The 226,345-nt window shown below is 74.6% G+C and carries 198 protein-coding genes and 3 tRNA genes (2 of these 201 only partly in view); 107 read left to right on the forward strand and 94 right to left on the reverse strand.

Annotated features, from left to right (window positions below):
* The 12 genes from ACH01S_RS09385 to ACH01S_RS09440 form a co-directional block, all read left to right on the forward strand.
* Positions 1-1,086, forward strand: partial view of a branched-chain amino acid ABC transporter ATP-binding protein/permease gene (locus ACH01S_RS09385; protein WP_083980493.1) — the 3' portion only. The gene continues 792 nt to the left of window position 1, outside the view; 1,086 of the gene's 1,878 nt are visible here — the last part of the coding sequence; its start codon lies off the left edge, out of view; the stop codon is at positions 1,084-1,086.
* Entirely contained in the window at positions 1,086-1,838 is a 753-nt protein-coding gene (locus ACH01S_RS09390; RefSeq protein ID WP_067887980.1) for an ABC transporter ATP-binding protein, read from the forward strand. Before ACH01S_RS09385 ends, ACH01S_RS09390 begins: the two co-directional genes overlap by 1 nt.
* A complete protein-coding gene (locus tag ACH01S_RS09395; RefSeq protein ID WP_083980494.1) occupies positions 1,835-4,000 on the forward strand; it encodes an acetate--CoA ligase family protein in 2,166 nt (721 codons plus the stop codon). Before ACH01S_RS09390 ends, ACH01S_RS09395 begins: the two co-directional genes overlap by 4 nt.
* 5 nt (positions 4,001-4,005) lie before the next feature.
* Complete coding sequence (locus tag ACH01S_RS09400) at positions 4,006-4,458, forward strand: FAS1-like dehydratase domain-containing protein (RefSeq protein ID WP_067887986.1); 453 nt, start codon at positions 4,006-4,008, stop codon at positions 4,456-4,458.
* A complete protein-coding gene (locus ACH01S_RS09405; RefSeq protein ID WP_067887987.1) occupies positions 4,455-4,868 on the forward strand; it encodes a MaoC/PaaZ C-terminal domain-containing protein in 414 nt (137 codons plus the stop codon). The genes ACH01S_RS09400 and ACH01S_RS09405 overlap by 4 nt, the downstream gene beginning before the upstream one ends.
* A complete protein-coding gene (locus ACH01S_RS09410) occupies positions 4,865-5,275 on the forward strand; it encodes a Zn-ribbon domain-containing OB-fold protein (protein WP_067887989.1) in 411 nt (136 codons plus the stop codon). Before ACH01S_RS09405 ends, ACH01S_RS09410 begins: the two co-directional genes overlap by 4 nt.
* Positions 5,265-6,428, forward strand: a complete 1,164-nt coding sequence (locus ACH01S_RS09415; RefSeq protein WP_067887991.1) for an acetyl-CoA acetyltransferase — start codon at positions 5,265-5,267, stop codon at positions 6,426-6,428. The genes ACH01S_RS09410 and ACH01S_RS09415 overlap by 11 nt, the downstream gene beginning before the upstream one ends.
* Before the next feature lie 56 nt (positions 6,429-6,484).
* On the forward strand, positions 6,485-7,243 hold the full coding sequence (locus ACH01S_RS09420; protein WP_067887994.1) for an enoyl-CoA hydratase/isomerase family protein: 759 nt from the start codon (positions 6,485-6,487) through the stop codon (positions 7,241-7,243).
* A gap of 21 nt (positions 7,244-7,264) precedes the next feature.
* On the forward strand, positions 7,265-8,077 hold the full coding sequence (locus tag ACH01S_RS09425) for an enoyl-CoA hydratase/isomerase family protein (protein ID WP_067887997.1): 813 nt from the start codon (positions 7,265-7,267) through the stop codon (positions 8,075-8,077).
* Between the two features lie 119 nt (positions 8,078-8,196).
* The gene (locus tag ACH01S_RS09430; RefSeq protein WP_067887999.1) at positions 8,197-9,270 is read left to right on the forward strand and encodes an MBL fold metallo-hydrolase; all 1,074 of its coding nucleotides are present in this window, start codon (positions 8,197-8,199) and stop codon (positions 9,268-9,270) included.
* A gap of 46 nt (positions 9,271-9,316) precedes the next feature.
* A complete protein-coding gene (locus ACH01S_RS09435; RefSeq protein WP_067888002.1) occupies positions 9,317-10,510 on the forward strand; it encodes an amidohydrolase family protein in 1,194 nt (397 codons plus the stop codon).
* Between the two features lie 78 nt (positions 10,511-10,588).
* Positions 10,589-11,230: a TetR/AcrR family transcriptional regulator gene (locus ACH01S_RS09440; RefSeq protein WP_067888005.1), complete on the forward strand. Its 642-nt coding sequence runs from the start codon at positions 10,589-10,591 to the stop codon at positions 11,228-11,230.
* A 45-nt stretch (positions 11,231-11,275) separates the two neighbouring features.
* Here ACH01S_RS09440 and ACH01S_RS09445 read toward each other — a convergent pair whose 3' ends face one another.
* From ACH01S_RS09445 to ACH01S_RS09505, 13 genes are all read right to left on the reverse strand, one after another.
* On the reverse strand, positions 11,276-11,863 hold the full coding sequence (locus tag ACH01S_RS09445) for a TetR/AcrR family transcriptional regulator (RefSeq protein WP_169809237.1): 588 nt from the start codon (positions 11,861-11,863) through the stop codon (positions 11,276-11,278).
* A 269-nt stretch (positions 11,864-12,132) separates the two neighbouring features.
* Positions 12,133-13,203, reverse strand: a complete 1,071-nt coding sequence (locus ACH01S_RS09450; RefSeq protein ID WP_067888011.1) for a zinc-binding dehydrogenase — start codon at positions 13,201-13,203, stop codon at positions 12,133-12,135.
* 14 nt (positions 13,204-13,217) lie between these two features.
* Positions 13,218-14,675 (reverse strand): aldehyde dehydrogenase family protein, encoded by a 1,458-nt coding sequence (locus ACH01S_RS09455; RefSeq protein ID WP_067888015.1) that lies wholly within the window; start codon positions 14,673-14,675, stop codon positions 13,218-13,220.
* A 4-nt stretch (positions 14,676-14,679) separates the two neighbouring features.
* Positions 14,680-15,480 carry a hypothetical protein gene (locus tag ACH01S_RS09460; protein ID WP_067888018.1) on the reverse strand — a complete coding sequence of 267 codons (801 nt, stop codon included), beginning with the start codon at positions 15,478-15,480 and terminating at the stop codon, positions 14,680-14,682.
* The gene (locus tag ACH01S_RS09465; RefSeq protein WP_067888021.1) at positions 15,480-16,397 is read right to left on the reverse strand and encodes a TIGR03619 family F420-dependent LLM class oxidoreductase; all 918 of its coding nucleotides are present in this window, start codon (positions 16,395-16,397) and stop codon (positions 15,480-15,482) included. Before ACH01S_RS09465 ends, ACH01S_RS09460 begins: the two co-directional genes overlap by 1 nt.
* Positions 16,394-17,926, reverse strand: a complete 1,533-nt coding sequence (locus ACH01S_RS09470) for a class I adenylate-forming enzyme family protein (protein WP_067888024.1) — start codon at positions 17,924-17,926, stop codon at positions 16,394-16,396. The genes ACH01S_RS09465 and ACH01S_RS09470 overlap by 4 nt, the downstream gene beginning before the upstream one ends.
* Positions 17,923-18,699, reverse strand: a complete 777-nt coding sequence (locus ACH01S_RS09475) for an ABC transporter ATP-binding protein (RefSeq protein WP_246237070.1) — start codon at positions 18,697-18,699, stop codon at positions 17,923-17,925. Before ACH01S_RS09475 ends, ACH01S_RS09470 begins: the two co-directional genes overlap by 4 nt.
* 71 nt (positions 18,700-18,770) lie before the next feature.
* Positions 18,771-19,550 (reverse strand): ABC transporter ATP-binding protein, encoded by a 780-nt coding sequence (locus ACH01S_RS09480; RefSeq protein WP_067888027.1) that lies wholly within the window; start codon positions 19,548-19,550, stop codon positions 18,771-18,773.
* On the reverse strand, positions 19,547-20,587 hold the full coding sequence (locus ACH01S_RS09485; RefSeq protein WP_067888030.1) for a branched-chain amino acid ABC transporter permease: 1,041 nt from the start codon (positions 20,585-20,587) through the stop codon (positions 19,547-19,549). The genes ACH01S_RS09480 and ACH01S_RS09485 overlap by 4 nt, the downstream gene beginning before the upstream one ends.
* Positions 20,574-21,449, reverse strand: a complete 876-nt coding sequence (locus ACH01S_RS09490) for a branched-chain amino acid ABC transporter permease (protein ID WP_067888033.1) — start codon at positions 21,447-21,449, stop codon at positions 20,574-20,576. Before ACH01S_RS09490 ends, ACH01S_RS09485 begins: the two co-directional genes overlap by 14 nt.
* Positions 21,450-21,452: 3 nt before the next feature.
* On the reverse strand, positions 21,453-22,622 hold the full coding sequence (locus ACH01S_RS09495) for an ABC transporter substrate-binding protein (RefSeq protein WP_067888035.1): 1,170 nt from the start codon (positions 22,620-22,622) through the stop codon (positions 21,453-21,455).
* A gap of 45 nt (positions 22,623-22,667) precedes the next feature.
* On the reverse strand, positions 22,668-23,861 hold the full coding sequence (locus ACH01S_RS09500; protein ID WP_067888038.1) for an amidohydrolase family protein: 1,194 nt from the start codon (positions 23,859-23,861) through the stop codon (positions 22,668-22,670).
* Positions 23,858-25,585, reverse strand: coding sequence for an N-acyl-D-amino-acid deacylase family protein (locus ACH01S_RS09505; RefSeq protein WP_067888041.1), 1,728 nt, complete (start codon positions 25,583-25,585; stop codon positions 23,858-23,860). The genes ACH01S_RS09500 and ACH01S_RS09505 overlap by 4 nt, the downstream gene beginning before the upstream one ends.
* A gap of 444 nt (positions 25,586-26,029) precedes the next feature.
* Here ACH01S_RS09505 and ACH01S_RS09510 point away from each other — a divergent pair, with 444 nt between their 5' ends.
* The 11 genes from ACH01S_RS09510 (at position 26,030) to ACH01S_RS09560 (ending at position 37,070) form a co-directional block, all read left to right on the forward strand.
* The gene (locus ACH01S_RS09510) at positions 26,030-27,199 is read left to right on the forward strand and encodes an acyl-CoA dehydrogenase family protein (protein ID WP_067888044.1); all 1,170 of its coding nucleotides are present in this window, start codon (positions 26,030-26,032) and stop codon (positions 27,197-27,199) included.
* Between the two features lie 94 nt (positions 27,200-27,293).
* Positions 27,294-28,385, forward strand: a complete 1,092-nt coding sequence (locus ACH01S_RS09515; protein ID WP_067888047.1) for an acyl-CoA dehydrogenase family protein — start codon at positions 27,294-27,296, stop codon at positions 28,383-28,385.
* Between the two features lie 19 nt (positions 28,386-28,404).
* Positions 28,405-29,574 carry an ABC transporter substrate-binding protein gene (locus ACH01S_RS09520; RefSeq protein WP_067888050.1) on the forward strand — a complete coding sequence of 390 codons (1,170 nt, stop codon included), beginning with the start codon at positions 28,405-28,407 and terminating at the stop codon, positions 29,572-29,574.
* A gap of 13 nt (positions 29,575-29,587) precedes the next feature.
* Positions 29,588-30,457 carry a branched-chain amino acid ABC transporter permease gene (locus ACH01S_RS09525; RefSeq protein WP_067888053.1) on the forward strand — a complete coding sequence of 290 codons (870 nt, stop codon included), beginning with the start codon at positions 29,588-29,590 and terminating at the stop codon, positions 30,455-30,457.
* A 25-nt stretch (positions 30,458-30,482) separates the two neighbouring features.
* Positions 30,483-31,490 carry a branched-chain amino acid ABC transporter permease gene (locus ACH01S_RS09530; RefSeq protein WP_067888056.1) on the forward strand — a complete coding sequence of 336 codons (1,008 nt, stop codon included), beginning with the start codon at positions 30,483-30,485 and terminating at the stop codon, positions 31,488-31,490.
* Complete coding sequence (locus tag ACH01S_RS09535) at positions 31,487-32,272, forward strand: ABC transporter ATP-binding protein (RefSeq protein ID WP_169809238.1); 786 nt, start codon at positions 31,487-31,489, stop codon at positions 32,270-32,272. Before ACH01S_RS09530 ends, ACH01S_RS09535 begins: the two co-directional genes overlap by 4 nt.
* Positions 32,259-33,008 carry an ABC transporter ATP-binding protein gene (locus ACH01S_RS09540; RefSeq protein WP_067888060.1) on the forward strand — a complete coding sequence of 250 codons (750 nt, stop codon included), beginning with the start codon at positions 32,259-32,261 and terminating at the stop codon, positions 33,006-33,008. The genes ACH01S_RS09535 and ACH01S_RS09540 overlap by 14 nt, the downstream gene beginning before the upstream one ends.
* On the forward strand, positions 32,992-33,795 hold the full coding sequence (locus ACH01S_RS09545; protein ID WP_083980497.1) for an SDR family oxidoreductase: 804 nt from the start codon (positions 32,992-32,994) through the stop codon (positions 33,793-33,795). The genes ACH01S_RS09540 and ACH01S_RS09545 overlap by 17 nt, the downstream gene beginning before the upstream one ends.
* A 13-nt stretch (positions 33,796-33,808) precedes the next feature.
* Entirely contained in the window at positions 33,809-34,897 is a 1,089-nt protein-coding gene (locus ACH01S_RS09550) for a zinc-dependent alcohol dehydrogenase (RefSeq protein ID WP_067888063.1), read from the forward strand.
* Positions 34,898-34,965: 68 nt separating this feature from the next.
* The gene (locus ACH01S_RS09555; RefSeq protein WP_218010201.1) at positions 34,966-35,895 is read left to right on the forward strand and encodes an SMP-30/gluconolactonase/LRE family protein; all 930 of its coding nucleotides are present in this window, start codon (positions 34,966-34,968) and stop codon (positions 35,893-35,895) included.
* Positions 35,892-37,070 (forward strand): epoxide hydrolase family protein, encoded by a 1,179-nt coding sequence (locus tag ACH01S_RS09560; RefSeq protein ID WP_067888069.1) that lies wholly within the window; start codon positions 35,892-35,894, stop codon positions 37,068-37,070. The genes ACH01S_RS09555 and ACH01S_RS09560 overlap by 4 nt, the downstream gene beginning before the upstream one ends.
* A 26-nt stretch (positions 37,071-37,096) precedes the next feature.
* Here the strand turns inward: ACH01S_RS09560 and ACH01S_RS09565 are convergent, their stop codons facing one another.
* Genes ACH01S_RS09565 through ACH01S_RS09580 form a run of 4 tightly spaced genes read right to left on the reverse strand, consistent with a single transcriptional unit; the run spans position 37,097 to position 41,686 of the window.
* Positions 37,097-38,152, reverse strand: a complete 1,056-nt coding sequence (locus ACH01S_RS09565) for an Ldh family oxidoreductase (protein ID WP_067888072.1) — start codon at positions 38,150-38,152, stop codon at positions 37,097-37,099.
* A complete protein-coding gene (locus ACH01S_RS09570) occupies positions 38,149-38,997 on the reverse strand; it encodes a fumarylacetoacetate hydrolase family protein (RefSeq protein ID WP_067888076.1) in 849 nt (282 codons plus the stop codon). Before ACH01S_RS09570 ends, ACH01S_RS09565 begins: the two co-directional genes overlap by 4 nt.
* 59 nt (positions 38,998-39,056) lie before the next feature.
* Positions 39,057-40,466: an amidohydrolase family protein gene (locus ACH01S_RS09575; protein WP_067888079.1), complete on the reverse strand. Its 1,410-nt coding sequence runs from the start codon at positions 40,464-40,466 to the stop codon at positions 39,057-39,059.
* The gene (locus ACH01S_RS09580) at positions 40,463-41,686 is read right to left on the reverse strand and encodes a CoA transferase (protein ID WP_218010202.1); all 1,224 of its coding nucleotides are present in this window, start codon (positions 41,684-41,686) and stop codon (positions 40,463-40,465) included. The genes ACH01S_RS09575 and ACH01S_RS09580 overlap by 4 nt, the downstream gene beginning before the upstream one ends.
* Positions 41,687-41,708: 22 nt before the next feature.
* On the opposite strand from ACH01S_RS09580, the gene ACH01S_RS09585 reads away from it, so the two are divergent.
* The gene (locus ACH01S_RS09585; protein WP_218010203.1) at positions 41,709-42,755 is read left to right on the forward strand and encodes an enoyl-CoA hydratase/isomerase family protein; all 1,047 of its coding nucleotides are present in this window, start codon (positions 41,709-41,711) and stop codon (positions 42,753-42,755) included.
* A gap of 6 nt (positions 42,756-42,761) precedes the next feature.
* On the opposite strand, the gene ACH01S_RS09590 is transcribed toward ACH01S_RS09585, so the two are convergent.
* The 9 genes from ACH01S_RS09590 to ACH01S_RS09630 all read right to left on the reverse strand — a co-directional run bounded on the left by ACH01S_RS09590 (position 42,762) and on the right by ACH01S_RS09630 (position 54,533).
* The gene (locus ACH01S_RS09590) at positions 42,762-43,760 is read right to left on the reverse strand and encodes a Gfo/Idh/MocA family protein (protein WP_067888084.1); all 999 of its coding nucleotides are present in this window, start codon (positions 43,758-43,760) and stop codon (positions 42,762-42,764) included.
* Between the two features lie 74 nt (positions 43,761-43,834).
* Entirely contained in the window at positions 43,835-46,537 is a 2,703-nt protein-coding gene (locus ACH01S_RS09595) for a sugar-binding protein (protein WP_148344651.1), read from the reverse strand.
* A 19-nt stretch (positions 46,538-46,556) separates the two neighbouring features.
* Positions 46,557-47,348, reverse strand: a complete 792-nt coding sequence (locus ACH01S_RS09600; protein WP_067888087.1) for a carbohydrate ABC transporter permease — start codon at positions 47,346-47,348, stop codon at positions 46,557-46,559.
* Positions 47,349-47,498: 150 nt separating this feature from the next.
* A complete protein-coding gene (locus ACH01S_RS09605) occupies positions 47,499-48,458 on the reverse strand; it encodes a carbohydrate ABC transporter permease (protein ID WP_083980498.1) in 960 nt (319 codons plus the stop codon).
* Between the two features lie 87 nt (positions 48,459-48,545).
* Complete coding sequence (locus tag ACH01S_RS09610; RefSeq protein ID WP_067888090.1) at positions 48,546-49,889, reverse strand: extracellular solute-binding protein; 1,344 nt, start codon at positions 49,887-49,889, stop codon at positions 48,546-48,548.
* A gap of 97 nt (positions 49,890-49,986) precedes the next feature.
* Entirely contained in the window at positions 49,987-51,195 is a 1,209-nt protein-coding gene (locus ACH01S_RS09615) for a carbohydrate kinase family protein (protein WP_083980499.1), read from the reverse strand.
* Positions 51,195-52,580 carry a 6-phospho-beta-glucosidase gene (locus tag ACH01S_RS09620; RefSeq protein WP_067888094.1) on the reverse strand — a complete coding sequence of 462 codons (1,386 nt, stop codon included), beginning with the start codon at positions 52,578-52,580 and terminating at the stop codon, positions 51,195-51,197. The genes ACH01S_RS09615 and ACH01S_RS09620 overlap by 1 nt, the downstream gene beginning before the upstream one ends.
* Positions 52,577-53,338: a DeoR/GlpR family DNA-binding transcription regulator gene (locus tag ACH01S_RS09625; protein ID WP_067888097.1), complete on the reverse strand. Its 762-nt coding sequence runs from the start codon at positions 53,336-53,338 to the stop codon at positions 52,577-52,579. Before ACH01S_RS09625 ends, ACH01S_RS09620 begins: the two co-directional genes overlap by 4 nt.
* 271 nt (positions 53,339-53,609) lie before the next feature.
* Positions 53,610-54,533 carry a class I SAM-dependent methyltransferase gene (locus tag ACH01S_RS09630; RefSeq protein WP_067888100.1) on the reverse strand — a complete coding sequence of 308 codons (924 nt, stop codon included), beginning with the start codon at positions 54,531-54,533 and terminating at the stop codon, positions 53,610-53,612.
* Positions 54,534-54,723: 190 nt separating this feature from the next.
* Here ACH01S_RS09630 and ACH01S_RS09635 point away from each other — a divergent pair, with 190 nt between their 5' ends.
* The 4 genes from ACH01S_RS09635 (at position 54,724) to ACH01S_RS09650 (ending at position 59,229) form a co-directional block, all read left to right on the forward strand.
* Positions 54,724-56,451, forward strand: a complete 1,728-nt coding sequence (locus ACH01S_RS09635) for a hypothetical protein (protein ID WP_148344649.1) — start codon at positions 54,724-54,726, stop codon at positions 56,449-56,451.
* 101 nt (positions 56,452-56,552) lie between these two features.
* Positions 56,553-57,470 carry an SIS domain-containing protein gene (locus ACH01S_RS09640; protein WP_067888106.1) on the forward strand — a complete coding sequence of 306 codons (918 nt, stop codon included), beginning with the start codon at positions 56,553-56,555 and terminating at the stop codon, positions 57,468-57,470.
* Between the two features lie 8 nt (positions 57,471-57,478).
* Positions 57,479-58,396, forward strand: coding sequence for a 1-phosphofructokinase family hexose kinase (locus ACH01S_RS09645; RefSeq protein WP_246237068.1), 918 nt, complete (start codon positions 57,479-57,481; stop codon positions 58,394-58,396).
* Complete coding sequence (locus tag ACH01S_RS09650; RefSeq protein ID WP_067888112.1) at positions 58,378-59,229, forward strand: class II fructose-bisphosphate aldolase; 852 nt, start codon at positions 58,378-58,380, stop codon at positions 59,227-59,229. Before ACH01S_RS09645 ends, ACH01S_RS09650 begins: the two co-directional genes overlap by 19 nt.
* On the opposite strand, the gene ACH01S_RS09655 is transcribed toward ACH01S_RS09650, so the two are convergent.
* From ACH01S_RS09655 to ACH01S_RS09675, 5 genes are all read right to left on the reverse strand, one after another.
* Positions 59,198-59,800: a dihydrofolate reductase family protein gene (locus tag ACH01S_RS09655; RefSeq protein WP_067888115.1), complete on the reverse strand. Its 603-nt coding sequence runs from the start codon at positions 59,798-59,800 to the stop codon at positions 59,198-59,200. The genes ACH01S_RS09650 and ACH01S_RS09655 overlap by 32 nt on opposite strands.
* 37 nt (positions 59,801-59,837) lie before the next feature.
* Positions 59,838-60,995: a hypothetical protein gene (locus ACH01S_RS09660; RefSeq protein ID WP_067888118.1), complete on the reverse strand. Its 1,158-nt coding sequence runs from the start codon at positions 60,993-60,995 to the stop codon at positions 59,838-59,840.
* Positions 60,992-61,981 carry a WxL protein peptidoglycan domain-containing protein gene (locus ACH01S_RS09665; protein ID WP_067888121.1) on the reverse strand — a complete coding sequence of 330 codons (990 nt, stop codon included), beginning with the start codon at positions 61,979-61,981 and terminating at the stop codon, positions 60,992-60,994. Before ACH01S_RS09665 ends, ACH01S_RS09660 begins: the two co-directional genes overlap by 4 nt.
* A 96-nt stretch (positions 61,982-62,077) precedes the next feature.
* Positions 62,078-63,061 carry a WxL domain-containing protein gene (locus tag ACH01S_RS09670; protein WP_067888124.1) on the reverse strand — a complete coding sequence of 328 codons (984 nt, stop codon included), beginning with the start codon at positions 63,059-63,061 and terminating at the stop codon, positions 62,078-62,080.
* A gap of 96 nt (positions 63,062-63,157) precedes the next feature.
* Complete coding sequence (locus tag ACH01S_RS09675; RefSeq protein ID WP_067888127.1) at positions 63,158-63,976, reverse strand: neocarzinostatin apoprotein domain-containing protein; 819 nt, start codon at positions 63,974-63,976, stop codon at positions 63,158-63,160.
* 101 nt (positions 63,977-64,077) lie between these two features.
* Here ACH01S_RS09675 and ACH01S_RS09680 point away from each other — a divergent pair, with 101 nt between their 5' ends.
* The 6 genes from ACH01S_RS09680 to ACH01S_RS09705 all read left to right on the forward strand — a co-directional run bounded on the left by ACH01S_RS09680 (position 64,078) and on the right by ACH01S_RS09705 (position 71,121).
* Positions 64,078-64,785, forward strand: coding sequence for a neocarzinostatin apoprotein domain-containing protein (locus tag ACH01S_RS09680; protein WP_246237066.1), 708 nt, complete (start codon positions 64,078-64,080; stop codon positions 64,783-64,785).
* On the forward strand, positions 64,782-65,807 hold the full coding sequence (locus ACH01S_RS09685; protein ID WP_246237064.1) for a heme/hemin ABC transporter substrate-binding protein: 1,026 nt from the start codon (positions 64,782-64,784) through the stop codon (positions 65,805-65,807). Before ACH01S_RS09680 ends, ACH01S_RS09685 begins: the two co-directional genes overlap by 4 nt.
* Positions 65,801-66,862, forward strand: a complete 1,062-nt coding sequence (locus tag ACH01S_RS09690) for a FecCD family ABC transporter permease (RefSeq protein WP_067888130.1) — start codon at positions 65,801-65,803, stop codon at positions 66,860-66,862. The genes ACH01S_RS09685 and ACH01S_RS09690 overlap by 7 nt, the downstream gene beginning before the upstream one ends.
* Positions 66,859-67,707, forward strand: a complete 849-nt coding sequence (locus tag ACH01S_RS09695) for a heme ABC transporter ATP-binding protein (RefSeq protein WP_067888133.1) — start codon at positions 66,859-66,861, stop codon at positions 67,705-67,707. The genes ACH01S_RS09690 and ACH01S_RS09695 overlap by 4 nt, the downstream gene beginning before the upstream one ends.
* 125 nt (positions 67,708-67,832) lie before the next feature.
* The gene (locus tag ACH01S_RS09700; RefSeq protein WP_218010204.1) at positions 67,833-69,509 is read left to right on the forward strand and encodes a sulfatase-like hydrolase/transferase; all 1,677 of its coding nucleotides are present in this window, start codon (positions 67,833-67,835) and stop codon (positions 69,507-69,509) included.
* A gap of 28 nt (positions 69,510-69,537) precedes the next feature.
* On the forward strand, positions 69,538-71,121 hold the full coding sequence (locus tag ACH01S_RS09705) for an ArnT family glycosyltransferase (RefSeq protein WP_218010205.1): 1,584 nt from the start codon (positions 69,538-69,540) through the stop codon (positions 71,119-71,121).
* Here the strand turns inward: ACH01S_RS09705 and ACH01S_RS09710 are convergent.
* Together ACH01S_RS09710 and ACH01S_RS09715 are read right to left on the reverse strand one after the other, a co-directional pair.
* Positions 71,118-73,961 carry a hypothetical protein gene (locus tag ACH01S_RS09710; RefSeq protein WP_157406274.1) on the reverse strand — a complete coding sequence of 948 codons (2,844 nt, stop codon included), beginning with the start codon at positions 73,959-73,961 and terminating at the stop codon, positions 71,118-71,120. The two genes, ACH01S_RS09705 and ACH01S_RS09710, sit on opposite strands and share 4 nt — an antisense overlap.
* A gap of 66 nt (positions 73,962-74,027) precedes the next feature.
* On the reverse strand, positions 74,028-74,567 hold the full coding sequence (locus tag ACH01S_RS09715; protein WP_067888138.1) for a carboxymuconolactone decarboxylase family protein: 540 nt from the start codon (positions 74,565-74,567) through the stop codon (positions 74,028-74,030).
* Positions 74,568-74,668: 101 nt separating this feature from the next.
* On the opposite strand from ACH01S_RS09715, the gene ACH01S_RS09720 reads away from it, so the two are divergent.
* A complete protein-coding gene (locus tag ACH01S_RS09720; protein WP_067888140.1) occupies positions 74,669-76,150 on the forward strand; it encodes a phytoene desaturase family protein in 1,482 nt (493 codons plus the stop codon).
* Here the strand turns inward: ACH01S_RS09720 and ACH01S_RS09725 are convergent.
* The 3 genes from ACH01S_RS09725 to ACH01S_RS09735 are packed head-to-tail and all read right to left on the reverse strand — an operon-like array spanning position 76,147 to position 79,203.
* Complete coding sequence (locus ACH01S_RS09725) at positions 76,147-77,703, reverse strand: FAD-dependent monooxygenase (protein ID WP_148344648.1); 1,557 nt, start codon at positions 77,701-77,703, stop codon at positions 76,147-76,149. The genes ACH01S_RS09720 and ACH01S_RS09725 overlap by 4 nt on opposite strands.
* Entirely contained in the window at positions 77,700-78,200 is a 501-nt protein-coding gene (locus ACH01S_RS09730; RefSeq protein ID WP_067888144.1) for an inorganic diphosphatase, read from the reverse strand. The genes ACH01S_RS09725 and ACH01S_RS09730 overlap by 4 nt, the downstream gene beginning before the upstream one ends.
* Positions 78,201-78,234: 34 nt before the next feature.
* A complete protein-coding gene (locus ACH01S_RS09735; RefSeq protein WP_067888147.1) occupies positions 78,235-79,203 on the reverse strand; it encodes an SDR family NAD(P)-dependent oxidoreductase in 969 nt (322 codons plus the stop codon).
* 101 nt (positions 79,204-79,304) lie between these two features.
* Between ACH01S_RS09735 and ACH01S_RS09740 the strand changes: the two genes are divergently transcribed.
* The gene (locus ACH01S_RS09740; protein ID WP_067888150.1) at positions 79,305-80,138 is read left to right on the forward strand and encodes a helix-turn-helix domain-containing protein; all 834 of its coding nucleotides are present in this window, start codon (positions 79,305-79,307) and stop codon (positions 80,136-80,138) included.
* An 11-nt stretch (positions 80,139-80,149) separates the two neighbouring features.
* Here the strand turns inward: ACH01S_RS09740 and polA are convergent, their stop codons facing one another.
* Positions 80,150-82,789 (reverse strand): DNA polymerase I, encoded by a 2,640-nt coding sequence (gene polA, locus ACH01S_RS09745; RefSeq protein WP_218010206.1) that lies wholly within the window; start codon positions 82,787-82,789, stop codon positions 80,150-80,152.
* A 96-nt stretch (positions 82,790-82,885) separates the two neighbouring features.
* On the opposite strand from polA, the gene ACH01S_RS09750 reads away from it, so the two are divergent.
* Positions 82,886-83,722: an LLM class F420-dependent oxidoreductase gene (locus ACH01S_RS09750; protein ID WP_067888156.1), complete on the forward strand. Its 837-nt coding sequence runs from the start codon at positions 82,886-82,888 to the stop codon at positions 83,720-83,722.
* A 52-nt stretch (positions 83,723-83,774) separates the two neighbouring features.
* Here the strand turns inward: ACH01S_RS09750 and ACH01S_RS09755 are convergent, their stop codons facing one another.
* The gene (locus ACH01S_RS09755; RefSeq protein WP_067888159.1) at positions 83,775-85,301 is read right to left on the reverse strand and encodes a M20/M25/M40 family metallo-hydrolase; all 1,527 of its coding nucleotides are present in this window, start codon (positions 85,299-85,301) and stop codon (positions 83,775-83,777) included.
* A 258-nt stretch (positions 85,302-85,559) separates the two neighbouring features.
* On the opposite strand from ACH01S_RS09755, the gene ACH01S_RS09760 reads away from it, so the two are divergent.
* From ACH01S_RS09760 to ACH01S_RS09775, 4 genes are read left to right on the forward strand one after another with little or no spacing between them, the layout of a single operon-like run.
* Positions 85,560-88,211: a sensor histidine kinase gene (locus tag ACH01S_RS09760; RefSeq protein WP_067888162.1), complete on the forward strand. Its 2,652-nt coding sequence runs from the start codon at positions 85,560-85,562 to the stop codon at positions 88,209-88,211.
* Positions 88,208-88,654, forward strand: a complete 447-nt coding sequence (locus ACH01S_RS09765; RefSeq protein WP_067888165.1) for a roadblock/LC7 domain-containing protein — start codon at positions 88,208-88,210, stop codon at positions 88,652-88,654. The genes ACH01S_RS09760 and ACH01S_RS09765 overlap by 4 nt, the downstream gene beginning before the upstream one ends.
* Positions 88,655-88,661: 7 nt before the next feature.
* Positions 88,662-89,039 carry a DUF742 domain-containing protein gene (locus ACH01S_RS09770; RefSeq protein ID WP_067888168.1) on the forward strand — a complete coding sequence of 126 codons (378 nt, stop codon included), beginning with the start codon at positions 88,662-88,664 and terminating at the stop codon, positions 89,037-89,039.
* Entirely contained in the window at positions 89,020-89,637 is a 618-nt protein-coding gene (locus ACH01S_RS09775; protein WP_083980501.1) for a GTP-binding protein, read from the forward strand. The genes ACH01S_RS09770 and ACH01S_RS09775 overlap by 20 nt, the downstream gene beginning before the upstream one ends.
* Here ACH01S_RS09775 and ACH01S_RS09780 read toward each other — a convergent pair.
* A complete protein-coding gene (locus tag ACH01S_RS09780) occupies positions 89,626-90,237 on the reverse strand; it encodes a TetR/AcrR family transcriptional regulator (RefSeq protein ID WP_067888171.1) in 612 nt (203 codons plus the stop codon). The two genes, ACH01S_RS09775 and ACH01S_RS09780, sit on opposite strands and share 12 nt — an antisense overlap.
* A gap of 73 nt (positions 90,238-90,310) precedes the next feature.
* Between ACH01S_RS09780 and ACH01S_RS09785 the strand changes: the two genes are divergently transcribed.
* Positions 90,311-91,453 carry an acyl-CoA dehydrogenase family protein gene (locus ACH01S_RS09785; protein ID WP_067888174.1) on the forward strand — a complete coding sequence of 381 codons (1,143 nt, stop codon included), beginning with the start codon at positions 90,311-90,313 and terminating at the stop codon, positions 91,451-91,453.
* A 5-nt stretch (positions 91,454-91,458) separates the two neighbouring features.
* On the opposite strand, the gene ACH01S_RS09790 is transcribed toward ACH01S_RS09785, so the two are convergent.
* From ACH01S_RS09790 to ACH01S_RS09840, 11 genes are all read right to left on the reverse strand, one after another.
* Positions 91,459-92,136 (reverse strand): response regulator, encoded by a 678-nt coding sequence (locus ACH01S_RS09790; RefSeq protein ID WP_067888177.1) that lies wholly within the window; start codon positions 92,134-92,136, stop codon positions 91,459-91,461.
* Positions 92,133-92,504 carry a hypothetical protein gene (locus tag ACH01S_RS09795; protein ID WP_067888179.1) on the reverse strand — a complete coding sequence of 124 codons (372 nt, stop codon included), beginning with the start codon at positions 92,502-92,504 and terminating at the stop codon, positions 92,133-92,135. Before ACH01S_RS09795 ends, ACH01S_RS09790 begins: the two co-directional genes overlap by 4 nt.
* Positions 92,505-92,924: 420 nt before the next feature.
* Positions 92,925-94,094 (reverse strand): diaminopimelate decarboxylase family protein, encoded by a 1,170-nt coding sequence (locus ACH01S_RS09800; protein ID WP_067888181.1) that lies wholly within the window; start codon positions 94,092-94,094, stop codon positions 92,925-92,927.
* Positions 94,091-94,297, reverse strand: coding sequence for an SAV_915 family protein (locus tag ACH01S_RS45150; protein WP_218010207.1), 207 nt, complete (start codon positions 94,295-94,297; stop codon positions 94,091-94,093). Before ACH01S_RS45150 ends, ACH01S_RS09800 begins: the two co-directional genes overlap by 4 nt.
* Before the next feature lie 426 nt (positions 94,298-94,723).
* Positions 94,724-97,015 (reverse strand): thiamine pyrophosphate-binding protein, encoded by a 2,292-nt coding sequence (locus ACH01S_RS09810; RefSeq protein ID WP_067888544.1) that lies wholly within the window; start codon positions 97,013-97,015, stop codon positions 94,724-94,726.
* A gap of 17 nt (positions 97,016-97,032) precedes the next feature.
* Positions 97,033-98,535 (reverse strand): aldehyde dehydrogenase family protein, encoded by a 1,503-nt coding sequence (locus tag ACH01S_RS09815; protein ID WP_083980503.1) that lies wholly within the window; start codon positions 98,533-98,535, stop codon positions 97,033-97,035.
* A complete protein-coding gene (locus tag ACH01S_RS09820) occupies positions 98,528-99,625 on the reverse strand; it encodes an ABC transporter ATP-binding protein (protein ID WP_067888185.1) in 1,098 nt (365 codons plus the stop codon). The genes ACH01S_RS09815 and ACH01S_RS09820 overlap by 8 nt, the downstream gene beginning before the upstream one ends.
* Positions 99,626-99,628: 3 nt before the next feature.
* Positions 99,629-100,513 (reverse strand): carbohydrate ABC transporter permease, encoded by an 885-nt coding sequence (locus tag ACH01S_RS09825; protein ID WP_067888187.1) that lies wholly within the window; start codon positions 100,511-100,513, stop codon positions 99,629-99,631.
* A complete protein-coding gene (locus ACH01S_RS09830; protein WP_067888189.1) occupies positions 100,513-101,487 on the reverse strand; it encodes a carbohydrate ABC transporter permease in 975 nt (324 codons plus the stop codon). The genes ACH01S_RS09825 and ACH01S_RS09830 overlap by 1 nt, the downstream gene beginning before the upstream one ends.
* A 2-nt stretch (positions 101,488-101,489) precedes the next feature.
* A complete protein-coding gene (locus tag ACH01S_RS09835) occupies positions 101,490-102,848 on the reverse strand; it encodes an ABC transporter substrate-binding protein (RefSeq protein ID WP_067888191.1) in 1,359 nt (452 codons plus the stop codon).
* A 37-nt stretch (positions 102,849-102,885) separates the two neighbouring features.
* Positions 102,886-104,436, reverse strand: a complete 1,551-nt coding sequence (locus tag ACH01S_RS09840) for an N-acyl-D-amino-acid deacylase family protein (RefSeq protein ID WP_148344647.1) — start codon at positions 104,434-104,436, stop codon at positions 102,886-102,888.
* Between the two features lie 110 nt (positions 104,437-104,546).
* Between ACH01S_RS09840 and ACH01S_RS09845 the strand changes: the two genes are divergently transcribed.
* From ACH01S_RS09845 to ACH01S_RS09875, 7 genes are all read left to right on the forward strand, one after another.
* Positions 104,547-105,290 carry an IclR family transcriptional regulator gene (locus ACH01S_RS09845; protein ID WP_169809240.1) on the forward strand — a complete coding sequence of 248 codons (744 nt, stop codon included), beginning with the start codon at positions 104,547-104,549 and terminating at the stop codon, positions 105,288-105,290.
* Complete coding sequence (locus tag ACH01S_RS09850) at positions 105,287-106,396, forward strand: alanine racemase (RefSeq protein ID WP_067888198.1); 1,110 nt, start codon at positions 105,287-105,289, stop codon at positions 106,394-106,396. The genes ACH01S_RS09845 and ACH01S_RS09850 overlap by 4 nt, the downstream gene beginning before the upstream one ends.
* An 11-nt stretch (positions 106,397-106,407) precedes the next feature.
* The gene (locus tag ACH01S_RS09855; RefSeq protein ID WP_083980505.1) at positions 106,408-107,346 is read left to right on the forward strand and encodes a succinylglutamate desuccinylase/aspartoacylase family protein; all 939 of its coding nucleotides are present in this window, start codon (positions 106,408-106,410) and stop codon (positions 107,344-107,346) included.
* The gene (locus tag ACH01S_RS09860) at positions 107,336-108,055 is read left to right on the forward strand and encodes an MBL fold metallo-hydrolase (protein WP_067888204.1); all 720 of its coding nucleotides are present in this window, start codon (positions 107,336-107,338) and stop codon (positions 108,053-108,055) included. The genes ACH01S_RS09855 and ACH01S_RS09860 overlap by 11 nt, the downstream gene beginning before the upstream one ends.
* A 14-nt stretch (positions 108,056-108,069) precedes the next feature.
* Positions 108,070-108,819, forward strand: a complete 750-nt coding sequence (locus tag ACH01S_RS09865) for an SDR family NAD(P)-dependent oxidoreductase (protein ID WP_067888207.1) — start codon at positions 108,070-108,072, stop codon at positions 108,817-108,819.
* Positions 108,820-108,829: 10 nt separating this feature from the next.
* The gene (locus ACH01S_RS09870; RefSeq protein ID WP_067888211.1) at positions 108,830-109,864 is read left to right on the forward strand and encodes a threonine aldolase family protein; all 1,035 of its coding nucleotides are present in this window, start codon (positions 108,830-108,832) and stop codon (positions 109,862-109,864) included.
* A gap of 132 nt (positions 109,865-109,996) precedes the next feature.
* Positions 109,997-110,461 carry a nuclear transport factor 2 family protein gene (locus tag ACH01S_RS09875; RefSeq protein WP_067888214.1) on the forward strand — a complete coding sequence of 155 codons (465 nt, stop codon included), beginning with the start codon at positions 109,997-109,999 and terminating at the stop codon, positions 110,459-110,461.
* A 51-nt stretch (positions 110,462-110,512) separates the two neighbouring features.
* Here the strand turns inward: ACH01S_RS09875 and ACH01S_RS09880 are convergent, their stop codons facing one another.
* Positions 110,513-111,385: a glycoside hydrolase family 26 protein gene (locus tag ACH01S_RS09880; protein ID WP_067888217.1), complete on the reverse strand. Its 873-nt coding sequence runs from the start codon at positions 111,383-111,385 to the stop codon at positions 110,513-110,515.
* 294 nt (positions 111,386-111,679) lie between these two features.
* Between ACH01S_RS09880 and ACH01S_RS09885 the strand changes: the two genes are divergently transcribed.
* Both ACH01S_RS09885 and nrfD read left to right on the forward strand, forming a co-directional pair.
* A complete protein-coding gene (locus ACH01S_RS09885; protein WP_246237083.1) occupies positions 111,680-112,507 on the forward strand; it encodes a 4Fe-4S dicluster domain-containing protein in 828 nt (275 codons plus the stop codon).
* Positions 112,504-113,526 (forward strand): NrfD/PsrC family molybdoenzyme membrane anchor subunit, encoded by a 1,023-nt coding sequence (gene nrfD / locus ACH01S_RS09890; RefSeq protein WP_067888222.1) that lies wholly within the window; start codon positions 112,504-112,506, stop codon positions 113,524-113,526. The genes ACH01S_RS09885 and nrfD overlap by 4 nt, the downstream gene beginning before the upstream one ends.
* 4 nt (positions 113,527-113,530) lie before the next feature.
* Here nrfD and ACH01S_RS09895 read toward each other — a convergent pair whose 3' ends face one another.
* Entirely contained in the window at positions 113,531-114,082 is a 552-nt protein-coding gene (locus ACH01S_RS09895; protein ID WP_067888225.1) for a DoxX family protein, read from the reverse strand.
* 259 nt (positions 114,083-114,341) lie between these two features.
* On the opposite strand from ACH01S_RS09895, the gene ACH01S_RS09900 reads away from it, so the two are divergent.
* Positions 114,342-114,983: a hypothetical protein gene (locus tag ACH01S_RS09900; protein WP_067888228.1), complete on the forward strand. Its 642-nt coding sequence runs from the start codon at positions 114,342-114,344 to the stop codon at positions 114,981-114,983.
* 43 nt (positions 114,984-115,026) lie between these two features.
* Here ACH01S_RS09900 and ACH01S_RS09905 read toward each other — a convergent pair whose 3' ends face one another.
* Positions 115,027-115,881, reverse strand: a complete 855-nt coding sequence (locus tag ACH01S_RS09905) for a hypothetical protein (protein WP_067888232.1) — start codon at positions 115,879-115,881, stop codon at positions 115,027-115,029.
* A complete protein-coding gene (locus tag ACH01S_RS09910; protein ID WP_067888235.1) occupies positions 115,878-116,513 on the reverse strand; it encodes a sigma-70 family RNA polymerase sigma factor in 636 nt (211 codons plus the stop codon). The genes ACH01S_RS09905 and ACH01S_RS09910 overlap by 4 nt, the downstream gene beginning before the upstream one ends.
* Before the next feature lie 370 nt (positions 116,514-116,883).
* Between ACH01S_RS09910 and qcrB the strand changes: the two genes are divergently transcribed.
* Entirely contained in the window at positions 116,884-118,557 is a 1,674-nt protein-coding gene (gene qcrB, locus ACH01S_RS09915; RefSeq protein ID WP_067888238.1) for a cytochrome bc1 complex cytochrome b subunit, read from the forward strand.
* A gap of 25 nt (positions 118,558-118,582) precedes the next feature.
* On the opposite strand, the gene ACH01S_RS09920 is transcribed toward qcrB, so the two are convergent.
* Positions 118,583-119,152 carry a TetR/AcrR family transcriptional regulator gene (locus tag ACH01S_RS09920; RefSeq protein ID WP_067888248.1) on the reverse strand — a complete coding sequence of 190 codons (570 nt, stop codon included), beginning with the start codon at positions 119,150-119,152 and terminating at the stop codon, positions 118,583-118,585.
* A gap of 90 nt (positions 119,153-119,242) precedes the next feature.
* Here ACH01S_RS09920 and ACH01S_RS09925 point away from each other — a divergent pair, with 90 nt between their 5' ends.
* The gene (locus ACH01S_RS09925; RefSeq protein ID WP_067888251.1) at positions 119,243-119,629 is read left to right on the forward strand and encodes a DUF3291 domain-containing protein; all 387 of its coding nucleotides are present in this window, start codon (positions 119,243-119,245) and stop codon (positions 119,627-119,629) included.
* A 22-nt stretch (positions 119,630-119,651) separates the two neighbouring features.
* Here ACH01S_RS09925 and ACH01S_RS09930 read toward each other — a convergent pair whose 3' ends face one another.
* The 5 genes from ACH01S_RS09930 to ACH01S_RS09950 form a co-directional block, all read right to left on the reverse strand.
* Positions 119,652-120,353, reverse strand: coding sequence for a Crp/Fnr family transcriptional regulator (locus ACH01S_RS09930; protein WP_067888254.1), 702 nt, complete (start codon positions 120,351-120,353; stop codon positions 119,652-119,654).
* 46 nt (positions 120,354-120,399) lie between these two features.
* The gene (locus ACH01S_RS09935; protein ID WP_067888550.1) at positions 120,400-121,026 is read right to left on the reverse strand and encodes a LysE family translocator; all 627 of its coding nucleotides are present in this window, start codon (positions 121,024-121,026) and stop codon (positions 120,400-120,402) included.
* Between the two features lie 63 nt (positions 121,027-121,089).
* Positions 121,090-121,881 (reverse strand): DUF427 domain-containing protein, encoded by a 792-nt coding sequence (locus tag ACH01S_RS09940; RefSeq protein ID WP_067888258.1) that lies wholly within the window; start codon positions 121,879-121,881, stop codon positions 121,090-121,092.
* Positions 121,882-121,946: 65 nt separating this feature from the next.
* Positions 121,947-123,296 (reverse strand): erythromycin esterase family protein, encoded by a 1,350-nt coding sequence (locus tag ACH01S_RS09945; protein WP_083980506.1) that lies wholly within the window; start codon positions 123,294-123,296, stop codon positions 121,947-121,949.
* 136 nt (positions 123,297-123,432) lie between these two features.
* Positions 123,433-124,563 carry an AraC-like ligand-binding domain-containing protein gene (locus tag ACH01S_RS09950; RefSeq protein ID WP_169809241.1) on the reverse strand — a complete coding sequence of 377 codons (1,131 nt, stop codon included), beginning with the start codon at positions 124,561-124,563 and terminating at the stop codon, positions 123,433-123,435.
* A 258-nt stretch (positions 124,564-124,821) separates the two neighbouring features.
* On the opposite strand from ACH01S_RS09950, the gene ACH01S_RS09955 reads away from it, so the two are divergent.
* The 3 genes from ACH01S_RS09955 (at position 124,822) to ACH01S_RS09965 (ending at position 128,061) form a co-directional block, all read left to right on the forward strand.
* On the forward strand, positions 124,822-125,478 hold the full coding sequence (locus tag ACH01S_RS09955) for a dioxygenase family protein (RefSeq protein ID WP_067888264.1): 657 nt from the start codon (positions 124,822-124,824) through the stop codon (positions 125,476-125,478).
* Positions 125,479-125,728: 250 nt separating this feature from the next.
* Entirely contained in the window at positions 125,729-126,886 is a 1,158-nt protein-coding gene (locus ACH01S_RS09960) for a DUF2637 domain-containing protein (RefSeq protein ID WP_169809242.1), read from the forward strand.
* 182 nt (positions 126,887-127,068) lie between these two features.
* Positions 127,069-128,061, forward strand: a complete 993-nt coding sequence (locus ACH01S_RS09965) for a hypothetical protein (protein ID WP_067888269.1) — start codon at positions 127,069-127,071, stop codon at positions 128,059-128,061.
* A gap of 11 nt (positions 128,062-128,072) precedes the next feature.
* Here ACH01S_RS09965 and ACH01S_RS09970 read toward each other — a convergent pair whose 3' ends face one another.
* From ACH01S_RS09970 to ACH01S_RS10010, 9 genes are all read right to left on the reverse strand, one after another.
* Positions 128,073-129,785, reverse strand: coding sequence for an MFS transporter (locus tag ACH01S_RS09970; protein ID WP_067888272.1), 1,713 nt, complete (start codon positions 129,783-129,785; stop codon positions 128,073-128,075).
* A 178-nt stretch (positions 129,786-129,963) separates the two neighbouring features.
* Complete coding sequence (locus ACH01S_RS09975; protein ID WP_218010208.1) at positions 129,964-130,581, reverse strand: YbhB/YbcL family Raf kinase inhibitor-like protein; 618 nt, start codon at positions 130,579-130,581, stop codon at positions 129,964-129,966.
* Between the two features lie 216 nt (positions 130,582-130,797).
* Entirely contained in the window at positions 130,798-131,895 is a 1,098-nt protein-coding gene (locus ACH01S_RS09980) for a TolB-like translocation protein (protein ID WP_148344646.1), read from the reverse strand.
* 45 nt (positions 131,896-131,940) lie between these two features.
* Positions 131,941-132,384 carry a nuclear transport factor 2 family protein gene (locus ACH01S_RS09985; protein ID WP_067888278.1) on the reverse strand — a complete coding sequence of 148 codons (444 nt, stop codon included), beginning with the start codon at positions 132,382-132,384 and terminating at the stop codon, positions 131,941-131,943.
* Positions 132,381-133,022: an SRPBCC family protein gene (locus ACH01S_RS09990; RefSeq protein WP_067888281.1), complete on the reverse strand. Its 642-nt coding sequence runs from the start codon at positions 133,020-133,022 to the stop codon at positions 132,381-132,383. Before ACH01S_RS09990 ends, ACH01S_RS09985 begins: the two co-directional genes overlap by 4 nt.
* Positions 133,019-133,420 carry an ArsR/SmtB family transcription factor gene (locus ACH01S_RS09995; protein WP_067888559.1) on the reverse strand — a complete coding sequence of 134 codons (402 nt, stop codon included), beginning with the start codon at positions 133,418-133,420 and terminating at the stop codon, positions 133,019-133,021. Before ACH01S_RS09995 ends, ACH01S_RS09990 begins: the two co-directional genes overlap by 4 nt.
* Positions 133,421-133,471: 51 nt before the next feature.
* Entirely contained in the window at positions 133,472-134,071 is a 600-nt protein-coding gene (locus ACH01S_RS10000; protein ID WP_067888283.1) for an FMN reductase, read from the reverse strand.
* Complete coding sequence (locus ACH01S_RS10005) at positions 134,068-135,162, reverse strand: LLM class flavin-dependent oxidoreductase (RefSeq protein WP_067888562.1); 1,095 nt, start codon at positions 135,160-135,162, stop codon at positions 134,068-134,070. The genes ACH01S_RS10000 and ACH01S_RS10005 overlap by 4 nt, the downstream gene beginning before the upstream one ends.
* Positions 135,163-135,234: 72 nt before the next feature.
* Positions 135,235-136,377, reverse strand: a complete 1,143-nt coding sequence (locus tag ACH01S_RS10010; protein WP_067888286.1) for a TDT family transporter — start codon at positions 136,375-136,377, stop codon at positions 135,235-135,237.
* A gap of 93 nt (positions 136,378-136,470) precedes the next feature.
* Between ACH01S_RS10010 and ACH01S_RS10015 the strand changes: the two genes are divergently transcribed.
* A complete protein-coding gene (locus tag ACH01S_RS10015; RefSeq protein ID WP_067888289.1) occupies positions 136,471-137,421 on the forward strand; it encodes a LysR family transcriptional regulator in 951 nt (316 codons plus the stop codon).
* On the opposite strand, the gene ACH01S_RS10020 is transcribed toward ACH01S_RS10015, so the two are convergent.
* Positions 137,418-137,999, reverse strand: a complete 582-nt coding sequence (locus tag ACH01S_RS10020) for a YceI family protein (RefSeq protein ID WP_067888292.1) — start codon at positions 137,997-137,999, stop codon at positions 137,418-137,420. The genes ACH01S_RS10015 and ACH01S_RS10020 overlap by 4 nt on opposite strands.
* Before the next feature lie 139 nt (positions 138,000-138,138).
* Here ACH01S_RS10020 and ACH01S_RS10025 point away from each other — a divergent pair, with 139 nt between their 5' ends.
* The 6 genes from ACH01S_RS10025 (at position 138,139) to ACH01S_RS10050 (ending at position 141,659) form a co-directional block, all read left to right on the forward strand.
* Positions 138,139-138,954 (forward strand): universal stress protein, encoded by an 816-nt coding sequence (locus ACH01S_RS10025; protein ID WP_067888565.1) that lies wholly within the window; start codon positions 138,139-138,141, stop codon positions 138,952-138,954.
* Between the two features lie 172 nt (positions 138,955-139,126).
* On the forward strand, positions 139,127-140,101 hold the full coding sequence (locus ACH01S_RS10030) for a CHAP domain-containing protein (RefSeq protein ID WP_067888295.1): 975 nt from the start codon (positions 139,127-139,129) through the stop codon (positions 140,099-140,101).
* A gap of 42 nt (positions 140,102-140,143) precedes the next feature.
* Positions 140,144-140,216 (forward strand) — tRNA-Gly (locus tag ACH01S_RS10035).
* Between the two features lie 28 nt (positions 140,217-140,244).
* Positions 140,245-140,315, forward strand: a tRNA-Cys gene (locus ACH01S_RS10040).
* Between the two features lie 25 nt (positions 140,316-140,340).
* Positions 140,341-140,415 (forward strand) — tRNA-Val (locus ACH01S_RS10045).
* 164 nt (positions 140,416-140,579) lie between these two features.
* A complete protein-coding gene (locus tag ACH01S_RS10050; protein WP_067888298.1) occupies positions 140,580-141,659 on the forward strand; it encodes a hypothetical protein in 1,080 nt (359 codons plus the stop codon).
* 60 nt (positions 141,660-141,719) lie between these two features.
* On the opposite strand, the gene ACH01S_RS10055 is transcribed toward ACH01S_RS10050, so the two are convergent.
* The 6 genes from ACH01S_RS10055 to ACH01S_RS10080 all read right to left on the reverse strand — a co-directional run bounded on the left by ACH01S_RS10055 (position 141,720) and on the right by ACH01S_RS10080 (position 149,874).
* A complete protein-coding gene (locus ACH01S_RS10055; RefSeq protein WP_169809243.1) occupies positions 141,720-142,928 on the reverse strand; it encodes a TolB family protein in 1,209 nt (402 codons plus the stop codon).
* Positions 142,929-143,135: 207 nt separating this feature from the next.
* Positions 143,136-144,716 (reverse strand): AMP-binding protein, encoded by a 1,581-nt coding sequence (locus ACH01S_RS10060; protein WP_067888300.1) that lies wholly within the window; start codon positions 144,714-144,716, stop codon positions 143,136-143,138.
* Positions 144,713-146,092, reverse strand: a complete 1,380-nt coding sequence (locus ACH01S_RS10065) for a S41 family peptidase (protein ID WP_067888302.1) — start codon at positions 146,090-146,092, stop codon at positions 144,713-144,715. Before ACH01S_RS10065 ends, ACH01S_RS10060 begins: the two co-directional genes overlap by 4 nt.
* On the reverse strand, positions 146,092-148,188 hold the full coding sequence (locus tag ACH01S_RS10070; RefSeq protein ID WP_067888305.1) for a S9 family peptidase: 2,097 nt from the start codon (positions 148,186-148,188) through the stop codon (positions 146,092-146,094). Before ACH01S_RS10070 ends, ACH01S_RS10065 begins: the two co-directional genes overlap by 1 nt.
* 2 nt (positions 148,189-148,190) lie before the next feature.
* Entirely contained in the window at positions 148,191-149,120 is a 930-nt protein-coding gene (locus tag ACH01S_RS10075) for an electron transfer flavoprotein subunit alpha/FixB family protein (RefSeq protein ID WP_067888308.1), read from the reverse strand.
* Positions 149,113-149,874, reverse strand: coding sequence for an electron transfer flavoprotein subunit beta/FixA family protein (locus ACH01S_RS10080; protein WP_148344644.1), 762 nt, complete (start codon positions 149,872-149,874; stop codon positions 149,113-149,115). The genes ACH01S_RS10075 and ACH01S_RS10080 overlap by 8 nt, the downstream gene beginning before the upstream one ends.
* 143 nt (positions 149,875-150,017) lie before the next feature.
* Here ACH01S_RS10080 and ACH01S_RS10085 point away from each other — a divergent pair, with 143 nt between their 5' ends.
* The 5 genes from ACH01S_RS10085 (at position 150,018) to ACH01S_RS10105 (ending at position 156,450) form a co-directional block, all read left to right on the forward strand.
* Positions 150,018-151,175 (forward strand): NAD(P)/FAD-dependent oxidoreductase, encoded by a 1,158-nt coding sequence (locus ACH01S_RS10085; RefSeq protein ID WP_067888314.1) that lies wholly within the window; start codon positions 150,018-150,020, stop codon positions 151,173-151,175.
* A gap of 112 nt (positions 151,176-151,287) precedes the next feature.
* On the forward strand, positions 151,288-152,910 hold the full coding sequence (locus ACH01S_RS10090; RefSeq protein ID WP_067888317.1) for an ABC transporter substrate-binding protein: 1,623 nt from the start codon (positions 151,288-151,290) through the stop codon (positions 152,908-152,910).
* Positions 152,910-153,863 (forward strand): ABC transporter permease, encoded by a 954-nt coding sequence (locus ACH01S_RS10095; protein WP_067888320.1) that lies wholly within the window; start codon positions 152,910-152,912, stop codon positions 153,861-153,863. The genes ACH01S_RS10090 and ACH01S_RS10095 overlap by 1 nt, the downstream gene beginning before the upstream one ends.
* Positions 153,860-154,666, forward strand: a complete 807-nt coding sequence (locus ACH01S_RS10100) for an ABC transporter permease (protein WP_067888323.1) — start codon at positions 153,860-153,862, stop codon at positions 154,664-154,666. The genes ACH01S_RS10095 and ACH01S_RS10100 overlap by 4 nt, the downstream gene beginning before the upstream one ends.
* The gene (locus tag ACH01S_RS10105; protein WP_067888326.1) at positions 154,663-156,450 is read left to right on the forward strand and encodes an ABC transporter ATP-binding protein; all 1,788 of its coding nucleotides are present in this window, start codon (positions 154,663-154,665) and stop codon (positions 156,448-156,450) included. Before ACH01S_RS10100 ends, ACH01S_RS10105 begins: the two co-directional genes overlap by 4 nt.
* Before the next feature lie 24 nt (positions 156,451-156,474).
* Here the strand turns inward: ACH01S_RS10105 and ACH01S_RS10110 are convergent, their stop codons facing one another.
* The 3 genes from ACH01S_RS10110 to ACH01S_RS10120 form a co-directional block, all read right to left on the reverse strand.
* Positions 156,475-157,686 carry a PucR family transcriptional regulator gene (locus ACH01S_RS10110; RefSeq protein WP_067888329.1) on the reverse strand — a complete coding sequence of 404 codons (1,212 nt, stop codon included), beginning with the start codon at positions 157,684-157,686 and terminating at the stop codon, positions 156,475-156,477.
* A 23-nt stretch (positions 157,687-157,709) separates the two neighbouring features.
* Positions 157,710-158,951, reverse strand: coding sequence for a metal-dependent hydrolase family protein (locus ACH01S_RS10115; protein ID WP_067888331.1), 1,242 nt, complete (start codon positions 158,949-158,951; stop codon positions 157,710-157,712).
* A 133-nt stretch (positions 158,952-159,084) separates the two neighbouring features.
* On the reverse strand, positions 159,085-160,251 hold the full coding sequence (locus ACH01S_RS10120; RefSeq protein ID WP_067888334.1) for a diaminopropionate ammonia-lyase: 1,167 nt from the start codon (positions 160,249-160,251) through the stop codon (positions 159,085-159,087).
* 87 nt (positions 160,252-160,338) lie between these two features.
* Between ACH01S_RS10120 and ACH01S_RS10125 the strand changes: the two genes are divergently transcribed.
* A complete protein-coding gene (locus tag ACH01S_RS10125; protein ID WP_067888337.1) occupies positions 160,339-160,992 on the forward strand; it encodes a GntR family transcriptional regulator in 654 nt (217 codons plus the stop codon).
* Here the strand turns inward: ACH01S_RS10125 and ACH01S_RS10130 are convergent.
* A complete protein-coding gene (locus ACH01S_RS10130) occupies positions 160,980-161,687 on the reverse strand; it encodes a MerR family transcriptional regulator (protein ID WP_067888340.1) in 708 nt (235 codons plus the stop codon). The two genes, ACH01S_RS10125 and ACH01S_RS10130, sit on opposite strands and share 13 nt — an antisense overlap.
* Before the next feature lie 90 nt (positions 161,688-161,777).
* On the opposite strand from ACH01S_RS10130, the gene ACH01S_RS10135 reads away from it, so the two are divergent.
* On the forward strand, positions 161,778-162,947 hold the full coding sequence (locus ACH01S_RS10135) for an erythromycin esterase family protein (protein WP_067888343.1): 1,170 nt from the start codon (positions 161,778-161,780) through the stop codon (positions 162,945-162,947).
* A gap of 46 nt (positions 162,948-162,993) precedes the next feature.
* On the forward strand, positions 162,994-164,103 hold the full coding sequence (locus ACH01S_RS10140) for an alpha/beta hydrolase (RefSeq protein WP_067888346.1): 1,110 nt from the start codon (positions 162,994-162,996) through the stop codon (positions 164,101-164,103).
* Between the two features lie 58 nt (positions 164,104-164,161).
* On the opposite strand, the gene ACH01S_RS10145 is transcribed toward ACH01S_RS10140, so the two are convergent.
* The 8 genes from ACH01S_RS10145 to ACH01S_RS10180 form a co-directional block, all read right to left on the reverse strand.
* Positions 164,162-165,139 carry an alpha/beta fold hydrolase gene (locus ACH01S_RS10145; protein ID WP_067888349.1) on the reverse strand — a complete coding sequence of 326 codons (978 nt, stop codon included), beginning with the start codon at positions 165,137-165,139 and terminating at the stop codon, positions 164,162-164,164.
* 85 nt (positions 165,140-165,224) lie between these two features.
* Complete coding sequence (locus ACH01S_RS10150; RefSeq protein WP_067888352.1) at positions 165,225-166,211, reverse strand: NAD(P)H-dependent flavin oxidoreductase; 987 nt, start codon at positions 166,209-166,211, stop codon at positions 165,225-165,227.
* A complete protein-coding gene (locus ACH01S_RS10155; RefSeq protein WP_067888355.1) occupies positions 166,208-167,899 on the reverse strand; it encodes an AMP-binding protein in 1,692 nt (563 codons plus the stop codon). Before ACH01S_RS10155 ends, ACH01S_RS10150 begins: the two co-directional genes overlap by 4 nt.
* Positions 167,900-167,902: 3 nt before the next feature.
* Positions 167,903-168,691 (reverse strand): enoyl-CoA hydratase/isomerase family protein, encoded by a 789-nt coding sequence (locus ACH01S_RS10160; RefSeq protein ID WP_067888357.1) that lies wholly within the window; start codon positions 168,689-168,691, stop codon positions 167,903-167,905.
* Position 168,692: 1 nt separating this feature from the next.
* The gene (locus ACH01S_RS10165) at positions 168,693-169,883 is read right to left on the reverse strand and encodes a CaiB/BaiF CoA transferase family protein (RefSeq protein WP_067888360.1); all 1,191 of its coding nucleotides are present in this window, start codon (positions 169,881-169,883) and stop codon (positions 168,693-168,695) included.
* Positions 169,880-170,620, reverse strand: coding sequence for an enoyl-CoA hydratase/isomerase family protein (locus tag ACH01S_RS10170; RefSeq protein WP_067888364.1), 741 nt, complete (start codon positions 170,618-170,620; stop codon positions 169,880-169,882). Before ACH01S_RS10170 ends, ACH01S_RS10165 begins: the two co-directional genes overlap by 4 nt.
* Positions 170,613-171,560 carry a hydroxymethylglutaryl-CoA lyase gene (locus ACH01S_RS10175; RefSeq protein WP_067888367.1) on the reverse strand — a complete coding sequence of 316 codons (948 nt, stop codon included), beginning with the start codon at positions 171,558-171,560 and terminating at the stop codon, positions 170,613-170,615. Before ACH01S_RS10175 ends, ACH01S_RS10170 begins: the two co-directional genes overlap by 8 nt.
* A 110-nt stretch (positions 171,561-171,670) precedes the next feature.
* Positions 171,671-172,162 carry a MarR family winged helix-turn-helix transcriptional regulator gene (locus ACH01S_RS10180; protein ID WP_067888371.1) on the reverse strand — a complete coding sequence of 164 codons (492 nt, stop codon included), beginning with the start codon at positions 172,160-172,162 and terminating at the stop codon, positions 171,671-171,673.
* Between the two features lie 134 nt (positions 172,163-172,296).
* On the opposite strand from ACH01S_RS10180, the gene ACH01S_RS10185 reads away from it, so the two are divergent.
* Genes ACH01S_RS10185 through ACH01S_RS10225 form a run of 9 tightly spaced genes read left to right on the forward strand, consistent with a single transcriptional unit; the run spans position 172,297 to position 184,947 of the window.
* Positions 172,297-173,745 (forward strand): aldehyde dehydrogenase family protein, encoded by a 1,449-nt coding sequence (locus tag ACH01S_RS10185; protein WP_067888374.1) that lies wholly within the window; start codon positions 172,297-172,299, stop codon positions 173,743-173,745.
* Between the two features lie 11 nt (positions 173,746-173,756).
* Entirely contained in the window at positions 173,757-175,064 is a 1,308-nt protein-coding gene (locus tag ACH01S_RS10190; RefSeq protein WP_067888377.1) for an aminotransferase family protein, read from the forward strand.
* A 45-nt stretch (positions 175,065-175,109) separates the two neighbouring features.
* Positions 175,110-176,177 (forward strand): ABC transporter substrate-binding protein, encoded by a 1,068-nt coding sequence (locus ACH01S_RS10195; RefSeq protein WP_169809244.1) that lies wholly within the window; start codon positions 175,110-175,112, stop codon positions 176,175-176,177.
* Between the two features lie 7 nt (positions 176,178-176,184).
* Positions 176,185-177,087 carry an ABC transporter permease gene (locus ACH01S_RS10200; RefSeq protein ID WP_067888379.1) on the forward strand — a complete coding sequence of 301 codons (903 nt, stop codon included), beginning with the start codon at positions 176,185-176,187 and terminating at the stop codon, positions 177,085-177,087.
* On the forward strand, positions 177,080-177,910 hold the full coding sequence (locus tag ACH01S_RS10205; RefSeq protein WP_067888382.1) for an ABC transporter permease: 831 nt from the start codon (positions 177,080-177,082) through the stop codon (positions 177,908-177,910). The genes ACH01S_RS10200 and ACH01S_RS10205 overlap by 8 nt, the downstream gene beginning before the upstream one ends.
* Positions 177,907-179,070, forward strand: a complete 1,164-nt coding sequence (locus tag ACH01S_RS10210) for an ABC transporter ATP-binding protein (RefSeq protein WP_067888385.1) — start codon at positions 177,907-177,909, stop codon at positions 179,068-179,070. Before ACH01S_RS10205 ends, ACH01S_RS10210 begins: the two co-directional genes overlap by 4 nt.
* A 54-nt stretch (positions 179,071-179,124) precedes the next feature.
* Positions 179,125-182,130, forward strand: coding sequence for an aminotransferase class III-fold pyridoxal phosphate-dependent enzyme (locus ACH01S_RS10215; protein ID WP_083980512.1), 3,006 nt, complete (start codon positions 179,125-179,127; stop codon positions 182,128-182,130).
* 1 nt (position 182,131) lies between these two features.
* The gene (locus ACH01S_RS10220) at positions 182,132-183,796 is read left to right on the forward strand and encodes an amidohydrolase (protein ID WP_067888388.1); all 1,665 of its coding nucleotides are present in this window, start codon (positions 182,132-182,134) and stop codon (positions 183,794-183,796) included.
* A 38-nt stretch (positions 183,797-183,834) separates the two neighbouring features.
* Positions 183,835-184,947, forward strand: coding sequence for an NAD(P)-dependent alcohol dehydrogenase (locus ACH01S_RS10225; protein WP_067888391.1), 1,113 nt, complete (start codon positions 183,835-183,837; stop codon positions 184,945-184,947).
* Between the two features lie 25 nt (positions 184,948-184,972).
* Here ACH01S_RS10225 and ACH01S_RS10230 read toward each other — a convergent pair whose 3' ends face one another.
* Positions 184,973-186,763: an amidohydrolase gene (locus ACH01S_RS10230; protein WP_246237062.1), complete on the reverse strand. Its 1,791-nt coding sequence runs from the start codon at positions 186,761-186,763 to the stop codon at positions 184,973-184,975.
* Positions 186,764-187,125: 362 nt separating this feature from the next.
* Between ACH01S_RS10230 and ACH01S_RS10235 the strand changes: the two genes are divergently transcribed.
* Positions 187,126-188,307, forward strand: a complete 1,182-nt coding sequence (locus ACH01S_RS10235; protein WP_246237060.1) for a GNAT family N-acetyltransferase — start codon at positions 187,126-187,128, stop codon at positions 188,305-188,307.
* Here ACH01S_RS10235 and ACH01S_RS10240 read toward each other — a convergent pair.
* Positions 188,304-189,965 (reverse strand): serine/threonine-protein kinase, encoded by a 1,662-nt coding sequence (locus ACH01S_RS10240; RefSeq protein ID WP_067888397.1) that lies wholly within the window; start codon positions 189,963-189,965, stop codon positions 188,304-188,306. The genes ACH01S_RS10235 and ACH01S_RS10240 overlap by 4 nt on opposite strands.
* Positions 189,966-190,044: 79 nt before the next feature.
* Between ACH01S_RS10240 and ACH01S_RS10245 the strand changes: the two genes are divergently transcribed.
* From ACH01S_RS10245 to ACH01S_RS10305, 13 genes are all read left to right on the forward strand, one after another.
* The gene (locus ACH01S_RS10245) at positions 190,045-190,632 is read left to right on the forward strand and encodes a TetR/AcrR family transcriptional regulator (RefSeq protein WP_067888400.1); all 588 of its coding nucleotides are present in this window, start codon (positions 190,045-190,047) and stop codon (positions 190,630-190,632) included.
* Between the two features lie 26 nt (positions 190,633-190,658).
* Positions 190,659-192,554, forward strand: coding sequence for a protein kinase domain-containing protein (locus ACH01S_RS10250; protein WP_067888403.1), 1,896 nt, complete (start codon positions 190,659-190,661; stop codon positions 192,552-192,554).
* A gap of 34 nt (positions 192,555-192,588) precedes the next feature.
* Positions 192,589-193,269 (forward strand): vWA domain-containing protein, encoded by a 681-nt coding sequence (locus ACH01S_RS10255; protein ID WP_083980513.1) that lies wholly within the window; start codon positions 192,589-192,591, stop codon positions 193,267-193,269.
* Entirely contained in the window at positions 193,266-193,994 is a 729-nt protein-coding gene (locus ACH01S_RS10260) for a PP2C family serine/threonine-protein phosphatase (RefSeq protein WP_169809245.1), read from the forward strand. Before ACH01S_RS10255 ends, ACH01S_RS10260 begins: the two co-directional genes overlap by 4 nt.
* Before the next feature lie 65 nt (positions 193,995-194,059).
* Entirely contained in the window at positions 194,060-194,413 is a 354-nt protein-coding gene (locus ACH01S_RS10265; RefSeq protein WP_067888407.1) for an ArsR/SmtB family transcription factor, read from the forward strand.
* Positions 194,414-194,550: 137 nt separating this feature from the next.
* Positions 194,551-195,036 carry an NADH-quinone oxidoreductase subunit B family protein gene (locus tag ACH01S_RS10270; RefSeq protein ID WP_246237057.1) on the forward strand — a complete coding sequence of 162 codons (486 nt, stop codon included), beginning with the start codon at positions 194,551-194,553 and terminating at the stop codon, positions 195,034-195,036.
* Positions 195,033-197,054 carry a proton-conducting transporter transmembrane domain-containing protein gene (locus tag ACH01S_RS10275; protein ID WP_067888413.1) on the forward strand — a complete coding sequence of 674 codons (2,022 nt, stop codon included), beginning with the start codon at positions 195,033-195,035 and terminating at the stop codon, positions 197,052-197,054. The genes ACH01S_RS10270 and ACH01S_RS10275 overlap by 4 nt, the downstream gene beginning before the upstream one ends.
* Positions 197,051-198,001 carry a respiratory chain complex I subunit 1 family protein gene (locus ACH01S_RS10280; RefSeq protein WP_067888416.1) on the forward strand — a complete coding sequence of 317 codons (951 nt, stop codon included), beginning with the start codon at positions 197,051-197,053 and terminating at the stop codon, positions 197,999-198,001. The genes ACH01S_RS10275 and ACH01S_RS10280 overlap by 4 nt, the downstream gene beginning before the upstream one ends.
* A complete protein-coding gene (locus tag ACH01S_RS10285) occupies positions 197,998-198,657 on the forward strand; it encodes a hypothetical protein (RefSeq protein ID WP_067888419.1) in 660 nt (219 codons plus the stop codon). Before ACH01S_RS10280 ends, ACH01S_RS10285 begins: the two co-directional genes overlap by 4 nt.
* On the forward strand, positions 198,657-200,123 hold the full coding sequence (locus tag ACH01S_RS10290; protein ID WP_067888421.1) for a proton-conducting transporter transmembrane domain-containing protein: 1,467 nt from the start codon (positions 198,657-198,659) through the stop codon (positions 200,121-200,123). The genes ACH01S_RS10285 and ACH01S_RS10290 overlap by 1 nt, the downstream gene beginning before the upstream one ends.
* Positions 200,123-201,628: a hydrogenase large subunit gene (locus ACH01S_RS10295; RefSeq protein ID WP_067888424.1), complete on the forward strand. Its 1,506-nt coding sequence runs from the start codon at positions 200,123-200,125 to the stop codon at positions 201,626-201,628. Before ACH01S_RS10290 ends, ACH01S_RS10295 begins: the two co-directional genes overlap by 1 nt.
* A gap of 185 nt (positions 201,629-201,813) precedes the next feature.
* Positions 201,814-202,404: a glycoside hydrolase family 20 zincin-like fold domain-containing protein gene (locus tag ACH01S_RS10300; protein ID WP_067888427.1), complete on the forward strand. Its 591-nt coding sequence runs from the start codon at positions 201,814-201,816 to the stop codon at positions 202,402-202,404.
* Positions 202,329-203,918, forward strand: a complete 1,590-nt coding sequence (locus tag ACH01S_RS10305; protein WP_067888430.1) for a COG1470 family protein — start codon at positions 202,329-202,331, stop codon at positions 203,916-203,918. Before ACH01S_RS10300 ends, ACH01S_RS10305 begins: the two co-directional genes overlap by 76 nt.
* Positions 203,919-203,970: 52 nt before the next feature.
* Here the strand turns inward: ACH01S_RS10305 and ACH01S_RS10310 are convergent, their stop codons facing one another.
* The 3 genes from ACH01S_RS10310 to ACH01S_RS45155 form a co-directional block, all read right to left on the reverse strand.
* Positions 203,971-205,041, reverse strand: coding sequence for a phosphotriesterase family protein (locus ACH01S_RS10310; protein ID WP_067888433.1), 1,071 nt, complete (start codon positions 205,039-205,041; stop codon positions 203,971-203,973).
* Positions 205,038-206,045, reverse strand: coding sequence for a phosphotriesterase family protein (locus ACH01S_RS10315; RefSeq protein ID WP_169809246.1), 1,008 nt, complete (start codon positions 206,043-206,045; stop codon positions 205,038-205,040). Before ACH01S_RS10315 ends, ACH01S_RS10310 begins: the two co-directional genes overlap by 4 nt.
* A 210-nt stretch (positions 206,046-206,255) precedes the next feature.
* The gene (locus tag ACH01S_RS45155; protein WP_067888439.1) at positions 206,256-207,206 is read right to left on the reverse strand and encodes a helix-turn-helix transcriptional regulator; all 951 of its coding nucleotides are present in this window, start codon (positions 207,204-207,206) and stop codon (positions 206,256-206,258) included.
* A gap of 270 nt (positions 207,207-207,476) precedes the next feature.
* On the opposite strand from ACH01S_RS45155, the gene lanL reads away from it, so the two are divergent.
* The 6 genes from lanL (at position 207,477) to ACH01S_RS10345 (ending at position 216,270) form a co-directional block, all read left to right on the forward strand.
* Positions 207,477-210,260 carry a class IV lanthionine synthetase LanL gene (lanL, locus tag ACH01S_RS10325; RefSeq protein ID WP_083980517.1) on the forward strand — a complete coding sequence of 928 codons (2,784 nt, stop codon included), beginning with the start codon at positions 207,477-207,479 and terminating at the stop codon, positions 210,258-210,260.
* Positions 210,257-212,005 (forward strand): S9 family peptidase, encoded by a 1,749-nt coding sequence (locus tag ACH01S_RS10330; RefSeq protein WP_067888445.1) that lies wholly within the window; start codon positions 210,257-210,259, stop codon positions 212,003-212,005. Before lanL ends, ACH01S_RS10330 begins: the two co-directional genes overlap by 4 nt.
* 5 nt (positions 212,006-212,010) lie before the next feature.
* Positions 212,011-212,181 (forward strand): listeriolysin S family toxin, encoded by a 171-nt coding sequence (locus tag ACH01S_RS43330; RefSeq protein ID WP_148344641.1) that lies wholly within the window; start codon positions 212,011-212,013, stop codon positions 212,179-212,181.
* A gap of 69 nt (positions 212,182-212,250) precedes the next feature.
* Positions 212,251-213,915, forward strand: a complete 1,665-nt coding sequence (locus tag ACH01S_RS10335; protein ID WP_067888448.1) for an ATP-binding cassette domain-containing protein — start codon at positions 212,251-212,253, stop codon at positions 213,913-213,915.
* Complete coding sequence (locus ACH01S_RS10340) at positions 213,915-215,687, forward strand: ATP-binding cassette domain-containing protein (RefSeq protein WP_067888452.1); 1,773 nt, start codon at positions 213,915-213,917, stop codon at positions 215,685-215,687. Before ACH01S_RS10335 ends, ACH01S_RS10340 begins: the two co-directional genes overlap by 1 nt.
* On the forward strand, positions 215,668-216,270 hold the full coding sequence (locus ACH01S_RS10345) for a thioredoxin-like domain-containing protein (RefSeq protein WP_067888455.1): 603 nt from the start codon (positions 215,668-215,670) through the stop codon (positions 216,268-216,270). Before ACH01S_RS10340 ends, ACH01S_RS10345 begins: the two co-directional genes overlap by 20 nt.
* A gap of 12 nt (positions 216,271-216,282) precedes the next feature.
* Here the strand turns inward: ACH01S_RS10345 and ACH01S_RS10350 are convergent, their stop codons facing one another.
* A complete protein-coding gene (locus ACH01S_RS10350; RefSeq protein ID WP_218010209.1) occupies positions 216,283-220,944 on the reverse strand; it encodes a cation-translocating P-type ATPase in 4,662 nt (1,553 codons plus the stop codon).
* 190 nt (positions 220,945-221,134) lie between these two features.
* On the opposite strand from ACH01S_RS10350, the gene ACH01S_RS10355 reads away from it, so the two are divergent.
* From ACH01S_RS10355 to ACH01S_RS10380, 6 genes are all read left to right on the forward strand, one after another.
* Positions 221,135-221,533 (forward strand): nuclear transport factor 2-like protein, encoded by a 399-nt coding sequence (locus tag ACH01S_RS10355; protein WP_067888461.1) that lies wholly within the window; start codon positions 221,135-221,137, stop codon positions 221,531-221,533.
* Positions 221,534-221,729: 196 nt separating this feature from the next.
* Positions 221,730-222,566 carry an undecaprenyl-diphosphate phosphatase gene (locus tag ACH01S_RS10360; RefSeq protein WP_067888464.1) on the forward strand — a complete coding sequence of 279 codons (837 nt, stop codon included), beginning with the start codon at positions 221,730-221,732 and terminating at the stop codon, positions 222,564-222,566.
* A 24-nt stretch (positions 222,567-222,590) separates the two neighbouring features.
* The gene (locus ACH01S_RS10365; protein WP_067888467.1) at positions 222,591-223,334 is read left to right on the forward strand and encodes a dienelactone hydrolase family protein; all 744 of its coding nucleotides are present in this window, start codon (positions 222,591-222,593) and stop codon (positions 223,332-223,334) included.
* Positions 223,335-223,347: 13 nt separating this feature from the next.
* A complete protein-coding gene (locus ACH01S_RS10370) occupies positions 223,348-223,668 on the forward strand; it encodes a DUF6295 family protein (RefSeq protein WP_067888470.1) in 321 nt (106 codons plus the stop codon).
* A 39-nt stretch (positions 223,669-223,707) separates the two neighbouring features.
* Positions 223,708-226,002: a sensor histidine kinase gene (locus ACH01S_RS46505; RefSeq protein WP_067888474.1), complete on the forward strand. Its 2,295-nt coding sequence runs from the start codon at positions 223,708-223,710 to the stop codon at positions 226,000-226,002.
* Positions 225,999-226,345: the 5' end (the start) of a response regulator gene (locus ACH01S_RS10380; protein ID WP_255220169.1), read on the forward strand. 361 nt of this gene lie beyond the right edge of the window; only the first 347 of its 708 coding nucleotides appear in the window; its start codon is at positions 225,999-226,001; the stop codon falls past the right edge of the window. Before ACH01S_RS46505 ends, ACH01S_RS10380 begins: the two co-directional genes overlap by 4 nt.

The following is a 226,345-nucleotide window of genomic DNA, read 5'->3' on the forward strand; positions in this document are numbered from 1 at the left end:
ATGGCGCTGAGCATCCTCGCGGCGTCCATCGTCGGCGGGTCCACGTCGATCTACGGGGCGCTCGCCGGGGCGGCGATCGTCCAGCTCGGGCAGCAGTCGTTCAGCTCGTTCCAGGACTGGCAGCTGCTCATCTACGGCGCGTTCCTGCTGGTCGCCGGGATCCTGCTGGCCGACGGCCTGACCGGGCTCGTCCGCGGCCGGGTCCGGCGGATCGTCCGGCGGTTCGGCCCGGTCGCCGCCGCCGCGGCCCCCGCCGCCCCGGCGGACGCCGGGCCCGCCGACCTCGGCGCGCTGCCCGGCGCGCGGCTGCGGACGAAGGCCCTGTGCAAGTCGTTCGGCGGCAACCAGGCGCTCCGCGAGGTGACCGTCGACGCCGAGCCGGGCCAGGTCACCGCGCTGATCGGGCCGAACGCGTCCGGGAAGACGACGCTGCTCAACCTCGTCTGCGGCTTCTACCGGCCGACGTCGGGGACGGTCGAGCTCGGCGGCCGCGAGCTCGGCGGGCAGCGGCCGTACCGGATCGCCCGCGCCGGGATCGCGCGGACGTTCCAGACCCCGCTGATCCCGAGCGGCATGACGACGAAGGCGTTCGTCGCGACCGGCCGCTACGTCTCGCACCGGGTCCGGGTGCCGGCGGCGGTGCTGCGGCTGCCCGGGTTCCGCCGCGGGTTCGCCGTCGACGACGCCGAGGCCGTCCGGCTGCTCGGGCTGCTCGGCATCGCGGACGTCGCCGACCAGGAGGTCGACTCGCTCCCGCTCGGCACGCGGCGGCTCGTGGAGGTCGCGCGGGCGCTCGCGGCGCGCCCGGCGGTGTTCCTGTTCGACGAGGTCGGCTCCGGGCTGGACGAGGGCGACCTCGCCGGGCTGGAACGCGCCATCCGGATGATCCGCGACGCGGGCGGCACGGTCGTCCTCGTCGAGCACAACTTCCCGCTGGTGCTCGGGCTCGCGGACCGGATCCACGTGCTCAGCCAGGGCGGGCTGCTCGTGTCCGGCACCCCGGCCGAGATCCAGGCCGACCCGCGCGTGCTCGCCGAGTACACCGGCTCGAAGGCGGCCGGGAAGACCACCGGAGGTGAGGGCTGATGCTCCAGGTCAGCGGGCTCAGCGGCGGCTACGGCGACATCCGCGTGCTCTGGGACGTGGACCTGCGCGTCCGGCCCGGACGGGTCACCGCCGTGCTCGGCCGCAACGGCGCGGGCAAGACGTCCCTGCTGAACGCGGTCGCCGGGTTCCCGCCCGGGGTGACCGCCGGGACGATCACCTTCGACGGCCGCGACGTCACCGGGATGGCGCCGCACCGCCGTGTCCGCGCCGGACTCGGGTACGTCCAGGAGGGAAAGCAGGTCTTCAGGCAGCGCACGGTCGAGGACAACCTGCTGCTCGGCGGCTTCACGCTCGCCCGCACCGGGCTCGGACGCTGGACGGGCGGGCGCAAGCGGAGCCCGGCGCGGCGGGAGGCCCTCGACCGGCAGTACGAGCGCTTCCCGATGCTGGCCGAGCGGCGGCACACGGTGGCGGGCAGCCTGTCCGGCGGGCAGCAGCAGATGCTCGCGATCGCGCAGGCGCTGATGCCGGGCCCCCGGCTGCTGATGCTGGACGAGCCGTCCGCCGGCCTCGCCCCGGTGATCGCCGCCGAGGTCTTCGAGATGATCACCGCGCTGCGCGCGGACGGCCTGTCGATCCTGCTGGTCGAGCAGGTCGTGGAGTACGCGATGCGGGTCGCCGACGACGTCGCGGTGGTGGACAACGGGCGGATCGCGGCGGCGGGCGACGCGCGGTCCTTCGACGACACCGCCGTGATCAACGAGATCTACCTGGGGGTGGGGAGCCGATGACGGCCGACACGGAGGCAGGCGGAGTGGGGCAGGAAGAGCGGACGAGGATCGAGCGGCTGTTCACGCCGCGCTCCATAGCGATGGTGGGGGCGTCCAACCAGGAGCTGCGGATCGGCGGGCAGGTGTACGGGAACCTGGCGCTGAACTTCAAGGGCGCGCTCTACCCGGTGCATCCGCGCGACGAGGCGGTCCAGGGCGACCGGGCCTACCGGTCGGTCGCCGACCTGCCGGGGCCGGTGGACCTCGCGGTGATCGCGGTGCCCGCCGAGCACGTGGCCGGGGTGATCGAGCAGTGCGGCGCGCGCGGCGTCGGCGGCGCGGTCGTGCTGACCGCCGGGTTCGCCGAGGCCGGGCCGGACGGCGCGGCGCTCCAGCGGGAGCTGGCCGGGGCCGCCGTGCGCACCGGCGTCCGGGTCGTCGGGCCGAACTGCATCGGCTACCTCAGCTCGGCGGCCGGGGTCGCGGCCAGCTTCGCGATGCCGCCGGGCACGCCGCTGCCGCCGGTCGGGCCGGTCGCGCTCGTCTCGCAGAGCGGCGGCTTCGGCTCCTACATCGCGGAGAAGGCGCAGCTCGCCGGGCTGCGCCTCGGCTGGTTCGTCAGCACCGGCAACGAGGTGGACGTCAACATCGCCCAGGTGCTGCGCTTCCTCGTCGAGCGGGACGAGACGCGCGTGCTGCTCGCGTTCAGCGAGACGCTCCGCGACCCGGACGTGTTCGTCGAGACCGCGCGGCGGGCCGCCGAGCTGGACAAGCCGCTGGTGCTGCTGAAGGCGGGGCGGTCGAAGGAGGCGGCGCGGGCGGCGCTCAGCCACACCGCGTCCGTGGTCGGCTCGGCAGAGGTGTTCGACGCGGTGTGCCGCCAGTACGGCGTCGTCGTCGCGGACACGATGGAGGAGATGCTCGACCTCGGGATGATCTTCCAGGACGGGCGCCGCCCGCGCGGCGACCGGATCGGCATCATGACGACGTCCGGCGGCGCCGGGGTGCTGCTCGCGGACGGCGCCGGGATGGCGGGGCTGTCGGTCCCGGAGTTCCCGCCGGACGAGCGGGACGCGATCGCCGCGAAGATGCCGCAGCCGTTCTACGGCTCGGCGGCCAACCCGGTGGACACGACCGCGCAGATCACCGCCGCGCCCGACCTGTTCCAGACGGTGCTCGGCGAGGTCGTCGGCGGCTCGGTGGTGGACATGGCCGCGACCGTGACGTGGGCGCGGCCCGGCGCCGCCAACGACGCGATCATCGAGACGTACCGGTCCACGGACAAGCCGTTCGCGGTGCTGTGCACCACCTGGCTGGAGGACTTCCAGAAGGCCGGGGTGCCGACGTTCACCGACCCCCGGCGGGTCGTCGACGCGCTCGCCGCGCTGGCCCGGCACACGCTGCGCCGCCCGCCCGCCACGCCGGAGTTCGTCCCGGACGAGGACCGCGCCCGCCGCGTCCGCTCGATGCTGGTCGAGGCGCGCAACCTGGGCGAGGGCGTCCTGCTGGAGTCGACGGCGAAGCGGGTGATGGCCGAGTACGGCATCCCGGTGACGCGGGAGATCTACGTGCGGGGCGTCCGCGACTCGGGCCCGGACGAGGTCGCCGCCGCGGCCGAGAAGCTCGGCGGCCCGGTCGCGCTCAAGGTCATGTCGTACCAGCTTCCGCACAAGTCGGACGTCGGCGGGCTGCGGCTCGGCGTGTCCGGCGCGGACGCGGTGAAGGACGCCTACCGCGACATGCTCGCCGAGGTCGCGCGCCGCGCGCCGGACGCGATGATCTCCGGGGTGCTGGTCCAGGAGATGGCCCCGGCCCGGCTGGAGATCGGCTGCGGCGTGCGGCACGACCCGGTGTTCGGCCCGATGGTCGCGCTCGGCCCCGGCGGGATCATGATCGAGATGCTGGCGGAGACGGCGCTGCTGCGGCCGCCGTTCGACGCCGCCGCCGCCAGGGACGCGATCGGGGGCCTGCTCGGCGGGCGGCTCGTCGGCGGCTCGCGCGGCCTGTCCCCCGGCGAGCTGGACCTGCTCGCCGCGACGATGACCGGGCTCGGCGCGCTGGCGCTGGAGGTCCCGGAGATCGCCGAGGTGGACGTGAACCCGGTGCGGGTGGCGGGCGGCGCCGCCGTGGCGGCGGACGCGCTGATCGTCCTCGCCGACGAGCCCGCGGACGGGGAGGGCTGACCGCGATGGCCGACTTCGGCAAGATCGGCTTCGAGTGGCCGCCGTACACCATCGAGGTGGAGCGCGGGAAGATCGCCGAGTTCGCGCTGGCGGTGCGGGCGTCCGACCCGGTGTACACCGACCGGGCGGCGGCCCGCGCGGCCGGGTACGCGGACGTGCCCGTCCCGCCGACGTTCAGCGCGGTCGGGCAGCACTGGGCGCCGAAGACCTCCGTCGAGGACGACCTCGGCGTCGACCTCAAGCGGGTGCTCGCGGGCGGTGCCGACTGGGAGTACCTGGGCGACATCGTCGCCGGGGACGTGCTGACCGTCCACGGCCGCGTCGTGGACATGGTCGAGAAGCGGGGCGGCCGCGGCCCGATGACGCTGATCATCAGGGAGAACACGTTCGTCAACCAGCGCGGCGAGACCGTGCTGCGGCTGCGCGGCACGATGATCGAGCTCGGAGCCGCCTCGTGAGAACGCGGACGGCGGCGGCCGAGGTCAGGGTCGGCCCGCTGACCAGGACGGACTTCGTCCGCTACGCGGGCGCGGGCGGCGACTTCAACCCGATCCACCACGACGACGGCTTCGCCGCGTCCGCCGGGTACCCGTCGGTGTTCGGGCACGGGCTGCTGACGGCCGGGATCCTGTCCGGCTTCGTCTGCGACTGGCTCGGCCGCCGGAACCTGCGCAGCTACGGCGTCCGGTACGTCGCGCAGGTGTGGCCGGGCGACACGCTGATCCTGTCCGGCGAGATCACCGGCGCCACCGAGGACGGCCTCGCGCGGGCCGAGCTGCGGGTAGAGCGCGAGTCCCCGGACGGCGAGCGCGCGGTCGTGCTGCGCGGCACCGCCACCGCCGCCGTCCACACCGAGGAGGAGAAGTGAGCGAACCGGTGGAACCGGCCCCGCACAAGGGCTACGTCGAGCGGCTCGACAAGGGCGTCCTCGCCTACCAGCGGTGCGACGACTGCCGGACCGCGGTGTTCCATCCGCGGGTGACCTGCCCCGGCTGCGGGAGCGGGCGGCTCGCCTGGCGGGAGAGCGCCGGGCTCGGCACGGTGTACGCGACGAGCGCCCTCGCCCGCCGCGACGCCGAGCCGTACTCGGTCGCGCTCGTGGATCTGGACGAGGGCTTCCGCATGATGAGCTCCGTCGTCGGCGTCCCGGCGGACGCCGTCCGCATCGGCATGCGGGTCCGGGCGCGCGTCGAGCCCCGCGACGGGGACCGCGAGCCGCGCCCGGTGTTCGTCCCGGAGGAGTTCGTCCCGGAGGAGGCGCGTGATGGCTCCTGACCTGCGCGGCAAGGCCGCGATCGCCGGGGTGGCCGAGTCCGACCTCGGCGAGGTCGGCCCCGGCCGGTACGCCATCGACCTCGCCGCCCAGGCCGCCGCGCGGGCCCTGGACGACGCGGGCCTGGCGAAGAACGACGTCGACGGCCTGTTCACCGCGATCGCCGGGCGCGGCATGGCCCCGCTCGACGTCGGCGAGTACCTCGGGATCAGGCCCCGCTACAGCGACGGGACGATGGTCGGCGGCAGCGCGTTCGTGTCGTTCCTGCACCACGCCGCGCTCGCGATCGCGTCCGGCGCGTGCGAGGTCGCCCTGCTCGTCTACGGGAGCACGCCGCGCGCCGACTCCGGCCGGGCCCGGCTCGGCATGGGCCCGCCGGAGCTGCCGTCCTACGAGGCCGCGTTCAGGCCGCGCCAGCCGATCACCGGGTACGCGCTGGCCACGTCCCGGCACATGCACCAGTACGGGACGACCCGCGAGCAGCTCGCCGAGGTGGCGGTGGCGGCGCGCAAGTGGGCGCAGCTCAACCCGGTGGCGTTCGAGCGCGGACCGCTGACCGTCGAGGACGTCCTGAACAGCCGCGTCATCTCCAGCCCGCTGTCCAAGCTGGACTGCTGCCTCGTGACCGACGGCGGCGGCGCGGTCGTCGTCACCACGCCGGAGCGGGCGCGGGCGGCCCGCAAGCCGCCGGTCTACCTGCTCGGCGCCGGGGAGGCGCACTGGCACCGGACGATCTCGGAGATGCCGGACCTGACCGTCACCGCCGCGACCGAGTCGTCGGCGCGGGCGTACGCGATGGCGGGGCTCGGGCCGTCCGACGTGGACGTCGTGCAGGTGTACGACGCGTTCACCGTCAACACCGTCCTGTTCCTGGAGGACCTCGGGTTCTGCGCGAAGGGGGAGGGCGGCGCGTTCGTGTCCGGCGGGCGGATCGCGCCCGGCGGCGAGCTGCCGGTCAACACGAGCGGCGGCGGCCTGTCGTACTGCCATCCGGGAATGTTCGGCATCTTCACGATCATCGAGGCGGTGCGCCAGCTCCGCGGCGAGTGCGGCGAGCGGCAGCGGGACGGCGCCGAGGTGGCGCTCGCGCACGGCAACGGCGGCCAGCTCTCGTCCCAGGTGACCGCCCTGCTCGGAACGGAGGCGACCCTTTGACCGTCGAGCTGGTCTCGGTGCGCGGCGCCTCCCCGACACGAAGGAGGACGCGCCGGATGACGGCCGTGCTGACCGAACGCTACGGCAGCGTGCTGCTGGTGACGCTGAACCGTCCCGAAGTGCTGAACGCCGTCGACGACACGGTCGTCGAGGGCATGGCGGCGGCCTGGCGGGAGGCCGCGGACCCGGCGGTCCGCGCGGTCGTCCTCACCGGCGCCGGGCGCGGCTTCTGCGCGGGCGCCGACCTGAAGGCGGCGCGGCGGCCGGACGCGACCCGTCCGGCGGGCGGGCTGCGCGCCACGTTCAACGCCGACATGCTGGCGATGGCCGCGCTGGAGAAGCCGGTGATCGCCGCCGTGAACGGCCCGGCGGCCGGGTTCGGGCTGTCCCTCGCCTGCGCCGCCGACCTGCGGATCGCCTCGCACGCGGCGCGGTTCGTCCCGGCGTTCGCCGACATCGGGCTCGTCCCGGACGGCGGCGGCTCCTACTACCTGGCCCGGCTGCTCGGCTACGCCCGCGCGTTCGAGCTGCTCACCACCGGGCGCCGCCTCACCGCGGCGGAGGCCCTCGACTGGGGGCTCGTCACCGAGGTCGTGGAGCCGGTGGCGCTGGTGCCGCGGACGCTCGACCTCGCCGCCCGGCTCGCGGGCCGTCCGGGGCTCGCCGTCCCGCTGACGAAGCGGCTGCTCGCGGGCGCGGCGCGGGCGCACCTGGCCGAGCAACTGGAGGAGGAGGCGCGGGCGCAGGAGGCGGCGCTCGGCGCCCCCGGCCGCGCGGCGGCGCGCGCCGCGAAGATCGACGAGATGAAGCGCTGACCGCGCGGAACAGGAGAGCACGTGCCCGACTACGGGAGCTTCACCAAGGTCCTCGTGACGCAGGACGACCGGCTGCTGACCGTCTCCCTGAACAACCCGGACCGCCTCAACGCCATGGGCGGCGGGCTGGAGCGGGAGCTGTCGGAGGTGCTGCGGCTCGTCGCCGACGACGACTCGGTCGGCGCGGTCCTGCTGCGCGGCGAGGGACGGGCGTTCTGCGCGGGCGGTGACGTCAAGAGCTTCAACGAGTGGACGACCGCCGCCGAGCAGCCGCCGCCCGCGAGCCGCGTCCTCGGCACGCTGAAGGCGACGGAGATCCTCGACACGATCCTCGCCGTGCCGCAGCCGATCGTCGCGGCCGTGCACGGCTACGCGATGGGGCTCGGCGCGACGATCGCGCTGTTCTGCGACGTCGTCGTCGCGGCCGAGGACGCGAAGATCGCCGACAGCCATGTAAGCGTCGGGCTCGTGGCCGGGGACGGCGGCGCGGTCGCCTGGCCGCTGCTGATGCCGCTCGGCGCCGCCCGCTACCACCTGCTCACCGGCGAGCCGCTGACCGGCGCGGAGGCGGCCCGCTACGGGATGGTGCTGCGCGCCGTCCCGGCGGCCGACCTCGCCGCCGAGAGCGAGCGCGTCGCGCGCAAGCTGGCCGACGGCGCGCCGCTCGCCGTGCAGGGCACGAAGGCGACGCTGAACAAGATCGTCCGGGAGCGGATGGCGCTCACGCTGGAGAGCGGCCTGCTGCTGGAGGGCGCGACGTTCGTCAGCGAGGACCACAAGGAGGCGGCCGCCGCGTTCGTGGAGAAGCGCAAGCCCAAGTTCCAGGGCCGCTGAGCGCGCCGGGACCGGCGGCCCCGGCCCGCCGGTCCCCGCCCCGACGATCTCGTTACCTACCAGACGGCTGGTATATTCGAGAGACCGGGCGACGGCCGTCGGAGCGAGGGAATCCACCGATGAGTGAACACGAGCCGGGGCCGGTGTCCCGCGTGCAGTGGGAGGCGTGGCGGCGCAGGCTGATCCCGCCGGTCGAGGATCTGGGCGGCGGGCTGTGGTCGATCCCCGTCCCGCTGCCGCTGGAGGCGCTGCGCTACGTCCTCGTCTACGCGCTGGAACTGCCGGACGGCGTGGCCGTCATCGACGCGGGCTGGGACACCGGCGAGGCGTGGGACGCGCTCACCGCCGGGCTCGGCGCGGCCGGGTTCGGCGTCGCCGACGTCCGCGCGGTGCTGGTCACGCACATCCACCCCGACCACTACGGGCTGGCCCACCGCATCCGCGAGGAGTCGGGCGCGTGGGTCGGCCTGCACCCGGCGGACGCGGCGCTGCTCGAAGTCCGCTACGACGACGTCGACACCCTGATCGAGGACAACCGCGTCCTGCTGGAGCGCATCGGCACCCCGGACGAGCAGGCCCGCGAGCTCGCCCGCGCGTCGATGGGCATGCGCCGCTTCGTCTCGGTCGCGCGGCCCGACCGCCTCATCGAGGACGGCCAGCGCCTGGGCCTGCCCGGCTGGGACCTGCGCGCGGTCTGGACGCCCGGCCACTCCCCCGGCCACCTGTGCTTCACCGACCCCGGCCGCGGGCTGCTGTTCTCCGGCGACCACGTGCTGCCGAAGATCACGCCGAACATCTCGATGCACCCGCAGCAGCGCGCGAACCCGCTGCAGGACTTCTTCGACTCGCTGCGCAGGGTCGCCGGGCTGGACGTCCGGGACGTCCTGCCCGCCCACGAGTACCGCTTCGCCGACCTGCCGGGACGCGTCGCGCACCTGCTGGAGCACCACGAGGAGCGGCTGGAGGAGATCGAGAAGGCGCTGCGCGAGCGGCCCGGCGCGGACTGCTGGCAGATCAGCAGCGGGCTCACCTGGTCGCGCCCCTGGACGTCCTTCGACACGCACTCCAAGCGCGCCGCCACCGGCGAGACGCTCGCCCACATGCTCCTGCTCGAACAGCGCGGACGGCTGGTCAGATCGGGCGGCAGACCCGAGCGCTGGTGGCCGCCCGAGCTGCTCCCCGGCACCTTGTAACCTACCAGTCGTCTGATAGATTAGAGGGACTGAGGAGGAGGTCCGCATGCCATCTCGCCAACTCGGCTTCCCGGTGTTCGACGCCGACAACCACCTGTACGAGACGCGCGAAGCGCTGACCAGGCACCTGCCGGAGGAGTACAAGGGCGCCATCGACTACGTCGACGTCCACGGCCGCACGAAGATCGTCGTCCGCGGGCACATCAGCGACTACATCCCGAACCCGACGTTCGACCGCGTCGGCAAGCCGGGCGCCCAGGAGGAGTACTTCAAGCACGGCAACCCCGAGGGCAAGAGCATCCGGCAGATCATCGGCCGGGGCATCGACTGCCCGCCCGCCTTCCGCGAGGCGGGGCCGCGGCTTGAGCTGATGGACGAGCTCGGCCTCGGCTACTCGCTGATGATGCCGACGCTCGCCAGCCTCGTCGAGGAGCGCATGCGGGACGACCCCGACCTGTGCTCCGCCGCCATCCACGCCCTCAACCGCTGGATGTCGGAGGACTGGCCGTTCGCCCACGAGGGCCGCATCTTCTCCACGCCGATCATCACGCCCGGCCTGGTGGACAAGGCCATCGCCGAGCTCGAATGGGTGCTCGACAAGGGCGCCAAGGTCGTGCTCATGCGTCCCGCGCCCGCGTGGGGCTACCAGGGGCCGCGCTCGTTCGCCCTGCCCGAGTACGACCCGTACTGGAAGCTCATCGAGGAGTCCGGCACGCTCGTCGTCTTCCACGCCTCCGACAGCGGCTACAACCGCTACTGGAACGAGTGGGAGGGCACGCAGCTCGAAATGCAGGCGTTCGCGCAGCCGAAGCCGTTCACCGCGGCGATGCGCAACGCGCACCGCGAGATCCAGGACGCCGTCACCTCGATGATCTTCCACGGCGCGCTGTGGCGGCACCCCGGCGTCCGGATCGCGCTGATCGAGAACGGCGCGGGCTGGGTGCCGCACCTGCTGGAGCACCTCGACGAGACCTACGGGACGATGCCGCAGGTGTTCCCGGAGAAGCCGTCCGAGACGTTCAAGCGGAACTTCTGGATGCACCCGTTCCACGAGGAGGACCCGCGCGGCCTGATCGACCTGCTCGGCTCCGACCACATCATCTTCGGCTCCGACTACCCGCACGTGGAGGGGCTCGCCGACCCGCTGTCCTACGTGGACGAGCTCCAGGGCCTCGCCGACGCGGACATCCGCAAGATCATGGGCGGCAACATGATGGGCCTGCTCGGCGTCTCCGCCTGATCGCACGAGCACGGACCCCCGCCCCTCTTCCGCTGGTGGGGGTCCGTTTCCCACTCCGGAATCCTCTAGGGTCGACACGTGGACGACGACAGCCAAGCCCAGCAGCCGCCCGCCGAGGACCGGCCGTCCCGGCCGCGGGGACGCCGCACGGCCGCGCTGCTGCTCGACGCCGCCGTGGAGGAGTTCACCGCGCACGGCTACCACGACGCGCGCATCGCCCGGATCGCCGAGCGCGCGGGGACGTCCTACGGCACCTTCTACCTGTACTTCACCGACAAGACCGACGTGCTCTGGGAGGCGCTGGAGCCGACCCGTACCGGGCTCGCGGACGTCCTGCGCACGCTCGGCCCGCTGACGCCCGGCCCGGCGGGGCGGGCGGAGCTGGAGGCGTGGGTCCGCCGCTTCTGCGACCACCAGCAGCGGCACATGCCGATGTTCCGGGCGCTGGTCGAGGCGCAGGCCGCCTCGGAGGACATCGCCCGCAACGGCGTCGAGATGCTCGGCGAGTACCGCCGGATCCTCGCCGCCCGCATCCGGGAGAGCGACGCGATCGGGATCGACCCGAACCTCGCGGCGCTCGTCATCTACGCGACGCTCGAACGGACGAACTTCACCTACTACTACGGCTCGCTCGTCGCCAGCTACCGCGAGATCGTCACCGTGCTCACCGAGTTCGTCCACCGCTCGCTGTTCGGCGCCCCCGCCGCGTCCGCCGCCTGACCCGCGCCGCCTGACCCGCGCCGCTCGGCGGGCGCGGAGGGCGGATCAGCGGCCGCCGATGCGCAGCCGGGCGCCGGTCGGGACGCCGCCGCCGAAGAACGCCCGCTGGATCATCACCGCGAGCGTGTCGTGCAGGCGGTCGATGTCGATGTCGGAGTACTGCGAGCGGGCGTAGAAGTGGATCCGCTCGACCACCACGTACAGCAGGGCGGCGCGCAGCTCGGTCGGGACGTCGGAGGTGGTCCCGGCCGCGTCGATCGGGCCGCAGAACGCGGTGACGAGCTTGACGAACGCGGTGTCGGCCTCCTTGGCCAGCTCCGGGTCGAGCGGGGCGACGTTGTCGGTCCACGCCCTGATCACGCCGCTGAACCGGACGTGCAGCGCGTCGTAGTCGGCGAGGAACAGCCGCAGCCGGGCGCGGGCGTCCTCCTCGGGGCGCAGCGCGCCGAGCCGGTCGGCGAGCGCCCGCAGCTCGCGGAAGCAGTCGCCGCTCAGCTCGTGGAACAGGGCGCGCTTGTTCTCGAAGTACCGGTAGAACGTCGCCCGGGACGTGCCGGCCTGCCGGATCACGTCGTCGACCGTGGTCTTGGCGTAGCCGTGGCGGGCGAACGCCGCCAGGCCGGCCTCGGTCAACCTCGACCGGAGTCCGCTCTCCTGGCCGGCCGGAACCGGTTCGGCCAACGGGCTCGACCCCCTCGACTTCGACGCCTGTCGGTCCCCGGCGCGCGGCGCGCCGGCGGCGCCGGCCCGTCCCGCCGGGCCGTGCGAGCATGGAGCTTACACGCTAATGACATGTGTGTATGCGAGATCACCGGCCGGTGCCGGGTAACGCCCGCGACGTAGGGTTTCGCGCGAAGATTCACTGATGTCACCCTTGGCCGGTGCCGCGGCCGGTGCGCCGCTCAGGCGAGGGCGAGCACCCCGCGGTTCAGGCGGCCCCCGGCGAGGTCGTCGATCGCCGCGCCGATCCCGGCGAGGTCGTAGACGCGGCTCACCATGGCGTCCAGGTCGAAGCGCCCGGCCCGGTACAGGCCGACCAGCAGCGGGATGTCGTGCTGCGGACGCGCCGCCCCGTACCGGCAGCCGAGGATCGACTTGTTCTGGTACAGCGACGCGACCTGGAACGCGGCCTCGGCGTCGCGCGGCGGGACGCCGAGCAGCACGCACGTCCCGCCCCAGGCCAGCAGGTCGACCGCCTGCCTGATCAGGGACGGATGCCCGACGCACTCGAAGGCGTGGTCGACGCCGTCCGGCAGGCCGAGGTCGCGGACGGCGGCGGGCACGTCGGCCACCGCGGACGCGTCGACGAAGTCGGTCGCGCCGAACCGGCGGGCCGTCTCCTCCTTGGCGGGGTTGGCGTCCACCACGACGATCCGCCCGGCGGCCGCGATCCGCGCCGCCTGGACGACCGACTGCCCGATCCCGCCCGCGCCGACGACCAGCACCGTGTCGCCGGGCCGCACCCTCGCGCGGTTCAGCACGGCGCCCGCGCCGGTCAGCACGGCGCAGCCGATCAGGCAGGCGGCGTCGAGCGGCACGTCCGGGTCGATCACGACGGCCTGCGACTCGTGCACGACCGTCCGCTCGGCGAACACCCCGGCGTTCGCGAACTGGTAGGCGGGCGCGCCGTCCAGGGTGAAGCGGTCGGCGCGGACGCCGAGCGAGGCGCGGCAGTGCGTCGGCTCGCCGCGGTCGCAGGCGGCGCACCGCCCGCAGTTGCCGAGCGTCGTCAGCACCACGTGGTCGCCGGGCTCGACGTGGGAGACGGCGGGCCCGACCTCCTCGACGACCCCGGCGCCCTCGTGGCCCATGACGACGGGGGTGGGGAACGGGATCGTCCCGTTCACGACCGACACGTCGCTGTGGCAGAGGCCCGCCCGGTGGACCCGGACGGCCACCTCCCGTGGCCCCGGCGCCCGGACCGCGACGTCGTCGCGGACCTCCAGTTCGCCCGTCCAAACGATGCCGCGCATCGTGCCCCTCCCGTTCATCCCGGCCATACCAGGCTCTGGAGTTCGGTGTAGGCGTGGAGGGCGAAGTCGCCGCCGTCCCGTCCCACGCCGCTCTTCTTGAATCCGCCGAACGGGGTCTCCGGATTGCGGGCGACCGTGTTGATCCCGACGTTCCCGGCGCGCAGCCGCCGCGCCACGCGCATCGCGCGGACGGTGTCCCGCGACCAGACGTAGTCGTACAGCCCGAAGTCGGTGCCGCCCGCGAGCGCGATCCCCTCCTCCTCGTCGTCGAACGGCAGCGCCACGACGACCGGGCCGAAGATCTCCTCCCGGACGGCCCGCGAATCGGGCGCGCAGCCCGCGATCAGCGTCGGCGCGACGTAGAAGCCGCGGTCGAGGGGCGGGCGGGCGCCGCCCGCGACGACCGTCCCGCCGTCGGCCGTACCGGCCCGGACGTAGGACTCGACCCGCTCCCGGTGCGCGCCGCTGATCACCGGGCCGACGACCGTGTCCGGCGCGGCCGGGTCGCCGACCGGCAGCGCCCCCGCGATGGCCGCCAGCCGCTCCACCACCTGCTCGTACACGCGGCGCTGGACGATCAGCCGGGTCGGCGCGGTGCAGATCTGCCCGGAGTGGAACGTGTAGGTGCTCGCGGTGCCGCGCGCCGCGGCGTCGAGGTCGGCGTCGTCGAAGACGAGGCTCGCGCCCTTGCCGCCGAGTTCGAGGAGGAGGCGCTTGCAGTCGCGCCCGGCCGCCTCGGCGATCGCGGTGCCGACCGCCGTGCTGCCGGTGAAGCTCACCATGTCGACGTGCGGCGACGCGACGAGCGCCTCGGACGGCTCCGGCCCCGGCGCCACCACGAGGTTGACCGCGCCGGGCGGCATGCCCGCCTCGTGCAGCGCGCCGACCAGCGCGATCACGCCCAGCGGGTCCTGCGGCGCGGGCTTGACGACGACCGTCGCGCCGACCGCGAGCGCCGGGCCGATCTTGCCGACGACGTTGGTGAGCGGCACGTTGTAGGACGTCACGCACGCGACCACCCCGACCGGCTGCCGGACGGCCATCGCGTTGACGAGCCCGCCGCGGCCGACCGGGTCGGGCGCGGGCGGCAGCGGGACCTCGGGCGAGGCCACCGCCGAGCGCGCGTAGCGGCGCAGCCGCGCGATGGCGGCGGGCACCTGCGCGGTACGGGTCATCGCGGTCGTCGCGCCGGTCTCGGCCTGGACGAGCGCGAACAGCTCGGTGTAGCGGGCCTCCAGCAGGTCGGCGGCCCGGTCGAGGATCTCGGCGCGCTTCTCGGGCGCGGTCTCGGACCAGGCCGGGAACGCGTCGGCGGCGGCCTGGGCCGCGCGGTCGGCGTCGGCGGCGGACGCGCTCGGCGCGAGCCCGACGACCTCCTCGGTGGCCGGGTTGACGACGGGGTAGGCGCCGCCCTCCCCGTCCACCTGCTCGCCGCCGATCCACAGCCGCGCCGGGGTCTCCGTGGTGATCATCGGCTCACCACAGCTCGTCGGTGTAGGTGTCGGTGCCGACGATCGTCGGCAGGAACGGGGCGGCGAACGTGACGCGTCCGGCGCCGCCCGCCTCGACCGCCTTCGCGTAGGCGCGGACGGCGTCCCAGCATTCGCGCGGGTCGCGCTCCATGAACACGAGCTGGACGACCCGTTCCGCGCTCCCGCCCGTCGTGCCCAGCGCCATCGGCGAGCCGCCGCCGTTGCCGGTCGGGCCCGAGCGCGGCGTCCAGGACGAGACCGTGTCCACCCCGTCGGCGGCGAGCAGCCCGGCGGCCGGGCCGTCGTCGAGATGGGCGCGCAGGCCGTCCGCCGTGCCGCCGTCCGCCGGTTCGGCGACGATCACCGCGAGGCCCTTGTAGCCGTGGTCGAGCGCCAGCTCGATCGGGACGCCGTCGTCGTCGGCGTACCGGGCCGACTCGAACGTGTAGATGCCGGTGTGCGCGTGCGACCGCTCGGCGAAGCCGCGGCCGTTGTCGTACAGCCACCAGACGCGCTCCCCCGCCCAGGCGGTGTGCTCGTCCACCTTCCCCTTCAGGTACCAGTAGACCGACAGGTAGGAGCCCGCGTCGAGCGGCTCCGCGAACGGGCTTTCCTCCGGGAAGCGCAGGTCCTTGAGGGCGCGGGTCGCGACCCAGCGGCCCCCGGCTAGGGCGTGCGGGCCGTCCATGACGCCCGCGTAGAAGTGGTCGCGCTCGTACCAGCGGTTGTAGGCGACCTCGTGGCCGCGGTGCGGGTCCACCATCGTGAACAGCATCGCGCCGACCTTGACCGGGTAGTCGTCCATCAGCCTTCCCCTCCGCCGCCGGCGAGCGGCATGACCTCGTGCGCGAACGCGGCGATCTGGTCGACGAGCTCCTCGTGCCCGCGGACCGGGAACGAGAGCTGCACGTGCGTGACGCCCAGCTCGGCCTCCGCCCGCAGCAGCGCGGCGATCTTCTCCGGCTCCCCGGTCACGGCGCGCTCCGGGACGCCGTCGTGCGGGACGCCCACGTACACGTGCATGCCGCCGCCGACGACGAACGGGGCGTCCGCGCGTCCGGCCGCCGCGAGCCGGGCGCGCAGCGCGGCCACGGCGGCGGCGGTCCCCTCGGGCGGCGGGCCCTGCGGCAGCCAGCCGTCGCCGAGCCGCGCGGCCCGGTCGATCGCGGCGGGCGACGAGCCGCCGATCCAGATCGGCGGGCCGCCCGGCTGGACGGGGCGCGGACGCTGGCCGCCGTCCCCGCCGCCCCACTCGTCGGCGAACTTGGCCCGGACGGCGCGGACGGCCTCGTCCGTCCGGCGGCCGCGCTCGGCGAACGGGACGCCGAGCAGCGCGAACTCGCCTTCGAGGTGCCCGGCGCCGACGCCGAGCACGGCCCGGCCGCCCGACAGCGCGTCCAGCGTCGCGAACGCCTTCGCCGTCAGCAGCGGGTGGCGGTACGCGACGACGTACACGTGCGACAGCAGCTTCACCCGCCGCGTGATCCCGGCGAGCCAGCCGAGCGTCGCGACCGTGTCGTACCAGGTCGTCGTCATGCGCGGGGCGTGCTCGCGCGGGATCGCGACGTGGTCGCACACCGCGACGTAGCCGAACCCGTGCGCGTCGCACGCCTGCGCGACGGCGGCGATCTCGGCGGGCCCCGCGTCGCGCTCCCACGGCTGGGCGAACAGCGTGGACTGCGCCTGCACGGGCAACTGGAGCCCGAACGTCAACCCGTTCATCTGGGCTCCCCCAAGCGGTCGCGGAGCCGGAACTTCTCGATCTTGCCGGTGGCGGTGCGCGGCATCCGGTCGATGAAGACGACGTCCTCGGGGACCTTGAAGTGCGCGAGCCGCTCCCCGGCGAAGCTCCGCACCTCGTCCACGGCGGGCGGTGAGGCCGGGTCGGCGGCGACCGCGAACGCCATGACGCGCTCGCCGAGCACCGGGTCCGGGACGGCCAGCACCGCCGCCTCCGCGACCCCCGGATGCTCCCGCAGCACCGACTCGACCTCGATCGAGGAGATGTTCTCCCCGCCGCGCCGCACGATGTCCTTCTTGCGGTCGACGAAGAAGAAGTAGCCGTCGTCGTCGAAGTAGCCGAGGTCGCCGGTGTGGAACCAGCGCTCGTCCAGCGCGGACGCGGTGGCCTCCGCGTCCTTGAGGTAGCCCGCGAAGCCGATCTTCGCGCGGTCGAAGACGACCTCGCCGGTCTCGCCGGGCGCGGCGGGCGTCCCGTCGGAGCGGACGATCGCCATGCCGGAGCCGGGGAACGGGCGGCCCGCCGAGCCGGGGCGGCGCGGCTCGTCCAGCCGGGTGTAGGTGCCCATGCCCGCCTCGGTCATGCCGTACCAGTCGATGACGGGCGCGCCGAACCGCTCCTCGATCGCGGGCGCGCCGCCCGCGCAGCCGAGCACGATCAGCACCCGGAACGCGTGCGTGCGCTCGTGCCACGCGGCGGGGCGCCCCATGAGGATGTTGACGATCGGGGCGAGCGTGAACAGGTAGGTGGGCCGGTGGAGGTCGACGAGGCGCCAGAACCGCCCGGCCGAGAAGCGGCGCGGGAAGACCACCGCCGCGCCGTAGGCCAGCGCGGACATGAGCCCGCCGAAGCCGTTGCCGTGGAAGAACGGCGTCACGACCAGCGCCCGGTCGGACGCCGTGAGCCCGAACATCTCGTTGTAGTCGATCCCGGTCGCGGCGTTCGGCTCCGACACCACCGCCTTGGGGCGTCCGGTGGTGGTGCCGGAGGTGTACATGAGCAGCGGGGCCGACGCGGACGCGTCCCGGCGCGGGCGGGCGTCCGGCGGCGGCGCGGTGGCGAGCAGCTCGGCGTAGGAGACGGCCGACGGCGGCGGCGCGCCGCCCTCGTCGTCCGGCAGCGCGATCACGTGCGCCAGGCCCGGGATCTCGGCGGCGAGCGCGACCGCGCGGGCGGCGAGGTCCGCGTCGCACACGACCGCGACCGAGTCGGAGTGCGCGCAGACGTAGCGGGCCTCGGCGTCCGTCCACTCCGGGTTGGCCGCGACGGTGGCGAGCCCCGCCGCGCCCGCCGCCAGGTACGTCTCCACCCATTCGGGACGGTTCCGGGCCCACACGCAGATCCGCGCCCCGGCCGGGACGCCGAGCTTGACGCGCAGCGCGGCGGCCAGCGCGGACGCGTTCTCGGCCAGCTCGCCGTAGGTGCGGACGCCGTCCCGCTCGGTGAGCAGCGCGAGGCGGTCGGGGTCGGTCCCGGCGTGCCCGGCGATGATGTCGAAGAGGGTGGTCATCCAGCCTGCCTCTCGTCGTGGTGGGCGTCGTGATGGACCTCGCGGTCGGCGGCGTGGTCGGCGTCGGACTCGCGGGCGAGGTAGGAGGCGAGCAGGCTCTCCCGGTCGGCGAGCTCGGCCGCCGGTCCGCTCATGGCGATCTCCCCGGCGGCGAGCACGTAGGCGCGTTCGCAGAGCCCGAGGGCCAGCCCGGCGTTCTGCTCCACGACCAGGACGGAGATCCTCTCCCTGACCTCGCGCAGCGCCGCGTACACGGTGTCGACGACGGCGGGGGCGAGGCCGAGCGACGGCTCGTCCAGCAGGAGGAGGCGGGGCGCGGCGAGCAGGCCCCGGCCGATCGCCATCATCTGCTGCTCGCCGCCGGACAGCGTCCACGAGCCGCGCCGCCGCAGCTTCGTCAGCGGCGGGAACAGGTCGTAGACGTCGGACAGCGTGAACTCCGCGGTGCGCCGGCCGCGCGCCACGGTCCCGACGAGGAGGTTCTCCTCGGTGGTGAGGCTGCGGAACGGCATCCGCCCCTCCGGGACGTGGACGAGCCCCGCGCGGGCGATCGCGTCCGGCGACACGCGGCGCAGGTCGGCCCCGCCGAAGCGGATCTCGCCGCGCGCCTTGACCAGCCCGGACAGCGCGCGGAGCGTGGAGCTCTTGCCCGCGCCGTTCGCGCCGAGCAGCGCGACGGTCTCCCCTTTCCCGACCTCCAGGTCGATGCCGCGAACCGCGTCGACCGGCCCGTAGGAGACGACCAGCCCGCGGACGTCCAGCAACGCGCTCACCTCGCCCTGCCCTTCCGGGGGGCGCTCCCCGGACCCCCGCTGGGAGCCCGATGGTCCTCGCTTCGTCCCGGTCATCGGGCCTCCCCCAGGTACGCGCTGATCACTTCGGGGTGGGACCACACCTCGGCGGGGGTTCCGGCGGCGATGCGGCGGCCGGTCTGCAGGACGACGATCCGGCCGCACAGCCGCTCCAGGAAAGCGATCTTGTGCTCCACCAGCAGCAGGCTGCCGCCCAGCCCGGCGACCGACTCCAGCAGCTCGACGAGCCGCTCGGTCTCGACCGAGCTGAGCCCGGCGGCGGGCTCGTCCATCAGCAGCAGCCGGGGACGCGCCATCAGCGCCCGCGCGATCTCCAGATGGCGGCGCTCCCCGTAGGCGAGCCCGGCGGCGGGCTGGTGCGCGCGGTCGAGCAGGCCGACCCGGCGCAGCGCCTCGGCGCCCTCGCTCCAGCGCTCGCGGTCGCGCGCCCACATCGAGCGGCGGCGCAGCCAGGCGCTCGCGGTGGTGCGGCGGCCCCGGTCGCGGGACGCCACCATGACGTTCTCCAGGCAGGTGAGGCCCGGGTCGACCTGCGGCGTCTGGTAGGTGCGGAACACCCCGTGCCGGGTGATCCGGCCGGGCTTGGACAGCGGGATCTCCGCGCCGTCCACCCGCACCGAGCCGGACGCCCCGACCAGCCCGGACACCACGTTCAGCAGCGTCGACTTGCCGGACCCGTTCGGCCCGACCAGCCCGACGACCTCGCCCGGGCGCACCTCAAGCGACACGTCGTCCACCGCCGTGACGCCGCCGAACCGGACGGTGATCCCGTCGCACTTCAGCAGCGGCGCCTCCGCCCGCACGGCGCTCATCGCTTCACCGCCCCTCCCGGCGGGCGCCGGTCGAGGCGGGCCCGGACCTTCTCCGGCAGCGACGCCAGCCCGCCCGGCAGCATCACGATCACCAGCAGGATGATCACCGCGTACACCAGTTCCTTGTAGTCCGCGAGGTCGCGCAGCCACTCGGGGACGAGCGTCAGGATGACCGCGCCGACCGGCGGCCCCCAGATCGAGCCGCTGCCGCCGAGCAGCAGCATGAGCAGCACGTCCAGGGAGATCTCGACGTGGAACGACGACGGGTCGATGAACGCCGAGGTGTGCGCGAGCAGCGACCCGGCCGCGCCCATGTACCCGGCGCCGATGCCGAACGCCACCGCCTGGAGGCGGCGGGTGGGCAGGCCGGTGGTGCGGGCGACGTCGCCCATCGTCCGGGCGAAGATCAGGTCGCGCTGGGCGGGCGACCGCTCCACCAGCACGGCCAGCGCGATGCCGGCGACGAGGACGCCGAAAGCCAGGTAGAAGTACTCGCGCGGGGTGTCGAGCGCCAGCCCGAAGATCTTCGTCTCGATGCCGTAGCGGCCGGTGCCGCCGCCGGTGAAGCCCGTCCAGTTGCGCATCACGATCATGGTCAGCTCACCGAACGCGAGGGTCGCGATGGCGAACTGGATGAGCGGGCTGCGGGAGAGGGCGAGCTTGAGCAGCGTCCCGATCAGGCCGGTGACGAACACCGCCGTGACGAGCCCGACGAGGAACCCGCCGTGCTGCGACGCCCACACCGACGTGTACGCGCCGATGGCGTAGAACCCGACGGTGGCGAGGCTGAACTGCCCGGCGAGGGTGAGCTGGAAGTAGAAGCCGAGCGCCAGCAGCCCGTAGATCGCCGACGTGATCATGATGCCGGTGCCGTACAGGCCCTGGACGAGCAGCGGCAGCAGCGCCCCGAGCACGGCGACGGCGACGACCCACTCGCGCTGCCGCCGGTCGAAGATCGCGGGACGGATCGGCGGCGGGGCGGCGCGGCCCGGCCGGGCCCGGCCCGTCCCCGCGGCGGCGCGGTCAGTAGCGGACACGGACGACCTCCCCGAACAGGCCGCTGGGCCGCAGCACCAGCGCGACGAGCAGGATCAGGTACGGGTACGCCTCGACGTAGTCGGCCGAGACGTACCCCGCGGCCATCTGCTGGACGATCGCGATCCCGAACGCCGCGAGCACGGTCGCCCCCATCCGGTCGAACCCGCCGAGCACGGTCGCGGCGAACGACGACAGCAGCAGCGTGAACCCGAGTTGCGGCGACACGGTCAGCGTCGGCGCGACGAGCACCCCGCCGAGCCCGGCGAGCGCCGCCGACAGCCCGAACATGAGCACCGACAGCCGGGTGACGCGGATGCCCTGGAGCAGCGCGGTCTCCCGGTCGGCGGCGAGCGCGCGGACCTGCCGTCCGATCGACGACCTGTGCAGCATGAGCATGAGCCCGGCGAGCACGACGCCGGTCACCGCGACGATCAGCACGCTCTGGTACGGGATCGCGGCCCCGGCGAAGTGCCAGACCCTGCCGCCGAACGGGGACGGCAGCGTCTTCTGGTCGTTGCCCTGCCACAGGATGATCAGCGACCGCAGGCCGAGGGCCAGCGCGAACGTGGAGATGACGACGGCGAGGATCGGCTGCCGCCGCAGCGGCGCGTACCCGATCCGCTCCATCGCGACGCCCACGCCGAACACCAGCGCGACGACGATGAGGTAGGCGGGGATCGTGGCGACGCCGTGCTCCACGACGAGCCACACCCCGAAGTACGCGCCGAGCGTCAGCAGGTCGCCCTGCGCGAAGTTGACCACGCCCGTCGTCTGGTGCAGCAGGACGATCCCGAGCGCGATGAGCGCGGCGATCGCGCCCTGGGCGACGCCGGACGCCAGCAGGCCGACGAAATGGCCCATCGGTCAGCCCGCCCGGCTCGTCAGGCCGTCGTAGGTCTTGAGCAGCTTGCGGCCGGTCAGCCCGCCCTCGGCGTCGATGATGACGTCGGAGTGGTAGAGGTCGTTCTCCTCGTCCGCCTTGTAGGTGCCGCAGACGCCCTGGTGGGTGACGGCGCCGAGCGCCTTCGTGAGCGCCTTCGGGTCGGTGCCCCCGGCCTTCTCGATCGCCGCGGCCAGCACCCGGAAGGCGTCGTAGCCCTGCGCGAGCTGCGGGTTGGTCGGCGACGGCCCGTACTTCTTCTTGTAGGCCGCGACGTACGCCTGCGCCTCCGGCGCCTGCGACAGGTCGGGGTCGCAGGCGATCACGTAGTGGTAGCCCTTGAGCTCGGCGGGCGGGTTGAGGCGCCCGCCGAGGATGGAGCCGCCGCTGTTGTCGCCGAACGTCGGCGCGGTCAGCCCGTTCTGCCCGCGCTGCCGCAGGAACAGCGAGTCGATCGTCGGGAAGCTCCAGGTCACGGTCGCGTCCACGCCGCGGAAGGCGAGCACGGCCTCGGTGAGGTCGGTCGCCGTCTGCGGCACCCGCCGCTCGACGATGTTCGCGACGCCGCCCGCCGTGAGGCCCGCGCGCAGCAGCCGCGCCGCCTCCTCCGAGCCCGGGTCGGTGCTCGCGAGCAGCCCGACCTTCTTCGGCTTGGCGGTCGTCACGATGTAGTCGGTGAGCGCGTGCGTCTGCATCGCCTCGGTCGGCCCGTACCGGAAGACGTTGTCGACCTTCAGCGTCGACTTGCCGAGGGTGTGCGACTGCGCGACGTGCAGCGTCGGGATCCCGGCCGACTTCAGCAGCGGCGCCGTCGCCTTCACCTGCGCGGTCGTGGCGAGCCCGATGATGGCGGCGGGCTTGTCGGCGAGCGCCTTCTTCACCGCGGTGAGGCCCTGCTGCGGGGTGAGGCCCCCGTCGTAGGCCTTGTACTCGACCTTGCGCCCGCCGATCCCGCCCTTGGCGTTGATGTCGGCGATCGCGAGGTCGATGGCGTAGTGCCGGTCCTTCGTGGCGTACTCCCCGGTCTCCGCGCCCATCCAGGCGATCTTGATCGGCTCGCCGGAGCCGGAGCCGGAGTCGCCCCCGCAGCCGACGGCGGCGGCCGCGACGGCCAGGGCGGCGAGGGCGGGCGCGAGCCTTCTCCTGTGCGACATGCCCGTGGTCTCCTCTGTGCTTGGGGGGTGGGGTGAGGGAGCGGGTCAGGCCGCGATGCCGTAGCGCTCCAGGCCGAAGGCCCGGATCGCGTTGCCGCGCAGCAGCTTGTAGATCTCGGTGTCGTCCAGGCCCGCCTTGTCGCAGATGCGGGCGGCCACGTCGGCGGAGTCGGGGTAGGTGCTGTCGGCGTGCGGGTAGTCGGTCTCGAAGCAGATCTGGTCCATGCCGATGACGTCGCGGTTGGCGAGCCCGGTCTCGTCGTCGAAGATGCAGCCGTACACCCGGCCGCGGATGTAGCTGGTCGGCGGCTCGGGCAGGTCGGTGCCGAACGAGTTGTCCGACCGCTCGTGCCAGAGCTTGTCGGCGCGCTCCATCACGTACGGCATCCAGCCGACCTGGCCCTCCGAGTAGGCAAGGGTCAGGTTCGGGAAGCGCGCGAGCGTCCCGGAGAAGACGAAGTCGAGCATCGAGCCCATCGCGTTCTGGAACGTGAGCGTGGAGCTGATGATGAACGGCGCGTCCGGCGACGTCCCTGGCATGCTGGACGACGACCCGATGTGCAGGCACACGACCGTGCCGGTTTCCTCGCAGGCGGCGAAGAACGGGTCCCAGACGCCCGAGTGGATGGACGGCAGCCCGAGCGGGTGCGGGTTCTCCGAGAACGTCACCGCGTGGCTGCCCTTCGCCGCGCACCGGCGGACCTCCTCGGCGGCGAGCTCGGCGTCCCAGAGCGGGACCATCGACAGCGGGATCAGCCGTCCGCGCGCCGGGCCCGCGCACCACTCGTCGATCATCCAGTCGTTGTAGGCGCGGACGCAGAGCAGGGCGAGCTCCTTGTCGTCGCGCTCCATGAACGCCTGCCCGCAGAACCGGGGCAGGGTGTTCGGGAAGCAGAGCGACGCCTCCATGTGGTTGGCGTCCATGTCGGCGAGCCGGTCGGCCTGCTTCCAGCAGCCGGGGCGGATGTCGTCGAAGGTGACCGCGCCGAAGCCGACCTCCTCGAACCCGACGGCGGCCGACAGCTTCATCAGCGGCGTGACGAGGTCGTCGTACAGCCAGACGTCGGCCCAGTCGCCGTCCGGGTCCTCGCGCCACCCGCCCGGCATGCTCAGCCGCCCCTTCTGCCGGACGATCCGCGGCCCCCGGTCGAGGAAGCGGCGGGGCAGGCGCGACGTCCACAGGTCGGGCGGCTCGACGACGTGGTCGTCGACGGAGATGATGCGCGGAATCGTGGTCATCGCAGCGCTGCCTTCCTGGTCTGGACGGTGTCGGTCTCGGTGCCCGAGCGCAGGACCGTCCCGGGCAATCTCCCGGTCGGCGCGCCGTCCCGGATCGTCTCGACGCCGTTGACGAAGACGTGCCGCACGCCGACCGACTCGGCGATCAGCCGGGGGCTCTCGCCCGGCAGGTCGGGGACGAGGGTCGCCGGGCCCGCGTCCACGGTCTCCGGGTCGAACACGACGATGTCGGCGTGGTAGCCGGGTTCGAGGCGGCCGCGCCCGCGCAGCCCGAACAGCCGGGCCGGGACGTCCGACAGCAGCTGGACGGCCCGCTCCAGCGACACCAGCCTGCGGCCGCGCAGCGAGTCGGCGAGGAACCGGGTGAAGTACGGCGACCCGCACATCCGGTCGAGGTGCGCGCCCGCGTCGGAGCCGCCGAGCATCACGTCCGGGTGCTCCCACACGAGGCTCCGCAGCGCCCAGTCGTTGGCGGTGTCGCTGGTCGGCTGCGGCCACAGGACGGTGCGCAGCTCGTCCTTGCAGACGATGGCGGCGAGGGTGGTGAACGGGTCCTCGCCGCGCTCGGCGGCCAGCTCGTCCACCCGGCGTCCGACGAACTCGCGCAGGTCGGGGTGGAAGGCGTCGCCGATGACGTAGTTGCCGAACTCGGCGAGGCGTGCGAACGTGCTGGTGCGGGCCTTGGCGAGCATGTCCTCGCGCACCCGCGGGTCGCCCAGCCGCGCGACGCGCTCCTCGACGGTGCCGCGCAGGACCTCGTCCCAGCCGGGGATCAGCCAGAGGGCGCAGAACGTCCGGAAGCTCATGTTCATCGGGACGAGGATCGGCATCGTCAGCGCGACGACCCGGCCGCCCAGCTCGCGGGCGCGGGCGGCGGCGCGGAGCTGGTGCGCGATCTTGTCGGCGTCGGTGGAGTCGACGGTGAGGACGTTCCAGTTGAGCGGGCGGCCCGCCGTGGCGCTCATCGTCGCGAACAGCTCGATCTCCTCGTCGCTGAAGCGGTCGAGGCAGCCCTGCACCATCCCCTCAAGCGTGGTGCCGGGATATTCGCCGACGACCCGGCAGAGGCTGATCAGCTCCTCCGGCGAGGCCCAGCGGGACGCGACCGGCTCCCCGTCGCCGTCCTTGTGGGTGGACGACCGGGTCGTCGACAGCCCGAGCCCGCCCGCCGCGAGGGACCGGCGCAGCACGTCGGCCATCTCCGCGACCTCCCGCTCGGTCGCCTCCCGCCCGACGGCGTCCGGGCCCATGACGTAGCGGCGCAGCGCGCAGTGCCCGACCAGGAAGCCCGCGTTGACGCCGAGGTTGCCGTCGAGCCCGCCGAGGAACTCCCCGAAGCTCTCCCAGCTCCAGTCGACGCCCTCTTCGAGCGCGGCGAGCGGCATGCCCTCGACCTGCGCCATCATGCGGCGCAGGTAGTCGCCGTCGCCCTTGTTCAGCGGGGCCAGGGTGAAGCCGCAGTTGCCGCCGATCACGCTGGTGACGCCGTGCCAGCTGGACGGGGTGGCGAACGGGTCCCACCAGAGCTGGGCGTCGTAGTGGGTGTGCGGGTCGACGAAGCCGGGGCTGACGACGAGCCCGTCCGCGTCCAGGGTCTCGCGGGCCGGCTCGTCCAGCGTCCCGACCGCCGCGACGCGGCCGTCCCGGACGCCCACGTCGGCGGTCACCGGCCGTCCGCCGCCGCCGTCTACCACCGTCGCGCCGGTGATGGCGAGGTCGAGCATCGCTCCTCCTAGGTCTTCGGCAAGGGTCGCGGGTCGCATCGGCCGTTGGTTGAGGAGTATGTATCGGGTCTCGATGGCTGACAAGACATGAATGTCAACTAGCGTCGCGGGACCATGATTAGCCCGTATATCAAGCTGATTCGCATGTCTAGACTGGTTTTCGGGCGGCCGCGCGCCTACCCTCCGCGCGGCGCGCACAAGACGCGAATGTCATGTTCCGGGCGGCGCCCGCGGAGCGCCGGGGCGCACGTCCGTCGACCGCCGCCCGGCCGCCGAGTCCGATGTCGGCCAACCGGCCGCCGACCGCCGGACAGCACCCGACGCAGCCACGGAACCGGACGGTCGTCAGACAGAATCTCTACCAACCGTCTGGTAGACACTCGGGTGGCGTGCGGGCTACCATCCCGGCATCGACGCGCTGGTCGTGACCGAGGAGGCCGTGCAGTGGAGTTCGCCTTCAGCCCGGAAGAGGAACGGTGGCGGCAGGAGGTCCGCGACTTCCTCGACGCCGAACTGCCGCCCGACAAGGCGTTCAACCACGAGTTCGTCGAGGACGACGAGCTGTGGGAGTTCGCCCGCGAGTTCACCCGCCGGGTCGGCCGCAAGGGCTGGATCGGGCTCACCTGGCCGACGGAGTACGGCGGGCTCGGCCGCCCGCTGACCGAGCGGCTGATCATGGCGGAGGAGTTCGCGCTGCGCGACGCCCCGTTCGTCAACATGATCGGCTACGGGCTGGCGGCCGGGACGCTGCTGGTCGGCGGCACCGAGGAGCAGAAGCGCCGGTTCCTCCCGGAGATCGCGAGGTTCGAGGAGTTCTGGGCGGAGGGGCTGACCGAGCCGGGCTCGGGCTCCGACCTCGCGTCCCTCACCACCCGCGCCGTCCGGGACGGCGGCGACTGGCTGATCAGCGGCCAGAAGACCTACACCACCTGGGGCCACCGCGCCGACGTCATGTACCTGGCCGCCCGCACCGACCCGGACGCGCCCCGCCACCGCGGCATCAGCATCTTCCGCCTCGACCTGACGCTGCCGGGCGTGTCGTTCTCCCGGCTCGACAACCTCGGCGGCGGCCGCCAGAACCACACCTACCTCGACAACGTGCGCGTGCCGGGCGACATGCTGATCGGCGAGGTCGGCAAGGGCTGGTCGTACATCATGAACGCCTTCTACGCGGCGGGCGGCGTGTCCGCGCGGCACGCCGAGCTGCAGCGGATGCTCGGCGCCGTCCTCGACCACTGCAAGACGACCGTCCGGGGCGGGCGGCCGCTGGTCGAGGACCCGGGCGTCCGGTCCAGGCTCGCGGAGCTGGCCCTGATGGCGGAGACCGAGCGGCTGCTCGCCTACGAGTCGCTCGGCGACGCCCTGAACGGGCGGACGCCCGCGTTCGCGGGGGCGCTCGGGCACGTCGTCCACAAGGAGCACCAGCCGCGGTTCGCCCAGCTCATCGGGCAGATCGTCGGGCCGCTCGGGCAGTTGCGGGCCGGCAGCCGCTGGGCGGCGCTCGGCGGCGACGCCGAGGCGTGGTACCGCGCCTCGTACGCCAACCACGCGGGCGGCACCTCGCAGGTCAAGCGGATGGTGCTCGCCACCCGCGGCCTCGGCCTCCCGCGCTGACATGCCGCGCTGACATCCCCGCGGACATCCCCGTTCCGCCGTCCCCCCGCCGACCCCGCCCGCCGACCCGGCGGTTCCGACAGGAGGATCACGCATGGACGTCGCACCGGAGGACCGGCAGGCCGAACTGGCCGAGGTCGCCCGCCGGCTGTTCGCCGCACGCTGCCCGACGCACGTCGTCCGGGACCTGGAGGGCTCGCCGGACGGCCACTCCCCCGACCTGTGGCGGGAGATGGCGCGGCTCGGCTGGCTGGGCCTCGGCCAGCCCGGCACCGGCTCGGGGATCGCCGACCTGGTCGCCCTGTACACCGAGATGGGACGCGCGCTCGTGCCGAGCCCGCACCTGCCGTCCGCCGTCGTCGCCGCGCAGGCGCTGGTCGCGGCGGGCGGGCGGGACGCCCTCGTCGCCGAGATGGCCGCCGGGGAGGCGATCGTCGTCCCGGCGCTGGCGGAGGAGTCGGGCGAGTACGACCCGGACGCGCTCACCGTCCGCGCCGACCCGGCGGGCGGCGGGCACCGGCTCAGCGGGACGAAGCTGCTCGTCCCGTTCGCGCACGTCGCGGCGCGGCTGCTCGTCGCGGCCCGCGCGCCGGAGGGCGTGACGCTGTTCCTCGTCGACCCGGCGGACTGCGCGGTCGAGCGGCTGCCCAACATCGCGGGCCACCCGCTGTTCGCCGTCACCCTCGACGGCGTGACGGCGCCCGCGGACGCGCTGGTCGGCGCGCCCGGCGCGGGCCACGACCTGCTCGGCCCCGCGCTCGACCGGGCGGCCGTGCTGCGCTGCGCCGAGATCGCGGGGGCGGGCGAGGCGCTGCTGGAGATGACCGTCCGGTACGCGAAGGAGCGCGAGCAGTTCGGGCAGGCGATCGGGCGGTTCCAGGCCGTCCAGTACCTGTGCAGCGACATCGCGATCGACGGGCACCTCACCGCGCTGCTCGCCCGGCAGGCGGCGTGGGCGCTCGACCAGGGCGGGGCGGCGCGCCGCGAGGTGGCCGCCGCGAAGGCGTACGGGGGACGCGCCGCGCAGCGCATCGTGCACTGCGCGCACGAGGTGTACGCGGGGATGGCGTTCATGCTGGAGTCCGACGTCCAGCTGTTCACCCGCCGCGCGAAGCACTGGGAGTACGACCTCGGCGGACAGGCCCGCCACGAGGACGAGCTTGTGACCGCGCTTCAGGAAGCCTGAGCGGCGAGAAGGAGACGTCATGCGCGTCAGAAACCCCGGAGCCCGGCACGTCCTGGCCCTCGTCTCCCTCTGCGGCCTCGCGGCGGCCGGCTGCGGCCACCTCGGCGGCGGCGGAGGATCGGACGACACGATCGACATCGGCGCCCTCGTCTACCAGACGGGCCCGCTGGCCCAGAAGGGCGCGACGAACAACCTGACGATGGCGGCCGACGACATCAACGCCGCGGGCGGCGTCGACGGCCGCAAGATCAAGATCAAGTTCTACGACATCGGCGGCCTCACCCCGCAGCAGGGCCGCACGGCCGCGCAGCGGGCGCTCGCCGACAAGCCGGACGCGCTGATCGGCCCGTCGGTGTCCGCGCAGACCAACGCCTTCCTCGGGCTGCTGCCGAAGGCCGAGGTGCCGCTGATCAACGCCTCGGCGCAGCGGGAGAGCGACCCGGGCCAGCCGCAGGGCAACCCGTGGACGTTCCGCATCTACCACCGGGTCGACCGGATGGCGGAGGCGATCTCCCGCGTGATGGCCGAGCAGCTCAAGGCGAAGAACGTGGTCGTCACGCACTCGACCGACGACACGAGCACGCACGTCAAGGACGACGTCGTCAAGGACCTCAAGGCCAAGCAGATCAAGGTCATGAAGGTCGCCTCCTACACCCCGGAGGCGACGGACCTGACGAACGCGGCGCTGGCCACGCGCGGCGCGGACGCGGTCGTCGCGCTCGGCTACCCGCAGCCGCTCGGCCTGATGGTCAAGCAGATGCGGGCCAACGGGATCAAGTCCCCGATCGTGTTCGACCCGGGCGCCGAGGCGGGCGTGAAGCTGCTGTCCCCGAGCGACCTCACGAACACGAGCATGGTCGCGGCGTGCCGTCCGCAGGCGACGCAGGGGCAGGACCCGGTCGCCAAGAAGTTCATGGACGCCTACACCAGCAAGTACCCCGGCTCGTACGTCAACGGCTACTACTACGAGGCCGTGCAGCTCATCGCCCAGGGCATGCGGAACTCGAAGGGCGAGGGCGGCGCCAAGCTCCGCGAGGGCCTCGCCGCGATCAAGGGGTTCAAGGGCATCTGCGGGGAGTCGTCCGCCGACCCCGACCAGAACTTCATCCACGACTACAAGGTCGTGAAGCTGGACGGCGGCAAGGAGACCCTCGGCGGGATCGTCTCCGGCCTGACCGGGGCCTACTGAGGCGGGCGGCGCGATGGACAGGTTCATTGCACTGCTGTTCGCCGGGTTCTCGACAGGCGCGGTGTACGCCCTGGTCGCGTCGGGGATCGTGCTCGTCCACAAGGCGAGCGGCGCGGTCAACTTCGCGCAGGGCGACCTGCTGACCCTCGGCGCGTTCGTGTACCTGGCGTTCACCGGCGCGATGCCGCCGATGGCGGCGGTCGGGCTGACGATCGTCGTGCTGTTCGTGGCGGGCGGGGCGATCGAGCGGATCGTCTTCGTCCCGCTGCGGGACCAGCCGAGACTCACGGTCGCGGTCGCGACGTTCGGGATCGCGCTGGCGATCCAGGCGGGGCTGACCGTGTGGCAGGGGTCGGACCCGCAGTCGGTGCCGTCCGCCTTCGGGCACGGGTCGGTGGACGTCTTCGGCACGCCGCTGCCCGTCCTGTCGCTCTGGACGATCCTCATCACCGCGATCGTGTTCGCCGGGATGTACGCGCTGTTCCAGTTCACCCAGCTCGGGCGGATGGTGCGGGCGCTCGCCGCCGACCGCGAGGTCGCCGTCCTCTACGGAGTCCCGGCGAGCGGGCTGAACTTCCTCACGTTCGGGCTGTCCGGCGCGCTCGCCGCGCTCGGCGGGGTGCTGCTCGGCCCGTCGATCGCGATCAGCCCGATGATGGGCTTCAGCATCGTGCTGTTCGTCTTCGCGGCCGTCACCATCGGCGGCTTCGACAGCATGGGCGGGGTGGCCGCGTCGGCCGTGGTGCTCGGGGTGGCGCAGCAACTGCTCACCGGCTACGTCTCCAGCGCGTACACGAACGCCTACCCGTTCCTCGTCATGCTCGCCCTGCTGCTGGTCAGGCCGACGGGGCTGGCCCGCCCGATCGCCGCCGAGCGGTTCTGACCGGACGAATGGAAGGGGAATCGCGATGACGGCGACACGCGCCTCGACAGGGGCACGCGCCAACACGGCGCTCGGCTCCGGGCTCATCTGCTATCTCGTCGTCGGCTACGTGATCGCCGCGGGCGGCGACGGCTACCTGCTGACGGTGGCCTCGCTCGCGGCGGTGAACGTGGTGCTGGCGGTCGGGTTCAGCATCGTCTACGCGCAAAGCGGGCAGTTCAGCTTCGCCACGGCGGGCCTCGCGGCGGCGGGCGCCTTCGGCTACGCCTGGTTCGCCAAGCACATGCCCGCGGAGATCGCCATGGTCGTGGCGGTCGCGGCGACGACCGTCCTCGGGCTGGCGATCCGGCTCGCGACGATCCGGCTCAGCCGGCTGTACTTCGCGATCGCGTCGGTCGCGGTCGGCGGGCTGATCACGATCGTGCTGGTCAACTGGGAGTCGCTGTCCGGCGGGGCGTCCGGGGTCGGGCCGGTCCCGGCCGTGACGTTCGGGCTGGTGGACGGCGACGAGCTCGCGGGCGTCTTCCTGGTCGCCTGGCTGCTGTCGGCGGCGGGGGTGGCCGCGGGCTCGCTGCTGTACCGGTCGGCCTGGGCCCGCGACCTGCTCGTGGTGAAGGACCTGCGGCACATCGGGCAGAACGACGGGCTGCCGATCCGGCGGCTGGAGCTGGAGGCGTACGCCGTCCACGCGGCGTTCACCGGGCTCGCCGGGGTGATGCTGGCGAGCACCGGCACGTTCATCTCCATCGCCTCGTTCGACATCTCCATGGCGCTGCAGGTCCTGATCATGGTGGTGCTCGGCGGGTCGGGCCGGGTGCTCGGCCCGGTCATCGGCGCCGCCGTCGTCACCCCGCTGCCGGAGATCCTGCACGGGGCGGGCAAATGGTCGGGGATGGTCTACGGGATCACGCTGCTGATCGTCCTCGTGGCGCTGCCGGACGGCGTGCTCGGCCTCTGGGACCGGTTCCGCGCGTGGGCCCGCGCCCGGCTCGTCAGACCCGGGACGGTCCGGGTGGAAGGAGGCAGCCCGTGAACGCGCCGGACGTGAACGCGCTGGAGGTCAAGGACGTCAAGGTGCACTTCGGCGGCGTCTACGCGCTCAAGGGCGTGTCGCTGACGGTGCCGTCCGGGATGTGCGTGGGGCTGACCGGCCCCAACGGTTCGGGCAAGTCGACGCTGGTCAACGCGGTGACCGGGGTCGTGGACGCGGAGGGCGAGGTCCGCGCGCAGGGCACCGCGCTCCAGCTCTCCAGGCCGGGCCGCGCCGCCCGGCTCGGGCTGCGCCGCACGTACCAGACGCCGCGCGTCCACCCGAAGCTCACCGGGATCGAGAACGTCTGCACCGGGCACCGGCTGATGGCGGGGCGCAGCGCGGGCGCCGCCATGTTCCGGCGGATGCGGGCGGGCACCGCCGAGCGGGACCGGCGGCGCGACGCCGCCGCCGCGCTCGACCGGGTCGGCGGCTCCGCGGCCGCCGACGTCACCGGGGCGGTGATGACCTACGGGCAGCGGCGGCTAGTGGAGCTGGCGCGCGTGCTGGTGGCGCGGCCGCGGGTGCTGCTGCTGGACGAGCCGTCCGCCGGGCTGAACGACACGGAGGTCACCGCGCTCCGGACGCTGATCGCCGACCTCGCCGCCGAGGGCGTCGGGGTCCTGCTCATCGACCACCGGATCTCGCTGCTCAACGAGGTCTGCGACCGGCTGGTCGTGCTGGAGGAGGGGCTCAAGCTGCACGAGGGCGAGCCCGCCGACGTCTGGCGGCACGACCGGGTCAGGGCCGCCTACATCGGGGAGTTGAACGATGCTGGAAATTGAGCGGCTGTCGGTCCGGTACGGGCCGGTGCGCGCGGTGGAGGGGCTGAGCCTGACCGTCGCGTCGGACGCGGCCGTCGCGGTCCTCGGGCCGAACGGCGCGGGCAAGACCTCGACGCTGCGCGCGGTGTCGGGGCTCGTCGCGCACGGCGGCAGCGTCCGGCTGGACGGCGCGGAGCTGTCGCAGCGGTCGCCGCGCCGGATCGCGAGGGCGGGCGTCGTCCACGTGCCGGAGGGGCGGCGGGTGTTCGGCAGCCTCAGCGTCGAGGAGAACCTGCGGGTCGCGACCGTGGCGGGCCGGGGCCGGCCCGCGCGGTTCTCCATCGGCGACGTGTACGACCTGCTGCCCGCGCTCGCGGCGATGCGCGGGCGCGGCGCGTGGGCGCTGTCCGGCGGCGAGCAGCAGATGCTCGCGATCGGCCGCGCCCTCGTCGCCTCGCCCGGCGTCCTGCTGCTGGACGAGCCGTCCCTCGGCCTCGCGCCGTCGGTCGCCGACCGGATCTACGACACGTTCCGCCGGCTGAAGGGCGCGGTGGGGCTGCTGATCGTGGAGCAGGTCGCGTCCCGGGTGCTCGGGATCGCCGACACGGTCGTCGTGATGCGGGAGGGGCGTCCGGTCGGCAGCGGACCGGCGGCGGAGTTCGCCGACCCGCACCGGCTCGCCCGGCTGATGATCGGCGTCGGCGCGGACGACGGCGCCCCGGACCAGACGGAGGAGCAGCGTGCCGCCGACGTATGACGCGAAACGGCTGCTGGACGGCCGCACGGTGATCGTCTCCGGCGTCGGCCCGGGACTGGGCCGCCAGACGGCGCTGGCCGCCGCCGCGGCGGGCGCGTCGGTGGTCCTCGGCGGACGCTCGGCCGAGGCGGTCGGCAAGGTCGCCGCCGAGGTGGCCGCGACCGGTGCCCGGACGGCGCGGCTGCTCTGCGACGTCACCTCCGACGCCGACTGCCGCGCCCTGGTCGCGCTCGCCCGGCGCGAGTTCGGCGGGGTCGACTGCGTGGTGAACAACGCGTTCGCGTCCGCGCCGCACGGGACGACGCTGGAGAACGCCGACGTCGACCGGTGGCGGGAGACGATGGACGTCACCCTCTTCGGGTCGCTGCGGATGACCAAGGCGGCGCTGCCCGAGCTGCGCCGCAGCCAGGGGTCGGTCGTGTTCGTCGGCTCGCAGAGCATGCGGCGGATCAAGGCGGGCCGCGGCCCGTACGCCACGGCGAAGTCGGCGCTGGTGACGGCGGCGCAGGTGCTCGCGCGGGAGGTCGGCCCGGACGGGATCCGGGTCAACACGATCGTCCCCGGCCGGATGTGGGGCCCGTCGCTGCGCACCTACATCGACCGGCTCGCAGCCGAGCGCGGCACGAGCGCCGAGACCGAGACGCGCGGCATGGTGGCCGACAACGCGCTGCCCCGGCTGACCAGCGACGAGGAGTGCGCCCGGGTGATCGTCTTCCTGGCGTCGGACCTGTCGTACGGGATGACCGGCCAGACCGTCGACGTGAACGCGGGCGAGACGTTCCACTGAGGAGGCGACCGGATTGGACGGCGCGCGGTACATCGTGCAGACCGGGCCGGAGGCGTACGAGCTGCGGGAACGCCCGCTGCCGGGGATCGGCGCGGACGACGCGCTGCTCGCGGTGGAGGCGTGCGGGATCTGCGGCACCGACATCGAGGTGTTCGAGGGGCGGTCCGCCGCGCGGCTCCCGCTGGTGCCGGGCCACGAGCCGGTCGGCCGCGTCGTCGCGATCGGCGCGGCGGCGCGGGCGCGGTGGCGGCTGGCGGAGGGCGACCGGGTGGCGGTCCACTCCACCCTGACCTGCGGGCGCTGCCGGACGTGCCGCGCCGGGCTGCGCGGCTGCACGGCGCCGGAGTTCGCCGACGGCACCATCTACGGGTTCCGGAGCCCGGACGTCGGGCCCGGCCTGTGGGGCGGGTTCGCGACGCACCTGTACCTGGCGCCGGAGGCGATCCTCGTCCCGGTGTCCGGGTCGGTGAGCGTGGCGGCGGCGTCGCTGTTCAACGTGCTGGCCAACGGCGTCGACTGGGCGCTCGACCTCGGCGGCGCGCGGTACGGGACGTCCGTCGCGATCCTCGGCCCCGGGCCGCGCGGGCTGGCGTCGGTGATCGCGGCGAGCGCGGCGGGCGCCGGGCCGATCGCGGTGACCGGGCTGGCCGCCGACCGCGAGCGGCTCGACCTGGCGCTGGAGCTCGGCGCCGACCACGCGATCGACGTGACGGACGAGTCCGCGGCCGAGGCCGTCCCGCGCGTGCTCGGGGAGGCGCCCGACATCGTCATCGACACCACGCCGGGGTCGCTCGCGTCCGTGACCGACGCGGTCCGGATGGCGGGGCGCAAGGGCACGGTCGTCCTCGCCGGGCTGAAGGGCGCGGACGGCCTCGCGCCGTTCCCCGTCGACCTCGCCTGCGCCAAGAGCCTGACGGTGAAGGGCGCGGTGTCGCGGTCGCTGCGCTCGATGGAGCAGGCGGTCGCGCTGATCGAGTCCGGGCGGTGGCCGCTGGAGAGGTTCGCGAGCCACGCCTACCCACTGGAGCGCGCGGAGGACGCCCTCCGCGCCCTGATGTCGGACGAGAAACCCGTACACGCGAGAATCGAGCCTTCAGCATGAGCGAAGCGAACCGGGGGTCGTGGGGGGTCGTCCCCCCACATGAGACACGCATGAGCCTTCACCCGGTAGTGGAAACGCGTTCGCACGAAGTCACGGTCCGGCGGCTGACGGACGTGACCGTCCTCGCCGAGGGGCTGGAGTTCCCCGAGGGGCCGGTGGCGCTCGGCGACGGGAGCGTGCTCGTCACCGAGATCGCGGGCGGGCGGCTGACCCGCGTCCGCCCGGACGGGACGAAGGACGTCGCGGCCGTCACCGGCGGCGGCCCCAACGGCGCGGCGATCGGCCCGGACGGCCTCGTCTACGTGTGCAACAACGGCGGGAAATGGCCGGACGTGTGGCAGGGCGGCCGGATGGAGCGCGTCGACCTGGACAGGGGCACTACCGAGATCCTGTTCACCCAGTGCGACGGGCGTCCGCTGTCCGGCCCGAACGACATCGTGTTCGACGCGGAGGGCGGCTACTGGTTCACCGACACCGGCAAGATCCAGGGCCGCCGCCGCGACCTCGGCTCGCTGTTCTACGTGACGCCGGACGGCGAGATCCAGGAGGCGATCCATCCGGCGGAGACGCCCAACGGGGTCGGGCTGTCGCCGGGCGACGGGCGGCTGTACTACGCCGAGACCGCGACGGCCCGGCTCATCGGCCGCGACCTCACCGCGCCGGGCACGCTGGACGACGCGCCGCCGCGCGACCCGTCCACCCTCACGGGCCAGCTCCCCGGGCTCGCCTACTTCGACTCGCTCGCGCTGGACGCGGCGGGCAACGTCTGCGTCGGCACGCTGATCCAGGGCGGCGTCACGGTCATCTCCCCGGACGGCGCGCGGATCACCAAGTACCTCCTCCCGGACGAGCTGGCCGACCGGATGGTCACCAACATCTGCTTCGGGGGCCCGGACATGTCGACCGCGTACCTGACGCTGGCCGAGCACGGGCGGCTCGTCTCGTGCCCGTGGCCGGAGCCGGGCCTGCCGCTGCACTTCCAGCAGGGCGTGCGATGAGCCGCGCGGTGCGGGTGGCGCCGTTCACGATCGACGTCCCGCAGGCCGTGCTGGACGACCTGCGCCACCGCCTCGACCGAGCCCGCCCGGCCGACGAGGTCGCGGACGCGGGCTGGGACTACGGCACGAGCGGCCGCTACCTCGCCGAACTGGTCGAGCACTGGCGCGCGCGCTTCGACTGGCGGGCGGCCGAGAAGCGGCTGAACGCGCACGCCAACCTGCGCGCCGAGGTGGACGGCCTCGGCGTCCACGTCGTCGCCGAGCGCGGGACGGGCCCGGACCCGCTGCCGATCGTCCTCGTCCACGGCTGGCCGAGCGGCTACCTGGAGATGACGCGGCTGATCCCGCTGCTCGCCGACCCGGCCGCGCACGGCGCGGACCCGGCGGACGCGTTCGACGTCGTCGTCCCGTCGCTGCCCGGGTTCGGCTTCTCCGACCCGCCCACGGAACGCGGCTTCGGGTACGCGCGGATGGCGGAGACCCTCGCCCGCGTCGTCGCGGACGGCCTCGGCCACCGGCGCTACGGCCTGCACGTCACGGGGCTCGGCGCGTACGTCGGCGGGCGGATGGCGTTCGCCGACCCCGGGTCCGTGGTCGGCCTGCACACGCACGACCCGGTGCTGCTGCCGCCCGTGTCGTTCGACCCGCCGTTCCGTCCGGCGTCGGCGGCGGAGGCGCGGTTCCTCGAACGGTCGCGGGCGTGGGGCGCGGCGGAGGGCGCGTACGGCGTCCTGCACCGGACGAAGCCGTCCAGCCTGGCGCACGCGCTGAACGACTCGCCGATGGGCCTGCTGTCCTGGCTCCTCGACAAGCACCGCGCGTGGAGCGACTGCGGCGGCGACCTCGAACGCCGGTACGCCAAGGACGACCTGCTCACCGGCGCGACCCTGTACTGGGCGACCGGGAGCATCGGCTCGTCGATCCGGGTGTACTACGAGCGGGTGCACGCCGACCCGCCGATCGCGCCGGGCAGCCGCCTGCCGGTGCCGACGGGCGTCGCGATGCCGCCGGAGCTGCCGGGCAGCCCGCCGCGCCAGGCGCCCCGCGAGATGGTCGAGCGGACGCACGACGTCCGGCACTGGGCGGAGCTTCCGGCGGGCGGGCACTTCGCGTCGTGGGAGGAGCCGGAGGCGGTCGCCGCCAGCATCCGCGCGTTCTTCCGTCCGCTGCGCTGACCCCGCCCCGCTGACCCCGGGCGGGGTCAGCGGAGCCGGGCGTCGATCTCCACGCCGAGCCGGGCGGCGAGCGCGGCGAGGTCGGCGCGGACCGGGTCCGCGACCGGCACGCCGTGCTCCCGGCGCTCCCGCTCGCGCTCGGTCTCCTTCTCGCCGGGCAGCCACACGCGGTCCACGCCGGGACGGCGCGGCGCGGTGCGGATCTCCGCGCCGATCCGGTCGACGCGGCGCGCGTACCCGTCGGGGTCGGTGAACGCGCCGACGTCGATCGCGCCCAGCAGCGCGGTGTTGCCGCCGGGCTCGTGCGGGCGGTGGCCGGTCAGCTCGGCGTCCGACAGCCATCCGGCGAGGACGCCGGTCAGCAGCGTGACGCAGAGCGCGAGGCCGTACCCCTTGTACCCGGCGACGGGCAGCAGCGTCCCGCCGTCGAGGACCGCCGCCGGGTCGGTGGTCGGCCGCCCGTCGCCGTCGAGGAACGCGTCCTCGGGGAGGGGCTCGCCGCGCTGCGCGGCGACGAGGACGCGCCCCCACGTCGACACGCTCATCGCCGAGTCGTACACCACGGGCGGGTCGCCGGGGAACGCGAACGACAGCGGGTTGTTGCCGACCATCGGCACCGCCGCCCCGGTCGGCGCGATCAGCGCGAGCACGTTGGTCGCGGCGAGGCCGATCATGCCCTGCTCGGCGGCCGTCAGGCTGTAGTCGGCGGCGGCGCCGAAATGGTTGATGTCGCGGACGACGACCAGGCCCGCGCCGGACGCCGCCGCCTTCCCCATCGCCAGGTCCATCGCGGCGGACGCGGCGACCGCGCCGAGCCCGTTCCCGCCGTCGAGCAGCGCCGTCGCCGGATGGTCCCGGACGACCGTGATCTCGGGGTCTGCTTCGATCCCGCCCGCCTCGATCCGCTCCACGTACGAGCGGAGCCGGATGAGCCCGTGCGTCTCGACGCCGCGCAGGTCGGCGGTGACGAGGTTGCGCGCCACCCGCGCCGCGCCCGCCGCCGGGACGCCGACGCGCTCCAGGATGCGCGCGGCGGCGTCGGCCAGCACCTCGGCCGGGAGCGTGTTGGAGGCGATCGTCATGCTGTCTCCCGGCAGGTGTTCCGAAGCGTGCCAATGCCCTCGATCTCCACCTCCACGACGTCGCCGTCGCGGAGGAGGCGGGGCGGGGTGCTCGCCATGCCGACGCCGGGCGGCGTCCCGGTCGCGATGACGTCGCCGGGCAGGAGCGTGAACGCCCGGCTGAGCCGCGCGATCAGTTCCCGGACGGAGAAGATCATGTCGGCGGTGCTCGCGTCCTGCCGGAGCTCCCCGGAGACCCGGCAGCGGACGGCGAGGTCCTGCGGGTCGGGGACCTCGTCGGCGGTGACGAGCCACGGGCCCATCGGGCAGAAGGTGTCCAGCGACTTCGCGCGGACCCACTGGCCGTCGTCGCGCTGCAGGTCGCGCGCCGACACGTCGTTCAGGCAGGTGTAGCCGAGGACGTGGCCGAGCGCGTCCCGTTCGGAGACGTGCCGCGCCGGTGCGCCGATGACGACGGCGAGCTCCGCCTCGTAGTCGACCTGCGCGGCGACCGCCGGGTCCCATTCGACGGTCTCGCCGTGCCCGCGCAGCGCGCTCGGGAACTTGGCGAACACGACGGGCTCCTTGGGGACGTCCAGCCCGCCCTCGGCCGCGTGCTCGGCGTAGTTGAGCCCGATCGCCACGATCTTGCCGGGCGCCCGGACCGGCGGCAGGAACGCCAGCCCGGCGGGGTCGGCCTCCGGCAGGTGCGGCGCGGCGGCGGCGAGCGCGGCGAGCTCGTCCGGCGTGACCGGCGCGGTCGGCAGCCGCGACCCCGCGGGGACGACGCGGACGGCCCCGCCCGCGGCGGCTCCGGCGATCGCGAGCGTGTCGGCGCCGTTCCGGCGTACTCGGGCGAGCCTCATCGTCTCTCCAGGATCCGGGGGCGAGGGCCCTTTCACGATCCCATCCCGCTCCCCGCGAGTCAACCAAACGACTGGTAGATGATACGGCCGGAGGCGGTGAGCCGGACGGCGTCCGCGCCGGGTTCGGCGAGCGTCGCGTCCAGGCCGTGCCGGAGCAGGACGAGGTCGGCGGGACCGCCCGGCCGCAGCCGCCGGGGCGGGCCGCCCGGGTCGTCCGGCGGGGCGAGGCAGGCGTCGAGGGCCGCGCGCGGCGGCAGCCGTTCGGCCGGGTTCAGGACGCGGCCGTCCGGCGTCTCGCGCCGGACGGCGGCGGCGATCACCGCCCACGGGTCGAGCGGGCCGTACGGCGCGTCGGACGACAGCGCGACCGGGATCCCCGCCGCCGCGAGCGACCGGCACCGGTACAGGTCGGGACGGTCCTCGGCCGGGACGTCGCGCGCGTAGTCGTCCCCGCGGTCGGCGAGGAAGCCTGGCTGGGTGACGACGGCCGCGCCGAGCGCCGCGATCTCGCCGGTCAGCTCGGGCGGGACGAGCGCGGCGTGCTCGATCCGGTCGCCGGGGACGGGCCCGGCCGCGCGCAGCGCCGCCAGCAGCAGCACGAGCGCCTCGCGGGTGACCGCGTGCACGGCGACCGGGCGTCCGGCCGCGTGCGCCGCCCGGATCCGCTCGGTGAGGTCGTCGAACGCCGGGAGCCCGGAGTCGGCGAGGACGATCTTCCAGGGGCCCGGCGTCCAGCGGCCCTCGCCGTCGGACGCGCCGAGCGGCGCGCCGAGCAGGTGGACGCGCTGCGGGAGCGTCCCGTCCCGGCGCGCCGCGGCGATCGACGCGAGCGCCTCCGCGCTCAGCTCGGGCGTCGCGTCGGTCACGGCGGTGACGCCGAGGCGGGCGAGCTCCCGGCCGACGCCGGCCAGGTCCGGCGGCGCGGCGGACGGCAGGCGGGAGCGCAGCCAGGCGTCGGCGCGCCAGATCCGTCCCGTGGGGGCTCCGGCGGCGTCGCGCTCGATGCCGGGGTGGTCGGCCTCGTCCAGCCGGACGGCCCGCGCGGCGCGCGTGTTCAGCATCCACATCGCGCCGCTACGGTGCTGCACCCGCACCGGCCGCCGCGCGTCGAGCGCGTCGAGCGCGGCGCTGGTGAGGTCGCCCGCGACGGACTCGTGGTAGCCGGTGCCGCGGACCCAGCCGTGCCGGTCGGGGACGGCGGCGGCGAGCGCGGCGGCCAGCCCCGCCCGGTCCGCGACGTCCGGCGGGCCGCAGCGCGCCGAGCGCCGCGCCGCCGCCAGCGCGTGCAGGTGCAGGTGGTGGTCGACGAGGCCGGGCAGCAGCGCGCCGCCGCCGCACTCGACGACCTCCTCCCCCGCCTCGCGGGGGACGGACGGGGCGATGTCGGCGACCCGGCCGTCCCGGACGCGGACATCGGCGCGGCGGCCGTCCGGCAGTTCCGCGTCGCGCAGCAGGAACCGCTCGGTCATGGCGCGGGAATCCGCAGTTCCCGCAGGACGTCGGCGGTGTCCTCGCCGACGTCGGCGGCGCGTCCGACCGGGGCACGGTGCCGGGGCGGCGCGACCGGGACGGGCCCGTCGCGCGTGTCCACGACCCAGCCGCCGCCGACCCGGCGGGCCCGCGCGGACGGCTCCGCGCCGGGGTCGAGCGTCGCGGCGACGACACCGGCCATCGAGACGTCGTGCAGCGCTCCCCCGCCCCCGGCGGGCGCGGTCAGCGCGCGGGCCGCCGCGGTGAGCCCGGTCAGCGGGTCGGCGATCGCGTCGCCCGCGAACAGCGGGACGCCGCCGGGTTCGCGGGCGACGAGCCCGGCGCCCGCCGCGACGTCGTCGCCGAAGCCCACCCGGTCCGAGTCGCGGCCCGCCGCCGTGATGGAGATCCAGGTGGTCCCGGCGGCGACGGCGGCGCGGGCGTCCAGGCCGAAGCGGGCGAGCGCCCGGGGACGCGACGCCTCGACGACGATGTCCGCGCGCTCCACCAGCGCCCGCAGCGCACGCCGCGCGGACGGCTCGTCCGGGTCGAGCACCACCGACCGGTGCCCCGCGTGGAGGAGCCGGTAGAAGCCGGGATGGCCGCGCCGGGCGCCGTCCGGGCGGGACGGGGTCTCGACCTTCACCACCCGCGCCCCGGCGAGGCCGAGCAGGTGCGCGCACAGCGGCCCCGCCCACAGCGCGCTGAAGTCCACCACCAGGAGCCCGGCGACGGGACGCGGCGGCAACTCGACCTCCGGCGCGACCGGGGTGAAGGGCGCGACGGGCCCGGCCGCCAGGCCGAGCAGTTCGGCGCGCTCCGCCAGTTCGGCTCCCGTGTGGGCGAGCAGCCACGCCTCGACGGGCGGCCACACGCCGTCGCCCTCGGGGAGTTCGGCGCCGACGAGCGCGCCGAGCAGGGACGGGTCGTCCGGACGCGCGCACGACACGGCCGCCCATCCGTCGGCGGTCGGCAGCAGGCGGCAGGCGCCGCCCGCGGAGACCGTCCCGCGCCGCTCCGCACCCGTGAACGCGGCCCGTTCGGCGAGGAGAGCGGCGCCGTCGACCGCGACACCCGTCAGCGCCGCGATCCGGGCGGACAGCTCGCGCGCCCGCGTCGCGGCCCGGCCCGGCGGGACGAGCGGCGGGCCGTCCGGCCGCCCGGTCAGCGCGACGGCCCCGCTCGCCGCCCAGTCGGCCGCCGGATCCGACACGATCATGGTGCTGTTTAGGGTAGTCAGCATGGTTGCGGTGCCGATGACCGACCCGGCCGGGCTCGCCGCGGATGGCGCGCGCCCGCCACTGCTCGACGCCTCCGGCCGTCCCGAGACCCCGCTCATGGGCGTCGACCTGCGTAAAGGGGTCGATCCCGACGCGCTCGTCGGCGCGGTCGGGCACGCCCGCGACAGCGACCGGTTGCTGATCGGGGTGGCCGACGGGCCTCTGGATCCGCCCGCGCTCGTCCTCGCCGAGGCGCTCGACCTCACCCTCTCCGAAGGCGAGGCGCAGGACGCGCGGCTCGTCCCCGTGCCCGACGCCGAGGCCGCGCTCGCGGAGGTCGACGCGGCCGTCGCGGCGCACCCCACGGCCGCGCTGGTGCTCGCGCGCCTCCTCCGCATCACCCAGGCCGTGCCGGTGCGCGCCGCCCTGGACGCCGAGTCCTTCGCCTACTCCACCCTGCTCGGCGGCGCCGAGTTCGCCCGCTGGCTCGGCGGCCGCGCCCCCCGCGCGGAGGCCCCGCCGGCCCCGGACCCGGTGCTCGTCGCCCGCGACGGCGACCGGCTCACCGTGACGCTGAACCTGCCCGCCCGCCGCAACGCGCTCGGACGGCGGCTCCGCGCCGCCCTGGTCGACGCGCTCGGCCTCGCGCTCCTGGACGACACCGTCGAGCACGTCGTGCTCGACGGCGCGGGCCCGGTGTTCTCCTCCGGCGGCGACCTCGCCGAGTTCGGCACGGCCCCGGACGCGGCGACCGCGCACCTCGTCCGGACGTCGGCGAGCCCCGGGCTGCTCGTGCACCGCCTCCGCGACCGCGTCGAGGTCCGGATGAAGGGGGCGTGCGCGGGCGCGGGCGTCGAGATCCCCGCCTTCGCCGCGCGGGTCCGGGCCGACCCGGACACGACCTTCTGGCTGCCGGAGATCGCGATGGGCCTCATCCCCGGCGCGGGCGGGACGGTCAGCCTCCCGCGCCGCGTCGGCCGGTGGCGTACCCTCCACCTGGCCCTGTCCGGGGTGCCGCTGGACGCGCCCACCGCGCTCGCCTGGGGCCTCGTCGACGAGCTCGGCTGACCGCCGCTACCTGCGGACTTCGTCGATCGTGACGGCGCGCCGCTCGCGCCGCGCGATCTCGCACGCCTCCGCCACGTAGAACGCCTCCAGGCTCTCCTCCGGCGGGCACGGGCTCGGCCCGCCGGACTCGACCATGGCGGCGAAGGCCCGCAACTCCGCCTCGTAGGCGTCGGCGAACCGCTCCTGGAACCGGGTGTGCGGCGGCCCCGCCGGGCGGAACCCGCCGCCCGCCGGGGACAGCGGCGTCCGGTCGTCGAGCCCGGCGACCACGCCGTCCAGGGAGCCGAGCACCTCCAGCCGGACGTCGTACCCGGCCGCGTTGTAGCGGGTCGCGGACACGACGGCGAGCGTGCCGTCGTCCAGCGTGAGGACGGCCGAGCCGGTGGCGACGTCCCCGGACGCGGCGAACACCGCCGAGCCCCGGTTCGCCCCGGCCGCGCTGACCTCGGCGACGTCCCGCCCGGTCACGAACCGGACGGCGTCGAAGTCGTGGACGGAGCAGTCCCGGAACAGCCCGCCCGACGTCGGGATGTACTCGTCCGGCGGCGGCGCCGGGTCGAGCGTGCACGAGCGCACCGTGTGCACCCAGCCGAGCCGCCCCGACCGGACCGCGTCGCGCGCGGCCACGTGCCCCGGGTCGAACCGCCGCTGGAAGCCCACCTGCACGGGGACCCCCGCGTGCCGCACCGCCGCCAGCGTCCGGACCGTGCCGTCCAGGTCGGCGGCGACGGGCTTCTCCACGAACACGGGCAGGCCCGCGTCCACCGCCCGGATCACGAGGTCCGCGTGCGCGGCGGTCGGCGTCGCGACGACGAGGCCGTCCAGCCCGGCGGTGAACAGCGCGTCCACGGTGTCCGCCGCGACCGCGCCGAGCTTGGCCGCCACCTCCCGGGCGCGTCCCGGGTCGGCGTCGGCGACGACGACCTCCTCGACCCCGGCGAGGCCGCGCAGCGTCTCCGCGTGCCCCGCGCCGATCCGGCCCACTCCGGCCAGCCCGATCCTCATCCGTTCCCCGATTCCTCTGTCGTTCGTAGCCGGCGGCCCGCCGGGCCGGGGATCGCCCGGCCCGGCGGGTCGGCTCAGCCGGAGAGCCGGACGGCGCTGCTCGCCGTCCCGCCCTTCGCCGCCTCGAAGGCGACGGTCAGGGTGCCGCTCGCACCGGGCACGGTGACGTTCACCGTGCCGGCGCCGCGGATCTTGATCTCCTTCGTGCCGAGGACCTTCCCGTCCCACACATGTACGTGCGCGGTGCCCGCTCCGGTCGAACTCAGTCGGACCTTCGTCGACCCGCCGGAGACCACCGGCTTACCGACGATCCACGCCGAGTCCGAGCGCGGCGCCGCCGGGCCCGCGGCCAGCGGGATCCCGGTCCGCACCGCCTGGATGATCGACTCGGGCGAGTTCACCGAGTCGGTCGCGTCGGTCGGCATGACCGGCGCCGGCGGCGTGGTCGGCATCCCGGCCGGCGGGACGTGGCCCGGCAGGGACACCTGGCCCCACCGGTACGGGTCGCCCTGCACCCCGCCCCAGGTGGACCAGCCGATGCGCGTCTGGCCGGTCTTGTCCTGGGTGTCGGAGTCGTACACGAAGATGTTCAGGCCCATCCGCGCCGGGTCGACGGCGGTCGGCAGCGCCTTGAACGGGATCTTCGCCTCGATCACGTACCCGTCGTAGGGGTCGTTGACCGTCGAGGCGACCCGCATTCCGGGCGCGGTCTGCTCGCCCGGGCCCTGGTTGGCGTCCGCGTCACGCTGGAAGCAGGGCTTCCCGTCCGACATCTTCGGGAAGATGCCGGTCTTGAACGTGGTGGACGTGTTCTCCGAGTCGCCCCGCGGGTCGATCGCGATCTCGACGGAGTCGGTGCGCCAGTGGCGCTTGCAGTCGTCCGCGCCGAGCGTCGTGCCCGCCTTGTCGTCGCGGACCTTGACGAGGACGTTGAGCGCGTCGTCGGTCCAGGTCACCTTGCCGGTGGCCGAGCAGTCGTCCGCGGACGCGCACGCCTCGCCCTCCCAGACCCGAGACAGGTTCAGCTCCGGACCCGGGTACTCGCCCGGCGACTCCTTGCCGTCCAGCGTCGGCGCGGCGGCCGCCTTCGGCAGCTCCGCCTTCGGGACGAGCTCCAGCGCCCCCTTCTGCACGTCGGCCGCGCCCGCGGACGACGTCGTCGTGATCGTCAGGTCGTAGTCGCCGCCCGTGCCGCCCTGGTTGGACGTCGGCAGGGAGGCGTCGGTGTTGGTGACGGTGAAGTCGACCGACCCCGCCTTGCCCGCGTCGAGCGTGTACGGCTTGGACGCCGCGTCCGCCGAGAACCCCTGCGGGAGGTCGAGCCTGACCGTGCCCGACTGCGCGGACGCGGTGGTGTTCGCCACGTCGATCCGCACCTTGCGGGACGCGCCGGACGCCAGCGTCAGCACCCGCTTCACCTGCCCGGTGAGCGCGGGGACGCCGACCTTGCCCGCCCAGGTGTCGAAGTCCGACACGCGCGGCAGCGGCTCCAGCACCCCGGTCACGGCGGGCCGCACCTCGACCGACGTCGCCGCCTGGCCCTTGGCCGTGCCGCCGGTCAGCGTCGCCGAGATCTGCGCGCGGCCGGCCTTCGCGCCCGCCGGAGGCGTCACGGTGAACGTCGCCGTGCGCTCAGCGGACCCGAGTTTGCCCAGGTCACCGCTCCCTGTAACGTTCCAACCCGAGGGCACCGAAAGGGCCGCCTTCGCGCCCTTCAGCTGCTCCGGGGAGCTCGCCTTGGCGGTCACCTTGAACGCGCGCCCGCCGGTCACCCCGAACGAGTCCGTCGCCAGCTCGAACCGCGTGCCGAGCGGCAGCCCGCCCTGCCCCGGCTGCAGCGCCCCCTCCAGCATCGCCGCCGGGCCGGTGTTGCCGAGCGTGTACGGCACCCGGCTGTGGATCTGCATGTAGTAGTCGCAGCCGATCTTGGTCGGGTCGGACGGCGCGTCCGGGAACCCGCCCCAGCCCTGGCTGACGTACGTGCGCTGCGCCTCGCGCTCGACCTGCGCCCAGGTCTTGCCCCCGTTGCGCGCGGACGCGCGGCCGCCCCACACGCCGTAGGTGACCGAGGCCGCGTTCGACGGCGTCCCCGACGCGGCGCAGGTGGACCCGGTCGGCCCGGACGCCCCGCCCGTCTGGAACAGGCGTCCCGGAGCCCAGGTCCGCAGCCCCTCCTGGCGGAGCTGCGCCGGGTACGCCGAGGCGCTGCCCGCGGCGAAGTACGCCTCCGTCGCCAGCCGCGCGGCCATCTGGTGGTTGCCGTGCTGGCCGGGCAGCGGCGCGGGCACCATGGTGACGATCACCTTGGGCCGCGTCTCCCGGACGAGCCGGACGACCTTCTCCAGCGTCTTGTCGTGGTCCCACGTCTCCGCGGTGAGCGGGGTGCTCACCGTGTAGTAGAAGTCGACCTTGTCCAGGTAGTGGATGTCGGTGACGCCCGCCTTGCCGACGGCGCGCCGCTCCTCGTCCTCCCGGAGCAGGCCGAGCGCCGGGCCCTCCTCGGTGCCGGAAGCGTTGCCGCCGCCCTCGCCGCGCGTGACGGTGAGGACGCCGACCTTCGCCTTGTCGAATTCGTTCCACTGGCCGAGCGTCGACAGCGCGCCGGCCTCGTCGTCCGGGTGCGCCCCGACGAACAGCACGTCGAGCTGCCCCTTGCCGGACGCCCCTTCGGACGGTGCGCCGCGGTCCGGAGCCGCCTGCGCGGGCGGGCCCGCGAAGGCGACTGCCGTGGCCGCGAGCGCGGCGGACAGGATTGCGGGTAGGGCGAGTCTTCGCAATTAACTCTCCTGTTCTTCCCTACTCCTTGATGGCCCCCGAGAGCATTCCTGCGATGAACTGTCGTTGCAGGAAGACATAGGCCGTCACGACGGGCGCCGCGATGATCAGCGCGCCGGCCATGAGCAGCGAGTAGTCGGTCTTGTGCGTGCCCTGGAAGAAGGACAGCCCGAGCGGCGCGGTGCGCAGCCCCTCCTCCGAGTTGATGATCACCAGCGGGAGCAGGAACTCGTTCCAGGTCCACATCGTGGTGAGCAGCAGCATCGTGAGGATGGCGGGACGGCCCACGGGCACGAGCACGCGCCACAGCGTCGTCCAGCCGTTCGCGCCGTCGATGCGGGCCGCCTCAAGCAGCGACCGCGGGACGCTCCGGAAGTACGCGCGCATCCAGAACGTGCCGAACGCGACCGACATGGCGACCTGCGGGAGGATCAGCCCCGCGTAGCTGTTGTCGAGCCCCACCGACCGCAGGTCGAAGTACAGCGGGACGACGATGGCCTCGGTCGGGATGGTCAGCCCCGCGAGGAACAGCAGGAACACGATTCCGGCGCCGCGGAACCGCATGGTGCCGAGCGCGTACCCGGCCATGATCGACAGGACGGCGGCGACCGCCACGGTGACCGCCGTGACGATGATGCTGTTGCGCATGTAGGTGCTGAAATGGCCCTCGCGCCAAGCGTCCGCGAAATTCGAGAAGTTGAGGTCGGGAAACTGCAGCGCCTGCGTCAGGACGCCGATCATGGGGAACACGGCGATGACCGCGAACACCGCCAGAATGGCGTGGTTGAAGAACCGCTCCGTCCGCCCGTTCATGCGTCCCCGCCTTTCTGGGGGGCGACCCCCAGACCCCCGAGGGGAAGGCGCCCTGATCCTCGCTTCGCTGCGGTCATGCGTCCCTGCCTTTCTGGGGGGCGACCCCCAGACCCCCGAGGGGAAGGCGCCCTGATCCTCGCTTCGCTGCGGTCATGCGTCCTTCCCTTCCACCACGCGCCGGATCCCGGCCGTCACGACGAAGGCCAGGACGGCGAGGGTGACGCCGACGGCGCAGCCGAGGCCGACCTCGCCGGTGTTGAACGTGCGGTTGTAGACCTCGTAGGCGGGGACCTTCGTCGCGTCGCCCGGCCCGCCCTCCGTGGCGTTGTAGATCAGGTCGAAGTTGCGGATCGCCATGATCGTGGTCAGCGTGAGCGCCACCGCGAGCTCGCGCCGCAGCGCCGGGAGCGTCACCGCGAAGAACTCGCGGACGGCGCCCGCACCGTCGATCCGCGCCGCCTCGTACAGCTCGCGCGGGATGCGCTGCACCCCGGCGAGGAACAGCACCATCGCGAGCCCGATCCCGACCCAGGTGCCGACGAGGCCGACCGCGGGCAGCGCGAACGTGAAGTCGCCGAGCCAGCCGCGCCGCCAGTCCGGCAGGCCGAGCGCGTGCGCCCAGCCGAGGACGGTGTTGACCGGGCCGTCCGCCGAGTACACCCAGCGCCACGCCACGGCCACCGCGACCATCGCGACGACCTGCGGCAGGAACAGCACCGTCCGGAAGAACGCGAGGCCGTGGATCTTCGACCTCGACATCACCGCCACCAGCAGGAACGCGATGCAGCACGGCAGGACGGCGTAGAACACGATGAGCACCAGCAGGTGCCCGAACGCGCCGCGCAGCACGGGGTCGGACCAGATGGCGGTGTAGTTGGAGACGCCCGCCCACGTCGCCGTCCCGAGGCCGTCCCAGTCGTACAGGGAGAACTGCGCCCCGCGCACCAGCGGCCACAGCAGGAACGCCCCGTACACGAGGAGGGCGGGCAGGACGTACAGCCAGCCGATCCTGCGTGGCTCGCCCGGAGGGCGGGACTCGACCCGCGCCTGGCGCGGCGCGGGCGCCTCGCCTCCGGACTTCCGGGTCTTGTGCCGCGCGACGGTCGTCATGTGCGGGCTCCTTGGGTATCCGTCTCGGCCTGCGCCCCGTCCCGGCCGCGCCCGTCGAGGGGGCGGCCGGGACGGACCCGCCGGTCGTTACTTCTTCTTCTGGAAGGCGTCGTAGTCGTCCTGCGCGGCCTTCATGACCTCGTCGGCCGACTTCCGCCCGGCGATCAGCTCCTGGAGCGGTCCACCGAAGGCGTCGGCGAAGGTCGGCGTGGCGTAGTCGATGTAGGGCGTGATGCCGTCGTTCTTGCTCAGCTCGCCCCACGCCGCCGTGATCTCCTTCTGCAGCGGCTGGTCCGGCTGCTTGGAGGCGGCGAGCGCGGGCAGGTTGCCGGTCTCGACGGACACGTCCATCGCCTCGGGCGAGGTGATGAAGTTGATGTAGGCGGCGGCCACGTCCGGGTTCTTCGACTTGGACGTGATCGACCAGGGCAGGCTCTCCCCGCCCATCGTCGCCGTCGGCGCCCCGGCCTGCGGCGCGGGCGGCAGCATGAAGCCGACCTTGTCCTTCATCTTGTCGGCGAGGTCGGGCGCCCACCAGGTGCCGCCGAACAGGAACACGCCGTCGCCCTTGGCGAAGTTGACGGGCGTGTCGTCCCACTTGATCGAGTTGGCGTCCTTGGTGAAGTAGCCCTTCTTGGCCCAGTCGGCCAGCCGCTGCGCGGCCTGGACGTTCGGGCCGTCCGTCCAGGAGCCGCCGCTGCCGAACACCAGGTTGCGGACGGCCTCCTTGTTGTTGACCCCGTCCTGGACGATGCCGTAGAGCTGCATCGCGGGCAGCTTCTCGACGTTGCCGAACGCGATCGGGATCTCGTTCTTGTCCTTCGCCGCGGCGAGCGCCTGCTCGAACTCGTCCCAGGTCTTCGGCGGCTGGATGCCGAGCTTCGCCAGCTTCTCCTTGTTGTAGAAGAGGCCGACGATCTCACCGTTCAGCGAGACGCCGTACAGCTTGCCCTGGCCGATCAGCTTGCCGCCGTCGGTGACGCTGTTCAGGTCCGTCAGGCCCTTCGGGTAGCGCTTCTTCCACCCGTAGGCCTGGTCGTAGGAGTCCAGCGGGAGGAGCATCCCGGCCTTGACGAACTGCGCCATCGACGCGTAGCCCTGGTTGGCCTCGACGACGTCCGGCGGGTTGCTGCCGGACAGCGCGAGCCGGAGCGTCTTCTGCAGGTCGGAGAACGACCGCGACACCCGGTTGATCTTGACGTTCGGGTACTTGGCCTGGAACCGCTTGTTCAGCTCCTCGATCTGCTTCTTCTGCCCGCCCTGGACCTCCTGGTCCCAGACGGTGAGAGTGACGTCGCCGGCCTTGGCGACGTCGGTGCTGACCGCCGCGGGCGCCTTGCTCTCGGGCTTGTCGTCGGACGAGCCCGGCGCGCACGCGGCGGCGAACGCGGTGAGGAGGGCCGCGGCCGCCGCGACCGTCCCTCGTCTCATGAATGTCGGCATATCCTGCGGCTCCCTTTGTGCTCTCTATCCCTGGGGTGGGTGGTGGTGCTGCGTGGTGTCCGGCGCCGCGCGCGGCGTCCCGGGATCAGGACGGCGACTCGACGTCGGCCCGGAGGGTCGGCTCGGCGCGGACGACGGTGTCGTCCGCCGAGTCGGGGATGAAGTCGACGACGAACGCGTAGTCGGCCAGCACCGCTTCGGGCACCTCGCCGGACTCGCCGAACGCCGCGATCTCGCCCCAGCAGGGCGCGCCGAGCGACCCGCTGCGGTGCCGGACCGACAGGCCCGCGCACAGGTTCGCGAACTTCAGCCGCTCGGCCAGCGGCAGCCCGGCGAGCGTCCCGAACAGGAACCCGGCGCCGAACACGTCGCCCGCGCCGGTCGCGTCGAGCGGCCGCACCGGCAGCGCGTCGGTCTCGGCGACCTCCCCGGTCGCGGAGTCGATCGCGATGGCGCCCGCGCCGCCCCGCTTCACGACCACGACCGGGACGCGCTCGGACAGCGCGCGGGCCGCGTCCTCCGGCGTGCCGGTGCGCGTGTAGGCCATGGCCTCCACGGCGTTCGGCAGGAAGACGTCCACGTCCGCCAGCCGGTCGAGCACCTCGCTCGACCAGGTCTCGGTCGCGTCCCAGCCGAGGTCGGCGAAGACGAGCGTCCCGGACCGGCGCATCTCCCGCGCCCAGCCGGGCACCGGCCGCTCGATGTCGACGAAGCAGGCGCGCGCGGACGGCGGCCGGGAGCCGAGCACCGCCTCCGCGCCGTCCGCGTCCGCCGCGCCCCCGCCCGCCGAGTCCGCCCCCGCGGTGGACTCGGCGCCCGGCATGGGCTTGGCGTAGGTGACCATGCTGCGGTCGGAGTCGTAGGCCAGGGACACGGTGACCGGCGTGGGCCAGCCCGTGACCTTGCGGGAGTGGCCGAGGTCGATGCCCTCCTGCTCGGCGAGCGTCCGCCACAGGTACGCGCCGAACAGGTCGTCGCCGAACGGCGCGGCGAGGCCGACGCGCAGCCCGAGCCTGCTCATCGCGACCGCGATGTTCGCGATCCCGCCGGGCGCCGAGCCGAGCCCCTCGGTGAACAGCTCCGTCCCGGGCGGCGGCAGCCCCGGCAGCCCGGTGAAGATCATGTCCATGAACACCTGGCCGCTGAGGAACACGTCCAGCTCCGGGGACGCGCCGGGGTCGCCCCCGCGGCGCAGCATGTCCCCGGCGAGGCCGCGCTCGGTGCACGGGTCGGCGAGGTCCGGCTCGGGCGGGCGCCCGGCGGCCGGGTCCCCGTTCAGGGTCTCTACTGCCATCAGGCCCTGCCTTTCTGGGAGGGGGCGCCCGGCTCGAACACGGCGGCCACGCCCGGGATGCGGTCGATGTAGCCGTCCAGCAGGCGCCGGGCGACCGGTACCGAGTCGACCAGCGGGTGCAGCGCGAACGCCTGCACGGCGGCCGTCCGCGACCCGGTCGTGGCGGCCTCGATCGTCAGCCGCTCCACGGCCTTGACCTGCTGCATCATCCCCGTCTGGTGCAGGTCCGGCTGGTCGAGGACGAGCGGGTGCACTCCGTTCGCGTCGACCGTGACCGGCACCTCGACGACCGCGTCCGCGGGCAGCGCGGCGACGGTCGACCCGTTCCGCACGTTCAGGATCATCGTCGCGGGCTCGTTGCGGCTGATCGCGGCCATCACGCTGAGCGCGACGCGGGCGTAGCCCTCCTCGGCCGGGTCGATCCCGGACTGGACGTCGAGCGGCTCGCCGGTCCGCGCGCCCTTCATCTCGGCCATGTAGCTCGCGCTGCGGGAAGCGACCGTCTCGCGCCACAGCTCCATGGCCGCGCCGCCGGACGCCGCCGCGATCCGCTCGTAGAACGCCTGCTGCTGCTTGAGCAGGAACTCGCCGCGGGTCTGCCCGGCGTCGAGGGTGGCGCGCACCGCGTCGCGGTTGAAGTAGTAGTAGTACAGGTACTCGTTGGGGATGACGCCGAGGTCGCGCAGCCAGTCGCCGCCGAAGACCACGCCCTCCTCCAGCGTCCCGAGCACGTCGTCGTCGGCGAGCAGGGCCGGGAGGACGTCGACGCCGTCGTGCAGGATCCGCCGCATCCAGCCGAGGTGGTTCAGCCCGACGTAGTCGAGCTGGACGCGGGCCGGGTCGAGCCCGAGCGCCGCCGCCACCCGCGCGCCCAGCCCGGACGGCGTGTCGCAGATGCCGAGCACCCGGTCGCCGAGCACGGCCTGCATCGCCTCGGTGATCATCCCGGCGGGGTTCGTGAAGTTGATGACGTAGGCGTCGGGCGCGAGTTCGCGCACGCGGTGCGCGATGTCGAGCATGACGGGGATGGTGCGCAGCCCGTAGGCGATGCCGCCCGGGCCGGTCGTCTCCTGGCCGAGGACGTTCAGGTCGAGCGCGACCCGCTCGTCGCACACCCGGCCGGCGAGGCCGCCGACGCGGATCGCGGAGAACACGAAGTCGGCGCCCTCCAGCGCCTTGTCGAGCACGGTGCTCGTGTGGACCCGCGGCGCCGCCTCCGCCCCGCCCGCCAGCGTCGCGAGGATGTCGGCCATCACGTCGAGCCGGCCCGCTTCGGAGTCGTGCAGCCAGACCTCCTCGATGCGCGGGGAGCCTGGGTCCTGCAGCAGGGCCTGGTACACGAACGGCACCCGGAACCCGCCACCGCCGAGAATGGCCAGCTTCATGCGATGTACACCTTCCCGCCCGCCTGCCGGCAGACATCGAGAGTCCTGGGGTCGGCGCCGGCGGTGGTGACCAGGGCGTCGACGCGCGCGAGGGAGCACACGCGCAGCGATCCGGTGCCGGGGAACTTCGCCTCCGAGGCGACCAGCACCACCCGGTCGGCAGACTCCAGCATCGCCTGCTTGACCGGCGTCTCGACCTCCATGTCGTCCATGACGTGACCGTCCGGCCGCACCCCGGTGCAGCTGAGGAACACCAGGTCGGCGCGGACCTGGCGGAGCGCCGTCGAGGTGAGGGAGCCGACGAGCGAGAGGTAGTTGCGGCGCACGACGCCGCCGAGCAGGCACAGCCGGACGGCCTCGTCGTCGCGCAGTTCGTCCAGCACGGCCAGGTTGTTGGTGATCACCGTGACCGGCCGGCCGCGCAGGTGCCTCGCGATGAGCCGGGTGCTGGTGCCGATGTCGAGCACGACGACCATCTCGTCCTCGACCAGGGCGGCGGCCCGCGCGGCGACCGCCGCCTTCTCCGCGCTGTCGTGCTCGGCCGACGCGGCGAAGGAGATCTCCGGCACGGCCGAGCGCGGCGACAGCGCCGCTCCGCCGTAGGTGCGCTGGAGCTCGCCGTTGCGGTCCAGCACGTCGAGATCGCGCCGGATCGTCGACTCGCTCACCTGAAGGGTCTCGGCCAGCTCCCTGACCGAGGCCGCCCCCTTGGTACGCAGGGACGACACGATCTGCGCACGCCTCTTGCTCGATGTCACGCACAGGACGGTAACACCTGTGCACGACTTCGGTCATCACCCGGTCAACCGTCTGCCCGAAGTCCGTCATTCACCCCGCTGACGTGCGGAAAGCCGGTCAAGGCGACCACCCGGTCAGGGTACCGTGTCAACTCCTCGGAACGTTCCAACAAACGCCGGTCCGGACACGGCCGGACCGGCGGCCGGAGCGCCGCCGGACTTTGTCAGGACATCACGTCAACTCCGCGCCCGGTCCGGGCGCGGCGGCGGCGGGAGGCCCGCGAAAAAATCTTCAGGCGCCGCGCCCGCGGCGGCGCACCGCCCGGGGCAGCGCGGTGGCCGACCGGCCGACCTTGAAGCTGACCGAGTTGCGGACGGAGTCGAGCTCGTCCCGCGCGCGGGCGAGCCGGTCCTCCGCGCGGGCCAGCCGGTCCTCGGAGTTCGCGAGGCGCTCCTTGAGCCTGCCCAACTCGTCCTTCTTCGGCCGCGCCGCCTTGCCCTTGATGCGGACGAGGTCGTGCCCGGCGACCCGCTGGACCTCGTGCCAGACGTCGTCGCGTCCGGCGAGCCAGTCGAGCAGCTCGGCCTGGACGGCGCCCGCGTCGCCCCACGTCCCGTACAGCTTCTGCGTGGTGACGCAGATCGGGCGGAGCCCGTCGTCGGCCACCGCCTCCCAGACGGCGGCGGCGACGCCGGGGGTGTGCTCGGAGCGGTAGTCGTCGCAGACGAGGAGGCCGTCCGGGGGGAGCATGACGTGCGCGGCCCGGATGTCGCCGTGCACGTGCTCGTACAGGTGGGACGCGTCCACGTGCACGAACCTGGCGCTGTCCGGTTCGACGTGGTCGAGGATCTCGGACGTCGGCCCCTGGACGATCTCCGGGAGCCGGTCGTGGAAGGCGCGGTAGTTCGCCTCGAAGGCGGTGCGGGTCAGGGTGGCGTACGACCCGTTCATCTCGGCCTGGTTCGAGTCGTCCGGTGCGTCGGAGTCGAACAGGTCGCAGACGGTGAAGGTCTCGCCGTCGCGCAGGTGGCGGCCGATGAGGATGGCGCTCTTGCCGAGGTAGGAGCCGAGCTCCACGAGGTCGCCCCGCTCGCCTCGGCGCTCCTGGCGTTCCAGGAACCAGGTGAAGAGCAGTTGGTCGACCTTGGGGAACCAGCCCCGGACGTCGTCGATTGAGGCGGGGAGGCGGGTCTGGCGGGTCTCTTCGCTGATCATGTTGGGAGGCTCCAACGTGTTCGGGGGCAGCGCGGAGCGGACCGGGCCCGCGGGGCCGGCCGTGATCCGCGCCGTGGCGGGAGAACGACGCTGCGATCCGGCGTATACCGGAGTCGTCATGATAGGCGAGGCGCGCCCGTTGGCAATTACGGGCCGTCGCCGGTCGGTCGCGGAAGGAGCTCTGGTCTCTGTGGGACGTACCAATGAGGGCGGACGGAGGACGGCGGCGCGGCGGCCCGCGGTGAGGCGCACGGTGAAGCGCGCGGTGGCGGCCGGAGCGGTCGCGGTGGCGCTGGCGGCGTTAGCGGGCGGGTGCCCGTCGGACTCGGGGGACTCCGGGGATTCGGCGGACGGCGGCGTGCGGGTGCGGCGCGGCGACGACTTCACGCTGCCCGGCTGGGTGCGCCCCTCGCCCAACTCGGGGCTCTTCTCCGAGACGGCGGCGCCCGAGTTCGGGGTCGACACCCGTTCGCTGGACGTGAGCTGGCGGCAGCTCCAGCCGGACGGCCCCGGCGAGGTCGCCACCGCCACGCCCGGCGCGGCGGAGGACATGACCTTCCAGCCGTACGCCAGGCAGCTGGCCGACCGGCGGCCGTTCTGGATGCGGATTTTCGCGAGCGGCACGAAATGGGCGCCCGACTGGGTCGCGGACGAGTGCGGGGCGGAGCGGATCGGCCCCGACTACGACGGGCAGTACCACCTGCCGCTCTGGAACGAGTGCGTATGGGGACGGCTCCTGGAGCTCTACCGGAAGGTGTTCGTCGAGCAGGGCCTGCGGGCGGACCCGCGGTTGCGGTTCGTCTATGTGCCGGGCGCGTTCACGTGGGCCGAATACGACTACGACATGATCAATGACGCGGCCGAGAAGGGGCTGACGTTCGAGGAGTACCAGGCGTGGTACCGGCATGCGTGGCGTGACCTGGTGGGCGTTTTCGGGCCGTACGCCTACAAGCTCGTGTTCACCGGCGAGGACTATCCGTGGGGCCCGTGGGGGTCGAAGACCGATCTGCTCACCAAGCAGGCGGTGGACGCGGGAATGGGCATCCGGACGGGCATCACCGAGGTCTTCAATTTCCATTTGAGCGAGGCCCCGTCCTACGGCAGCCGGATCCTGCCGGACGGGCACATGGCGGTGGACGAGTCCCTTCCCGTCCATGACGGGAGGCATGTCGCCGCCACCGAGAACGAGTGCTACAACGACTGCGACTTCAAGACGTCCGAACCCTATTACGCGGTCCGGCAGTCGAGCCTGAAGGCGTTGCAGTTGCGGATGAACTGGGTTTACGCGGTTCCGGGGCCGTCCTATATGAAGCAGTATCCGGAGCTGTGGAGATGGGTCCGGCTGAGCGTGGGGAAGACGGCGGCCGACTCGCCCGACGCGTGGGCGGCGCTCCGCGACGCCGAGGACACCTACTGGAAGAAGAAGCGGGGCCCGTTCACGGGCGCGCGCGAATGGCCGACCCGGCCGTGGGTGCGGAACCTCGAACGGTGGCTCGTCCAGCGGGACACCGGGCCGGACGGGCGGGCCCGGCGCTCCACGGCGGACGTCCACACCGGCGTCCTCGGGCCGGAGAACGGGACCGCGTACGAGGGGCTCAGCACCGACCGCGCGCACGGGCAGACGTCCCTGTACTTCGACGTCGACGACCGGTTCGCGCGCGGACTGCGCGGCCCCGCGCAGGTCAAGGTCACCTACCGGGACGCGGGCAAGGGCGCCTGGTGGATCGCCTACCAGGGCGGACGGTCGCCCGAGGTGCGCCGGACGGGCGACGGCCAGTGGAAGACCGCGACCGTGACGCTCCCCCGGCCGGTGTTCGCCAACGGCCTGAGCGGCCGGACCGACTTCCGGATCGCCACCGGCGAGGGCTCCGACCTGGACGTCCGGTTCGTCCGCGTCGTCCGGGAGCGGCCCGCCTGAGCGGGGTGCATGGCGTTTTCTGCTTCTTTCTCTACTCTTACGAGCAGAAGTGAGCATAGACTCTGCAAAAGCTGTCATCGTGCTCTTCGCCAGGAGGTTCCATGCCCGCCGACCGGACCACCAGCGAAATCGCGACGCAGCCGGAGTGCTGGCGGCGGGCGGCCGGGCTGGCGGCCGGGCTCGCCGGCCCGGCGGGCGGCGGCCCGCTCCCGGCGCGCGGCGAGCGGGTGGCGGTCGTCGGGTGCGGCACCTCGCTGTTCATGGCGCAGGCGTACGCGGCGCTGCGCGAGTCGGCCGGGCACGGCGAGACCGACGCGTTCGCCGCCTCGGAGACGCCGGCCGGCCGCCGCTACGACCGGGTGGTCGCGCTCTCCAGGTCCGGGACGACGACGGAGGTCGTCGACGTCCTCGCCCGGTTCGCCGGGACGGCCCGCACGACCGTGGTCACCGCCGTGCCGGACTCCCCCGCCGCCGAGCGCGCCGACCACGTGGTCGCGCTGGAGTTCGCGGACGAGGAGTCCGTCGTGCAGACCCGGTTCGCGACGACCCAGCTCGTCCTGCTGCGCGCCCACCTCGGCGAGGACGTGACGGCCGCGATCGCGGACGCGGAGGCCGCCGTCGCCGACCCGCTCCCCGCGGACCTGCTCGCCGCCGGGCAGTTCACCTTCCTCGGGCGCGGCTGGACGGTCGGCCTCGCGAGCGAGGCGGCGCTGAAGATGCGCGAGGCGGCCGGGTACTGGACGGAGGCGTACCCGGCCATGGAGTACCGGCACGGGCCGATCAGCGTCACCGGCCCGGGCCGCGCGGTGTGGATGCTCGGCGACCTCCCGGACGGCCTCGCCGCCCAGGTCGCGGCGACCGGCGGGCTGCTGCGCGCGGTCGCCGCCGACCCGCTGGCCGAGCTGGTCCGGGCGCAGCGGGCGGCGGTCGCGCTGGCGGCCGCCCGCGGCCTGGACCCGGACCGCCCCCGCCACCTCACCCGCTCGGTGATCCTGGACGGCGGGGCCCCCGGCGCATGATCCTCACGGTGACCCTGAACGCGGCGCTGGACGACACCTACGAGGTCCCGGACGCCCGGACCGGCGAGGTGAACCGGGTCGCGGCCGTGCACCGCAGGCCGGGCGGCAAGGGCGTCAACGTCGCGCGGATCCTGCACGGGCTCGGGCACGAGGTGGCGGCCGCCGGGCTCGCGGGCGGCACGACCGGCGCGGGGATCGAGGCGGGGCTCGCGTCCCTCGGCGTCCCGGCCGCGTTCACCCGGACGGCCGGGGAGTCGCGCCGGACGGTCACCGTCGTCGCCGCCGAGGTGACGGTGTTCAACGAGCCGGGCCCCGCGGTCACCGCCGCCGAGTGGGACGCGTTCGCCCGCGACTACGGGCGGCTGGCGCGGGACGCGGAGGTCGTCGTCCTGTCCGGGAGCCTGCCGCCGGGCGTGCCGCCGGACGCCTACGCGCGCCTCGCCCGGCTCGCGGACGCCCCGGTGATCCTGGACGCCGACGGGGAGGCGCTCCGGCTCGGGCTGGCGGGACGTCCCGAGATCGTGAAGCCGAACGCCGCCGAACTGGCCCGCGCGACCGGCGCCGCCGACCCGGCCGCCGGGATCCGCGCGCTGCGCGGCGCGGGCGCGGTCGTCGCCTCGCTCGGCGCGGACGGCGTGCTCGCCGCCACCCCGGACGGCGTGCTGCGCGCCGCGCTGGACCGCCCCGAGCCGGGCAACCCGACCGGGGCGGGCGACGCGCTCGCCGCCGGGCTCGCGGCCGGGCTGGCGGACGGGCTGCCGTGGCCGGAGCGGCTGCGCCGGGCGGTCGCGCTGGCCGCGGGCGCGGTCCGCTCCCCCGTCGCGGGCGAGGTCGACGCGGCCACGCTTCCCGCGCTGCTCGCGCGGGTCACCGTCCGGTCCGGGGAAGGTCGCGCCGAAGGAGGGCCATGCCGCTCGCGTCCATGAGTGAGGTCGTCGGGGGGCTCGCCGGAGCGCGGCGCGGGCTGGGCGCGTTCAACGCGATCCAGCTCGAGCAGGCGGAGGCGATCGTCGCGGGCGCCGAGCACGCCGGGGCGCCGGTCGTGCTGCAGGTGAGCGAGAACTGCGTCGCCTACCACGGCGCGCTCGCCCCGCTCGGGCGGGCCGTCCTCGAAGCGGGCCGGGCCGCCGCTGTGCCGGTCGTCGTCCACCTGGACCACGCGACGTCGCCGGACCTGGTGCGCGAGGCGGTCGCGCTCGGCTTCGGGTCGGTGATGTTCGACGCGTCGCGGCTCGGCCACGACGCGAACGTCGCGGCGACCGCCGAGGTGGCCGCGCGCTGCCACGCGGACGGCGTCTGGGTCGAGGCGGAGCTCGGCGAGATCGGCGGCAAGGACGGCGTGCACGCCCCGCACGCCCGCACCGACCCGGCCGAGGCCGCCGCCTACGTCGCGGCGACCGGCGTGGACGCGCTGGCCGTCGCGGTCGGGACGTCGCACGCGATGCTGACCCGCGACGGCGTCCTCGACCTGCCGCTGATCGCGCGGCTGCGGGCGGCGGTGCCCGTCCCGCTGGTGCTGCACGGGTCGTCCGGCGTGCCCGACGACGCGCTGGGCGCCGCCGTCGCGCACGGCATGACCAAGATCAACATCGCCACCCAGCTCAACAAGGTCTACACCGCCGCGATCCGGGACCGGCTGGCCGCCGACCCGGGGCTCGTCGACCCGCGCCGCTACGCCGCCGCGGGACGGGACGCCGTCGCCGCCGAGGTCGCGCGGCTGCTGGCGGTCATCCGCGCGGCGGGCCCACCGCGTAGGTGACGTGCGTGACGAGCGGCGTGTGCGCGACGCTCACCGGCGTGAGGTCGATGTCGCCGACGCCGGTGAACAGCCGCTCGCCCTCGCCGAGGACGATCGGCGCGATGTGCAGCCGCAGCTCGTCGATCAGCCCGGCGGCGAGGTACTGGTCGACGGTGTGCGCGCCGCCCGCGATCGCCACGTCCAGGTCGCCCGCCGCCTCCCTGGCCCGGGCGAGCGCCGCCTCGATCCCGTCGGTGACGAAGTGGAAGGTCGTGCCGCCCTTCATCTCGACCTTCTCCCTCGGGTGGTGGGTCAGGACGAACACGGGCGCGTGGTAGGGCGGGTCGTCGCCCCACCAGCCCGTCCAGTCGAGGTCCCAGTCGCCGCGCCCGGAGGTGAACATGTTGCGCCCCATGACGAACGCGCCCGCCGCCGTGATCGCCTCGATGGCGGCGGCGTTGGCGTCGGGCTCCTCGAACATCCACCGGTGCAGGCGCTCGCCGCCGTCGCCGAGCGGCTCGTCGAGGCGCTGGTCCGGGCCGGCCGCGCAGCCGTCGGCGGAGACGGTGATGTCGCAGGTCACCTTGCCCATCTCGGATCCTTCCGTCCGGGCGCCCGTCCGGCGCCGCTCAGCAGATGGTCGGAGCCGTTCCCGCGTCCTCGACATCCGTGCCGGAGGAATCATCGCGTGTTTCCGGCCGCCCGATCTCGTACCCGGCGGGCGGCAGGAGCAACGCCGGGAGCGGGACGTCGAGCGCGCGGCTGAGCGCGAGCAGCTCGTCGGCGTCGAACCGGCGCGGCGGCGCCGCCGTCTCGGCGTGCTCGACGTGCTCGGCCGTCCAGACGGCGCCGGTCAGCTCGGTGAGGGCGGCGGCGAGGGCCGTCCTCGGCAGGCCGCGGACGCGCCGCCACTGCCCGACGTTGACGGCGACCACCTGGTTCATGGTGGCGGCCGTCCTGGTCGTGGGCGGCAGCCCCTGCCGGTGCTTCCCCCTTCCCCACGCCTCCCGCAGGACGGTCGCCGGGATGGCGAGCGCGAGCAGCGCGGGCAGCGCCCACGGGTAGGCCGACGTCCGCGCCGTGAACCGGACCGGGCTGTCGATCCCGGTCAGCTCGCCGACCACCGCGTACCGTCCGAACGCCGGGCCCTGGAGCTTGACCTTGACGCTGAGCGTGCGCTCCTGGCCGGGGGCGAGGGTGCCGATGGCGGGGGCGTCCAGGACGCCGGTCGGGTCGGCGCCGCGCCCGGCGGCGAGGGTGAGCGGCGGGTCGGTGACCGGCGCCTTCCCGGTGTTGCGCACGGTGAACGTCACGGTCCGCTCGGCCGGGCCGCCGAACCAGGCGGCGGACGGTCCCCCGCCGTCCACCCGCACCCCGGACACGGTCAGGTCGCGGGACGGACCGGCGGCGGCGGTGCGACGCTGCGCGGCGGTGAGCGTCGGCACGCCCTTGATCGTCAGCGGGACGGTCCTGGCCCGTCCGCCCGCGACCGGACGCGCCGACACGACGCACGGGCAGCCGATCGGCGGCTGGACGACGGTGACCATCGCGGTGCCGCGCCCCTGCGCGTTGACGAACGTGGTGGCCGCCGCCGCGACGGCGCAGTCGGCCGAGCCGCGCGCCGCGCCGTTCCCGCACACCTCGATCAGGACGTTCCCGGACGGCCAGGCGGCGAGGTCGACGGTCACGGTCTGCCCCACCGCGACGTCGGTGCGGTCCACCTCGACGGACGGTCCGGGCGCCGCGAGCGCGAGACCGGCGAGGGCGGAGGCGAGCAGCGCGCTCATGGCCGCGTCCGGCGGCGGCGCAGCAGGACCAGGGCGGCGACGGCGGCCGCGACGGCGGCGACGGCCGCCCACGGCGTGGCCCACCACCCCGCCGTGCGGACGATGGGACGCGCCGTGCCCGCCGTCGCGTCCAGCGAGTCGTGCGGGGTGAGCTTCAGCGTGGCGGTCAGCGGCCCGGCGGGGAGCACGCCCCGGACGCGGTCGGTGAAGGTGTAGGCGTTGCCCGGCAGCAGCTCCGGCACCCGCCGGGTCGCGGCGTCGCCGAGCCCGACGCCGAACGGCCCGGTCACGCCGACCCGCGCGGAGGCCGTGAGCCGGACGTTGCCGACGTTCCGCAGCCGGTAGGTGACGTCGGCGCCGCCGCTCCCGAACGCCGGGTTCGCGGCCGCGACCTTCAGCGACTCCACCCGCAGCGACGGCGACAGCGCCCCGTTCACCCGCGCGTAGACGCGGGCGGCGACGCGGCGGTCCACGTTGACCCGCCGCCCCCGCGCGCCGGTGGCCTGCTCGGTGACGGCGGCGATCACGCCGCCGGAATGGTCGCCGGGCGTCGCGCCGTCCGGCACCGTCAGCGTGAACGGCACGGCCACGGACCCGCCGGGCTCGACGGTCCGCGCCGGGGCGCCCGCGACGGAGATCCAGGCGCCGACGTCGGCGGCGCGCCGGTCGGCGGTGAGGAGGGCGAACGAGCCGTCCGCCGTGTTGAACGCGTCGGTGGCGTACACGCGGAAGGTCAGCGGACGCCCGCTCAGGTTGGTGATCGTCACCTTGTCGCGCACCCGCTGCCCCGGGGACAGCGTGTAGACGAAGAAGTCCCGCCGGGACTGCCCGGCGGCGCCGGACGGCTTGACCGACCAGGCGAAACCACCGCCCGGCGCGGGCGCGGACGCGGGCGCGGACGCGGCGGCCCGCGCCGCGGGCGCCGGGAGGGCGGGGACGGCCAGGGCGGCGGCCGTCAGGAGGGCCCCGGCACGGGATGGGTTCATGGATCGGGCTCCGCGTACTCTCTGTCCGGGGCGGGGTGGGGATGCTTCGACCATTCCCACCCCGCCTTCGCTGGGGGTTTCGCTAGGAGAGGGTCGCTAGGAGAGGGTCAGGGTGAGGGTCGCGGTGTAGTCGCCCGGCGACGTGCCCGCCGGGACGCTCAGGTCCAGCCCCGCGCCCGCCTGGAACACGCCGCCGCTGCCGCCGGCGGCGGACGACGCCAGCGTCCGGGCCGCGCCGAACGCGCCCGCCGGGCCCGGCGTGACGCTGCCCTTCGAGCCGTCGTCGACCGTCCGCGCGGTCGGCGTCCAGGCCAGGTTCGCCTTCGGGATCGTCCCGCCCTGGGCGTGGCTGAAGTCGGTCACCTCGCCGACCAGGCTCCAGCCCGCCTGGGTGCCGCGCGCGTCGGTGACCGTGGCGGTGCGCAGCGCGCCCGTCGCGTGCTGCCCCGGCGCGACCGCGCCGAGTTGCGCGGTGTCGCCGTCGAGCGCGAGGGTGAGCGCGCCGTTGGTCACCGTCGCGTTGAGCGTCTGTTGGCCCGTTCCAGCCGGATCGGTGCCGGGGCCCGTGCCGGGGTCGGTCGGGTTCTCGCCTCCCGTGAACGTGACGGGGGTGAAGGTGTCCTGGCTCCGGTCGGCGGCGCCGTGCGCGGCCATCGTGATGATGTAGCACTGCGTCTTCAGGCAGTCGACGTCCTTGCCGCCGCCGTCGGTGTACTTGGCCTTCACGCCGCTGAGCGTGATGTCGAAGCTGCCGTCGGCGTTGAGCCTGCCCTGCCCGGACGACGGGTTGCCGTTGCGGTGCACCCACTTGGACACCTGGAACGCGCCCGCGTTGGTCGCGTAGTCGGGAGCCTTCGGCCCGAACACGACGTACACGCCGACGCCGCCGTTGGCGGCCGGGTCGAAGCCGGTGCCGTGGACGGTGAAGTCCTGCCCTGCGGGGTCGGCCCCGGACGTCGGGGTCGCGGTGGTGGCCGGGCCCGCGGCGAGCGCGGGCGCCGCGCCGAGCCCGATCGTGATCAGCCCGGCGGCGGCGAGCACGGCGCCGCTCCGGGTGATGCGTCTGGTCGCCTGTCTCATGCGCTTCCTCTCGCGGAGGGGAGATGGGGGACACGAAGGCAAGAACTTAGGTAAGCCTTACCTAATGCGAGGACTGTACCGGAGTCCGGGCCGGGATCAAGGGGTGTGATCGATGTCTCGGCGGCGCGCGGGGATGCGTCCCGACCTGCGGCGGAGCGCGGAGCGGACGATCAGCGCCGCCCCGGCGGCGGCCGCCGTCGTCGCCCAGAACGGCCACGGGGACGCGGCGCTCCCGCCGGAGACCGTCCGCTCGAACGCGCCCGCGGGCGAGGCCTCCGCGAGCGGCGTCCCGTCCGGGGTGGCGGTGGCGCCGGGCGTCGCCGACGCTCCGCCCGTGGCGGGCGCACCGCTCCGCGCTCCGCCGCCCGACGGCGCGCCGCCTCCGGTCGATCCGGGCCCCGCGTTCGGACCGTTCCCAGACCCGGAACCAGAGCCGGAGCCGGAGTCCTTGAAGGTGATGGGCGTGAAGGTGTCCTGGCTCCGGTCAGGGACGCCGTGCGCCGCCATCGTGATGACGTAGCAGGGCGTCTTGAGGCAGTCGACCTTCCTGCCGTCGCCGTCGGTGTACTTCGCCTTCACCGTGAGGCTCACCGAGAAGCCGCCGGACGCGCTCATCGGCGCCTGCCCGCCGCCCGACCCGCCGGGATGCACCCAGGTCGCGGAGAGGTAGGCGTTGGAGTTGGTCGCCCAGTCCGAGCCGCGCGGGCCGAAGACGACGTAGACGCCGAAGCGGTTGTTGCGCGCCGGGTCGAACCCGGAGCCGCGGACGGTGACCGTCTGCCCGGCCGGGTCGAGGCCGGACGCCGGGGACACCCGCACCGCCGCCGCGAACGCGGGCGCGGGCGCGAGGACGAGCAGTCCGGCGGCCGTCGCGGCGACGACGGCGCCCCGCCGGGACGCTGTGAAGTTAGGCAAGGCTCACCTCTTAAAAGTTAGGCAAGCCTAAGCTAATGTAAGCGCGAATCTCGGTAAAGGCCCAGGTGGGCCACGGATCGCCTTCGAAGGACTGACCCCCGATGCACAGCCCGACGCCCGCACCCCGTCCCTCCGCGCCGCCCGCACGCCGTCCCTCCGCGCCGCCCGCGCGCCCGATCGGGGCGCGCTCCATCGCGGCGCTCGCCGGTTCGGCCGCCGCCTGCCTCGCGTTCGCCGCCTCCCCCGCGCACGCGGACGCGGGGACGGCGCGCGGGCCGTCCGGGCAGACGCTGACCGTCTCGCGGGCGGACGGCCTGCCCGCCGAGGGCGCGACCGTCCGCGTCAAGGGCTCGGGGTTTGACGCGCGCAAGGGCGTCTACATCGCGCTGTGCAAGGACAACGGGCCGGGCAGGGCGCCCACGCCCTGCGGCGGCGGCGCGGACACCTCCGGGAAGGCCGGGGCGTCGCAGTGGGTGTCGTCCAACCCGCCGCCGTACGGGAAGGGGCTGGCCGTCCCGTACGGGACGGGTGGAACGTTCGAAGTGACGATCCGGATCGGGGCCGCGCTGTCCGGCTCGGTCGACTGCGCGAAGGCGCGGTGCGCCGTCGTCTCCCGGTCCGACCACACGCGGAGCGCGGACCGGTCGCAGGACGTCCGGGTGCCGGTGTCCTTCGACGGCGGCGACGGCGGGTTCCCGGTGTGGGCGTGGGCGGCGGCCGGTGCGGGCGCGGCGGCGGTGGCCGGAGGCGGCGGCGCGCTGCTCGCCGCGCGCCGCCGCCGAGGCGGGTCCGCCGGGGCCGCCGCGTGAAGCGGGGCGCGGCCGGGCTCCGGGGCATGGCGCTCGCGCTGGGCGGCGCGCTGCTGCTCGGCGCGTGCGGCATCGGGACGGCCGACGTCTCCGCGGGCGGCGACGACCCGGGCGCGCGCTGCGGCCCGGGGACGGTCGCCGCGCCCCAGGGCGACCCGGTTCCGGTCGGGAAGCCGCCGGCGCCGCGGCTGCCGGTGACCGTCCGGTCCGCGGACGGCAGGGACGTGACGGTCCGCGACGCGCGGCGCGTCCTCGCCGTCAACCTGTACGGCTCGCTCGCGGAGATCGTGTACGCGCTCGGCCTCGGCGACCGGCTCGTCGGGCGCGACGTCTCCACCACGTTCCCCGCCGCCCGCGCGCTGCCGCTCGTCACCGGGCAGGGCCACGACCTGTCCGCCGAGGGCGTGCTGAAGCTGAACCCGTCCGTCGTGATCGCCGACCGGAGCATCGGGCCGCCGGAGGTGCTCGACCAGCTCCGGGAGTCCGGCGTGCCGGTGGTGCTGGTCGACGACCGGCAGACGCTGCCCGCGATCGGCCCGCACATCCGCGCGGTGGCGGCGGCGCTCGGCGTCCCGGACGCGGGCCGCGACCTCGCCGCGAGGGTCGACGCGCGGCTCAAGGGCGGCGCGCGGACGTCCGGCTCGAAGCTCACGGTCGCGTTCCTCTACCTGCGGGGCAGCGCGGGCGTGTACCTGATCGGCGGGAAGGGCGCCGGGTCGGACGCCATGATCCAGGCGGCCGGGGCGGTCGACGCGGGCACGAAGCTCGGCCTGTCCGGCTTCCGGCCGCTGACCAGCGAGGGGCTGATCAACGCGGCGCCGGACGTGCTGCTCGTGCTGACCGCCGGGCTGAACTCGGTCGGCGGCGTGTCCGGCCTGCTCAAGCTGCCCGGCGTCGCGCAGACCCCGGCCGGGCGCAACCGCCGGGTCGTGGACGTCGCCGACGGCTCCCTGCTCTCCTTCGGCCCGCGCACCGGCGAGACGGTCACGGCGCTCGCCGCCGCGGTGCACCGGACATGCTGAGGAAGAGGGAGGCGCCCGCGCGGCGGGTGCGCGGGGCCGTCCTGCTGGCGGTGCTCGGCGTGGTGCTGCTGGCGCTGTGCGTCGTCGCGGCGGGGCTCGGGCAGGTGAACGTGCCGCCGGACCAGGTCGTCGGGTCGGTCCTGCACCGGATCGGGCTGGACGTCGGGCCGCGCCCGGCCGCCCCGCAGGGCGACAGCGCGCTGTGGATCGTCCGGTTCCCGCGCGTCGCGCTGGCCGTCGTCACCGGCGCGGCGCTCGGCTGCTCGGGCGCCGTCATGCAGGGCGTGTTCGGCAACCCGCTGGCCGAGCCCGCCGTCATCGGCGTGTCGTGGGGCGCGGCGGTCGGCGCCGCGACCGTCATCGTGTTCGGGCTGACCGTGCTCGGCGACTGGACGATCGTCGCCGCCGCGTTCGCGACCGGGCTCGTCACGACGCTGCTGGTGTACGCGGTGTCGCGGTCCGCCGGCCGGACCGAGGTGGTGACGCTGCTGCTCACCGGCATCGCGGTGAACGCGGTCGCGAGCGCGCTGCTCGGGCTGCTGATGTTCGCGGCGGGCAACGACGCGCTGCGGGCGATCACGTCCTGGAACCTCGGCAGCCTCGCGGGCGCGCGCTGGAGCTCGGTCGCGACCGTCGCGCCGCTCGCCGCCGCCGGGATCGCGGTCGCGCTCGGCTGCGCCCGGCGGCTCGACCTGCTCTCGCTCGGCGAGCGCACCGCCCGGCACCTCGGCGTGCACGTCGAGCGGCTGCGGTTCACCGCGATCGTGGTGATCGCGCTGCTGACGTCGGCGGCGGTGGCGTTCGCCGGGGTCATCTCGTTCGTCGGGCTGGTCGTCCCGCACCTGGTGCGGCTGGTCGCGGGGCCCGCGCACCGGACGCTCGTCCCGGCGAGCGCGCTCGGCGGCGCGATCGTACTGGTCGCGGCCGACCTCGTCGCGCGGACGGCGATCGCCTACCAGGAGCTGCCGCTCGGCGTGCTGACCGCGCTGCTCGGCGGGCCGTTCTTCTTCTGGCTGCTGCGCCGCGCGCGGCACGGCTCGGGCGGCTGGGCATGATCGGCGCACGGGGCGTGACCGGCGTGCTGGGCCGCCGCGCGCGGGCGCCGCGCCCCGTCCCGACGGGGACGGCGGCGATCGAGGTGCGCGGGCTGCGCGTCGAGCGGGGCGCCCGGACGGTCCTCGACGGCGTCGACCTCACCGTCCGGACCGGGGAGGTGCTGGCGCTCGTCGGCCCGAACGGCGCGGGCAAGTCGACGCTGCTCGCGGCGGTCGGCGGGGACGTCGCGTCCGCCGGGGACGTCGCGGTCGACGGCGCGCCGCTCGCGTCCTGGAGCCACGCCGAGCTCGCGATGCGGCGCGCGATCCTGCTCCAGCGGCAGGCGGTGTCGTTCCCGTTCACCGTCGCGCAGGTCGTCGCGATGGGGCGCGCCCCCTGGGCCGGGACGCCGCTGGAGGACGACGACGAGGCCGCGATCGCCGAGGCGATGAGCCAGACCGACGTCGCCGGGTTCGCGGAGCGTCCCTACCCCCGGCTGTCCGGCGGGGAGCAGGCGAGGGTCGCGCTGGCGCGCGTCCTCGCGCAGCGGACCGGCGCCCTCCTGCTGGACGAGCCGACCGCCGCCCTCGACCTGCACCACCAGGAGATGGTGTTCGAGGTCGTCCGGGAGCGGGCCGCCTCCGGGGCGGCCGTCGTCGCGGTCGTGCACGACCTCGGCCTCGCCGCCGCGCACGCCGACCGCGTCGCGGTGCTCGCGGACGGGCGGCTGGCCGCCTGCGGCCCGCCCGCCGAGGTCCTCACGGCGGAGCTGCTCAGCGCGGTGTACCGGCACGACATCGAGGTCGTCCCGCATCCGCGGACGGGCCGCCCGCTGATCCTGCCGCGCCGTCCCGCGCCGGGCTGACGCCGCCGCCCCGGCGGAATGGTGGAAGCGTTGAACCGGGACCCCCGCAAGGCCCGTGCTGTTGGTTGTCGCGACAGCGGCCGAGGGACCGAGCCTGGGAGGACGCGCTGACCACCGAGAGCCGCGTGGAGCGGGAGAAGGAGACCGAGGTCGAGACGGAGACCGGGGCCGCGGCCGACGAGGCGCCGCCGGAGCGGCCGCGATGGCGGCGGGTGGCGGCGCGGGCCGTCACCGTGTCCGCCTTCCTGTTCGTGCTGGCCGCCCTCGTCATGCCGGCCGAGTACGCCCGGCTGACACCGCTGGCGTTCGTGCGCGTCCCGATCGAGGGCGTCGTGGGCGTCGCCGTCGTCCTCGTCGCGCCGGCGCGGTGGCGGCGGGTCGCCGCGGGGACGGCGGGGGCCGTCCTCGGGGTGCTGACCGTCCTCAAGGTGATGGACATCGGGTTCGACGCGGTGCTCGTCCGGCCGTTCGACCTGGTGCTCGACTGGCCGCTGCTGCGTCCGGCCGTGGAGTTCGTCAGCGGGTCGGCGGGGCCCGCCGGGGCGGTCGGCGCGGTGGCCGCCGTGGTGCTGCTGACGGTCGGGGTCGTGGTGCTCATGGCGCTGTCGGCGGTGCGGCTCGGCCGCGTGGCCGTCCGGCACGACCGGAAGGCGGCGGGCGCGGCGGCGGTGCTCGGCGTCACGTGGGCGGTGTGCGCGGCGTTCGGCGTCCGGTTGGTGGACGGCGTGCCGGTCGCGTCGGGCAGCGCCGCCGTCCTCGCCTACGACCACGCCCGCGCGGTGCGGACGAGCCTCGACGACAAGAAGGAGTTCGCGAAGGCGTCGGCGGTCGACGCGTTCCGCGACACCCCGAACGACAGGCTGCTGACCGGGCTTCGCGGCAAGAACGTCCTGCTGGCGTTCGTGGAGAGCTACGGCCGCTCCGCCGTGGAGAGCCCGCAGTACGCGCCGGGCGTCGACCCCGTCCTGGACGACGGCACGCGGCGGCTGCGCGCCGCCGGGTTCTCCGCGCGCAGCGGCTGGCTCACGTCGCCGACGGCGGGCGGCGGGAGCTGGCTCGCGCACGCCACCCTGCTGTCCGGGCTGTGGGTCGACAACCAGCAGCGGTACCGGACGCTCGTCGACAGCGACCGGCTGACGCTCAACAAGGCGTTCCGCCGCGCGTCCGCGCGGACGGTCGCGCTCATGCCCGCCATCACCCGCGCCTGGCCGGAGGGCTCGTTCTTCGGCTACGACAAGGTCTACGACTACCGCAACCTCGGGTACAAGGGGTCGCGGTTCAGCTTCGCCACCATGCCCGACCAGTACACGCTGTCGTTCTTCCAGCGGACCGAGCTCGCCCGGAAGGACCGCGGGCCCGTGATGGCGGAGACGGCGCTCGTGTCGAGCCACGCGCCGTGGGCGTCCATCCCGCGGCTCGTCCCGTGGGACGCGGTCGGCGACGGCGCCGTGTTCAAGGACATGGGCAAGGGGTACGACGCGCCGTGGCCGTCCGGCGGGCGGATGCGCGAGGAGTACCGCAAGTCGATCGAGTACACGCTGAACACGCTCGTCTCCTACGTGCAGACCTACGGGGACGACGACACCGTGCTCGTCTTCCTCGGCGACCACCAGCCCGCGCCGCTCATCACGGGGGCCGGCGCGAGCAGGGACGTGCCGATCACGATCGTCGCGAAGGACAAGGCGGTGCTGGACAAGGTGTCGGGGTGGGGCTGGCAGGACGGTCTACGGCCCGCGCGCAACGGCCCCGTCTGGCCGATGAGCGCCTTCCGCGACCGGTTCCTCACCGCGTTCGGCGGCTGACCGGACCCGGACGAGGGAGGGCGGTGAGGTGACCTCGCGGCGATGGGCCGCCGTCCTCGCCGTGGCGGCGCTGCTGGCCGGAATGGCGGCCGCGATGGTCTCCACGGCCGTGGCGCAGTCACCGACCATTGACGAACCGGTGTACGTGGCGACGGGCGTCGTCTATCTCAAAGAGCACGATCTCGAATACAACGCGGAGCATCCGCCGCTGGGGAAACTGCTCATCGGCGCCGGGGCCGTGGCGGGCGGAGTGAATCTCGATCCTTCGTTCACGGGGTCGGAGCAGGACGTCGGACGGCACCTGCTGTTCGAGTCGGGGAACGACGCGCAGCGGGTCATGCTGGCGGCACGGCTGCCGGTCATCGTCCTGACCTTGTGTTTCGGGCTGGTCGTCTTCTTTTTCGCCCGCGACCTCTGCGGGACGCGCGGCGGGCTCGTCGCGCTCGTCCTTTTCGCCTTCTCCCCCGACGTCATCGCGCACGGGTCATTGGCGACGCTCGACGTGCCCATGGCCGGATTCCTGCTAACGGCGGTGTGGTCGCTGTGGCGGGCGCGGGACCGGCGTCCGGGGCTCTACGTCCCGCTGGCCGGGGTGGCGCTCGGCGCGGCGGTGGCGACCAAGATGAGCGCCCTCCCGGCGATTCCCGTGCTGATGGGGCTGGCGGTGTTCTCGGTCTGGCCATCGAGCGTGCGGCGCCGCGTCGCCGCCGGGGCCGCGGTCGCGGGCATCGCGGTGGCGGTGGTGTGGGCGACTTACCTGGCCGTCGATCCGAGACTGCGCTGGACGACGCCCCCCGACGTGCCCGACATCGGCGGATGGCGCGGCCTCGCCACCGACCGGCTGCCGTTCCCCGCGCCGTTCCGGGACGGAATGCGCATCCAGTTCGGCTTCGAGGACATGCGCTGGACGAGTTTCCTCTTCGGCCACGCCTACCAAGGATCGCGCTGGTATTACCTCCCGGCGGCGCTCTTGGTGAAGACTCCGCTCGGAATGCTCGCGCTCTGGGCGGCGGGCATCGCCGCGTTGTGGGCCGTTCCGCGTCTCCGTCCGGCGGCGCCCTACGTCCTTCTCCCGGCGGCGGTGCTGGTCGCGGTGGCGATGACGGGGGCGCGGGATCTCGGCGTCCGGTACGTGGTGTTCGTTCCGATGTTCCTCGCCGTCGCGGCGGGCGGCACGGCCTTGCTCCGCCGCCGATGGGTCCCGGTCGCCACGGGGGCGCTGCTGCTGTTCGTCGCCGTCAGTTCACTGCGGACGTATCCGTATTACCTGCCGTATTCGAATGAGGCGTTCGGCGGGCCGTCCAGGACACATCTGCGCCTGCACGACTCCAATGTCGACTGGGGGCAGGATCTGAAACGGCTCGCCGACCGGCTCCGCGACGACCATTCCGGCGAGCGGGTGTGGCTCGCCTACAAGGGCAGCGGCGTCCCGTCCTGGTACGGGATCCGCGCCTCCGACCCGCTTACTACGCCGCCCGCTCAGGTGCACGGGCTGCTGGCCGTGTCGGACAGCCGGCTCGCCAAGGACGACCCCCGGATCGTCGCGCTGACCGCGACCAGCGAGCGGGTCGGGGACGTCGGCCACTCCATCACCCTCTTCCGCCGCCCCTAGCGGCGGCTGTGGGCGCGGGCCCAGAGCGCGGGCCAGCCGCCCGCCCCGAGCCACGACGCCGGGACGCGCAGCCCGTGCGCGGCGACCTCGTCCGAGAGGCGCCCCGTGTCCGCGCCGAGTTCGCGGGCGGCGGGCAGGGCGCGCCGCCACGGGCCGTCCTCGTCGGCGAGCGTCGTGACCGGGTATCCGGGGACGGTCGCGGCCCCCGGCGCGGCCACCGCGCACAGCTCCGCGTCCGGGGCCGCGCAGGTCACCGCCACGGTGAGCGCGCAGAGCAGCGGCTCGGCGGCGTGCCGGGCGACGGCGCGGGCGAGGACCGGGTCGTCCTGGCCGGCGAGCCGCCCGACCGCGCGCCGGATCCGGCGCCCGGCGAGGTCGAGCGCGTAGGCGTCGGCGACGCCGGGCAGCTTGACGAGGCGGCGCAGCGTCTTCGGCAGCGGCGGCTCGTCCAGCAGGAGCGGGAGCCGGTCGAAGCGCTCGCGCAGCGCCGGGTCGAGGGCGTCGAGCGCCGCCGCGAGCGGGCGGCGGCCGGTCGCCGTCCACAGCGCGCCGAGGTCGGCCGCGCCCGTGTCCAGCGCCCGCCGGACGGCGCCCGCGAGCTGCGCGGCGCCGAGCCGCCGCAGCCGGACGAGCGCCGCGTCCGGCGGGGTCGCGGCGACGGCGGCGAACACGGCGAGGACGCCGGGGCCCGGCAACGCGTCCCGCGCGAGCGGCTCGAGCGCCGGGCCGACCTCCTCGACCAGCCGGGGCGCGCCGCGCCGCCGCGCCGGCCGGACCGGCGGCGGCTCGTCCACGATCCCGGCCGGGGCGTCCGGGACCGCGCCGGGGATCGAGGCGACCCAGGCGCGGAAGCGGCGCTCCAGCTCCGCGTCCGGCTCGTCGTTGAACCGCGCCGCGATCTCGCTGACCCGCCAGCCCCGCGCCCCCGGGCGCAGCGGCCACAGCTCGGCGTTCGCGACCAGCGCGCCGCGCGCGTCGTACAGCCCGGCGAGCCCGCTGCGCCCCTTCCGGGCGTCCTCGACGTAGCCGGGCGAGGCGATGCAGTTGCCCATGAAGTCCGCCCATTCGGACAGGTCGCGGGCGGTGCGGGCGATCCTGACCCGGACCCCGGCGCCGGGGACGGCGGCCCCGTCCCGCTCCAGCAGCGGCGCCGGGACGGCGAACTCGCCGGTCAGCGCCTCGGCGATCGCGGTGCCGGACAGCAGGGCGGCGGTGAGGTCCGGCCACGTCCGCGCGTGCCGGGGCGGGACGCCGCCGAGCGCGACGAGCTGCGCCGCCCCGGACGCGGCGAGCGTGACCGAGTCGAGCCGGGGCGCGAGCGGGTCGGCCGGAGGCGGCTCCGGGTCGTGCTCGAACCAGGGCTCGCCGGTGCCGGGCGTGGGCGCCGCCCGCTCGTGCCCGTGGACCCGGGCGAGCGCGTCGACCAGGTCGGCGTACCAGAGCAGGTCCCCGACCGTCTCCGCGGCGGCGGGGTCCGGGTCCGCGGCGAGCCGTTCGTAGAGGGGCGCGGTGTCCGGCTGGAGGATGTTCGTCCACTTCGGGATGCCCGCCCAGCCGGCCGGGGGGCGCCCGTACCCGGCGACGCCGCGCCAGCTCCGCAGGTCGGCCGCCGCCCACCGGCGCGGCGCCCCGGTGCGGACGGAGACGGCGAGGCCGATCGCCTCGGCCGCGTCCGCCACGATCAGCAGGGCGAGGTCGCGGGCGGAGGCCAGCCGGGGCTGGACGTACGCGGCGAGCTTGGCGTCGCGGGCGCCCCCGCCGGAGACCCTGCGGTGGAGGTCGCGCAGGTAGGGGGCGGGACGCGACGGCAGCCCCGTCAGGCCCGGCACGCGGCGCCGCGCGAGCCCGGCGGCCTGCTCGTCCACCAGGGCGGAGGCGGCGGCGAGCAGGTCGGCGGAGCGGGCGAGGCCGTCGTGCGGCCCGTGGTCGGCGACGGCCACGGCGGTCCGGAGCAGGGCCGTGGCGCCGAGCGCGTCCTGCAGCAGGCGGTCGAGCCGGACGCGGACGTACGCCTCGTCCGGCACCCAGCGGGCGGCGTCCCCGAGGGACGGCTCCCTCCCCCGGAGGGACATGCGCACCCGCCACAGGACTTCGGCGTCCTCGTCGTGGCGGCGGCGCAGGCGCAGCGCGTCGACGCGGCCGCGCCTGCTCTGCGTCGCGAGCCGCCGCTGCCGCCGCGCGGCCGCCGCGTGGTGGTCCAGGACCCGGCCCCACAGGTCGGTGATCAGGTCGAGGCGGCGGCGCCGGGGCACCGGCTCCAGCACCTGCCGCAGGTGCCGGGCGAGCGCGGACGGCGGCCCGCCCGGGATGACGGCGGCGTCCCCCGCCTCCCCCGCGTCCAGCGCGAGGACGCGTTCGAGCTGCTCGGGGCCGAGGACGTCGCTCGCCGCCGCGGCGAGGTGCAGCGCCGCCCACCGTCCCTCGGCGGCGGCGCGCCCGGCGGCGGCGCCGACCGGCTTCGTGACGGCGGGCCCGAACAGCGCCACGAGGAACGCGCTCCGCTCGCCGAGCCGCGCCGCCCCGGCCGGGCCGACGGCGCGGAGGGCGGCGAGGACGGCGTCGCGCTGGTCGCCGCGCGCCCCGGCGAGCCGCGCGGACCGGAAGCCCGCGCCGAGGTCGACGCCCGCGCCCGCCGCCACCGCCCCGCCGTCCGCGACGAGCCTGGACAGCTCGGCGACGGCGTGCCGGACGTCGGCGTCGTCCGCGCCGTCCGGGCCGAGCGCGACGGGTTCGCCGGGCCGCGCGTCGGCGCCGTCCGGCAGGCGCGCCGGACCTGCCGGGCGCGCCGCCCACGCGGCACGGCCCGACGCCACCACGCCGCCGGCGAGCCTGATCTTCACGCGTCCCATGATCCCCGGGCGGAACGGCCCCGGCCACCGGGTTTCCGCGCGGCCGCGCGGCCGCGGTCAGCGCAGGTTCGCGTACCCCTCGGACACGAGCCGCTCGGCGATCTGCGCGTAGGCGGCCGGGTCGGACGGCGCGGTCGTCGCGAGGCCGTCCACGTAGCGGTTGAACATGCAGAACGCGGCGGCGATCAGCACGGTGTCATGGATCTCCACATCCGAGGCCCCGGCGTGCCGGGCCGCGGCGACGTGCTCGGCGCCGACCTCCCGTCCGCCGCGCTGGACGGCGGCGGCGACCGCGAGCAGCGCCCGCAGCTTCTCCGAGATGGGCGCGCCCTCCGGATCCGCGTGGACGTGCCGCACCAGCGCCATCCCGCCCGGAAGCTGGGCGGCCGCGCACGCCGAGTGCGACGACGAGCAGAACCGGCAGCCGTTCAGCTCGGACACGTAGGCCGCGATCAGCTCGCGCTCGCCGCGCTCCAGCGGGCCGGGGCCGCGCAGCAGGGTCTCGGCCAGCGCGCCGAGCGGGCCCGCCGTCTCCGGCCGGAACTTGAGCAGGGCCCGCAGGCCGGGGAGCGTGTCGTCCAGGTCGATGTGTGCCACGAATCCGCCTCCAGGGAAGGTCGCCGAGGTCACCTCGATCCTGCGACGGCCGCCGCCGCCCGCGCCACTTCGGAACGGTCATCCTGTGGTTCGCTGGGGCGATGTACGACGTCGTGATCGCGGGCGGCGGGCACAACGGGCTCGTCGCCGCCGCCTACCTCGCCCGGGCCGGGCGTCGGGTCCTGGTGCTGGAGCGCCTCGGCCACTGCGGCGGGCTCGCCGTCTCGGCCCGCGTGTTCCCCGGCGTGGACGCGCGCCTCTCCCGCTACTCGTACCTGGTGAGCCTGCTGCCGTCGCGGATCGTCCGGGACCTCGGGCTGCGGATCGAGCTGCGGCGGCGCCGGTACGCCTCTTACACGCCGGTCGGCGGCGGCGGCCTGCTCGTCGACGACGCCGACCCGGCGCGGACGGACGCGTCGCTCGGCCCCGACGCGACCGCCTGGCGCCGCTTCTACACCATGACCGGGCACGTCGCCCGCCGCGTCGCGCCCACGCTGCTGGAACCGCTGCGCGACCGCGCCGGGCTGCGCCGGATCGTGGCCGACGCCGGGGCGTGGCGCGACCTGTTCGAACGCCCCGTCGGCGACGTCGTGGACGAGCGGTTCACCGGCGACGCCGTCCGGGGCGCGGTGCTCACCGACGCGCTGATCGGCACCTTCGCCGACCCGTCCGACCCGTCCGACCCGTCGCTGCTCGCGAACCGCTGCTTCCTGTACCACGTCGTCGGCGACGGGACCGGCGACTGGAACGTGCCGGTCGGCGGGATGGGCGCGGTCACCGGCGCGCTCGCCGACGCCGCCCGCGCCGCCGGGGCCGAGCTCCGGACGGGCATGGAGGTCCTGCACGCCGACCCGTCCGGCGAGGTCACGTTCCGGGACGGCGGCGGCGCCGAGCACGCCGTCTCGGCGCGGCACGTCCTGCTCAACCTGCCGGGCGAGACGCGGGCGGAGGGGTCGCAGCTCAAGGTCAACATGGTGCTGGCGCGGCTGCCGCGGCTGCGCGACCCGTCCGTCCGGCCGGAGGAGGCGTTCGCCGGGACGTTCCACGTCAACGAGTCCCGCTCGCAACTCGACGCCGCCTACCGGGAGGCCGCCGCCGGGCGGATCCCCGCGACGCCGCCCGCCGAGGTGTACTGCCACTCGCTGACGGACCCGTCCGTCCTCGGTCCGGAGCTGCGGGCGGCCGGGGCGCACACGCTGACGCTGTTCGGCCTGCACATGCCCGCGCGGCTGTTCCGCGCCGACCCCGAGGGCGCGCGGGCGGAGGCGCTGCGCGCGACGCTCGCGTCGTTCGGGTCCGTCCTCGCCGAGCCGGTCGAGGACTGCCTGCTGCGCGCCCCCGACGGCAGTCTGTGCCTGGAGGCCAAGACGCCCGTCGACCTGGAGAGCGAGCTCGGCCTGCCCGGCGGGCACATCTTCCACCGCGACCTGTCGTGGCCGTTCGCCGAGGACCCCGCCGAGCGGGGGCGGTGGGGCGTCGAGACCGAGCATCCGAGGCTGCTGCTGTGCGGGGCGGGGGCGCGGCGCGGCGGCGGGGTCAGCGGCATCCCCGGCCACAACGCGGCCCGCGCGATCCTCGGTTAGGTGCGGCCGCAGGCGCGGCGCAAGGCGGCGGCCAGCGCGTCCGGGTCGAAGGACGGCAGCACGGCGGCGAGGTGCCCGTCCGGGCGGACGACGTGGACGGTGTCGTCCCCGGCGCGCAGCGCGGTCCGCAGCACGCCCTCGGCGTCGATGTCGTCCAGCGCGTGGACCTCGTGCGGGACGCCGGTCACCGGCCGGTCCGCGTGCCGCCGCGCCGTCAGGACGACGAAGCGCGTCCCGAACAGGCGGCGCAGCCGGGTCGGCGCGCCGGACACGACGCACGGGCCGTCCGGGCAGATCACCCCCGGCACCGGCGGGCGGACCGCGCCCGCCTCGCGCGGGAACCCCTCCACCGGGCCGGACGGCGTGGTCAGCGGCGAGTCGAGGTACCAGTAGGGCTCGGCGAGCCGTCCCGAGTCGATGATCGTGCGGGGGTCGGGATGCGTCCGCGCGAGTTCGAGCGCGGCGAGCCGGCGGTCCCGCTGCGCGGGCGTCTGCGGGACGAGGAACTCCATCGTCGCCGTCGTCACCCGCAGGTTCTCCTCCGCCGCCGCGCGCCGCTCGGCGTCGTAGGACGCGAGCAGCTCCGCCGGCGCCCAGCCGCGCCGCACGTAGGCGAGCTTCCAGGCGAGGTTCTCCGCGTCCTGGACGCCGGAGTTGAGCCCGCGCGCGCCGAACGGCGCGTACAGGTGGGCGGCGTCCCCGGCGAGGAACGCCCGCCCGGACCCGAACGCGTCCGCGCACCGCTCGGAGAACCGGTACACGCTCGCCCACACGATCTCGTACGGGACGTCGCCCGCGATCCTCCTGATCCGCGCGTCCAGCGCCCCGGACGCGCGCTCGGCCGCGAAGTCGTGGTCGGCCGGGACCTGCCAGTCGATGCGCCACGTCCCGTCCGGGCACTGGTGGACGAGCACCTGCCGCCCCGGATTCCACGCCGGGTCGAAGTAGAACCGCCGCTCGCTCGGGAACGGCAGGTCGGCGCGGATGTCGCAGATCAGGAACCGGTCGTCGAACGAGCGGCCGGGGAACCCGATGCCGAGCAGCCGCCGGATCACGCTGTGCCCGCCGTCCGCGCCGACGACGTGGCTGCCCCGGACGGCGGCGCCGCCGGACGCCGCCACCTCGACGCCGCGCCCGTCCTGGCGGAGGCCGCCGACCGTCCGCCCGTACCGGACGTCGACCAGCGGCTCCGCGTCGGCGAGGGCGCGCAGCCACCCCTCCACCTCGGCCTGCGAGACGTTGATCCACGGCGGGACCGCGCTGCGCCCCGGGTCGGGAAAGGTGACCGCGAACAGCTCTTCGCCCCGGTGGTAGGTGCGGCCGGTCGTCCACGTGACGCCGCGGGCGATCATCGGTTCGGCGCAGCCGACCCGGTCCAGCACGTCGAGCACGTCCCGCTGGAAGCAGATCGCCTTGGACCCGGACGGGTCGCGCCGCTCCGCCGCCTCCAGCACCGTGCTCGGCACCCCGTGCCGGGCCAGCAGCAGCGCGGTGACCAGGCCGACCGGGCCCGCGCCGACGACCACGACCGGGACGTCGAGGGGGGAGGTCACGGCTGCGATGGGTCGCCCTCCGTCCGGGCGCGTTCGACGGCCTCCTCGATGGTCCGGTCCGCGACCCGCCGGTCCTGCCAGCCGCGCACGTCGGTGTCCTTGCCGGGCTCCAGGCTCTTGTAGATGTCGAAGAAGTGGGCGATCTCGTCGAGCACGTGCTCGTGGACGTCCCGCAGGTCGCGGATGTCGCCGTAGCGGACGTCCCGCGCGGGCACGGTGAGGACCTTGGCGTCCGGGCCGCCCTCGTCGTGCATCCAGAACACCCCGACGCTGCGGACCGTCACCTCGCAGCCCGGGAACGTCGGCTCCTCCAGCAGCACCAGCGCGTCCAGCGGGTCGCCGTCCTCGGCGAGCGTGCCGGGGACGTAGCCGTAGTCGGCGGGGTACTGCGTGGAGGTGAACAGCATCCGGTCGAGCCGGATGCGGCCGAGCCGGTGGTCCATCTCGTATTTGTTGCGCGATCCCCGGGGGATCTCGACGATCATCTCGATCTCCATGAATGCCTCCCCGGTCAAGGATCTACCCAAGAGGCTATGGAGATACGAGTGCCTCCGAGAGGGTCCAGAGCCGCTCGGCGCGCGCGGGGTCGCGGGCGTACGGGAGGTAGTGCCCGGCGGGCGGGTCGTCGCAACGCGTCCAGGCGGTGGCGACGGCGCAGTCTTCGAGGTACTGGCCGCCGACCCCGTCCAGCTCCGGCGCGACCGCCGCCCACACCGACGTCGCCGCGCCCTGTTCCGGGGTCTTCCACCCGGCCGGGGCGGCGGGGGAGCCGTCCTCCCCGGCCCAGCCCATCGCGCGCAGGTCGGCGGGTGAGATGTGGCGCTGCAGCCCGGTCATGATCGCGCCCGGCATGACCGCGTTGGCGGTGATGCCCGCGCCGAACTCCCGGGCGTCCAGCGCGACGGCGAACAGCGCGTTCGCGGTCTTCGACCGGCCGTAGGCCTCCCACGGGTCGTACGGCGAGCGCTCGTAGTTCGGGTCGTCGAGGTCGACGTCGCCGCGCCGGTGCGCCCGCGACGACAGCACCACCACCCGGGCCTTGCCCGCCGCGCGCAGCGCCGGGAGCAGCCCGGTGGTGAACGCGAAGTGCCCGAGGTGGTTGATCCCGAACTGCGACTCGAAGCCGTCCTCGGTGCGGATCAGCGGCGGCGCCATCACCCCGGCGTTGTCGACCAGGATGTCCAGCGGCCTGCCGGTGGCGACGTGCGCCCGCGTCCAGGCGCGGACGGACGCCAGCGAGCCGAGGTCGAGCCGCCGGAAGACGACCAGGTCGTTGCCGGTCTCCTTGCGGAGCCGCGCCGCCGCCTCCTCGCCGCTCGCCGGGTCCCGCCCGGCGATGACGACCCGCGCGCCCGCCCCCGCCAGCGCCCGCGCCGTCGCCAGGCCGATCCCGGACGCGCCGCCCGTGACGATCGCCTCCCTGCCCGCCAGGTCGTGCCCCGCCACCACCTGCGCGGCGGTGGAGGTCCGGTCGAACGTTCTCTCTCCAGGGTGTCCCATGGGGCCCAGGCTGCACCGCCCGCCGGACCCGCGTGAGACCGCCGCGTTCCTGGCAGTGACACGGTCACCCACGCCGCCGGCCCCGCTGGGATAATCGCCCGATGGTCTCGTCGAACGCGCTGGGCGACTTCCTGCGGGCCCGGCGCGCCCGCGTCCGGCCGTCCGACGCGGGCCTCCCCGCGGGCACCGGCCTGCGCCGTACCCCGGGCCTGCGCCGCGAGGAGCTGGCCGCGCTGTCCGGGGTCAGCATCGACTACTACATCCGGCTCGAACAGGGCAAGGAGCTGAACCCGAGCGCCTCGGTGCTGGACGCGCTCGCCACCGCCCTGCGGCTCGGCGGCGACGAGCACGCGCACCTGTACGCGCTGGCCAACCACGCCGCGCGGCGCACGCCGCAGGCGCCCCACAGCGCCGACCGGACGGTCGCGTCCGGGACGCGGCTGCTGCTGGAGAACCTGCGCCCGTGCCCGGCGTACCTGCTCGGCCCGATCGGCGACGTCCTCGCCGCGAACCCCGAGGCCGTCGCCCTCTACGCCGGGCTGGACGACTGGCCCGAGGAGCGGCGCAACACCGTCCGGTACGTGTTCCTGCACCCGGCGGCGCGGGCCCTGCTCGCCGACTGGGACGCCGCCGCCCTCGGCTGCGTCGCGAACCTGCGCGGCGTCCTCGCCGACGACCCGCGCTCCCCCGGCCTCGCCGGCCTCGTGGCCGAGCTGACTACCGGGAGCGCCGACTTCGCCGAGCTGTGGGGCCGCTACGACGTCCGCCGCCGGCGGAGCGCCCGCAAGACGTTCCGCCACCCGGTCGTCGGCGAGCTGACCCTCGGATACGAGGTGCTGCGCCTCCCCGAGCCGGGCCGCCGCGTCACCGTCTACCAGGCCGCGCCCGGCACCCGCGACCACGAGCGGCTCACCCGCCTGGCGCGCGAGCCGTAGCGGGAAAGGGGTCAGTGGGCGGCGGCGTTCCAGTCGGGACCGGCGCCCACGGCGACCTCGAGCCCGACCGACAGCGGGTAGGCGGTCGTCATCGTCGCGTGGACGATCTCCTCGACCGCCTCGCGCTCGCCGGGCGCGACCTCCAGCACGATCTCGTCGTGGACCTGGAGGAGCAGCCTGCTGCGCAGCCCCGCCTCCGCCAGGGCCCCGTCCACCCGGAGCATCGCGATCTTGACGATGTCGGCGGCCGAGCCCTGGACCGGGGCGTTCAGCGCCATCCGCTCGGCGGTCTCGCGGCGCTGCCGGTTGTCGCTGGTCAGGTGGGGCAGGTAGCGGCGGCGGCCGAGGATCGTCCGGGTGTAGCCGGTGACCCGGGCCTCGGCGACGACGTGGTCGAGGTAGTCGCGGACGCCGCCGAGCCGCGCGAAGTAGGCGTCCATCAGCGGGCGCGCCTCCGCCACCGCGATGCCGAGCTGCTTCGCGAGGCCGAAGGCGGACAGGCCGTAGGCCAGCCCGTACGACATCGCCTTGATCTTGCGGCGCTGGTCGGCGGTGACGGCCCCGGGCGCGACGCCGAACACCTGCGCGGCCATCGTGGTGTGCAGGTCCTCCCCCGACTCGAAGGCGGCGACGAGGGTCGGGTCCTGCGAGAGGTGGGCCATGACGCGCAGTTCGAGCTGGCCGTAGTCGGCGGTCAGCAGCGCCGCGTAGCCGTCGCCGGGCAGGAACGCGCGGCGGATGCGCCGCCCCTCCTCCGTCCGGACGGGGATGACCTGCAGGTTCGGCTCGACGGACGACAGCCGCCCGGTCGCCGCGACGGTCTGCTGGAAGGTGCTGTGCACGCGGCCGTCCGCGCCGATCTCGCGGATCAGCCCGGCGACGGTGGCGCGCAGCCGCGCCTGGTCGCGGTGCCGGAGCAGGACCTCCGGGAGGCCGTTGTCGGTCTGGGTGGCGAGCCAGGTCAGCGAGTCGACGTCCGTCGAGTACCCGGACTTGATCTTCTTCGTCCTGGGCAGGCCGAGCTCGCCGAACAGCACCTCCTGGACCTGCTTGGTCGAGCCGGGGTTGAAGCGGCGGCCCGCGATGTCGGCGGCCTCGTCGGCGGCGCGCTCCATCGCGTCCGCGAAGTGCTTCTCCAGCGCGCCGAGCATCTCCGCGTCGACGTGGACGCCCGCGCGCTCGGCCCGGGCGAGCAGCTCCGACAGCGGCAGCTCGACGTCGCGGAGCACCGCGTCCATGCCGGTGGAGGCGAGGTCGGCGGCGAACACGCCCGCGAGGTCGAGCACGGCCCGCGCGCCCAGCATCAGCCCGGCCGCGCCGTCGCCGGACGGGCGCCGCCCGAGGTGCCGACCGGCGAGATCGGCGAGGCCGTAGGCGGCGAGGCCGGGCAGCAGCAGGTAGGCGGCCATCGCGGTGTCGCAGGCGACGCCGCCGGCGCGCCAGCCGCGCTCGCCGAACACGCGCAGCAGCGACTTCAGGTCGTGCACGGCCTTCGGGCGGCCGGGATCGGCCAGCCAGCCCGCGAAGGCGCGCTCGTCGCCCGCGGTCAGCCGGGACGGCTCGAACGACGCGGCGTACCCGTCGCCCGTGGCCAGCGCGACGCGCGCGACGTCGCCCTCGCCGCGCGCCCACGTCCAGTCGGCGGCGAGGCCGACCAGGCCGGTGGCGCGGGCGCGCAGCCACGCGGCCAGCTCGCCGGGCTCCAGCTCGGCGCCCTGGATCGTCTCCGGCTCCTCCGCCGTGTCCGCCCGCGGGCGGCCGCCGCCCGGGTCGGCGGCGAACAGCCGCTGCCGCAGGCTCGCGTTCCGGAACTCCAGCTCGTCGAGCAGGGCGGTGAAGGCGGCCAGGTCGTAGGGGCGGCGGCGCAGGTCGTCCAGGCCGACGGGCAGGTCGAGGTCGCGGACGAGCTCGGTCAGCCGCCGGTTCAGCCGCACCGTGCCGGCCGCCGCGCGCAGCTTCTCGCCCGCCTTGCCCTTCACCTCGTCGGCGCGGTCGAGCAGCGCGTCGAGGGAGCCGAACTCGCGGACCCATTTCGCGGCCGTCTTCTCCCCGATGCCGGGGATGCTCGGCAGGTTGTCGGACGGGTCGCCGCGCAGCGCCGCGAAGTCGGGGTACTGGGCGGGGGTCAGGCCGTACTTCTCCCGCACCGCCTCGGGCGTGTAGCGGATCATCTCCGACGCCGTCCGGTAGAAGTACAGGACGGTCACGCGGTCGCCGACGAGCTGGAGCGCGTCCCGGTCGCCGGTGACGATCAGCACGCTCATGCCCGCCGCCTCGGCCCGCGCGGTCAGGGACGCGATGACGTCGTCGGCCTCGTAGCCGGGCGCGCGCAGCACCGGCAGGCTCATCGCGGCGAGGAACCGGTCGAGGATCTCGAGCTGGCTGCCGAACTCCGCGGGCGACCGCGCCCGCCCCGCCTTGTACTCGGGGAACGCCTCGGTGCGGAACGTCCGGCGGGACACGTCGAACGCGACCGCCGCGTGCGTCGGGCGCTCGTCGCGCAGCGCGTTGGCGAGCATGTTCGCGAACCCGTACACCACGTTGGTGGGCTGCCCCGCCGTGGTGCTGAAGTTCTCGACGGGAAGCGCGTAGAACGCCCGGTAGGCCAGCGAGTGGCCGTCGAGGAGCAGCAGGCGGGGCCGGTCGGTCATGTGACCCATCCTCGCACCCGGGAACGACATTCCAGCCCGCCCGAAACCCGCCGGGAGCCGGGCATGAAACGACCGGGCGAGATGTTGGGGGCAGACATGACGGAGATCAGACTGGGACGGCTCGGCGTCTGGCGGCCCTGGAGCCTGCTCGACCCCGCCCTGGCCAAGGACATCGAGGACTACGGCTACGGCGCGATCTGGGTCGGCGGCTCCCCGGCGGGGGACCTGGACGCCGTCGAGCGCCTGCTCGCGGCGACCGACCGGATCGTGGTGGCGACCGGGATCGTGAACATGTGGAGCACGCCCGCCGAGGAGGTCGCGCCGTCCTACTACCGGCTCGCGGACGCCTACGGGGACCGGTTCCTGCTCGGCGTCGGCATCGGCCACCCCGAGCGGACGCGGGAGTACCGCAGCCCGTACGAGACGGTCGTCCGGTACCTCGACGCGCTGGACGCGGCGGACGTCCCGGCCGCCCGGCGCGTCCTCGCCGCCCTCGGCCCGAAGGCGCTGGAGCTGTCGCGGGAGCGGGCGGCGGGCGCGCACCCGTACCTGACGACGCCCGACCACACGCGCGTGGCGCGGGAGACCCTCGGCGCCGGCCCCGTCCTCGCGCCCGAGCAGAAGGTCGTGCTCGACACCGACCCAGCGAGCGCACGCGCGGTCGCCCGGGAGGGGCTCGCCCGGTACCTGGGGCTGCGGAACTACGTCAACAACTTCAAGCGGTTCGGCCTCACCGACGCCGACGTGGCGGACGGCGGCAGCGACCGGCTCGTGGACGCGCTCGTCGCGCACGGCGACGCGGCCGCGATCGCCGCGCGGCTGTCGGCGCATCTGGACGCGGGCGCCGACACGGTGGCCGTCCAGGTGCTGACCGAAGAGGGCGGGGACCCGCGTCCCGCGCTGCGCGCGATCGCCGGGACGCTCGCCCCCTGAACGCGCGAAAGGGACGCGCCCGGGTGCGGGCGCGTCCCTCGGCGGACTCGCGTCAGCGGGTCTTGTAGCTGCCGAGCTGCTCCAGCGGCCGCTTGTAGGACGGCGCCGGGCGCTTGGCGAGCGCGTTCTTCCTGGCCAGCTCGTTGCCGTTCACGGTCAGCGTGCTGTAGGCGAACAACTGGGTGACCGACGCGGTGGCGTCGATCATCTGGTCGAAGCCCTTGAGGTTCACGTTGTCGTACCGGTCGCACGCCTGGTGGTAGCACGGGTCGTAGGCGATGCCCGCCGTGCCGCCGTACCGCTTGGCCTGCTCCGCGGTCTTGATCCCCTCGGCCCCGGTGGCGATGCCGCCCGCCGGGATGCCCGCGCTGATGAAGGCGTTGTAGTCCGAGCGCCCGTCGAACGCGGTCGGGTCGGTGGGCAGCTTGCGCGACGCGAAGTGGTCGTTGAACGCCTTCTCGATCGCGCCGGACCCGACCGGGCCCGGGACGTTGTTCTTGCCCTCGCTGTTGTCGCCGTCATAGACGAAGTTGACGTAGTTCGGCGACGCGAGCATGTCGAAGTCGAGCATCAGCGCGATCTTGTCGCGGTCCGCCTGCGGGAGGACGTCCACGTAGTGCTGGGAGCCGAGCAGGCCCTCCTCCTCGGCGCCCCAGAAGGCGAACCGCACCTTGTTGCGCAGCGCGGGGCCGAGCTTGTTGATGTGCTTGGCCATCTCCAGCAGCGTGGCGGTGCCGGAGCCGTCGTCGTTGATGCCCGGCCCCTCGGTGACGCTGTCGTTGTGCGCGCCCACGACGACGACGTTGTCGGCGCGTCCGCGCTTGGTGTCGGCGAGGACGTTCGCCGCCGTCCGCTTCTGGTTCAGCGTGTCGGTCTTGACCCGCAGCGTGACGCCGCCGTTCTGGGCCTGCTGGACGAGCGCCTTTCCAACGGCGTTCGTCGGGCCGACGACGGGCAGGCCGTACGGCTTGGTCAGCGTGCCCGCGACCGGACCCGGCTGGTCGGGGAGCTGGTAGATGACGACGGCGGCGGCGCCCGCGGCGATCGCGTTGTCGGTCTTGACGGAGAAGAAGCAGCCGCCGCGCTGGATCAGCGCGATGTGGCCCTTCGGGAAGCCGGCGAAGTCGTCGGCCTCGCAGCCGCTCCCGGCGCCGGTCGCGCCCGGGTCGACCGGGGTCGCGGCGGCGGTGACGTCCCCTGAGCCGGAGTACTGCAGCGTCTGGAAGTCGCTGTCGGGCTGGAACGTCTTCTGCTCGGGGGCCGTCTCGGCGAACGTCGGCGCGGACCGCTCCTGCCAGTAGTCGAACTCGAACCGCTGCACGGTCGGGGTGTACCCGGCCCGCTTGAGCTGGTCCGCGATGTACTTGAGGGTGATCTCGTTGCCCGGGAGTCCGGCGGCCCGGTTGCCGCCGTTCGCGTCCGCGATCTTCTGCAGGTTCAGCTGGTGATGGCGGACGTTCTTCAACGTGACCAGGTCGGCCAACGAGGGACGGCTCGGCGCCGCCTGGGCCGGGGCCGCCGCCAGGGTGCTGGCGGCGAGCGACAGCCCCAGGAGCGTTGCTAGCGCGGCTCTGCGCATGACACGGTCTCCGATAGTGGGGGATGATCTTGCGCCCGAAGCTTTGCATGCGACATTTCGCGCAACAAGCGATAGCGCAGTACATATCGCGGCCAACATCGGCCTTCCCCGATTCGGAGCGTGAGCGGCCGAACGCGACGAGCACCCTGACAGACGGTGAACTGTCCAAAACCGGTAGCGCCTATGGCTTTCGGCACGTCAGCGTCTATAGGCTCCGTGAGCTTCGGTGAATGGCGGGTTAATCCATTGGGAGTTCCAGTGACGAAGTCGGAGGCCCCCGGCGGGACGCACGGGCGGCCGCGTACCCACCCGATCTGGCGAAGGATCGCGCTTCTCCTCGCGGTGCCGCTCACGGCGCTGCTCGTGCAGTGGGGCATCCCGGCCGTGGTCACACTGTCGAACGCGCTCCAGCGGTACGACTACTCCACCGTGTACAACGAGGTCGGCGTGCCCGCGACCACGGTGACGGAGGCGCTCCAGGACGAGCGGACCGCCGCCGTCCGCCTCCTGAACGACAACTGGAAGCCGGACAAGCAGCGCTACGACGAGCAGGTCGTGGACACGGACGCGGCGGTCGCCGCGTTCCGCAAGCGGGCCCTGTCGGCGAAGACCCGGGACGCGATGGACGACTCCACCACGACCCGCGTGCGCCGGCTCAGCGACGCCTACGACGAGCTCGTGACGCTGCGGGCCCGGGTCGCCACCGGCGCCACCACGACGATCGGCGCCATCAACGGCTACAGCAAGATCGCCGACAACACGATCCGGCTGCTGACCACGCTGGTGAGCGTCGACGACGTGACGACGTACCAGCACACGAACGCGCTGCTGCACAACTACTGGGCCCGCGAGCTCATGCTCCGCGAGGACGCGCTGCTGTCCACCCTGCGGGGCGGGCCGATGAGCGCGACGAACCGCACGGCCTTCGCCTCCTACGCCGAGGGGCGCCGCCAGTTCTTCGAGCTCGGCCGGACCGAGGCCGAAGGCACGATAGAGAAAATCATGTACGATCTGGCGAACTCATCGGCCTTCACCACGTATACGACGCTGGAGAACTCCGTCGTGAACAACGGTCTGGCGCCCGACCCGAGGGAGTGGCGGTCCGCGATCGCGGCGCTCTCCCCGGTCTGGTTCGACGCGGCCGCGCAGGCCCAGACCGTGGTGAACAACGACGACGTGAAGCCCGCCGGGCGCCGGATCATGCTCGGCTTCTACCTGATCGGCGTCATCGGCCTCGTCAGCCTCATCGTCTCGGTCGTCCTGTCGCTGCTGTTCGCGCGGCGGCTCACCGCCGAGCTGCGGGCGCTGCAGGAGTCGGCGCAGCGGCTCGCGAACGAGCGGCTGCCGCGCGTCGTCGCGAAACTGAGACGCGGTGAGACGGTCGACGTGGAAGCGGAGTCTCCACCGCCCGCGACCGGGCGGACGAAGGAGATCGTCAGCGTCAGCGAGGCGTTCGGGACGGTCCAGCGGACGGCGGTCGGCACGGCCGTCGGCGAGGCCGAGCTGCGCGCCAGCATCAACCGCGTGTTCATCAACCTGTCGTGGCGCAGCCAGTCGCTGCTGCACCGGCAGCTCAGGCTGCTCGACCAGATGGAGCGGCGCGCGGCGGGCCCCGAGGAGCTGGACGACCTGTTCCGGCTGGACCACCTCACCACCCGCATGCGCCGGCACGCCGAGGGCCTCGTCATCCTCGCCGGGTCGCCGACCGTCCGCGCCTGGGACCACCCGGTCGCCGCCGAGGACGTCGTCCGCGCCGCCGTCGCCGAGATCGAGGACTACACCCGGGTCGAGGTGACGGGCGCGTCGTCGGTCGCGGTCAGCGGCGACGTCGTCGCCGACGTCATCCACCTGCTCGCCGAGCTGATCGAGAACGCGGCCGTGTTCTCGCCGCCCGCCACCGAGGTCACCGTCAAGGTCGAGACGGTCGCCAACGGGCTCGCCGTCGAGATCGTCGACCGCGGCATCGGCCTGCACCCCGACGAGCTGGAGGAGCTCAACACCCGGCTCACCAGCGCCGCCGAGTTCGACCTGGTCGACACCGAGCGGCTCGGGCTGTTCGTCGTCGCGCGGCTGGCCGCCCGGCACCGCATCAAGGTCTCGCTGCAGGCGTCCGCGTACGGCGGGACGACCGCGATCGTGCTCGTCCCGCACGCGCTCGTCACGATCGACGACGACCTCTCGCGCGGCGGCCCGGCGCCCGGCACCGCCCGCACGCTGGTGGCCGCGTTCGCCGGCGGCGGCACCGCGCCGACCGGCCGGCAGCGGCTCGGCCGGCCGTCCCGCCCGGCGCTCCCCGGCGGGGCCGCGCCGACCCAGGCGGAGCCGCCGGACGACCTGCCGGACGACCTGCCGCCGGGCGAACCGCCGCTGGTCGTGCCCGCGTCCTCCTCGCCGTACGAGCCGCCGTCCTCGCCGTACGACACACCGCCGTCGCCGTACGAGCCGCCGGTGCCGCCGCACGACACGCCCGCCTCGCCGTACGAGCCGCCGACGTCCCCGTACGACCCGCCCGCGCCGTCCTACGAGGCGCCCGCGTCGCCCTACTTCACGCCGGAGGCCCCGCGCGACACGCCCGGCGGCCGCGTCCCGGCCGCCGAGGTCCCGGGGCAGATCATCGAGGCGGAGGTCGAGTCCAGCGAGGTCACCGGGCGGCTGCCGCGGCGCGTCCGGCAGAAGAACCTGGCTCCGCAGCTGCGCAGGGGCGCGGGGTCCCGGCGCGCCGACCGGCGCAAGCCCCCGCCGCCCGAGCGGCCGGCGGGCCGCGGCCCGGCCGACGACGACTTCGAGGAGCCCGTCCCTGAGCTCAGCCGCGACCTGATGTCCTCACTACAGTCGGGATGGCTGCGCGGCAGGGTCGACGATGACGAACCGGACGATCCCGGTCAACTCGATGAATGGGGTGAACGATGACCCAGCAGGCCCACCACGCCACCGGCGAGCTCGACTGGCTGCTCGACGATCTGGTTCAGCGGGTCGGGGAGGTCCACCAGGCCGTCCTGCTCTCCCGGGACGGACTGGTCATGGGCGCCTCGGGCGGTGTCACCCGCAAGGACGCCGAGTTCCTCGCGGCACTGTCCTCGGGGTTCCACAGCCTCGCCAACGGCGCCCGCGAGCACTTCCAGGCCCGCCAGGTGCGGCAGACCGTCGTCGAGCTCGACGGCCTGCTGTTCTTCGTCATGCCCGCGGGCAACGGGAGCTGCCTCGCGGTGCTGAGCGACGCGGGCGGCAACGCCGGGCTCGTCGCCTACGAGACCACCATGCTGATCAAGCGGGTGCGGCGGACGCTCGCGGCCTCCCCGCGGGCCTCCGCCGAGCCGCAGGACCCGCAGTTGCGCTCGGGCGCCTCGGGCTGAGCCGGCCGTGGAGACTCCGCGAGAACGCTGGGTCGGCCGGGACGCGGGCCCGGTCGTGCGGCCGTACGCGGTGACCCGGGGGCGGACCCGCCCCCAGGGCATCGTCATAGACCTGGTCACGCTCCTCGTCGCCACGGGCCGCACCCCGGGCGAGAAGGTGTGGCTGTCCCGCGAGCAGCGCGTGCTGCTGGAGCTGTGCCGCCGGCCGTCCACCCCGGCCGACCTCGCCTCGGAGATCGACCTGCCGTTCCGGGTCGTGCAGATCCTCCTGGAGGACCTGTACCAGTACGGCCTGGTGGAGGAGACCAACCCCCAGGCCGAGCAGTCCGACCGCCCCGACCCACGCATCCTGATGAGAGTGCTCGATGAACTTCGCCGGCTCTAACGTCTCTCTGCCGGGCGACGCCGCGCTCGCGCCCCGCGGGGGCGAGGACGTCCCGCTGCACACGCTGAAGATCCTCGTCGCCGGCGGCTTCGGCGTCGGCAAGACCACCCTCGTCGGCGCGGTGAGCGAGATCCGCCCGCTGCGCACCGAGGAGGACCTCACCGACAAGTCCGTCGGCGTGGACGACCTCGGCGGCGTCGAGGCCAAGCGGACCACGACCGTCGCGATGGACTTCGGCCGCCTCACCTTCTCCGGCGGCGTCCGGCTGTACCTGTTCGGGACGCCCGGCCAGGAGCGGTTCTGGTTCATGTGGGACCAGATCGCCTACGGCGCGGTCGGCGCGATCGTCCTCGTCGACACCCGGCGGCTCACCACGAGCTTCGCCTCCATCGACTTCTTCGAGCAGCGGGAGATCCCGTTCGTCATCGCGGCCAACGTCTTCGACGGCGCCCGCCGCTACCGCGAGGAGGACATCAGGGAGGCCCTCGACGTCGAGCCGGAGGTGCCGGTCGTGCTGTGCGACGTCCGGCAGCGGGACATGGCGAAGGGCATCCTCGTCACGCTGGTCGAGCACGCGCTCCAGTCGTCACGGCACTGACCCCGCCGGTCCGGAGGCGGTCATCCGCGCGACGATCAGCGACGCGAGCGCGGCGTAGGCGGCGGAGTCGTCGAGGCCCGTCTCCGCCTCGATCTCGCCCCGGTGGATCGCCTCCATGACCTGGCCCGCGACGGCGCCGACGAACGCCGCGTCGGCGGCGGCGCCCGCGCCGTCGGGGAACGCCTCGCGGACGAGCCCCCGCACGCGCCGCACCGCGTAGCGCGTGTTCCGCTTGTAGATCTCGCGGGCGGGCGCGAACGCGTCCAGGTCGGCGAAGAAGGCGGGCGACGCGGGGGCCAGCTCGGCGGAGATCGCGCGCAGGTACGCGCCGACGCGCTCGCGCGGGTCGGCGCTCGCGTCCAGCACCGCCTCCACCCGCTCGGTCGCGCGGCGGAAGAACGCCCGGACGACCGCGACGATGATCTGCTCGCGGCTGGCGGCGACCGCGTACAGGGTGCTCTTCGAGCAGCGCAGCACGGCCGCGAGCTCCGCGACGCTGAGGTCGGCGAAGCCGCGGTCGAGGAACACCTCCATGAGCCGGTCGACGAGGTCGTCGCGCCGCCGCGCGGCCCGGGTCGCCCGCTCGTCCGTCGAGGTCATGCCGAGGACGGTACCAAAACGGGTTCGCCGGTACCGGACTTGGTACTGTGTGGGTGCCGAAAGGAGCCCGCCCATGCCCGTCACCCGGCAGCTGCCCACCCCCGAGTCCGCCGACCTCGTCGCGCTCACCCGCGAGATCGCGGCGAAGGAGCTGGCGCCGCGGGTCGCCGACGCCGAGCGCACCGGGACGTTCCCGCGCGAGGTGTTCGCCACGCTGGGCGGCGCCGGGCTGCTCACGCTCCCCTACCCGGAGGAGTTCGGCGGCGGCGGACAGCCGTACGAGGTCTACCTCCAGGTGCTGGAGGAGATCGGCGCGGTGTGGGCGAGCGTCGGCGTCGGCGTGAGCGTCCACTCCCTGTCCTGCTTCCCGCTGTTCTCCTACGGGACGGACGGGCAGCGCGCCCGGTGGCTCCCCGACCTGCTGTCCGGCGAGCGGCTCGGCGCGTACTGCCTGTCGGAGGCGCACGCGGGCTCCGACCCGGGCGCGATGCGGGCGCGGGCCGTCCGGGACGGCGACTCCTACGTCCTGAACGGCGCCAAGGCGTGGACGACCCACGGCGGCGAGGCCGACTTCTACACGGTCATGGCCCGCACCTCCGACGACGGGGCGCGCGGCATCTCCTGCTTCCACGTCCCGGCGGGCACGCCGGGCCTGGAGTTCGACCGGCCCGAGGACAAGATGGGCCTGATGGGCTCGACGACGGCGACCGTCCGGTTCGTGGACGTCCGCGTCCCGGCCGACCACCTGATCGGACGCGAGGGCCAGGGCCTGCCCATCGCGCTCGCGGGCCTCGACGCCGGACGGCTCGGCATCGCCGCCGTCGCCACCGGCCTCGCCCAGGGCGCGCTCGACACCGCCGTCGCCTACGCCAAGGAGCGCGAGGCGTTCGGCAAGCCGATCATCCAGCACCAGGGCCTCGCGTTCGTGCTCGCCGACATGGCGGCGGCGATCGAGTCGGCCCGCGCCACCTACCTGTCGGCGGCCCGCCTCAAGGACGCGGGACGCCCCTACGGCCGCGAGGCGTCCATCGCGAAACTGGTCGCCACCGACAACGCCATGAAGGTGACGACGGACGCCGTCCAGGTCCTCGGCGGCGCGGGCTACACCCGCGACTTCCCGGTCGAGCGCTACATGCGCGAGGCCAAGGTGATGCAGATCTTCGAGGGCACCAACCAGATCCAGCGCCTAGTAATAGCCCGCGACCTCGCCCGCTAGAAACGTCAGGGTTCGAAGCGGTAGCCCATTCCGGGTTCGGTGATGAGGTGGCGCGGGCGGGACGGGTCGTCCTCCAGCTTGCGGCGCAGCGAGGCGAGGTAGACGCGCAGGTAGTTGGTCTCGCTGACGTGCTTCGGGCCCCACACCTCGGTGAGGAGCCGCTGCTGCGTGATCAGCCTGCCTGGGTTGCGCACCAGGATCTCCAGCACTCCCCATTCGGTCGGGGTGAGGTGGACCCGCGTGCCGCCTGGCCCGCTGACGAGTTTCGCGGCCAGGTCGACCGAGTGGCGGCCGACGTCCACCGCGGGCGGGGCCTCGTCGGCGGGCGCCCGGCGGATGAGCGCCCGGATCCGGGCCAGCAGCTCGTCGACGCCGAACGGCTTGGTCACGTAGTCGTCGGCGCCGGCGTCCAGCGCGTCGACCTTGTCGCCGCTGCCGGACCGCCCGGACAGGACGATGATCGGCACCTTCGACCAGCCGCGCAGCCCGCGGATCACGTCGGTGCCGTCCAGGTCGGGCAGCCCCAGGTCGAGGATCACCACGTCGGGGCGCCATTCCGCGGCGCCGGTGAGGGCGCGGCGACCGTCCCGGGCGAGCTGGACCTCGTAGTGGCGGGCCTGGAGGTTGAGCCGGAGGGTCGCCAGGATCTGCGGTGAGTCGTCCACCACCAGCACCCGCGTCATCGGCGTTCACTCCTCCGAGGGAGGGGGAAAGCGTCCGGGTCGTGCGCTCTTCGGGCGATCGGCCTCCCTCCGACGAGGCTCGCGGCCAGCCCGACTCCGACCAGCACGCCGAGCCGGGCCAGGTCGGGCATGCCGCCGATCGTCAGGCCGCCGTCCTCGACGACGTCGAAGCCGGTCACCAGCAGCCAGCCGATGAGTCCCAGCGCCGCTCCGGCGACCGGCGGCGCCGCCCGCGACCACGCGGCGACCGACACCAGCACGACCGCGCAACCGACCCGCCAGTCCGCCGCCTTGAGCACGACCGCGAGGACGAACGCGCTCAACGAGCCGCCCGCGAGCTGCCAGGCCGCCGATTCCAGGCGATCCATGGGGAGCCTCCGCCTTTCATGGATTATCGGCCGCAGTTCTAGGCGCCGCGGATGGGTGTCTCCAGGGAATTCACATCCATGGGCTCACCGTAAGTTCCGGTTTCCGGCGCGGGAAGGATCGGCTACGCGTTCTTCACGCCGTCGCCGGGAATCTTGACGCCGCCCTGACGCCGGGCTTCGCGATCAGCGGAAAGGCGCGGTTCCGGCAGTCGCGCGCCTGCCGGAACCGCGCGTATCGGCGGGCGCCCGACCGCGGTCGGCGGCGCCCGTCGGCGTCCCACGGAGCGGAGGGACTCCGCGGACGTTCGATAAAGGCCGGAATACCCGGCCGGATTCGGCGAACGGAAGGGCGTCGCCCGGACCACTGTTGCCGAGCGGCATTAAAGAGGACAAGGATATTGATGGAGAATTAACGCCTGGTCAGCCGACGTCGCGGCGGAGCAGGTCCTCGTCGGTTTCGCGGCGGATGAGCAGGCGTGCGCGTCCGGCGCGGACGGCGACGACGGGCGGGCGGCAGACCAGGTTGTAGTTGGAGGCCATGGAGTGGTGGTAGGCGCCCGTGCAGGGCACGGCGAGCAGGTCGCCGGGGCGGACGTCGGCGGGCAGCGGCACGTCCCGCACGAGCACATCCCCGGACTCGCAGTGCCTGCCGACGACGGTCGCCGACCGGTCGGCGGCCGTCGTCCCGTGGCCGAGGAGCCGGGCGGAGTAGGCCGCGCCGTACAGGCCCGGCAGGCGGTGCTCGCGGCAGGCGGTGCGGACGGCCGTCCGCGTCAGTTCCGCGACGGCCTCTGGGGCCAGCCCGCGCTCTCCGGTCCGGTAGGGGACGGCGAACCCGCCGCCGAGGTCGAGCTGCGGCGGCGACACCCCGTGCTCGTCCCGGACGGCGGCCAGCAGGCCGACCATCCGCCGCGCCGCCCGCTCGAAGGCGGCCGGGTCCGACACCTGCGAGCCGATGTGGCAGTGCAGCCCGGCCAGCGCCAGCTCCCGCTGCGCCAGGACCCGGCGGACCGCCTCGGACGCCGCGCCGCTCGCCGGCGAGAACCCGAACTTCTGGTCGTCGGTGCCGGTGCTCATGGCCGGATGGGTCCGGCCGTCGACGCCGGGCGTGACGCGGACCATCAGCCGCGGCCGGACCGGCCCGCCCGCGAGCGACGCCAGCCGCGTGATCTCGCCGAAGGAGTCCACGACGATGCGGCCCACCCCGTATGCCAGGGCCGCGCGCAGGTCCTCGGGGGTCTTGGCGTTGCCGTGCATCAGCATCCGCTCGCCCGGAAAGCCGACCGAGCGGGCGACCGCCAGCTCACCGGCCGAGACCACGTCCAGCGAGAGCCCCTCCTCGGCCGCCCACCGGGCCATCGCCCGGCACAGGAACGCCTTTCCGGCAAAGGCGACCTCCCCGCCCGAGAACGCGGCGCGGAACTCGCGGCAGCGACGGCGGACGTCCTCCTCGTCCATGACGTGGACGGGTGTGCCGAACCCGGCGGCCACCTCGCTCAACGCGACACCGCCGACGGCGACGTCCCCGTCGGTACGGGCATACGCGGTGGACGGCCAGATCACGGCGTCGAGCCCCTCGGACGGGCTCACCGGACCGCCCGGTCCAGCACCGGCGGGCGTCTCACCCGAACGGGGTCGGCCGGGGCGCGGGGCCCGGCGAACAACGGATCCACCTGGATCCGCTCGACGCCCATCGGGCGGAGCATCGCCCGCAGCGCGGGCTCGGCCAGTTCGATCCAGCGCTGCCGCTCCCCCATCGCCCGCCGCAGATGCGCCACATCGGTGAAGGCCACTCCGACCCGCCCCGCCCCCTGATCCAGACGCCCCGTCCGCAAGACCAGAACGCCCCTGGCGCTCTCCCCCACCGGAACGACCAATGGATGACCGCCGCCGCCCACGTGACCCTTCTCTCCTCGGTGCTCAAGGTACGACGACGATCACGCTAGGCGAATTCTGCGCGTTCATCCGATTCAGCTACGGAACATTGACGCGACTCCAAGAAATCTTGTCGCTCTCCTAACGGAGGGCAGCGAAATACCGCCCTCGGCATAACTAGGGAAAAGCGCAAGGCTCACATTGAAAATGCCGAAGACCGCTCTCCGAATTCGACTACTCCCGCACGACCCATGGCTTTACCGGGGCCGTCTCGTAGGCGGCGCGGGACGGCGCCCGGCGATGCCGCCGGGCGCCGTCGGTCGGACGCGGCCTTCGAGGACGGGTCAGGGGGCGACGTCCAGTGCGGCGCGGACGATCGAGTCGGTGTCGATGCCGTGGTGGCGGTGGACGTCCTCGATCGAGCCCGACTGGCCGAACGTCGTGACGCCCAGCGTGGCGCACGGGACGTTGTTGACCCCGGCGAGGAAGGCCAGCGTGTGCGGGTGGCCGTCCAGGACGGTGACGAGCGGCGTCGCCCGGGACGCCGGGAACGCCTGGTCCAGGATCCAGCTCGGCCCGTCGCCGAGCCCCTGCCGCGACCGGAGCGCCTCGAAGAGCAGGCCGGGGCTCGTCACGCAGACCACGTCGGCGCCGATGCCGACCTGGTCGAGCCGGTCGGCGGCGGCGAGCGCCTCCGGGACGAGCGCGCCCATCGCCGCCAGCGTCACCGCCGGGCGCTCGGCCCGGCGCAGCGGGTAGGCGCCCGCGACGACCTGGCGGCGGCGGCGCTCGCGGGCCGCCGGATCGGCCGGGACGGCGGCGAGCCGCTGGTCCACCGCGCGGGTCGACAGGCGCAGGTAGGCCGAGCCGCCGTCCGGGCGGCCGAGCCGCGCCATGCTCGCCAGCAGCGTCCACTCGGTGTCGAGGACGAACGCGGGCTCGTAGGCGACGCAGCCCGGCTGCTCGATCCCGATCGACGGGGTGACGATCGACTGGTGCGCCCCGCCCTCGGGCGCCAGCGTCACCCCGGACGGCGTGCCGATCAGGATCGACTGCCCGCCCGCGTAGATGCCGAACGACCAGGGTTCAAGGGCGCGTCCGACGAACGGGTCGTAGAGCACGCCGATCGGCAGCAGCGGCTTGTTCCAGCGGCTCCAGGTCGCGCCGAGCTCGCCGAGGAGCGAGACGAGGTTCGTCTCGGCGATGCCGAGCTCGATGTGCTGGCCGGACGGCCCCTCCCGCCAGTGCAGGATCGTCTCGGCGTCGTCGGCGAACCAGTCGCGGCGCTCGGACGTCGACCAGACGCCGACCTTGTTCACCCAGCCGCCGAGGTTGGTGCTTGAGCTGACGTCGGGGCTGACGGTCACGACGCGGGCGGCGGCCTCGGGCGCCTCGCGGGTGAGGTCGAGCAGGAGGCGGCCGAGCGCGGCCTGCGTGGTGGCGGTGCCCTTGGGGGTGCGGCCGATGTCGGTCGGCAGCGCGGGCGGCGCCTGCGGCGCGACCGGTTCGCGGCGCAGCCGGGCGGCGGTCTCGGCGCAGAGCCGGGCGGCGGCGGAGCCGTCCGGGAAGCGGGCCCACGGGTCGGCGGGGTCGAGGCCGAGCCGGGCCGCGAGCGCGTCGATCTGCTCGGCGGTGAGCAGCGAGGAGTGGTTCTGCGGGTGGCCCTCGCTGGGCAGCCCGTGCCCCTTGACCGTGTACGCGAAGATCACCGTCGGCCGGGTGTCGTCGATCTCCTCGAACGCGTCGCCGAGGCTGCCGAGGTCGTGGCCGCCGAGGTTGCGCAGCGCGGCGAGGAGGGTGGCGTCGTCGAGCGTCGCGACGAGCGCGGCGACGGGCTCGCTGCCGCCGGGCAGCCGGTCGCGCAGCTCGGCGGCGTCGCAGCGCAGCAGCCGCTGGTACTCCGGGTTGGACATGGCGTCGATGCGGGCCCGCAGCTCGTCCCCGCCGGGACGGCCGAACAGCTCGGTCAGCAGGCGGCCGTACTTCAGCGTCAGCACCTGCCACCCGGCCGCCGCGAACATGCCCTTCAGCCGGTGCGCGGCCAGGTACGGGACGACCCGGTCGAGCGACTGCCGGTTGAGGTCGACGATCCACACGATCTCGCCGAGCTCGGCGACGCCCGGGTCGAGGACGGCCTCCCAGACCGCGCCCTCGTCCAGCTCGGCGTCGCCGACCAGCGAGTACTGGCGCCCGGCGGGCGCTCCCTCGGTGTAGCGGCGGGCGACGGCGCCCCAGATCGGCGCGGTCGCGCCGATGCCGACGGAGCCGGTGGAGTAGTCGACCGGGTCCGGGTCCTTCGTGCGGCTCGGGTAGCTCTGCAGCCCGCCGAACTCGCGCAGGGTCGTCAGGTACCGCTCGTCCAGCCCGCCGAGCAGGTAGTTGATCGCGTGCAGGACCGGGGACGCGTGCGGCTTCACCGAGACGCGGTCGTCCGGGCCGAGGTGGTGGAACCACAGCGCCGTCATGATCGACACCATCGACGCGGACGACGCCTGGTGCCCGCCCACCTTCAGCCCCGACGGGTTCGGCCGCACCCGGTTCGCGTGGTGGACGACGGCGGTCGCCAGCCACAGCACCCGCCGCTCGATCTCCTCCATCACCCCGGCCTCGGCGTCCGTCGCCAGCCGTTCGGTCATCGTCTCCTCCTCCGCGTTCAGCGCCACGGCGGGGTCAGGTCGACCGAGATCGACTGGATCTCGGTGACGGCCTCCGCGATGTGGCGTCCGCCCAGCCTGCCGTGGCCGCTGGCGGTGCCGGGGGCGCCGCCGAACGGCAGGTGCAGCTCCCAGTAGTTGCTCGTGTCGTTGACGGTGACCTGACCCGCACGGAGCCGGCCGGCCACCGCCAGCGTACGGTCCAGGTCCCGGCCGAAGACCGCGGAGCTGAGCCCGTACCGGCCGCGGGCCGCGGCGGCGAGGATCGCCTCGGTGTCGTCGGGGACGCGCAGGACGGGCGCGAGCGGCCCGAACGTCTCCTCGGTCATCGCGGCGGCGTCCTCGTCCAGGCCGACGAGGACGGTCGGCCGCCAGTACAGCCCGGTCGGACGGTCCGGCAGCGGGCTCCCGCCGAACGCGGTCCGGCCGCCGCGGGCGACGCCGTCCGCGACGTGCCGGGCCATGGTGTCGGCGACGCCGCGGGTGTGCACCGGGCCCATGGTGGCGGCGGCGTCGAACGGCGACCCGACGACCTCGCGGCGGGCCTCCTCGACCAGCCGCTCCTCCAGCTCCGCCGCGATCGACGCGGCGGCGATGACGCGTCCGGCCGCCGAGCAGGACTGGCCGGAGTTGGCGAACGCGGCCGACGCGATCGCCGGGGCGGCCCGGTCCAGGTCGGCGTCGGGCAGGACCACGATCGGCCCGTTGCCGCCGAGCTCCATCACCTGCGCCTTCCCGGCGGCGAGCCGGGCGATCTCGGCGCCCGCATTCGAGCTGCCGGTGAACCCGACGCCGTTGACGCCGGGATGGGACACCAGCCGCTGCGCCGGGCCGAGGTCTGGGCCGGTGACGAGGTTGACGAGGCCCGGCGGGACGTCGGCCGCCTCGACGCAGTCGAACAGCGCGCCCGCGATCGCCGCCGTCGACGGCGCGGGCCGCCACACCACGGCGTTCCCGCAGGCCAGCAGCGGCCCGAGGTACTCGACCGGGATGTTCACCGGGAAGTTGAACGGCGTCATCACGGCGAACACGCCGCGCGGCTTGCGGGTGGTCAGGACGAGCTTGGCGCCGTCCCGGACGGGCACCGTCTCGCCGCCGAGCCGCTTCGCCTCCTCGGCGGCGAGCCGGAAGCCGTCGGCGGCCAGCCGGATCTCGCCCTCGGCCTGGCCGACCGGCTTGCCGTGTTCGAGGGCCAGCAGCCGGGCCATCGCGGCGGCGCGCTCGTCGATGACGGCGGCGATCCGGTGGCACCAGTCCGCGCGGGTGAACGCGGTCTCCTGGCGGTGCGCCTCGAACGCGTCCGCCGCCGCGGCCACGGCGGCGTCGACGTCGGACTCGGCGGCCCGCGCGATGACGGCGAACCGCTCCCCCGTCGCCGGGCTCACCGCGTCGTACACCGCGCCGCCGTGGGCGTCTCGCGCCCGTCCGCCGATCCGCAGCGCGATCCGGCCGGGCTGGTCGTGGTCAAGCAGGGTGGGGTCAGGCAGGGTGGGGTCAGGCATTTCCGACCTCCTCGGCGACCTTCGACGCCGACGGCCACGCGAGCGCGCCGCCGTCCGCGGCGTCGAACAGATGGGCCTTCCCCGGGCGGACGCGCATCGCGACCTCGGCGCCCGCGTCCATCTCGATGTCCGGGTCGGCGCGGGCGATGACGTCCCCGGACGGGAACGACGCCACCACGATCGCCTCCACCCCGAGCCGCTCGATCAGCCGGACCCGTCCGGCCGCGGCGGGACCGCCCGGCTCCAGGGTCACGTCCTCGGGGCGGACGCCGAGCGTCACACCCTCCCGCACGCCGCCCGGCCAGCCGATCGGCACGGTCCAGTCGCCGTGCGCGAACGAGCCCGCGTCGTCCAGCGCGCCGGGCACGAAGTTCATCCCGGGCGTCCCGACGAAACCGGCGACGAACCGGTTCGCCGGACGCCGGTACAGGTCGAGCGGCGGGGCCTCCTGCTGCACCAGCCCGCCGTTCATGACGACGACCTTGTCGGCCATGCTCATGGCCTCGCCCTGGTCGTGCGTGACGTACACGAACGTGCCGCCGAGTTCCCGCTGCAGCTCGCGGAGGCTGATCCGCATGTCGGCGCGGAGCTTGGCGTCGAGGTTGCTGAGCGGCTCGTCCAGCAGGAAGACGTTGGGCCGCCGGACGATCGCCCGCGCGAGCGCCACCCGCTGCTGCTGCCCGCCGGACAGCTGCCGCGGCTTGCGGTCGAGCAGCTTGCCGATGTCGAGCATCTCGGCGACCTCGGCGACCCGCGCGGCGATGTCGGCGGCGGGCAGCTTGCGCAGCTTGAGCGCGAACGCGATGTTCTCCCGGACGCTGCGGTTCGGGTAGAGCGCGTACGACTGGAACACCATCGCGACGTCGCGCTTGTGCGGCGGGACGTCCTGGACCTCCTTCCCGTCGAAGAGGATCGTCCCGGACGACACCTCCTCCAGCCCGGAGATCATGTTCAGCGTGGTGGTCTTGCCGCACCCGCTCGGGCCGAGCAGCACGGTGAAGCTGCCGTCCTCGATGGTCAGGTCGATGGAGTCGACGATCAGCGTGTCACCGAACCGCTTGGTGACCTGCCGGAGTTCGATACTGGACACGCGTCACACCTTTCCGACGCCTGAGGTCAGGCCGCGTACGAGGAACCGCTGCGAGACGAGGGCGAGCAGCATCGTGGGCAGGGCGGCCAGCAGGGTGCCGGCGGCCATGATGCCGAAGGACTGCTCGCGCACGTTGTAGAGCCCGGAGATGGCGGGCTGGATGAGCATCGCGTCCGTCCGCGAGTTCAGGACCAGCGCGAACAGGAAGTCGTTCCACGACACCATGAACGAGAACAGGCCGACGCTGATGATCCCCGGCCGGGCCAGCGGCAGCACCACGCGGGCGAACACCTGCCAGCGGGTGCAGCCGTCGATCATCGCGGCCCGGTCCACCTCGACGGGGATGCCGTTGAAGTAGGCGCGCATCATCCACACCGAGAACGGCACCGTGAAGCCGAGGTGGGCGATGACGATGCCCGTCCTCGTGTCGGTGAGGCCCATCGAGTGGAGCATCACGTAGAAGGGCACGACGAGCGCGAACACCGGGACGAGCTGGCTGCCGAGCATCAGGCCCGGGACCGCCCGGGAGCCGGGGAACCGGAACCGCGCGAACGCGTACCCGGCCGTGCTCGCGATCACGACGTTCAGCACCGCGACGCACACCGCCACCACGGCGCTGTTCCGCATGCCGGGGACGATCAGGTCGCTGGGGTTGCTCGGCGGCGCGCCGCTGAACGCCGAGTCGAAGATCTTCTGGAAGCTGCCGAAGTCCATCGCCGGGATCCAGCGCGGCGGCGTCCGCAGCGAGTCGGCCTTCGACGTCAGCGCCACCAGCAGCAGGAAGTAGAACGGCAGCAGCACCCACGCGAGCAGCGCGAGGACGACCCCGGTGCGCAGCGCGCGCACCCCGACCTTTCGCGCCGAGCGCCTGCGGTCTCCGGCGGCCATCACGCGGCCCTCCTCTCGCGGTCGCGGCGCGGTCCCCGGACGCCGAGCGCGGTCAGCGCGGCGAGCAGCACCATCGCCAGCGTCATCAGGTAGAAGATCGCCGCGCCCTTGCCGAGGTCGAGGTCGCGGAACGCGGTGGTGTAGCCCCACCACGACAGCAGGGTCGTCTCGGTGCCCGGCCCGCCGCCCGTCAAAATGTAGATCAGCGCGAACGCCAGGAACGCGTTGATCAGCGCGAGCACCGACACCACGAGGATCGTGTCGCGGATCCAGGGCAGCGTGACGAAGAAGAACCGCCGGACCGGGCCCGCCCCGTCGATCCGCGCCGCCTTGTGCAGGTCCTCCGGGACGGTCTGCAGCGCGCCGAGGATCAGCAGCGTGGCGAACGGCACCAGGCTCCACACGAACGCGATCGCCATCACGGTCAGCGCGACCTGCCCGGAGGCGAACCACGCGACGTACTTGTCGATCAGCCCGGCCTGCTTCAGCCCTCCGTTCAGCGGGCCGAAGGTCGAGTTGAAGATCCAGCCGAAGGTCAGCGCCAGCGTGATCTGGGACAGCGACCACGGCAGCACCAGGATGCCCCGCACCACCGACCGGCCGCGGAAGTCCTGGTTGAGGGCCAGCGCGAACACCGTGCCGAGCACCAGCGTGCCCGCGACGACGGCGGCCGCGAACAGGACGGTCCGGGTCAGCGACGGCACGAACACCGGGTCCTTCAGGACGGCGGTGTAGTTGTCGAGGCCGACCCACTTGGCCGGGGCGCGGCTGCCGAGCGTCTGCTCGTGCAGGCTGACCCAGAACGAGTACACCAGCGGGTAGGCGAGCAGGACCAGCGTGACGACCAGCGCGGGCGCGGCCATCGCCATGCCGAACCGGGCCTCGCCGCGTCCGTATCCGCGCCGGCCCCCGTCCTTTCCCGCGGGCTTGGCCGCCGTCTTCGCGGCGGGCCTGCTCCGTTGCGTCGTGGCCACGGCTACTTCTGCGATCCCGCGAAGTCGGCCAGCTCCTTGAGCCCCTGGTCGGACGACTTCTTCCCGAGGACGACCTCCTGCAGCACCGCGCACGCCATGTCGGCGAACTTGGGGTACCAGGCGCGGGTGGTGACGGGGCCGAGGGGCACGGTCTTGGCGAGCTGCGCGGTGAGGGCGTCCACGTCGGCCCACTTCGCCCACGACTTGAGGACGGCCGGGTCGGAGTCGACGCTCTTGTACCCGCTGGACAGCCCGAGCGCCGTGGCGACCAGGTTCTTCGGCACGTGGTAGGAGCCGTCCTTGCCCGCGCCGCCGAGGTAGTCGATGACCGTCCCGGCGTTCTTCTCGCCCTCCGTCCCGTACGAGAGCATCCAGTACGCGCCGAAGCTGTGCGTCTGGTGGGTCTTGCCGGGCATGGCGACGTTTTTGACGGCCTTGGCCGCCGAGCTCTGCTTCGGGTCCTTCCATCCGACGACCTGCGCCTGGTAGCGCATCGAGAAGCTGCTCTTGCCGCCGCCGAAGATGTTGGTCACGCCGCCGTAGTCGGTGGTGAACAGGTCCTTCGGGACGAGGCCCTCGGAGTACAGCGTCCGCCAGCGCTCCAGGGTGGCGCGCGCGACGGCGTTCCCTTCGAGGACCGGCTTGCCGGACGGGTCGAACAGCGACCCGCCGCCCTCCGACGCCACCTCGGCGGCGAACTGGTGCCACATCAGGAACGCGTACTTGATCCAGTACGGCGAGTACGGCGTCTGGCTGATCCCCTTCGACTTCAGCTCCCGCGCCTGCTCCAGGAACTCGTCCCAGGTCTTGGGCGCGGACGCGTCGATCTTCTTCAGGTGGTCGGTGTTGACCACGAACAGCTCCGCGCCCTGGAAGTAGGGCAGCGCGTAGATCTCGCCGTCCGGGCCCTTGAGCGCGTCGGCCACGCCGGGGTTCATGTTCGCGACGAGCTTGTCGAGGCCCGGCAGGTCCTTGAGCGAGCGGACCCACTGGTTCTTCGACCACGACTCCAGGTAGCCCTCGTCCGCGAACAGCACGTCGTAGGAGGCGTTGCCGCCCGCGAGCTGCTGGTTGGTCACGGTGAGGTAGTCCTGCGCGACGTAGGACGTGCCGAGCTTGAGCGGCGAGTAGTTGGCGTTGAAGTAGTCCACGTACGGCTTGAACAGCGGGCCGACCGCGGCGTCGTGGTGCATCTGGAGGTCGTTGGGGTCGCCGCCGTCGTCGCCCGACCCGCAGGCCGTCAGCAGGCCCGGGCCGAGCCCGGCGGCGACGCCGAGCGCCACCGTGCCGCGGAGGAAGGAACGCCGGGTGAGCCGCGTGGACGCGGTGCCGGTCGCGCTGCTGGTTGCCCTGCTTGTCATGGTCTGCTCCGTTGTGCTCTCGGTGCGTCGGGGACTCTCATGCCGCGCGCAGGACCTTCCCCGCGCGCCGACCGGTGGGGCGGAAGTTGTCGATGGCGGGTTCGCCGTTCACGAAGACCCAGCGCATGAGGTCCGGATAGGCGTACTCGGTGGCCGCGCGGTCCGCGAAACGCGCGGCGCGGGCCGGGTCGGCGACGGCGATGTCGGCGAACGCTCCGGGCTGGAGCGTTCCACGTCCGGCCAGGCGCAGCCGCCGGGCCGGGACGGTCGCGAGGTGCGCCACCGCGCGGTCGAGCGGCGCCCGGCCGAGCAGGGCGGGCGCGAGGACCTCGGCCGTGCTCGCCAGGTTGCGCGGGTGCTCGTGCCGCGCCTGCTCGGCCGTCATCAGCCAGCCGTCGCTGCCGTGCATGGCGGCGGGGTGGGCGGACACGCGGGCGAGGTCGTCCCGCGAGGCGGCCGGGACGGTCATGGTGAGGCTCTCCCCCTCGGCGAGGATCAGCTCCAGCAGGACGTCCACGGCGTCCCGGCCGAGGTCGGCCGCGTACTCGGGCAGCGCCCGGCCGGACGCCTCGGGCCGCGTCCCGGACCGGCCGACGATGATCTCGTCCGGGCGGAACTGGGCCGCGCCGTCCAGGTGGCGGAGCAGCCGCAGCCGCTCGGCGCCCTCCCGGGCCCGCTCGCGCAGCAGCCGCCAGCCGCCGTCCAGCGAGCCGGGCGGGAGCAGGCTGGACACGCCGGTGCTGCCCGAGGTGTAGGGGTAGTAGTCGACGGCGACCTCGACGGCGCCGCGCTCGTTGGCCTCGTCGACCATCGCGAGGGTCGTCTCGGTGCGGCCCCAGTTGGCCTTGCCGAGCGCCTTGTGGTGCGAGATCTGCAGGTCGACCCCGGCGCCCTCGGCGGTGGAGATCGCCTCGGCGACGGACGCGACCAGGCCGTCGCGCTCGTCGCGCAGGTGGGTCGCGTAGAAGCGGCCCGTCCCGCGCAGCGGCGCGATGACCCGGCGCAGCTCGTCGGCGGCGGCGAACCGTCCTGGCGTGTAGACGAGGCCGCTGGAGACGCCGAACGCGCCCTGCTCCAGCCCGTCGGCGACGAGCCGCCGCATCGCGGCGACGGCGTCGTCGGACGGCGGCCGCGGGGCCGAGCCGACGACGTGCTCCCGGACGGCGCCGAGCCCGACGAGCGGCGCGACGTTGACGCCCGTTCCGATCGACTCCAGGTGCTCGGCGTAGGAGGCGAGGTCGGCGAACCCGCGGTCGAGCCGGGAGCTGAAGAACGACCCGAACCCGATGCTGGACGGGGGCAGCGGGAACGGCGAGAAGCCGCAGTTCCCGGTGACGTCCGTGGTCACGCCCTGGTGCAGGCGGGACAGGGCGTCCGGGTCGTGCTGGAGCGTGAAGTCGCTGTGGGTGTGCATGTCCACGAACCCCGGCAGGACGAGCAACCCCGTGGCGTCGAATACCGTGGCGCCGCGCGGCGGCTCGACGCGCGCCGCCAGCGCCGTCACCCGCTCACCCTCGATGAGCAGGTCGAGCACCGCGTCCGTCCCGGTGCCGGGGTCGACCACGCGACCGCCACGGATGATCTTCACCACTGTCTCTGCGTTCCATTCTGTGGTTTCGAATTCCACTCAATGGGATGTTGTGGCAACCTAATGTCGCTGCCGGTCCCCGGTCAAGGCATTCTTTGGAGGCGTCCGTGGTGCAAGTGGTCGATCGCGTCGGTGCGCTGCTCGCCGCGTTCAGTCAGGAGGAACCCGTCCTCGGCCTGGCCGAATGCGCCGAGCGGGCGGGGCTCAGCAAGAGCTCGGCGCACCGGTTGCTGAGCGGGCTCGCCGAGATCGGGCTCGTCGAGCGCGACCCCGCGGGCAACTGGCAGATCGGCGAGCTGCCGCTGCGGCTGGCCGCGATCCGGCTGTCGCACCGCAACATGCGGCGGGAGGCGGTGGCCGCGCTGGTCGAGCTCGGCCGGCGGTTCGACGCCGCCACCGCGTTCTCCGTCCCGAACGGCGACGAGATGGTCTACGTCGAGCGCACCGACAGCAGCATCCCGTTCGCGCCGAGCGCGCGGCTCGGCGGCACCGCGCCGATCTGGGAGGGCGCGGCCGGGCGCGCGGTCCTCGCCCGGCTGGACGCCGACCGCAGGCGCGACCTGTGCGCCGGGCCCGGCTGGTCCGCGCTGCCCGCGGACGTCCGCGCCCAGATCACCGAGGACGTCGAGCAGTCCATCACCCGCGGCTACTCGGTCGACCGCGGCCAGTTCTTCGACGGCATCGCCGGGGTCGCCTCGGCGCTCGGCCCGCCGGGGCAGCCGGCCGCCGCGCTCAGCCTGATCGTCTCGGTCGAGCGGATGTCGCCCGACCTGGAGCGCGAGATGGGACGCGCGGTCAGCGAGCTGGCCAAGGAGATCACCGGGAAGGCCGTCCTGCCGGGGGCGGGCTCGTGACCGGCGGCTGGACGGCCGCGTGCGCGGACGGCGGCCCGCCGACGCCGTTCCTCGCGCTGCACCATCCGCGCCTTCTCGCGAACATCGGCGACGTGGCCGCGCGGGTGGCGGGGCACGGCGGGCGGTCCACCCCGCACCAGAAGACCCACAAGAGCGCCGAGATCGCCAAGGCGCAGGTCGCGGCCGGGGCGACCCGCGCGACCGTCGCGACCGCCGCCGAGGCCGGGCTCGCCTTCGACGCGGGGTTCGGGTCGGTGCTCGTCGCGTACCCGCCCGTCCCGGGCGAGCGCACGCGGGCGCTGGCCGCGCTGACCGAGCGCGGCCGGGTCGCCGTCACGTGCTCGCGTCCCGAGCACGTCGGCGCGCTCGCGGCGACCGGCGCGGACTTCGACGTCTACTGGGAGATCGACTCCGGGACGAAGCGGCTCGGCACCGCGCCCGGCCGGGCCACCGCCGACGCCGTCGCCGCCTCCGCGTTCGGCGCGCGCGTCCGGCTGCGCGGGCTGATGACCTTCGCCGGGCACGCCTACGCCGCCACCGGCGCCGCCGGGCTGGCCGCCGTCCGCGACCAGCAGGACGACGCCCTGGAGAGCACCCGCGAAGCCCTCGCCGAACGCGGTCTCGCCGGGCGCGGCGCCGAGGCGCCCGTGCTCAGCGTCGGCGTCACCCCGCTGGCCCGCCTGGAGTCCGGCCGCGCGGACGAGTACCGCTACGGCAACTACGTCTTCTACGACGCGACCCAGGTCGCGCTCGGCGGCCCGGCCGCGGCCGAGTGCGCGCTCGCGGTGGTCAGCACGGTCGTGGACGTCCCGGCGCCGGACCGGCTCGTCCTGGACGCCGGTTCCAAGAGCCTGCCCGCCGAGCGGATGACGCCGCTCACCCCGGGCTTCGGACTGGTGGACGGCCATCCCGGGATCGTGATCGAGAAGCTCTACGAGGAGCACGGGCTCGCCGGGTCGGCGGAGCCGCACGGGCTGGCGCCGGGCGACCGCGTCGCCGTCGTCCCCAACCACGCCTGCACAGCGGTGAACCTGTTCACCCAGTACGCGGTGTACGACGGGACATCCTTCGTCGACACCTGGCCCATCCGGGCACGCCGGGTCTGAGAGGAGAACCCATGACAGCGGTGAAAGAGCGGCTCTCGGCCGGACCCGGCCTGGACCTCGACGTCGTCCGGTTCGGCTCGGGCGGCGGCCCGGCCGTGACGGTCCTCGGCGGCGTGCACGGCGACGAGCTGGAGGGCGTCCTCGCCGCGTACCGGCTGGCGGACGAGCTGGCCTCGGCGAACGTCCACGGGACGGTGACCGTCCTGCCCCGCGCCAACCCGCCCGCGCTCGCGGCGGGCACCCGGCACGGCGACGGCGGCGTCAACCTCGCCCGCGTCTTCCCCGGCGACCCCGGCGGCGACGCGAGCGCGCGCATCGCCCACGCGATCGCCCGCGAGCTGATCGAGCCCTGCGACCTGCTGGTCGACCTGCACTCCGCCGGGCGCCGCTACCGGATGCCGCCGATGTGCGGGTTCGGCGCGGACCGCACGCTCGGCGGCCGCCCGCTGCTGGACGCGGCCCGCACCACGCCGTTCCCGTACCTGTGGGCGCACGCGTCGGTCGCGCCCGGCCGGTCCGTCAGCCACGCCGACGCGCTCGGCAAGCCGTGGGCCTACTTCGAGAGCGGCGGAGGCGGCGCGCTGCGCGAGGCCGACCTCGACCGCTACGTGCGGGGGGCGCTGCGCCTCCTGGAAGCGGTGGGCGCGATCGAGCCGGTCTCCTTCGCGGGCCCGCCGCCCGGACGCCAGACGATCGTCACGGGCGGGGACGGCGACACCGACACCGGTGTCCTGTTCACCACGGCGGGCGCGTTCGTGTCGTCCGTCGCGGCCGGGGACGCGGTCGGCGCCGGGCAGCCGATCGGCGCCGTGTACGACGACGGCGGGCGGGCGGCCGAGGTCGTGCGGGCCGCGTCGTCCGGGATCGTCATGATGCTGCGGCACGAGCTGCGCGTGGAGCCCGGCGAGGTCGCCGCGATCGTCGCCGGGGCGGGCCGCCGTGCGGCTTGACGCGTCGGTCGACCTGGTCGGCGGCGGACGGCTCGGGCCGGGGCTCAGCAACGCCTACGACTCCAACGTCTACCTGCTGCGCGGCGACGACGGCGGCTGGCTCGTCGACACCGGGAGCGGCCTCGACCAGGAGGTGCTGCTCGGACGCGTCCAAGCGGCGCTCGGCGGGCGGCGGCTGCGCGGCGCCGTGATCACGCACGCGCACGCCGACCACGCGGGCGGCGCCGCCGGGCTCGCCGCGCGGGGCGTCGCCGTCGCCGCCGGTCCGCGCACGGCCGAGCTGGTGCGGGACGGCGCCCCCGGCCCGCTCGGGCTCACGGCCGCGCTGCGCGCCGGGATCTACCCGTCCGACTACCGGTTCGCGCCCTGCCCGGACGTGCGGGCGACCGGCTCGGCCGACCTCGGCCCGCTCCGGGCGCTGCCGACGCCGGGGCACAGCGCCGACCACACGTCCTACCTGTTCACCGCGGGCGGCACGACCTACGCCTGCACCGGCGACCTGCTGTTCGCCCGGGGCCGGACCGTGCTGCCGGGCGCCGCGGACGCCGACGTCCAGGAGCTGCGGCGGTCGCTGGAACGGCTCCGCGACGCGCGCCCGGACGTCCTGCTGCCCGGCCACGGCACGCCCGTCATGGCGGACGCGTCCTGGCACATCGAGCAGGCCCTCGCCGCCTTCGACCTGGGCCGCCTGCCCACCTCCTTCACCTGACCCGAGGAACCTCCATGAGCAGAAGCGTGATCGTCACCGGCGGCGGAGGCGGCATCGGATCCGCCATCACCCGGCGGCTCGCCGCCCCCGGCCGGACCGTCGTCGTCTTCGAGGCCGGGCCGGGCGCGGTCGAACGCGCCCGCGCCGACCTCGGGACGGCGGCCGACGTGCGGGCGGTCGACGCGGGCGACCCGGCCGCGATCACCGCCGCCGTCGCCGCGGTCGCGGCCGAGCACGGGCCGCCGGAGATCCTCGTGAACTGCGCGGCCGTGACCGGCGTCCCGGCCAAGGCGCCCCTGCTCGACACCTCCGACGAGCTGCTGGCGCGCGTCCTCGCCGTCAACACCGTCGGGCCGTTCACCTGCGCCCGGGAGGCCGCCCGGCACATGGTCGCGGCGGGCGGCGGCGTCATCGTCAACATCGGGTCGATCGCCGCGCACCGGGGGCAGCTCGACGCGTCCGCCTACACCGTCAGCAAGTCGGCCATGACCGGGCTGACGCGGGCCCTCGCGATGGAGCTCGGGCCGTCCGGCGTCAGGGTCGTGCAGGTCGACCCGGGCGACATCAGCACTCCCGGCAGCGACCGGCTCGTCGAGCTCATCGAGGCCGACGGGGCGCGGTCGGGCGTCTCGGGGCTGCCGCCGGTCGGGCGGCGCGGCCGTCCCGAGGAGATCGCCGAGGTGGTCGCGTTCCTCTGCTCGCCGGGGGCCTCGTTCGTCTCCGGCACCCAGATCGTCGTCGACGGCGGATACCTCGCCGGATAGGGGCCCTCTCATGATCGACCTTCGCTCCGACGTCATGACGCTGCCCACCGAGGGCATGCTGCGCGCGATGACCACCGCCCCGCTCGGCGACGAGCAGGTGCGCGAGGACCCGACCGTCCGCGCCCTGGAGGACGACCTGACCGGCATGCTCGGCCAGGAGGCGGCGGTGTTCGTCCCGTCGGCCACCATGGCCAACCAGATCGCGATGCTGTGCCAGGTGGAGCGCGGCCAGGAGATCGTCGGCGAGCGGCACAGCCACATGTTCCGCTACGAGGCGGGCGGCCCCGCCTTCCTCGCCGGGGCCGTCGTCACCGGGCTGCCCGGGACGGCCGGGGTGTTCACCGGGGCGCAGGTGCGCGCGACCGCCCAGGTCGGCGACTCCGAGCACCGGCCCCGCACCGCGCTCGCCCTCGTCGAGGACACGCACAACGTCTCCGGCGGGCGCGCCTGGCCGACCGCCGCCCTGGACGACCTCTACGACACCTGCGACGAGCTCGGGCTCGCCGTCCACATCGACGGGGCGCGGCTGTTCAACGCGTCCGTGGCGCTGGACGTCCCGCCCGACCGGATCACCGCGCGGGCCCGGACCGTCGCCGTCTGCTTCTCCAAGGGCCTCGGCTGCCCGGCGGGCGCGGCGCTCGTCGGGCGCGCCGACGTCCTCGCCCCGGCCCGCCGGATCCGGCAGATGCTCGGCGGCTCGCTGCGCCAGGCGGGCGTCCTCGCGGGCGCCGCCCGCTACGCGCTCAGGCACAACATCGCCCGACTGGCCGACGACCACGCCAACGCCCGCACCTTCGCCACGCTGCTGGCCGAAGGAGGACTGCCGGTCGACCCCGCCGACGTGGACACGAACTTCGTCTTCCTGGACGTCGCGTCCCTCGGCCTCGACCGCGGCGCCGCGCAGGAGCGGCTCCGCTCCCACGGCGTCCTGTGGTCGAACGCGCATCATCCGGGCGTGCTGCGCGCGGTCACCTTCCTCGGACGGTCGGAGGAGGACGTCCGTACCGCCGCCGCCCGGACCGTGAAGGCACTGACCACCGCCTGAACGCGCCCTGTATGCTCCGGGCATGTCGCCGGGTCCTGGGTTCCCCGCGCCGCGGTGCGGCGAGGTTCATCGGCCGCCGGAGAGGTCCGCCGCGCTCGGCGGCGTGCCGCCGGCGCGGCGCGCGGGGCTCTCATGAGGGTGCTCGATCCGCGCGACCGGATCGCGCTCGCCGACCTCGTCGCCAGGTACGCGCTCTACGCCGACCAGGTCAAGTACACCAGCCTCGCGGGCCTCTTCGCCGACGACGCGGTGCTCACCCTGCCGGACCCTCCGGAGCAGCTCGAACCCGTCCGTTCCGTCACGGGACGAGACGAGATCGCCAAGGCGCTCCGGTACCTGGAGAGGTTCCCGCGCACGTCGCACGAGATCGTGGGCCAGGTGTTCGATCCGGGGCGCGAGAACGCGACGGCGACCGGGCGCGTCGCCTGCGTCGTGCACCATCTCGACGAGGACGGGCCGGGAGAGCCCACCGACTTCGCCTGGCACGTCCGCTGCGGCGACGCCTACCGGCGGGAGGGCGGCTTCTGGCGGATCGAGCGCCGGACGGTCCAGATCGACTTCATCGAGAGGAGACCGGTCTGGCGCTGGCGAGACTGACGCAGCTCTCGGGCCCTGATCGAGCCGCGTCGGGCCTCCCCCGGAACCGCCTCAGAGGATGAACTCGGCCGGGTCGCAGTGGTATCTGCGGGAGGCGGACCTCGCCGCGGCGACCCACGCCGGGTTTCCGCCCGGGGTGCGGACGGAGATCGGCCCGGCCGTGTTGAACCAGCAGGCGAACGCGCAGCGGGTGTGGCGGCCGCCGGCCGCCGTGGACGTCAGGTACTCGACCTGGTCGTTCAGCCAGCCGACGTCCCGCGTGCCGGTCCGGCCGTAGCCGATCTCGGGGACCGCCCACGGGATCCCCTTGGAGTCGGCGAACTCCACGGCGGGCCCCCACAGCGACTCCTGCGTGCCGACGTGGGAGTAGCCGTCGACGCCGAGGCAGTCGACGAGGTCGTCGCCCGGCCACAGGTCGGCGTAGGTCGACCCGGCGCGCGGGGACGTCCCGGACCAGGTGGTGAGGATCTGGATCGTGTGGAGGCGCGGCCACCCGTCGGCCTTCACCCGCTGGACGAGGCGGCAGAACCGGCGGAAGGCGGCCAGGTACACGGTGAGGCCGAACGAGCCGCTGCGGATCTTGCCGTCCGCCTCGTGCCAGATGCTCACGAACGCGAGGTGGTCCTTCGGGATCGACCGCAGGAACGCGACGGTCTCCCGGTCGAGGGCGCCCCGGGCCATGGCGGTGATGGACGGCTTCCCGCTCCAGCAGGACGCGCGGGCGCCGACGTCGACGCCCGCGTTGGAGTCCGCCCAGCTCTCCGGCATCCCGACGGCGGCGGGCTGGTAGGAGCGGCGGATGGTGAGGGGGCCGAAATCGTCGTCCATCGCCGGGAAGTCGGAGCCGGACAGCCGGTCTCCGGCGGCCCCCCACAGGATCGCGTTCCGGCCCAGGTTCCGGGCGTCGGGTCTGGCATGCGTCATCGTTCCCCCGGCATCGGGTCGACGACCCCCACCAGGATGGTCACCGGACGGCCCAGCCGATGCCAGGCGTGCGCGCGGTATTCGCCCACCGGGGTCAGGGACTTGTGTCCGCGCCGGGCAGTGGCGCCGGAGCCGCCCGGCGCGTGTAGGGCACGCGTCTCCGGGAACTCGGAGAGGGTCCGCGCGGATCGCGAGGAGGGTCGTGGGATGGGCAGCCTGATCGGACGGAACCTGCTCGCCGGAGCCGAGCCCGGCGCCACCGCCGGCGCCGGGTATCCCGACCCGCCGCCGCGCATGGGGTTCTTCACCGACACGTCCGTGTGCATCGGCTGCAAGGCGTGCGAGGTGGCCTGCAAGGAATGGAACGCCGTCCCCGAGGACGGCCTGGAGTTCACCGGGATGTCCTACGACAACACGCAGGGCCTCGGCGCGGACACCTGGCGGCACGTCGCGTTCATCGAGCAGGACAAGCCGATCGGGCAGGCGGAGACGGGCGCCGAGCGCGGCCCGGACGGCGCGGACGGCCCGGACGGCGCGGCGGGCATGCGCTGGCTGATGGCGTCCGACGTGTGCAAGCACTGCACGCACGCCGCCTGCCTGGACGTCTGCCCCACCGGTTCGCTCTTCCGCACGGAGTTCGGGACGGTCGTCGTCCAGGAGGACATCTGCAACGGCTGCGGATACTGCATCCCCGCCTGCCCCTACGGCGTCATCGACCAGCGCAAGGGCGACGGCCGGGCGTGGAAGTGCACGCTCTGCTACGACCGGCTCGGCGCGGGCCAGGAACCCGCGTGCGCGAAGGCGTGCCCGACGGACTCCATCCAGTTCGGCCCGCTCGACGAGCTGCGCGAGCGCGCCGCGATGCGCGTCGACCAGCTGCACGACCTCGGCGTCGACGACGCCCGCCTCTACGGCCACGACCCGGACGACGGCGTCGGCGGCGACGGCGCGTTCTTCCTGCTCCTGGACGAGCCCGAGGTGTACGGGCTGCCGCCCGACCCAGTGGTCACCACGCGCGAGCTGCCGTCGATGTGGGCGCACGCGGGGGTCGCGGCGGCGACGCTGCTCGGCGGGATCGCCGCCGTGTTCGCCGTCCACGGCCGGAGCGGAGGCGGCCGATGAGCACGTCCGACGTCGGCAAGGACGGCCTGAAGGGCGCGCGCCCCGGCCGGGAGGCGCAGGTCGGGCGGGGCGTCCGGCGCCGGGGGCGGCGCGGCGAGCGGGCGATGGTCCCGGACGCCGAGTTCACCTCCTACTACGGCAAGCCCGTCCTGAACCCGCCGGTCTGGAACTCCGCCGACATCGCCGCCTACTTCTTCCTCGGCGGGCTGGCCGGGGCGGGCTCGGTGCTCGCCGCCGGGGCGCGGCTCACCGGGCGTCCCACCGCCGCGCGGGCGCTGAAGGCGTCCTCGCTGGCGGCGATCCTCGGGTCGACGGCCGCGCTGATCCACGACCTCGGACGCCCGAAGCGCTTCCTCAACATGCTGCGGGTGATGAAGCCGACCTCGCCGATGAGCGTGGGCTCCTGGCTGCTCGCGGCGTACGGCCCGGCCGTGGGCGGCGCCGCCGTCCTCGACGTGACGGGCCTGTTCCCCCGGCTCGGCGGCGCGGCCACCGCGACGGCGGCGGCGCTCGGCCCGGCCGTCACCACCTACACGGCGGTCCTCGCCGCCGACACGGCGGTGCCCGCCTGGCACGAGGGCCACCGCGAGCTGCCGTTCGTGTTCGCGGGCTCGGCCACGGCCGCGGCGGCGGGGATGGGGCTCGTCGCGTCCCCGCTCCGCGAGAACGGGCCGATGCGCAGCGCGGCGGTGTTCGGCACGGTCCTGGAGGCCGCCGCGGCGAGCACGCTCCGCCGCCGCGTCGGGTTCGTCGCCGAGCCCTACCGCAAGGGCAAGGCCGGACGGCTCATGCGCACCGGCGCGGTGCTCTCGGCGGCGGGCGCGGGCGGCGCGGCGCTGTTCGCCGGGCGCGACCGCGCGGCGGCCGTCCTCAGCGGGACGGCGCTCCTCGCGGGCTCGGCGTTCACCCGGTTCGGCGTCTTCCACGCCGGGATGCAGTCGGCGCGCGACCCGAAGTACACGGTCGTCCCGCAGCGGGAGCGCCTGGCCGCGCGGGCCGAGGCCGAACGGTCCGGCTGAGCCGTCAGGCCGCGGTCTGCTCGGCGGGCTCCCCGGCCGGCTCGCGGCCCGGCCGCCAGAACACCGCGAGCAGCGCCGCCGCGCCGAGGCCGCCCGCGAGGGCGGTGATCGCGAGGCCCGTCCAGCCGGCGAGCTCGCCGTCCACGCCGAGCGCGCGGTCGAGGGAGACCGCGCCGCCGCCGAGCGCGCCGAGCGCGCACGCCACCAGGATGATCATGAGGACGTACTCGTAGCCCTGCCCCGGGCGGAAGATGAAGAAGCCGTTGCGCAGGTGTGCGGTGACGAACGCGACCGCCATCGTGCCGACCGCGCCCGCCGCCGCGAGCGGGGTGAGCAGCCCGAGCAGCAGCAGGACGCCGGCGCCCAGCTCGGTGCCGGTCGCCATCAGGGCGTGCAGCCTCCCCGGCCGCAGCCCCATCGACTCGAACCAGCCCGCCGTGCCCTCGATCCTCCCGCCGCCGAACGCGTGGTTCCACCCGTGGGCGACGAGGGTGCCGCCGACCGACACCCGCAGGACGAGGGACGCGATGTCGATGCTCGCCGCGTCCACTGACATTCACGGCCCCTTTCCCTGATTCCGGACGTCCCCGTCCGAGCGTCCCGCCAACGTACAGGAACGATCCGGGCGGACCGAGGGCGCGGGCCGGGGATCACCGAGTCCGGTTCGGCCGGGACCGGTTACCGGCCGTGCCGTGGGGCAGATCACAAGGAGGCGAGTTCCGGATCACGTCACATTCCGGGCGGTCGATCCATCTTCTCTAACGGGCGCTCCCCTCCGCCGCGGGGGCGCCGGGTGCGGAGAGCTGGGAGGCGCCATGGGCAGCGAGCCGAGGCGGTTCGACCTCACGATGCTGCACGCCGCGTACGGCGCGTTCCGCCGCGACGCGGCCCGGCTGGGGTCGGCCGCCGCGCGCCGGGGCGCCCTCGACTGGACGGCGATCGAGAACAGCTGGTCGCTGTTCAGGCTCCACTGGCGCGTGCAGGACGTCGCGGAGAAGAGCGCCCTCTGGACGGTGATGTACGCCAAGGCCGCCGACGGGTTGGACGGGGTCGGCGCCGTCCTGGACGAGATGACGCTGCACGCGCTGCGGACCGTCCCCCCGATGGACGCGATGGACACCGCACTCGACCAGCGGAGCCGCGCCATGTTCGCCGAGTGCGCCCAATGGCTCGGCGCCGCCGCGGACGACCTCCTCGACTTCAAGGAGTCGGACGTGCTGCCCCTCGTCCCGAAGACGCTCACCGCGTTCGAGTGGGGCACGTTCGACGTCGAGTTCCGCCGCGAGCTCGGCATGCGCGGGCTCGGCGTGTTCCTGCCGTGGCTGCTGGACGGCGCCGACGACCGCACCCGCCGGGCGGTGCTGCGGCTCCTGCCGCCGCCGATCCGCCTCGTCTACCGGACGAGCTGGCGCCCCCGCTACGAACGCCGCCCCCGCCTCGCCCTCCACACCTGCTGACCCCGCCCCTCCCGCCCCAGGGCACGCGCGGCCGCTCACGTCGCTAGCGTCCCGACAGCGCGTGCGGATCGCGTTCGGTACCGCCGCGCACCCGGTAGACGCCCGGATCGATCTCCTCCGAGAGGCTGGCGACACGCGCGCGCAGCCCGGGCGGCCAGCGCGTGCCCTCGTCCCACACCACCCCGTTCAGCACTGTCAGGTCACGCAAGAGCGCACTGGTCAGATCGGCGCCGGAGGCGTCCACCCCGACCTCCATCAGGTCGCGGTCGAGAGTGCAGGCGAACTCGAAGGCCCGGTCGAGGTTGATGACGAGTTGGCGGACGTTGGCGAAGGCGCCGTCACGGCCACGGAGCCTTTCGACACCGAGGGGGTGCCCTAGGCATTCGGTGATGGCGCGAGCCTCCTCCCAGGCGTTGGCGAGCCCACGGGAGATATCAATGGCGAGATGCTCTCTGCGGGGGTGGTCGGGGATGACGAGCAGGGCGTCGGCCAGGTCGCTGGCGAGGCCCCGGGACAAGGCGAGGGCGCTCCCGCCGGTCCAGCGGTCGGGATGGCGTTCCAGCAATTCGCTGAGGTCGAAGGCGACAGCGCGGGCGGTGTTGAGAGTGACCACGAGATCGCGAGCACGCGCACGCGCCTTGATCTGGTCGGCGGCCCTCGTCACCGCGGACGGCGGGGCATCGGCGCCGCCGGGGGAAGGATCGACCGGGTCCGCCGGTGGGCCAGCGGCGGCGTCGAGCATGGCGACCAGCACGGCGGTCGGGTCCGCGACCAGCCGCACATGGTCGAGCAGCCGGGCGTGGCCGGCGGCGAGGACGGCGTCCAGCTCGGCGTCGCTGAGGCCGGGTCCGGGGAACTCGTCGTCGGAGGGGGGCTCGTCGTGCGAGAAGCCGCTCATCGCTCGCGTCTCCCTTCGCGGTCGGCCGTATCGGCGCCGCCCACGGCGCCCGCCGGGCGTTCGGGCGTGGTCAGGTGCTTCTTGAGATTGCGGCGGGCCCTCTTGAGCAGGTCACGGACTCGTTGCTCGGTCACGCCCAGGTGCGCGGCGATGACGGAATTGGAGATGTCATCCAGATGGAACGCCAGGACCGTCCGCACGTCCTCCGGGAGCACTTGGAGGACGGCGACCAGGTCGCGTTCCTGGCCGGTCAGCTCGGCGTGCCCCGGGCCGGGCGCGATCGCGTCCGGCAACCGCTGGACCGGGATCTCCGGACAAGGGCGGTAGGAGCTCCGGTGATGCCGCAGCGCCACCGTGCGGATCCAGGCCCGCGGCTCGCCGACCGTCCCCCACCGGCCGTCCAGCACCCTCTGCCAGCCCTTCAGGAACGCGTGCTGAGCGCAGTCCTGCGCCTTGTGGTGATCGGCGCCGTCGAGCATCACGAACCGCACCACCAGAGGGAACTCGGCCGCGAAGAAGTCGAGGTAGTCCTGTCGCGCCGCGACCGCTCCGGCTTCGGCGCCCGGGTGGCCGCCGCCGCTGGGATCCGGCGCGCTGCCGCGCGCGGCCCCCAGGTCGTCGCCATCACTCATCACCGGCCCGCCGGGGCTGGTCCCGCCGCGCCCGCAACCGGCCGTCCACCACACCGATCACCGCGCCGATCACCGGCGCCAGCGCCGCCACCACCGCTATCAGGTTCATCCGTCCCCGTCTCATTTCCGTCCCGGCCCGCCCCGGCCCCGGATGGCGCCTGCCGTACGGCGGCGGGCCCTCACCGGTAAGAGGCCCGAAAGCAAGATCAACGGGAACCCCGGGGTCAAGATCTTTCTCATTCCGCTGGAGGGCGGAACATCGGGCCCATGTGATCGGGTCCACATCGTGTTGATGTCACGTTCTCTCGTCGAACCGGGTCTTTATGCCAGAACCGGCACTGCTCGACACGGCGACGGGAGGGCGTTGACGATGGCGGCGACGCGGAGGGGCGGCGGGACGGCCGGACGGAGGCCGCCGAAGGCGGTGGACGCCTCGGCGCGGGCGCTCGACGAGCGGTTCGGCACGACCGGGTTCGCCCGCAAGGCCATGCGCAAGGCGTTCCCCGACCAGTGGAGCTTCCTGGTCGGCGAGATCGCCATGTACTCGTTCGTGATCATCCTGCTGACCGGGGTGTTCCTCACGCTGTTCTTCAAGCCGAGCATGCACGAGGTCGTCTACGACGGGTCGTACACGAAGCTGAAGGGCGTGGAGATGAGCGAGGCGTACGCCTCCACGCTCAAGATCAGCTTCGACGTGCGGGGCGGGCTGCTGGTCCGGCAGCTGCACCACTGGGCGACGCTCATCTTCATCGGCGCGATCCTCGTCCACCTGCTGCGCAATTTCTTCACCGGCGCGTTCCGCAAGCCGCGCGAGCTGAACTGGCTGCTGGGCCTCGCCATGTTCGTGCTCGTGATGTTCAACGGGCTGTTCGGGTACTCGCTGCCGGACGACCTGCTGTCCGGGACGGGGCTCCGCGTGGTGGAGGGCGTGACGCTGTCCGTCCCGCTCGTCGGGTCGTACGCGGTGATGTTCCTGTTCGGCGGCGAGTTCCCGGGGACGGACATCGTCCCGCGCCTGTACGTGATCCACGTCCTGCTGATCCCCGGCATCCTCGCCGCGCTGATCCCGCTGCACGCCGTGGTGCTGACCTGGCGGCAGACGCACACCCAGTTCCCGGGGAAGGGCAGCTCGAACACGACCGTCAAGGGCTATCCGTTCTTCCCGGTGTTCATCGCCAAGACCACGTCGCTGTTCCTGTGGGTGCTGGGGGTGGCGACGCTGCTGGCGGCGTTCGTCCAGATCAACCCCGTCTGGCTGTACGGGCCCTACGACCCGGGCGCGATCAGCTCAGGCTCGCAGCCGGACTGGTACATGGGCTGGTTGGAGGGCGGGCTGCGGATCATGCCCGCCTGGGAGATCGACGCGTGGGGGCACACGCTCTCGCTGAGCGTGGCGATCCCGGGGCTGGTCGTCCTCGGCCTGCTGATCGGCGGCCTCGCCGCCTACCCGTTCCTGGAACGCTGGGTGACCGGCGACCACGCGACGCACCACCTGCTCGACCGGCCGCGCGACGTCCCCGCCCGGACGGGCATCGGCGTCGCCGGGATCGTGTTCTACGGCGTGCTGTGGCTCGCGGGCGGCAACGACGTCCTCGCCGACCGGTTCGAGATCCCGCTGTTCTGGACGACCTGGTTCTTCCGCGGCGCGGTCGTCCTCGGACCCCTGCTCGGCTACGCCGTCGCCTACCGCATCTGCGTCGGCCTGCAGCGGCGCGACCTCGGCCTGGCGGAGCACGGGCTGGAGACCGGCGTGATCCGCATGTCGCCGGACGGGAGGTTCAGCGAGGTCGAGCGGCCGCTGCCGGACGCGGAGATCGCCGCGATCACCGACCCGCGCCCGGCGGTGGCCGTGCCGCTGGACGTCCCGCCCGACCTCGACGGCGTCGAGAGCCCGCGCGCCCGCGGCGGGGTGCGGCGGATGCGGGCCGCGCTGAACCGGCGGTTCCGGGCCGACCTCGCCGCCGTCCCGGAGCAGACGCCGGTCGATGGGAACGGCGCCGGGCGGAAGGAGATCACCGGCTCCGGCTCGGCCGCCAAGCGCTGAGGCCCCGCCCCCCGCGCCCCCGCGGTCAGCGCTCGAACAGCATGCGGATGACCGGACCGGCGGCGGCCACCGGGTCGTCGCCGAGGCCGGCGGGCAGGGCGCCGCTCAGCCACAGGTGCGCGAAGCCGTGCACGATCGACCAGGCGGCGAGCCCGGCCGTCTCCTCGTCCCCGGGGCCGCCCGCCATGGCGCCGCGGACGCCCGCCGTGAGCACCCGGTTGGCGCGCGCGCGGGCGGCGCTCAGTTCCGGGTCGTCCGGACGATAGAGCCCCGGCGAGAACATCACCTCGAAGTACGCCCGGTGGTCGACGGCGAAGCGGATGTAGGCGAGGCCCGTCTCGTGCAGGTCGTCGCCCGCGGCTTCGAGGGCGTCGGCGAAGAGCGCGTAGCCCTCGGCGGCGACGGCGGTGAGCAGGCCGGTCTTGTCACCGAAGTGGTGCGCGGGCGCGGCGTGCGAGACGCCCGCGCGGCGGGCCAGCTCGCGCAGGCTCCAGCCCGCCGGGCCCGCCTCGGCGATCGCCGCCACGGCGGCGTCGAGCACGGCCCTGCGCAGGTTCCCGTGGTGGTAGCTCGGCTGCGGACGCTGCTCGGTCATGCCGCGATCATATCTTTCCATTGACAAGTTCGCCGCCCGGATGGCAATCTAGTCACTGACAAGATATCGCCGTGACTTTTTGGGGGACCCATGCCGACGATCCCGTGGGCGAGACTCGCGGACGCCGAGCCCGACGCCGAGGTGGTGGTCATGGCGTCCCGGCTTGAGGTGCGCTCGCTGCGCCACGTGCCGGGCTTCCTGCGCGCCTCGCTCGTCCTGCTCCGCCAGGCCCGCGCGGCCGACGGCGCGGTCGGCGTCGCGCTGAGGGCCGAGCCGTTCAAGCGGACGTTCTGGACGCTCTCCGCGTGGCGCGACAAGAAGGCCCTGTACGCCTACTCGGCCGCCGAGCCGCACAAGGCCGTCATGCGCCGCAAGCGGGCGGTGATGCGCGACTCCACGTTCGTGTTCTGGGAGGCCAAGGCGGGCGACCTGCCGATCGACTGGCCGGAGGCCGAACGGCGCATCGCGGAGAACTGAGACGCCCGGCCGGGGCGCGCCGTCAGGTCTCCTTGGCGAACTCGCGCAGGCCGGGCAGGTCGGTCACGGTGATCCGGCGCCAGCCGGTGCGGATCAGCCCCTCGCGGCGCAGCCCGTTGAGGGCGCGGGCGACCGTCTCGCGGGACGCGTCCATCCAGCTCCCGAGCTCCTCCTGGGACAGCGGCGGCGCGATCTCGATCGACCCGTCCGCGGCGGGCGGCGCGTGCAGCGCCGACAGCTCGGCCAGGTGGGCCAGGAGCGTCGCGAGCCGCTGCGTGCCGCGGCTCGTCATGTGGGCGGTGAGGCGGCGGTCCGCGTCGTCGATGCGCTGGACGAACGTGCTGGTGACGAGCATCCACGCGTCCGGGTAGGCGTCCAGGAAGCCGGTGAAGCGGACGGCGGGCACCACCAGCGCGCGGACCGGCGACAGCGCGGTCACCGTGGCCGACCGCGTCCGGCCGCCGAGCACGGCGCTCTCGGCGAGCAGGTCGCCGGGGCCGCGGACGGCGAGGACCACGTCGTGGCCGTCCTCGGTCGTCGAGGTCACCTTCGCCCAGCCGCGCTCGATGACGATGACGTGGTCGGACTCGTCGCCCTGGTACACGAGCGGCGCCTTGACCGGGAACTGCCGGGGCCGCGCCGCAGCGCGGAGCACCCGCCGCTGGTCGGGGTCGAGCGCCGCCCAGAACCCATGACGCGGAGCGGACGCCGCGTACGGTGCCACCGGCCCTCCTTGCCTGTTCCTTACCAGAACAGTAAACCCGATGGCCTCACTTCGGGACGGCGATGAGGCGCACCGCGAGGCCGGTGAGGACCGTCCCGCTGAAGACGTTCAGGCAGCGCGCCGCCCGGCGGCTGCGGCGCAGCAGGTCGGCGAGCCGCCCGGCGGCCAGCCCGACCCCCGCGTCGAAGGCGAAGCCGATGAGGACGAGCGTCACGCCGAGCACGAGGAGCTGCGCCATCGGGTGCCCGATCGAGGGGTCCACGAACTGCGGGAGGAAGGCGATGTTGAACAGGATCACCTTCGGGTTGAGCAGGTTCGTGACCATGCCCTGCCAGTAGGCGCGCCGCCGGCCGGGCCCGACCGCGCCGGTCTCGCCGTCGAAGCCGCCGCAGTCGCGGAACGACTTGACCGCGAGGTAGAGCAGGTACGCGGCGCCCGCCCAGCGCAGCACGTGGTACAGCACGGGCAGGGTGCTGAACAGCGCGGACAGCCCGAGCGTCGCGGCGATCGCGTGCACGAGCGCGCCGGTGGCCACCCCCGTCGCGGCCATCACGCCCGTGCGGGGGCCGCCGCGCCCGCCCATCGCGACGATGAACATCATGTCGGGCCCCGGGGTCGCGCAGAGGGCGAGGACCGCGACGACGAACGCCGCGTACAGCGAAATGTCCACCATGGTCGACATCATGCGGCAGCGACGCGTCCGGCCGCGACCCCATTAACGGCGGGCCGGAACCGGTCAGGCCGTCGTCGGCGGCGGCTCCGCCTCGATCGTCAGCGCGTCGTGGTCGAACGAGAAGTGCCCGCGGACCTTGAACGCGTTCTCCAGCGGGTCCTCATACGACCACGCGGCGTTCTCGGCGCCCTCCAGGGACCAGTAGGTCGCCTGGCCCTTGTACGGGCACACGGTCCGCTTCTCGCTCTTCGTCAGCAGCTCGCGGCGGACGTCCTCGGCCGGGATGTAGAACCGGTTCGGCAGGCCCGTCTCCGACAGCACCTTCGGCCGCTCGGTCTCGGCGACGACCGTCCCGTCCAGCAGGACCCGGACGTGCCGGGACGACGCCCGTGCGTCCACCCGGTGGAACGGGTCGCGCAGGTGGCCGTGGACCTCCTCGTCCTCGTCGTACCAGGCGTCCATCGGGTCCCAGTAGAAGGCCAGGAGGCCGCGCAGCCAGGACGCCTCGGGCTTCGGCTCCGGGTAGGCCCACACCGCGTTCTCGGCGGCGCGGTCGCCGACGCGGACCGTCCAGTAGGCGGCGTCGCCCTTGAACGGGCAGTGCGTCGAGCGGTCGGTCCGCTCAAGCAGGTCGGTCCGGACGTCCTCCTCCGGGACGTACAGCACGGGCAGCAGCCCCGTCTCGTGCAGGAGCATCCCGCGCACGGTGTCGAGGACGGTCTCCCCCGCGAACCGCGCGTGCACCCTGCGCGGGAACTCGTGCATGAACAGCTTGTGCTTGGGTCCGTCAATGGCGTAGTTGACGTCGGCTCCCGGCGAGCCCGCGAGCGGTCCCGGCCGCAGCGTCAGCGACATGCGTGCTCCCAACCTTGCGTCGGCTCGGATGGCCCGCTTCCCATGATCCCCCAGCCGCGGACCGCTCAGACCCGCGACGGGGCCGCCACCCGCTCCCCGCGGGCGTCGGCGTCCTGGTGGAGCGGCTGGAGCGCCGACGTGATCCGGAACCAGCACAGCGCGTCGTAGCGGTCGGCGAGCCGCGCCGGGACGTACTGCCGCCCGTCCCGGTCCGGGTCGTAGACGACCCCGATCGCGCGCTCGGCGAGCGTGTCGGTGAGGAACGCGGGCTTGTCCTCCTCGGGCGGGACGACGAACAGGCCGCGGTGCAGCTCCGACTCCGCGAGCGCCGCCTCCAGCGACCCGTGCTCCGGCGGCGGGACGTGCATCACCTCCATCGGCGCGCCCCAGCGCGGGGCCGCGACCACCTCGCCCGGCCCGCCCGCGAACCCGACGAGGACGACCTCGTCCGGCCCGTGGCGCTCCCGCGCGAGCTGGCCGAGGCTGACCATCCCGGCGGCGGCCATGCCGGTCGCGCGGGCGTCCCCGGCCTGGGAGTTGTGCGCCCACACGACCGCCTTGCCCGTCCCCCGCTCGGACGCGTGGAACGCCATGAGCCGGTCGAGCGTGTCGGCCAGGTGCGCGTCCCGGGCGTTCCACGCCTCGGGACCGCCGCCGAGCAGGGTGCGGTAGTAGCGCTCCGCGCCCGCCGCGACCTCGGCGTTGTGCCCGGCGTCGAACGCGTCCACCGGCTCCCGGCCGCCGCCCTGCGTGACGGGGCGGCGCAGCCTGGTCAGCAGCGCGAGCACCTCGTCCGCCGCCGCGTCCGGGACGAGCGCGGCGCGCCGCCCCGCCGCCGCCCGCCCCGCGGCGGGCGGCTCGAAGCAGCCGAACGCCTCCAGCGTCGCGTCCAGGTGGTCCGGGGCGTGCTCGGCCACGTGGTCGGCGACGGCCCGGAGCGACTCCCACAGGCCGTAGACGTCCAGCCCGTAGAAGCCGGTCCGCTCGGACGACGGCAGCCCCGCGTTGCGGTCGCGCAGCCACCGGCAGAGCTTCGCGGTCTCCTCGTTGGCCCACATCCACGCGGGCCACCGGCCGGACGCGGCGAGGACGTCGCGGGGGTCGTCCGGCGCGCCGGGCGCGAGCGTCACGCTGCGCCCGACGCGGCGGACGTCCGGCCAGTCGCCCTCGACCGCGACGAACGAGAACCCGCGCTCGGCGACCAGCCGCCTCGTCAGCGCCGCCCGCCACGCGCAGTACTCGTGCGTGCCGTGGCTGGCCTCGCCGACCAGCACGCAGCGGGCGTCCCCGATCCGGTCGAGGAGGGGGTCCAGGTCGTCCTCGTACTCCAGCGGGAGGGCGGCGCCGAGGACGTCCGCGGCGACGCCCTCGACCCTCCCGCGCGTGAAACGGTCGTCGCCTCGCGGCTGCGGCATCTCGGCGTCCCCCCTGTCCGGCCTCGGGCCGTCGTCGTCCGCCCTCCACAGCCGCGTTCCCCGGATCGGGCAAAGGATGCGGAGAGGGACGTACAGGGCTTTCCACGACGCCCAGCGGCCGCCGCCGCGCGGCGCCCTACAGGTCCCGCCGGATGCCGGTCGTGGCGGCCCGGTAGGCGGTGGGCGTCACGCCGTACGCGGCGCGGAACGCGCGGCTGAACGCCGCCGCGTCGGGCAGCCCCCAGCGGTTCGCGATCGCGCCGATCCGCTGCGTCCCGAGGAACGGGTCCCCGAGCTCGCGGCGGCAGTGTTCGAGCCGCCGGGTCCGGACGTAGCGGGCGACGGTCGTCCCGGCGGGCTGGAACACCCGGTACAGCTGCCGGACGGAGATGTGGTGCGCCTCGGCGATCGCCGCCGGGGACAGCGCCGGGTCGTGCAGCCGCGTCTCGATCCACTCCTTGATCGCGCGCAGCATCTCGGCGCCCTCCGGGGACGGCGCGGTCGGCGCGCCGAGCCATTCGCTGGCCGTCCCGGTCACCAGCTCGACGATGGCGCCGCCGAGGTGGTGGGCGTAGGGCTCGTCGCCCGTGCCGAGGTCGACGTCGGCCGTGGCCAGCGCCGTTCCGTTCGTCCGGTCGGCCGTCGCGCCGATCGCCCTGTCCACCGTCATCTCGACGCCTCCGCCCGCCAGCACGTCCGCCGTCAGCCTGTCCGCCATCCGCTCCGCCGCCCGGTCGGCGGCGAGTTCGGCTTCGATGGCGCTGTCCTCCGCGAGGGCGCAGAGGAGCGAGGAGACGAGGCGGCCGTTGCGGGAGCCCTCGGTGAGCAGGGTGCCGCCGAAGGCGGCGAGGCGGTCCTGTGGGAGCGGGACGGCACGGTGCGGGATGACCACGGTGAAGATGTGATGCGCGTCGAACGATATGTCGACCGGGCGGGTCAGGTCGTAGAACACCACGTCACCTGCACCGACGCGGGCATAGCGGCCGTTCTGCCGCAGAACGCACGAGCCGCGCAGCATGAGGCCGAGCTTGTAGCACTCGCGCGTGTCGCGGGCGATCTGCCGGGCGCTGCGGCGCACCGCGTGCGCCGGCGCGCGCACGTCGCCGGCCTCGACCGGTCCGAACGTGCGGCCGGTCAGCCGAGCGGCGAAAGCCCCAGGTAGGGACGGCTGTACATGGAACGGCCCGAATGCCGAGCTGATCAGGTGCCGCCAGTAGTCGGCCTGATCGCGGGCAGGGTGGTCCGAGGTGTCAGCGAGCGTTGGCATGACGCTCCTCCGGTGAGCGGGCGGGGGGTCTCGGACGCCACCCGCCAGGTTGCTACTCCGGGTCAGGAAGGTCAATGAGCGAGTCGGCACGAGGGTCGCGGCGGGCTTTGTCACTCGACAACAAATGTCCGGCACGGAAACCCAAGACCAACCCCTCGTGACCGGCTTATACATGTTCGCGACGCACTCCCAGGGCGCCCCGCCAACCGGACGGACGGAAGATCCCGGACGTCCGGAAGACCTCGAGAGGAACCCCCCATGCCAGAGGACGCGCAGGACCAGGCTCAGGACCAGCAGGATTCCGGTATCAGCCGGAAGAGCTTCATCGTCGCCGCCGGTCTCGGCGCTCTTGCGGTGCCCGCGGCCGTGACCGCGGTGAACTCGGCGACCGCCGAAGCCGGGGTCAAGCCCCAGTGGCTGGAACTGACGCCGAAGTGCACCGATGGTGACAGCTCCCCCACCCCGCCCCAGACCGAGGGCCCGTACTTCTCGCCCGGCTCCCCCGAGCGCAGCGACATCTCGACCGGCCAGGCCGGCACGAAGCTCATCGTCTCCGGCATCGTCTACAACCAGGCGTGCCAGCCGGTCGCGCACGCGCTGCTCGACTTCTGGCAGGCCGACAACGCCGGGAACTACGACAACGTCGGCTACACCTTCCGCGGGCACCAGTACTCCGACGCCCAGGGCCGCTACTCCCTGACGACGATCGTGCCCGGCCTGTACCCGGGCCGTACGCGCCACATCCACGTCAAGGTCCAGGCGCCGAACCGCCCGATCCTGACCACGCAGCTCTACTTCCCGAACGAGCCGCGGAACAACACCGACACGATCTTCGACCGCAGGCTCCTCATGACCATGGGCACCGGCCCCAATGGCGTGCGGACCGGCACGATCGACTTCGTGATCCAAGCGTGAGCCACGTGTGAGCCTCCGATGAGCAGGCGCCGGAACGCGCGCGCGACGCGCGCACACGTCCCTCTGCCGGACGTGTAGCTCAGGTTCCGTAGCTCCCGCGGAATCCAGTCCCCGCCCGGGCACCGGCGCGCCCCGGCGGGGACATCCGCATGCCCGGGTGATGAGAATCCCCCACGAAACGCCTAAGGAATGGATAGTCTCCCACCGATCACTTTTGTGTTGGGTAAGGAAATCTGGGAGCACAGGCCGCATGAGCGTTGGCAACCGGGCACAGGTCATCACACGCTGGGGGGCCATCGCCTTCATGGCCGCGGCGGTCCTCACCGCCACCGCCGGCGGGTTCGCCCAGTCCTACGCGGGCCTCTACCACTGGGCGATGGAGCACGGCCTGCGCGGCTGGAAGGCCGAGTCGTTCCCCCTGCTGGTGGACCTGTTCATCATCGTCGGCGAGCTGGGCCTGTTCCTGCTCGCCATCGACGCGTTCGTGCTCCGCCGCCGGGCCCTGCTGAGCTGGCTCGACTTCTTCCTCCCGCTGACCATCGCCCTCGCCGGGTGGACGGCCAGCCTGGTCTTCAACGTGGGCCACGTCGGCAACAAGACGTTCTCCTACCAGGCGACGGCCGCCGTCCCGCCGATCGTGTCGATGCTCGGCCTGTTCGTCCTGCTGCGGACGCTGCACCGGTACGTCGCGCGCGACGACGAGGAGGAGCAGCGCAAGCCCGCCGAGCCGCAGGCCCGCGCGATCGCCGGCCCTGTCACGCTGAACCAGATCACGCTGATGCCGCTGCGCAACACCGGGCCGTTCCCGCAGATCCAGGTGCCCGGCCACGCCGGTAAGGCGATCGAGTCCGGCACCCCGGAGGCCGCCGAGGCGCGGGACGGGGAGTCCGCCGACGCGGCCGAGCCCGCGGCGCCCGCCGAGGCCCCGGCCGCCGCCGCGGCGGAGGCGGCGCCCGCGCCGAGCACCGCCGTCCAGGCCGCGGCCGCCGCCCGGCGGCCCGCGCCCGCCCCCGAGCCGGAGCCCGAACCCGAGCCCGAGCTCGCCGTCGTGAGCGCCGCCGCGCGCGGCGCGATGAACGGCCGCAGCGGCTACGGCGCGCCCGCCCCCGTCGAGGAGCCCGCCCCCGGCCCCGACCCGGAGAACCTGCGCGCCCTCGTCATCGAGATCCTGGAGCGCCGGCACGGCGACGTCGCCGCGACGCTCGCCGAGGTGCGGTCGGAGGGCTACACCTCCGACGAGGCCGAGATCCAGCGGATCAGCGACAACCACTGGTTCCCGTACGCGGTGTACCGGCTGCTGGCCAAGCACCACGGCGACGGCGAGCTCGTCGCGCAGGAGCTGCGGGCGCAGGGCATCGTCTACGACCAGGCCGCGCTGGACGAGCTCGTCCGCTCCTGGCGCGTCTGAGGCTCCAGCCCCACCCGGCACTTTCCGGACCGGCCGCCCCCGTCATTGCGGGCGGCCGGTCCTTCGCGTATTCACATGATCACGCGCGGTCCGTGTCAGGCTGTGCGTGTCCTCCGGTCCGCGCCGCGCCGTCCGACGGTGGCGGGGGCGGCGCGGCCGCCCCCGCGACGCCGGGAGATCCGATGAAGACGCCTCTCGCCGCGGTCGCCGCCGCGGCCGCCCTCGGCGGTGCCCTCACCGGGTACCTCCTCGCCCCCTCGGCCGGCGACGCCGCCGCCCGTCCCGCCGCCGCCCCGATCGTGTACCCGAGCGGCACCCTGCACGTCGCGCTGAACATGCCCGCCGGGGACCGCGCCAAGGCGGCCGCGCTCGGCTACAACCTGTTCGACACCGAGCCGGACGAGGGCGACATCGCGTCCCTGCCGAAGGGCGGGCGTGCTCTGATCTGGGTCGGCAACACCACCTGCGGCCCCTTCGCGCCGGACGAGGTGTCGGAGTTCGCCGGGCTGGTGAAGCGGTTCGCGGGCGACGACCGGGTCTACGGCTGGTACCTGTCCGACGAGCCGAACCCGGCCGAGTGCCCCGACGTCGTCGGAAAGATCCGCGAGCGCGCCGACGCCGTCCACCGGTACGCGCCCCGGCAGAAGGCGTTCGCGTCGCTCACCGACTGGGAGATGGAGCCGCTGAAGCCGTCGGCGTCCCATCTCGACCTCGTCGGGCTCGACCCCTACCCGTGCCGGGCCGAGGGGGGCCGCTGCGACCTGTCGGCGATCGACCGGATGCTCGGGCAGGCGCGCCGCGCCGAGATCCCGAGCCGGATGGTCGTCCCGGTGTTTCAGACGTTCGGGCAGAGCTGCAACGCGGGCGACCACAACTGGCGGCTCCCGGCCGCCGCGGAGATGCGGAGCATGCTCGCGCGCTGGGACCGGTTCGTCCCCCGGCCCGCGTTCGACATCAGCTACTCGTGGGGACGGCAGGACGCCTGGGCCTGCCCGTCCCTCGCCGACGCGGACGGCCGCAACGGCATGCCCGACCTGCACGGCGTCATGAAGCGGCACAACACGCGCCGGGACGGCCCCGGCCTGCCCGCGCGCCGGCCGAAGCCCGCGACGTCGGCCGGGCCGGAGTCGCCGCCGTCGACGCCGCCGCCGAGCGGGTGCCCGCGGGTGCCCTAGGCCGCCCGCGGTCAGGCGGCGCCGGGTGAGGCGTTCTGCAGGGCGGGCTCGTCCCGGACGTCGTCGCCGTGCACGTAGCGGCGGCCGCGCATCAGCGACACCAGCGCCGCCACCAGCGACATCGCGATCGCCATGCTGAACACGATCACGAGTCCCTGGTGGAACGGCTCGGAGATCAGGTTCGGGAAGTACGAGCGTCCGGTGAGGGTGTGCAGGTCGTCCGGCGCGAGCCCGCCGAGCACCCCGAACGGCGAGAGGAGGTTCTGGATCGGGTTGTAGCCGAGGAACGCGGCGAACAGCGTGCCGACCGGCGGCAGGTCCCCGACCTGCGCGGCGGGCCCGGCCGGGACGCCGTGCTCGGTCAGCCCCCGCGTCAGCGTCCGGGGCAGCGTGTTCGACAGGCCCGCGATCATCAGCGAGAAGAACACGCCGATCGACAACACCATGCCGGCGTTCATGAACGTGGCGCGCATCCCGGACGCGACGCCGCGCTGGTCCGCCGGCACCGAGTTCATGATCGCCGTGGTGTTCGGGGCGGCGAACAGCCCGGACCCGATCCCGTTGAGGAAGATCAGCAGCGCGAACGTCCCGTAGCCGAAGTCGGTGGGGATCACCAGCAGGCCGGCGAAGGCCAGCGCGGACAGCACGAGCCCGCCGGAGGCGAACGCCCGCGCCCCGTACCGGTCGGACAGGTGCCCGGAGATCGGCCCGGCGACGAGGAACCCGCAGGTGAGCGGCAGCAGGTAGATCCCGGCCCAGAGCGGGGTGTCCTCGAAGTCGTAGCCGTGCAGCGGCAGCCAGATGCCCTGCAGCCAGATGATCAGCATGAACTGCATCCCGCCGCGCGAGATCGCCGCGAGCAGCCCGGCGAGGTTCCCGGCCGCGAACGCGCGGATGCGGAACAGCCCGAGGTGGAACATCGGCTGCGCCACCTTCGTCTCGATCACGCAGAACGCGGCGAGGACGGCCACGCCGCCGATGATCCCGCCGAGCACCCAGGGGTTCGTCCAGCCCATGTCGTGGCCGCCGTAGGGCTGGATGCCGTAGGTGATCCCGGCGAGCAGCGCGGTCAGCCCGACGGCGAACGTCGCGTTGCCGAGCCAGTCGATCTTCGCGCCGACGGCCCTGGTCGCGGTCTCGTTGAGGCTGCGGTAGGCCCAGATCGTCCCGGCGATCCCGATCGGGGCCGAGGCGAAGAACACGAGCCGCCAGTTGACCTCGCTGAGCAGGCCGCCCGCGACGAGGCCGAGGAACGTTCCAGCGATGCCCGCGACCTGGTTGACGCCCATCGCCATGCCCCGCCGGTCCGCCGGGAAGGCGTCGGTGAGGATCGCGGCCGAGTTCGCCATCAGCATCGCGCCGCCGACGCCCTCGAACACCCGCCAGCCGATGAGCCAGACCGCGCCCGCGCCGCCGTGCAGCGGGTCCAGCGCGAGGACGATCGTCCCGACCGTGAACACCGCGAACCCGAGGTTGTACATCCGCACGCGCCCGAACATGTCGCCGAGCCGTCCGAGCGTCACGACCAGCACCGCCGAGACGAGCATGTAGCCCATCAGGATCCACAGCAGGTAGCTGACGTTGCCGGGTTCGAGCGGGTTGAGATGGATGCCGCGGAAGATCGCCGGCAGCGAGATGATCACGATCGAGGAGTTGACCGTTGCCAGCAGCATGCCCAGTGTCGTATTGCTCAGCGCGATCCACGGATAGTGCTTGGACGGCACGTCCCGAACCCCTCCCGGTCGTCGGGCAGATAGTTTCTTCCGCTAACTAATCATAAGCGGATGCCGACTCGCGAGGCGGGCGCCGGGGTGGCCGGAAAACGCGGAGGGCGCCTCCGCCCGCTTGGGACAGAGGCGCCCTCCGGCGCGTTCTCCGCGCGCTCTCAGGCGGCGCCGCGGCTCAGGACTCGCCGGAGACCTTGGTCGTCGCGATCGTCGCCTTGGCGATGACATCGGCCGCGGCACGGGTCGTGGATTTGTCGTTCAGTTCGGTGAGCGTCGCGCGGTTGAGCGCGTAGAGGGTGAATTCGTAGGTGTTCACCGAAGAGGGCGAGCACGGCCCCTGATATCCGAAGAGGCTCGCGCTTCCGCGGTAATAGACCTGCCGCGAGCCCTTCGGGACCGTCGGCTGGTAGACGTGCTCGACGTTCTGCGGGAGCGCGGCGACGTCCGGCGGGATGTCGTAGATGATCCAGTGGAGCAGGGCGTTGTTGTCGAGGTCCCGCATGATGATCGCGTAGCTCTTCGCCTCGGCCGGTCCGCCAGACCACGCGAACGGCGGCGACTCGTTCTTCTTGCCCGGATCGTTGTCGCCGCTGCTGGTGCACTCGTGCACCTTCGGGATCATCCCGCCGGGCGGGAAGGCGCTGCTCGTGATGGTGAACGCGGCCCGCTTCGGGGCCGCCGGCGCGGGCGCTGCGGGGTCCGGCGCGGCCGGCGCGGGCGCGGCGGCGGCCACCGGCGCGGCCGCGGCGCAGACGACGAGCAGGACGGATGAGACGGTTCGCTTGATGATCACGGAGGGCTCCTAAGAATGGCAGTGATCCTGACGCCCCGCCCTTTTTCCTCGCCGTTGGCCGAAGTGTAGGAACCGGGGCCGGGGGCGGCCATCGCAAACCGTGCCGGATCGACCGCCCGCGTCGGCTGCGGTTTCCCGCCGGGGAACGCGCGTCCTTGTCGGTCCCTGCCAACCGGACGGCCGGTCCGGCGCGCTTCATTCAATGGGGGCGGGGCGTCAATGCGCGAACGCGGACCCGCATTGCCGTGGCCCGGCGTTCGCGGTCACCAGATCTCCGTCGACGACCCTGCCGAACGCGTCGATACCGCCGAGGCACGCGTATCGCGGCCGGTCCCCGGCGGCGGAGAGCGCGACGAAGTCGACCGAGCCCGCCTTGGTCTCGGTGGTGTGCGTCACGCGCATCGGCTTCCCCTCGGCGAACCCGAAGGTGACGACCCGCCCCGGCTCCTTCATGACCCCGTAGCCCGTGCGCCCGTCCTCGTCCATGACGGCGGCGGTGACGACTCCCGGGCCGTCCGGCTGGCGGAAGAGGACGCGGCCCGCCCGCAGGTCGGCGCCCTTCGCGCGGGTGTCGAGGGCGTACACGGTGGCGTCGGCGACGTCCCGCCCGATCCGGCCGAGGCCGCTCTCGAACTCCGGGGACGCGGTCGGCGGCACGTCGCTGACGGCGTATCCGAGCGTCCGGCCGTCGCCGGCCCAGACGATGTCGCCGAGGACGGCCGGGCCGGGAGTGCTCCACGTCCGGCGGCGCCCGGACCGGAGGTCGAGGACGGTCAGCGCGGCGCTCGGACGCGCGTCGCCGGCGCAGGGCGCGGTGGCGTAGGCGATCCGGTCGCCGTCCGGGCTGAGCGCCGGTCCGGCGACGCGCGCGGGCGTGCCGCCCCCGCCCACCGGCCTGAGGCCCGTCACCCGGCCGCCGCCGGTGAGCCGGAACCGGTAGAGGACGGACTCGCACGGCGCGTCCCGCGTGGACACGACCACGAACGTGTTCCCCGGACCGGCGAGGATCTCCTCCGCCGCCCCGGCGGACGGGGACGGCCGCGCGACCGAGTCCACCAGCCGGTCCCGCCCGTCCGGCCCGGGCACCGACCGGACCTCGAACCACGGCTCCGGCCCCGGGCCCCGCGGGACGGAGCGCCCGACCGTGAGGATGAAGCGCGGTCTCGCGGCGGGCGCGCCGGGCGCGGCGGGCTCGTCCGCCAGCAGGTTCGCCGCGCCGACGGAGCCCGCGACGGCCGCGGCCACCGCGACCGGCGCCGCCCAGCGCCGCACCCGCCAGGACACCGGATCACGGCCGCGCGCATCGTCCGCCATGTGATGATCATGCCGCCCGGCGGCGGCCGCGCGCGCGGCTTTCGGCTAATCCGCGGCCCGCCTGATCTCGTCGATCAGCAGGTCGGCGTCGCCGCGGGCCAGGTAGGTGCGGATCGGGTCGATGTAGTCGCGCGACTCGACGATCTCGCCGTCCCGGATCCGCATCACGAACACGCAGGGCACCCGCGCCGTCGCCCCGCCGGGGCGCTCGAACTCGTACGCGAACTCGGCGATGATCACTTCCGGGTCGGTCGTCTCGTGCACGACGGGATCGACGACGCGCCGCTTCGGCAGCGTCGGGCGCACCTCCGGCGGGACGCCGAAGTGCTCCGCGAGCTCGGCGCGCGCGGTCAGCGGCGCGGACTCCGGCGTCGCCATCGGGTGCCGGACGTCGGTCGCCTCCGCGTAGAGGCCCGGCAGCTCGTCGAAGCGGGCCTCGGCCACGCCGTGGACGAGCCGGAGGAACACCTCGCGCGGCGTCGGGCTCATGAGGCCTCCGGGCTTCCGGTGTAGGCGGCGATGGTGCGGTCGGCGGAGGCGCGGGCGGCGGCCTGGTCCGCGCCCGACGCGACGTGGGCCTCGTACCAGCTCTCGCCGCTCAGCCGGGAGAACTCCCTGCCCTCGTCCGACGCGGCCCACGCCTCCCCGTAGGCGGCGCGGACGTCCTCGCCGGTCCGCAGGTGGAGGGCGAGGCCGAGGAACCCCTGATCCCAGCCGATGCCGACGGCGCCGGGGCCGAACCTGGCCCAGATGTCCTCGTCGACGTGGGCGATGTGCTCCAGCTCGAAGCGGGACCGGCCGTCCGGCTCGGGGGTCAGCCGGACCTCGATCCAACTGGTCTGGCCGCCGAACTCCCAGGTGGCGAAGAAGCCCTTCGGCGGGTCGCAGCGCTCGATCGTCCCGCCCGCGTTGCCCTCAAGCTGGTACCGGCCGCCGAGCCGCAGGTCGCCGGAGACCGGCAGGAACCAGCGGGCGATGCGCTCGGGGTCGGTGACGGCGTTCCACAGGTCGTCGATGCTCGTGTCGTAGGTCTGGCTGATGGTCGCGGTGCGCGCCTCACCGGCTTCGAGCACCCGCTCGCCGACCCTGCGGCTCACGGCGTTGATCTGGCCGGACACGTCGATCATAGCTCGCTCCCTGGGGCGTCGTGCTGCTTGTCGTCGGGCTGCTTGTCATCGTGCTGCTTGTCGTCGTCCTGTTCGCGGCGTGCGCGCTTGCCGCGGGCGATCTCGGTCGCCAGGGCGTCCAGATGCGGCGTCCAGAACCGGCGGAACCGGTCGAGCCAGGCGTCGATCTCCTGGAGCGGCGCGGCGTCGACGGCGTAGAGCCGCCGGGCGCCGTCCGCCCGGACGACCGCGAACCCGGCGTCCCGCAGCACCCGCAGGTGCTGCGACACGGCCGGCTGCGAGATACCGAACTCCGCTCGGATGACGCCCGACACGTCCCCGGCCGACCGCTCGCCCTCGGCGAGCAGTTCCAGGATCCGGCGGCGCACTGGGTCACCCAGCACATCGAACGCGTGCACGAGGGACAAGCTACAGCCTCGGCTTATATAAGCCAAGCCTTAAACAAGCTTCTAGGGGCGGGCCGTCCCGGACAGCAGCTTCTCGAACGGGACCGGGTCGTCGTACGGGTCGGCCTTCGCCGGGGCGGGCCGCGCGCCCATCAGCGCGGCCAGCTCGCCTCCGGCGCGGGCGACGCGGTCGGCGAGGCCCTCGCCGCCGCCCCAGTCCTCGGACGCGGCGTACACGGCGGTGGGGACGACGTTCGCGCGCAGGTACGCGAACAACGGGCGCATCGCGAAGTCGATGGCGAGCGAGTGCCGCTCGGTGCCGCCGGTCGCGCCGAGCAGCACGGGCTTGCCCTCCATGGGGTCGCGTTCGAGGACGTCGAAGAACGTCTTGAACAGCCCGCTGTAGGACGCGTTGAAGATCGGCGTGACGGCGATGAGGCCGTCCGCCGCCGCGACGGCCTCCACGGCGGCGCGCAGCGGGCCGGACGGGAAGCCGGTGAGCGTCGCGTCCACCATGGCGTGCGCGTGGTCGCGCAACTCGATCGTCGTGGCGTCCACGCCGCCGGGCAGCGCCCCGGCGGTCGCGGCGGCGAGCCGGTCGGCGAGCAGCCGCGTGGACGACGGCTGCCCGAGCCCGGCGGAGACGACGGCGAGCCTGGTCATCGTGCCTCCTCGGTGATCTGCGCGGCGCGGGTCCGCTCGGCGTGGGTCGGCGCGGTCGCCGGGACGTGCGCCGGGCGGAGCGCCTCGAACTCCTTGCGCAGCACCGGGACGACCTCCTCCCCCAGCAGGTCGATCTGCTCCAGGACGGTCTTCAGCGGCAGCCCCGCGTGGTCCATCAGGAACAGCTGCCGCTGGTAGTCACCGAAGGAGTCGCGGAAGGTCAGGGTCTTGTCGATGACCTCCTGCGGGCTGCCGACCGTCAGCGGCGTCTCCGCGGTGAACTCCTCCAGCGACGGCCCGTGCCCGTACACCGGCGCGTTGTCGAAGTACGGACGGAACTCGCGGACGGCGTCCTGCGAGTTCTTCCGCATGAACACCTGCCCGCCGAGCCCCACGATGGCCTGGTCGGCCGAGCCGTGGCCGTAGTGCTCGAAGCGCTGGCGGTAGAGGCCGATCAGCCGCTGGAAGTGCTCCTTCGGCCAGAAGATGTGGTTGGCGAAGAAGCCGTCGCCGTAGTAGGCGGCCTGCTCCGCGATCTCCGGGCTGCGGATCGAGCCGTGCCAGACGAACGGCGGCACCCCGTCCAGCGGGCGCGGGGTCGAGGTGAACGACTGGAGCGGCGTGCGGAACCTGCCCTCCCAGTCGACGGACTCCTCGCGCCAGAGGCGGTGCAGCAGGTGGTAGTTCTCGATGGCGAGGTCGATGCCGTCGCGGATGTCCTTGCCGAACCACGGGTAGACGGGGGCGGTGTTGCCGCGTCCCATCATCAGGTCGACCCGGCCGCCCGCGAGGTGCTGGAGCATCGCGAAGTCCTCGGCGATCTTCACCGGGTCGTTGGTGGTGATCAGCGTGGTCGCGGTGGACAGGATCAGCCGCTCGGTCCGCGCCGCGACGTAGCCGAGCATGGTCGTCGGGGAGGACGGCACGAACGGCGGGTTGTGGTGCTCGCCGGTGGCGAACACGTCGAGCCCGGCCTCCTCGGCCTTCTCCGCGATCGCGACCATGGCCTGGATCCGTTCGGCCTCGGACGGGACGCGTCCGGTCGTCGGGTCGGGGGTGACGTCCCCGACCGAGAAGATCCCGAACTGCATGCCGGCCTCCAAAATAGTAGAACGTTCAATCATTCTAGGGGAACCGGCCAGGCCCACCCCGTATTCCTGGACCTATGCGGGCGTCGGGGCAGGGGCGGGGGCGGGCAGGAAGAGGCGTCCGGTCAGCGCGCCGCCCGCGGTCTTCACCGCGGCGACCGCCCAGGCCGCGACGAGCAGCAGGTAGAGCGCGACGGCGAGGTGGGCGAGCGCGTCCAGGCCGGTCGCCCGGGCGAGCCCCGACGCGCCCGTCACGCACGTCCCGACCGGGAAGGTGAACGCCCAACACGTCATCGCGAACGGCATCCCGCGGCGCATCGCGCGCAGGTTCGCCGTCCCGGCGATGACCAGCCAGAACACCGCGAACCCGAGGACGGGCGCGCCGTACAGGACGGCGAAGGCGCGCATCGCGGCGGCGTACCCGGGGGCGGCGCCGCCCGCCGCGTCGCCGAGCTGGACGACCGCCGTCGTCGACTGCCCGAGCGGTCCGAGCACGAGGAACAGCGTCGGCGTGAGGACGGTCGGCAGCGGCCGCCCGGCGGCGAGCCGCGTCCAGATCCCGGGGAGCAGGACGAGCGTCGCCAGCAGGCTCGCCCCGAACATCCCGTAGCAGCCGTAGAGGAGCGTGGCGCGGGCCTGGCCGTCCGGCAGGTGCGGGACGAGCGCCGGCCCGAGCGCGGCGGCGACCATGGGCGCGACGACGGGGAGCAGCCACGTCGGGTCCGCCGAGCCGGGTTCGAGCCGGTGCCGGGTGATCATCAGGTAGGGGACGCCCGCGGCGACGGCGAGGGCGTAGACCGTCCCGAGGGTCCAGAGGACGGCGTCCAGCGCGACGGCCGGTCCGGCGCCGAGGACGCCGGGGCCGAGCACGAGCGTCCCGTAGCCGACGGCGAGCAGCGCCATCGGCGGGCAGCCGTAGAAGACGGCGGTCGCGGGGTTGTCCAGGAGCTGGAACCGCGCCACGTCCGGGTGCCGGACGAGATGGACCGCCCGCGCCGCCATCAGCGCCGCCAGCATCGCGAACGCGACCGCCCACACGGCGACGGCGAAGGCGTGCCGCCCGGGGAAGGCGACCGGCAGCGCCGCCGCGCCGTTCGCGACGATCGACGTGCCCATGACGGCCGCGTACCAGTTCGGCCCGAGGTGCCGGAACGCGTCCGCCGGACGTTCGAGCTCGCCCAGCAGCGGGCCGCGCGCCGGCGCGGTGAGGAGTCCCATGCCCTCAAGGCTGGGCCCGGCCCGGGCGCGTCGGTAGAGGTCATCGGCCTATGAGGGCATAAGGCGAGGTTATGGGCGACGTAGGATCGGGGCATGGCCGACGACTCGTCCCCGCACGCCCCGGTGGCGCGGCGCGTGCCCGACCTCGGCGCGCTGGAGCTGCTGCTCGCGGTCGTCCGGCTGGGCAGCGTCGGGCGGGCCGCCGCCGAGCTCGGCGTCACCCAGCCCGCCGCGAGCGCCCGGATCCGCGCGATGGAGCGGCAGGTCGGCGTCGCGCTGCTGGACCGGTCGCCGCGCGGGTCCCGGCCGACCGAGGCGGGCGCGCTGGTCGCCGAGTGGGCCCGGCAGGTGGTCGGCGCGGCCGAGGAGCTGGCGGCGGGCGTCGAGGCGCTGCGCGAGCGGCGGGACGGGCGGCTGCGCGTCGCGGCGAGCCTGACCGTCGCCGAGTACCTGATGCCGGGCTGGCTGGTGACGCTGAAGTCGGTCCGCCCGGGGGTGGCGGTGACGCTGAGCGCCGCCAACTCGACCGTCGTCGCCGAGCAGGTCCGCGACGGCGCCGCCGACCTCGGCTTCGTCGAGGGGACGCGGACGCCCGCCGGGCTGCACGGCACGGTCGTCGCCGCCGACCGGCTCGTCGTCGTGGTCGCGCCCCGGCACCGCTGGGCCCGCCGCCGCTCCGGGGTGTCCGCGGCGGAGCTGGCGGCGACGCCGCTCGTCCTGCGCGAGCGGGGGTCGGGGACGCGCGAGGTGCTCGACCGCGCCCTCGCCGCGCACGGCGGGACGGCGCCGCCGCTGCTGCAGCTCGCGTCCACTACGGCGCTGAAGTCGGCCGCCGCGTCGGGCGCGGGCCCGGTCGTGGTGAGCGACCTCGCCGTCGCGGACGAGCTGTCGGCCGGACGGCTGGTCGCGGTGCCCGTCCCGGAGCTGGACCTGTCGCGGCCGCTGCGCGCGGTGTGGCCCGCCGGGCGGCGCCCGTCCGGTCCGGCGCGGGACCTGCTGGGCCTCACGCGCGGCGGCACGCGCCCGGGAACGCGTCCCGGTTAGGCGGGGGCGTCCTCGGCGGAGTGGACGGCCTGGATCTCCAGCGCGATCGCGATCTCGTCGCCGAGCATGACCTTGTCGCCCTGGAGCGGGACGTTGAACGCGATCCCGAAGTCGCGGCGGCTGATCGACGCGGTCGCGGTGAAGCCCGCGCGGGTCCCGCCCCACGGGTCGGGCCCGACGCCGTGGAACTCGGTCAGCAGCCGGACGGGCCGCGTCACGTCCTTGATCGTCAGGTCGCCGTCCAGGTGGTAGCGGGGGGTGCGGGCGCGGCGGCCGATCGCGGCGGGGGCGACGCCCGTCCCGGTGAAGGTCATGACGGGGTGCTTCGCGACGTCCAGGAAGTCGGACGAGCGGACGTGCTCGTCCCGCTCGGCGCTGCGGGTGTCGATCGACGCCATCCGGATCTCGGCGCGGGCGCTGGAGTCGAGCGGGTCGGCGCCGATCACGACCTCGCCCCCGAACTCGGGGAACGAACCGCGTACCGTGGTCATGAGGTGCCGGATCGTGAAGGTGATCTCGGAATGGACCGGGTCGATGGTCCAGCGGCCGGACGCGAGGTCGGAAACCTCCACTCCCATGCCATATCCCCCCAAAGATTGACAACCAGGAAAAGCTACCGCAAATCCGTACTGGTCTGACCGGCGTCGCCGGGGGAATGCTTGGTGCCATGATCGGATCGATCGGGCCCGCGGGCCGCCGGCCCGGGACGTGGCCCACGTGATCGGCGAGCACGTCCTCGCCGGGTACGTCAACGACGCGGGCGGGCGGGAGGCCCTCGACCTCGCCCGCGCGATCGTCGCGCTGACCGGCGGGCGGCTCAGCCTCGCGACCGTCCACCCGCCGGACCTGCCCGCGGCCGCCGGGGAGGCGCGGACCGTCCTGGACCAGGCCGCCGACCTGCTCGACGGGGATCCGGTCGACCTGCACGTCCAGGAGGGGCGCAGCGTCGGCCGCGGCCTCACCGTGCTCGCCAGCCGGATCGGCGCCGACCTGATCGTCGTCGGCTCCCCGGAGGGCGGCGCGCGCGGCCGCATCGGCGTCGGCGCCGCCGCCGACCACCTGCTGCACTCGGCGACCGAGGCGGTGATGCTCGCGCCGTCCGGGTACGTCCCGCCGGAGGAACTGGCCCGGATCACCGTCATGTACGTCCGGCGGCCGCAGTGCGACGAGGCGGTCATCCGCGCCGCGCAGGCCGCCGACCGGCTGGAGGTCCCGCTCCGCCTGGTCACGCTCGCCGTCGGGGACGTCGGCGGGGACGCGGGCGCCGAGCGCCTCCGCGACGACCTCGCCCTCGCCATCCGGCTCGCCCTGGACTCCGCCGACCTCCTCCCCGAGGACGTGTCCGCCGACCTCGCCGAGGGCGCCGACGTCGCCGACGCGCTCGACGACGTCGACTGGGCGGACGGCGAGCTCCTCGTCTGCGCGTCCAGCGAGGACGCCGCCGCGCACCGGGTCTTCGTCGGCGAGGTCGCGCTGAAGGTGCTGCGGGCCGCGCCGTGCCCGGTGACCGTCCTTCCGCGGGGCTACTTCTAGTAGTCCGATTTGACCGTTTCCGTGGAACAGGTTGCCGGTCACCGTTTACCTCGACTACATTCCCTCGAGATCAGAACGTGACCTTGGGGCGCGCGCCGGCGTGGCCCCGGCACGTTCCGTCCCCCCGGTCGGGCACCACCCTGCCCGCACGAGCGAGACGGCAGGGAGCGAGATGGACCCGATCGGCAAGAAGCTGCTCGACATCGCCGAGAAGGAACTCGGCTACGCCGAGAAGGGCGACGGCTACACGAAGTTCGGCGAGTGGTACCGCAAGAACGTCGACGGCGACCACGACTCGTACTTCACCACCGCCCCCTGGTGCGACATGTTCCTCGCCTGGGCCGCCGACAAGGCCGGGGTCGCCGAGCAGGCGGGCCAGTTCGCCTCCACCGTCGACCACGCCCAGTGGTTCAAGAAGAACCACGCGTGGGGCCACGACCCCGAGCCGGGCGCCATCGTCTTCTACGACTGGAACGGCTCCGGCGACATCGACCAGATCGACCACGTCGGCATCGTCGAGAAGGTGGACGGCCGCACCCTGCACACCATCGAGGGCAACGCCGACGGCTACAAGCTCATGCGCAAGACCCGCGACATGGACTCCGTCGTCGGGTTCGGGTACCCGTCCAAGATCAAGGCCGCCGAGACGGCCTACACGCCGAAGCACGCCGCGCCCGCCCCGACCGTCGACAAGATCGGCTCCCCCGCCTCGGTCACCGCCACGCACGAGCAGCAGGAGCACGCCGCGCCCGGGCACCTGCCGACGCAGGAGGTCGTCCTCGGCGGCATCCTCGCCTTCATCCTGTGCGGCACCGTCGCCCTCGCCGCCGGCCGCGCCGCCGCCGCGAAGGCGCCCACCACGCCGCCGATCCGCGTCCGCAAGCGGGGCAAGCACCACCGCCCGGCCACCCCGGTCGCCCTCCCCGCCGACATGACCCCCGCCGACCTCGACCGGGCGGACGCCGGGACCACCGTCATGCCGATCCTGTCCCTCGCCGCCGCCCACGAGGCCGAGGACCGCGAGTTCTGGGGCCGCATCGCCCACCTCGAAGAGGACTCCGAACTCGCCTTCTGGAACTCCCTGCACGCCGATCTCACCGAGGAGACCGACGCCGCCCGGTACGCAAGCACGCCGGGATTCCGCTAGAGTTGTGCCTGCGAGCCCGGAGGGCGACCTCCGGACCGGCACGCGGACGTGGCTCAGTTGGTAGAGCATCACCTTGCCAAGGTGAGGGTCGCGGGTTCGAATCCCGTCGTCCGCTCTGAGAGGCCCCGATCCGGCCTCGCTCTGGTGGAGTGGCCGAGAGGCGAGGCAACGGCCTGCAAAGCCGTCTACACGGGTTCAAATCCCGTCTCCACCTCGCGTAACACGCCGAACCCCGGCACGGGCGATTAGCTCAGTGGGAGAGCGCTACCTTGACACGGTAGAGGCCACTGGTTCAATCCCAGTATCGCCCACCACATATCACCGCAGGTCAAAGGCCTGTTGTGGTCGATCCATTCTTCTGGCGTATCTCCTTGGCGAGTACGCGTTCAACGCATCCTTTGTCGCGGTCGCGGGTGCTTCTGCGGGGGGCGTGTATCCCGTGTGCGTATCTCCAGGTGTCGACTCACTTGGAGGAAAGATGCGGAACCCGATAACGCGCGCCCTTGCCCTGCTGGCGGCGCCCTTCGCGGTCGCGGCGGCCGTCGTACCCGCCCAGGCGGCCGCCGCGGCTCCCGCGCACTACCAGTTGACCGTGATCAAAGCCGCGAACGGCGCGTTCGGGAACGTTCCGTACGCCATCAACGCCGCCGGGCACACCGCCGGGCTCGGCTCGTTCCCCGGCGGCGGCGGTCAGAGCGCCTACCTCGCCACCAGTCCCACGCAGTTGACCAGCCTGCCCGGGATCGTCCCCAACGACCCGTCCCTTGCCGACGCCACCGCGGCGTACGGGGTGAACTCCTCCGACACCGTCGTGGGCTCCGCCTACGACACGCTGCCGATCCGCCAGACGGCGGTGGTCTGGCGCAACGGCGTCCCGACCGATCTGCACGTCCTGGACACCGACGGGCACGTCCAGGCACGGGCGATCAACGACGCCGGTCAGATCGCCGGGACGGGGTTCGACACGGGCACCGCGTGGCTGTACCAGAACGGCCGGGCGTCCGTCCTGCCGCCGCTGCCGGGCGGCCACGCCGCCGAGGCGTTCGGGATCTCGGCGGACGGCCAGGTCCTCGGCCTGTCCTCGACCTCGAACGACACCAGCAACGCCGAGGCCACGGTGTGGCGCGACGGGACGCCGCGGGACCTGGGCTCGCTGCCCGGCAGCACGTGGTCGGAGGCGCACGCCATGAACGCCGACGGGGTCGTCGTCGGCGCCGCCGGGGTCGGCGGCGGCGAGTTCGCCCCGCGCCACCCCGTGATGTTCAGCGGCGGCAAGGTGACCGACCTGTGGCCCGACCTCGGCGGCAGCACCTTCGGCGCCGCCCAGGCCATCAACAGGTCCGGCACCATCGTCGGCGACGGGCGCGGCGGCTGGGTCTACAGCAACGGCGTCCGCACCGACCTGACCACGCTCATCCCGGCCTCCAGCGGCATGCGGATCACCGCCGCGTACGGCATCAACGACGCGGGCCAGATCGCCGCGTCCGCCGTCTCCACCGACAACCGGCGCCTCTCGTTCGCCGTCCTGCTCACGCCGGTCGCGGGCGCGGCCTCCTAACCGACGAGGCGGCCCGCACGCCGGGTGCGTGCGGGCCGCCCTTTCAGTCGTCCTCCGGAGTCACCTTCTGGTGCTGGTGAAGGCGTCGCCGAAGCCGTTGTCGTCGCCGGGGACGAGGTTGGACGCGGCCGACCCGAACAGGACGGTGCGCCCGTCGCCGCTGATCGCCAGCGCCTCGCTGCGAGCGTTGCCCGCCTCGCCCGTGGGCGTGACGCTGACCCGCGTCGTCGCCTGCGTCCGCAGGTCCGTGACGAAGACGTCGACCGTGTCGTTCGCGTCCTCGCCCGGGGACAGGTTCGTCGAGCGCGACTCGTAGGCGACGAACCGGCCGTCCGCGCTGATCGAGGCCCACCCGCTGTCGCCGTTGCCCGGGGCGCCCTGGGCGGTGGCGCTGACCTGCCGGGTCGTGCCGCGCCACAGGTCCCGGCGGTACACGTCGGTGGTCCACTCGCCGCTTCCGGCGCCGAAGGCGACGTAGCGGCCGTCCGCGCTGATCGACGGCGAGCCGCTGCCGAGGTCGAACTGGGCGCCGGAGACGGTGAAGCTCGCCCGCGTGGTCGTCTTGGCCTTCCGGTCCCGGACGAACACGTCGGTGGAGTCGTTGGTGTCGCCGGGGACGATGTTCGGCGCGTACGACGAGAACGCGACGTAGCGGCCGTCCGCGCTGATCGAGGGCTCGCCGCTGGAGCCCTGGGGCGCCTCGCCGGCGGTGCTCGTGCTGACCAGTTCGGTGGTCCCCGCCGTCACGTCGCGCAGGAAGACGTTGAAGTAGCCGGTGTCGGAGCCGGGCGTGAGGTTCACCGAACTGGAGCTGAACACCACGAAGCGTCCGTCGGCGCTCACCTTCGGCGAGAACGCCGCGGAGTTCCCCTGGTCCTCGTCGCTGTCGACGTGGAGGTTGGTGGTCGCCCCGGTCCAGCGGTCCTTCAGGAAGACGTCGAAGGATCCGTTGGCGTCCCCGGCCACCAGGTTGGACGCCTCCGAGGTGAAGGCGACATAGCGGCCGTCGGCGCTGATCGAGGGTTCGGAGCTCTTCCCGTTCCCCTCCGTCCCGGCGGCGGAGACGCTCACCCTCTCGATCTTGTTCGTTCGGCGGTCGCGCACGAAGACGTCCGGGACGCCGTTGGTGTCGCCGGGCACGAGGTTGGAGGCCGCGGAGGTGAAGGCCGCGTAGCGGCCGTCGGCGCTCAGCGCGCCGCCCCACCTGAACCAGTCGGCGTTCTGCCCGCTGTCGGCGTTCCCCTCGGCGCCGGTGTCGGTGACGCTCACCCGGCTCGGCGCGGAGCCGGGCCGTGCCGAGGCCCCCGTCTCAGCGCCCGCGGGTTGAGCCAGCGTGACCTGAAGCATTAAGCACCCGGTCGCGATCGGCAGAACGACGGGAGCGCCAAGCGCACGTCGCAGCATGCATCCATCTCCTAACAGTCAGAGCGCAATTCATACGTTGCTTAATATTGACGCGCTTGATCACCGAGCGGATTACAGGCCGACCGGATTCCCGCCGTTCGCGGGCCCGTCGTGAGGGGCGGCCTCCCCCGCTCGCATGTCGTGCGCTCGCATGTCGTGCGCGGCGCCCCGGCCGGTCGGCAGGAGGTGCTTGGCGATCCGCTCGGACGGCGTCATCGGGAACTCGTCCACGTACTCCAGGAAGCGCGGCACCTTGAACGGGGCGAGCCGCTCGCGGACGAAGGCGATCAGCTCGGCCGGGTCGGTCGGCCGCCCGACCTGGACGAACGCCTTGACCTCCTCGCCGCGCAGGTCGTCGTGGACGGCGACGACGGCCGCCGCCCGGACCGCGGGATGCCGCACGAGGACGGCCTCGACCTCGGCCGCGGCGATGTTCTCCCCGCCGCGCCGGATCATGTCCTTGCGCCGCCCGACGAGATGGAAGCGGCCGCGGTCGTCCCGGCGGGCCAGGTCGCCGGTGTAGAGCCAGCCGTCCCTGATCCGCTCGGCGGTGGCGGCGGGGTCGTTCCAGTAGCCCCGCATCATCGGCTCGCCGCGGACGACCAGCTCCCCGTCGACGATCCGGGCCTCCTTGCCCGGCACCGGCACCCCGATGGCGCCGGACCCAACCGAGGACGTGTCGTCCATCGGGACGAACAGGTCGGCGCCCGTCTCGGTCATCCCGTACGCCTCGCGCCACGGGACGCCCCACCGCTCCTCCATCGAGGCGTGCAGTTCGGGGACGATGCCCGAGCAGAGCACGATCCGGACGTCGTGCTCGCGGTCGGCGGGGTCCGGCGGTTGCCGCAGCAGGAACACCGGCATGGTGCCGAGGACGTAGAAGAAGGTGACGCCGTGCTCGCGCACCGACTTCCAGAAGGTGGACGCGGAGAAGCGCGGCAGGATGACCAGCGGGATCCCGGCCGACAGGCACAGGACCGTGTTCCACTGGGGGTCCATGTAGGAGAACGGCTGGGCGGTGAGGTCGACGTCGGTCTCCGTCACGCCGAGCATGCCGCGCACGATTTCGGCGGTCCGCAGCCAGTAGCCGTGGGTGAGGACGCAGCCCTTCGGAAAGCCCGTCGTGCCCGAGGTGTACTGGATGTTGGCCACGTCGTCCGGGCCGAGGTCGGGCGGGTCGAAAGCGGCCGGCGCCCCGGCGAGTTCGGTACCGGCGTCGAACGTCCCGGGTCCGGCGGGGACGTCCGGGGCGGGGCCCGCGTCGGCGGGGTCGAGCAGGCCCACCCGCTCGACGCCCGCGCGCAGCAGGGCGGTCGCCGCGTCCGCGCCGCCCGCGAGCGCCGCCCGGGCGCCGGAGTCGCCGATCACGTGGGCGAGGTCGGTGCTGCGGTAGCCGATGTTGACCGGCACCGCCACCGCGCCGAGGGAGGCGATCGCGAGCCAGGCCACGGGGAAGGCCGCCCCGTTCGGCGCCATCACCGCCACCCGGTCGCCGCGTTCGACCCCGTGGGCGCGCAGGACGTTCGCCAGGCGGCCGACGCGGTCGGCGACCCGGCCGACGGTGAGCGTCACCGAGCCGAAGCGCAGCAGCGGCCGGTCCGGCGCCGTCGCGGCGCGCTCGCGCAGCAGCCCGCCGAGGCTAGCCGCGCTCATGCCCGGCCGCCGAGGACGGCGACGGCCCGGTCGAACGCGGAGTCGCGGTCTTCCGCGAACTCCTCCTCGGTGAAGACCGGGGTGCGGATGTGCGGGGGCACTCCGGCCCCGTCGAAGGTCGTCCCGTCCCGGGTGAGGTACTCCTCGTTGGGCACCCAGAGGCTCCAGTCGTTGGGCAGCGGGCATTCCATGACGTCGGAGAAGACGCCCTGGGTGTTCTCCCCGATCCGGACGACGCGGCCGGGCCGTCCCATCAGGGCCTGCGTGAACGTCTCCCCCGCGCTGTTGGTGGCGTCCGAGGTGAGCAGGGCGATCGGCCCGGTGTAGCGGGGCGCGGCGGCGGGCCTGACCATGATCGGCTGGGGCCGGGTGAACCGGGCGGGGTCGCCCGGATCGTTGCGGGCCCGCTTGCGGTAGGCGAGGTAGGGCCTGTCGGTGAGCCGCGCGGCCAGTTGCAGGCCGAGCGCGTCGTAGCCGCCGGGGTTGTACCGGACGTCGATGATCAGTCCGCGCATCCGGCGGCGCGGCGTGATGACCGCGTCGAGGGCCTCGGCGAGCCGGGCCCGGTCGGCGGCGTAGTCGAAGTCGCTTCCGGTCGCGTATCCGAAGAACCCGGCCACCCGCAGGTAGCCGATCCGGCCGGGCAGCTCGGCGAACGTGAGCTGGCCCGACGCGAAGTCCCGCCCCTTTCCGCGCAGGTCGCGGCGGTCGATCAGCTCCTTCACGCGCACGCCGAGGGCGCGGGTCGTCGGCCGGGTGCCGGGACGCAGCCCGGTGAACTCCCGCTCCCCCGCGAAGATCCCGGTGTGCGCGTCCCCGAGCGGCTCGATCATCGTCCGCAGGATCCGGAAGAGCCGCTCGTCGGTGGTGGACGCGTCGACCATCGGCCGGTACCGCCTCCGCTGCGCGGCCCAGTCGACGCCCCGCTGCCGGAAGAAGGGGTAGTTCTCGGCGAAGGTCTGCCAGAAGACGTCGAAGGCGCCCACCGGCCCGGACGGCTGCGGCCCGCCGCAGGGCGCGGGCGGTCTGCGGAGCCTGGCCAGGGCGCGGTCTCCGGCGGACCCGTCGGCGTGGAGCGTCGCGGCGTCCGGCCGAGGGCCCGGGCGCAAGCGGATGGTGTTGCCGTCGCTCAGCCGGTAGACGGCGGCCGCTCCGGGACGCGGAGCCCCGACCCGGGTCGCCTCGTCGATGGGAAGGCAGCTGATGGACGTCGTCTGGAACAGGGTCGCCTTGGCCGTGTCGACCGTGAGGACCATGCCGTACCCGTCCGAGCGCCAGACCCCCGTGAGGGACGCGGACGGCGCGGGCGCGGCGGCCAGCGCGGGGCCGGGGATCAACGCGAGTGAGAGCGCCGCCGCGAAGATCGGGGCTCGCATCAGTGGTCCTCCTCGGGTCGCAGGGTTTCCAGGAAGAAGGAGCGGACGGCGTCGTCGTAGTACTCGCGGGCCGCTCCGCGCGGGTGGTGGTCGACTTCGGGCAGCAGGACGAGGTCGTACGGCTTACCGGCTCTCACCAGGGCGTCCACGAGTTTGATCGTGGCCGAGAAGGGGGCGTTGACGTCGCTGGTCCCGGCGATGACGCGCAGCCGTCCGCGCAGCCGTCCGGCGAGTTCGAGGCTCGACGCCGCCGCGTACCCCTCCGGGTTGTCCTGCGGCGTGGACATGTACGGCTCGATCGCCATCGCGTGGTGGTCGTCGAGGTCGGCGACCGGCATCGCCGCGACCCCGGCGCGGTAGAACCCGGGAGCGGTCAGCATCCCGCGCAGGGCCATGTAGCCGCCCCAGGAGTGCCCGAAGATCCCCACCCGGTCGAGGTCGAGGTAGGGACGCTCGGCGGCGGCCTGCCGGACGGCCGCGACGTGGTCGGGGATCTCGTGCCGCCCGAACCGCCGGTACCCGGTGTCGTGGAACGCCTTCGACCGGCCGGGCGTCCCCCGGGCGTCGAGGACGACGCACACGAAGCCGAGCGCGCTGAGCGCGGCGGCGAACGCGCCCCGGGCCGGGTCGTACCGGCGCGGCACGCGGGTCTCCTGCGGGCCGCCGTAGATCAGGTCGATGACCGGGTGGGAGCGGCTCTCGTCGAGGTCGGGCGGCAGGTAGATCAGCCCGTGCAGCTCGGTGCGGCCGTCGGCCGCGACCGCCGTGAACTCCTCGGGCGGCCGCCCGCCGGACCGGGACGCCCGGCGCGGGCGCAGCACCGCGACGAGCCGGCCGGACGCGGCGTGCAGGCGCGTCTCCGGGGGCCGGTCGGTGGCGGAGTGCGTGTCCAGATAGAACCCGGACGACGGGCTGAACTCGATGTCGTGCTGGCCGTCGTCGTCGGTCATGCGGCGCAGCCCGGTGCCGTCCAGTCCCACCCGGTAGAGGTGCCGGTCGTAGGGGCGCGCGGGCGAGGCGGCGGCCTTGAAGTACAGCAGCCCGGCGGCCTCGTCCACCGCCGCGATCCCCTGCTCCGGGGTCTCGGCGCCCGACTCCGGGTAGTCGAGGTCGATCCCGGCGACGGGCAGGTCCAGGTCGCCGGTGAGCGGCGTGCAGTCGCGCCCGTCCGCCGAGTACAGGTAGAGCCCGGCGAGGCCGGACCGCTCGGACCGGACGACGAAGCGCCCCGACGCGGGCAGGACCCTGATCATGTCCGTGGCGATGCCGAAGGCGGACGGCAGGACCGACTCCCCCGCCTCCTCGAACAGCAGGTCGGTCGTCCCGTCCGGGTGGGCGGCGAGGAGCCTGATCCGCGTCCGCACCCGGTTGATCGTGACCAGGTGCAGCACCTCGCCCCGGTCGCTCTGGTGGAAGCCGAGGAAGGCCGCGTACTGGTCGGGTTCGGCGCCGATGTCGATGGGACGCGCCCGGCCGCTCCGCACGTCCACGAAATGGGGAAGGAGCTGCGGCAGCGGGCCGCCGCTGCGGGTGTAGGGCACCCACTCGACCTCCTCCCACGCCTTCAGCCAGTGGACGACCGGCATCCGGCGCACCTCCGAGAGGTCCACGCGCAGCGCCGCGATCCGCGTGCCGTCGGGCGACCACCGGGCGCCGCCGACCTCCCAGGGCCGGTCGGCGGCGCCCGAGGCCGTCAGCCGTTCGGCGCGGTCGTCGACGGTGTGCCGCAGGCTCAGGTCGGGGCCGGTCCGGCCGAGGGCGAGCCGCCCCGTCGGGTCGAGCACCTCGACCACGTCGGGGTCGCCCGCGAGCGCGCCCGGCCCGAGCGTCCGCGGCCGCCCGCGCTCCCGTTCCTCGACGGCGCGGGCGCTCAGCTCCTCCGCCTCGCCCGTGCGCGGGTCCAGCCGGACGCACCGTCCGCCGCCGCTGAACGCCAGCGTCCCGCCGGAGCGGGTCATGCCGTCGAGCCCGCCGGGGAGCCCGGTGAGGTCGATCTCCTTGGGAGCCCCGCCCGCGGCGGGGTCGACCAGGTAGAGCCGCCCGTCCAGGACGAGGCACAGCTCGTCGCCGTCCGGCAGCCAGAAGGTCCGGTCCACCGCTAGCCCTCTCGTTCCAGCCGCCGCAGCAGCGCGTCGGCGACCTCGTTCGCGTCGGCCGTGATCACGAGGTCGGCCAGCCGGACGATCGGCGCGTCCGGGTCGGTGTTGACCGCGACCACCCGGCCGCTGGACCGCATGCCCGCCGTGTGCTGCACCGCGCCGGAGATCCCGAACGCGACGTACAGGTCCGGGGCGACCGTGGCCCCGGTCTGGCCCACCTGGTGGGCGAAGGGCAGCCAGCCGCCGTCCACCGCCGCGCGGGACGCGCCGAGCGCGGCCCCGGTCAGCTCGGCGAGCCGCCGGTAGCGGGCGACCGCGTCCGGGCCGCCGACGCCGCGCCCGACGCTCACGACCACGCGCGCCCCGGCCAGCCCCCGCGCGGGCTCGGCCGGGCCTCCGTCCAGGGGGCGGACCGTCAGCGCGCTCGGCCCCGAGGCCGCGTCGGAGTGCTCCAGCACGGGGGTGCCGACCGTCTCCGGGCCCGGCCCCGGCCTGGCCAGGACGATCACCGGCCCGGCGGGCAGCCGCTGGACGAGCCGGTGCCCGCCGTCGAGCACCGGCCGCTCGGCCTCGATCGCGCCGTCCGGCGCGCGGCCGAGCCGCTCCACCGCCCAGGCCACCGGCAGGTCGAGGGACGCGCACAGCCACCCGGCCAGGTCGCGGGCGGGCTGCCCCGAGTCCAGGACGACGAGCCCGGCCGTGGACAGGAAGGGGGCCAGGAGGGGGGCCAGGGAGGGGCCGAGAGCCGCCGGGTCGTGCCCGGTCAGCCCTGGCGCCGCCACCACCCGGTCGGCCGGGAGCCCGCGGGCGCCGTCGTCGGCGGCCGCCGCGCCGAGCAGGACGACCCGCGTCGCCATGCCGGTCGGGGCGACTCCCAGCAGGGACCGCGCGGTGCCGAGGTCCCGGGCGACGACCGTCAGCTCACGCACCGGACGCCTCCCCGGCCAGCAGGGCGAGCAGCGCGTCCACGCCCTCGTCGAACCCCATGACGGACGCGGCCCGCTCCGGGACCTCCGCCTTCACCACCCGGACGTCGCGGACGGCCTCCTCCGGGAGCCGCAGGCCGAGATCGTCCGCCGACAGCGCGGTGGGCGCGGCCGACTTGGTTCTCAGCAACTCGCGCAACGCGGGACGGCGGGGTTCGATCACGCCCTCGACGAACGACACCACGGCGGGCAGCGGCGCGGTGACCCGCTCGGGCCCGCCGCCGAGGTCCCGCACGACCGTCAGCGTCCCGCCGTCCAGGGCCGCCTGCCCGGCGCGGCTCAGCAGCGGCACGCCGAGGCATGCCGCGACCGCGGCCGGGACCGTCCCCGAGGACCCGTCGGCGCTCTCGTACCCGCAGGCGACGAGGTCCGCGCCGACCCGGGTCGCCACGGCCGCGATCGCGCGGGCCGTGGCGCGGACGTCGGCGCCCGCCGGGGCGTCGTCGCCGACCCGGACGATCGAGTCGGCGCCGAGGGCGAGCGCCCGCTGGAGCGCGCCGGTCGCCCCCGGCGGTCCGAGCGTCATCGCGACGACCCGCACGGCCGCGCCGCCGTCCCGCAGCAGGCGGGCCCACTCCAGCGGCACCTCGTGGACCGGGTCGAGCCGATGCGGCACCCCGTGACCGGTGAGCGCGCCGCCGCTCAGCCGCAACCGGGCCGGTACGTCCTTGACGGGAACGAGGATCGTCAGGTGCATGCCGAGCACGGTAGGCCCGGACGGGCCCCGCGCTCGCCCGTCATCTGACGCCGAATCGGGCCGCCCGCTTAGACATGGGTCGCGCGACAGCCGGACGGCCGGAACCTAGCGTCGAGGCGAAGACACCGAGTTGGAGGAGTGAGATGGCGGCCTACGACGTTGCGATCATCGGTGCCGGGGTCCACGGGGCGAGCGCCGCCCTGCACCTGGCCGAGCGCGGGGCGGAGGTCGCGGTCCTGGAGCGCGGCGGCCCGGCGTCCGGGCCCACCGGACAGTCGAGCGCGGTCGTCCGCGGCTACTACGTCAACGAGTTCCTGGCCGGGCTGACCCGCGAGTCCGCCGGCCTCTTCCGCGGCTTCGCCGACTGGACGCACGGCGGCGACGCGGGATTCGTCACCACGGGCGCGCTCTTCCTGCACGCTCCCGGCGACGGCGAGCGGATGCGGGCCACCGTCAAGCGGCTCAACGCGCTCGGCACCCGGACCGAGCTGCTCGCCGCCGACCAGATCGCCGCCGACTTCCCGGCGTTCGACCTCACCGGCGTCGGCTGGGCGGCGTGGGAGCCGGGCGCGGGCTACGCCGACCCGGTGGGCACCACGGTCGGCATGCTCGCCCGCGCGCAGGCGCTCGGCGCGCGGCTCCTCCAGGACACCCGCGTGACCGGCATCGAACCGCTCGCCGGCTCCGTCCGGCTCCGGACCGCGTCCGGCGAGGAGGTCACGGCCGGGCGGGTGCACCTGGCGGCCGGGCCGTGGACGCCCGTCCTGCTGCGGATGCTCGGCGTGACCCTCCCCCTGCGCGCCGAACGGCACATCATCGCGACCTACGGGTGGGGCGAGGCCGAGCCCGTGCCCTACGTCTGGGCCTCGATGCCGGACGGCGTGTACGTCAAGCCCGAGCTCAGCGGCCAGTTCCTCGTCGGCACGCTGTGGGAGGAGCCGGAGGCCGACCCGGACGACTACTCCGGCGAGCTGTGGCCGGACGAGCACCTGCGCATCGCCGACGCCCTCGTCCAGCGGATGCCGGGCCTCGCCGGGGCCGCCGCGTTCTCCGGCTACGCGGCACTGTACGACGTGGCGCCCGACTGGCAGCCGGTCATCGGCGCGGTCGCGGACCGCGTCACGATGGTCGCCGGGACGGCCGGGCACGGCTTCAAGTGGGCGCCCGCGCTCGGCGCGCGGATCGCCGACCTGCTGACCGGCGGGCCCGCCGACCCGGGGCTGGCGCAGTTCCGTCCCGGCCGGTTCGGCGAGGGCGCGCTGCTGACCGGCGGATACGGGGACGCCAAGATCATGGGATGAGGCGCGACACATGTCGCGCGGGCCGCCGGAACGACCTGACGATCGTCGGTCGTCTCCCGGGCCGGACGGCTTCTAGGTTCTCCCCAAGCGCCACAGGCAGGGAGAAGGATCCATGAACCGTCCCATCGGCGGCTGGCGCCGCCTCACCGCCGTCATCGCAGCGTCGGCGCTGCTGCCGGCCGCCGGTTGCGGCGGCGGCGGCAGCGCCCGATCCACCGGGCCCGCCAAGGCGGGCACCGGAGAGGTCGCCAAGGTGACGTGGGGCATCGACAGCGCGCCCCGCAGCCTCGACCCGGCGCACGCCTACGACGGCAAGTCCGCCCTCGTGTACCAGCAGGTCTACGACTCGCTGCTCTACCTGGACGCGGCGGGACGGATCGTGCCGGGCCTGGCCACGTCCTGGAGCCAGCCCGACCCGCTGACCTATGTGTACCGGATCCGCACCGACGCGAAGTTCTGGGACGGCAAGCCGGTCACCGCCGAGGACGCCGCGTTCTCCCTCGGGCGGCACGCCGACAAGAAGGTCGCCAGCGAGTTCGCCACCTACTTCGGCGCGGTCAAGAGCGTCGCGGCGACCGGCCCCGGCACCGTGACGGTGAAGCTCAGCAGGCCGGACCCGTTCTTCCGGTACATCCCGGCGCTGGCGGGCCAGGTCGTCCAGCGGGCGTTCGCGACCGCGCACGCCAAGGACCTCGGCACCCCGCAGGTCGGCACGATGGCCAGCGGGCCGTACAAGGTCGAGTCGTTCTCGGCGGCGACCGGCGCGACGCTGGTCAGGAACCCGTCCTGGTGGGGCCCGAAGGCGGCGGTCAAGCGGCTGGAGTTCAAGGTGGTCGGCGATCCGGAGACGCTCCGGCTCGCGGCCCAGTCGGGGGCGGTGGACGGCACCTTCCTGTCCGACCCGTCGCTGTCGCGGCGCTGGCGCGACGGGCGGGGGATGACCGTCAAGTGGGTGCCGTCGCCGCAGACGGTCTACCTGTCCTTCGACGTGGCGACGGTGCCGTTCGACGACGTCCACGTCCGCCGGGCGGTGTCCCTCTCGGTGGACCGCCGCGGCCTGTCGACCGCGCTGTTCGGCGGGCACGCGCGGGTGGCGAGGAGCCTCACCCCGCCGGAGAGCTGGGGCGACCTGGCGTCCCCGGACAAGGTGCGCTCCATCTACGCCGGGCTCCCCGAGCCGTCCTTCGACACGGCGAAGGCGAAGGCCGAACTGGCCCAGTCCCGTCATCCGCAGGGCTTCCAGGTGACCGTGCCGTACCCGGCGTCCATGAAGTGGCTCGGGGACGTCCTGCAGAGCCTTCAGCAGAACCTCAAGCCGCTGAACATCACGTTGACCGCCAAGCAGGTGCCGTTCCAGGAGTACGTCGGCAACCTCTACAGCCACGAGAAGCTGGGGCTCCAGCTCATCCCCTACACGCCCGAGTACCCCGACCCGGCCGGGATCCCGTCGCTCGTCCTCGGCACTGAGCAGATCAAGGGCGGGTTCAACACGTCCGGGTTCAGCACGCCCGAGATCGAGAAGTTCCTCTCGCAGCAGCGCGCCGCCAAGCGTCCCGACCCGGTCGCCGGGCTCGGCCGGATCGACGCGGTCATCGCCGACCAGCAGCCGTACGCGCCGCTCTTCTACACCGACAGCGGCCTGGCCCTCAACCGCGAGCTGGTCTTCGACGGGGACTACAGCGTCTGGCTCAACTTCTCCCAGCAGTGGGCCACCCGACTCAAGCCGGCCGCCTGATGGGCCCCGTCACCCGGCTGATCGCCCGGCGGCTGCCGATCGCGGCGTGCCTGCTCCTCGGGATCTCGCTCGCCGTCTACGGACTGCTGGCGCTGGCCCCGGGGTCCACGGAGCGGGCGCTGCTCGGCACCCGGCCCGCGTCCCCCGAACTGCTCGCCGCGATCCGCGAGCGCCACCACCTGGACCAGCCGTTCCCGCTGCGGTACGCGCACTGGCTCGGCGGCCTGCTGCGCGGCGACCTCGGCGACTCGGTCCAGACCGGCGAGCCGGTCACCGCCCGGATCGGGGAGCGGCTGCCGGTCACCCTGGAGCTGGCCCTCTACGCCACCCTGCTGATCGTGCTGCTCGGCGTGCCGCTCGGGCTGCTGGCCGCCGCGCGCCGCGAGCGGGCCGCGGACCGGGCGGTCACCGCCGGGGCCGTGGTCGCCGTCAGCGCGCCGAGCTTCGCGCTCGGCACCCTGCTGCTGTACGTGTTCGGCGTCAAGCTCGGCTGGTTCCCCGTGTTCGGCGCGGGCACCGGGTTCGCCGGACGGGTCCGGCACCTCACCCTGCCCGCGATCGCGCTCGCCCTGTCGCAGATCGCGCTCGTGACCCGGCAGACGCGGGCGGCCGGGCTGGACGTCGTCGCCCGCGACTACCTGACGTTCGCGCGGGCCCGCGGGCTGCCCGCCCGGCACGTCTGGGGACGCTACGCGCTCCGGAACACGGCCGTGCCCGTGGCGACGTCCGTCGGGCTGGTGCTCGCATACTCGATGAGCGGCGCGGTCCTCGTCGAGGTGACGTTCTCGCTGCCCGGCCTCGGCGCGCTCATCATGGAGTCGGTCGCGGCCAAGGACGTCCCCGTCGTCCAGGGGGTCGCGCTCGTCGCCGGGGCCGCCACCATCGGGATCAACCTGCTGGTGGACCTCGCCTACCTCGCCCTCGACCCGCGCCTGCGCCGGGCGGCCGCATGAACGCGCGCCGGTGGAGCCCCTCCGTGGTCGCCGCCTCGCTGCTGGTCGCGGTGTTCGCCGTCGTCATGGCGGCGGGCGACCTGCTGGCCCCCATGGACCCGGGGCACGGTGAGCTGGCGGACAGCGCCCGGCCGCCCGGCGGCGGCCACCTGCTCGGCACCGACGAACTGGGCCGCGACATCCTGTCGCGGGTGCTCGTCGGCACCCGCGACGCGATCGCCGGTCCGGTCGCCGTCGCGGTCGCCGCGACCCTCGTCGGGACCGCGCTCGGGCTGCTCGCGGGCTTCCGCGGCGGCTGGATCGACGCGGTCGTCATGCGCTGCGCCGACTTCGCCTACTCGCTGCCGGTCGGGCTGATCGCCATCGTCGTCGTCGGCGTGCTCGGCGGCGGCTACCCGGTGGCGGTCGCGACGCTGACGGCGCTGGCGATCCCCGTCGACACCCGCGTCGTGCGGGGCGTGGTGCTGACCCAGCGCGGCCTCCCCTACCTGGAGGCGGCGCAGGTGCTCGGCCTGCGCAAGAGCCGGATCGCCGTGCTGCACCTGCTGCCCAACGTGCTGCCCACGGTCGTCGCGAACTGCCTGCTGACGTTCGTGTACGCCCTGGTGTCGCTGTCGGGGCTGTCCTTCCTCGGACTGGGGTCGCCCGCGGGCTCCCCGGACTGGGGCCGCATGCTCTCAGAGAACAGGACCCTCTTGGACGTCAACCCCTGGGCGAGCGTCACGCCCGCGCTGCTCATCGTCCTCGTCGCGGTGAGCGTCACCGTCCTCGGCGACCGGCTGCTCGACCGGGCCACCGCATGACCCCGCTCCTTGAGGTCGCCGGGCTGCGGGTCACGGCGCGCCCGGACCGGCTGCTCGTGGACGGCGTCGACCTCGCCGTCGGGCCGGGCGAGAGCGTCGCGCTCGTCGGCGAGTCCGGCAGCGGCAAGTCGCTGACCGCGAAGGCCCTGGTGGGGCTGCTGCCGCCGGGGCTCACCGCGTCCGGCGAGGTCCGCTTCGACGGCGCGGCCCTCCCGGCGAAGCCCGACCGCAGGTCCCGGGCGCTGCGCGGGTCGGGCATCGGGCTGCTGCTCCAGGACCCCTTCACCATGCTCAACCCGGTGTCCAGGGTCCGGACGCACCTGGACGAGACCCGCCGCGCGCACGGCCACGGCAGGCTCACCCGGACGGAGATCGCCGAGCGGCTCCGCGAGGTCGGGATCACCGACCCGCACGTCGCCGACCGGTACCCGTTCGAGCTGTCCGGCGGGCTCCGGCAGCGGGTCGCGCTGGCCGCGAGCCTCGCCGCGGACCCGCGCCTGCTCGTGGCCGACGAGCCGACCACCGCCCTGGACGCGACCACCCAGCACGACGTGCTGGCCCTGATCCGGCGCACCCAGCGGACGCGGGGCATGGGCCTCCTGCTCATCACCCACGACCTGCGGGTCGCCTTCTCGCTCTGCGACCGCGTCCTCGTCATGTACGCGGGCTCGATCGTGGAGTCGGGCCCGCCCGGGGCGGTCCGCGCGGCCGCGGCCCACCCCTACTCGGCCGCGCTGCTGGCCGCCGAGCCGCCGCTCGACCAGCGGCGCGACGTGCTCAGCACGATCCCCGGGCGGGTCCCGCAGGCCGGCGCCGTCGCGGAGCGGTGCGCGTTCGCCGACCGCTGCGCCTGGCGGCGCGACGAGTGCGCGGCGAGCCGTCCGAAACTCGTCGAGCTCGCGGAGGGACACGGCGCCGCCTGCCATCGCACGCTGGAGATCAGGGAGGAACTCGTCCCCGCGCGGCCGGAGAGCGTCCCGCGCCTCGACGCGGCGCCGGTCGGGACGGCGGAGGACGTGCTGCGCGTCTCCGGCCTGGACAAGTCGTTCCGTGGGCCCGAGCGGACGAAGGTCGCCGCCCTGCGGGGCGTGGACCTGCGGATCGGGGCCGGGGAGACCGTGGCGGTGGTCGGAGAGTCCGGGTCGGGGAAGACGACGCTCGCCCGGTGCGTGCTGGGTCTCGTGCGGCCGGACGCGGGGCGGATCGAGGTCGCCGGGACGGCGCTGTTCCCGCCCCGTCCGGGCGGCGGCCCCGCGCACCGGCTCGTCCAGTGCGTGTTCCAGGACCCGTACGCCTCGCTCAACCCGCGGCACACCGTCGGGTACTCGCTCACCGAGGCGCTGCGCCAGGGCGAGTCCGGCGAGAGCGTGGCGGACCTGCTGGTCCGGGTCGGGCTGCCCTCGGGGTACGCGGGCAAGCGGCCCGCCGACCTGTCGGGCGGCGAGCGGCAGCGGGTCGCGATCGCGCGGGCCATCGCCGTCCGGCCGCGCCTGCTGGTCTGCGACGAGCCGGTCGCCGCCCTGGACGTCTCGGTGCAGGCGCAGATCCTGGAGGTGTTCCGCGAGCTGCAGGCCGGCGGCCAGAGCATGCTCTTCATCACCCACGACCTGGCGGTGGTGCGGCAGGTGGCCGACCGGGTCCTCGTGCTCTACCGGGGCGAGGCCGTCGAGTCCGGCGACTGCGGCCCGGTGCTCGACCGGCCCGGCCACCCGTACACGCGGCGGCTCGTCGAGGCCGTGCCGACCGGCGACCCCGACTGGCTCGGCGCCGGTCAGGCGGGTTAGGCCGGGTCAGGCCGGTTAGGCGGGTCAGCGGCGGCCGGTCAGGCGGGCCAGCCGCAGGCCGAGGTGGACCACCAGCCGGTCGTCGCCGTTGCGCAGGTCGATCCCGGCCAGCTCCTCGAACCGGCGGAGGCGGTGGTAGAGCGAGGCGCGGTGGATGCTCAGCAGCTCCGCCGTCGCCTTGACCTCCCCGGCGTTGTCGAGGTAGCTCTCCACCGTCGCGATGATCGTGCGAATTTGCGGGTCGTCCTGCGCCAGCAGCGCCTGGAGCCCCGGATGCAGGCCCACCTTGCGGAGCCGGTCGCGGGGGATCTCCGCCAGCAGCCCGTACACGCCGCAGTCCTCGGTGCGGACGACGACGCCGAGCGTCCGGACGAAGCGGGCCACGTCCACGGCGCGCAGCGCCTGGTCGTAGGAGTTGTCCAGGCTCGCCAGCGAGTCGTGCAGCGCGCCGATGCCCACCCAGACCCGCTCGTGCTTGCCGAGCTCCGCGAGGTAGTGGCGGCGGAGGATCGCGCCGATCTCCGGCAACCTGCGGCTCGGCCAGGACGTCCCGCCCGGCGCGACGATCAGGACCCCGTGGTCCGGACGCACGAGATGCAGGCAGTGCCGCGCCGGGAACTCGCGGCGGGTGCGCTGCAGGGCGAGCTCCATCGCGACCCGCCGGTCGTCCTGCAGCACGTCGCTGGTCGGGCCCGCCGCGACCAGCACCGTCGCCTCGCCGCCGGTGAACAGGTCGTTGTCGATCAGCTCGGAGGCGGCGAACTCGCGGACCGGGCGGTCGTGGCTGAACAGGTCCCGGACCAGCTCGCGCTCCCGGCTGCGCGCGATCTGCTCGATGAAGCTCTCGCGGAACAGGACGTCCCCGGCCTCCAGCGCGGCGTCCCTGACCCATTCCAGCAGCCGGTCGTCGGGCGGCTCGGTGAGCAGCACCCACAGGAACCCGAGCAGCGTGCTCCGGTGCCGGATCGGCGCGCACAGCCGCTCGATGGTGAGGCCGAACTCGGGGCACAGCGGGAGCAGGAACGGCTCGTCCGAGCCCTTCGGGACGTGCCGGTGCACGTAGTTCGCCAGCTCGTCGGGCACCCGCCGCTGGAGGATCGACTGCTTGCGCGCGCTGTCGACCCCCGTGTGATGGGCGCTGTAGGCGAGCAGCCGCAGCCGCGGGTCGTCGACGGCCACCGAGCGCCGCGAGCGCTCCGCCAGCCCGTCGACGAGACGTTGAAGCTCCCAGACCACATCCATAGTTTAAGTGGGCCTTTTCACCCATTGCGGACGGCTGAAATCACCCGTCCGCGATGGACGACCAGGCGGATCCGCTCCGGGTCCAGGAAGACAGTCGGGTCGTCCAGCGGGGAGCCGTCGAGCGCGACCAGGTCGGCGCACCTGCCGGGCGCGACCGTGCCGATCTCGTCGGCCAGGCCGAGGATCTCCGCGTTGGTCCGGGTCGCCGAGACGAGCGCCCCCATCGGGCCGAGCAACTCGGCCTTGAGGACGAGCTCGCGGGCGCGGCCGGACTGGTCGGGGCCGATCAGGTCCGAGCCCGAGCCGACCGGGACCCCGGCCTCGCGGGCGACGAGCACCGCCTGCCGCATGCCGTCCATCACCAGTTCGGCCCGTCCGGCCATCTCGGGGGGCAGGCCCACCGCCTCCGTCGAGTCGATCAGCTGCCGCGCGACCGACAGGGTGGGGACGAGGCTCGCGCCGTGCCGCTTCATCTCCGCCGCCGTCCGCTCGTCGAGGCGGCTGCCGTGCTCCACGCAGGTCACCCCCGCCTCCAGCGCGTTGCGGATGCCCGCGTTGTTGTGCGCGTGGGCCGTGACGTAGGTGTTCCGGGCCCGCGCCTCCCGGACGGCGGCGGCGATCTCCTCGACGCAGAGCTGGGTGTGGTCGAGCTCGTCGCCGTTCGCCAGCACCGCCCCGGTGACCATCAGCTTCAGGAAGCCCGCGCCCCGGCGGAACGCCTCCCGCGCCGCGCGGCGCATCTCGTCCGGCCCGTCGGCGAGCAGGCTCATGCCGAGCAGGCCGGGCATGTCGCGGGTCTCCCACCGGCAGGACGGCTCCCACGGCGGCGCGTAATGGCCGCCGCCGCCCGTCTGGGAGAGGATCGGGCCGCTCGTCAGCACCCGGGGCCCGGGCACCGCGCCCGACGCGATCGCCCGGACGACCCCGGCGTCGATCCCGCCGCAGTCGCGGACCGTGGTGAACCCCTCGCGGAGAGCGCGCCCGGCCGCCCCGAAGATCGCCGCCGCGATCTCGGCGGCCGAGACCTGCCCGGTCACCAGCGCCTGCAGGTCGCTCGACAGCCCCAGGTGCGCGTGCGCGTCGATCAGCCCCGGGACGAGCGTGCACCCGGTGAGGTCGACGACCTCCGCGCCCGGCGGGGGCGTGCGCGCGATCTCCCGGATCCGGCCGCCGGCCACGACGACGACCCGGCCGGAGACGGGGTCCGCCCCCGTCCCGTCGATGAGCGCGGCCCCGGTCAGCGCGAGCGTGGTCGTCATCGGCCGCCTTTCCCCAAGTGTCGAACGAGTGTCGAAGTCCTCGGGCCAGGCTCCCCGGCCGGGCGCGCCGTCGCCAGTGACATCGGTCGCGTCCGGGAGGCCGCGCCGACGACGAACGTCGCGCGGCGCGCGCTCAGGCCGGGAGGGCGCCCGCGTCCTGCCGTCCCATGGCGTCGAGATAGCTCGCGGGGTCGCTGGCCCCTTCGGTGTTGAGGAGGAGGACCGTGCTGTGCCTCGTCAGCCCGAGGGCCGTGCGAGACGCCTGGTCGGCGCAGGCGAGCCGGGCCCCGGCGAGGGACGCCGCTCCGCTCTCGCCCGCCTCGATCCCGGCCCGGGCGAAGAGCCGCATCGCTTCGCGGGCCGCGTCGTCGTCCACGGTGATGGTCGCGTCGACCGCGGCCTGCAGGATCGGCCAGGCGATGACGCTGAGCTCGCCGCAGTTCAGCCCGGCCATGATGGAGTGGTGCGGGCCCTGGACGGCGGTCGGGGCCCCGGCCGCGAGGGAGCGGTGCGCGCAGTCGGCCGCGTCGGGCTCGACCGTCGCGACGCGGGTGGCGGCGCGGGGGCCGAACCGCAGCCCGACCGCGGCGGCGAACGCGCCCACCCCGGTGGGGACGACGACGAGGTCCACGGCCTCGGCGGGGTCCAGGCCCGCTTCGGCGAGCTGCTCGTCGACCTCGTCGAAGATGGTGGCGTAGCCGTCGATGACGTGCCTCGGGACCGTCTCGTAGCCGGGCCAGGAGGTGTCGGAGACCAGGATGTCGCGGTCGTCGCGGGCGGCCTGCTCCGCCGCGTACCGCACGGTGTCGTCGTAGCCGGCGAACACCCGGACGACCTGCGCCCCCTCGCCCTCGATCGCGGCCGCCCGCGAGGCCGAGACGTCGAGCGGCACGTAGATGCGGGCCCGCATGCCGAGCAGCCCGGCCATGTGCGCCACGGCCCGGCCGTGGTTGCCGTCGGTGGCGCAGGTCAGCACGTGGTCGCGCAGCGGTCCGGCCGCCCGGCGCAGGTCGTCGAAGGAGATCGCCGGGTCGAGGCCGAGCAGGTCGCACAGCGTCCGGTGGACCCCCCAGGACGAGCCGAGGATCTTGAACGACGGCAGCCCGAGCCGGGACTGCTCGTTCTTGACGAACACGCGCCCCACCTCCAGCGTCCGCGCCAGGTCGGGCGACTCGACCAGGGGCGTGCGGTCGTAGCCCGGCATCGTCCGGTGGAAGCGGCGGGGATTGCCGCGCGGGTCATGGCCGGGGGCGGGCAGCGAACCGCCCCTCGGTGATGGGGTCATGGCGAAGTCGGGCATCGAGCCGCCTCCAAGCTCAGCGGGCGAACTGCATTCTGAATTCAGTATGTAGCATTGGAGCGTCGGGAGCGTGAGAGGGTGGCGTCCATGGCGGTCGATCGCAGGCTTCTGCGCGAACAGGTGCGGGACGAGATCCTCGACCGCCTCCTCACCGGCGGGTTCCCGGTCGGCGGCCGGATCAACGAGGTGCGGCTCGCGGCGGAGATCGGCGTCAGCCGGACGCCGCTGCGCGAGGCCCTGGCCAGCCTGGCCCGGGAGGGCGTGCTCGACGCCCGTCCGAACCGGGGCTACTGGGTGTCGGCGCTGAGCGAGCGCGAGATCCGCGAGACGTATCCGATCATCGCCCAGCTGGAGGTGCTCGCGATCAGGCTGTCCGATCCGGCGGAACTGGCCCGGCGCGCGCCGGGCCTCGTCGACCTGGCGGACGGCATGGCGGCGGGCGCGGACGCGCGGGACGTCCAGCGGGCCGACGACGAGTGGCACGCGGCCCTGCTGGAGTCCTGCCCCAACCGGCGGCTGCTCGACATGATCGGCGACACCAAGCGCGTCGTCCACCGCTACGAGCACGCCTACCTCGGCGACGCGGACAGCGTCCAGGAGTCGGTCGACCAGCACAAGCGCATAGCCGCCGCCCTGCGCGACGAAGACCTGGAGACGGCCTGCGCCGAGCTGGCCGACAACTGGACGACCTCGATGAACCGCCTCGTCGCCCGCCTCACCGGGACGAACTACAGCGGGTGACGCTCGCCGCGGGCGTCCGAGTAGGCGTCCAGGTAGGCGTCCAGGCCGGCGGCGCCCTTGAGCATGGCGCGGGCACGGGCGGAGAGGCGGGCCCGCCACTCACACAGGGCCGACTCCAGCGGGGCGACGCCGCCGGCCGAGCGGACCTGGTCGATCAGCGGGGCGATCTGCTCCAGCAGGTAGCCGCCCCGCCGGAGCTGGTGGACGAGCCGCGCGTCCCGCACGTCGGCGGCGCCGTAGACGCGGTAGCCCGTCCGGGGATCGCGGCGCGGCCGGACCAGCCCGGCGTCCTCCCACTTGCGCAGGGTGGCGGGGCGGAGGCCGAGCCGCCTGGCCAGGGGCCCGATGAGGACGTCACCGCGTTCCGCCGGCACGGGCGCGAGGTCGCGGAGCGCGGCCTCGACCGCCTGGAGGGTACGGCGGTCGTCCAGGAGCCGGTCGTGGCTCTCGTCGATGAGCAGCAGCGCGTCCTCGACGTCGCCCCGGTTGACCGCCCGCATGATCGCCGTGGCCGTCCGGTGGCCGTGTCCGGGGACGAGGGCGAGGAAGGCGCGCAGGGCCTCCGCGTGCAGCGCCGTGTAGGCGCGGTAGCCGTGGGCGGTGCGGTCGGCGGCGGGCAGCACCCCGGCGTCCTCGTAGTTCCGGACCGCCTGGGTGGACAGGCCGTGCTCGCGCGCCAGGTCCACCGGCCTCATGGGTACACGTCCGTTTGAAGGTTCATCGCCGAAGGCCCAGCAATTTCGCGGAAAAGTTTACACCGAAAGTTCAACGATACCGTCGAAGGCATGGACATCAAGGACATGGCCTGGCCGGTCGACGGCCCGGGCATCTCGGCGTTCCTGCGGTCGCTGCCCGCCCGGCCCGCGCTGCTCGGCCTGGGCGAGGCGAGGCATTTCGTCGGAGAGCTGGGCGAGCTGCGCAACGAGGTCTTCCGGCATCTGGTCGAGCACGAGGGCTACCGGTCGTTCGCCATCGAGAGCGACTGCCTCAGGGCCCTGGTGGTCGACGACTACCTCACGACGGGCGCGGGCACGCTCGACGACGTCATGGAGCGCGGCTTCAGCCACCGTTTCGGCACGCCGCCGGCCAACCGCGAACTCGTGCGCTGGATGCGCGCCTACAACCGGGACCACGACGACAAGCTCCGGTTCTTCGGGTTCGACGGCCCGCTGGAGTACTGGGCGGAGAGCCCGCGCCAGGCGCTCACCGCGCTGCACGCCCTCCTCGACGGCCCGCTCCCCCACACCCTGGAGGCCATCGACGCGCTGCTGGGCCCGGACGAGCGGTGGTCGGACGAGGCCACGGCCACCGACCCGGCCCGGTCGATCGGGCGGTCCGCCGACGCCCGGAGGCTGCGGCTGATCACCGACGACCTGGTGGGGCTGCTCGGCACCCAGGCACCGCGGCTCGGCGAGCGGGACGCGGAACGGGCCGCGCTCTACGCGCGCACCGCCGTCGGCCTGCTCCGCTACCACCACTGGATGGCCGACACGTCCCCGGAGCGGTGGACCCGGCTGTCGGCCCTGCGGGACTCGATGATGGCCGCCAACCTGCGGGCCATCGCCTCCCGCGGCGGCCCGGCCCTGGCCTTCGGCCACAACCTCCACCTGCAGCGGAACAAGAGCGCCATGCGGTTCGGCGACCGGGAGCTGGAATGGTGGAGCGCCGGGGCGATCGCCGCGACGCGCCTCGGCGACCGGTACGCCTTCCTCGCCACGGCCCTCGGCACGGCGGGCGGCGACGTCCCGCCCCCGGACACCGTCGAGGGAATCCTGTCCGCGCTCCCCTGGGACCGCGCCCTCGTCGACGCCCGCCGCCTGTCCGGGGCGATCGGCGGAGCCGTCCCGCGCGTCTCCCGCGACTTCGCCTACTTCCCCTTGGACCCGGCCCAACTCGGCACGATGGACGGCATCGCCTTCATCGGAACGGCGTCCCATCTGGACTCGGTGACCTGACGGGCGCGAATATGATCGTTCCGCTCGAAGAGGACGCGGAGGGCCGATGAGTTCTGACCGCAGGGATCGTCGGCGGATTCCCCGGTTCACGCTGTCGGGGGTCGCCGACGCCGAAATCAGCGCGCATCCCTTCTCGACCGGCGACGGCCTGGGCCTGAACCTCACCCGGTTCCGCCGCCGCGAATGCGACGACGTGGTCCTGCTGATCCACGGGATCTCGTGCTCGTCGGACATGTTCATCATGCCGGAGCACACCAACCTGGTGAATTTCCTGCACGACGCCGGGTTCGGCGACGTGTGGACGCTCGACTTCCGGATGAGCGCGCGTTTCCCGTACAACTCCGAGACCCACCGCTACAACCTCGACGACATCGCCCACTACGACCACCCTGCGGCGCTCGCCGAACTGCGCCGCCATGTGGGCGGCAGGCGCGTCCACGTCATCGCGCACTGCCTGGGCGCGGTGTCGTTCTCCATGGCCCTGGCCGCCGGGACGGTCTCCGATGTCACCAGCCTGACCTGCAACAGCGCCTCACTCGTCGTGCGGACGCCGCGCTGGTCGAAGCTGAAGCTCGGCTACGCGCCGCCGATCGTGGAGTACCTCCTCGGGCCGTACCAGCTCGACCCGCGCTATTCGACCGCGCCCGTCCTGACCCGCGGCTGGATGCTCGCCAAGGCGATCAGGCCGTTCCACCGCTCGTGCGACGAGCCCGCCTGCCACATGCTCGGCTTCATGTGGGGCGGCGGAAAACCCATTTTCACGCACGAGAAGATGTCGCCCGTCACCCATGCCCGGCTGACCGACCTGTTCGGCGTGTGCAACCTCAATTACTTCCGCCAGGTCCACAGAATGGTCGAGGCGGGACGCGCGGTGAAATACGACCGCCGCGACTCGCGGCACAGGGATCTACCGGACGACTACCTCGCGGCCGCCGCCCGCGCCACGACGCCGATCCTGTTCCTCACCGGGGACCGGAACCACGTGTTCACCGACTCGAACGTCGTCTGCCACCGGCGGCTCGAAGCGGTCGCGCCCGGCCTCCACGAACTGGCGGTCCTGCCCGGATACGGGCACCAGGACCCGTTCATGGGCGCCCGCGCCGACACCGAGGTGTTCCCGCAGATCCTCGATTTCCTGAAGCGGAAAGCGGGTTAGCAAGGAAAAGCGCCGGAGAGTCCGTGGCGGGGCACGGGCTCTCCGGCGTCGTCAGCTCCTACCGTGAATGCTTGCGCACGAACGCGCGGAGGACGGGGTTGTAAACGTCCGACCGCTCCCATTGCGGCGCGTGACCGCATTCGTTCGCCACCACCGTCTCCACGTCGCGGAAATGGCCCGCCATGATCCGCTGGACGCTCGGCGGGCTGTAGAGGTCGGCGTCCCCCCAGATCAGCAGGGTCGGCACCCGCACCCGCCGCTTCACGTCCGCCCAGGTGAACGTGTTCTCGTTGCCCTGGTCGACGTCGCTGTTGCGGGCGCGGTGGTGGATCTCGACCCATGCCGCCGTCCCGGCCACGTTGATCGCGCGGTAGGACGGCCCGAGCTCGATGAAGTCGGCGGGCATGTCGGAGAAGCCGGGCGGCCGGAGCCGCTTCAGCATGTCCTTGTAGTCCTGGTCCTGCGCCCCGGTGAGGCTGCCGCTGATGACGAGGCCGAGCAGCCGCTCCGGGTGGGACAGCGCGTAGTCGAGGGCCACTCCCCCGCCCGCCGCCACGCCCACGGCGTGGAACTTGCGGATGCCGAGGTGCTCGACGAGCGCGTGCAGGTCGCCGGTGCCGGTGCCCGGGTCGTCGGCGGGCGGCGCGTCCGACTTGAAGTGCCCGCGCCGCGAGTAGCCGATGACGCGAAACCCGGCCTTCGCGAGGTACGGCTGCTGGTACGGCCAGCTCTCCGCGCTGCCGCTGTAGGGGTGCAGCAGGACGATCGGCGTGCCGCGGCCCCCGGTGTCCCAGTACCAGACGCGTCCGCCGGGCACCGGGGCGTAGCCCTCGGTGGCCGGGGCCTGCGGCGGGATCGGGATGATCGGCAGCGGCGAGTCCGGCCGGGGCGCGCCGCCGCCCGCGGCGAACGCGCTCCCCCCGGTCGCGGCGAACGCGGCGCCGCCCGCCGCGAGCGCCGCCGCCCCGCCGAGCAGGCCGCGGCGGCCGAGTCCCGGCTCCGCCCATTTTCGCAGGGCTCTTTCGCTGGTCGTCATTCCTGACCTCCTCAGTCTCGACCTCGGGTGTCCGCGCCTCAGCGCGCGGCACCCGGCCGCTCTCCCCCGAAGCTCCGTGCGCGTCCTACCTGGACGGGATCGGCGCCGCCGCCGGCCGCACCGCCGGCAGCCGTCCGATCGCGGCGGCGTACTCCTCCACCAGCCGCTCGACGATCCGCGCCGCGGGCAGGACCGCGTCGATGAGGCCCGCCGACTGCCCCATCTCGACCTTGCCGCCCTCGACGTCGCCGTCGACGGCGGCCGTGCGCAGGCTGGCGGCGGTGAACGCGGCGCGGCGCCGCTCCAGGTCGGCGCCTGCGCTCTCCAGCTCCAGCATCCGCTCGGCGAAGCCGTTGGCCCGCACCCGGATCAGCCCGAGGCCGCGGCCCACCGTCCGGGTGTCGCCGATCCCGGCCGCGAGCACCGCCTCCTTGTAGGCGGGGTGCACGTTGGCCTCGACGCTGGCGAGGAAGCGCGTGCCGAACTGCGCGGCGCCGCAGCCGAGGGCCAGCGCGGCGGCGAGGCCCGCGCCGTCCGCGAACCCGCCCGAGGCGACCACCGGGACGCCGGGGAACCGCCGCGTCACCGCGCGCGCCGTGACCAGCGTGGAGACGAGCCCGGCGGGCGGGTGGCCGCCCGCCTCCGCGCCGACGACGACGAGGCCGTCGACCCCGGCGTCCACGGCCTTGGCCGCGTGCTCCTCGGACGCCACGACGTGCAGGCAGATCGTCCCGATGTCCTTGAAGCGGCTCAGGTAGCGGCGCGGGCCGCCCTGCGACGCGATCAGCACCGGGATGCGCCGGGCCGCGAGCAGGTCGATGACCTCGTCGGCGCCCGTCCGGTACAGCGGCAGGTTCACCGCGTAGGGGCGGTCGGTGCCCGCCGCGACCTCGCCGATCGCCCGGTCGAGGTCGGGCAGCCGCATCGGCCCGGCGGCGACCACGCCGAGGCCCCCGGCGTTCGACACCGCGAGCGGCAGCCGCGAGTCCGACGACGCCCACGACATGCCCGCCTGGACGATCGGCAGGTCGCAGCCGAGCAGCCGGGTGACGGCGGTCTCGATCACGCTCATCGTGCTCCGCCCTTCCGGGGGGCGGCCCCCGAGCCCTCGGCCAGCAGGCGGCGGGCGTGGTCGGCGAGGTGCCGTTTCGGCACCTTCGAGCTGGCCGTCATGCCGAACTCCTCGAAGCTCGCGACCACGTGGACGTGGCGCGGCACCTTGAACCCGGCGAGGCGCTCGCGGGTCCAGGCGGCGACCTCGTCCGGCTCGACCCGGTGGCCGTCGGCGGGGACGACGAACGCGAACGGGACCTCCATCAGCCGGTCGTCCGGCACGCCGACCACCGCCGCCTGCCGGATGCCGGGATGGTGGTGCAGGACGTCCTCGATCTCGGTCGGCGAGACGTTCTCCCCGCCGACCCGGATGACCTCCTTGGCCCGTCCGACGAACTCCAGCCGCCCGTCGGGGCCGAGGCGGCCGAGGTCGCCGGTGCGCAGCCAGCCGTCCGGCGACAGCGCCCGCGCGGTCTCGTCCGGCATCTCGAAGTAGCCGCGCATGACGTTCCAGCCGCGGACGAGGATCTCCCCGACGCCGCCGGGCGGGACGTCCCGTCCGGTGGCCGGGTCGTGCACGCGGACCTCGACGCCGGGCTCGGGCAGCATCCGGCCGGAGAGCCGCACGTCCGCGGGCTCCCACCAGGCCGACTGCGCCACGTTCGGCGACGCCTCCGACAGCCCGTAGCCGACGACGCACTCGGCCGCGCCGAGCTCGGTCGCGATGCGCCGGACGACGGCGGGCGACGCCGCCGCCCACGCCCCGCGCAGCCGCAGCCGCCGCCGGGGCAGGTCCGGGTGGTTCAGCAGCATCAGGGCGATGGTGTCGTTGCCGGAGAAGTGGGTGCAGCGCTCGTCCTCGATGAGGCGGAGCGCCTCGCCGGGCTCGAACCTGTCCATCGTCACGATGGTCGCGGCGTGCTGGAGGGACGCGAGGACGGTCAGCGTGCTGCCCGCCGCGTGGAAGAAGGGGCGCGCGCTGTGGAACCGGTCGCCGGGACGCAGCCCGAGCCGCGCGCCCGAGAAGAAGGCGTCGGCGCACATGCCGCGCTGGGTCAGCAGCACGCCCTTCGGGTGGGACGTCGTCCCGGACGTGTACTGGATCAGCAGGACGTCGTCCGGTGTGCCGCACGGCTCCGCCGGCGGAGCGGTGCTCGCGCGGAAGTCGTCCCAGGAGCGGGCGGCGGCGGGGACGTCCGAGCCGAGCACCACCACCGTCCGCAGGTCGGGCAGCGCGGGGTCGGGCAGGGCCGAGTCGGCGGCGGGGCAGATCTCCCGCAGCACCGCGACGAAGTCGATGTTCAGGAACCGGTCGGCGACGAACAGCATCGAGGACCGCGACTGCCGCAGCGCGTACGCGATCTCCGGGGCCCGCCACCGGGTGTTGACCGGCACGGTCACCGCGCCCAGCGAGCCGATGGCGAGGAAGAGCGCGACCCATTCCGGCCCGTTGCCGAGGCAGACGGCCACGTGGTCGCCGCGCCGGACGCCCGCCGCCGCCAGCCCCGCCCGCACGGCCGCGACCTCCTCGGCCAGCGCGGCGTAGGTGATCCGGCCGCGCGGGGTGACGACGGCCTCGACGTCGCCCGCGACGGCCGCCGCGCGGCGCAGCGCCTCGTGGACGGTCAGCGGGCACACCCCGGCCAGCTCGTCGGCCGATGCGTCGGCCGGTGCGTCGGCTCGGGCGTTCGCGGTCCGCGGTTCCATCGCTCAGCTCCCCTCCGGTTCCGGCCGCCTGCCCGCGCGCATGGCCGCGGCGAAGTCCTCGACGCCGCCGCGCCAGCCGCCGTCCGCGAGGCAGCGCTCGATCGCCGCCATCTCGATCCGGATGCCCTTCGCGAGGTCGGTCTCCGCGCCGAGGTCGACGGCCTGCTTGGTCAGCGCCATCGCGAGGCGCGGCGCGCCCGCGATCGTCGCGGCGAGCTCCGCTCCCGTCGCCAGCAGCTCGGCGGCGGGGACCGTCCGGGCGACGAGGCCGACGGCGACGGCCTCGGCGGCGGGCATCGTCCTGGACGTGAACAGCAGCTCCTTCGCGCGGCGCTTGCCGACGACGCGCTGGAGCCGCTGCGTCGCGCCGACCGTCCCCCAGTGCGGCTCGGGGAACCGGAACGTCGCGTCGTCGGCGGCGACGATGAAGTCGCAGGACATGGCGATCTCGCCGCCGGAGCCGACGACCGGGCCGTGGACCAGGGCCACCACGGGCTTCGCGCACCGTTCGATCGCCTCGTAGGCGGCGAAGGAGGCCAGGCGCCGGGCGCGCACCCAGCCCTCGTCGCGGCCCTTGCGCTCCTTGAGGTCGGCGCCCGCGCAGAACGCGGGCCCCGCCGCCCGCAGCAGCACGGCCCCGATGTCGTCGGCGGCGTCCAGCCGCGCGAACACCTCGTTCAGCCGGTGGCACATGGCGAGGTTCAGCGCGTTGCGGGACTCCGGCCGGTTCAGCACGACGTGCGCGACGCCGTCCGCCTCCTCCACCAGCACCGGGTCGTCGGTGGCGCCCATGTCAGACCGTCCCTTCTTCGCGCAGCCGGGCCACGTCCGCCCGGTCCATGCCGAGGAGGCCGGTGAGCACGTCCTCGGTGTCGGCGCCGAGCAGCGGCGGGACGCCCGGCTCGGGGTACTCGCGGCCGTCCAGGCGCAGCGGCGTGCGCAGCGCGCCGAACTCGCCCTCGACGGGGTGGTCGAAGCTGCCCACCATCCGGCGGGCCGCGGTGTGCGGGTCGGCGAGCGCCTCGCGGGCCGAGTTCACCTCCCCGGCGGGGACGTCGACCGCGCGCAGTTCCGCCGCGAGGTCGTTCCGCGTCCTGCGGGCGATGGCGGCGGCGAGCGCGGCCGTCACCCGTCCGCGCTGCTTGAGCCGTCCGGCGTTGGCGGCGAGGTCGGGGTCGGCGGCCAGCTCCGGCAGGTCGAGCACCCGGCACAGCGGGCCCCAGTGCTGGTCGCTGCAGCTGATGTGCAGCCAGCCGCCGTCGGCGCACTGGAACGCGGCGGACGGGACCCGGCCCGGGTGCTCGGTGCCGGTGCGGGACGGGTCCTCGTCCAGCGCGAAGATCCGCGCGGCGGCCAGCGCGAGCAGGCTCGTCTGGACGTCCATCATCGCGAGGTCGACGTGCGAGCCGCGGCCGTCCGCGCCCCGGCCGAGGAGCCCGGTGAGGACGGCGATGGCGATCCACAGCCCGGACGTCATGTCGGAGATCGGGACGCCGACCTTCGCGGGCGGCGTGTCCGGGTGGCCGGTGAGCGACATGATCCCGGACAGCGCCTGGAAGACGGTGTCGTAGCCCTTGCGGTCCGAGTACGGCCCGGACTGCCCGAAACCGGTGCTGGACACGTAGACCAGGCGCGGGTTGCGCTCCGCCAGCGCCGCGTAGCCGAGCCCGTACTTGTCCATGGTGCCGGGCATGAAGTTCTCCACCACGACGTCGGCGCGGTCGGCCAGCTCGCGGGCGATGTCCTGGCCGCGCGGGGAGCTCAGGTCGAGCGTCACCGACCGCTTGCCCCGGTTGACGGAGAAGAAGTAGGCGCTCTCGCCGCCGGGCAGGCGCGGCTCGAACGTCCGGGTCTCGTCGCCGCGCCGGGGCCGCTCGATCTTGATGACGTCGGCGCCGAGCTCGGCGAGGATCTGGGTGGCGAGCGGACCGGCGAGGACGCGGGTGAAGTCCAGGACGGTCACGCCCCGCAGCGGCGCCGTCATGCGCCCGCCCCGGGGAACCCGCGCATGATCGCGTTGACGTCGCCGCCGGCCCGCATGGCCTCCGCGAACGGCAGGTCGGCGACCCGGTGGAACAGGCTCTTGGCCGCCGCCATGGCGAGCGGGTTCACCTCGGCCCAGCCCGCGGCGATCTCCAACCCGGCGGCGAGCGCGTCCGCGGGCTCGGTCACCCGGTTGGCGAGGCCGAGGTCGGCCAGCTCGGCGGCGGACAGGATCCGGCCGGTGCTGACCAGCTCGAACGCCAGCTTGCGTCCGAAGTGCCGCTGCAGCCCGGTCATCACGATCGCGGGGACGATCGAGTGCCGCAGCTCCGGGTAGCCGAACTTCACGTCGGACGCGGCGACCATCATGTCGCAGCCGATGGCGAGCCCCGCCCCGCCGCCCATCGCCGCGCCGCGCACGACGGACACGACGGGCTTGGAGAGCTGCTGCAGCATCATCTGCGTGCGGGTCGTCAGCTCGGCCCGCCGGACGACGGCGCGCTGGTTCGCCGGGGTGAGGTCGGCGAACTCCTTGAGGTCGGCTCCGGCGCAGAAGGCCCGTCCCTCGCCGGTGAGGACGACGGCGCGGACCGCCTCGTCCTCGTCGGCGGCGCGCAGCGCGTCGTGCAGGGCGCGGGTGAGCGCGGTGTCGAGCGCGTTGAGCTTGGCCGGACGGTTCATCCGCAGCACCCGCACGGGGCCGCGGTCGTCCACGAGGAGGACTTCGGACTCAGCCATGCGCCGCCGCCTTCTTTCCGACGAGTCCGAACCCGGCCCGCGCGACCATGCTGTGCAGCGGGCGGCCGAGCGCCCGCTCGCAGCGCTCCGACGCCGCCATGACCGCGTCGAGGTCGAGCCCGGTGCGCACGCCCTCGGACTCCAGCAGGTTCACGAGGTCCTCGGTGCTGACGTTCCCGGTCATCCCCTGCCCATATTGGATCTTGGCGGGGTGGCCGCCGACCCCGCCGAACGAACTGTCGAAGTCGCGGCACCCGGCCTCCAGCGCGGCGAAGCAGTTGGCGAGCCCGCTGCCCCGCGTGTTGTGGAAGTGCGCGACGATCGGCGGCGCGGGCCCGCCCGCCGCCGTGATCCGCCTGAACATGCTCTTGACGGTGGTCGGCGTCGCGAGGCCGGTGGTGTCGCCGAGCGTCACGAGGTCCACGCCGAGGTCGGCGAAGCGGGCCGCGTCGGCGGCGACGACGCCGGGGTCGACGGCGCCCTCGAACGGGCAGCCGAACGCCACCGAGACCACCCCGACGAGCCGGAAGCGGCCGGCGGCGAGCCGCACCATTTCGGTCACCCGCGCCCACTGCCCTTCGCGGGTGGTGCGCATGTTGCGCTCGGTGTGGGACTCGGTGGCCGAGACGAGCAGGCTCAGCTCGTGGGCGCCGTGCCCGGCGTCCAGATCGGCGATGGCACGTTCCACCGCGCGGACGTTGGGGCAGGTGGCCTTGTAGGCGACCCCGGCGCGGCGGGGCAGCCCGGCGAGCACCGCGCTCGCGTCGCGGAGCGCCGGCACCCGCTCGGGATGGCCGTAGCCGGTCGCTTCGATCCTGGTGAAGCCCGCGTCGGCGAAGGCCCCGATCAGCTCGATCTTGACGTCGGTCGGGACGTGGGCGCTCTCGTGCTGGAGCCCGTCGCGGGCGAAGCACTCGCAGATCGTCGCGTGGTCGGCCATGCGCGTCCAGCCTCCTAGGGGAGCGTCGAGGTCGTCACGGGAGGAATATAGCCTACTGTTGACAACATCAACACCCGCCCCGGTCGGCGGCCGTTCGCGCCCGGCGCGGGTCAGCGCTCGGAGCGCTCCAGCGCCTTGGCCAGCGTGGCAAGCTTGCGCAGGGCCGAGTCGAGCACCTCCTGTTCCAGCGGGGTGAGGCAGACGAGGAAGGCGTTGTTGCGCTCGTTCGCGGCCCCGATGAGCCCCCGGTAGAGCGCCCGCCCGCTGCGGGTCAGCGTGAGCTGGGTCGTGCGGCCGGGCCCGGGCTCGCGCTCCACCAGGCCGCCCGCCGCGAGCTTGCTCGCGACCCGGCTCATCTGCGCCTTGTCCAGGCCCGCGAGCCGGGCGAGCCGGTTGACGGTGAGCGGCTCGTCGGCGCCGAGCAGGGCGATCGTCCGCCACTCCTGCAGGCTGACGTTGAATTCCCGGCGGTAGCGGAGGGCGGCGCTGCGGGACAGGGCGTTGGCCACCCGGTGCAGCCGGTACGACAGCAGCTCCCTGATCGGCAGGAGTTCGGTCTCCTGGGCGGCGGGATCGGCCGACGGAGACGGTTGGGCGTTCATGCCACCACTGTAAGGCGGAGCGCGGCCGTCAGGACGCACGTCCCGCCGAGTGTTGACAAATACAACACCGGCCTTGGAAACTGTGCGGCATCGATTACGGTCGGCGTAACGGATGACACAGGGAGGGCCGCAATATGCCCGCAGACCCGTCCGCAACCCTGCTCATCGACGGGGTGTGGGAACCGGGATCCGCGACCTTCGAGGTGGCGGACCCCGCCACGCTCCGCGTCCTCGCGCGGGTCGCCGACGCGGGCCCGGAGGAGGCGCTCGCGGCGCTGGACGCCGCCGACCGGGCCGCCGGGCCCTGGCGGCGGACGCCCGCCGAGGACCGCGCCAACGCCCTGCGCGCCGCCGCGGCCCGGATCCGCGACCGGGCCGAGCCGCTCGCCGCGCTCATGACGAGCGAGAACGGCAAGCCGCTCGGCGAGGCGCGCGGCGAGGTCCTCGGCAGCGCCCGGATGCTGGAGTGGGCGGCCGAGGAGGCCCGCCGCGCGAACGGCCGGGTGACGCCCGGCGCCGCCGCCGGACCCGGGCTCGTGCTCCGCGTCCCGGTCGGCCCGGCGCTGGCGATCACCCCGTGGAACTTCCCGGCGAGCATGCTGGTCCGCAAGGTCGGGCTGGCCCTCGCCGCCGGCTGCCCGGTGATCGTCAAGCCCGCGGAGCAGACGCCGCTGATCGGCACCGAGCTGGTGCGGATCATCGCCGAGGCGGGCGGGCTGCCCGCCGGGGTGCTCCAGTCGCTCACCACGTCCCGTCCCGGGGACGTCGCCGGGACGCTGCTCGCCGACCCCCGGCTGCGCAAGGTCAGCTTCACCGGCTCCACGGCGGTGGGCCTCAGCCTGCTCCGCTCGACGGGCGACCACCTGCGCCGGACGTCCCTCGAAATGGGCGGCCACTCCCCCGCCATCGTCTTCGACGACGCCGACCTCCCCGCCGCCGCGGCCGCGGTCGCCGCGGCGAAGTTCGCCAACGCGGGGCAGAGCTGCATCGCGGTGAACCGGCTGTTCGTCCAGCGGTCGGTGCACGACGAGTTCGTGGCGCTCCTGCTGGAGAAGGTGGCCGCGCTGAGACTCGGGCACGGCTCCGCCGAGGGCACCACCGTCGGCCCGCTGATCGACTTCGACGGGCTGGACAAGGTGGAGCGGCACGTCACCGACGCGGTCAAGCGCGGCGCGGCGGTCGCGGCGGGCGGGCGGCGCTGGACGCCCGACGACCCCGCCCTCACCGGCGCGTTCTACGAGCCGACCGTCCTCACCGGCGCGGACGACGCCATGCTGATCAGCTCCGAGGAGACCTTCGGCCCGGTGCTCCCGGTCTACGCCTTCGATGACGACGAGGAGGCCGTGGACCGCGCCAACGCCACCGACTACGGGCTGGCGGCCTACGTCCACGGCTCCGCCCTGGCCCGCGTGTGGCGGGCGGTCGACAGGCTGGGCTTCGGCGTGGTGGCGGTGAACGAGGCGTTCCCCGTCCGTCCGGAGCTGCCGTTCGGCGGGATGAAGAACAGCGGTCTGGAACGCGAGGGCGGCAGCGAGGGCATCGACGCCTACCTGGAGACCAAGTCCGTGGCGATGAGGCTCTAGGGGGCGGGATCATGACGACGCAAGAGCAGGTCGGAACGGAACGCGCGCGGGAACTCGCCGAGGCGGACAAGCGGGCGCTCATCCATCCGCACAGCGTCATCGGCGCGCCCGCCGAGCCGCTGGTCCTCGACCGGGGCGAGGGCGCCGTGGTCTGGGACGTGAACGGGAAGTCCTACATCGACGGCACCTGCGGCCTGTGGCAGTGCCCGGTCGGGCACGGCCGGGAGGAGCTGGCGGCGGCCGCCGCCGAGCAGATGGGCAGGCTGGAGTTCTACTCGTCCTTCGGCGACTACTCCAACGAGCCGTCGATCCGGCTGGCCGAGCGGCTGCTCGACCTGGCGCCGCCGAACATGCGCCGGGTCTTCCTGACCAACGGCGGGTCCGAGGGGAACGAGACGGCGATCAAGCTCGCCCGGCTCGCCCACCACCACGCCGGGAACCCCGAGCGGTTCGTGATCCTCGCCCGCGAGGGCGGCTACCACGGCATGGGCGGCGGCTCGCTCGCCGCGACCGGGATCGACCGGCTGCGCGCGGGCTACGGCCCGCTGATGCCGGGGATCGAGTTCCTCGCCAAGCCGCACTCCGTGCGCGGCGCCGACGTCACCGACCGGCTCGTCGGCGAGCTGGAGGAGCGGATCGCCGAGATCGGGCCGGAGCGGATCGCGGCGTTCATCGGCGAGCCGGTGCTCGGCGTCGGCGGCATGGTGCCGCCGCCCGAGGACTACTGGCCGCGGGTGCGGGACGTCCTGCGCCGGCACGGCATCCTGCTGATCGTCGACGAGGTCGTCACCGCGTTCGGCCGGATCGGCCACTGGTTCGGCTCCGCGCGGTACGGCATCGAGCCGGACCTGATCGTCACCGCGAAGGGGATGACCAGCGGCTACATCCCGATGGGCGCGGTGCTCGCGGGCGAGCGGGTGCTCGACCTCGCGGACGGCGCCGCGTTCCTGCACGGGTTCACCTACAACGGGCACCCGGTGGGCGCGGCGGTGGCGCTCGCCAACATCGGCATCCTGGAGCGCGAAGGGCTCCTGGAACGTGCCGAAACGCTCGGCGCCCGGCTCCTCGCGGCGCTCAAGCCGCTGGAGCGGCTGGACCACGTCCTTGAGGTGCGCGGCGTCGGAATGATGCTCGGCGTCGAGCTGACCGGCCCCGACGCCGCCGCCGCGGCGGCGGGCGTGCAGGCCGGCGCCCGCGCCGACGGGGTGATCGTGCGCGCCTCCGGCACCACGATCGTCCTCTCACCGCCACTGGTGATCGACGAGGGGCGGCTCGACACGCTGGCCCGCGTCCTGACCGAACACGTCACAGCGGCCTGACGGGGCAGGACGCGCGAAGCCCTTACCCACCCCCAGGAGGAGATCGTGCGGCGAAACACCCGGCGAATCGGCGCGGCGGCCAGGGTCACGGCCGTCGGCCTGGCCGCGGTCCTCGCGGCCGCGGCCTGCAGCATCGGCAACGCGAGCGGAGGGAGCGACGACGACACCCTGACGTTCGTGTCGACCGGGGCCCCGTTCCAGAACTACCAGGCGGAGGCGTGGCAGAAGCCCTTCACCGCCGAGACCGGGATCAAGTTCCGCAACGACGGCCCGGTCGACGAGGCGAAGATGAAGACGATGGTCGAGGCCAAGAAGGTGACCTGGGACGTCGTCGACACCAGCGCCGCCGCGACCGAGCAGTACTGCGGCAAGTACGTCGAGAAGCTCGACTTCTCGATCGTCGACAAGAGCATCTTCCCGCCCGGGACGGTGAGCGAGTGCGGCGTCCCCGCGTTCTTCTACAGCACCATCTTCATGTACAACAAGCAGAAGTACGGCGCGAGCCCGCCCTCCAAGATCGCGGACTTCTTCGACGTGAAGAAGTACCCCGGCAAGCGGATCGTGCCGCCGGAGATCGCCGTCGGGCTGCTGGAGGCGGCGCTGCTCGCCGACGGGGTCCCGCAGGACAAGCTCTACCCCCTCGACCTGGACCGGGCGTTCAAGAAGCTCGACCAGATCAAGCCCGTGACCACGTTCGCGCAGACCTACGGGCAGATGCAGCAGATGATGGTCGACAAGCAGATCGACATGGGGCTGATGCTGAACGCCCGCGCCTACCAGGCGCTCAAGGCGGGCGCCCCGTTCGAGCCGGTCTGGGACAAGACGATCGTGAACTGGGACGACCTCGTCATCCCCAAGGGCTCGAAGAACAAGGAGCAGGCGATGAAGTTCATCGCCTCCGCGTCCGGGGAGAAGCCGTCCGCGCGGATGTCGGAGCTGGCGTCGGTGCTGCCGATCAAGGAGAGCATCAAGCCGAACTTCGACCAGTACCAGCAGCGGCTGAACGCGTACGCGCCGGAGCACAAGGACAGCATCGTCCGGACGGACGCCGCCTGGTGGGGCAAGAACTTCGACATGGTCACCAAGCGCTACACGGCGTGGCTCAACGGGTGACGCCGCGATGAGCGCTCCGACCGCCCCGGCGCCGCCGGTCGCCACGACCGGCGGCGCCGGGCTCGCCCCCGCCCGGCCCCGCAGGCGCATGGCGGGCTGGTTCATCCTGCCCGCCACCGCCCTGCTGCTGGTGTTCTTCTGCTACCCGCTCGCCTTCGTCATCTGGCGGAGCTTCACCGACCCGTCCTCGGGGCTCGGCAACTACACGGCGCTGCTGCACGACGGCGTGTCCGTCACGGTGCTGGTGCGGACGCTCGTCACCGGGCTGATCGTGGCCACCTGCACGCTCGTGATCGCCTACCCGTACGCGTACACGATGACGCGGGTCGGGCCGCGCGGCCGGAACCTGATGACGGTCGTGGTCCTGCTGCCGTTCTGGACGTCGATGATGGCCCGCAACTTCGCCTGGTACATGCTGGAGCAGCGCGGCGGCCTGATCGACGACGCGTTCTCCGCGGTCGGGATCCACGGCGTCGTGCTGCTCGGCTCGGTGCCCGGCGTGGCGGTGGCGATGGTGCAGGTCATGCTGCCGTTCATGGTCCTCCCGCTGTACAGCGGGATGGAGGGCATCGACAAGCGGCTGCTGGACGCGGCGACCAGCCTCGGCGCGCCGCGCTGGCGGGCGTTCGCCCGGGTGTACCTGCCGCTGTCGCTGCCGGGCGTGCTGTCGGGGTTCACGCTCGTGTTCATCCTGACGCTCGGGTTCTACGTCACCCCGGCGCTGCTCGGCTCGCCGCAGGAGTCGCTGGTCGCCCAGCTGATCGCGACCGAGGTGAGCAAGCTGCTCGATTTCGGCAGCGCGGGCGCGCTCGGCACGGTGCTGCTGGCGGTGACGCTGCTGGCGCTGTTCGTCGTGTCGCGGTTCGCCAACCTCTCGTCCACGACGGAGAAGGTGGTGACGAATGACTGAGCAGGCTCCCGCGGGACGGTCCGCGCTGCGGGCCGGACGGGACGGCGGCATCGGCTGGGGCCTGCGGTCGGTGGTCGCGCTGACCGGGCTCGTGCTGATCGCGCCGACCGCCGTCGTGATCCCGATGAGCTTCTCCGCCGGCGACACCTTCCAGTTCCCGCCCGAGGACTGGTCGCTGCGCTGGTACCAGGCGTTCTTCAGCTCCGAGAAGTGGATGCGGTCGCTGCTGACCTCGGTGCAGATCGGGCTGCTCGTCGCGGTGGCGGCGACCGTCCTCGGCGTCGCGGCGGCGTTCGGGCTGAACCGGGCGGGCTTCCGGGGCCGGGGCGCGATCCGCTCGCTGATGATGGCGCCGCTGATCGTCCCGAGCATCGTGGTCGCGGTGGCGATCTACGGCGTGTTCCTGCGCTGGCAGCTCAACGGCACGGCGATCGGGTTCGTGACCGCGCACACCGTGATGGCGCTGCCGTTCGTGGTGACGGTCATGACGACCAGCCTCGCCGGCTACGACCGCACGCTCGACACGGCCGCCGCGTCGCTCGGCGCCACCCCGGTGACGACGTTCTTCCGGATCACCGTGCCGCTGATCGCGCCCGGCGTGCTGTCGGGGTTCGTTTTCGCGTTCGTCATGTCGCTGGACGAGGTCGTCGTCGCGCTGTTCCTGCAGACGCCCGACATCCAGACGCTGCCGGTGCAGATGTACAACTCCATCACGCTGGAGATCGACCCGACCATCGCGGCCGCGTCCAGCCTCATGGTCACGGCCACGACCCTCGTCCTGCTGGTCCCGCAGTTCGTTCGCCGCAAGCGGAGCACACCATGAGCCATTCCGACACCAGCACACGTACCGGCACCGGCACCGGCACCGGGATCCGGATCGCGGGCGTCTCGAAGGTCTACCACGGGACGTCGCGCCCCGCCGTGGACGACGTGTCCCTCGACATCGCGGACGGCGAGTTCATCACCTTCCTCGGCCCGTCCGGGTCGGGCAAGACGACGATGCTGTCGATGCTCGCCGGGTTCATCTCGGTGTCCGCCGGGACGATCGAGATCGACGGCCGGGACGTCTCCCGGCAGAAGCCGCACAAGCGCAACCTCGGCGTCGTGTTCCAGCAGTACGCGCTGTTCCCGCACATGAGCGTCGCGAAGAACGTGGCGTTCCCGCTCCAGCAGCGGCGGATGCCGAAGGCGCAGATCGCGGCGAAGGTCGCCGAGACGCTGAAGCTCGTCCACCTGGAGGACTACGCGGACCGGCTGCCGAGCATGCTGTCCGGCGGGCAGCAGCAGCGCGTCGCGCTCGCCCGCGCGGTGGTGTACCAGCCGCGCGCCCTGCTGATGGACGAGCCGCTCGGCGCGCTCGACCGGCGGCTGCGCGACCAGCTCCAGCGCGAGATCGCCCGCATGCACCGGGAGCTCGGCATGACGTTCATCTTCGTCACCCACGACCAGCACGAGGCGCTCACCCTGTCCGACCGCATCGCGGTGTTCAACGAGGGGAGGGTCGAGCAGGTCGGGACGCCCTCCGAGCTGTACGAGCGGCCCGGGACGCTGTTCGTCGCGCAGTTCCTCGGCGAGTCGACCTGCTTCCGCGGCACGGTCGACGCGTCCGCGGGCCTGCTGCGCTGCGAGGGGTTCACGGCGCGGGCGCCGCGCCTCGCCGCCGGGCTCGACGGGACGGGCGGCGTCGCCGTCGTCCGGCCCGAGCGGCTGGAGCTGCACTCGGGCGCGGGCGACGTCCCGTCCGGGCACAACCACGCGTCCGCCACCGTCACCGAGATCGTCTACGTCGGCAACCACCACCAGGTCGGGCTGCGGTTCGGGGACGGCACGACCGGCTCGGCCATGCGGGTGGCCGGACGGTCGCTCCCGGCCGTGCCGGGCGAGGAGGTCACGGTGAGCTGGGACCCGGAGCACCAGTCGATCGTCCCCGCCCCCGGCGGCGCCTCCGCCTCGCCCTCCGTGCTGGAAGCCGCCGGTACCTGACCCAGGCCCGAACGAACCCGCCCCGCCCCCCCCGACCACCAGAGGGAGTCGCCCATGGCCGTCCAGACCCACCGCGCCGGGACCGACGAGCGCTACGAGCGGATCACCGCCGGTGTCCCCGAGCTCCCGGACGAGCTGGTCCGCGACGTCCTGCGCGACCGGTACGGGCTCGACGCCGCCGACCTCCGCCCGCTCGCCGGGGAGACCGACCGCAACCTCCGGGTCCGCGCGGGCGGCGCGGAGTACGTGTTCAAGGTCTGCGACCCGGCCGACCGCGCCGCCATCGACTTTCAGTCCGCGCTGCTCGCGCACCTCGACGGGCTGGAGCTGGGCTTCGAGGTTCCCCGGGTCGTCCCGGACGTGTCGGGCGCGCCCGTCACGTCCGTGGCCGACGGCGGGCGCGACCTGCCGGTCCGGCTGCTGACCTGGGTGCCCGGCGAGCTGCTGGCCGAGACGGTCCCGGCGTACCGGTCGGCGGAGCTGCTCGCCGACGTCGGCGCCGTCGCGGGACGGCTGACCGCCGCGACCGCGTCCTTCGTCCATCCCGAGCCGCCCGCGCCGCACTACTGGGAGTTCGGCCACGCGGGGACGGCGCTCGCCGCCTCCGCCGAGCATGTCCCCGACCCGGACGTGCGCGCCGCCGTCGAGGCGATCCGGGAGCGGTACGAGGCCCTGCTCGGCGAGCGGCTGCCCGAGCTGCCCACGGCGGTGGTGCACCACGACCTCAACGCGTTCAACCTGCTGGTCCGCCGGGACGGCGGCCGCCGCCGGGTCGGCGGTGTGATCGACTTCGGCGACGCGCTGCCGACCGCGCGGGCCGCCGACCTGGCGGTGCTGATCTCCAGCGTGGCGCGCGGCGCCGCCCGCCCGCTGGCCGTCGCGCGGACGCTCGCCGCCGCCTACCACGCGGCGTGCCCGCTGACCGAGGCCGAGCTGGACCTGCTGTTCCCGCTGGTCGCGGTGCGCGCCGCGACGGTCGCCGCCACGACCGCCCGGCTTGACGCGGAGCGGCGGCACGGCGACCCGAGGCACCGGTCGGCGGCGGCCGCCGAGCTGGTGCGGGCGCTGGCGGACGTCCCGGCCGAGCTGGGCCGGGCCGCCGTCCGGGAGGCGTGCGGGCTGCCCGCGCACCCGTCCGGACCGGCGCTCGTGACCTGGCTCGCGGGCTGCGCGGCGACGGCGCCCGTGGACGGCCCGCTCACCGTGGTCGACCTCGGCGCGTCCTCCCCGGTCTTCGACGGCACCGACCCGCGCGACCACAACGCGCTGCGGGCCGCCGCGAGCGCCGAGATCCTGGCCCGGCGTCCGGGCGTGGCGGTCGGGCGGTACGGCGAGCCGCGCTTCCTCGCGCCGCGCCCGCGCCGCGACGGCGGACCGGACGAGCCCGCCGACGTCCATCTCGGCGTCGACCTGTTCGCGGCGGCCGGGACGCCGGTCCGCGCGCCGCTGCCCGGGCGGGTCGAGGAGAGCGGCGCGGCCCTGGTGCTGCTGCACGAACCGTCCGGGGGCGTCCCCTTCCGGACGCTCTACACCGGCCTGGACGGCGCGCCCGAGGCGGGCGCGGAGGTCGCGGCGGGCGGGCCGATCGGCCGGATCGCGCCGAGCGCCGGGCTGCCGCCGCACGTCCGGATCCAGGTGACGTGCTCGGAGCTCGGGACGTGGACGTCGGTGCCGTCGAGCGCCCCCGGCTCCGAGGAGGCGGTCTGGCGGGGCCTGTTCCCCGACCCGACGCCGCTGCTCGGCGGGCGGAGCGCGGTGACCGCCTGGACGCCCGCGATCGACAGGGCGCTGGAGGCCCGCCGCAAGCACCTGCCGAACACGCACCCGACGTACTTCGCGGACCCGATCGCGATGGCCCGCGCCCGGGACTGCCTGTTCTACGACGAGCGGGGCCGCTCCTACCTGGACGCGCTCAACAACGTCACCCTGCTCGGCCACGGCCACCCCCGCCTGGTGGACGCCGCGACCCGCCAGCTAGGCAGGCTGAACACCAACACCAGGTTCGTCTACGACACGCTGACCGAGTACGCCGAGCGGCTCACCGCGACGCTCCCGGACGGGCTCGACGTCGTCTACTTCGTCAACTCCGGCAGCGAGGCCAACGACCTCGCCCTGCGCATGGCCCGCTTCCTGACGAAGCGCGACGACATCGTCATCATCGACGACGCCTACCACGGCTACACGACCGTGGTGGCGGACGTGAGCCCGTCGCGCTACCGGAACTACGGCAAGCCGGACACGACGCATCCGACGCCCGTGCCCGACCGCTACCGGGGCGCGTACGGCTACGACGACCCGGACGCCGGGGCCAAGTACGCGCGGCACGTGATCGACACGTTCGACCGGCTCGCCGCCGAGGGGCGTCCGCCCGCGGCGTTCCTGTACGAGTCGCTGCTGGCGGGCGGCGGGCAGGTCGTCCTGCCGCCGGGGTACCTGGAGCCGATCACGGCGGCGGCGGCCGAGCGCGGCGTGCTGACGATCGCGGACGAGGTCCAGGTCGGGTTCGGCAGGCTGGGCGAGGCGTTCTGGGGGTTCCAGACGCAGGGGCCGGGCGTCGTCCCCGACTTCGTGACGATGGGCAAGGCCATGGGCAACGGGTTCCCGATGGCGGCGATGGTCACCACGCGGGAGATCTCGCGGGCGTTCGACCCGGCCGGGCGGTTCTTCTCCACCTACGGCGGCAACCCCGTCGCCTGCGCGGTCGGCCTCGAACTGCTGAACGTCGTCGCGGACGAGGGCCTCCAGCACAACGCGCTCGTCGTCGGCCGGTACCTGCGGGACCGGCTCGCCGGGCTCGCCGACCGGCACCCGCTGATCGGCGACGTGCGCGGGCAGGGCTTCTACAGCGGGGTCGAGTTCGTCCGCGACCGGGAGACCAAGGAACCCGCGTCGGAGGAGACGCTGATCATCTGCGAACGGCTCAAGGACCGGGGCGTGCTCGTGTATCCGACCGGCCCGTCGTGGAACATCCTCAAGCTCAAACCGCCGCTGACGTTCACGCGGGGGCACGCCGACGAGTTCACGGACGCGCTCGACGCCGTCCTAGAGACGGGCTGGTGACATGACCGGACACGCTGACATGGTCCTGCTGAACGGCCGGGTGCTCACCGTCGACGACGCGTTCACGGTCGCGTCGGCGCTGGCGGTGACCGGCGACCGGATCACGGCCGTCGGAGCGGACGACGAGGTCCGGGCCCTCGCCGGGCCGTCCACCACGGTCGTCGACCTCGACGGCCGGACCGTGCTCCCCGGCCTCAACGACGCGCACCTGCACCTCGCGATGTTCGGCCTGGCCGGGCCGCCCTTCTCGGCCGACCTGAACGGCGTCGCCTCGCTGGCGGACCTGCGCGCGGCGCTCGCGGACGGCCCGCCGGGGCCCGGCGGCAGCCGGTGGCTGATCGGCGAGGGCTGGCGGGAGGCGAACATCCCCGAGTTCGACGCCGCCGACCCGGGGCCGCACCGCTCCCTCATCGACGAGGTCACCGGCGACCGGCCGACCGTGCTGCACCACGCGTCCCGGCACTCGGTGCTGGTGAACACCGCCGCGCTGCGGATCGCCGGGATCACCCGAGACACCCCCGACCCGGCGGGCGGGCACATCGTCCGCGACCGCGCCGGGGAGCCGTCCGGGCTGCTGCTCGAAGGGGCGAAGGGGCTGGTCACGCCGTACGTCCCGGCGCACTCCGAGACCGAGCGGCTGGACGCGATCGAGTCGGCGATGCGCACGCTCAACGCGCTCGGCATCACGAGCGTCACCGACCCGATCGTCTGGCCGGAGCTGCTGCGCGACTACACCACGCTGCGGCGGCAGGGTCGGATGACCGTCCGGGTGAACGCGCTGCTGCACTGGGACTGGCCGTCCCCGGCCAGCTCGTCCGAGCGGCTGGAGACCGCGCTCGGGTACGCGGGGCTGTCCACGGGGCTGGGCGACGACTGGCTCCGGGTCGGCGGCCTCAAGCTCTTCGCCGACGGGGTGCCCACCCAGTGCACCGCCTGGCTGCACGAGCCGTACCCGGCCGGCGGGCACGGGAGCCTGATCACCTCCGGCGATGACGACGACGCCCGCTACGAGGAGCTGCTGCGCTCGATCGAGCTCGGGCACCGCAACCGGCTGCAGGTCCAGGTGCACGTCACCGGCGACCGCGCGGCCGACGCCGCCGCCGACGGCCTGATCCGCGCCCTGAAAGAGGACCCGTGGCCGGACGCGCGGCACGCCCTCATCCACGGCACGCTCCTCAACGAGGACGGCTTCGCGCGGCTCGCCGAGCACGACATCAGCGTGATCACCAGCTCGCTGATGAAGTCGCACAGCGGCGCGTCGATGACGCGGGCGATCGGCGCGGACCGGTGGTCGCGCGCGTTCCCGGCCGGGGCGCTGCTCGCGGCGGGCGTCCACGTCGCCGACAGCTCGGACGCGCCGGTCACCTTCCCCGACTGGCGGCGCGGCATCGCCACGTTCACCGGCTCGGCCCCGGGCCCGTTCGCCGAGGTGCCCCCGGACCTGCGGCTCACCCGCGAGCAGGCCGTCCGGCTGTGGACGACCGCGGGCGCCTACCTGGAGCACGCCGAGGACCGCAAGGGCACGCTCACGCCGGGCAGCCTCGCGGACCTGGTCGTCCTGGACGGCGACCCCGTGACGGCCGACGCCGACGCGCTGCGGCGCATCACGCCCGTGCTCACCGTGGTCGGCGGTCGCGTCGTCCACACTGGGGGGACGTCCGGCTAGCGCTCGCGGCCGGCCCGATCCCGTGAAGGAGCCCGCCCATGCGGATCACCGCCGCTCTCGTCGAGGAAGTGGACGCCCCGTTCACCCTCACCGAGCTGGACCTGGACGAGCCCGGCCCCGGCGAGGTCCTGGTCAAGGTGGTCGCCGCCGGGATCTGCCACACCGACGGGCTGGCCCGGCACGGCGACCTGCCCTTCCCGCTGCCCGGCGTCCTCGGCCACGAGGGCGCCGGGACGGTCGCCGCCGTCGGGCCCGGCGTCACCGGCTACGCCGAGGGCGACCCGGTCGTCATCGGCTGGCCGTCGTGCGGCGCGTGCCGGAACTGCCGGGCCGGGGAGCCGCGCTACTGCGAGCGGCTCGCGACGGCGCTGGTCGGCGGCGGGCGGCTCGGCGGGCCGCGCGCCGGGGAGACGGCGCTGCGCCGCCCGGACGGCAGGCCCGTCGCCGGCCACTTCTTCGGCCAGTCGTCGTTCGCGACGCACGCGCTGACCACGGCCGCCGCGCTGGTGCGCGTCCCGCCGGACCTGCCGCTCGCGCTGATGGGGCCGCTGGCCTGCGGGGTGTCCACCGGCGCGGGCGCGATCTTCAACACGGTAAGGCCGCACGCGGGTGCGCGGATCGCGGTGTTCGGGGCGGGGACCGTCGGCCTCGCCGCGATCATGGCCGCGCGCAACTCCCCCGCCACCCGAATCATCGCGGTCGACCGGCACGCGTCCCGGCTGGAGCTGGCCCGCGAGCTCGGCGCGACCGACGCCGTCGACGCGTCCGAGCACGACCCGGTCGACGCCGTCCGCGACCTGTGCGGCGGGGCCGCCGACTACGCGCTGGAGTGCACGGGGGTGATCGACGTCGTCCGGCAGGCCGCCGACGTGGTCGGCATGCTCGGCACGTGCGTCCTCATCGGCGGCGCCCCGGCCGCCGCCGAGTTCACCCTCGACCACGTGTCCACGCTGTGGGGCAAGCGGATCGTCGGGGTCCTCGGCGGCGGCGGGCGCGGCGACGAGCTGATCACGGCGATCATGCGGCTGTACGCGCAGGGCCGCTTCCCGTTCGACCGGCTCGTGGAGTACTTCGACTTCGCCGACGTCCAGACCGCGCTGGACCGGTCCTACGCGGGCGAGGTCGTCAAGCCCGTCCTGCGCATGCCGTGACCGGCGGGGCCTCCGAACTGGTTCCCTATCTGAGGATCTCCTCGGCGAGTTCGCAGCAGCATTTCTCGCCGTCCTCGCAGGTGTGCCCGGGGCCCCGCGTGAAGGCGGCGGGCGCCGCCGTGGTTGACGTCCCGCCCGTCCGTTCGTAGACCACCCGGCCCCCGACCAGCGTCGCCGTCACCTGGAGGTTCTGGAGGTCGCGGGGGTCCGCGGCGAGCAGGTCGCCGCCGACGACGCAGATGTCGGCGGCCTTCCCCGGCTCAAGCGTGCCCTTCCAGCGCTCCGCGTGGTCCTGCCACGCGGCGTTGCGGGTGTAGGTGGCCAACGCCTGGGGCAGCGAGACGCGTTCCGCCGTCCCGGCGACGCTGCCGTCCGCTCCCCGGCGGAGCATCGCCGTCATCACGCCCCGCAGCCAGTGGGGCGCCACCACGGGCGCGTCCGATCCGGAGGTGACGTTGACCCCCGCTTCGAGCGCGCTCCGGTAGGGCCACTGGTACTCGGTCAGCTCGGCGCCGATGATCGATTCGAGGACGCGGCCCTGCAGATACAGGATCTCCGAATTCAGGTTCGCGCCGATGTCGTTGCGCGCCATCGTCCGCAGCGTCCGGGCGGAGGGGAAATTGCAGTGGATGACGTAGTGCCGCAGATCCGCCGTTCGCCAATGGCGGCCGCCCGCCTTCACGTAACCGGCGACGACCGCGTCCGTGGTGCCGTCGCCGCATGAGTGCGAGCCGACCTGGAGCCCGGCGGCCACGGCGATCCGGATCATCTCGTGCAGGTTGGCGAGCTGCTCGGCGGGCGTCGCGCCGTCGATCGTGAGGCTGCCGTTGCTGCCGTCGAGGTAGGGCTTGTTCATCCACGCGGTCCTGAACCGGGGAATTCCGTCGGCGAAGACCTTCACCCCGGCGACCCGCAACGTCCGGGGATCGACGCCGCGCGGCGGCTCGTACTCGGCGAGGACGCCGCGGAGCGTCCGGGGGCCCGTGCCGCTCCCGAGGAGCGCGGTGACGCGCAACGGCAGCGTCCCGGCCCGCGCCTTCTCCGCGTAGAGGGCGAGGGTGTCCAGGTCGATGCCGGGTTCGGTGGCGCTGGTGATGCCCCAGGAATGCAGGATCCGGACGGCGGTGTCGATGGCCCGCGCGCGCTCCTCGCGCGTGAACGGCGGGACGATGCCGCGCACCAGGCTCTGCGCCGTCTCGCGCAGGACTCCCGTGGGCTCGCCGTTCGCGTCCTTGTCGATGACCCCGCCGGGCGGCGGCACGGTGTCGCGGGTGATACCGGCCTTCCGGAGGACGACCGAGTTCACGGCCGTCGCGTGTCCGGAGAAGTCGCCGAGGACGACCGGATGGTTCCCCGAGACCGGGTCGAGGTCCGCGGCCACCGGCGGGCGCGGCAGGCGGAGCTGCTGCCATCCCCGGCCGCGAATCCACGAGTCCGGGCTCGGGGCCGCGTCCACCGCCGCGCGGACGGCGGAGACCAGTTCCTCGATCGTCGCCTTGTCCACGTCGATGTTGAACGGCGGAAGGCTGAGGCCATGCGAATTGAGGTGCAGATGGCTGTCGTTGATGCCGGGGAGGACGGTGCCGCCGCCCGCGTCGAGCAGCTCCGTCCGCTTGCCCGTGTGGCGCCGCATGTCGCGGGCCGTTCCGACGGCGAGCACGCGTCCGTCGCGCACGGCGACGGCCTCCGCCTTGCGGAAGTGCTTGTCGAGTACCAGAACCCGGCCGTTGTGGATGACGAGATCGGCGTCGCCGCCGCCGTCCGCCCGCGCGGAGACGGCGGGCAGCATTCCCGTCGCGGCGGTTCCGGCGGTCACGGCCGCGGCTCCGCGCAATACCTGGCGACGATCCATTTCAGGGGACATGACGAACTTCTCCTTGGGGGTGGGCACGAGAGAAGCCGCGGCTGCTGAACGCAGTTTCGGACGTGCTGTTGATAAAGTCAACAGCTACATCCGGTTAAGTCCGCAGTAGCATCCGCCACCGAGAGTGAATCGTCCATCGAGCTTGAGTGCTCAACTGGGAGGACATCGGCTCGTGCGCACGATAGCCACTCCAGCGGGGCAACCTCCGAGATTGTGTTGATGTTGTCATCAGCGGCGACGCGCCCCGGCACGCGCCCGCCGCCGACCGGGGACCTGCGAAAAAACGGGTTGCGCGGCGGTCATACGGTGGAAGCGTGATCGAGATCAGGGAGATCCCCGAGGCCGACGCCGCCCGCATGCTGGACTTCGCCGGGATCGTGTTCCACAGCCGCATCGAGGAAGCCGACCACGACCGCGACTCGTGGGCGGCGCGGCGGGCCGACCGGATCGGCGCCTACGACGGCGACACGCTCGCCGGGCAGCTCGCGGCCATCCCGATGCGGCTCGCCGTGCCCGGCGCGCTGCTCGACTGCTCGGCCATCACGCTGGTCGGGGTGCTGCCCACCCACCGCCGCCGCGGCGTCCTGACGTCCATGATCGAGCGGATGCACGCGGACGCGGCCGCCGCGGGCCGTCCGGTCGCCGCGCTCTGGGCGTCGCAGGGGCTGATCTACGGGCGGTACGGCTTCGGCCTCGCGACCCGCGCCGTCGGCCTGGAGATCGACGCCTCGCGCCCGCTCGAACTGCGCACGGCGCCCGATCCCGCGCCGCTGCGGCTGATCGACCCCGCGTCCGCGCCGGAGGTCCTCGGCCCGATCCACTCGCGCGGGCTCGCCGCGCGCCCGGGCGGCCTCGTCCGCGACGCGGAATGGTGGACGCGCGGCACCCTGCGCGCGGTCGAGCGCGAGGCCCCGGCGTTCAGCGAGCCGCGCGTCGTCGTCCATCCCGGCGGGTACGCGGCGTACCGCGCCCACGACCAGACCGTCCGGGTCGAGGACCTCGTCGCGGACACCCCGGCGGTGGAGGCCGCGCTGTGGCGGTACCTCGCGTCCATCGACCTGATCAAGGTCGTGCAGGCGCCGAGCCGCCCGGTGGACGACCTGCTCCCGCTCATGGCCGCCGACCCCGACCAGGTCGCCGTGAAGAACGACTACGGCGCGCTGTGGCTGCGGCTGGTCGACGTCCCGGCCGCGTTGCGCGCCCGGTCGTGGGCCGCCGAGGACGCCTTCGTGCTGGAGGTCGACGACGCCCGCCTCCCGGCCAACGCGGGCCGCTGGCGGCTGACGACCGGCGCCGTGCCCGCCTGCGACCGGACGGACGCGGCCCCCGACCTGTCCCTGTCCGCCGCCGACCTGGCGTCCGTCTACATGGGCGGGACGCGGCTGTCCGCGCTGACCCGGCTCGGCGTCGTCACCGAGCACACGCCGTCGGCGGCCGCCCGCCTGGACGCGGCTCTCGCCGTCCCCCTCGCGCCCTACACCAACGACGACTTCTAAGTGACGGCGAAGCCCGTGCAGCCTATGGGCTTCGCCCGGCCGTCCGGCGGGACGTGGTACCAGAGGACCGTCCAGGCGCCGGGCGACAAGGGGAACACCTCGTTGTTGGCGCCCGGCCAGCTGAAGTCCTCCGGATAGGTCACGGTCAGCGCCTCGGCCATCGTCGCCTGCTGTCGCGGGTCCGCCTTCGCCGGATACCGGATCGGCTTGGAATTGACGATTCCGGTGATCCGGTTTCCGCCCTGGCCGACCGGCGGCCTGATCTGGGCGGCGATGTAGTAGTCGGAAGGGCCGTACCACTCGAAGAGCAGTTTCAGGTCGACGCCGCCGCCGGGACGGACCGCCGCCGGGGTGTGCGCCAGCCTGATGGTCGCGGCGAGCGTCTCGTCGTCGGGCTTGACGTTCCGGTCGCATCGTCCGGTCGCCGGGTCCCAGGTGAAGGCGCCCACCCGCTGGTCGATCGACGTGATCGGCGGGGCCTTCGCGGCGGCCGGTGTCGCCGTCCGGGGCCGCGCGCGGCCACCGGTCGCCGTCCCGCCGGTCGTCCCGCCGGTCGTCGTGCCGGTCGTCGTGCCGGTCGTCGTGGGCCCGCCTCCGGTCCCGGTGCCGCCGTGTGCGGCGGGGCCGTCGCCGGGGAGGCCCTCGTAGACCAGGAGGGACGCGGCCGCCAGCAGCGCCGTCCCGCCGAGGATCGCGGCGGCGCGCCGCCGGGTGCGGGACGGCCGGGCCACCGACGTCGCTACGGCCGTGCGGCCGTGGTCGGGCGGGACGAGCCCGTCCGCGATCGCCGCCCGCAGGTCGGGCGGCGGCGGGGCGGTGAGCGCGACGAGCCGCCGGTAGTCCGGATGCTCCGCCAGCGGGTCGCGGACCGCGCACAGCCGCATGACCTCCTCGGGATCCGGCCGCGCGGCGGGGTCCTTGGCGGCGCAGCGGGTCAGGAGGCCGGCCAGCCGCGCGTCCACGCCGTCCAGGTCGAGGTCGCCCGCCAGGGTGCGGTGGACGATCACGGAGAGGCTCTCGTCGCCGAACGGCGGCCGCCCGGTCGCCGCGAAGGCGATCGTCCCGGCGAGCGAGAACACGTCGGAGGCGGCGGACGCCGGACGGCCGTCGATCAGCTCCGGTGCGACGAACCCGGGCGTGCCCGTCCAGGCCCCGGTCCCGGTGATCTGCTCCTGCCCCTCGCCGCGCGCGATGCCGAAGTCGATCAGGCGCGGCCCGTCCCGGCCGAGGATCACGTTGGCCGGTTTGAGGTCGCGGTGCCGGACGCCCTGCCGGTGGAGGTCCGCGAGGCCCTCGGCCAGCGCCGCCAGCAGCCGCAGGCAGGTCTCCGGCGGCAGCGGCCCGTGCCGCCGCACCGCCTGCTGGAGCGTCGGCCCGGGGACGTACTCGGTCGCCAGCCAGTACGGCGGCGCCTCGACGCCCGCCCCGACGAGCGCGGCGGCGAACCGGCTGCGCACGAGGCCGACCGTCTCGACCTCGCGGCGGAACCGCGCGACCGCCTGCGGCGCGGTGAAGTCCCTGCTGATCACCTTGAGCGCGACGTGCAGGCCGCCCCCGCTGAGGCCGAGGTAGACCTCGCCCATGCCGCCCGCGCCCAGCCTGGCCAGCACCGGGAAGCCGCCGATCTCCGCCGGGTCGCCCGGCCGTAGCGCCTGCATCGCCGACCTCCGCGCGGACGAGCCGAAAAGGACACGCCGAGTATGATTGACTGAGCGTCATTCAATCAAGGGGAACGCGATGTCTCCGCGCAACGTCGGCACCAACCAGCGGATGCGCGCCGAGGCCAAGGCCAAGATCCTCGGCTGCGCCCACCGGCTGTTCAGGGACCACGGCTACGACTCGACGAGCCTGGCCAGGATCGCCCGCGAGGCCGGGGTCTCGGCGGGCCTGACGGTCTACTACTTCCGCACCAAGCACCACATCGTCCAGGCGCTGGCGGACCGGCTGCTGCACGAGACGGTGGTGCGGCGGATCGAGGCGCTCGACCCCGGCGCCGGTCCGGACGAGCGGCTCGCCGCCCTGATCGACGCCGTCCTGGAGGCGGCGGCGGCCGAGCCGCGGATCATCGCCCTGCACCTGGCCCTGCTGCTGCGCCCCGGCATCGCCGAGACGCTCGCCGACGCCGAGCACGAGCACGAGGAGCGGCTCGCCGTCCTGGCCCAGGAGATCCTCGCGTCCAGGGGAACCGACGCCGTCACCGAACAACTGCTGTTCCGCACCACGATGATGGGGCTCGTCTATGGCATGGTCAGCCCGTATCAGCCATTGCCGCTGGAAACGGCGCGCGCACACATGTACGCCCAATACGGCCTTGCCGAGCGGTAGGAGGCCAGAGGGCCGGAGACCGGAGCATGCTGACGGTCGGGAGCGGCGGTGAGCTGAGGGTCGGCGCCGCGTTCCGCCGGGGCGGGCAGGGCGAGCTCTTCGCCGTCTCCGGACGGCCCGACCTCGTGTTCAAGCGCCTTCACGACGCGGAACTGGCGCGGGACGCCGCATGGCCCGACCGGTTACGCGTGATGGTCGCCCATCCCCCGCCGGGGGTCCGCGACGGGCACGGGCATGTGCTGCTGGCCTGGCCCTCCGACTACGTCCTGGACGGCGACCGCTGCGTCGGCTTCCTCATGCCGCGCCTGGACGTCTCCCGGACCGCCGAGCTGCACCTGCTGGCCAATCCGTCCGACCGGCGGTCTCCGGGCCCGGGAGGGCCGCGCTGGGCGGTCCAGTGGACGTGGCGGGAACTGCTGCACACCGCCGTCAACCTGGCCACGGCCGTACGGGTCGTGCACGAGTCGGGTGTCGTGATCGGTGATTTCCAGGAGCGGAACGTCCTCGTCGACCAGCGGGCACGGGTCTCCCTGGTCGACTGCGACTCGATGCAGGTCGCCGATCCCGACACGGGAAGGGTGTTCCACTGCACGGTCGGGCGGCCCGAATACACCGCGCCGGAGCTGATCGGCGCGGACGTCGCGAGCGTCCGCCGTGAACCGTCGTCCGACCTTTTCGCCCTGGCCGTCCATATCCACCAGATCCTCTTTTCCGGGGCCCATCCCTTCGACGGCGTGTGGACCGGGCCGGGAGAGAAGCCGCGCCGGGACCGGTTGGCGGCGAAGGGCTGGTACGCCAACGGCCGCAAGGGGCCGCTCCGCCCGCCGCCGGGCGTGCCCGGATTCGAGCTGGTGACGGCGCCGGTCCGCGACCTGTTCGACCGCGCGCTGGCCGAGGGGGCGCGGCGGCCGGAACGGCGGCCGACGGCGGCCGAATGGCAGGCGGCGCTGCGGGACCTGGCCCACGGACTGAGGAACTGCCCGGCGGACCGGGCGCACGTGTTCCCGCGGGAGGCGGCGTCGTGCCCGTGGTGCGCCGCCGACCGCGCGCGGTCCGAGCACGCGCCGCCCGTCCCGGTTCCCGCGCCCCGGCCCGTCGCGGCGGCGGCGCCCGCCCGGAGGCGCCGCCGGTGGCCCGCGTGGGTCGGCGCGTTCGCGGTCCTGGCGACGGTGGGCGCGTTCGCCGTTCCGAAGGTCGCGGACGCGGTGCGCCCCGAACCGGCGCCCCCGGACATCGCGGCACCCCGCTTGCTGGGCGCCGCACCGCACACCGTCCCGGCGAAGCCCGCGATTCAGAGCGTCTATCCCTCGACGCTGAGAATCGAGCGGGCGAGCCTCAGCGGGTTCCGGCTGACGGTGAGTTTCGACGCGCGCGGCGACTATGTGTCCAATCCCGGATTCCGGGGGGCGCGGCTGCTCGTCCACACCCGCCGGGGGCTGGTCGACGTCGCCCCGATGAAGCTTGAGCCCGTCGCCTCGGACCAGGGGCACATCGCGGCCCGGCTCACCTATCCGGCGCATCTGCCCGGCGACTACGACTTCGTCTTCGACCGCGGGCGTTTCCCGTGGACGCGGATCGGACGGGTCGACGAGCCCGCCGCGGCCATCGTCCCGAGGACGAACGGGCCGTTCGGGACGCCGGCGTCCTGGACGCTCTTCCGCGAGACGCCCCTGCCCGACGGACGGCTCCGGCTCGACGTCGGCGGCTATGGGCGTCCGAGCGCGGGCTGCCTGCTTCCGAAGAAGGACGAACCGAAGACCACCGAACGCGATTACCAGAACCAGAACTACTACTCCTGGAACGGCGGCACCGTGATGGCCGTCGGGAACGCACCGTTCTACCGCGCCACGCTCACCTTTCCGCACAAGGGCCGCGCATTCCGCTTCTACTGCGATCTTCCCGACACAGAGATCCCCCTGTGACCCCCAGGTCACACCCTGAAAGGAACAGTTCAGAATGACCGCACCGTTCACCCCGCGCCTGAAGCTGGACAACCGCGATCCGCGCGTCGCCTGCGTCCTGCTCCTCGACGTCTCCCTGTCGATGGGCGGCGCCCCGATCGACGAACTGAACCGCGGGTACGCGCAGTTCTGCGGCGAACTCGGCGAAGACCCGCTGGCCCGCAAGCGCACCGAGGTGGCGGTCGTGACGTTCGGCGGCGAGGTGCGCGTCGCGCAGCCGTTCGCCGAGGCCAGGGAGCTCGCGCCGCAGCGGTTCCCGGTCTCGGGCACGACCCCGCTGGGCGAGGCCCTCGACACGGCGATGGACCTCGTCGAAGGGCGCAAGGCCGAATACCGGGCGGCCGGACTGGAGTATTACCGGCCGTGGCTCTTCGTTCTGAGCGACGGTTCGCCCACCGACGGGGAAAGGTTCGAGAACGCCGTCCGGCGGCTGTCGGAAATGGAGCGCGCGAAAGGCGTGACCGTGTTCGCGGTCGGAATCGGCGAGGCCGCCGACATGGACCAGCTCGCGCGGCTGTCGCAGCGCGGTCCGGCGCGGCTGCGGGGTCTGCAGTTCGGGCCGATGTTCGCGTGGCTGTCGGCGTCCATGCAGCAGGTCAGCAACTCGGTGGCGTTCGGTCCCGAGAGCGACACCGCGCAGGTCCCGCTGCCGCCGGTCGGCTGGGGCACCGCGTGAGGGTGCTGGCCGCCTCGGTGACCGGCGCCGCCCACCGGCGGTCCGCGCAGGACTGCCAGGACGCGTGGGCGTCGGCGCGGACGCGGGCGGGGCTCGTCCTCGCGATCGCGGACGGCGCGGGTTCCCGCGAACACGCGGCCGAGGGCGCGCGGACGGCGGTCGCGGCGGCGTGCGCGGCCGCGCGGCCGGGGGACGATCCGCTGCTCGCCGCGTTCGCCTCCGCGCGGCGGGCCGTCCTCGGCCTGGCGCCCGACCCGGACCCGTTCGCCTGCACGCTCGCGGTGGTCGTCGTCGGCGCCACCGAGGTGGCGGCCGGGCAGATCGGCGACGGGATCGTCGCGGTCGAGCGGGGCGGCGCCGCGCTGGGCGCGGCGGCGCCGGCGCGGGGCGAGTACGCGAACGAGACGGTCTTCCTGACGTCCGGCGACGCCCTGGACGCGCTGGCCGTCGAACGCTTCCCCGCGTCCGAGGTGACCGGGGTGGCGCTCTCCACGGACGGGCTCCGCTCGGTGATCCTGGACGACCCCGCCGCCGGGACCCTGTACGAGCCGTTCTTCACCGACCTCTGGAACTACGCGAGGCGGGAATCCGCGGCCTCGGACGGGCTGCGCGACTTCCTCGCGGAGGTCCCGGACGGCACCGGCGACGACAAGACCCTCGTCGTCGCGGTGCCCGGCACCACCGGCGAGGGCGGTCCCCCGGCAAGCCCGGACGTCCCGCTTTAGGGCGTCCGCTTGCTAGGTTTGGCAATTGCCGAGGTGGTCACCTCGGCGAAGGGGGATCGGGCATCGTGAGCGCGCCGCTGTACCAGCTCAAGGCGGAGTTCTTCAAAACGCTCGGGCACCCGGCCCGGATCCGCGTGCTGGAGCTGCTCAGCGAGCGCGACCACGCGGTGGCCGAGATGCTCCCCGAGGTCGGGATCGAGCCCGCGCACCTGTCCCAGCAGCTCGCGGTGCTGCGCCGCGCGGGGCTGGTGGTCTCCCGCAAGGAGGGCGCCACGGTGATCTACTCGCTGACCAGCCCGCGCGTGGCGGAGCTGCTGGGCGTCGCCCGCGCGATCCTGACCGGAGTACTGTCCGGGCAGGCGGAACTCCTCGACGACCTGCGGGCCGCGGGCGCCGCCGAAGGCCGAAAGCGCTCCTAACGGGCTCCTCGGATCGAACCGGGCCCGTGCTGTGCTGTCCCGACCAGTTGCTAACGTTGGCAATTGCGCAGGACGGTAACTTCTTGTGCTTCGGTGCCATATGGCCCCGTATGGGCCGTCTCACATTGAGGAACACGGTGAAAGATCTGCTGCGCAAGATCCGCGGGACCGGCCGGGTCGCGGAGCCGCCGCCCGCGCGTCCCGCAGGCGTGTCCACCGGACGCGCGCGGGAGTTCGGCGGGTCGGTGCAGGTCCGGCACGTGGACGCGGGGTCCTGCAACGGGTGCGAGATCGAGATCGCCTCGGCGTTCGGCCCGGTGTACGACGCCGAGCGCTACGGGGCCCGGCTCGTGGCCTCGCCCCGCCACGCCGACGCGCTGCTGGTGACCGGGCCCGTGACCCGCAACATGCGGATGGCGCTGCGCCGGACCCACGAGGCCGTCCCCGAGCCGAAGGTCGTCGTCGCGGTCGGCGACTGCGCGCGGAACTGCGGGGTGTTCGCCGAGGCGTACGGCGTGGTCGGCGCGGTGGGCGACGTCGTCCCGGTGGACGTCGAGGTGCCCGGCTGCCCGCCGCCGCCGGAGGCGATCACGGCCGCGCTGCGGGGGCTCACCGGCCGATGAGCCTGACAGGGGCCGCGCTCGGGGCGGGGCTCGGATCGAGCCTGCTCGCCGCCGCGGCCGGGACGCTGCTGCCGCGGCGGGCCCGCCGCGTGGGCGCGGGCCTCGGGACCGGCGCGGCCGGGGTCGCGGCGATCGTTGCGGGCGGGTCGGCGCTGTCCGGCCGCCCGTGGGACGCCTGGTACCCCGACCTGCTGCCGCTGGCCGGGATCCGGCTGGCGGTCGACCCGCTGAGCGGGCTCTTCCTCGCGGTCACGGGCGCGGTGGCGGTGTGCGCGGCGGTGTACGGCGTCGGATACGCGCGCGGCGGGCACGGCCCGGACGGACGGGTCGCCCAGGCGATGGTCCCGCTGTTCGTGGCGGCGATGCTGCTGGTGCCCGCGGCGGCGAGCGCGAGCACGTTCCTCGTGGCGTGGGAGCTGATGGCGCTGACGTCGCTGCTGCTGGTCGTGGCCGAGCACCGGCGGCGCGCGGCGGTGGCCGAGGCCGGGCTCTGGTACGCGGTGATGACGCACCTGGGGCTGGTGGCCGTCCTGGCCGGGCTCGTGGGGTTCGCCGCGGCGGCGGACGGCGAGGCGTTCGCGCAGATGCGCGCGGCGGCCGACACCATGTCGCCCGCAGCGCGCGGCGCGGTGTTCGTCGCGACGTTCGCCGGGTTCGCGTCCAAGGCGGGCATCGTGCCGCTGCACGTGTGGCTGCCGCGCGCCCATCCGGAGGCGCCGAGCCACGTGTCGGCGCTGATGAGCGCGGCGATGGTCAACCTCGGCGTGTACGGGATCGTGCGGGTGGGCTTCGACCTGCTGGGCGGCGGGCCGGAGTGGTGGTGGCTGCTGGCGCTCGCCGCGGGCGCGGCGTCGGCGCTGTACGGGATCCTCCAGGCGGCCGTGGCGACCGACCTGAAGCGGCTGCTGGCCTATTCGACGTGCGAGAACATGGGGCTGGTCCTGCTGGGCGTCGGGGCGTCCGGGCTGTTCGCGGCGGTCGGCTCCGGTCCGCTGGCGGCGCTGGCGATGACCGCCGCGCTGCTGCACGTGGTCAACCACGCGGGGTTCAAGACGCTGCTGTTCCTGTCGGCCGGGTCGGTGGTCCACGCCACCGGCACCCGCGACCTGGACGCCCTCGGCGGCCTGCGGTCGCCGATGCCGGTCACCACCGCGCTGTTCGGCGTCGGGGCGCTGATGGCGTCGGCGCTGCCGCTGGGCAACGGGTTCGTGAGCGAATGGCTGCTGGTGCAGAGCCTGATCCACGCGCTGCCGTCCGGCGGGACGGTCACCGCCGTCACGATGCCGCTGGCCGTGGCGGTCGTCGCGCTGTCGGCGGGGCTGGCGGTCGCGACGTTCGTCAAGGCGTTCGGCGTCGGGTTCCTCGCCCGCCCGCGCACGCCCGCCGCCGCGCGGGCGCACGAGAGTCCCGCGACGATGCTCGCCGGGACGGCGGCGGCGGCCGGATGCTGCGTCGCGCTCGCGCTGGCGCCCGGGTGGGCGGCGGCGGGCCTGGCGCGCGCGACCGCCGTCGCCGCGCCGGGACCGGACGCGGTGTCCGCCCAGGCGACAATGCGGCCGGCGGGGCTGCCGAGCACCATGTCCCCGCTGATCATCGCGGTCGCGCTGCTCGTCGCGGCGGTCGGGCTGGCCGCGCTGGTGCGCGCCGCCGCGTCCCGCCGGGCCCGGCGGAGGGCGCGGCTGTGGGACTGCGGCGCCGGGCCGATGTCGGCCCGCATGGAGTACACCGCGACCTCGTTCGCCGAGCCGTTGCAGCGGGTGTTCGACGACGTCCTCGCCCCCGAGACCGACCTCGACGTCACACCGGTCACCGAGTCGGCGTACCTGGTGGACAGCGTGACCTACCGCGCCCGGGTCGGCGACCGGATCGAGCACCGGCTGTACCGGCCGGTGCTGGCGGCGGTGGCGTGGACCGGGCAGGCCGTCCGGCCGCTGGCGAACGGCAGCGTGCACCGCTACGTCGGGTACGGGTTCTCCGCGTTCACCGGCGTGCTCGTCGTCCTGGCGGTGCTGCGGTGAGCGGGGCGGGCGCGGTCGGCGCGGCGGCCCAGGTGGCGCTGGTGGCCGCCGGGGCGCCGGTGCTGGTCGGCGCGATGCGGCAGGTGCGGGCCCGGCTGGAGGGACGCGCCGGCGCCGACGTCCTGCAACCGTGGCGGGACCTGCGCAAGCTCCTCCGCAAGGAGGCGATCGCCCCGGACGGCACCGGCCCCCTCTTCCGGCTGGCGCCGCTGGTGCTGGCGGGCTCCGCCCTGGTGATCGCCGCGGTGATCCCGATCGCGACCACCGCGTCGCCGCTGGACGGGGCCGCCGACCTGTTCGCCGTGGCCGCCCTGCTCGCCCTCGGCACGGTCGCGCTGGCGCTGGCCGGGCTGGACACCGGCACCGCCTTCGGCGGCATGGGCGCGAGCCGCGAGATGACCGTGATGGCGCTGGTCGAGCCGACCATCCTCGTGTCGATCTTCGCGCTGTCGGTGCCGGTCGGCTCCACCAACCTCGGCGCGATCGTCACCTCGACGCTGCACGAGCCGCAGCGGGCCGCGTCCCCGGCGAGCGTGCTGGCGGCCGTCGCGCTGGCGGTGGTGGCGATCGCGGAGACCGGGCGGATCCCGGTGGACAACCCGTCCACCCACCTAGAGCTGACGATGGTCCACGAGGCGATGGTCCTGGAGTACGCCGGGCCCGACCTCGCGCTGGTGGAGTGGGCGTCGGCGATGCGGCTGACGATCCTGCTCGGCCTCGTCGCCAACCTGTTCGCGCCCTGGGGCATCGCCGGAGCGTCCCTGGCGATGCTGCCGGTCGCGCTGATCGCCTTCGCCGCCAAGGTCGCGGTGCTCGGCGGCGCCCTCGCCGCCGGCGAGGTGTTCATGGCCAAGCTGCGCATGTTCCGGGTGCCCGAGCTGCTCGCCGGGTCGTTCGTGCTCGCGCTGCTCGCGGTCGCCGCGTCCTACTTCCTGGTGGGCCCGTGAACCACGTCCTGTACGTGCGGCTCCTCGACCTGGCCTGCGGCGCGTTCCTGCTGGCCGGGGTGCTGGTGCTGTGGCGGCGCGACCTCGCCGCGATCGTCCGGCTGTTCGCCGCGCAGGGCGCGGCGCTCGGCTGCCTCGTCGCCGTGCTCGGCGTGGCCGAGGGCGACCCCGAGGTCATCGGCCTCGCGGCGGGGATCGGGCTGCTGCGCGCGGTCGCGCTGCCCTGGCTGCTGCGCCGCGCGATGACGGCGGGCGGCGCCGGACGCGAGACCGAACCGCGGGTGAACGTGGCCGCGTCGCTGGTGGTCGCGGCGCTGCTGGCCCTGCTGGCGTACGCCGTGACGCGTCCGGTGGTGGCGCTCGACCCGGCGCCCGCCGTGCAGGCCGTGCCCGTCGCGCTGACCGTGGTGCTGATCGGGTTCTTCGTCCTCGTGACGCGGCGGCGCGCCCTCTCCCAGGTCGTCGGGTTCCTGCTGGTGGACAACGGGATCACGGCGGTCGCGTTCCTGACGACGTCGGGGGTGCCGCTGATCGTCGAGCTTGGCGTGTCCCTGGACGTCCTGCTGGCCGTGCTCGTGCTCCAGGTGCTGACCACCCGGATGCGGGCCGCGTTCGGCGACACCGACCTGGACGACCTGCGGGAGCTGCGGGACTGATGACCCTCCTGTTGACCGCCCCCGTCGCCGCGCCCGCGCTGGCGGCGGGCGCGTACGCGGCCTTCGGCTGGCGGCGCGGCACGGCCTGGCTGGGCGCCGCCGCGGCCGTCGCGCTGCTCGCCGCCGCCGTCGCCCTCGCCGTCCACGCCGTGGACGCGCCGCGCACCGGCCTCGGCGGGCTGCTCCGCGCGGACGCCCTCACCGCCTTCATGCTGATCGTGATCGGCGCGGTGGCGGTGCCCGCGACGCTCGCCGCGCCCGGCTACCTCGCCGCGGAGCGCACCGCCGCGCGGGACGCGCGCCGCTACGGCGTCCTCACCCAGGGGTTCGTCGCCGCGATGGCGCTCGCGGTGCTGGCCGCGAGCCTCGGCGTCCTGTGGGTGGCGATCGAGGCGACGACGATCCTGACCGCGTTCCTCGTCGGGCACCGCCGCACCCGCAACGCCACCGAGGCGGCCTGGAAGTACGTGGTGATCTGCTCGGCCGGCATCGCGCTGGCGCTCCTCGGCATCGTGCTGCTGCACTTCGCGGCGCGGCACGCCCAGGTCCCCTCGTCCGGGTCGCTGGACTGGACGCAGCTCACCGCGCACGCCGGGCGGCTGGACGCGGGCGTGACGCGGATCGCCGTCGCGCTGCTGATCCTCGGCTTCGGCGCGAAGGCGGGCCTCGCGCCGCTGCACGCCTGGCTGCCGGACGCGCACGGCCAGGCCCCGGCGCCGGTGTCGGCGCTGATGTCGGGCGTGCTGCTGTCGGTCGCGTTCTACGCCGTCCTGCGGATCAAGGTGATCGCCGACGCCGCGCTCGGCGCCGGGCCCGCCCGGACGCTGCTGCTCACCGTCGGGCTGGCCTCGCTCGCGGTCGCCGCCGCGCTGCTGCTCGCGCAGCGCGACTACAAGCGGATGCTCGCCTACTCCAGCATCGAGCACATGGGCCTGCTCGCGGTCGGCGCGGCGATCGGCACGCGGCTCGCCGTCATGGCGGTGCTGCTGCACGTCCTCGGGCACGGGCTCGCCAAGTCGGTCGCGTTCCTCGCGTCAGGGCACATCGGCCGGATCGCCGGGGGCAGCCGGATCGACGCCGTGCGCGGCCTCGCCGCGCGCGCCCCGCTGGTCGCGGGCGGGTTCGGCGCGGCGGTGCTCGCGCTGCTCGGCTTCCCGCCGTTCGGCCCGTTCGCCAGCGAGCTCGGGATCTTCCGCGCCGGGTTCGCCGCCGGGCTCGGCTGGGCCGTCGCGATCGCCCTCGTCCTGCTGCTGGTCGTCATGGGCGCGCTCGCCGCCCGCACCGGCCGGATGCTGCTCGGCGCGCCGCCGGACGCGCCCGGCGCCGCCGCGCTCCCCGTCCGGCTCCCCCGCGCGGACGCGGCGGCGCTCGTCCTCGGGCTGGTCGGCTGCGCCGCGATCGGCATCGGCCTCGGACCGCTGCGCACCCTCCTGGACCACGCGGCCACCGTCCTCGGAGCGCACTGATGGCCCCGCCGGAGCGGACGAGCGTCGAGGTCAACGCGGGCGCCCTGCCGAGGCGCGCCGCCGCGCTGCTGGACGGCGGCTCCCGCCTCGCCCTCGTCGCCGCCCACCACGACCCGGACGCCCTGCGCGTCGTGTACCTGTTCACCCATCCGGCGACCGACCGCCGCACCGAGCTGCACGTCCCGCTCGACCCGGCCGACCCGGTACTGCCCAGCCTGGCCGGGATCAGCTTCCCGGCGGGACGGTTCGAGCGCGAGATGCACGACCTGTACGGGATCGTCCCGGAGGGTCATCCGCTGCCGCGCCGGCTCGTCCGCCACCACCACTGGCCGCGCGGGTGGTACCCGATGCGCGCCGACGCCGGGCCGCCGCCCGAGTTCGGGGACCCCGAGGGCCCCTACCCGTTCGTGCAGGTCGAGGGGCCCGGCGTCTACGAGATCCCGGTCGGGCCGGTGCACGCCGGGATGATCGAGCCCGGCCACTTCCGCTTCTCCGTCGTCGGGGAGAGCATCCTCAAGCTGAAGGCCCGGCTGTGGTTCGTGCACAAGGGCATCGAGAAGCTGTTCCAGGGGCGGTTCCCCGCCGACGCCGTCCCCTTCGCCGAGCGCGTCAGCGGCGACACCACCGTCGGCCACACCCTCGCGTTCTGCCTCGCCGTCGAGGAGGCGGCGGGCGCGGAGGTCGCGCCCGGCGCGCAGCGCGCGCGGGCCATCCTGCTGGAGCTCGAACGGCTCTACAACCACGTCACCGACCTCGGCGCGCTGTGCAACGACGTCGGGCATTCGATCCTGAACGCCCAGTTCGGACGCGTCCGCGAGCAGCTGCTCCGCCTCAACGCGCGGGTCACCGGGCACCGGCTGCTGCGCGGCGGCGTCCACCTCGGCGGGGCCGCCCTGCGCGCGATCCCCGACCCGGACGCGCTGCGGTCCATCGAGGCGGACGTCGCGGAGATCGTCGCGCTGGCGCTCGGCCACACCGTGGTCGCCGACCGCTTCACCGGCACCGCGCCGCTGACCGCCCGGGCCGCCCGCGACCTCGGCGCCCTCGGCTACGTCGCCCGCGCCTCCGGCCTCGACGCCGACGCCCGCCGCGACCACCCCTTCACCGACCTGCGCCCGGCGCTGACCGTCCCGACCGCCGAGACCGGCGACGTGCTGGCCCGCTTCCAGATCCGCGCCCGCGAGATCGGCGCGTCGATCGCGATCGTCAACGACCTGACCTACGGGACGAACCCGGGCTCGGCCACCTACTGGCCGCCGCTCGACCCGCCGCCCGCGCCGTCCGGCCGCCCGGCGTCGGGCGTCGGCGTCGTCGAGGGGTGGCGCGGCACGATCGTCCACCGCGTCGAGCTCGCCCCGGACGGCACCCTCACCCGAGCCAAGATCGTGGACCCGTCGTTCTTCAACTGGCCCGCGCTCCCGCTCGCCCTGAGCGGCGCGATCGTCCCCGACTTCCCCCTGGTCAACAAGAGCTTCAACCTCTCCTACGCAGGCAACGACCTCTGACCGGCCGACGACGCCGACTGCGCGTTTGTGCTCGTTTATGAGCGGAAAACCGAAATGCGCTCTTGACCGAGCGCGCTCCTCGGCGGAGCGTGCCTCGTCGCGTCACAGCTCGTCCCGATCCCCGCCACCGTCGCCGAACCCGCTGCCCCCGGCGCGTCCGCCGGGAGTGGACGGGCGGCGAGGGCGTGTTCCACCTCGCCGGCGCCCTCCGCGACGACCTGCGCGGCATCACCGGCCGGACGCTCCCGGTCGCGCTCGGCGTCGGGCCCGGACGCGCGGGCGACTTGCGGCTCGCCATCGATCCCGCGCTGCCCGCGGTGCTCGGCGACGAGGGCTACCGGCTGGAGGTCGCCGGGACGCCGACCGTCCGCGGCCGCACCCCCACGGGCGTCGCGCGCGGCGCGCAGACCGTCGAGCAGCTCTTCGCCCTGGACCCGGGACGCGCCGCCGTCCCGAGGGGCACCGCCGACGACTGGCCCGAGACCCGGCAGCGCGGCTTCATGCTCGACGCGGGCCGCAAGTACTACCGGCCCGACTGCATCGAGCAGCAGATCCGGACGGCCGCCTGGCTGAAGCTGAACACCGTCCATCCGCGCGTGGTCGACGAGGCCGGCGCAGCGCTCCTGGGTCGCCTGGGTCTGGTACTCGTCGGTGCTGCCCCGTTACCGCGCCGGACAAGGACATCAAGGTCGAGGCGTGGGTGGGCAGGGGCGCGCAGCACTACCTCGACCTCGGGTACGAGGTGCTCGCGTCCCCCGGCGACCTGCTCTACGTGACGCCGGGCAGCCCGCCCGGCGGGTGGCTGCTGCCGGACGACCGGTCGCTGTACGGGGAGTGGCGGCCGCAGACGCACGAGCGGCTCACCGGGTACATGATCTCCCGGTGGTCGGACGGCGCCGAGACGCAGACCGACGCCTACTTCGACTGGTTCGCGCACCGTCCGCAGCAGGTGCTCGCCGACCGCGCCTGGGGCGGACCGCGACAGGGCGGGCACTTCGACTTCGAGAACCGGACCGACCGGCTCGGCCCGCCGCCCGGCGTCGCCGCGCCGCCCGCCCGGACGGTCAGGCTCGACGGCGCGCCCTACGGGTCGGGCCCGCCCTACGGCGGTTCGGACGCCACGTTCGACAAGGCCTTCGACGGCGACCCCGCCACCGCCTACGACTACGAGAAGGCGGACGGCGGCTACGCCGGGATCGACCTCACCGTGGAGAACGGGAAGCGGTTCCGGTGGCTGCGCTACGTCAGCCCGCCCGGCTGCTTCGGCAACGCTCCGTCCGGCCGGGGAGAACATCGTCACCACCGCGTTCACCAACTCCGCGCGCCCGCTGGACGGCGCGTACCGGGCTTCGGTGCCGCCGGGGCGCACGGTGACCGCGCGCCGGCGGGTCGACGTGCCGCTGGACGCGATGCCCGACGCCTACCGCCTCGTCGGCGGCGCGACCTGGCCGGGGGGGACGGCGGGCACGAGACGCACGGCGCCGCCGCGACCGCGGTCCCGGCCGCGCTGACCGCCGCCGTCGACCCGGCGACGCTGGTCGTCGCGGACGGGAAGCCCGCGACCGCGACCCTGCGGGTGACCAGCGCGGCCGGACGGCCGCTCGACGCGGGATGGACCGTCCAGGCTCCGGCCGGAGTGACCCTCACCCCGGCCAAGGGGACGATCCGGGTGGCGCCCGGCGGCACGGCGACGCAGCGGATCACCGTCGCGCCGGACGGCGGGCCGGGGGTGCACGCCGTCCCGATCCGGCTGTCGGCGCGGGCCGCCGGGGAGGCGTTCGGCACGACCGCCCGGCTGCGCGTGTCGGTCCCGGCCGCCGCGTTCGACAACGTCGGGACGACCGGCGACGGCGGCGAGGACCCGGCCGGGCTCAACGGCGGCATGTCCTTCACCTGGCCCGCCGCCGCGCCCGGCGCCCCGGACAACGCGCTCGCCGACGGCCAGACGATCGCGGTCGGGAGGCGGGGCGGCAGGCTCGGCCTGCTCACCGTCGGCACCTACGGGCCGATCGGCGGGAAGGGGACCGTCCGCTACACGGACGGGACGACGCAGGAGTACAGCGTCACCGATCCGGACTGGCAGGTCCCGTCCCTGCCCCCGGACGCCGACCCGGCGGTCACGATGCCGTACCACAACCTCGCCGGAACGGGACGGGTCGACCGCAAGACCTACGTCTTCTTCCACGGAGTGGACCTCGACCCCAGCAAGACGGTCGCCTCGGTGAACCTGCCCGCGGTGAGCTCCACCGCGCGGGGAGGTGTCCACGTCTTCGCGATGGCCGTGTCCTGAGGCTCGGCTGAGAGAGCGCCGTCCCGCCGCGACCGGCGGGACGGCGCTCGCGTCACGGGGACGGGGCGGCGAAGGCCAGCGCGCGGGCCGGGTTCTCCACCATGATCATGTGGATGGCCTCGTCGGACACGCCGAGGCGGCGCAGCGCGGGCAGGAAGTGGTCCGGGATGTAGCTGTAGCCCTGCCCGCCGTACCGCTTGAGCTGGATCTTCTGGCAGACGTCGTGGCCGAGCAGGATCTGGCTCGCGTACCCCTCTTCGACCAGGTTCGCGATGCCGCGGGCGACCTTGTGGTCGCCGAGGAGCACGAGATGCCCCCACGGGCTGCCCGGCGAGGCGAGGAAGTCGAACTCGATGAACACGCCCCGCGCGAGGACCCGGCGCGCGTAGGGCAGGTCGACGGCCATCGTCCCGGCGTGGCCGACGACGACGTTGGACGGGGCGACGCCCTCCTCGTCCATGATGTCCAGGACCGTGAACTTCTCCTCGCCGACCCCGCCGACGTGGAACGTGACCGGCGCGCCGGTGATGCGGCTCGCCCGTCCGGACGCCCGCACGCTGGTCAGCTCGGCGGGCGTCAGCGGGTCGGTCTCCGCGCCGACCTCGCCGATGATCCCGGCACGGACGCCGGTGCCGTCCGCGCCCTCCACGATGTCGCGGACGATCACCTCGGCGAGGTCGTCCACGGTGCGCTCGGCCATGCCGGGCGGGTGGAAGGTCGGGGTGTACCAGCCCGCGCCCATCACGACGTTGAGCCCGCTGGCCCGCGCGATCCGCAGCAGCGAGCGGGGGTCGCGGCCGATGCCGAGGCTCGTGACCTCGACGACCGTCCCGCCGCCGGCGCGCTGGAACTCCCGCACCTCCGCGAGCATCTCCTCGAAGTCGGCGAGGACGTCGTTGTCGGCGTTGACCGCGCCGTGCCGGGTCCGGGCGAGGGTGGCGATGCCGAGCGGCTCCAGCGCGCGCGGCTCGCCCTCCCCCGGGCGCAGCGCGTTCGGCGGGCGGCGCAGGTCGAGGAAGAGGTGCTCGTGCATGAGCGTCGGGCCGAGCGCGGCCGGGTCGACCGGGCCGGTGACCGTGAGCGCCTTCCCGGCGAGGTCGGGGATGGTCGGCGGCAGGGTCATCGGTCGTCCCCCGTGATCGTCAGCCAGCGGCGCGGATTCTCCGTCGTGAGCGTGCCGAGCAGGGCGTCGTCCGCGCCGAGGTGGCGCAGGAAGGGGACGAACTGCTCGGCCACGAACCCGTATCCGCCGCCGCCGTAGGACTTCAGGTCGATCTTGCGGGCGACGCGCGGGGACAGCAGCACCCGCCCGGCGTGGCCGCGCCCGGCGAGGTCCATGACGGCGGCGGCGACGTCCTGGTCGTCGGTCTCGCGGTACACGGTCGGGAGCCTGCCGAGCCCGTCGAACTGGACGAACACGCCGCGGGCGGCGAGCCCGGCGAGGGCGTCGGCGTCGGTCGCGAGGCCGTCGCAGTCCCCGACGGCGACGCGGCCGAGGTCGGCTCCGTTCGCGGCGAGCAGGTCGAGGAGCCCGTGCGTGGCGGCCGCCGTCGCGGCGCGCTCGACGAGCACGGGCGCGCCGGTCTCGCGCGCGGCGATGGCCGCGCCCGCGGCCAGGGCGCGGTCGTCGGGACGGTCGAGGTCCAGCGGGTCGAAACCGCCGATGAGACCCGCGCGGACGCCGTCCACGCCGTCGCGGAGGTCGCGGACGATCCCCTCGGCGATGCTGTCGGCGGACGTCCCGGCGATCCCGGGCGTCCGGGCCGTGGAGCGCCCGCCGCAGCCCATGACCACCGCGACCCCGCTCGCCCGCGCGAGGCGGGCCAGCGCCGCGGCCCGGCCCGCGAGGTCGAAGCCGGTCGCCTCGACCACGGCGCCGCCGCCCAGCGCGGCGAAGTCGGCCAGCTCGGGACGGACGGTCTCCTCCGTCAGGCGGCGGTCGTCCCGGTTGCGGAGGCCGAGCGCGAGCGCGCCGAGGGCCTCCATGGTCACCTTCGCGTCGTCGGCGTCGCCGTCGTCGTTCAGGTCGCTGACCAGGTGGACGGACGTGGCGGTGAGCCCGAGGGCGGCGGGGTCGACCTCGCCGGCGACGGTCACGACCCGGCCGGTCGCGGGCGGCGCGCTCATCCGCGGCGCCATCGGTCGTCGGAACCGCTGAACGGGCTGGTCGCCAAGTCGAGTCCTTTCCTCCGCGAGGGCGTCGCCTGCGCGACGGCCCGGCCGTCCGTCCGCCGGACGGCGCCGACGGAGAATGTACCGGTTCGCTGTGATACGCCCGCTTGTGTTTGGCCGCAAGCCTGTTGACGCACCCCGCAGGCCGCGGGCCGCCGCCGGGCGTTAGGCGCGGACCGGGTCGTCGCGCGGCGCGACGAGGACGGCGAGTTCGGCGCGGCCGGAGACGCCGAGTTTGGCGTAGGCGCGGCCCAGGTGGTTGTCGACCGTCCGGACCGAGAGGTTCAGCAGTCCCGCGATGTCCTTGCTGGCCGCTCCCCCGGCCGCCAGCAGCACGATCTCGCGTTCGCGCCGCGACAGTCCCGCGAGCGCCGCGCCGTCCCCGGGCGCGTCGTCCCCGGGCACGGCGCGCGCCCGGCCCGCAGCGTCGTCGCGGCCCTCCAGGAGCCAGGCGGCCCCGGCCCGCACCCGCGTGACGGTCTCGTGCGCGCCGATGAGCAGCTCGGCCAGCATCTGGGGGTTCCCGTCGACCATTCGCGCGATCTCCCTCCGGTGCGCCTCCGCGATGTAGGGGCCGAGGACGTGGGTCAGGATGTCCGTCATCGCGGTAGGTCCGAGCGGGTTCAGGCGCACGCGCGCGGCGAGGCCGTCCTTCCACAGGGCGACGATCCCGTCGGGCGCGTCCTCGTGGTCGCGGACCGTGGCGACCACGCGGACGAGGCCGCGGACGGCCAGCTGGTGCACCACCCCGGCCGATCCGGCGTCCAGCAGATGGGCGTCGTCGACGCCCACGACCAGCGGGCTCCGCCGCGCCCGCGCGGCCGTTCGCCTGACCGCGCCGGACAGCAGCACGAGCGGGTCGCCGCCGGGCGCGGCGCTCACCCCGTCGTCGGGGTCGAGCAGCGGGAGTATCGCCCCGAACGGGATCGACGCGCATTCCCTCGTGGCCGCGAGCCATTCGGTCTCCCGTCCCGCGCGGCGGGCGCGCGCCAGGATCTCGCGCGCCGTCCGCGTCCGGCCGACGCCCGCCGGGCCCGCCAGGACCACGCCGCCGGCCGCCAGCGCGGCCTCGGCGGCGGCGATCTCGTCGGCCCGCCCGACCAGTGGACAGTCCATTCGCACCGCGCCTCCCCGTATTTCCCCTTGATATGGCCTTCCGCGGAGGTATTCGTCCCGGAACGGGGCCCGGATGGACGCGCCGCGACCGGCGGGCGGGCGACCACGCCGTGCCGCGCACGCCATTACACCGAGTAATTCACGCACCGGAATTGAGTAGTAAAAGTACTCACCGCGACTACTCAAGACAATTGCGATCGCAGCGCCCTAGGGTTCCGGTGTGGACGCCGCCGGGGGCGGGATCCGGCTTCCTGGAACGGGGATTTGACAATGACGGGGTTTCTGATCGATCGCGATGTTCCGGCTTTCGACACGGGGCCGGGCGACGGTTCGCCACCCGAGCCGTCCGCGCTGGTGAGCGCCGATTTCGACCGGCTCGCGATGAACGGATGGTCGATCGAGCCGGGCGAATTCTGGACCCATGTGCGGCCCGCCTCATATGCCCGCAGAATTCAGGGATGGAAACTCCACGTCTCCGCGACGATCGTGTCGGCGGCCGAGGTGCTGCGCGTGTGCCTGCCGCCGATCGCGGCGTCCGGGTCGCCGTTCAAATTCGCGGGCACGCTGGCGAACCTGCGGGACCTGAACGACTTCCGGACGCCGCGCGGCAACTCCGGAAAGTTCATCACCGTCTACCCGGCCGACGACGGCGTCCTGCGCGAGCTGGCCGAGCGGCTCCACGAGGCCACTCTCGGGCTCGACGGCCCGGCCGTGCTCTCCGACGTCCCGTTCCGGAAGGGAAGCCTGGTCCACGCCCGCTACGGCGCGTTCGACGGGGTGCGGGCCCTGTCCAACGACGGGAGGTACCGCAACTGCCTCGTCACCCCGGACGGCGGCCTGGTCGAGGACGAGCGCGAGGGCGTGTTCCGCCCGCCGCCCTGGACGGAGCCGCCGTTCGGCGCCGCGCGGCCCTCGCGGCCCTCGCGGCACGGCGGCGGCGGTCCGGTGCTGCTCAGGGACCGGTACCAGGTGGCGTCCGCGATCCGGCACGCGAACAAGGGCGGCGTGTACCGCGCCCTGGACCGGCGCACCGGCGCCGAGGTGATCGTCAAGGAGGCCCGGCCGCACGTGGCGAGCGACGCGCGGGGCCGCCACGCGGGCGACCTCCTGCGGCACGAGGCCCGGGTGCTGCGCCACCTCGCCGGGCTCGGCACCGTGCCGTCCGTCATCGACGAGTTCACCCAGGACGGCCACCGCTTCCTCGTCGAGGAGCTGATCGCGGGCGAGACCCTGCACACCAGGGTCGCCACCGCCCTTGAGGAGGGGACGGCGTGGCCGCCGGGGCCGCTCGTCCGCGACCTGGTCTCCGAGCTGGCGCGGGTGTTGCGGGCCGTGCACGGCGCGGGCGTCGTGGTGCGCGACCTGTCGCCGAACAACGTCCTGATCACCGGGGAGGGACGGCTCCGCCTCATCGACCTGGAACTCGCCGCGCTGAAGGCGCCGTCCACCGGCGGGTGGGAGGTGTTCGGCATCGGCGGCGGGACGCCGGGATTCAGCGCCCCCGAGCAGCGGGACGGCGCGGCCCCCGACTTCTCCGCCGACCTGTTCAGCCTCGGCGCCCTGGCGCTCTTCCTCGCCACGCGGACCGACCCGTCCCTCGCCGACGACCGGCCGGACGGCCAGCCGCTGGAGGACCGCGTCGTCCACCTGCTGACGCCGCCGCTGGCGCCGCCGGGCATCGACCCCGTCACGCACGGCATCGTCACTGGCCTGATGCGGTCGGCGCCCGCGACCCGGATCCCGCTGACGCGCGTCCTGCGGATGGCGTCCGGCCCCGCCGCCGTCTCGCTCGTCCGCCCCGCGACCGTGCCCGAGGCCGTCGGGGACTTCGACTACGACGCGTGGGGTTCGCTGGTCGGCGGGATGCTGGGGCACCTCGCCGCGAACCTGCCCGCCGACCCCGACGCGCGGCCGTGGCCGGAGACCGGGTTCGGGACGGAGGCGGAGCCCTGTACCGTCCAGCACGGCCTCGCCGGAGGGCTGGCCGTGCTGGCGCGCTTCGCCGAGCTCGGCGTCGGCGGAGACGCGGGCGGGCACGTGTCCCGGCTCCTCGACGCGGTCGTGCCCCGCCTCACCCGGCACCTCGGCGCCGCCGAGCACCGGTTGCCGGGCCTGCACTTCGGCTTCGCGGGCACGGCCTGGGCGCTGTTCGACGCCGGGCGGGCCCTCGGCCGCCCCGACCTGTCGGCGCTCGGCCTCGACCTGGCGTCCGGGCTGCCGACCGCCTGGCCGGTGCCGGACGTGACGCACGGCCTGGCGGGGCTCGGCTCCTGCCTGCTCCACCTGGCGCGGGAGACCGGCGACCACGGGCCGCTCGCCGGCGCGGGCCGGTGCGCCGACCGCCTCCTGGAGACGGCGGAGGACACCGGCGGCGCGATCTCGTGGCGGACCCCCGAGTCGTTCGACTCCGAGCTCGCCGGGTACCGCTCGTACGGCTACGCGCACGGCGTGGCCGGGATCGGCGCGTTCCTGCTGGCCGCCGGGCGCGACACCGGCCGCGACGAACTGGTGGCGGCCGCCCTGCGCTGCGGCGAGACCCTGCTCGGCGCGGCGATCCCGATCGGCGGCGCGGCCTACTGGCCGGACCGGATCGGGACGTCCCGCCCGTTCGCCCACTGGTGCAACGGCTCGTCGGGGGTGGGCGGCTTCCTGTGCCGCCTCTACGTCCACACGGGTGATCCGCGGTACCTGGACGCGGCGGTGGCGGCGGGGCGGGCGGTCCTGCGGTCCCGGCGGCGGAGCGGCGCGTCGTACTGCCACGGGCTGGCCGGGGACGGCGACTTCCTGCTCGACCTCGCCGAGGCCGAGGGCGCCGGACGCCACCGGGCCGAGGTGCTCGCGGCGCTGCTGTGGGCGCGCCGGCTGGACCGGGACGGCCGCGCGGTGCTGCCCGACGAGACCGGCCGCGCCGTCACCGGCGGCTACGGCGTCGGGCTCTTCGGCCACCTCGCCTTCCTGCAGCGCCTCCGGTTCGGCGGCCCGCGCCTGTTCCACCTCGAAGCGCGTCCCGCCGCCGCGGGCGGCGCCCAGGCCGGGCCGGAGGACGTGGCATGACCGCGCCGCGCGCCGACGTGTGGACGCGGCCCCGGCACAACCTCCGCCTCACCCCCGACGGCGGATGGGCCGCCGCCCTGTGCCGGTACGACGACGGGTCCGCGCCCCGGGTCGAGATCTGGCGGCGGCGCGGGGACGGCTGGTCGGTCACGCCCACCGGGGCGTCCGCCGCGGTGACCGACCAGCTCCTCCCCCTCCCCGGCGGGCGCGTCCTGGTCCGCTGCGGCGACGGCACCCGGCGGATCCGGCTCGTCGGCCCGGACTCGGCCGCGACGGTGGCGCGGACGGCCGAGCCGGCGGTCCGGCTGCTGCCCGCGCCGCCCGGCGACCCGGGCACCCGCTGCGTGCTGGCCGCCCACGACGGGGGCGCGACCCGGCTGTACCGGCTGACGGCGGCGGACCGGCTCGTCCGCTGCCCGGGCGAGCTGCCCGGCCGCACCGAGGACGGCGTGTGGCTCGGCGCGCGGCGGCTGGCGCTCACCCTGTTCCGCTCCGGCGGCGCCGCGACCGTCGTCGCCGACCTCGCCACGGGCCGGACGCGCCCGCTCCTCGACGTCGGCCCGACCACGATCGACCGCGCCGAACTGTACTCGCCCGCGTCCACGGCGCTGGTCGTCCGGACGGACGCGGGCGGCGCCGACCGGATCGGGTTCGCCCGCCTCGGCGCGGACGAGGCGTTCTGGTTCCCCGCCGAGACGTCGTCCGACCGGGGGCTCCGGCCGCTGGCCCTGGCCCCGGACGGGCGGCGGCTGCTCATGCACGAGCAGCGCGGCGTCCGCTCCGAGCTGGCGGTCTACGACATCGCGGGCCGCGTCCGGGAGCCGCTGCCGACGCCGCCGGGCGCGCAGCGCGGCCCTGCCGCCTGGACGGACGAGGGCATCGTCACCCCGTGGTCCGCGCCGACCGCGCCGACCGCGATGCTCCGGCTGCGTCCCGGCCACCCGCCGCCCGCGCCCGCCCCCGTGCCCGGCCTCAGCCCCGCCCGCGTGGTGACGGTCGAGGGCGCGGCGGGCCCCCTGGAGGCGATCGCGTACGGCGGGGACGGCTGGCTCCACGCCCCGGCCCTCGTCGTCGCGCTGCACGGCGGGCCACTGTCGGCCTGGCGGTACGAGTTCCACCCGCTGCTCTCCGCGCTCGCCGCGGGCGGCGTCGGCGTGCTCGCGGTGAACCAGCGCGGCGGCACCGGCTACGGCGCCGAGCACGTCCGGCCGATCCGCGGCGGGTGGGGCGGGGCCGACCTGGACGACGTCACCGCCGTCCTGCGCGGCCTGCGCGAACGGCGCGGCGACGGGGGCCCCGCGGCCGTGCTCGGGCACAGCTACGGCGCGTTCCTCGCGCTGCTCGCCGCCTGCGCGGCCCCCGATGAGGTGAGCGGGTGCGTCGCGATCGCGCCGTTCCGGTCGGCCGCCGCGCTGCACGCCGCGGGCCCCGGCCCGGTCCGCGACCTCGTCCGCCGCCTGGACGGGCTGCGGGTGCCCGCCGGGCCGCTCGGGCCGCGCGACGTCCCGGCGCTCGCGGGCCGGGCCACGGCGCCGGTCCTGCTCGTCCACGGCGCGCTGGACGAGGTGGTCCCGGTCCGGGAGAGCCGGGCCCTGTACGCGAGGTTCCTCGCCCTCGGGCGCCGCCCGGGGACGGACGTGACGTACGTCGAGGTCGCGGACGGCGGGCACGACCCGCTGTCCGGCGGGGAGGCCGGGCGGGTGACGGCCGCCGTCCGCGACTTCCTGAGCGCCGAGAGGAGGTGAAACGAATGTCGATGAGCATCGAGGACCTTCAGTCGCTGCCCGAGGAGCAGCCGAGCCTGCTCCACGGGGACGCGGACCTGGCGTGCTGCACCTACACCTGCGGCACCCAGAGCTGCGGCGCCACCTGCAGCCCCGGTAAGACGATCGGCCCGCGCACCAGCACGGGGCTCTACTGATCCATGACCGCGCCCGGGGCGGGCCGCACGCCCGCCCCGGGCGCACCCCTTCGAGGAGGAAGGCGAACCGTGACCGTCGCAGAGGTGGTCCGCCGCGACCTGACGCGCGGCAACCCGGGACTCGCCGCGCTCGTCGCCGTCGCGGGCGGGACGGCCATCGGGTGCCGGCTCGCCGCGCCCGCCGCGCTCGCCGCCGTGGTCGGGGCGCTGCCCGGCCGGGCCCCGGTCGCGGCGCCGCTGACCGTCCTCGCGGCCGTCCTGCTCGGCGGGCTCGCGGCGACGGCGGCGGCCGACCAGGGCGCGGCGGCGCTGGCGGCGGCCGTCACGCGGCGGCACCGGACGGCGCTGCTGCGGCACGCGCTCCGGATGTCCCCCCGGGACGCCCGGTTCGGCGACGGCGAGCTGCTCACCCGCTTCTCCACCGACGCGGTCGCGCCCGGCGACCTGCTCGCCTCCGCCGTCTCGGTGGCGCTCGGGGGCTGCGCGGGCGTCGGCGCGCTGGTCGCGCTCGCGTCCGTCCGGTGGTGGCTCGCCGCGCTGGTCGTCGCGGAGCTGGCGGCGGCGTTCGGGGTCGTGCGGGGCTTCGTCCGGCGGGCGGCGCGGGCGGAGCGCCGCTACCAGGCGGCGCGCGGGGACCTCGCCGGACGCGTCGTCGACGCGCACCGGGGAGCCCGGACGATCCGCGCGTGCGGCACCCGGGACCAGGAGCGGCGGCGGATCCTCGTCCCGCTCGCGGAACTGCGCTCGGCGGGCCGGGCGAGCTGGGCGGCGCAGCGGCAGGTGACCTGGCGGATGGGGCTGATCGTCCCGCTCCAGCAGGCCGTGCTGCTGGCCGTCCTCGGGTTCGGGCTGCTGACCTGGCGGCTCGACCTCGGCGAGGTGGTGGCCGCGCTGGCCTACGCGCGGCTGGCGCTCGGGCTGCTCGACCACACCGACGAACTGGTGGACATGGCGCGGCTCGGCGCGGGCGTCCGGCGGCTCGCCGAGGTGCTCGACCGGCCCGCGCCCGGACCGGCGGCCGATCCGCCGCGCCCGCCGCCGCCCGGCGGGCCCGGCGAGATCCGCTTCGAGGACGTCCTCGGCGGCGTGAGCCTCACCGTCCCGGCCGGGCGGCACGTCGCGGTCGTCGGACGGTCGGGCGCCGGGAAGTCGCTGCTGGTCGCGATGGTCGGCAGGCTCGCCGAACCGGGGCGGGGCCGCGTCCTGCTGGACGGCGTGGACGTCCGCGACGCCGACCCGCCCGCCCTGCGCCGCGAGGTCGTGTACGCGTTCGCGGTCCCGGAGCTGTTCGGCCCGACCGTCCGCGCGGCGATCACCGCCGGGCTCCCGGAGGGTGCGCCCGGCCGGGCGGAGGAGGCGGCGCGGCTCGCGCGGGCCGACGGATTCGTCCGGCGGCTGCCCGCCGGATACGACACGCCGCCGGGCCGGGCTCCGCTGTCCGGCGGCGAGCTGCAACGGCTCGGCCTGGCCCGGGCGCTGGCCCGGCCGGGGCGGGTCCTCGTCCTGGACGACGCCACCAGCAGCCTCGACACCGCGACGGAGGCGGAGGTCGTGCTCGCCGTCCGCGCCGCCTGGCGCGGCCGGACGGCCCTCGTCGTCGCGCACCGTCCCGCCCTGGCCGGGGCCGCCGACCTCGTCGCCTGGCTGGACGGCGGCCGCCTGCGCGCCCTCCGCCCGCACGCCGAGCAGTGGCGGGACCCCGAATACCGAGCCATCTTCCAGGGGGACTCGTGATGACCGGACGCGCCGACGCCTCCCAGCGGGCGGTGATCCGGGCCGGGTGGCGGCAGCTCGCGGCGCGCGCCCGGCCGTACCGGCGGGAGCTGCTCGCGGTGGCGGGCCTGTCCGTGCTGCTCGCGGCGCCGACCGCCGTGTCCGGGCGGCTCATCGCGCACGCGCTCGACGACGGGTTCCTCGTCCGGCGGCCCGCGACCGGGCTGTTCTGGCTCGGCGTGCTCGCCGAGGCCGGGCTCGTGTCGGCGGTGCTCGGCGCGGCCCTGTTCCGGCCGCTCACCCGGTTCGTGGACCCGTTCCGCGACCGGCTGATCGACGAGGCGGTCGCGGCCGGGCTGGACCGCGCCCTCGCCCGGGACGCCCCCTCGCCCGGCGGCGACACGCTCCAGGCCACCGAGTGGGTGGAGACGATCAGGCAGCTCCTCGCGTCCGTCCTGCGGAACCTGCACATGACGGTGTCCGTCGCGGTCGGCGCGCTGCTCGGGCTCGCCGCGCTGGAGCCCGTCGCCGCCGCCGTCGTCGCGCCGTGCCTGCTGGCGTCGCTGGCCGCGAACTGGGCGCTGCTGCGCCGGGCCGTCGAGCGGCAGCGGCGGAACATCGACGTCGAGGAGGCCCTCGCCGACGAGGTCGCGGCGGTGTTCCGGGCCCGCCGCGACGTCATCGCCTGCGCCGCCGAGGACGCCGTGCGCCGCGACGTCGCCCGCGGCATCGGCGCGGCCCGCGACGCGCGGGTGGCCGCCGCGCGGATCGGCGTGCTGCGGTCCCTGACCACCGGGCTCGGCGCCGAGGCGTCCCTGCTGCTGCTCCTCGCGCTGGCGCCGTGGCTCATCGCCGCCGGGCGGCTGTCCGGCGGGGAGATCGTCGGCGCCGCCTTCTACGTCGCGCTCAGCCTCGGACCGGCGCTGAGCTTCCTCGTCCTCGGCGGGACCGGCTGGTTCGTCGGGCTGCTCGGGCTGCTCGGCAGGCTGGACGAGGCGCTCCCCCGCGGCCCGGCGGCGGCGGTCGCGGCGCCGTCCGCGCCGCCGCTCGGGCCGCGTCCCGCGCTCGCGGCCGACGACCTGACCTTCGCCTACTCGGCCTCGGCCGACCCCGTCCTCGCCGGGGTGAGCGTCCGGATCCCGTTCGGCGCGCACGTCGCGGTCGTCGGCCCGAGCGGGTCGGGCAAGTCGACGCTGGCGTCGCTGCTGTGCGGGCTGCGCGCCCCGGACCGGGGACGGGTGAGCGTCGCGGGCCGCGACCTCGGCGACCTGCCGCCCGCGCTGCGCCACCGGACGGTCTCGCTGATCCCGCAGGAGGCGTACGTCTTCGCGGGCACGCTGCGCGAGAACCTCGGGTACCTCCTCCCCGGCGCGAGCAACGCGGCGCTGCTGGACGCGGCGGACGCGTTCGGGCTCCGTCCCGTCCTCGACCGGCTCGGCGGGCTGGACGCCGCGCTCCCGCCCGGCGGCGCGGGCCTGTCCGCCGGGGAGCGGCAGCTCGTCGCGCTCGCCCGCACCTACCTCGCGGGCGCGCCGATCGCGGTCCTGGACGAGGCCGCCTGCCATCTCGACCCGGCCGCCGAGCGCGCCGCCGAGGCGGTGTTCGCCCGGCGCGGCGGGACGCTGATCGTGATCGCGCACCGGATCGGCAGCGCCGTCCGCGCGGACCGCGTCCTGCTCGTGGACGGCGGCCGGATCGCCGAGGGCACCCACGAGGAGCTGCTCAGGACCAGCCCCCGCTACCGGGAGCTGGCCGGGCACTGGAAGGAGGACCATGCCGAGGCGCCCGCCTAGACCCCGCCGCCCCCTCAGGCTCGCGGTCATCGTCGCCGGGGCCGCGAGCATCGTCGCGGGGAACGTCGTCGCGTACCGGCACGTGTCGCTCGCGTCCGAGCCCCGCATCCCGGGCGTGCGGCGGTACTCCGGGCTGGCCCGGACGCACACGACCCGTCCGGTCGTCTATCCGCAGACGCCGCCGGTGGGCGGGCCGCACGCGCCGTCGCCGCTCAACTGCGGCGTCTACGTCCGGCCGGTGCCGGTGGAGAACGCCGTGCACTCGATGGAGCACGGCGCGGTCTGGGTGACCTACCGTCCGGACCTGCCCGCCGGCCAGGTGCGGACGCTGCGCGACCTCGTCCGGGGGAAGAGCTTCCTGCTGCTCAGCCCGTACCCGGGCCTGCCCGCGCCGGTGGTGGCGAGCGCCTGGGGACGGCAGCTCCGCCTCCCCGCCGCGTCCGACTCCCGGCTGGCCGGGTTCGTCGACGCCTACCGGCGCGGCCCGCAGACCCCCGAACGCGGCGCGCCCTGCTCGGGCGGCGTCGGCTCGCCGCTGTGGGCCGACCGGACGCCGCCGCGCGGCGGCCACGGCCACCGCTGACGAGCGGGCGGGTCAGGCCGTCCCGTCCGGGCCCGGCTTGAGGAAGCGGGGCGCGAGCGCGGCGGCGAGGGTGGCCGCGGCGGCGGACGCGGTGACGATCGTCCAGGCGCCGGGGCCGAGCGGGACGCAGCCGAAGAACTGGCTGACGCCCGGCGTCTCGACCAGCGCGAACAGGGCGGCGGCCGAGACCGCGCAGGTCGCGAGGACGAGCGGGCTGCGCCACCGGCCGACGAGCGTCTGCCCGAGCTGCGCGCCGACCAGCGCGGCGAGCCCCATCGTGGACGCCCGGCGGCGGCCGCCGGGGACGAGCCCGGTCAGCCGTCCGGCCAGCCAGGACGCGAGCGCGGCCGCCGCCGTGGCGGTGCCGCGCACGGCGAGCGCGCGGCGCATGTCCCGGCCGGTGAAGCCGCGCAGCGGGGCGCCGCCGAGCGGCGCGTCGCCGCCCGGGCCGGTCCGGGGGGTGTGGGGGGTCGTCCCCCCACACGAAACCCGGCCGGTCCCCGCCGGGCGCCCGGCGGGGGTGATCGCGACGGCGAGCGCCGGGAGCATGTCGGTGAGCATGTTCACCACGAGGAGCTGCCGGGTGCTGAGCGGCGCGTCGCCGCCGAGGGCCGTCCCGAGGACGGTGAAGGCGACCTCCCCCGCGTTGCCGCCGACGAGGATCGCGGCGGCGTCGCGGACGCTGTGCCACAGCGCGCGGCCCTCGCGCAGGGCGTCCAGGATGAGGGCGGTGTCGGGGGCGGTGAGGACGAGGTCGGCCGCGCTGCGGGCCGCGCCGGAGCCGCGCCCGGCGACCGCGATGCCGACGTCGGCGCGGCGGATCGCGGCGGCGTCGTTGACCCCGTCGCCGGTCATCGCGACGACCCGTCCCGACCGGCGCAGGTCCTTCACGATGCGGACCTTCTGCGCGGGCGACACCCGCGCGAACACCCCGGCCCGCTGGACGGCCCGCAGCCGCTCCGCGCCCGGCAGCGCGTCGAGCTCCGCGCCGGTGACGACCCGGTCGGCGTCCGGGATGCCGAGCTCGGCGGCGACGGCGGCGGCGGTCGCCGGATGGTCCCCGGTGATCATGGTGGTGCGCACCCCGGCGCCGTGCAGCCGCCGCACCGCCTCCTCGGCGGTCGGGCGCGGGGTGTCGGCGATGCCGACGAAGCCGAGCAGGGTGAGGTCGCGGACGTGGTCGGCGACCCCGCCGTCCAACAGGTCGGGACGAGCGACCGGACGCTCGGCGACCGCGAGGACCCGCAGCCCCTCCCTCGCGAGGCGCCGCACCGTCGCGGCGGCGGCGCGCCGCCGGTCGGCGGTGAACGCCTCGGCGCGGCGGGCGGACCGCCGGACGCGCGCGCACCGGGCGAGCAGCACCTCGGGCGCGCCCTTGACGGCGATGACGGTCCGCCGCCCGTCCCGGCCGAGGGAGGCGGAGTAGCCGCGGGTGGCCTCGAAGGGCAGCTCCTCGTCCAGGATCCAGCGGTCGTCCGGCAGGTCGGCGGCTCGGTCGAGCACGGCGCGGTCGGTGGCGTGCGGGGCCCGGCCGCGCTGCGGCGGCGGGCAGGCCCGCGCCGCGACCCGCAGGAGGCGCCGCCCCTCCGCGCCGGTGAGCGGCAGGGACCGTCCCTCCGAGGGCGCGGGGCCGGCGGCGCGGACGAGGCGCAGCCTGCCCTCGGTGAGGGTGCCGGTCTTGTCGAAGCACAGCGTGTCGACGCGGCCGAGCGCTTCGAGGGCGCGGGTGGAGCGGACGAGCACGCCGAGCCCGGACAGCCGCCGCGCCGCCGCGAGCTGCGACACCGTCGCGACCAGCGGCAGCCCCTCCGGGACGGCGGCCACCGCGACCGCGACGCCGGAGCCGAGCGCGTGCCGCAGCGGCAGCCCGCGCAGCGTGCCGAGCACGGTGACGGCCGCGCCGCCGAGCACGGTCGCGGGCAGCGCCTGGTGGGTGAGCTCCGCGAGCCGCGCCTGCATGCTTGACGGGGCGTCCCCCGCCCCGGCGAGGGCGGCGGCGCGGCCGGACTCGGTGGCCTCGGCGGTGGCGACGACGAGCGCGACCGCCTCGCCCGCGACGACCGTGGTCCCCTCGTAGACCATGCAGTGCCGGTCGGCCGGGTCGGCGCCGGGCGACGGCTCGACGCTCTTGTCGACGGGGACCGACTCGCCGGTGAGGGTCGCCTCGTCCAGCTCCAGCGACTCGGCCCAGAGCAGCCGGGCGTCGGCGGGCACGACGTCCTCCGAGCGCAGCAGGATCACGTCGCCCGGACGCAGCCGCCCCGCCGCCACCCGGTCGGCCGGGGCGCGCCTCAGCCGCTCGAACCCGCCGGTCGGCGGCGGGGCCGCGCGCAGCCGCCGGGCGCGGACCTGCTGGCCGAGCAGCAGCTCCCCGAGCGCCTTCTCCGCGCGCATGCGCTGCGCGCCGCCGATGAGCGCGTTGCCCGCCATGACGCCGGTGACGAGCAGGGCGTCCACGCTGGAGCCGACCACGGCGGACGCCGCCGCGCCGAGCGCGAGGACGGGCGTCAGCGGGTCGTCCAGCTCCTGCCGGACGGCGGCGGCGAGCCGCGCGCCCGCGCCCGCCGGGCGGAGCACCGTCCGGTCCAGCAGCGGGACGTCCCGCAGCCGCGCCCACGGCGGCGGTCCCGGTTCCCGCGTCTCCTCGGCGGTCGTGCCGGACAGCCGCCGGACGGCCTCCTCGGCGGTGAGCGCGTGCCAGGCGTCCCGGACGACCGGCGGCGGCAGCGGGCGGTGCCGCAGCCGCCGCGCCGCGACCGCGTTCGCCGCCATCGCGGTCAGCGACGCCGCGTACACCGGCGGGACGTCCCGCCACGACAGGGCGGCCCGGCCGAGCGGCGGCACGGCCCGGCGGGGCGGGCGGCCCGCGATCAGCAGCGCGCCGAGCGCCGACGCGCTGAGCGACAGCTTCGCCGCCCGGTCGCTGGCCCGCCGCGCCGGGCGGACCGCCGTCAGCAGCCGCCACGCCTCGCCGAGCCCCGGCCCGCAGGCGAGGTCGGCGCACCAGTCGGCGAGTCCCTCCCCGCGCAGCACGGCGACGCCGACGTCGGCCGCGCCGAGCGAGCCGTCCCGCCCGGCCGAGACGGCGAGGACGACGTGCCCGTCGCGCTGCAGCGCCCGCACCGAGCCCGCCGCCTCGGCCGCGTCCACCGGCGAGTCGTCGCCCCAGGCCACCAGCTCGCGGGTACTGGCGTGCTCGGTGAGGACGACCACGTCCGCCGCGTGGTGCGCCGCCGCCAGCAGCGCCTCGGCCAGCGGGTCGAGCGCGCAGCCGACGCGGACGCGGCCGTGCCGGGCGCCGTGCCCGTCGATCAGGTCGAGGGTCGTGCCCGCCGGGTCGGCGGGCGCGCCGGACGGGGCGTCCGCCGCCCGGACCAGCCGCCAGCGGCCGCCGCCCTCCCACGGCCCGGGCCCGGCCAGGTCGCCGGGGTCGCGCCCGGCGAGGACCGCTCCGGCCGCGCGCCACACCCCGCCGTCGTCCAGCGCGTCGCCGACGGCGACCGCCGAGAGGAGCCGCAGGTCCGCGCCGCACAGGGCGGCGGAGTCGATGACCACGGCGGTGACGCGGTCGAGGCGGCGCAGCGCGGACGGGTCCAGCACGACCGTCCCGCGGGCCGCGAGGTCGTGCCCGAGCACGGCGGCGAACGCCTCCCGGCCGTGCCGCGCCGCCTTCGGCACGGTCGCCAGCAGCAGTTCGGCGGCGGCGCGGACGTCGCGCGTCCCGGCGAGGACGCCCGCGCCGCCGAGCAGGTCGCCGAGCGCGGTCCGGCCGCCGGCCCGCTCGACCGGGCCGTCCGGCAGCGGGCACGGGCGCCGCAGGCGGGGGCCGCGGTCGGCGGGCAGCCCGCCCGGCCGCGCGAGGTCCGGCTCGCGGCGCCGCCACGCGGCGCGGCGCGCCCCGATCTCGTAGCGCCGCAGGACGCGGTGCGCGGCGTCGGCGGCGAGCGGCGCCACGCCCTGCCCGCCGCCCTGGGCGACCGCGTTCGCGACCCCGAGCAGGACGTCGGCGCGCACCGTGCCGAGCCGCCGCTCGACGGCGGTCCGGACGCGCGGCAGCGCCTCCGCCGCCGACACGGCGGCGCGCACCGGGCTCGGCACCGGCGGCAGCGCCAGCACCCTGCCCGCCACCGCGACGGCGGCGCCCGCGCAGTCCGCGACCAGGGCGGACGTGGCGGCGGCCCACTCCATGTCGTCGTCGGGCGGGCGGGAGTGCGCGCTCTCGTCGAAGGGGGCCGCGCCGTGGGCGTCCTCGACGGCCTGGACGGCCGCGACCAGCGCGTCCACGCCGACGTCGCCCTCCGCGTAGGAGACGAGCACGTTGCCGGTGACGGCGTTGACCTCGGCCCAGTCGACGCCGTCCAGGCGGCGCAGGGCCCGCGTCAGAGCGTGGACGTAGCGGCGGTGCCGCGTCCCGCTGCCCGCGAGGCCGTTGACCTGGATGTGCGCGCGCCCGCCGTGCGCCCACACGCGCCGCCGGGGGCCGCCCGCGGCGAGGTCGGCGAGCATCCGGACGGCGCGGCGCGGGCGCCGGGCCACCGGTGCGCGCGCCGCGGACGCCGCGCCCCGCGCGGCCAGCCGCAGCGCCACGTCCCCGGCCGTGACCGGGACGCTCAGCCCCTTGGTCAACCCCTTGACCAGCGCCGTCGCGGCCAGCGACGCCCCCGGAACCGCCACCCGCCCGTTCCTCCCGTCCACGGCGGCCGCGCGCTCACCGGCCGCCGACGAACGCCGGGTACCCGGGGCCCGCCCGCCCAAACTCCGGCCCGCCGACGCCGGCGGCGCCGCGGGCGGGTGGCGCGCGGCCTCCCCTTCTGTCACTATTCTTGGTGTTGGATAGTCAAGGATCTGACTACAAGGCGTACGCATGCATCCCTTCCGAGCGGCCGCCGAAGCCGGCGACCAGCGGGCGATCGAGGCGCTCCTGGCCGACGACGTGGTGTTCACCAGCCCGGTGGCCTTCAAGCCCTATCCCGGCAAACCGATCACGGTGGCGATCCTGCGCGCGGTGCTGCGGGTCTTCACCGACCTCCGCTACTTCCGCGAGATCGGCGCTCCCGACGACCGCGACCACGCGCTCCTGTTCAAGGCGAAGGTCGGCGACCTCACCATCACCGGCTGCGACTTCCTCCGGACGAACGACGCCGGCCTGATCGAGGACCTCACCGTCATGGTCCGGCCGCTGTCGGCGGCCAAGGCCCTGGCGGACGCGATGGCCGCCGAGTTCGACCAGGTCAGACGGGAGGTGGCGGCCGCAGCCGACTGACCTCGACGACCTCAGCGGCAGACGGCTCGTCCTCGGCGTGCGCGTCGGCTGCGCCCTCCCCGCCATCGCCATGCTCTTGGGCGGCGACGCGCCGGGTTAATGAACTGTGAAGAAGTTCCCGGCGGCGCGCCGCGCACGTCCCGGCGCACAGTAGGCTCGCCGGGCAGCGGGCGCAGGTCGGGAGGGGAATCGGGTCGTGAGCGTGATCAACGTCGGGCAGGCCGTGGTGCTCGGGATCGTGGAGGGCCTGACCGAGTTCCTCCCGATCTCCTCGACCGGGCATCTGAAGATCGCCGAAGGGCTGATGGACATCCCGGTGGAGGACGAGTCCGTCATCGGCTTCACCGCCGTCATCCAGTCCGGGGCGATCGCCGCCGTGCTGGTGTACTTCTTCGCCGACATCGTCCGGATCACGAAGGCGTGGGGGCGCGGGATCGTCAACCCGTCCGAGCGCTACCACCACGACTACAAGTTCGGCTGGTGGGTCATCTTCGCCACGATGCCGGTGGTGGTCGTCGGCGTCGCCGCGGACGACCTCATCCACGGCCCGCTCGCGTCCCTGTGGGTGGTCGCCGGGTCGCTGATCGTCGGCAGCGTCGTGATGTGGCTCGCCGACCGGTACGGCAAGCACAAGCGGGGCGAGGACGACACGTCCTTCACCGACGCGATGCTGATCGGCAGCTCGCAGATCCTCGCGATGCTCTTCCCCGGGTTCTCCCGGTCCGGCGCGACGATGTCGACCGGCCTGCTCCTCGGCCTCGACCGGGTCGCCGCCACGCGGCTGTCGTTCTTCCTCGGCATCCCCGCGCTGACCGGCGCCGGGATCTACGAGCTGCCGAGCGCGCTCGGCTCCGGGGCGGGGACGGTCCCGCTGGTCGTCGGCACCGTGGTGTCGTTCGTCGTCGCGTACGCGTCGATCGCCTGGCTGCTGCGGTTCGTCGCGCGGCACAGCTTCACCTCGTTCGTCGTCTACCGGATCGCCGTCGGGCTGCTCCTCTTCGCGCTTCTCGGCGCGGGAACGTTGAACGCCTGAGCCCCGCGCGGTAAAGCGGGGATCATGAACGATGCGATATGGGCCGGAACCGTCACGACCACCGGGCACGGGGGCGCCGAGCTTGAGGCGTACCTGGCGCGGCCGCTGAGCGACGTCCCGCGCGGCGGCGTGGTCGTGATCCACCACATGCCCGGCTATGACACCGGGACCAAGGAGTTCGTCCGGACGTTCGCCGCGCACGGCTACGCGGCGATCTGCCCGAACCTGTATTCGCGGGAGGGCGCGGGCGTCAGCCCGGACGACCAGGCCGCCGCCGCCCGCGCGAAGGGCGGCGTCCCCGACGACCAGCTCGTCGGCGACGTCGCCGGGGCCGCCGCGCACCTGAACTCGCTCGACCACGCCAACGGCAAGGTCGGGGTGATCGGGCACTGCTCGGGCGGACGGCAGGCGTTCCTCGCCGCGTGCTCCCTCGACCTGGACGCCGCCGTCGACTGCTACGGCGCGTTCGTCGTCAACGACCCGCCGAGCGACTCCCCGACCACCGCCCGCTCGATCGTCGGCAAGGCGCCCGACCTGTCGTGCCCGCTGCTCGGCCTGTTCGGCGAGGACGACCGCAACCCCGCCCCCGACGAGGTCGCGGCCCTCGACGCGGAACTGACGCGGCTCGGCAAGGAGCACGAGTTCCACACCTATCCCGGCGCCGGGCACGCCTTCTTCGCGGTCGAGCGGACCGCGTTCCGCCCCGAGGCCGCCAAGGACGGCTGGGCGAAGATCTTCGCCTTCTACGGCCGCCACCTGAGCGCCTGAGAGGAGACCCCCCATGTGCACCTACCAGACGATCAAGGTGGCGCTGGACGGCGCGGCCAAGGGCGCGGACGGCTGGTTCACGCTGACCGACGGCGCGGTCTACGTCGACCATCCGTTCCACGCCTGCCACGAGCACACGGTGAACATCGACTTCACCAACCCGGGCGACGGGCCGTCCGCGCGGGTCGCCGTCGAGCTGACCGAGGAGGCGGCGCTGGCGCTGGTCGCGGCCATCCAGGAGGCGCTGGCCGCCGCGCCGCCCGGCCTCGCGTCCGCCCCCGCCTCCGTCCGCGCGTCCGCCCGTGTCTCCGCCGGGGCCGCGGGCGCGGGCTGACCGCGCGGGGGCCCCGCGGCCGGACGTAGGGTTCGAGACGTGAACAGGCCACGGCGGAGCCCCGGCGTCGCCGAGCCCGCCCGCACGCCGCCGCCCGGCCCGCGGGACCTGCTCCCGGCCGCGGCGATCGTCGTCGCGCAGTCGCTCGTGTGGACGGTCCCCGGCGCGTCCCCGGCCCTCGCGCGGATCTTCGCGCTCGGCTCGCCGGGCCTCACCGGCGGGGCGGCGGCGGTCCTGGTCACGGCGCTCAGCACCGGCCTGGCGGCGGGAGCGCTCGCCGCGCGCCGGATCGCGCCGGGCTGGGCGCTCGGCGGCGCGCTGGCGGCGGCGCTCCTCGCCGCGTGCTCCGGCGGCTCCGCCGTGGGGTGGCCGTTCGCCCTGGCGGTCGCGCTGCACTCGCTGGCCGTGCACCGGACGGCCGGGCTCGCCGCCGCCGGGGCCGCCGTGACCTCGCTGGCCGCCGCCGGGGCCGTCGCCGTCGCGGGCGCGGCCCCGCGGACGGCGGCGGGGGCGTGCCTGCTCGCGGCGGGCGGCACGGCGATGCTCTGGGTCCTCGGGAGGTCGCGGCGGCGCGGGCGGGCGGGCCGGTCGGCGCTCGCCGCCTACCGGGCCGGGGCGCCCGCCGTGCCGAGGTTCGCGGCCGGGGCCGAACGCGAGCGGCTGATGGCCGAACTGCACGACGTGGCCGCGCACCGGCTCACCGGGATCGTGGTGGCGGCCGGGGCGGCGACCCGGCTCGCCGATCCGGGGCTCGCGGCCGAGGCGACCCGGCACGCCGCGGGCGCGGCCCGGGAGGCCGTGGCGGAGCTGGACCGCCTCATCGAGGCCGCCGGGACGGTCGCCCTCGACGACATCGACGCGCTGGTCGCCGAGCACCCGGGGGTCGACTACCGGCGCACGGCCGCCGCCGCGCCGCCGGACGTCGTCGCGGCGGCCCACCGGGTGGTGCGCGAGGCCCTGACCAATGCCGTCAGGTACGCCTCGGGCGCCCGCCTCGTCCGGGTCGAGGGGACCGACGCGACCCTCACCGTCACGGTCACCGACATGGGCGGCCCGCCCGCCGCGCCCGGCCTCGGCACGGGTCACGGCCTCGCCGGGCTGCGCTCCGCCACGCGGGCCCTCGGGGGTTCGTTCGCGGCGGGTCCCGACGGCCCCGGCTGGACGGTCCGCGCCGAGTTCCCCCTCGCCGCCGCGCCGGGGAGCGTCCCGGAGCGGCGGGACGACCGGCCCCGCGCATCGCTCGCGGCGTTCCTGAAGGCCCCGGGCGGCTGGCGCGGACCGGCCGCGCTGGACGCGGTGCTGGTCGTGCTGGCGATCGCGCTGTCCCTCGGCGCCGCGCTGCCGCCGGGAGACGACCCCGATGCCTTCTCCTCGCCCCTTCTCGGGACGTCGCTGGCGCTGCTGTTCGCCGTCCACTCGTTCCCCCTCTGGTGGCGGAGGCGCGCTCCGCGCGGCGCGCTGACCATCGCCCTCGCGGCGCTCGTCGGGTGGCTCGGGCTCGACCTGGCCGGCTGGCCGGGCCCGCCCCTCAGCGACGGCTTCCTCTGGTACTGGTGGGTCGAGCTGGCGCTCGTCTACGCGGTCGCCGCCTTCCGCCCGGGCGGCCGGACCTGGCCCGCGCCGCTCGCCGTCGCGGCCGTGGGCGGGGCGGCCCTCGCCAGCGGCGACGGCATCACCGGGAACCGCGCGGCCGCCTGGGCTGTCCTCGCGGCGGCGCTCGCGGTCCCCTGCTTCGCGGTCCGGGCGCTCGGCGCGCACACCGCCGCGCGGCGGAGGCGGCGGGACGCGGCCGCCGCGCGGGACCGCGACCGGCTCGACCGGGAGGTCTGCGCGGCCGCCGCCGCCGAGCGGCGGCGGATCGCCGACGGGCTGCGCCGGACCGCGCGGCGGCACACCCGGAACGCGGCCGACGAGGCCGACGCGGGCCGCCTCGACGGCGTCCTCGCCGAGGCGAAGGCGGGGCTCGCGGCGCTCCGGGAACTCCTGTCCGACCTGCGGGCGCGGGACGACGGCGGCGACCCGCCGCCGACCGTCGACGGCATCGCCGCCCTGGCGGGCAGGCGCGGCGCGGCCGTCCGGTTCGCCGGGGAGCGCAGGCCGCTGCCGCCCGCCCTTGAGGTCGCGGCGTACCAGGTGGCGCGGGAAATGCTCGGCGGCGGGGACGCGGTCACGGTCGCGTTCTCCGAGCAGGGCGTCACGGTGTCCGGACGGGTGCCGGACGGCGCCGCGGCGGAGCGGCGCCTGCGCGCGCTGACCGACGCCTGCGGCGGTACGCTGACGATCGCCGACGACGGCGCGGCACGGGGATGGCTGCCGGAGGTGTCCCGCCCTTGACCGAGACGACCGGTGCGGGCCGCCCGGCCGGGCCCGGCGCGGACGACCGCGCGATCCGCGTGGTGATCGCCGACGACCAGGCCGTGGTGCGGGCGGGGATCGCCGCCATGGTCGGCGCCGAGCCCGACATGACGGTGGTCGGCCAGGCGGGCGACACCGAGACGGCCGTGGCGCTCGTCGCCTCGCTCCGTCCCGACGTCGCGCTCATGGACATCCGCATGCCCGGCGCGGGCGGGCTGGCCGCGACCACCACGATCACCGCCGAGGTCCCCGCGACCCGGGTGGTCGTGCTGACGACGTTCGACCTCGACGAGTACGTGTTCGCCGCCCTGCGCGCGGGCGC

Origin of the sequence: Actinomadura chibensis NBRC 106107, assembly GCF_001552135.1 — a bacterium.
Classification (GTDB): Bacteria; Actinomycetota; Actinomycetes; order Streptosporangiales; family Streptosporangiaceae; genus Spirillospora; species Spirillospora chibensis.

Coding starts and splice junctions, on each gene's coding strand:
- ACH01S_RS09390 (WP_067887980.1), top strand. CDS start 1,086: ATGCTCCAGGTCAGCGGGCTCAGCGGCGGCTACGGCGACATCCGCGTG.
- ACH01S_RS09395 (WP_083980494.1), top strand. CDS start 1,835: ATGACGGCCGACACGGAGGCAGGCGGAGTGGGGCAGGAAGAGCGGACG.
- ACH01S_RS09400 (WP_067887986.1), top strand. CDS start 4,006: ATGGCCGACTTCGGCAAGATCGGCTTCGAGTGGCCGCCGTACACCATC.
- ACH01S_RS09415 (WP_067887991.1), top strand. CDS start 5,265: ATGGCTCCTGACCTGCGCGGCAAGGCCGCGATCGCCGGGGTGGCCGAG.
- ACH01S_RS09420 (WP_067887994.1), top strand. CDS start 6,485: ATGACGGCCGTGCTGACCGAACGCTACGGCAGCGTGCTGCTGGTGACG.
- ACH01S_RS09430 (WP_067887999.1), top strand. CDS start 8,197: ATGAGTGAACACGAGCCGGGGCCGGTGTCCCGCGTGCAGTGGGAGGCG.
- ACH01S_RS09435 (WP_067888002.1), top strand. CDS start 9,317: ATGCCATCTCGCCAACTCGGCTTCCCGGTGTTCGACGCCGACAACCAC.
- ACH01S_RS09450 (WP_067888011.1), bottom strand. CDS start 13,203: ATGCGCGGCATCGTTTGGACGGGCGAACTGGAGGTCCGCGACGACGTC.
- ACH01S_RS09455 (WP_067888015.1), bottom strand. CDS start 14,675: ATGATCACCACGGAGACCCCGGCGCGGCTGTGGATCGGCGGCGAGCAG.
- ACH01S_RS09460 (WP_067888018.1), bottom strand. CDS start 15,480: ATGGACGACTACCCGGTCAAGGTCGGCGCGATGCTGTTCACGATGGTG.
- ACH01S_RS09465 (WP_067888021.1), bottom strand. CDS start 16,397: ATGAACGGGTTGACGTTCGGGCTCCAGTTGCCCGTGCAGGCGCAGTCC.
- ACH01S_RS09470 (WP_067888024.1), bottom strand. CDS start 17,926: ATGACCACCCTCTTCGACATCATCGCCGGGCACGCCGGGACCGACCCC.
- ACH01S_RS09480 (WP_067888027.1), bottom strand. CDS start 19,550: ATGAGCGCCGTGCGGGCGGAGGCGCCGCTGCTGAAGTGCGACGGGATC.
- ACH01S_RS09490 (WP_067888033.1), bottom strand. CDS start 21,449: ATGGGCCATTTCGTCGGCCTGCTGGCGTCCGGCGTCGCCCAGGGCGCG.
- ACH01S_RS09495 (WP_067888035.1), bottom strand. CDS start 22,622: ATGTCGCACAGGAGAAGGCTCGCGCCCGCCCTCGCCGCCCTGGCCGTC.
- ACH01S_RS09500 (WP_067888038.1), bottom strand. CDS start 23,861: ATGACCACGATTCCGCGCATCATCTCCGTCGACGACCACGTCGTCGAG.
- ACH01S_RS09505 (WP_067888041.1), bottom strand. CDS start 25,585: ATGCTCGACCTCGCCATCACCGGCGCGACGGTGGTAGACGGCGGCGGC.
- ACH01S_RS09515 (WP_067888047.1), top strand. CDS start 27,294: ATGGACGTCGCACCGGAGGACCGGCAGGCCGAACTGGCCGAGGTCGCC.
- ACH01S_RS09520 (WP_067888050.1), top strand. CDS start 28,405: ATGCGCGTCAGAAACCCCGGAGCCCGGCACGTCCTGGCCCTCGTCTCC.
- ACH01S_RS09525 (WP_067888053.1), top strand. CDS start 29,588: ATGGACAGGTTCATTGCACTGCTGTTCGCCGGGTTCTCGACAGGCGCG.
- ACH01S_RS09530 (WP_067888056.1), top strand. CDS start 30,483: ATGACGGCGACACGCGCCTCGACAGGGGCACGCGCCAACACGGCGCTC.
- ACH01S_RS09540 (WP_067888060.1), top strand. CDS start 32,259: ATGCTGGAAATTGAGCGGCTGTCGGTCCGGTACGGGCCGGTGCGCGCG.
- ACH01S_RS09560 (WP_067888069.1), top strand. CDS start 35,892: ATGAGCCGCGCGGTGCGGGTGGCGCCGTTCACGATCGACGTCCCGCAG.
- ACH01S_RS09565 (WP_067888072.1), bottom strand. CDS start 38,152: ATGACGATCGCCTCCAACACGCTCCCGGCCGAGGTGCTGGCCGACGCC.
- ACH01S_RS09570 (WP_067888076.1), bottom strand. CDS start 38,997: ATGAGGCTCGCCCGAGTACGCCGGAACGGCGCCGACACGCTCGCGATC.
- ACH01S_RS09575 (WP_067888079.1), bottom strand. CDS start 40,466: ATGACCGAGCGGTTCCTGCTGCGCGACGCGGAACTGCCGGACGGCCGC.
- ACH01S_RS09580 (WP_218010202.1), bottom strand. CDS start 41,686: ATGATCGTGTCGGATCCGGCGGCCGACTGGGCGGCGAGCGGGGCCGTC.
- ACH01S_RS09585 (WP_218010203.1), top strand. CDS start 41,709: ATGGTTGCGGTGCCGATGACCGACCCGGCCGGGCTCGCCGCGGATGGC.
- ACH01S_RS09590 (WP_067888084.1), bottom strand. CDS start 43,760: ATGAGGATCGGGCTGGCCGGAGTGGGCCGGATCGGCGCGGGGCACGCG.
- ACH01S_RS09600 (WP_067888087.1), bottom strand. CDS start 47,348: ATGAACGGGCGGACGGAGCGGTTCTTCAACCACGCCATTCTGGCGGTG.
- ACH01S_RS09605 (WP_083980498.1), bottom strand. CDS start 48,458: ATGACGACCGTCGCGCGGCACAAGACCCGGAAGTCCGGAGGCGAGGCG.
- ACH01S_RS09610 (WP_067888090.1), bottom strand. CDS start 49,889: ATGAGACGAGGGACGGTCGCGGCGGCCGCGGCCCTCCTCACCGCGTTC.
- ACH01S_RS09615 (WP_083980499.1), bottom strand. CDS start 51,195: ATGGCAGTAGAGACCCTGAACGGGGACCCGGCCGCCGGGCGCCCGCCC.
- ACH01S_RS09620 (WP_067888094.1), bottom strand. CDS start 52,580: ATGAAGCTGGCCATTCTCGGCGGTGGCGGGTTCCGGGTGCCGTTCGTG.
- ACH01S_RS09630 (WP_067888100.1), bottom strand. CDS start 54,533: ATGATCAGCGAAGAGACCCGCCAGACCCGCCTCCCCGCCTCAATCGAC.
- ACH01S_RS09640 (WP_067888106.1), top strand. CDS start 56,553: ATGCCCGCCGACCGGACCACCAGCGAAATCGCGACGCAGCCGGAGTGC.
- ACH01S_RS09650 (WP_067888112.1), top strand. CDS start 58,378: ATGCCGCTCGCGTCCATGAGTGAGGTCGTCGGGGGGCTCGCCGGAGCG.
- ACH01S_RS09655 (WP_067888115.1), bottom strand. CDS start 59,800: ATGGGCAAGGTGACCTGCGACATCACCGTCTCCGCCGACGGCTGCGCG.
- ACH01S_RS09660 (WP_067888118.1), bottom strand. CDS start 60,995: ATGAGCGCGCTGCTCGCCTCCGCCCTCGCCGGTCTCGCGCTCGCGGCG.
- ACH01S_RS09665 (WP_067888121.1), bottom strand. CDS start 61,981: ATGAACCCATCCCGTGCCGGGGCCCTCCTGACGGCCGCCGCCCTGGCC.
- ACH01S_RS09670 (WP_067888124.1), bottom strand. CDS start 63,061: ATGAGACAGGCGACCAGACGCATCACCCGGAGCGGCGCCGTGCTCGCC.
- ACH01S_RS09680 (WP_246237066.1), top strand. CDS start 64,078: ATGCACAGCCCGACGCCCGCACCCCGTCCCTCCGCGCCGCCCGCACGC.
- ACH01S_RS09690 (WP_067888130.1), top strand. CDS start 65,801: ATGCTGAGGAAGAGGGAGGCGCCCGCGCGGCGGGTGCGCGGGGCCGTC.
- ACH01S_RS09695 (WP_067888133.1), top strand. CDS start 66,859: ATGATCGGCGCACGGGGCGTGACCGGCGTGCTGGGCCGCCGCGCGCGG.
- ACH01S_RS09720 (WP_067888140.1), top strand. CDS start 74,669: ATGTACGACGTCGTGATCGCGGGCGGCGGGCACAACGGGCTCGTCGCC.
- ACH01S_RS09730 (WP_067888144.1), bottom strand. CDS start 78,200: ATGGAGATCGAGATGATCGTCGAGATCCCCCGGGGATCGCGCAACAAA.
- ACH01S_RS09735 (WP_067888147.1), bottom strand. CDS start 79,203: ATGGGACACCCTGGAGAGAGAACGTTCGACCGGACCTCCACCGCCGCG.
- ACH01S_RS09740 (WP_067888150.1), top strand. CDS start 79,305: ATGGTCTCGTCGAACGCGCTGGGCGACTTCCTGCGGGCCCGGCGCGCC.
- polA (WP_218010206.1), bottom strand. CDS start 82,789: ATGACCGACCGGCCCCGCCTGCTGCTCCTCGACGGCCACTCGCTGGCC.
- ACH01S_RS09750 (WP_067888156.1), top strand. CDS start 82,886: ATGACGGAGATCAGACTGGGACGGCTCGGCGTCTGGCGGCCCTGGAGC.
- ACH01S_RS09755 (WP_067888159.1), bottom strand. CDS start 85,301: ATGCGCAGAGCCGCGCTAGCAACGCTCCTGGGGCTGTCGCTCGCCGCC.
- ACH01S_RS09765 (WP_067888165.1), top strand. CDS start 88,208: ATGACCCAGCAGGCCCACCACGCCACCGGCGAGCTCGACTGGCTGCTC.
- ACH01S_RS09775 (WP_083980501.1), top strand. CDS start 89,020: ATGAACTTCGCCGGCTCTAACGTCTCTCTGCCGGGCGACGCCGCGCTC.
- ACH01S_RS09780 (WP_067888171.1), bottom strand. CDS start 90,237: ATGACCTCGACGGACGAGCGGGCGACCCGGGCCGCGCGGCGGCGCGAC.
- ACH01S_RS09785 (WP_067888174.1), top strand. CDS start 90,311: ATGCCCGTCACCCGGCAGCTGCCCACCCCCGAGTCCGCCGACCTCGTC.
- ACH01S_RS09790 (WP_067888177.1), bottom strand. CDS start 92,136: ATGACGCGGGTGCTGGTGGTGGACGACTCACCGCAGATCCTGGCGACC.
- ACH01S_RS09795 (WP_067888179.1), bottom strand. CDS start 92,504: ATGGATCGCCTGGAATCGGCGGCCTGGCAGCTCGCGGGCGGCTCGTTG.
- ACH01S_RS09810 (WP_067888544.1), bottom strand. CDS start 97,015: ATGACCGAACGGCTGGCGACGGACGCCGAGGCCGGGGTGATGGAGGAG.
- ACH01S_RS09815 (WP_083980503.1), bottom strand. CDS start 98,535: ATGCCTGACCCCACCCTGCCTGACCCCACCCTGCTTGACCACGACCAG.
- ACH01S_RS09825 (WP_067888187.1), bottom strand. CDS start 100,513: ATGGCCGCCGGAGACCGCAGGCGCTCGGCGCGAAAGGTCGGGGTGCGC.
- ACH01S_RS09835 (WP_067888191.1), bottom strand. CDS start 102,848: ATGACAAGCAGGGCAACCAGCAGCGCGACCGGCACCGCGTCCACGCGG.
- ACH01S_RS09855 (WP_083980505.1), top strand. CDS start 106,408: ATGACAGCGGTGAAAGAGCGGCTCTCGGCCGGACCCGGCCTGGACCTC.
- ACH01S_RS09865 (WP_067888207.1), top strand. CDS start 108,070: ATGAGCAGAAGCGTGATCGTCACCGGCGGCGGAGGCGGCATCGGATCC.
- ACH01S_RS09870 (WP_067888211.1), top strand. CDS start 108,830: ATGATCGACCTTCGCTCCGACGTCATGACGCTGCCCACCGAGGGCATG.
- ACH01S_RS09875 (WP_067888214.1), top strand. CDS start 109,997: ATGAGGGTGCTCGATCCGCGCGACCGGATCGCGCTCGCCGACCTCGTC.
- ACH01S_RS09880 (WP_067888217.1), bottom strand. CDS start 111,385: ATGACGCATGCCAGACCCGACGCCCGGAACCTGGGCCGGAACGCGATC.
- ACH01S_RS09885 (WP_246237083.1), top strand. CDS start 111,680: ATGGGGTTCTTCACCGACACGTCCGTGTGCATCGGCTGCAAGGCGTGC.
- nrfD (WP_067888222.1), top strand. CDS start 112,504: ATGAGCACGTCCGACGTCGGCAAGGACGGCCTGAAGGGCGCGCGCCCC.
- ACH01S_RS09895 (WP_067888225.1), bottom strand. CDS start 114,082: ATGTCAGTGGACGCGGCGAGCATCGACATCGCGTCCCTCGTCCTGCGG.
- ACH01S_RS09900 (WP_067888228.1), top strand. CDS start 114,342: ATGGGCAGCGAGCCGAGGCGGTTCGACCTCACGATGCTGCACGCCGCG.
- ACH01S_RS09905 (WP_067888232.1), bottom strand. CDS start 115,881: ATGAGCGGCTTCTCGCACGACGAGCCCCCCTCCGACGACGAGTTCCCC.
- ACH01S_RS09910 (WP_067888235.1), bottom strand. CDS start 116,513: ATGAGTGATGGCGACGACCTGGGGGCCGCGCGCGGCAGCGCGCCGGAT.
- qcrB (WP_067888238.1), top strand. CDS start 116,884: ATGGCGGCGACGCGGAGGGGCGGCGGGACGGCCGGACGGAGGCCGCCG.
- ACH01S_RS09920 (WP_067888248.1), bottom strand. CDS start 119,152: ATGACCGAGCAGCGTCCGCAGCCGAGCTACCACCACGGGAACCTGCGC.
- ACH01S_RS09925 (WP_067888251.1), top strand. CDS start 119,243: ATGCCGACGATCCCGTGGGCGAGACTCGCGGACGCCGAGCCCGACGCC.
- ACH01S_RS09935 (WP_067888550.1), bottom strand. CDS start 121,026: ATGGTGGACATTTCGCTGTACGCGGCGTTCGTCGTCGCGGTCCTCGCC.
- ACH01S_RS09940 (WP_067888258.1), bottom strand. CDS start 121,881: ATGTCGCTGACGCTGCGGCCGGGACCGCTCGCGGGCTCGCCGGGAGCC.
- ACH01S_RS09945 (WP_083980506.1), bottom strand. CDS start 123,296: ATGCCGCAGCCGCGAGGCGACGACCGTTTCACGCGCGGGAGGGTCGAG.
- ACH01S_RS09950 (WP_169809241.1), bottom strand. CDS start 124,563: ATGCCAACGCTCGCTGACACCTCGGACCACCCTGCCCGCGATCAGGCC.
- ACH01S_RS09955 (WP_067888264.1), top strand. CDS start 124,822: ATGCCAGAGGACGCGCAGGACCAGGCTCAGGACCAGCAGGATTCCGGT.
- ACH01S_RS09960 (WP_169809242.1), top strand. CDS start 125,729: ATGAGCGTTGGCAACCGGGCACAGGTCATCACACGCTGGGGGGCCATC.
- ACH01S_RS09965 (WP_067888269.1), top strand. CDS start 127,069: ATGAAGACGCCTCTCGCCGCGGTCGCCGCCGCGGCCGCCCTCGGCGGT.
- ACH01S_RS09980 (WP_148344646.1), bottom strand. CDS start 131,895: ATGGCGGACGATGCGCGCGGCCGTGATCCGGTGTCCTGGCGGGTGCGG.
- ACH01S_RS09985 (WP_067888278.1), bottom strand. CDS start 132,384: ATGAGCCCGACGCCGCGCGAGGTGTTCCTCCGGCTCGTCCACGGCGTG.
- ACH01S_RS09990 (WP_067888281.1), bottom strand. CDS start 133,022: ATGATCGACGTGTCCGGCCAGATCAACGCCGTGAGCCGCAGGGTCGGC.
- ACH01S_RS10000 (WP_067888283.1), bottom strand. CDS start 134,071: ATGACCAGGCTCGCCGTCGTCTCCGCCGGGCTCGGGCAGCCGTCGTCC.
- ACH01S_RS10005 (WP_067888562.1), bottom strand. CDS start 135,162: ATGCAGTTCGGGATCTTCTCGGTCGGGGACGTCACCCCCGACCCGACG.
- ACH01S_RS10010 (WP_067888286.1), bottom strand. CDS start 136,377: ATGGGACTCCTCACCGCGCCGGCGCGCGGCCCGCTGCTGGGCGAGCTC.
- ACH01S_RS10015 (WP_067888289.1), top strand. CDS start 136,471: ATGGCCGACGACTCGTCCCCGCACGCCCCGGTGGCGCGGCGCGTGCCC.
- ACH01S_RS10020 (WP_067888292.1), bottom strand. CDS start 137,999: ATGGGAGTGGAGGTTTCCGACCTCGCGTCCGGCCGCTGGACCATCGAC.
- ACH01S_RS10030 (WP_067888295.1), top strand. CDS start 139,127: ATGGACCCGATCGGCAAGAAGCTGCTCGACATCGCCGAGAAGGAACTC.
- ACH01S_RS10050 (WP_067888298.1), top strand. CDS start 140,580: ATGCGGAACCCGATAACGCGCGCCCTTGCCCTGCTGGCGGCGCCCTTC.
- ACH01S_RS10060 (WP_067888300.1), bottom strand. CDS start 144,716: ATGAGCGCGGCTAGCCTCGGCGGGCTGCTGCGCGAGCGCGCCGCGACG.
- ACH01S_RS10065 (WP_067888302.1), bottom strand. CDS start 146,092: ATGCGAGCCCCGATCTTCGCGGCGGCGCTCTCACTCGCGTTGATCCCC.
- ACH01S_RS10080 (WP_148344644.1), bottom strand. CDS start 149,874: ATGCACCTGACGATCCTCGTTCCCGTCAAGGACGTACCGGCCCGGTTG.
- ACH01S_RS10085 (WP_067888314.1), top strand. CDS start 150,018: ATGGCGGCCTACGACGTTGCGATCATCGGTGCCGGGGTCCACGGGGCG.
- ACH01S_RS10090 (WP_067888317.1), top strand. CDS start 151,288: ATGAACCGTCCCATCGGCGGCTGGCGCCGCCTCACCGCCGTCATCGCA.
- ACH01S_RS10095 (WP_067888320.1), top strand. CDS start 152,910: ATGGGCCCCGTCACCCGGCTGATCGCCCGGCGGCTGCCGATCGCGGCG.
- ACH01S_RS10100 (WP_067888323.1), top strand. CDS start 153,860: ATGAACGCGCGCCGGTGGAGCCCCTCCGTGGTCGCCGCCTCGCTGCTG.
- ACH01S_RS10105 (WP_067888326.1), top strand. CDS start 154,663: ATGACCCCGCTCCTTGAGGTCGCCGGGCTGCGGGTCACGGCGCGCCCG.
- ACH01S_RS10115 (WP_067888331.1), bottom strand. CDS start 158,951: ATGACGACCACGCTCGCGCTGACCGGGGCCGCGCTCATCGACGGGACG.
- ACH01S_RS10120 (WP_067888334.1), bottom strand. CDS start 160,251: ATGCCCGACTTCGCCATGACCCCATCACCGAGGGGCGGTTCGCTGCCC.
- ACH01S_RS10125 (WP_067888337.1), top strand. CDS start 160,339: ATGGCGGTCGATCGCAGGCTTCTGCGCGAACAGGTGCGGGACGAGATC.
- ACH01S_RS10130 (WP_067888340.1), bottom strand. CDS start 161,687: ATGAGGCCGGTGGACCTGGCGCGCGAGCACGGCCTGTCCACCCAGGCG.
- ACH01S_RS10135 (WP_067888343.1), top strand. CDS start 161,778: ATGGACATCAAGGACATGGCCTGGCCGGTCGACGGCCCGGGCATCTCG.
- ACH01S_RS10140 (WP_067888346.1), top strand. CDS start 162,994: ATGAGTTCTGACCGCAGGGATCGTCGGCGGATTCCCCGGTTCACGCTG.
- ACH01S_RS10145 (WP_067888349.1), bottom strand. CDS start 165,139: ATGACGACCAGCGAAAGAGCCCTGCGAAAATGGGCGGAGCCGGGACTC.
- ACH01S_RS10150 (WP_067888352.1), bottom strand. CDS start 166,211: ATGAGCGTGATCGAGACCGCCGTCACCCGGCTGCTCGGCTGCGACCTG.
- ACH01S_RS10155 (WP_067888355.1), bottom strand. CDS start 167,899: ATGGAACCGCGGACCGCGAACGCCCGAGCCGACGCACCGGCCGACGCA.
- ACH01S_RS10160 (WP_067888357.1), bottom strand. CDS start 168,691: ATGGGCGCCACCGACGACCCGGTGCTGGTGGAGGAGGCGGACGGCGTC.
- ACH01S_RS10165 (WP_067888360.1), bottom strand. CDS start 169,883: ATGACGGCGCCGCTGCGGGGCGTGACCGTCCTGGACTTCACCCGCGTC.
- ACH01S_RS10170 (WP_067888364.1), bottom strand. CDS start 170,620: ATGGCTGAGTCCGAAGTCCTCCTCGTGGACGACCGCGGCCCCGTGCGG.
- ACH01S_RS10175 (WP_067888367.1), bottom strand. CDS start 171,560: ATGGCCGACCACGCGACGATCTGCGAGTGCTTCGCCCGCGACGGGCTC.
- ACH01S_RS10180 (WP_067888371.1), bottom strand. CDS start 172,162: ATGAACGCCCAACCGTCTCCGTCGGCCGATCCCGCCGCCCAGGAGACC.
- ACH01S_RS10185 (WP_067888374.1), top strand. CDS start 172,297: ATGCCCGCAGACCCGTCCGCAACCCTGCTCATCGACGGGGTGTGGGAA.
- ACH01S_RS10190 (WP_067888377.1), top strand. CDS start 173,757: ATGACGACGCAAGAGCAGGTCGGAACGGAACGCGCGCGGGAACTCGCC.
- ACH01S_RS10200 (WP_067888379.1), top strand. CDS start 176,185: ATGAGCGCTCCGACCGCCCCGGCGCCGCCGGTCGCCACGACCGGCGGC.
- ACH01S_RS10205 (WP_067888382.1), top strand. CDS start 177,080: ATGACTGAGCAGGCTCCCGCGGGACGGTCCGCGCTGCGGGCCGGACGG.
- ACH01S_RS10210 (WP_067888385.1), top strand. CDS start 177,907: ATGAGCCATTCCGACACCAGCACACGTACCGGCACCGGCACCGGCACC.
- ACH01S_RS10215 (WP_083980512.1), top strand. CDS start 179,125: ATGGCCGTCCAGACCCACCGCGCCGGGACCGACGAGCGCTACGAGCGG.
- ACH01S_RS10220 (WP_067888388.1), top strand. CDS start 182,132: ATGACCGGACACGCTGACATGGTCCTGCTGAACGGCCGGGTGCTCACC.
- ACH01S_RS10225 (WP_067888391.1), top strand. CDS start 183,835: ATGCGGATCACCGCCGCTCTCGTCGAGGAAGTGGACGCCCCGTTCACC.
- ACH01S_RS10240 (WP_067888397.1), bottom strand. CDS start 189,965: ATGCAGGCGCTACGGCCGGGCGACCCGGCGGAGATCGGCGGCTTCCCG.
- ACH01S_RS10245 (WP_067888400.1), top strand. CDS start 190,045: ATGTCTCCGCGCAACGTCGGCACCAACCAGCGGATGCGCGCCGAGGCC.
- ACH01S_RS10250 (WP_067888403.1), top strand. CDS start 190,659: ATGCTGACGGTCGGGAGCGGCGGTGAGCTGAGGGTCGGCGCCGCGTTC.
- ACH01S_RS10255 (WP_083980513.1), top strand. CDS start 192,589: ATGACCGCACCGTTCACCCCGCGCCTGAAGCTGGACAACCGCGATCCG.
- ACH01S_RS10275 (WP_067888413.1), top strand. CDS start 195,033: ATGAGCCTGACAGGGGCCGCGCTCGGGGCGGGGCTCGGATCGAGCCTG.
- ACH01S_RS10290 (WP_067888421.1), top strand. CDS start 198,657: ATGACCCTCCTGTTGACCGCCCCCGTCGCCGCGCCCGCGCTGGCGGCG.
- ACH01S_RS10295 (WP_067888424.1), top strand. CDS start 200,123: ATGGCCCCGCCGGAGCGGACGAGCGTCGAGGTCAACGCGGGCGCCCTG.
- ACH01S_RS10310 (WP_067888433.1), bottom strand. CDS start 205,041: ATGACCCTGCCGCCGACCATCCCCGACCTCGCCGGGAAGGCGCTCACG.
- ACH01S_RS10315 (WP_169809246.1), bottom strand. CDS start 206,045: ATGAGCGCGCCGCCCGCGACCGGCCGGGTCGTGACCGTCGCCGGCGAG.
- ACH01S_RS45155 (WP_067888439.1), bottom strand. CDS start 207,206: ATGGACTGTCCACTGGTCGGGCGGGCCGACGAGATCGCCGCCGCCGAG.
- lanL (WP_083980517.1), top strand. CDS start 207,477: ATGACGGGGTTTCTGATCGATCGCGATGTTCCGGCTTTCGACACGGGG.
- ACH01S_RS10330 (WP_067888445.1), top strand. CDS start 210,257: ATGACCGCGCCGCGCGCCGACGTGTGGACGCGGCCCCGGCACAACCTC.
- ACH01S_RS43330 (WP_148344641.1), top strand. CDS start 212,011: ATGTCGATGAGCATCGAGGACCTTCAGTCGCTGCCCGAGGAGCAGCCG.
- ACH01S_RS10340 (WP_067888452.1), top strand. CDS start 213,915: ATGACCGGACGCGCCGACGCCTCCCAGCGGGCGGTGATCCGGGCCGGG.
- ACH01S_RS10345 (WP_067888455.1), top strand. CDS start 215,668: ATGCCGAGGCGCCCGCCTAGACCCCGCCGCCCCCTCAGGCTCGCGGTC.
- ACH01S_RS10355 (WP_067888461.1), top strand. CDS start 221,135: ATGCATCCCTTCCGAGCGGCCGCCGAAGCCGGCGACCAGCGGGCGATC.
- ACH01S_RS10365 (WP_067888467.1), top strand. CDS start 222,591: ATGAACGATGCGATATGGGCCGGAACCGTCACGACCACCGGGCACGGG.
- ACH01S_RS10370 (WP_067888470.1), top strand. CDS start 223,348: ATGTGCACCTACCAGACGATCAAGGTGGCGCTGGACGGCGCGGCCAAG.